The 230,686-nt window shown below is 40.1% G+C and carries 192 protein-coding genes, 5 tRNA genes and 2 pseudogenes (1 of these 199 cut by a window edge); 132 read left to right on the top strand and 67 right to left on the bottom strand.

Annotation, left to right across the window (positions count from 1 at the left end; genetic code table 11):
* Both QWZ08_RS05370 and mqnB read right to left on the bottom strand, forming a co-directional pair.
* A protein-coding gene (locus QWZ08_RS05370; protein ID WP_290336214.1) for a 1,4-dihydroxy-6-naphtoate synthase crosses the window boundary here: on the bottom strand, positions 1–684 show its 5' portion. 144 nt of this gene lie to the left of the window's left edge; 684 of the gene's 828 nt are visible here — the first part of the coding sequence; its start codon is at positions 682–684; its stop codon lies off the left edge, out of view.
* Positions 681–1,364, bottom strand: a complete 684-nt coding sequence (gene mqnB / locus QWZ08_RS05365; RefSeq protein WP_290336213.1) for a futalosine hydrolase — start codon at positions 1,362–1,364, stop codon at positions 681–683. The genes QWZ08_RS05370 and mqnB overlap by 4 nt, the downstream gene beginning before the upstream one ends.
* A gap of 45 nt (positions 1,365–1,409) precedes the next feature.
* Here mqnB and QWZ08_RS05360 point away from each other — a divergent pair, with 45 nt between their 5' ends.
* The 4 genes from QWZ08_RS05360 (at position 1,410) to fabD (ending at position 4,037) form a co-directional block, all read left to right on the top strand.
* Complete coding sequence (locus QWZ08_RS05360; RefSeq protein ID WP_290336212.1) at positions 1,410–1,820, top strand: 6-pyruvoyl trahydropterin synthase family protein; 411 nt, start codon at positions 1,410–1,412, stop codon at positions 1,818–1,820.
* Between the two features lie 131 nt (positions 1,821–1,951).
* Positions 1,952–2,368 (top strand): 6-pyruvoyl trahydropterin synthase family protein, encoded by a 417-nt coding sequence (locus QWZ08_RS05355; protein WP_290336211.1) that lies wholly within the window; start codon positions 1,952–1,954, stop codon positions 2,366–2,368.
* A 103-nt stretch (positions 2,369–2,471) separates the two neighbouring features.
* The gene (folE, locus tag QWZ08_RS05350) at positions 2,472–3,068 is read left to right on the top strand and encodes a GTP cyclohydrolase I FolE (protein ID WP_290336210.1); all 597 of its coding nucleotides are present in this window, start codon (positions 2,472–2,474) and stop codon (positions 3,066–3,068) included.
* Positions 3,069–3,146: 78 nt separating this feature from the next.
* The gene (fabD, locus tag QWZ08_RS05345) at positions 3,147–4,037 is read left to right on the top strand and encodes an ACP S-malonyltransferase (protein ID WP_290336208.1); all 891 of its coding nucleotides are present in this window, start codon (positions 3,147–3,149) and stop codon (positions 4,035–4,037) included.
* Positions 4,038–4,239: 202 nt separating this feature from the next.
* Here the strand turns inward: fabD and mdh are convergent, their stop codons facing one another.
* Positions 4,240–5,169 carry a malate dehydrogenase gene (gene mdh / locus QWZ08_RS05340; protein WP_290336207.1) on the bottom strand — a complete coding sequence of 310 codons (930 nt, stop codon included), beginning with the start codon at positions 5,167–5,169 and terminating at the stop codon, positions 4,240–4,242.
* 82 nt (positions 5,170–5,251) lie between these two features.
* Positions 5,252–5,749: a TlpA family protein disulfide reductase gene (locus QWZ08_RS05335; RefSeq protein WP_290336206.1), complete on the bottom strand. Its 498-nt coding sequence runs from the start codon at positions 5,747–5,749 to the stop codon at positions 5,252–5,254.
* Positions 5,750–5,948: 199 nt separating this feature from the next.
* Here QWZ08_RS05335 and efp point away from each other — a divergent pair, with 199 nt between their 5' ends.
* The 9 genes from efp (at position 5,949) to QWZ08_RS05290 (ending at position 19,370) form a co-directional block, all read left to right on the top strand.
* Positions 5,949–6,518, top strand: coding sequence for an elongation factor P (gene efp, locus QWZ08_RS05330; RefSeq protein ID WP_290336205.1), 570 nt, complete (start codon positions 5,949–5,951; stop codon positions 6,516–6,518).
* A gap of 222 nt (positions 6,519–6,740) precedes the next feature.
* Positions 6,741–7,229 (top strand): acetyl-CoA carboxylase biotin carboxyl carrier protein, encoded by a 489-nt coding sequence (accB, locus tag QWZ08_RS05325; protein WP_290336204.1) that lies wholly within the window; start codon positions 6,741–6,743, stop codon positions 7,227–7,229.
* 87 nt (positions 7,230–7,316) lie between these two features.
* A complete protein-coding gene (gene accC, locus QWZ08_RS05320; protein ID WP_290336203.1) occupies positions 7,317–8,657 on the top strand; it encodes an acetyl-CoA carboxylase biotin carboxylase subunit in 1,341 nt (446 codons plus the stop codon).
* A 192-nt stretch (positions 8,658–8,849) separates the two neighbouring features.
* Positions 8,850–10,868 (top strand): DUF3858 domain-containing protein, encoded by a 2,019-nt coding sequence (locus QWZ08_RS05315; protein WP_290336202.1) that lies wholly within the window; start codon positions 8,850–8,852, stop codon positions 10,866–10,868.
* Between the two features lie 2 nt (positions 10,869–10,870).
* Positions 10,871–12,778, top strand: a complete 1,908-nt coding sequence (locus QWZ08_RS05310; RefSeq protein ID WP_290336201.1) for a DUF3857 domain-containing protein — start codon at positions 10,871–10,873, stop codon at positions 12,776–12,778.
* Positions 12,779–12,938: 160 nt separating this feature from the next.
* The gene (gene glmM / locus QWZ08_RS05305) at positions 12,939–14,318 is read left to right on the top strand and encodes a phosphoglucosamine mutase (RefSeq protein WP_290336200.1); all 1,380 of its coding nucleotides are present in this window, start codon (positions 12,939–12,941) and stop codon (positions 14,316–14,318) included.
* A 111-nt stretch (positions 14,319–14,429) separates the two neighbouring features.
* Complete coding sequence (locus tag QWZ08_RS05300) at positions 14,430–15,557, top strand: cysteine desulfurase family protein (protein WP_290336199.1); 1,128 nt, start codon at positions 14,430–14,432, stop codon at positions 15,555–15,557.
* Between the two features lie 131 nt (positions 15,558–15,688).
* Positions 15,689–16,510, top strand: coding sequence for a hypothetical protein (locus tag QWZ08_RS05295; RefSeq protein ID WP_290336198.1), 822 nt, complete (start codon positions 15,689–15,691; stop codon positions 16,508–16,510).
* A gap of 85 nt (positions 16,511–16,595) precedes the next feature.
* On the top strand, positions 16,596–19,370 hold the full coding sequence (locus QWZ08_RS05290; protein ID WP_290336197.1) for a CHAT domain-containing protein: 2,775 nt from the start codon (positions 16,596–16,598) through the stop codon (positions 19,368–19,370).
* Between the two features lie 30 nt (positions 19,371–19,400).
* Here the strand turns inward: QWZ08_RS05290 and QWZ08_RS05285 are convergent, their stop codons facing one another.
* The 3 genes from QWZ08_RS05285 to QWZ08_RS05275 form a co-directional block, all read right to left on the bottom strand.
* A complete protein-coding gene (locus tag QWZ08_RS05285; RefSeq protein ID WP_290336196.1) occupies positions 19,401–20,285 on the bottom strand; it encodes a DUF4382 domain-containing protein in 885 nt (294 codons plus the stop codon).
* Positions 20,286–20,439: 154 nt separating this feature from the next.
* Positions 20,440–21,204: a hypothetical protein gene (locus tag QWZ08_RS05280; RefSeq protein WP_290336195.1), complete on the bottom strand. Its 765-nt coding sequence runs from the start codon at positions 21,202–21,204 to the stop codon at positions 20,440–20,442.
* On the bottom strand, positions 21,197–21,799 hold the full coding sequence (locus QWZ08_RS05275; RefSeq protein ID WP_290336194.1) for an RNA polymerase sigma factor: 603 nt from the start codon (positions 21,797–21,799) through the stop codon (positions 21,197–21,199). Before QWZ08_RS05275 ends, QWZ08_RS05280 begins: the two co-directional genes overlap by 8 nt.
* 312 nt (positions 21,800–22,111) lie before the next feature.
* Here QWZ08_RS05275 and QWZ08_RS05270 point away from each other — a divergent pair, with 312 nt between their 5' ends.
* Together QWZ08_RS05270 and QWZ08_RS05265 are read left to right on the top strand one after the other, a co-directional pair.
* Positions 22,112–22,771: a hypothetical protein gene (locus QWZ08_RS05270; protein WP_290336192.1), complete on the top strand. Its 660-nt coding sequence runs from the start codon at positions 22,112–22,114 to the stop codon at positions 22,769–22,771.
* Complete coding sequence (locus tag QWZ08_RS05265) at positions 22,771–23,688, top strand: HTTM domain-containing protein (RefSeq protein WP_290336190.1); 918 nt, start codon at positions 22,771–22,773, stop codon at positions 23,686–23,688. Before QWZ08_RS05270 ends, QWZ08_RS05265 begins: the two co-directional genes overlap by 1 nt.
* Before the next feature lie 35 nt (positions 23,689–23,723).
* Here QWZ08_RS05265 and QWZ08_RS05260 read toward each other — a convergent pair whose 3' ends face one another.
* The 3 genes from QWZ08_RS05260 to QWZ08_RS05250 form a co-directional block, all read right to left on the bottom strand.
* Positions 23,724–24,326: a porin family protein gene (locus QWZ08_RS05260; RefSeq protein WP_290336189.1), complete on the bottom strand. Its 603-nt coding sequence runs from the start codon at positions 24,324–24,326 to the stop codon at positions 23,724–23,726.
* Between the two features lie 203 nt (positions 24,327–24,529).
* Positions 24,530–25,570, bottom strand: a complete 1,041-nt coding sequence (locus QWZ08_RS05255) for a tryptophan 2,3-dioxygenase (RefSeq protein ID WP_290336188.1) — start codon at positions 25,568–25,570, stop codon at positions 24,530–24,532.
* Positions 25,571–25,760: 190 nt separating this feature from the next.
* The gene (locus tag QWZ08_RS05250; protein WP_290336187.1) at positions 25,761–27,761 is read right to left on the bottom strand and encodes a T9SS type B sorting domain-containing protein; all 2,001 of its coding nucleotides are present in this window, start codon (positions 27,759–27,761) and stop codon (positions 25,761–25,763) included.
* A 296-nt stretch (positions 27,762–28,057) separates the two neighbouring features.
* On the opposite strand from QWZ08_RS05250, the pseudogene QWZ08_RS28175 reads away from it, so the two are divergent.
* Positions 28,058–28,758, top strand: a pseudogene (locus QWZ08_RS28175) (lysoplasmalogenase).
* An 8-nt stretch (positions 28,759–28,766) separates the two neighbouring features.
* On the opposite strand, the gene mutS reads toward QWZ08_RS28175, so the two are convergent.
* Positions 28,767–31,379: a DNA mismatch repair protein MutS gene (mutS, locus tag QWZ08_RS05235; RefSeq protein ID WP_290336185.1), complete on the bottom strand. Its 2,613-nt coding sequence runs from the start codon at positions 31,377–31,379 to the stop codon at positions 28,767–28,769.
* 119 nt (positions 31,380–31,498) lie between these two features.
* On the opposite strand from mutS, the gene QWZ08_RS05230 reads away from it, so the two are divergent.
* From QWZ08_RS05230 to QWZ08_RS05205, 6 genes are all read left to right on the top strand, one after another.
* Positions 31,499–32,026: an RNA methyltransferase gene (locus tag QWZ08_RS05230; RefSeq protein ID WP_290336184.1), complete on the top strand. Its 528-nt coding sequence runs from the start codon at positions 31,499–31,501 to the stop codon at positions 32,024–32,026.
* Between the two features lie 73 nt (positions 32,027–32,099).
* Positions 32,100–33,059 (top strand): UbiA-like polyprenyltransferase, encoded by a 960-nt coding sequence (locus QWZ08_RS05225; protein WP_290336183.1) that lies wholly within the window; start codon positions 32,100–32,102, stop codon positions 33,057–33,059.
* 1 nt (position 33,060) lies between these two features.
* A complete protein-coding gene (gene ruvX, locus QWZ08_RS05220) occupies positions 33,061–33,474 on the top strand; it encodes a Holliday junction resolvase RuvX (RefSeq protein ID WP_290336182.1) in 414 nt (137 codons plus the stop codon).
* A 137-nt stretch (positions 33,475–33,611) separates the two neighbouring features.
* Positions 33,612–34,190: a peptide deformylase gene (gene def, locus QWZ08_RS05215; protein WP_290336181.1), complete on the top strand. Its 579-nt coding sequence runs from the start codon at positions 33,612–33,614 to the stop codon at positions 34,188–34,190.
* Between the two features lie 76 nt (positions 34,191–34,266).
* A complete protein-coding gene (locus tag QWZ08_RS05210) occupies positions 34,267–35,187 on the top strand; it encodes a hypothetical protein (protein ID WP_290336180.1) in 921 nt (306 codons plus the stop codon).
* A 147-nt stretch (positions 35,188–35,334) separates the two neighbouring features.
* Positions 35,335–36,135: a hypothetical protein gene (locus QWZ08_RS05205; protein ID WP_290336179.1), complete on the top strand. Its 801-nt coding sequence runs from the start codon at positions 35,335–35,337 to the stop codon at positions 36,133–36,135.
* 19 nt (positions 36,136–36,154) lie between these two features.
* Here the strand turns inward: QWZ08_RS05205 and glk are convergent, their stop codons facing one another.
* On the bottom strand, positions 36,155–37,195 hold the full coding sequence (gene glk, locus QWZ08_RS05200; protein WP_290336178.1) for a glucokinase: 1,041 nt from the start codon (positions 37,193–37,195) through the stop codon (positions 36,155–36,157).
* Positions 37,196–37,424: 229 nt separating this feature from the next.
* Between glk and QWZ08_RS05195 the strand changes: the two genes are divergently transcribed.
* Together QWZ08_RS05195 and QWZ08_RS05190 are read left to right on the top strand one after the other, a co-directional pair.
* Entirely contained in the window at positions 37,425–39,557 is a 2,133-nt protein-coding gene (locus QWZ08_RS05195) for a T9SS type A sorting domain-containing protein (protein WP_290336177.1), read from the top strand.
* A 145-nt stretch (positions 39,558–39,702) separates the two neighbouring features.
* On the top strand, positions 39,703–41,223 hold the full coding sequence (locus QWZ08_RS05190) for a S10 family peptidase (protein WP_290336176.1): 1,521 nt from the start codon (positions 39,703–39,705) through the stop codon (positions 41,221–41,223).
* 35 nt (positions 41,224–41,258) lie between these two features.
* Here the strand turns inward: QWZ08_RS05190 and QWZ08_RS05185 are convergent, their stop codons facing one another.
* Positions 41,259–42,314: an RluA family pseudouridine synthase gene (locus QWZ08_RS05185; protein ID WP_290336175.1), complete on the bottom strand. Its 1,056-nt coding sequence runs from the start codon at positions 42,312–42,314 to the stop codon at positions 41,259–41,261.
* A 184-nt stretch (positions 42,315–42,498) separates the two neighbouring features.
* Here QWZ08_RS05185 and lipB point away from each other — a divergent pair, with 184 nt between their 5' ends.
* Positions 42,499–43,260 (top strand): lipoyl(octanoyl) transferase LipB, encoded by a 762-nt coding sequence (lipB, locus tag QWZ08_RS05180; RefSeq protein WP_290336173.1) that lies wholly within the window; start codon positions 42,499–42,501, stop codon positions 43,258–43,260.
* A 3-nt stretch (positions 43,261–43,263) separates the two neighbouring features.
* Here the strand turns inward: lipB and QWZ08_RS05175 are convergent, their stop codons facing one another.
* Positions 43,264–44,094: a Rossmann-fold NAD(P)-binding domain-containing protein gene (locus QWZ08_RS05175; protein ID WP_290336172.1), complete on the bottom strand. Its 831-nt coding sequence runs from the start codon at positions 44,092–44,094 to the stop codon at positions 43,264–43,266.
* A gap of 67 nt (positions 44,095–44,161) precedes the next feature.
* Positions 44,162–44,977: a 1-aminocyclopropane-1-carboxylate deaminase/D-cysteine desulfhydrase gene (locus tag QWZ08_RS05170; RefSeq protein WP_290336171.1), complete on the bottom strand. Its 816-nt coding sequence runs from the start codon at positions 44,975–44,977 to the stop codon at positions 44,162–44,164.
* A 213-nt stretch (positions 44,978–45,190) separates the two neighbouring features.
* Between QWZ08_RS05170 and QWZ08_RS05165 the strand changes: the two genes are divergently transcribed.
* Complete coding sequence (locus tag QWZ08_RS05165) at positions 45,191–46,093, top strand: nucleotidyltransferase family protein (RefSeq protein ID WP_290336169.1); 903 nt, start codon at positions 45,191–45,193, stop codon at positions 46,091–46,093.
* 87 nt (positions 46,094–46,180) lie between these two features.
* Here the strand turns inward: QWZ08_RS05165 and QWZ08_RS05160 are convergent, their stop codons facing one another.
* Positions 46,181–47,275 (bottom strand): S1C family serine protease, encoded by a 1,095-nt coding sequence (locus QWZ08_RS05160; RefSeq protein WP_290336168.1) that lies wholly within the window; start codon positions 47,273–47,275, stop codon positions 46,181–46,183.
* A 5-nt stretch (positions 47,276–47,280) separates the two neighbouring features.
* Positions 47,281–47,844 carry an RNA polymerase sigma factor gene (locus QWZ08_RS05155; protein ID WP_290336167.1) on the bottom strand — a complete coding sequence of 188 codons (564 nt, stop codon included), beginning with the start codon at positions 47,842–47,844 and terminating at the stop codon, positions 47,281–47,283.
* Positions 47,845–47,978: 134 nt separating this feature from the next.
* On the opposite strand from QWZ08_RS05155, the gene QWZ08_RS05150 reads away from it, so the two are divergent.
* The 9 genes from QWZ08_RS05150 (at position 47,979) to QWZ08_RS05110 (ending at position 57,019) form a co-directional block, all read left to right on the top strand.
* Positions 47,979–48,200 (top strand): hypothetical protein, encoded by a 222-nt coding sequence (locus tag QWZ08_RS05150; protein WP_290336166.1) that lies wholly within the window; start codon positions 47,979–47,981, stop codon positions 48,198–48,200.
* A gap of 418 nt (positions 48,201–48,618) precedes the next feature.
* A complete protein-coding gene (locus tag QWZ08_RS05145; protein ID WP_290336165.1) occupies positions 48,619–49,536 on the top strand; it encodes a prephenate dehydratase in 918 nt (305 codons plus the stop codon).
* A gap of 45 nt (positions 49,537–49,581) precedes the next feature.
* The gene (locus QWZ08_RS05140) at positions 49,582–50,820 is read left to right on the top strand and encodes a pyridoxal phosphate-dependent aminotransferase (protein WP_290336164.1); all 1,239 of its coding nucleotides are present in this window, start codon (positions 49,582–49,584) and stop codon (positions 50,818–50,820) included.
* Positions 50,821–50,851: 31 nt separating this feature from the next.
* Positions 50,852–51,778, top strand: a complete 927-nt coding sequence (locus QWZ08_RS05135; RefSeq protein WP_290336163.1) for a prephenate dehydrogenase — start codon at positions 50,852–50,854, stop codon at positions 51,776–51,778.
* 9 nt (positions 51,779–51,787) lie between these two features.
* The gene (locus QWZ08_RS05130; RefSeq protein WP_290336295.1) at positions 51,788–52,138 is read left to right on the top strand and encodes a GNAT family N-acetyltransferase; all 351 of its coding nucleotides are present in this window, start codon (positions 51,788–51,790) and stop codon (positions 52,136–52,138) included.
* 225 nt (positions 52,139–52,363) lie between these two features.
* Entirely contained in the window at positions 52,364–53,452 is a 1,089-nt protein-coding gene (locus QWZ08_RS05125) for a chorismate mutase (RefSeq protein ID WP_290336162.1), read from the top strand.
* 101 nt (positions 53,453–53,553) lie between these two features.
* On the top strand, positions 53,554–54,606 hold the full coding sequence (gene aroB, locus QWZ08_RS05120; protein ID WP_290336161.1) for a 3-dehydroquinate synthase: 1,053 nt from the start codon (positions 53,554–53,556) through the stop codon (positions 54,604–54,606).
* Between the two features lie 68 nt (positions 54,607–54,674).
* Positions 54,675–55,955 (top strand): 3-phosphoshikimate 1-carboxyvinyltransferase, encoded by a 1,281-nt coding sequence (aroA, locus tag QWZ08_RS05115; RefSeq protein ID WP_290336160.1) that lies wholly within the window; start codon positions 54,675–54,677, stop codon positions 55,953–55,955.
* A 74-nt stretch (positions 55,956–56,029) separates the two neighbouring features.
* Positions 56,030–57,019: a chorismate synthase gene (locus QWZ08_RS05110; protein WP_290336159.1), complete on the top strand. Its 990-nt coding sequence runs from the start codon at positions 56,030–56,032 to the stop codon at positions 57,017–57,019.
* A 42-nt stretch (positions 57,020–57,061) separates the two neighbouring features.
* On the opposite strand, the gene QWZ08_RS05105 is transcribed toward QWZ08_RS05110, so the two are convergent.
* The gene (locus QWZ08_RS05105; RefSeq protein WP_290336158.1) at positions 57,062–58,135 is read right to left on the bottom strand and encodes a class I SAM-dependent methyltransferase; all 1,074 of its coding nucleotides are present in this window, start codon (positions 58,133–58,135) and stop codon (positions 57,062–57,064) included.
* A 635-nt stretch (positions 58,136–58,770) separates the two neighbouring features.
* On the opposite strand from QWZ08_RS05105, the gene QWZ08_RS05100 reads away from it, so the two are divergent.
* The 4 genes from QWZ08_RS05100 (at position 58,771) to dnaK (ending at position 64,314) form a co-directional block, all read left to right on the top strand.
* Positions 58,771–60,354 (top strand): L,D-transpeptidase family protein, encoded by a 1,584-nt coding sequence (locus tag QWZ08_RS05100; protein ID WP_290336157.1) that lies wholly within the window; start codon positions 58,771–58,773, stop codon positions 60,352–60,354.
* Between the two features lie 42 nt (positions 60,355–60,396).
* Positions 60,397–60,825 carry a septal ring lytic transglycosylase RlpA family protein gene (locus QWZ08_RS05095; protein WP_290336156.1) on the top strand — a complete coding sequence of 143 codons (429 nt, stop codon included), beginning with the start codon at positions 60,397–60,399 and terminating at the stop codon, positions 60,823–60,825.
* A gap of 83 nt (positions 60,826–60,908) precedes the next feature.
* Positions 60,909–62,237, top strand: coding sequence for an OmpA family protein (locus tag QWZ08_RS05090; RefSeq protein WP_290336155.1), 1,329 nt, complete (start codon positions 60,909–60,911; stop codon positions 62,235–62,237).
* Positions 62,238–62,454: 217 nt separating this feature from the next.
* Entirely contained in the window at positions 62,455–64,314 is a 1,860-nt protein-coding gene (gene dnaK, locus QWZ08_RS05085) for a molecular chaperone DnaK (protein ID WP_290336154.1), read from the top strand.
* Between the two features lie 4 nt (positions 64,315–64,318).
* Here dnaK and QWZ08_RS05080 read toward each other — a convergent pair whose 3' ends face one another.
* From QWZ08_RS05080 to QWZ08_RS05070, 3 genes are all read right to left on the bottom strand, one after another.
* A complete protein-coding gene (locus tag QWZ08_RS05080) occupies positions 64,319–65,278 on the bottom strand; it encodes an SGNH/GDSL hydrolase family protein (protein WP_290336153.1) in 960 nt (319 codons plus the stop codon).
* A gap of 3 nt (positions 65,279–65,281) precedes the next feature.
* Complete coding sequence (locus tag QWZ08_RS05075; protein ID WP_290336152.1) at positions 65,282–66,505, bottom strand: MBOAT family O-acyltransferase; 1,224 nt, start codon at positions 66,503–66,505, stop codon at positions 65,282–65,284.
* Positions 66,506–66,845: 340 nt separating this feature from the next.
* Positions 66,846–68,963 (bottom strand): hypothetical protein, encoded by a 2,118-nt coding sequence (locus QWZ08_RS05070; protein ID WP_290336151.1) that lies wholly within the window; start codon positions 68,961–68,963, stop codon positions 66,846–66,848.
* A gap of 28 nt (positions 68,964–68,991) precedes the next feature.
* Between QWZ08_RS05070 and QWZ08_RS05065 the strand changes: the two genes are divergently transcribed.
* Positions 68,992–69,690 (top strand): class I SAM-dependent methyltransferase, encoded by a 699-nt coding sequence (locus QWZ08_RS05065; protein WP_290336150.1) that lies wholly within the window; start codon positions 68,992–68,994, stop codon positions 69,688–69,690.
* Here the strand turns inward: QWZ08_RS05065 and QWZ08_RS05060 are convergent, their stop codons facing one another.
* Complete coding sequence (locus QWZ08_RS05060) at positions 69,691–70,608, bottom strand: glycosyltransferase family 2 protein (protein WP_290336149.1); 918 nt, start codon at positions 70,606–70,608, stop codon at positions 69,691–69,693.
* 87 nt (positions 70,609–70,695) lie between these two features.
* On the bottom strand, positions 70,696–71,283 hold the full coding sequence (locus QWZ08_RS05055; RefSeq protein WP_290336148.1) for a riboflavin synthase: 588 nt from the start codon (positions 71,281–71,283) through the stop codon (positions 70,696–70,698).
* A 91-nt stretch (positions 71,284–71,374) separates the two neighbouring features.
* Here QWZ08_RS05055 and rpsU point away from each other — a divergent pair, with 91 nt between their 5' ends.
* The 15 genes from rpsU to rplL all read left to right on the top strand — a co-directional run bounded on the left by rpsU (position 71,375) and on the right by rplL (position 78,688).
* Positions 71,375–71,572: a 30S ribosomal protein S21 gene (gene rpsU / locus QWZ08_RS05050; protein WP_290336147.1), complete on the top strand. Its 198-nt coding sequence runs from the start codon at positions 71,375–71,377 to the stop codon at positions 71,570–71,572.
* Positions 71,573–71,637: 65 nt separating this feature from the next.
* Complete coding sequence (locus tag QWZ08_RS05045; protein WP_290336146.1) at positions 71,638–72,540, top strand: tyrosine-type recombinase/integrase; 903 nt, start codon at positions 71,638–71,640, stop codon at positions 72,538–72,540.
* Positions 72,541–72,737: 197 nt separating this feature from the next.
* A complete protein-coding gene (locus QWZ08_RS05040; RefSeq protein WP_290336145.1) occupies positions 72,738–73,037 on the top strand; it encodes an HPF/RaiA family ribosome-associated protein in 300 nt (99 codons plus the stop codon).
* A 283-nt stretch (positions 73,038–73,320) separates the two neighbouring features.
* Positions 73,321–73,393, top strand: a tRNA-Thr gene (locus QWZ08_RS05035).
* Between the two features lie 44 nt (positions 73,394–73,437).
* Positions 73,438–73,520: transfer RNA gene (locus QWZ08_RS05030), tRNA-Tyr, on the top strand.
* A gap of 112 nt (positions 73,521–73,632) precedes the next feature.
* Positions 73,633–73,705: transfer RNA gene (locus QWZ08_RS05025), tRNA-Gly, on the top strand.
* A 27-nt stretch (positions 73,706–73,732) separates the two neighbouring features.
* Positions 73,733–73,804, top strand: a tRNA-Thr gene (locus QWZ08_RS05020).
* Between the two features lie 171 nt (positions 73,805–73,975).
* Positions 73,976–75,163, top strand: coding sequence for an elongation factor Tu (gene tuf / locus QWZ08_RS05015; protein ID WP_290336144.1), 1,188 nt, complete (start codon positions 73,976–73,978; stop codon positions 75,161–75,163).
* A gap of 70 nt (positions 75,164–75,233) precedes the next feature.
* Positions 75,234–75,305: transfer RNA gene (locus QWZ08_RS05010), tRNA-Trp, on the top strand.
* A 100-nt stretch (positions 75,306–75,405) separates the two neighbouring features.
* Positions 75,406–75,606 carry a preprotein translocase subunit SecE gene (gene secE, locus QWZ08_RS05005; protein ID WP_290336143.1) on the top strand — a complete coding sequence of 67 codons (201 nt, stop codon included), beginning with the start codon at positions 75,406–75,408 and terminating at the stop codon, positions 75,604–75,606.
* 2 nt (positions 75,607–75,608) lie between these two features.
* Positions 75,609–76,193 (top strand): transcription termination/antitermination protein NusG, encoded by a 585-nt coding sequence (gene nusG, locus QWZ08_RS05000; RefSeq protein ID WP_290336142.1) that lies wholly within the window; start codon positions 75,609–75,611, stop codon positions 76,191–76,193.
* A gap of 198 nt (positions 76,194–76,391) precedes the next feature.
* Positions 76,392–76,835: a 50S ribosomal protein L11 gene (gene rplK, locus QWZ08_RS04995; protein WP_290336141.1), complete on the top strand. Its 444-nt coding sequence runs from the start codon at positions 76,392–76,394 to the stop codon at positions 76,833–76,835.
* Between the two features lie 25 nt (positions 76,836–76,860).
* Positions 76,861–77,550 carry a 50S ribosomal protein L1 gene (gene rplA, locus QWZ08_RS04990; protein ID WP_290336140.1) on the top strand — a complete coding sequence of 230 codons (690 nt, stop codon included), beginning with the start codon at positions 76,861–76,863 and terminating at the stop codon, positions 77,548–77,550.
* 47 nt (positions 77,551–77,597) lie between these two features.
* A complete protein-coding gene (gene rplJ / locus QWZ08_RS04985; protein WP_290336139.1) occupies positions 77,598–78,185 on the top strand; it encodes a 50S ribosomal protein L10 in 588 nt (195 codons plus the stop codon).
* Positions 78,186–78,280: 95 nt separating this feature from the next.
* Entirely contained in the window at positions 78,281–78,688 is a 408-nt protein-coding gene (rplL, locus tag QWZ08_RS04980; protein ID WP_435387583.1) for a 50S ribosomal protein L7/L12, read from the top strand.
* A gap of 76 nt (positions 78,689–78,764) precedes the next feature.
* Here the strand turns inward: rplL and QWZ08_RS04975 are convergent, their stop codons facing one another.
* Complete coding sequence (locus QWZ08_RS04975; protein ID WP_290336138.1) at positions 78,765–79,625, bottom strand: T9SS type A sorting domain-containing protein; 861 nt, start codon at positions 79,623–79,625, stop codon at positions 78,765–78,767.
* Positions 79,626–80,044: 419 nt separating this feature from the next.
* Between QWZ08_RS04975 and rpoB the strand changes: the two genes are divergently transcribed.
* The 7 genes from rpoB to QWZ08_RS04940 all read left to right on the top strand — a co-directional run bounded on the left by rpoB (position 80,045) and on the right by QWZ08_RS04940 (position 94,635).
* The gene (rpoB, locus tag QWZ08_RS04970) at positions 80,045–83,854 is read left to right on the top strand and encodes a DNA-directed RNA polymerase subunit beta (protein ID WP_290336137.1); all 3,810 of its coding nucleotides are present in this window, start codon (positions 80,045–80,047) and stop codon (positions 83,852–83,854) included.
* Between the two features lie 180 nt (positions 83,855–84,034).
* Positions 84,035–88,327: a DNA-directed RNA polymerase subunit beta' gene (gene rpoC, locus QWZ08_RS04965; RefSeq protein ID WP_290336136.1), complete on the top strand. Its 4,293-nt coding sequence runs from the start codon at positions 84,035–84,037 to the stop codon at positions 88,325–88,327.
* Between the two features lie 234 nt (positions 88,328–88,561).
* Positions 88,562–90,316: an ABC transporter ATP-binding protein gene (locus QWZ08_RS04960; RefSeq protein WP_290336135.1), complete on the top strand. Its 1,755-nt coding sequence runs from the start codon at positions 88,562–88,564 to the stop codon at positions 90,314–90,316.
* Positions 90,297–92,057, top strand: a complete 1,761-nt coding sequence (locus QWZ08_RS04955) for an ABC transporter ATP-binding protein (RefSeq protein WP_290336134.1) — start codon at positions 90,297–90,299, stop codon at positions 92,055–92,057. Before QWZ08_RS04960 ends, QWZ08_RS04955 begins: the two co-directional genes overlap by 20 nt.
* A gap of 354 nt (positions 92,058–92,411) precedes the next feature.
* A complete protein-coding gene (locus QWZ08_RS04950) occupies positions 92,412–93,521 on the top strand; it encodes an alkaline phosphatase family protein (RefSeq protein ID WP_290336133.1) in 1,110 nt (369 codons plus the stop codon).
* The gene (locus QWZ08_RS04945) at positions 93,522–93,896 is read left to right on the top strand and encodes a GtrA family protein (RefSeq protein WP_290336132.1); all 375 of its coding nucleotides are present in this window, start codon (positions 93,522–93,524) and stop codon (positions 93,894–93,896) included.
* Positions 93,897–93,999: 103 nt separating this feature from the next.
* The gene (locus QWZ08_RS04940; protein WP_290336131.1) at positions 94,000–94,635 is read left to right on the top strand and encodes a LysE family translocator; all 636 of its coding nucleotides are present in this window, start codon (positions 94,000–94,002) and stop codon (positions 94,633–94,635) included.
* A gap of 101 nt (positions 94,636–94,736) precedes the next feature.
* On the opposite strand, the gene nudK is transcribed toward QWZ08_RS04940, so the two are convergent.
* The 4 genes from nudK to QWZ08_RS04920 form a co-directional block, all read right to left on the bottom strand.
* Positions 94,737–95,318, bottom strand: coding sequence for a GDP-mannose pyrophosphatase NudK (nudK, locus tag QWZ08_RS04935; protein WP_290336130.1), 582 nt, complete (start codon positions 95,316–95,318; stop codon positions 94,737–94,739).
* Positions 95,308–95,664: a hypothetical protein gene (locus QWZ08_RS04930; RefSeq protein WP_290336129.1), complete on the bottom strand. Its 357-nt coding sequence runs from the start codon at positions 95,662–95,664 to the stop codon at positions 95,308–95,310. The genes nudK and QWZ08_RS04930 overlap by 11 nt, the downstream gene beginning before the upstream one ends.
* A gap of 66 nt (positions 95,665–95,730) precedes the next feature.
* Entirely contained in the window at positions 95,731–96,312 is a 582-nt protein-coding gene (locus QWZ08_RS04925) for a Crp/Fnr family transcriptional regulator (RefSeq protein ID WP_290336128.1), read from the bottom strand.
* 174 nt (positions 96,313–96,486) lie between these two features.
* Positions 96,487–97,818, bottom strand: a complete 1,332-nt coding sequence (locus tag QWZ08_RS04920) for a Gfo/Idh/MocA family protein (protein WP_290336127.1) — start codon at positions 97,816–97,818, stop codon at positions 96,487–96,489.
* A 320-nt stretch (positions 97,819–98,138) separates the two neighbouring features.
* Here QWZ08_RS04920 and QWZ08_RS04915 point away from each other — a divergent pair, with 320 nt between their 5' ends.
* Positions 98,139–99,410 (top strand): serine hydrolase domain-containing protein, encoded by a 1,272-nt coding sequence (locus tag QWZ08_RS04915; protein WP_290336126.1) that lies wholly within the window; start codon positions 98,139–98,141, stop codon positions 99,408–99,410.
* A 187-nt stretch (positions 99,411–99,597) separates the two neighbouring features.
* Here the strand turns inward: QWZ08_RS04915 and QWZ08_RS04910 are convergent, their stop codons facing one another.
* Both QWZ08_RS04910 and QWZ08_RS04905 read right to left on the bottom strand, forming a co-directional pair.
* Complete coding sequence (locus tag QWZ08_RS04910) at positions 99,598–100,269, bottom strand: gluconate 2-dehydrogenase subunit 3 family protein (protein WP_290336125.1); 672 nt, start codon at positions 100,267–100,269, stop codon at positions 99,598–99,600.
* Positions 100,270–100,412: 143 nt separating this feature from the next.
* Entirely contained in the window at positions 100,413–102,152 is a 1,740-nt protein-coding gene (locus QWZ08_RS04905; RefSeq protein WP_290336124.1) for a GMC family oxidoreductase, read from the bottom strand.
* Between the two features lie 439 nt (positions 102,153–102,591).
* On the opposite strand from QWZ08_RS04905, the gene QWZ08_RS04900 reads away from it, so the two are divergent.
* Together QWZ08_RS04900 and QWZ08_RS04895 are read left to right on the top strand one after the other, a co-directional pair.
* Complete coding sequence (locus tag QWZ08_RS04900) at positions 102,592–103,944, top strand: alpha-amylase family glycosyl hydrolase (RefSeq protein ID WP_290336123.1); 1,353 nt, start codon at positions 102,592–102,594, stop codon at positions 103,942–103,944.
* A gap of 234 nt (positions 103,945–104,178) precedes the next feature.
* Positions 104,179–104,472 (top strand): protease inhibitor I42 family protein, encoded by a 294-nt coding sequence (locus tag QWZ08_RS04895; RefSeq protein WP_290336122.1) that lies wholly within the window; start codon positions 104,179–104,181, stop codon positions 104,470–104,472.
* A gap of 96 nt (positions 104,473–104,568) precedes the next feature.
* Here QWZ08_RS04895 and QWZ08_RS04890 read toward each other — a convergent pair whose 3' ends face one another.
* Together QWZ08_RS04890 and QWZ08_RS04885 are read right to left on the bottom strand one after the other, a co-directional pair.
* On the bottom strand, positions 104,569–106,734 hold the full coding sequence (locus QWZ08_RS04890; protein WP_290336121.1) for a M43 family zinc metalloprotease: 2,166 nt from the start codon (positions 106,732–106,734) through the stop codon (positions 104,569–104,571).
* A gap of 184 nt (positions 106,735–106,918) precedes the next feature.
* Positions 106,919–108,070, bottom strand: a complete 1,152-nt coding sequence (locus QWZ08_RS04885) for a T9SS type A sorting domain-containing protein (RefSeq protein WP_290336120.1) — start codon at positions 108,068–108,070, stop codon at positions 106,919–106,921.
* 357 nt (positions 108,071–108,427) lie between these two features.
* Here QWZ08_RS04885 and QWZ08_RS04880 point away from each other — a divergent pair, with 357 nt between their 5' ends.
* The 4 genes from QWZ08_RS04880 (at position 108,428) to QWZ08_RS04865 (ending at position 114,284) form a co-directional block, all read left to right on the top strand.
* Positions 108,428–110,290 (top strand): phosphoenolpyruvate carboxykinase (GTP), encoded by a 1,863-nt coding sequence (locus QWZ08_RS04880; RefSeq protein WP_290336119.1) that lies wholly within the window; start codon positions 108,428–108,430, stop codon positions 110,288–110,290.
* A gap of 263 nt (positions 110,291–110,553) precedes the next feature.
* Positions 110,554–112,221 carry a putative transporter gene (locus tag QWZ08_RS04875; RefSeq protein WP_290336118.1) on the top strand — a complete coding sequence of 556 codons (1,668 nt, stop codon included), beginning with the start codon at positions 110,554–110,556 and terminating at the stop codon, positions 112,219–112,221.
* An 89-nt stretch (positions 112,222–112,310) separates the two neighbouring features.
* Positions 112,311–113,075, top strand: coding sequence for a DUF2490 domain-containing protein (locus QWZ08_RS04870; RefSeq protein ID WP_290336117.1), 765 nt, complete (start codon positions 112,311–112,313; stop codon positions 113,073–113,075).
* Positions 113,076–113,171: 96 nt separating this feature from the next.
* Positions 113,172–114,284, top strand: a complete 1,113-nt coding sequence (locus tag QWZ08_RS04865) for a hypothetical protein (protein ID WP_290336116.1) — start codon at positions 113,172–113,174, stop codon at positions 114,282–114,284.
* 58 nt (positions 114,285–114,342) lie between these two features.
* On the opposite strand, the gene QWZ08_RS04860 is transcribed toward QWZ08_RS04865, so the two are convergent.
* A complete protein-coding gene (locus QWZ08_RS04860; RefSeq protein ID WP_290336115.1) occupies positions 114,343–116,541 on the bottom strand; it encodes a TonB-dependent receptor in 2,199 nt (732 codons plus the stop codon).
* 69 nt (positions 116,542–116,610) lie between these two features.
* Positions 116,611–117,069, bottom strand: coding sequence for a hypothetical protein (locus QWZ08_RS04855; protein WP_290336114.1), 459 nt, complete (start codon positions 117,067–117,069; stop codon positions 116,611–116,613).
* A 229-nt stretch (positions 117,070–117,298) separates the two neighbouring features.
* Between QWZ08_RS04855 and QWZ08_RS04850 the strand changes: the two genes are divergently transcribed.
* The 3 genes from QWZ08_RS04850 (at position 117,299) to QWZ08_RS04840 (ending at position 118,816) form a co-directional block, all read left to right on the top strand.
* Positions 117,299–118,030: a sulfite exporter TauE/SafE family protein gene (locus tag QWZ08_RS04850; protein ID WP_290336113.1), complete on the top strand. Its 732-nt coding sequence runs from the start codon at positions 117,299–117,301 to the stop codon at positions 118,028–118,030.
* A 223-nt stretch (positions 118,031–118,253) separates the two neighbouring features.
* Positions 118,254–118,481 (top strand): DUF433 domain-containing protein, encoded by a 228-nt coding sequence (locus QWZ08_RS04845; protein ID WP_290336112.1) that lies wholly within the window; start codon positions 118,254–118,256, stop codon positions 118,479–118,481.
* Complete coding sequence (locus QWZ08_RS04840; RefSeq protein WP_290336111.1) at positions 118,481–118,816, top strand: DUF5615 family PIN-like protein; 336 nt, start codon at positions 118,481–118,483, stop codon at positions 118,814–118,816. Before QWZ08_RS04845 ends, QWZ08_RS04840 begins: the two co-directional genes overlap by 1 nt.
* A gap of 138 nt (positions 118,817–118,954) precedes the next feature.
* Here QWZ08_RS04840 and QWZ08_RS04835 read toward each other — a convergent pair whose 3' ends face one another.
* Complete coding sequence (locus QWZ08_RS04835; RefSeq protein ID WP_290336110.1) at positions 118,955–119,806, bottom strand: universal stress protein; 852 nt, start codon at positions 119,804–119,806, stop codon at positions 118,955–118,957.
* A gap of 180 nt (positions 119,807–119,986) precedes the next feature.
* Between QWZ08_RS04835 and QWZ08_RS04830 the strand changes: the two genes are divergently transcribed.
* The 9 genes and pseudogenes from QWZ08_RS04830 to QWZ08_RS04790 all read left to right on the top strand — a co-directional run bounded on the left by QWZ08_RS04830 (position 119,987) and on the right by QWZ08_RS04790 (position 132,407).
* Entirely contained in the window at positions 119,987–121,192 is a 1,206-nt protein-coding gene (locus tag QWZ08_RS04830) for a phospholipase D-like domain-containing protein (RefSeq protein ID WP_290336109.1), read from the top strand.
* A gap of 203 nt (positions 121,193–121,395) precedes the next feature.
* Positions 121,396–121,794 (top strand): HYC_CC_PP family protein, encoded by a 399-nt coding sequence (locus tag QWZ08_RS04825; protein WP_290336108.1) that lies wholly within the window; start codon positions 121,396–121,398, stop codon positions 121,792–121,794.
* A gap of 104 nt (positions 121,795–121,898) precedes the next feature.
* On the top strand, positions 121,899–122,249 hold the full coding sequence (locus tag QWZ08_RS04820) for a heavy metal-binding domain-containing protein (RefSeq protein ID WP_290336107.1): 351 nt from the start codon (positions 121,899–121,901) through the stop codon (positions 122,247–122,249).
* A gap of 21 nt (positions 122,250–122,270) precedes the next feature.
* A complete protein-coding gene (locus tag QWZ08_RS04815; protein WP_290336106.1) occupies positions 122,271–122,903 on the top strand; it encodes a DUF3347 domain-containing protein in 633 nt (210 codons plus the stop codon).
* A gap of 24 nt (positions 122,904–122,927) precedes the next feature.
* Positions 122,928–126,152: pseudogene (locus tag QWZ08_RS04810) on the top strand (efflux RND transporter permease subunit).
* Between the two features lie 113 nt (positions 126,153–126,265).
* Positions 126,266–127,516, top strand: coding sequence for a TolC family protein (locus tag QWZ08_RS04805; protein ID WP_290336105.1), 1,251 nt, complete (start codon positions 126,266–126,268; stop codon positions 127,514–127,516).
* A gap of 11 nt (positions 127,517–127,527) precedes the next feature.
* Entirely contained in the window at positions 127,528–128,913 is a 1,386-nt protein-coding gene (locus QWZ08_RS04800; protein WP_290336104.1) for a heavy metal-binding domain-containing protein, read from the top strand.
* 5 nt (positions 128,914–128,918) lie between these two features.
* On the top strand, positions 128,919–130,121 hold the full coding sequence (locus QWZ08_RS04795) for an efflux RND transporter periplasmic adaptor subunit (protein ID WP_290336103.1): 1,203 nt from the start codon (positions 128,919–128,921) through the stop codon (positions 130,119–130,121).
* A gap of 171 nt (positions 130,122–130,292) precedes the next feature.
* A complete protein-coding gene (locus tag QWZ08_RS04790) occupies positions 130,293–132,407 on the top strand; it encodes a copper-translocating P-type ATPase (RefSeq protein ID WP_290336102.1) in 2,115 nt (704 codons plus the stop codon).
* Between the two features lie 155 nt (positions 132,408–132,562).
* On the opposite strand, the gene QWZ08_RS04785 is transcribed toward QWZ08_RS04790, so the two are convergent.
* On the bottom strand, positions 132,563–133,663 hold the full coding sequence (locus QWZ08_RS04785; RefSeq protein WP_290336101.1) for a pyridoxal phosphate-dependent aminotransferase: 1,101 nt from the start codon (positions 133,661–133,663) through the stop codon (positions 132,563–132,565).
* A 167-nt stretch (positions 133,664–133,830) separates the two neighbouring features.
* Here QWZ08_RS04785 and QWZ08_RS04780 point away from each other — a divergent pair, with 167 nt between their 5' ends.
* Positions 133,831–134,028: a hypothetical protein gene (locus tag QWZ08_RS04780; RefSeq protein WP_290336100.1), complete on the top strand. Its 198-nt coding sequence runs from the start codon at positions 133,831–133,833 to the stop codon at positions 134,026–134,028.
* 121 nt (positions 134,029–134,149) lie between these two features.
* On the top strand, positions 134,150–134,605 hold the full coding sequence (locus QWZ08_RS04775; RefSeq protein ID WP_290336099.1) for a CAP domain-containing protein: 456 nt from the start codon (positions 134,150–134,152) through the stop codon (positions 134,603–134,605).
* Positions 134,606–134,640: 35 nt separating this feature from the next.
* Here QWZ08_RS04775 and QWZ08_RS04770 read toward each other — a convergent pair whose 3' ends face one another.
* A complete protein-coding gene (locus tag QWZ08_RS04770) occupies positions 134,641–135,024 on the bottom strand; it encodes a DUF1801 domain-containing protein (RefSeq protein WP_290336098.1) in 384 nt (127 codons plus the stop codon).
* 103 nt (positions 135,025–135,127) lie between these two features.
* Positions 135,128–135,613, bottom strand: coding sequence for a hypothetical protein (locus QWZ08_RS04765; protein WP_290336097.1), 486 nt, complete (start codon positions 135,611–135,613; stop codon positions 135,128–135,130).
* Positions 135,614–136,434: 821 nt separating this feature from the next.
* Between QWZ08_RS04765 and QWZ08_RS04760 the strand changes: the two genes are divergently transcribed.
* Positions 136,435–137,082 carry a fibrobacter succinogenes major paralogous domain-containing protein gene (locus QWZ08_RS04760; RefSeq protein WP_290336096.1) on the top strand — a complete coding sequence of 216 codons (648 nt, stop codon included), beginning with the start codon at positions 136,435–136,437 and terminating at the stop codon, positions 137,080–137,082.
* Between the two features lie 27 nt (positions 137,083–137,109).
* Here QWZ08_RS04760 and QWZ08_RS04755 read toward each other — a convergent pair whose 3' ends face one another.
* Positions 137,110–138,315, bottom strand: a complete 1,206-nt coding sequence (locus tag QWZ08_RS04755; protein WP_290336095.1) for a cytochrome-c peroxidase — start codon at positions 138,313–138,315, stop codon at positions 137,110–137,112.
* A 421-nt stretch (positions 138,316–138,736) separates the two neighbouring features.
* On the opposite strand from QWZ08_RS04755, the gene QWZ08_RS04750 reads away from it, so the two are divergent.
* The 13 genes from QWZ08_RS04750 to holA all read left to right on the top strand — a co-directional run bounded on the left by QWZ08_RS04750 (position 138,737) and on the right by holA (position 152,134).
* The gene (locus QWZ08_RS04750; RefSeq protein ID WP_290336094.1) at positions 138,737–139,876 is read left to right on the top strand and encodes a D-alanine--D-alanine ligase family protein; all 1,140 of its coding nucleotides are present in this window, start codon (positions 138,737–138,739) and stop codon (positions 139,874–139,876) included.
* 17 nt (positions 139,877–139,893) lie between these two features.
* Positions 139,894–141,324, top strand: coding sequence for an SET domain-containing protein-lysine N-methyltransferase (locus QWZ08_RS04745; protein WP_290336093.1), 1,431 nt, complete (start codon positions 139,894–139,896; stop codon positions 141,322–141,324).
* Between the two features lie 93 nt (positions 141,325–141,417).
* Positions 141,418–142,347, top strand: coding sequence for an ABC transporter six-transmembrane domain-containing protein (locus QWZ08_RS04740; RefSeq protein WP_290336092.1), 930 nt, complete (start codon positions 141,418–141,420; stop codon positions 142,345–142,347).
* 152 nt (positions 142,348–142,499) lie between these two features.
* The gene (locus QWZ08_RS04735) at positions 142,500–143,054 is read left to right on the top strand and encodes a hypothetical protein (RefSeq protein WP_290336091.1); all 555 of its coding nucleotides are present in this window, start codon (positions 142,500–142,502) and stop codon (positions 143,052–143,054) included.
* A 149-nt stretch (positions 143,055–143,203) separates the two neighbouring features.
* Positions 143,204–143,506, top strand: coding sequence for a hypothetical protein (locus QWZ08_RS04730; protein WP_290336090.1), 303 nt, complete (start codon positions 143,204–143,206; stop codon positions 143,504–143,506).
* Between the two features lie 221 nt (positions 143,507–143,727).
* Positions 143,728–144,012, top strand: a complete 285-nt coding sequence (locus QWZ08_RS04725) for a hypothetical protein (protein WP_290336089.1) — start codon at positions 143,728–143,730, stop codon at positions 144,010–144,012.
* Between the two features lie 47 nt (positions 144,013–144,059).
* Positions 144,060–144,527 (top strand): DUF805 domain-containing protein, encoded by a 468-nt coding sequence (locus QWZ08_RS04720; protein WP_290336088.1) that lies wholly within the window; start codon positions 144,060–144,062, stop codon positions 144,525–144,527.
* 163 nt (positions 144,528–144,690) lie between these two features.
* Positions 144,691–145,509 carry a hypothetical protein gene (locus tag QWZ08_RS04715; protein ID WP_290336087.1) on the top strand — a complete coding sequence of 273 codons (819 nt, stop codon included), beginning with the start codon at positions 144,691–144,693 and terminating at the stop codon, positions 145,507–145,509.
* Positions 145,510–145,866: 357 nt separating this feature from the next.
* On the top strand, positions 145,867–149,382 hold the full coding sequence (gene smc / locus QWZ08_RS04710; protein ID WP_290336086.1) for a chromosome segregation protein SMC: 3,516 nt from the start codon (positions 145,867–145,869) through the stop codon (positions 149,380–149,382).
* Positions 149,383–149,666: 284 nt separating this feature from the next.
* Positions 149,667–149,927 (top strand): GlsB/YeaQ/YmgE family stress response membrane protein, encoded by a 261-nt coding sequence (locus QWZ08_RS04705; protein WP_290336085.1) that lies wholly within the window; start codon positions 149,667–149,669, stop codon positions 149,925–149,927.
* Positions 149,928–150,188: 261 nt separating this feature from the next.
* The gene (locus QWZ08_RS04700; protein ID WP_290336084.1) at positions 150,189–150,446 is read left to right on the top strand and encodes a hypothetical protein; all 258 of its coding nucleotides are present in this window, start codon (positions 150,189–150,191) and stop codon (positions 150,444–150,446) included.
* Positions 150,447–150,533: 87 nt separating this feature from the next.
* The gene (locus QWZ08_RS04695; RefSeq protein ID WP_290336083.1) at positions 150,534–150,782 is read left to right on the top strand and encodes a hypothetical protein; all 249 of its coding nucleotides are present in this window, start codon (positions 150,534–150,536) and stop codon (positions 150,780–150,782) included.
* 353 nt (positions 150,783–151,135) lie between these two features.
* Positions 151,136–152,134: a DNA polymerase III subunit delta gene (gene holA / locus QWZ08_RS04690; protein WP_290336082.1), complete on the top strand. Its 999-nt coding sequence runs from the start codon at positions 151,136–151,138 to the stop codon at positions 152,132–152,134.
* Between the two features lie 253 nt (positions 152,135–152,387).
* Here the strand turns inward: holA and QWZ08_RS04685 are convergent, their stop codons facing one another.
* Positions 152,388–153,326: a bifunctional riboflavin kinase/FAD synthetase gene (locus QWZ08_RS04685; protein WP_290336081.1), complete on the bottom strand. Its 939-nt coding sequence runs from the start codon at positions 153,324–153,326 to the stop codon at positions 152,388–152,390.
* A gap of 82 nt (positions 153,327–153,408) precedes the next feature.
* Here QWZ08_RS04685 and QWZ08_RS04680 point away from each other — a divergent pair, with 82 nt between their 5' ends.
* Positions 153,409–154,590: an AIR synthase-related protein gene (locus QWZ08_RS04680; protein WP_290336080.1), complete on the top strand. Its 1,182-nt coding sequence runs from the start codon at positions 153,409–153,411 to the stop codon at positions 154,588–154,590.
* A gap of 105 nt (positions 154,591–154,695) precedes the next feature.
* Here the strand turns inward: QWZ08_RS04680 and QWZ08_RS04675 are convergent, their stop codons facing one another.
* From QWZ08_RS04675 to QWZ08_RS04665, 3 genes are all read right to left on the bottom strand, one after another.
* The gene (locus QWZ08_RS04675) at positions 154,696–154,887 is read right to left on the bottom strand and encodes a hypothetical protein (RefSeq protein ID WP_290336079.1); all 192 of its coding nucleotides are present in this window, start codon (positions 154,885–154,887) and stop codon (positions 154,696–154,698) included.
* Between the two features lie 65 nt (positions 154,888–154,952).
* Complete coding sequence (locus tag QWZ08_RS04670) at positions 154,953–156,902, bottom strand: N-acetylmuramoyl-L-alanine amidase (RefSeq protein WP_290336078.1); 1,950 nt, start codon at positions 156,900–156,902, stop codon at positions 154,953–154,955.
* A 108-nt stretch (positions 156,903–157,010) separates the two neighbouring features.
* Positions 157,011–157,367, bottom strand: coding sequence for a BlaI/MecI/CopY family transcriptional regulator (locus QWZ08_RS04665; protein ID WP_290336077.1), 357 nt, complete (start codon positions 157,365–157,367; stop codon positions 157,011–157,013).
* 320 nt (positions 157,368–157,687) lie between these two features.
* Here QWZ08_RS04665 and QWZ08_RS04660 point away from each other — a divergent pair, with 320 nt between their 5' ends.
* Entirely contained in the window at positions 157,688–158,374 is a 687-nt protein-coding gene (locus tag QWZ08_RS04660) for a cell division ATP-binding protein FtsE (protein ID WP_290336075.1), read from the top strand.
* An 11-nt stretch (positions 158,375–158,385) separates the two neighbouring features.
* Here the strand turns inward: QWZ08_RS04660 and QWZ08_RS04655 are convergent, their stop codons facing one another.
* The 3 genes from QWZ08_RS04655 to QWZ08_RS04645 form a co-directional block, all read right to left on the bottom strand.
* Positions 158,386–159,519 (bottom strand): glycosyltransferase, encoded by a 1,134-nt coding sequence (locus QWZ08_RS04655; protein ID WP_290336073.1) that lies wholly within the window; start codon positions 159,517–159,519, stop codon positions 158,386–158,388.
* Positions 159,520–159,521: 2 nt separating this feature from the next.
* Entirely contained in the window at positions 159,522–160,667 is a 1,146-nt protein-coding gene (locus QWZ08_RS04650; protein WP_290336072.1) for a glycosyltransferase, read from the bottom strand.
* A 69-nt stretch (positions 160,668–160,736) separates the two neighbouring features.
* Positions 160,737–161,729, bottom strand: coding sequence for a Gfo/Idh/MocA family protein (locus QWZ08_RS04645; protein WP_290336071.1), 993 nt, complete (start codon positions 161,727–161,729; stop codon positions 160,737–160,739).
* 100 nt (positions 161,730–161,829) lie between these two features.
* Here QWZ08_RS04645 and QWZ08_RS04640 point away from each other — a divergent pair, with 100 nt between their 5' ends.
* From QWZ08_RS04640 to QWZ08_RS04610, 7 genes are all read left to right on the top strand, one after another.
* Positions 161,830–162,321, top strand: coding sequence for a hypothetical protein (locus tag QWZ08_RS04640; protein WP_290336070.1), 492 nt, complete (start codon positions 161,830–161,832; stop codon positions 162,319–162,321).
* Between the two features lie 212 nt (positions 162,322–162,533).
* Positions 162,534–162,806 carry a 30S ribosomal protein S15 gene (gene rpsO, locus QWZ08_RS04635; RefSeq protein ID WP_290336069.1) on the top strand — a complete coding sequence of 91 codons (273 nt, stop codon included), beginning with the start codon at positions 162,534–162,536 and terminating at the stop codon, positions 162,804–162,806.
* Between the two features lie 129 nt (positions 162,807–162,935).
* Positions 162,936–165,065 (top strand): polyribonucleotide nucleotidyltransferase, encoded by a 2,130-nt coding sequence (pnp, locus tag QWZ08_RS04630; protein WP_290336068.1) that lies wholly within the window; start codon positions 162,936–162,938, stop codon positions 165,063–165,065.
* Between the two features lie 183 nt (positions 165,066–165,248).
* Positions 165,249–166,064 carry a 50S ribosomal protein L11 methyltransferase gene (prmA, locus tag QWZ08_RS04625; protein ID WP_290336067.1) on the top strand — a complete coding sequence of 272 codons (816 nt, stop codon included), beginning with the start codon at positions 165,249–165,251 and terminating at the stop codon, positions 166,062–166,064.
* Positions 166,065–166,148: 84 nt separating this feature from the next.
* Positions 166,149–166,796 carry a glycerol-3-phosphate 1-O-acyltransferase PlsY gene (gene plsY, locus QWZ08_RS04620; RefSeq protein WP_290336066.1) on the top strand — a complete coding sequence of 216 codons (648 nt, stop codon included), beginning with the start codon at positions 166,149–166,151 and terminating at the stop codon, positions 166,794–166,796.
* Between the two features lie 101 nt (positions 166,797–166,897).
* Complete coding sequence (locus QWZ08_RS04615; RefSeq protein WP_290336065.1) at positions 166,898–167,701, top strand: M48 family metallopeptidase; 804 nt, start codon at positions 166,898–166,900, stop codon at positions 167,699–167,701.
* A 199-nt stretch (positions 167,702–167,900) separates the two neighbouring features.
* On the top strand, positions 167,901–168,563 hold the full coding sequence (locus QWZ08_RS04610; protein ID WP_290336064.1) for a YdeI/OmpD-associated family protein: 663 nt from the start codon (positions 167,901–167,903) through the stop codon (positions 168,561–168,563).
* Here QWZ08_RS04610 and QWZ08_RS04605 read toward each other — a convergent pair whose 3' ends face one another.
* Both QWZ08_RS04605 and QWZ08_RS04600 read right to left on the bottom strand, forming a co-directional pair.
* On the bottom strand, positions 168,564–169,088 hold the full coding sequence (locus QWZ08_RS04605; RefSeq protein WP_290336063.1) for a hypothetical protein: 525 nt from the start codon (positions 169,086–169,088) through the stop codon (positions 168,564–168,566).
* A gap of 12 nt (positions 169,089–169,100) precedes the next feature.
* Positions 169,101–169,877, bottom strand: a complete 777-nt coding sequence (locus tag QWZ08_RS04600; protein WP_290336062.1) for a (Fe-S)-binding protein — start codon at positions 169,875–169,877, stop codon at positions 169,101–169,103.
* 100 nt (positions 169,878–169,977) lie between these two features.
* On the opposite strand from QWZ08_RS04600, the gene QWZ08_RS04595 reads away from it, so the two are divergent.
* The gene (locus tag QWZ08_RS04595; RefSeq protein WP_290336061.1) at positions 169,978–171,027 is read left to right on the top strand and encodes an ATP-grasp domain-containing protein; all 1,050 of its coding nucleotides are present in this window, start codon (positions 169,978–169,980) and stop codon (positions 171,025–171,027) included.
* A gap of 100 nt (positions 171,028–171,127) precedes the next feature.
* Here the strand turns inward: QWZ08_RS04595 and QWZ08_RS04590 are convergent, their stop codons facing one another.
* The 4 genes from QWZ08_RS04590 to QWZ08_RS04575 are packed head-to-tail and all read right to left on the bottom strand — an operon-like array spanning position 171,128 to position 174,923.
* On the bottom strand, positions 171,128–172,267 hold the full coding sequence (locus QWZ08_RS04590) for an NAD(P)/FAD-dependent oxidoreductase (RefSeq protein ID WP_290336059.1): 1,140 nt from the start codon (positions 172,265–172,267) through the stop codon (positions 171,128–171,130).
* On the bottom strand, positions 172,260–172,967 hold the full coding sequence (locus QWZ08_RS04585) for a methyltransferase domain-containing protein (RefSeq protein ID WP_290336058.1): 708 nt from the start codon (positions 172,965–172,967) through the stop codon (positions 172,260–172,262). Before QWZ08_RS04585 ends, QWZ08_RS04590 begins: the two co-directional genes overlap by 8 nt.
* On the bottom strand, positions 172,960–174,060 hold the full coding sequence (locus QWZ08_RS04580; protein ID WP_290336057.1) for a type III polyketide synthase: 1,101 nt from the start codon (positions 174,058–174,060) through the stop codon (positions 172,960–172,962). The genes QWZ08_RS04585 and QWZ08_RS04580 overlap by 8 nt, the downstream gene beginning before the upstream one ends.
* Entirely contained in the window at positions 174,057–174,923 is an 867-nt protein-coding gene (locus tag QWZ08_RS04575; protein WP_290336056.1) for a UbiA family prenyltransferase, read from the bottom strand. The genes QWZ08_RS04580 and QWZ08_RS04575 overlap by 4 nt, the downstream gene beginning before the upstream one ends.
* Positions 174,924–175,025: 102 nt before the next feature.
* Here QWZ08_RS04575 and QWZ08_RS04570 point away from each other — a divergent pair, with 102 nt between their 5' ends.
* Positions 175,026–175,706, top strand: a complete 681-nt coding sequence (locus tag QWZ08_RS04570; RefSeq protein WP_290336055.1) for a LysE family translocator — start codon at positions 175,026–175,028, stop codon at positions 175,704–175,706.
* Between the two features lie 90 nt (positions 175,707–175,796).
* Here the strand turns inward: QWZ08_RS04570 and dnaG are convergent, their stop codons facing one another.
* On the bottom strand, positions 175,797–177,740 hold the full coding sequence (dnaG, locus tag QWZ08_RS04565; RefSeq protein WP_290336054.1) for a DNA primase: 1,944 nt from the start codon (positions 177,738–177,740) through the stop codon (positions 175,797–175,799).
* Between the two features lie 387 nt (positions 177,741–178,127).
* On the opposite strand from dnaG, the gene QWZ08_RS04560 reads away from it, so the two are divergent.
* The 3 genes from QWZ08_RS04560 to QWZ08_RS04550 all read left to right on the top strand — a co-directional run bounded on the left by QWZ08_RS04560 (position 178,128) and on the right by QWZ08_RS04550 (position 181,478).
* Positions 178,128–179,396, top strand: coding sequence for a hypothetical protein (locus tag QWZ08_RS04560; RefSeq protein WP_290336053.1), 1,269 nt, complete (start codon positions 178,128–178,130; stop codon positions 179,394–179,396).
* 67 nt (positions 179,397–179,463) lie between these two features.
* Positions 179,464–180,330, top strand: coding sequence for a hydroxymethylglutaryl-CoA lyase-like TIM-barrel protein (locus QWZ08_RS04555; protein WP_290336052.1), 867 nt, complete (start codon positions 179,464–179,466; stop codon positions 180,328–180,330).
* 140 nt (positions 180,331–180,470) lie between these two features.
* Positions 180,471–181,478, top strand: a complete 1,008-nt coding sequence (locus QWZ08_RS04550; RefSeq protein WP_290336051.1) for a GSCFA domain-containing protein — start codon at positions 180,471–180,473, stop codon at positions 181,476–181,478.
* A 159-nt stretch (positions 181,479–181,637) separates the two neighbouring features.
* On the opposite strand, the gene QWZ08_RS04545 is transcribed toward QWZ08_RS04550, so the two are convergent.
* On the bottom strand, positions 181,638–182,309 hold the full coding sequence (locus QWZ08_RS04545) for a MiaE family protein (RefSeq protein WP_290336050.1): 672 nt from the start codon (positions 182,307–182,309) through the stop codon (positions 181,638–181,640).
* Between the two features lie 12 nt (positions 182,310–182,321).
* Here QWZ08_RS04545 and QWZ08_RS04540 point away from each other — a divergent pair, with 12 nt between their 5' ends.
* The 4 genes from QWZ08_RS04540 (at position 182,322) to trhO (ending at position 189,100) form a co-directional block, all read left to right on the top strand.
* Positions 182,322–184,751 (top strand): penicillin acylase family protein, encoded by a 2,430-nt coding sequence (locus tag QWZ08_RS04540; protein ID WP_290336049.1) that lies wholly within the window; start codon positions 182,322–182,324, stop codon positions 184,749–184,751.
* A gap of 53 nt (positions 184,752–184,804) precedes the next feature.
* On the top strand, positions 184,805–185,146 hold the full coding sequence (locus QWZ08_RS04535; protein WP_290336048.1) for a hypothetical protein: 342 nt from the start codon (positions 184,805–184,807) through the stop codon (positions 185,144–185,146).
* Between the two features lie 233 nt (positions 185,147–185,379).
* A complete protein-coding gene (locus tag QWZ08_RS04530; RefSeq protein ID WP_290336047.1) occupies positions 185,380–187,926 on the top strand; it encodes a DUF5686 and carboxypeptidase regulatory-like domain-containing protein in 2,547 nt (848 codons plus the stop codon).
* A 124-nt stretch (positions 187,927–188,050) separates the two neighbouring features.
* Complete coding sequence (gene trhO, locus QWZ08_RS04525) at positions 188,051–189,100, top strand: oxygen-dependent tRNA uridine(34) hydroxylase TrhO (protein ID WP_290336046.1); 1,050 nt, start codon at positions 188,051–188,053, stop codon at positions 189,098–189,100.
* A 192-nt stretch (positions 189,101–189,292) separates the two neighbouring features.
* Here trhO and QWZ08_RS04520 read toward each other — a convergent pair whose 3' ends face one another.
* Positions 189,293–190,411 carry a lactonase family protein gene (locus QWZ08_RS04520; RefSeq protein ID WP_290336045.1) on the bottom strand — a complete coding sequence of 373 codons (1,119 nt, stop codon included), beginning with the start codon at positions 190,409–190,411 and terminating at the stop codon, positions 189,293–189,295.
* Between the two features lie 40 nt (positions 190,412–190,451).
* Positions 190,452–191,381, bottom strand: a complete 930-nt coding sequence (locus QWZ08_RS04515) for a phosphoribosylaminoimidazolesuccinocarboxamide synthase (RefSeq protein WP_290336043.1) — start codon at positions 191,379–191,381, stop codon at positions 190,452–190,454.
* A gap of 139 nt (positions 191,382–191,520) precedes the next feature.
* Here QWZ08_RS04515 and QWZ08_RS04510 point away from each other — a divergent pair, with 139 nt between their 5' ends.
* Entirely contained in the window at positions 191,521–194,244 is a 2,724-nt protein-coding gene (locus QWZ08_RS04510) for a TonB-dependent receptor (protein WP_290336042.1), read from the top strand.
* A 45-nt stretch (positions 194,245–194,289) separates the two neighbouring features.
* The gene (locus QWZ08_RS04505) at positions 194,290–195,546 is read left to right on the top strand and encodes a fasciclin domain-containing protein (RefSeq protein WP_290336041.1); all 1,257 of its coding nucleotides are present in this window, start codon (positions 194,290–194,292) and stop codon (positions 195,544–195,546) included.
* Positions 195,547–195,917: 371 nt separating this feature from the next.
* Here the strand turns inward: QWZ08_RS04505 and ychF are convergent, their stop codons facing one another.
* Positions 195,918–197,069 (bottom strand): redox-regulated ATPase YchF, encoded by a 1,152-nt coding sequence (gene ychF / locus QWZ08_RS04500; RefSeq protein ID WP_435387581.1) that lies wholly within the window; start codon positions 197,067–197,069, stop codon positions 195,918–195,920.
* 192 nt (positions 197,070–197,261) lie between these two features.
* On the opposite strand from ychF, the gene QWZ08_RS04495 reads away from it, so the two are divergent.
* On the top strand, positions 197,262–198,542 hold the full coding sequence (locus QWZ08_RS04495) for a nucleoside recognition domain-containing protein (RefSeq protein WP_290336040.1): 1,281 nt from the start codon (positions 197,262–197,264) through the stop codon (positions 198,540–198,542).
* Between the two features lie 79 nt (positions 198,543–198,621).
* Here the strand turns inward: QWZ08_RS04495 and QWZ08_RS04490 are convergent, their stop codons facing one another.
* Complete coding sequence (locus tag QWZ08_RS04490; protein ID WP_290336039.1) at positions 198,622–199,902, bottom strand: serine hydrolase domain-containing protein; 1,281 nt, start codon at positions 199,900–199,902, stop codon at positions 198,622–198,624.
* A gap of 131 nt (positions 199,903–200,033) precedes the next feature.
* On the opposite strand from QWZ08_RS04490, the gene serA reads away from it, so the two are divergent.
* The 3 genes from serA (at position 200,034) to QWZ08_RS04475 (ending at position 204,022) form a co-directional block, all read left to right on the top strand.
* Positions 200,034–201,272 carry a phosphoglycerate dehydrogenase gene (gene serA, locus QWZ08_RS04485; RefSeq protein ID WP_290336038.1) on the top strand — a complete coding sequence of 413 codons (1,239 nt, stop codon included), beginning with the start codon at positions 200,034–200,036 and terminating at the stop codon, positions 201,270–201,272.
* A gap of 62 nt (positions 201,273–201,334) precedes the next feature.
* Positions 201,335–202,648 (top strand): AAA family ATPase, encoded by a 1,314-nt coding sequence (locus QWZ08_RS04480; protein ID WP_290336037.1) that lies wholly within the window; start codon positions 201,335–201,337, stop codon positions 202,646–202,648.
* Between the two features lie 126 nt (positions 202,649–202,774).
* The gene (locus QWZ08_RS04475; protein ID WP_290336036.1) at positions 202,775–204,022 is read left to right on the top strand and encodes a tetratricopeptide repeat protein; all 1,248 of its coding nucleotides are present in this window, start codon (positions 202,775–202,777) and stop codon (positions 204,020–204,022) included.
* Between the two features lie 6 nt (positions 204,023–204,028).
* On the opposite strand, the gene QWZ08_RS04470 is transcribed toward QWZ08_RS04475, so the two are convergent.
* Positions 204,029–204,535 carry a HEAT-like fold family protein gene (locus tag QWZ08_RS04470; protein ID WP_290336035.1) on the bottom strand — a complete coding sequence of 169 codons (507 nt, stop codon included), beginning with the start codon at positions 204,533–204,535 and terminating at the stop codon, positions 204,029–204,031.
* Positions 204,536–204,564: 29 nt separating this feature from the next.
* A complete protein-coding gene (locus tag QWZ08_RS04465) occupies positions 204,565–204,870 on the bottom strand; it encodes a phosphoribosylpyrophosphate synthetase (protein WP_290336034.1) in 306 nt (101 codons plus the stop codon).
* Positions 204,871–205,336: 466 nt separating this feature from the next.
* Between QWZ08_RS04465 and rnr the strand changes: the two genes are divergently transcribed.
* The 3 genes from rnr to QWZ08_RS04450 all read left to right on the top strand — a co-directional run bounded on the left by rnr (position 205,337) and on the right by QWZ08_RS04450 (position 210,223).
* Positions 205,337–207,340, top strand: coding sequence for a ribonuclease R (rnr, locus tag QWZ08_RS04460; RefSeq protein WP_290336033.1), 2,004 nt, complete (start codon positions 205,337–205,339; stop codon positions 207,338–207,340).
* 53 nt (positions 207,341–207,393) lie between these two features.
* Positions 207,394–208,359, top strand: a complete 966-nt coding sequence (locus QWZ08_RS04455; RefSeq protein ID WP_290336032.1) for a polyprenyl synthetase family protein — start codon at positions 207,394–207,396, stop codon at positions 208,357–208,359.
* Between the two features lie 121 nt (positions 208,360–208,480).
* Positions 208,481–210,223 carry an amino acid permease gene (locus QWZ08_RS04450; RefSeq protein WP_290336031.1) on the top strand — a complete coding sequence of 581 codons (1,743 nt, stop codon included), beginning with the start codon at positions 208,481–208,483 and terminating at the stop codon, positions 210,221–210,223.
* Positions 210,224–210,474: 251 nt separating this feature from the next.
* Here QWZ08_RS04450 and QWZ08_RS04445 read toward each other — a convergent pair whose 3' ends face one another.
* Entirely contained in the window at positions 210,475–210,906 is a 432-nt protein-coding gene (locus QWZ08_RS04445) for a hypothetical protein (RefSeq protein ID WP_290336030.1), read from the bottom strand.
* Between the two features lie 933 nt (positions 210,907–211,839).
* Here QWZ08_RS04445 and QWZ08_RS04440 point away from each other — a divergent pair.
* The 6 genes from QWZ08_RS04440 to QWZ08_RS04415 all read left to right on the top strand — a co-directional run bounded on the left by QWZ08_RS04440 (position 211,840) and on the right by QWZ08_RS04415 (position 221,409).
* Positions 211,840–213,045 (top strand): hypothetical protein, encoded by a 1,206-nt coding sequence (locus QWZ08_RS04440; protein WP_290336029.1) that lies wholly within the window; start codon positions 211,840–211,842, stop codon positions 213,043–213,045.
* Entirely contained in the window at positions 213,035–213,691 is a 657-nt protein-coding gene (locus tag QWZ08_RS04435; RefSeq protein ID WP_290336028.1) for a hypothetical protein, read from the top strand. The genes QWZ08_RS04440 and QWZ08_RS04435 overlap by 11 nt, the downstream gene beginning before the upstream one ends.
* Positions 213,692–213,699: 8 nt before the next feature.
* Entirely contained in the window at positions 213,700–214,296 is a 597-nt protein-coding gene (locus QWZ08_RS04430) for a hypothetical protein (RefSeq protein WP_290336027.1), read from the top strand.
* A gap of 79 nt (positions 214,297–214,375) precedes the next feature.
* Positions 214,376–220,477, top strand: a complete 6,102-nt coding sequence (locus tag QWZ08_RS04425) for a hypothetical protein (RefSeq protein ID WP_290336026.1) — start codon at positions 214,376–214,378, stop codon at positions 220,475–220,477.
* 24 nt (positions 220,478–220,501) lie between these two features.
* Positions 220,502–221,023, top strand: coding sequence for a DUF5675 family protein (locus QWZ08_RS04420; RefSeq protein ID WP_290336025.1), 522 nt, complete (start codon positions 220,502–220,504; stop codon positions 221,021–221,023).
* Positions 221,020–221,409, top strand: coding sequence for a hypothetical protein (locus tag QWZ08_RS04415; RefSeq protein WP_290336024.1), 390 nt, complete (start codon positions 221,020–221,022; stop codon positions 221,407–221,409). Before QWZ08_RS04420 ends, QWZ08_RS04415 begins: the two co-directional genes overlap by 4 nt.
* 158 nt (positions 221,410–221,567) lie before the next feature.
* Here the strand turns inward: QWZ08_RS04415 and istB are convergent, their stop codons facing one another.
* The 3 genes from istB to QWZ08_RS04400 all read right to left on the bottom strand — a co-directional run bounded on the left by istB (position 221,568) and on the right by QWZ08_RS04400 (position 224,240).
* On the bottom strand, positions 221,568–222,326 hold the full coding sequence (gene istB, locus QWZ08_RS04410) for an IS21-like element helper ATPase IstB (protein WP_290336023.1): 759 nt from the start codon (positions 222,324–222,326) through the stop codon (positions 221,568–221,570).
* Between the two features lie 43 nt (positions 222,327–222,369).
* On the bottom strand, positions 222,370–223,926 hold the full coding sequence (istA, locus tag QWZ08_RS04405; protein ID WP_290336022.1) for an IS21 family transposase: 1,557 nt from the start codon (positions 223,924–223,926) through the stop codon (positions 222,370–222,372).
* A 155-nt stretch (positions 223,927–224,081) separates the two neighbouring features.
* Positions 224,082–224,240, bottom strand: a complete 159-nt coding sequence (locus QWZ08_RS04400; RefSeq protein WP_290336021.1) for an Arm DNA-binding domain-containing protein — start codon at positions 224,238–224,240, stop codon at positions 224,082–224,084.
* Positions 224,241–224,771: 531 nt separating this feature from the next.
* Here QWZ08_RS04400 and QWZ08_RS04395 point away from each other — a divergent pair.
* Together QWZ08_RS04395 and QWZ08_RS04390 are read left to right on the top strand one after the other, a co-directional pair.
* A complete protein-coding gene (locus QWZ08_RS04395) occupies positions 224,772–225,785 on the top strand; it encodes a Smr/MutS family protein (RefSeq protein ID WP_290336020.1) in 1,014 nt (337 codons plus the stop codon).
* Positions 225,786–226,006: 221 nt separating this feature from the next.
* Complete coding sequence (locus QWZ08_RS04390) at positions 226,007–226,690, top strand: type 1 glutamine amidotransferase domain-containing protein (RefSeq protein WP_290336019.1); 684 nt, start codon at positions 226,007–226,009, stop codon at positions 226,688–226,690.
* A 100-nt stretch (positions 226,691–226,790) separates the two neighbouring features.
* Here QWZ08_RS04390 and QWZ08_RS04385 read toward each other — a convergent pair whose 3' ends face one another.
* The 3 genes from QWZ08_RS04385 to QWZ08_RS04375 all read right to left on the bottom strand — a co-directional run.
* Positions 226,791–227,651: a polysaccharide deacetylase family protein gene (locus QWZ08_RS04385; RefSeq protein WP_290336018.1), complete on the bottom strand. Its 861-nt coding sequence runs from the start codon at positions 227,649–227,651 to the stop codon at positions 226,791–226,793.
* Positions 227,652–227,671: 20 nt separating this feature from the next.
* Positions 227,672–228,712: a hypothetical protein gene (locus QWZ08_RS04380; RefSeq protein WP_290336017.1), complete on the bottom strand. Its 1,041-nt coding sequence runs from the start codon at positions 228,710–228,712 to the stop codon at positions 227,672–227,674.
* Positions 228,713–229,040: 328 nt separating this feature from the next.
* On the bottom strand, positions 229,041–230,686 hold a 1,646-nt coding region (locus QWZ08_RS04375), incomplete at its 5' end, for a T9SS type A sorting domain-containing protein (RefSeq protein ID WP_290336016.1).

The following is a 230,686-nucleotide window of genomic DNA, read 5'->3' as shown; positions in this document are numbered from 1 at the left end:
CACATCTTCGCTCATTTCCTGTGCGTTGTTACGGATGTAATCGTTCAGCTGCGGATAGTTTGCGAACGCATATTCAATACTTTTTTTTATAAGGCCATCAATTTCTCTTTGTATCGAAATGTCTATATCCCGTTTAACAACTATGCCTCCGAGTGGTATGGCGTTGCCCGTTTCTTTCTCCCAAAAATCGCCCAGGTCAACTATTTTTTTAAGGCCCTTGTCAGCATAAGTAAACCGGTTTTCATGAATGATTACGCCCAGCCCCTGGCCACTGCTGACAAAATCTTCTATGGCATCGTATCTTAAAAAAATCTTCTTTCGTGCTTTGGGATAGGCAAGCGAAAAAAGTAAATGAGCTGTCGTTTGTTCACCTGGTATTGCAACGGTATAATCTTCAATATTTTCAGTTACAGCGTCTTTCCCTGCTATCAGCAAAGGGCCTACGCCGCGGCCCAGCGCACTGCCACTGTTTAGTACCGCATATGTTTTCAATACCAGTGGCAATACACCATAACTTAATTTGGTAATCGCCAGTTTGCCTTGCATGGCCCACTCATTCAGGGTTTGTACGTCTTCCAGCACCGGCTCAAAACTGATATTCCCTGTATCAATTTTATTATTTACCAATGCATCAAAAATAAAAGTATCATTGGGGCAGGGTGAAAATCCTAAAGTATATTTCATGGTAAACTGATTAATATTTTTTGAAGTTCAATATTTAAATTTATGATAGCATCTTTCATCACCCACTTCGTTTTATCTCTTTCTCCAACAGCATTGCTGATACTTCTTATTTGTAAAAACGGTACTTTCTGTTGAAGGCAAACATAATGAAATGCAGCACCTTCCATGCTTTCTGCTGCCGGGTTAAAATGTTCAATAAGTTGTTGCTTTTGCAACAAAGCATCGCTTATTTTGTTTACCGTTATTCCCTTTACAGCCACTAACGCAGATGTTTGAAAAAGACTGGTTGTATCATTTACAAGCCATCCTTCCGTGAAAGGATAATCATTTTTGCCGGCAAAACCAGCACCAAATAATGTAGTAAACTGTTGCTTTTCTTCAATACCCGAATCGCCGAAAGCATCCTGTTTTATTAATACGGTCTGGCCTAAATATAACTGGCCGGAAAAGGAGCCGGCAATACCCGCCTGTAAAACTAAATCCGGTTTATTGCTGAGCAATTTTATAGCCAAAAGATAAGCGGTATTTACCTGTCCCACACCGGTAATTAATACCTCGGTTGTGTGCTTTCCAATTGTGTTTTTCTTTTCTTTAAGTAACTGTAAAGTGGGCTCAATCTCAAAGCTGGTAGCCGAAACAAGTAAAATGTGCATTTTGCAAAAATCGTACTTACGCTTCATATTTCAGGATTTAGCAAGTACCTTTGCGTAAAATTTTAAGTGCGAATGGTGTACATAACAAGGGTAGAACATTTTAATGCTGCACACAGGTTATTTAATCCGGCATGGAGCCGTGAGCAAAACGAGGAGGTATTTGGAAAATGCGCCAATGAAAACTGGCATGGGCACAACTTTGAGTTGTATGTTACTATAAAAGGCGAACCCAATCCGGATACGGGGTTTGTGTATGATGTAAAAAGATTAAGCATTATTGTAAATGAGCATGTAATAGAAAAACTGGATCACAAGAACCTGAATGTAGACGTCAATTTTATGGCAGGTAAACTTTGTTCTATCGAAAACCTAGTCATCGGAATCTGGCAACAACTGGTTCCCCACTTGCCGGAAGGTGTACAGTTGCATTCGCTCAAATTATATGAAACTCCACGTATTTTTGTTGAATATTTTGGAAATTAGTTTGGCATATTGAAACAATTAACTGGCTTCTTTGTATTTATTTCAGCGCAATATCGGAGTTTCTATAACGGGCAAACTCTAAATGTTGAACCAGTTTAAATTCACCTTTTATTTAAAATGATGGTTATAAAATGACTAATAAAGTAGCTGTTTACCGTAAAGAACATTTTAATGCGGCGCACCGGTTAAATAATCCGAAGTGGGATGAGGCAACCAATGATAGAATTTTTGGCAAATGCAATAACCCAAGTTTTCACGGGCATAACTATGAACTGATTGTTAAATTAACTGGCGTGCCTGATGCTGAGACAGGGTATGTATATGACATGAAATTATTGAGCGAGCTAATAAGAGAAAATATTTTGGAACGCTTCGATCATAAAAATTTAAATCTCGATACAGCAGAGTTTCAGCACCTCAATCCCACGGCAGAAAATATTGCTGCTGTAATCTATACTATCCTGAGGGAAAAAATTGATGCGGATTTAGACCTCCAGGTAAGACTCTACGAAACCGAAAGAAATTTTGTTGAATATCCTGCTAATTGATAAATTGTTGCCGGGATTGTCAGGATAAATATCCTTCACAGAACAAAATATATTATTTGTTGTTAAAGCTGGCAATCAGCAAAATTTACCACAAACTTAAAGAATGGCATACAAAAAAATAGAGCAGTATGATGAAGCAGTTACTGCCGGCCTTATAACAAACTATAAAGAAGTGCTTAATCTGTTAGGCGAAGATGCCGGCAGGGAAGGACTGGAAAAAACACCCGAACGTGTTGCAAAGGCGATGCAGGTATTAACCCAGGGTTATCAGCAGGATGCCAATACCATTTTAAATTCTGCCAAGTTTCATGAAGAGGTGAGTGAGATGATCATTGTGAAGGACATTGAATTATACAGCATGTGTGAACACCACATGTTGCCTTTTTATGGTAAAGCACATGTGGCTTATATTCCTAATGGATGGATAACCGGACTCAGTAAAATAGCACGTGTTGTAGATGTTTACAGCAGGCGTTTGCAGGTTCAGGAAAGACTGACACACCAGATTTTAAATTCTATTAAAGAAACACTGAATCCGCTGGGGGTTGCGGTTGTTATCGAAGCTTCTCATTTGTGTATGATGATGCGGGGTGTGCAGAAACAGAATTCAGTTACCACTACATCGGCTTTTTGGGGTGAGTTTGAAAAAAATGAAACCCGCAGCGAATTTGTAAAATTGATCAGTGCCAAATTACATTAGTATAAACAGAAATAAAATATTAATCCCTCCGCGTGAGGGATTTTTTGTTTTATTTGCAATTTAAATAAAAGATAAAATATGGCACATGCGTATGTATTTCCCGGCCAGGGAAGTCAGTTTAGTGGAATGGGGAAAAATCTGTATGATACCAATCCGATGGCAAAAGAATTATTTGAACAGGCGAACAGTATTGCTGGCTTTCGCATTTCTGATGTAATGTTTACGGGCTCTGATGAAGACCTGAAACAAACCAATGTCACCCAACCAGCCGTTTTTTTACATGCAGTGATTGCATTTAAAACGCTGGCCGATGCCAGGCCTGATATGGTGGCAGGTCATTCCCTGGGCGAGTTTTCTGCTTTGGTAGCCAATGGTGTGCTGAGTTTTGAAGATGCATTTAAACTGGTTTCTATAAGAGCTAAAGCGATGCAGAAAGCATGCGAATTGGTGGCCAGCACCATGGCCGCAGTATTGGCTTTGGCCGATGAAAAAGTGGAAGAAGTATGTGCGGATGTACGTAGAGAAACGGGAGAAATTGTAGTGCCGGCCAATTACAATTGCCTGGGTCAGTTAGTAATAAGCGGATCAGTGCAAGGCATTGAAATAGCCTGCGAAAGAATGAAAGCTGCTGGTGCTAAAAGAGCGCTGGTATTACCGGTTGGAGGTGCCTTTCATTCTCCGTTGATGTTACCGGCGAAAGAAGAGCTGGCGGCAGCGATTGAAGCTGCTACATTCAACAATCCCACTTGCCCGGTTTATCAAAACATTGTGGCCAAAGCTGTGACTGACCCTGCTGAAATAAAAAAGAACTTAATTGAGCAACTCACTGGCGCCGTAAGATGGACGCAAAGCGTGCAGGCTATGATTGCCGATGGAGCAACACATTTTACAGAAGTTGGTCCGGGTAAAGTGTTGCAGGGATTAGTGCTGAAAATTAATAAGGAGATGATTACGGATGGTGTTAGCTAATTGTGGTTATGAAAATAGAGTTGCTTTTTCATCAGCAGTAAGTTTGGCCAGAAAGCTAAGCTCAATAGAGAAAATAGGGTACAAGAGGGCGACGCAACGATGAGCCACATTGCTTCTTAGCCCGGACAATTTTTTTACACACTTAACAGAACCAACAAAGCCTCCCATTCAGGAGGCTTTGTTATATATCAATTTGTGAAGTTTACAATGTCGCCAATACACTGTTCATACTTCTTACAGCGTCTGCACTTTTGTTAAAGGCGGCCTGCTCTTCTTCATTTAATTTATAGTCAATAATTTTTTCCCAGCCGTTTTTGCCAAGAGTAACAGGAACGCCTATGCAAATATCTTGCTGGCCATATTCGCCATCGAGTTTAACGCAGCAGGTAAATAATTTCTTTTCGTCGCGTACTATTGATTTAACCATTGCAGCACAAGCAGCACCTGGTGCATACCAGGCAGATGTGCCTAATAAACCCGTTAAAGTAGCACCGCCAACCATTGTGTCGGCAGCCACTTTTTTAAGCGCAGCTTCATCTAAATAATTACTAACAGGAGCTCCCTGGTATGTAGCCAGCCTGGTTAATGGAATCATGGTGGTATCACCGTGTCCGCCGGCAACAAAGCCCTGCAGGTCATTTGGTGAGCAACCAATTGCAGTAGACAAATAATATTTAAAACGGGCACTGTCCAGAGCACCACCCATACCAATGATCCTGTTTTTCGGTAAGCCGGTAGCTTGTAAAGCCAGGTAAGTCATGGTATCCATTGGGTTGCTTATGATGATGATGATTGCATTGGGCGAATGTTTTAAAATATTCTCTGCAACGCCTTTAACTATCCCTGCGTTGATGCCAATCAGTTCTTCCCTTGTCATGCCGGGTTTACGCGGCAGTCCCGATGTAATTACAGCGATATCGCTGTTGGCGGTTTTTGTATAGTCGTTGGTGCTTCCGGAAATCTTGGTGTCAAAACCCAGCAGCGCAGAAGTTTGCATCATATCGATGGCCTTGCCTTCAGCAATACCTTCTTTAATATCAAGCAAAACCAGTTCTTCACATAGCGCCAAACGGGCAATATTATCTGCGCAGGTTGCACCTACAGCTCCTGCACCAACAACGGTAACTTTCATAATATATATTTTTTTAAGTAGAAAAATAATTTGCGCTGCAAAGGTAGCGCATTACGTCATTGGGTAATAATTGAAAATGAAATTATTTCGCTGCATCCAGGATGGCCGGTACACCAATATTGCCAACAAAGGCTTTGGACAGTTTACCCTGCTGGTCATAAACAAAAATGGAGGGGAAGGTTCTCAGCTGAAAAATGCTTCCCAATGCGAAATTGTCGTCGTGTCCCATTTTAATATTGGGCATAGAGGACACGCCGTAGTCCTGGTAAAATTGCTTTATCATGGGGTAGCTACCGGGAGAAGCCATTAATATCCTGATGTTCTTTAATTCTTCTTTATAGGCCAGCAATTCCTTCATTTCTTTTTGGCAATGCTCGCAGTCGGGGCTGAAAAACATAATTATAAAAGGCTTGTTTTTGTGCAGATCTTTGTTGGAAAAAACAGTGCTATCGGGCAAGGTATAAATAGTGAAGGAAGGAATGGTTTCAAATTTAGGCAGTGCTTTGGCAGAGGAATCAATTTGTGCCAATGCGATAATTGAACAGCCGATAAAGCTTGCAAAGAATATTATTTTTTTCACGCTGAATTTTTTGTGAAGATAATTTGAAAATTGTAAAGCTGCTGTTAAGAGCAAGTCCTGGATATTATCACCATTTTAAAAGAGGAAAATTTGAGCAAAGGTTTAAATTTTAGTTTTACCATTACTATTGCTACTTTTGCAACCCACTGGATAATTGCTGGTGGTGAAATAAACTTAATAAGCAAATAAATAAATCAACATGGCAACAACAGCAGACATGCGCTCAGGCCTGATCATCAAAGTAGATGGTAGTTTGTACACGGTAATAGAATTCGGTCAAAATAAAACTGCCCGGGCAGCCGCGAAGGTTTGGGCTAAATTAAAAGGGGTTGATAACAGCCGTACGATTGAATTGACCTGGAATAGTGGTGAAACTATTTTTCCGGTTAGAGTAGAAAAGAAAACTTACCAGTATTTATATAAAGATGATACCGGGTACAGCTTTATGGATGTGGAAACCTTTGAACAGATTACTGTACCAGAAACAATGGTGGATGCGCCCCGATTTTTGAAAGACGGACAAGAGGTATCAGTATTGATCAATGGTGAAACTGACTTACCAATGGGCGTTGAGTTGCCGGATAAAATAGTTTTATTGGTTACTTACAGCGAACCCGGCATGCGTGGAGACACTGCTACCAAAACGCTTAAACCAGCCACAGTTGAAACAGGCGCCACTGTTAACGTACCTTTATTTGTAAATGAAGGTGAACTGATCAGAATTAATACCAAGACAGGCGAATACGTAGAAAGAGTGAAAGAGGCATAAGCCAGTTATATTTTTATTTTAAAAAGGGCAATTTTACAAAATTGTCCTTTTTTAGTTTTTAATAAAAATGGGTAAAAAAGACAATTTTAGCCCCATTTCTTTACATTTCTAGCCATTTTAGCCTATTTTTTTCTATTTTTTAAATTTTTAATTGGCGGTATTAATAAATCATTACCTACCTTAGCCGCCCGTTCTAATAAAAAACCATTTTAACCTTTCGATATGGACATAAAACAAATCCAGGAGCTGGTTAAGCTCATTAATAAAACCAACATTGGTGAAATTACAATTGAAGAAGAAGGCATCAAAATAACCGTTAAACAAAAAAAAGACCCCGTTCAGCATATTATCGCGGGAGGCCAGTCAGGACAAATCTACTCGAATCCTCCCCAGCAACCAGTCGCTCCACAAATTCCTCCTCCCGCTGCCACCGTTACAACACCACCTGCAGAAGCTCCCAAATCAGATAATTACATTACAATCAAAAGCCCGATGATAGGTACTTTCTACCGTCAGTCAGGTCCGGGTAAGCCCATCTTTGTAAATGTAGGCGATGAAGTAACACAAGGTAAAGTAGTGTGTATTATTGAGGCGATGAAGCTTTTCAACGAAATTGAAAGTGAAGTAAAAGGAAAAATAGTAAAAGTTTTGGTGGAAGATTCCAGCCCTGTTGAGTATGATCAGCCCTTATTTTTGGTAGATCCTAGCTAGGTAAAAATTGAAAATTCGAAACTAAAAACGGATTACCGGTTTTGGATAATTTTTTAATTTTTATTTTTTAATTTTTAATCGAATGTCGTGTTTAAAAAAATATTAATTGCCAACCGCGGAGAAATAGCATTGCGCATAATACGTACCTGCAAGGAAATGGGCATTAAAACCGTAGCCGTTTATTCCACCGCAGATAAAGATAGTTTGCATGTAAAATTTGCAGATGAAGCAGTATGTATAGGTAAGCCCAGCAGCATTGATTCTTACCTCAATATTCCCCATATTATGGCGGCAGCGGAAATAACCAATGCAGATGCAATTCATCCTGGTTATGGCTTTCTGGCAGAGAATGCCAAATTTGCCCAGATATGTACTGATCATGGGATAAAATTTATCGGACCAACACCCGATATGATCAACGCTATGGGCGACAAAATCACCGCCAAAGAAACAATGATAAAAGCGGGTGTGCCTGTAGTGCCCGGCAGCGGCGGCTTACTGGAAAGTGTTGAGCAGGCAAAAAGCCTTGCGAAAAACCAGGTTGGATACCCGGTAATATTAAAGGCTACAGCCGGTGGGGGAGGAAAGGGAATGCGTGTGGTTTGGGAAGAAAGTGAAATGGAGAAAGCCTTTGATAATGCCAAAACAGAAGCAGCCGCATCATTTAAAAATGATGGCATTTACATGGAAAAATTTGTGGAAGAGCCAAGGCATATTGAAATACAGATAGCAGGGGACCAGTTTGGAAATGTATGCCATTTAAGTGAACGGGATTGTTCTATCCAACGCCGCCATCAGAAGCTTGTGGAAGAATCACCCTCGCCATTTATGACCACCGAATTGCGTGAAGCAATGGGCAATGCGGCTATTAAAGCTGCCAGTGCTATTAATTATGAAAGCGTTGGTACCATTGAGTTTTTGGTAGATAAGCACCGCAATTTTTATTTCATGGAAATGAACACCCGTATCCAGGTAGAACATTGTGTTACGGAAGAAGTAGTCAATTATGATTTGATAAAAGAGCAGATAAAAATCGCCGCCGGGCATAAAGTAAGCGGTAAAAATTATTATCCTCAAATGCATGCCATCGAATGCCGGATCAATGCGGAAGATCCATACAACGATTTTCGTCCAAGTCCGGGGAAGATAACCGTATTACACACACCCGGTGGGCATGGCGTAAGGGTAGACAGTCATGTTTATGCAGGCTATGTAATTCCTCCCTACTATGATAGCATGATTGGTAAATTAATCACGGTGGCACAAACCAGGGAAGAAGCAATCGATACAATGCACCGCGCCTTGAGTGAATACATTATTGAAGGAGTAAAAACAACCATTCCCTTTCATCTGCAGCTGATGAAAAACGAAGCCTTTAGAAAAGGTGATTTTAATACAAAATTTATGGAGAGTTTTAAAATGAAATAGATTATTCTTCCTGACTTTTTTACAAACAATGGCTGCCTCTTTAAAGGGGGTAGCCATTGTCTTTTAAGGTCATAATTTTTTTTATATTATCAGGCTGGGGATGAAATTTATTTAAAAATAATACGTTACATTGCTGTCTTTACAAGATTGTCCATTATTTAATTTCGAAACCTATACCCAAACCTGCTCCAAATGAAAAGATGTCCTGTATTACTATTAGCAGTTGTATTGCTATGTTCAAAACTCTACGCCCAGGATAAGCCTGGTATCAAATTCAATCATGTTTTACCCACAGATTTTAATATTGATAATTTAAAAGTAGATACTTCCTACGGGGCGGTCATTATCGCTGACATTGGCAGCAGTTCTTTTGATGGCAATAACAAGGGATGGTTTAGCCTGATATATAAACATCAGCGGCGCATAAAAATCATCAATAAAAAGGGATTCGATTTGGCAAGCGTGGAAATACCACTGTATATTTCCACTAAAACCAATTCAGAAGAAAGATTGGAATCCCTGAAGGCCAGCACGTATAATCTTGAAAACGGAGTAGTGACAGAAACAAAGCTGGATAAGGATGCCGTGTTTAAAGACAAGCAGGATAAAAATCATATTGTCAGGAAGTTTACAATGCCTGCGTTGAAAGAGGGCTCCATCATTGAATATTCCTATACCATCAATTCCGACTTTTTGTTTAACCTGCAGGAGTGGGTTTTCCAGGGAAGCTACCCAAGAGTCTGGAGCGAGTATAATCTTGATTTACCTAATTTTTTTGAGTACGTATTTTTATCGCAAGGCTACAATCCATTTGATATTAAGAAATCTGATACGAGGACTACAACTTATAGCGTGAGGGAACAGGGAGAGGGGATGCGGACTGAAACCTATACAATTCCTGCGACCAATACATCTACCCGCTGGGTTATGAAGAACGTACCTGCCATGAAGGAAGAAAAATTCCTTACTTCTTTGGATAACCATATTTCCAAAATAGAATTTCAGATGTCAGGACAACAATTTCCTAACATGCCTTACCACGATATTATGGGCAACTGGCATACGGTATCCGATGCTTTGTTAAAAGATGAAGATTTTGGAGAAAGGCTTGATAAAGATAATGGTTGGTTAAACGATGATATGAAAGCTATAAAGGCTGGTACCACGGATAACCTGGAGGAAGCAAAAAAAATATATGCCTTTGTAAAAAATTCTTTTAAATGTAACGGTCGTCACGGAATTTATTTAACAACTGGCATGAAGGAAACATTTAAAAATAAAAATGGCTCCGTGGCAGACGTTAATCTGTTATTAACGGCGATGTTGCGGCACGAAGGCATGCAGGCGAATCCTGTTATTTTAAGCACCAGGTCCAATGGCTTTACCAATGAGATTTATCCACTTATTAACCGGTACAATTATGTTATATGCAGATTGGACATTGACGGGAAGCGCTACTTTTTAGATGCCTCCGAACCCTATCTTGGATTTAATAAGTTACCTGAAAACTGCTATAATGGTGCAGCCCGAACAATCAATAAAGAAGTGGAGCCGGTATATTTTTTTGCCGACAGTTTAAGAGAATCAAAATTTACCAATGTAATGCTTTTTAACGATGAAACGAAGGCTGGTAAATGGTCTGGTTCGCTTACAACCATACTTGGCTACTACGAATCAAGCAACATTCGAGACAAGTTTATTGACAATGGAAAAGAGGCTTTTGAGAAGAAATTAAAAGAATCTTACAGTGGTGATTTTTCTATTGATGATATAAAATATGAAGATGAAAAGGATGGAGAAAAGTCCATCCGCATGTCGCATAACATCACAATTGATGGCGATAACAGCAGCAATATCATCTATTTTAACCCGATGCTGAAAGAAGGGTATAAAGAAAATTTCTTTACAGCTGCAGAAAGAAAGTACCCGGTGGAGATGCCTTATAAAATGGATGAAACATATAATTTTCAGATTGAAATACCGAAGGGATACGCGGTAGATGAAATACCTAAATCAGCGAAAGTAAGCCTGAATGATGGTGAGGGTTTCTTTGAATATTTGGTATCAAAAACAGATGAATCGGTGATGCTGCGTTCCAGGGTAAAACTTGAAAAAGCCACTTTTTTACCGGAAGACTACGAAACACTCAGGAATTTTTTCGATTACATCGTAAAAAAGCATGCAGAACAAATTGTATTCAAAAAGAAGTAACCATGAAAAAATATTGTTTAGTATCGCTCTTCAGTACTACTTGCTTTTTATCAGCATTTGCCCAAACTAATTATGATGTAAAGTTAATTCCGGCGGAGTTACTTCCGCACGCCAATGTTGTAAAAAGAATGGAAGAACTAAGGGTGGTGATTAAAAATGCGGGCAAGGCGGTTTTATACAATAAATATGCGGTTACCATATTAAACGCAGCAGGTGAAAATGCAGCTGGATTAACGGAGAATTATGATCAGTTCATTTCGGTGGAAAATATTGCAGGCACACTATTCGATGAAAATGGGAAAAAGATAAAATCCCTCAAAAAGAGTGAAGTGCAGGATTTAAGCGGTTCATCAGAATCTTCTCTTGCAGATGACGCCAGGATTAAGCACCATAATTTTAACTGCCGCATGTATCCCTACACAGTAGAATACCAAACAGAAGTTGAATTAAAAGGTGTTTTTTATTTGCCACATTGGCTCCCAATAGAAGACGAAAACTTTGCAGTGGAAAAAAGTAAACTCATTGTTGAATGTCCGCTGGATTATAACCTCCGTTATAAAGTATTTAATTATAACAAAGAGCCACAAAAAACGCTATTGAAAGAATCACAACAGTATGAGTGGTCTGTTGAAAAATTGCCCGCCATTGAAAGTGAGCGGTATCAGCCGGAGTGGCACGAAATTACGACCGCTGTTTTCCTGGCACCTTCCAATTTTGAAATTCAGCATTACACCGGTAATATGAACGACTGGAAGGAATTTGGTAAGTTTATTTATGCACTTAATATCGGCCGGGATCAATTGCCGGCTAATATAAAACAACAGGTGCATGCACTTACAGATAATGTTAGTTCATCAAAAGAGAAAATTAAAATTTTGTATGAGTACATGCAAAAGAATACCCGTTACATCAGTATTCAATTGGGTATCGGCGGATGGCAAACTTTCGATGCCAGCTATGTTGCATCGAAAGCTTACGGCGATTGCAAAGCACTTAGCAACTATATGTATTCATTGTTGAAAGAAGCTGGTATTAAGTCGTATTATACATTGATAAAAGCAGGTCAAAACCGTACGGCTTTACTGGCTGACTTCCCATCGAACCAGTTCAATCACATTATTGTTTGCGTGCCACAGCCAAAAGATACGGTGTGGCTGGAGTGTACAAGCCAAACCTTACCTATGGGTTATCTCAGTGGTTTTACAAGCAACCGTTATGCCCTGCTGGTAGATGAAAATGGCGGAACCCTGGTTCACACGCCTGATTATAACAAGCTGGAAAATTTGCAGACAAGAAAGATTGCCGCTGATGTCAATGAAGAAGGAAAGCTAACTGCCAGTATTGAAACAAAATACAAGGCCCAGCAGCAGGATGAACTACAGGGAATGCTGGACGCAGTTAATAAAGAAAAGATTGCTGAAATTTTAAAAGAAGAACTCAATCTGCCCTCCTACGATGTTAGCAGCTTTAATTATTCTACACAGAAAGCCGCCTTGCCGGTAGTCACGGAAAAACTTGAATTAACGGCCAATAATTTTGCCAGCATCTCAGGTAAAAGATTATTTATTTCTCCCGACGTTCTAAATAAATCCACCACAAAAATTACACAGGCGGATAAAAGGAAATTTGATATCAAAATACCTTATGCCTTTACAGATGTGGATTCGGTGGAAATAACCATACCTGCAGGGTATACAGCGGAGAGTATACCGGCCAATGTGACCATTGATACAAAATTCGGAACCTATTCTTCTACAATAAAAGTAAACGAACGAAAAGTATCGTATGTAAGAATTATGCAGCGAAACAGCGGCCGTTATCCAGCGACAGACGCGGTGCTCCTTGCCGACTTTTTTTCAAAAATTTACACGTCAGACAGATCTAAACTGGTATTTGTCAAAAAGGATTAAGCAATTTAGTCTTTTACGGAAATTCAGGCAAACGATTGCTATCCTAAAATCAGCTTTTAAAACCGCTGCTGGTTTCACTATTGCCTGGCGGGTGGTTTTTGGGCTTTGGAAGCAGTGCCGTATTTCTTATCTTTGCCGCTCACCTAATATTTGGCAGCAAATGGCATTAATAAAAAGCATTTCAGGTATCCGCGGCACCATCGGGGGCAAAACAAACGACAACCTTACTCCATTGGATGTAGTTAAGTTTACTGCTGCCTATGGCACCTTATTAATGAAGGAAGGGGCAAACAGAAAGATTGTGCTGGGACGTGACGGACGCATCAGTGGCGCCATGGTTAAAAATCTTGTTATCAGTACTTTAAATGCACTTGGATTTGATGTGGTAGATCTTGACTATAGTACAACGCCAACCGTGGAAATGGCCGTGGTATTCGAAAATGCTGCTGGTGGTATCATACTAACTGCAAGCCATAATCCAAAAGAATGGAACGCTTTAAAACTACTCAACAGCAAAGGAGAATTTATCAACGCAGCTGAAGGAACAGAAGTATTGAGAATTGCAGCTGCCGAAGAATTTACTTTTGTACCTGTTGATAAACTCGGCGTAACTACAACCAATGAAGATGCCTTACAAAAGCACATTGATGCTGTTGTAAATTACGATTTGGTAGACGTTGCCGCCATAAAAAAGGCAAAATTTAAAATAGTTATTGATGCTGTAAACAGTACGGGCGCCATTGCAGTACCGGCTTTGTTACGGGCATTGGGTGTTAAAGAAATTGAAGTGCTGAATGCAGAAGTAAACGGCAAATTTGCGCATAATCCTGAACCTTTACCAGAGCATCTTACAGGTTTAAGTGCAGAAGTGGTAAAACAAAATGCCAGCCTTGGTATAGCGGTAGATCCGGATGTTGACCGCCTGTGTTTTGTTTGTGAAGACGGCAGCATGTTTGGTGAAGAATATACATTGGTGGCTGTGGCCGATTATGTACTTAGCAAAAGAAAGGGTAACTCTGTTTCCAATATGTCTTCCACCAAAGCATTGAAGGATGTTACGGTGATGCATGGCGGTGAATATTTTCCGAGCGCAGTCGGCGAGGTAAATGTGGTAAACAAAATGAAGGAAGTGAATGCTGTAATTGGTGGTGAAGGCAACGGGGGAATAATTGTACCTGATCTGCACTATGGCCGGGATGCTTTAATTGGCATCGCTTTGTTTTTAACGCATCTTGCCAACAGCAAAAAAAGTATCAAGCAGTTAAGAAATACTTACCCCGGCTATTTCATCAGCAAGAATAAAATTACATTGTCAACAGGAGTCAATGTGCAATCCATATTTGAAAAAATCAAGGACAAATATAAAAATCAGCCGATCAATGCTGAAGACGGTTTGAAGATAGAATTTGATAACGACTGGGTACATCTTCGTACCAGCAACACGGAACCAATCATCCGCATTTATGCGGAAAGCAATTTTGAAACCACTGCGGATAACATCGCCAAAAGGCTGATGAAAGATATTCATGAAGTGATATAGTGACTGGTCAATTGTGAATGGGTAATCAGTTTTTAGCTCCTTCACTACCTGTTATTTTGCTGATTTTTTCATTATTCACAACTCAAATTTGCCCTTCATCACCCATCTGCTATGACAAGAATTTATTTTGATAATGCTGCAACAACATCGCTTGACCCCGCTGTGTTGGAAACTATGATGCCTTACCTGGTTGAAAAATTTGGTAACCCATCGTCTATTTATTCTTATGGCCGCGAAACAAAGATGGCCATTGAACAAGCGAGAAAATCAGTAGCCAAAATTTTAAATGCCCATCCGGCAGAAATATTTTTTACCAGTGGAGGAACAGAAAGCAGCAATACAGCCATCACCGCAGCCGTGAAAGATTTGGGTTGTACGCATATTATTACTTCAGCCATTGAACACCATGCCACTTTACATACTGTAGAGCATTTAGCTGCCCAACAGCTCGTAAAAGTGAGCCATGTAAAATTGTTCCCTAACGGTCATGTTGACCTGGAACACCTGGGAAAATTACTGGCCACAACTGAAGAAAAAACATTGGTTACTTTGTTGCACGCCAACAATGAAATTGGCAACATGCTTGATATACATGCAGTGGGCAATTTATGTAAATTATACAACGCCGTTTTTCATTGCGATACTGTTCAAACGGTAGGGCATTTTCCTTTTGACCTGCGCAATACACCTGTACATTTTATCACCGGTGCAGCCCATAAATTTCACGGTCCAAAAGGGGCAGGGATATTATATATCAATGAAAATGTGCGGATAAAGCCTATGATACAAGGCGGAGGCCAGGAACGCAATATGCGTGCAGGTACCGAGAATATTTATGGCATAGTAGGTTTTGCCAAAGCCCTGGAACTGGCTACTGCGGCATTTGAAAAAGACAGTGCTTATATAGGGGGTATAAAAAAGTATATGCACGATGCATTAAAAAAGTACGTTGCCGGTGTTGAATTTAATGGGGATGTTTTCGGCAAAAGTTTATATACGCTGCTGAGTGTTAGTTTTCCTAAAACAGAAAAGTCGGAGATGCTGCTTTTTAATATGGATATCCATAACATTTGCGCCAGTGGTGGCAGTGCCTGTACCAGCGGGGTGGAACAGGGTAGCCATGTAATAAGGGCAATCAATAATAACCCCAACCAGGTTACGGTGCGTTTTAGTTTTTGTAAAAACAATACGGAGGCAGAAGTAGATGCAGTAGTGGCAGCGCTTCAGGAAATGCTATAGCTTTAAAATTGTCCGATTGCTTAATTTTGTTAAAATATATCCAGTCACTTTAGAAAGTGAGTTAATTTTTTATTTTTGAATTGCCGGTTACATTTATATAAGCAGCGTTGACCAACCTATAAAACTTTGATATGTCAGTTAAATCCTGGAAATATTTATTTACTGCCAGTTTACTCTTGGTTATCTTTTCATGTAAAAAAGATACGGCGATAACACCTGTTGTACCACCCGGTTTTACACTCAGTTATGGCGACTCAGTTTTTTATCTGAAAGACCAGGCTGAAGATTACATTATCAAACCTACCCAGGCGCTTGCTGGTGAATATGGCGGCTTCCCGGAAGGAATAGAAATTGATCCTGCCACGGGTGCTATCAATGTTTCAAAAAGCGAAACCGGCCTTCGTTACCGCATTACTTTTTTGCCAACTGGCGGTAAAGACACCATCAGTACAATACTGGTAATTTCAGGGATTAATTTTTTAGATGGATTTTATAAACTGACGACGGCTGATTCTGTTTTAAAGCCATTGTACAATGCGGGCAGAGGTGCAGCAATACCGGGTTCAGGCAGCGGTACTTTATTCGATGAAGGATCCAATTGCAACGGTGCAGGATGTACGGTAAACGTTTCAAATGGTACAATAAATCTTGCTCAGACTGTTCGTAATGGGGTATTTGGTTCAACACCTTCCAATAACGACCGCCACGAGTTTCTGATGAACTACCGCATTAACGATAAAAGCGGCAAAGCCCTCAATTCATTAAAAGTAAAGTTATACTACTTCGATTCTATTAATGATGTTACCCAGGAAGTGTATGACATTATTCAGTCAAGAAATGGCACTGTTTTCAGAACCAATCTCTCCAATACTTTAACGTTAAACAGACCTTTTGGTGTGGCCGGAAAGCCCTCAAAGCCTCGGCCTCCCTGTATTTTTATTCTTGCCAGGTAGCACAAAATTTACCAGGAAATCATAGTTCCGGATTGTTTTGTAATTTACCCCGATTTAAAATTACATTGCTTCAAATTTGGTCCGGATGCTTCGTTTCTATTGTCTGCTTTTTATTTTATTACTGGTACTCATTTCTCCGCAAAGCCAGGGTATAAAAGAGATTGCTCCCTACGAACAATTGTACCGCCAGGCTGAAAAATTGTATGCATCACCGGATGCTACCACGACCACAGATAGTACAGCCTTATCAATCTATCAACAGATCGCCAGGACCTTACAGCAAAAAAATGTATACACCCCGGTATTACTCGATTGTTATCTGAAGTCAGGGATTTTAAAAATGTCTGCGAATGATCAGCAACAAGCACTTTCGTTTTTCAATAAAGCCATAACTGTTTTTTTTAAAGGCAATCATCTGCCAGACTCCCTGCTTTTTAAACCCTATTTGTATGCAGGAAGCATTCACTACACACTGAATGATCTCGACAGCGCAAAATATTATTATTCCAAAGCAGAGGCAATCAATGCGACTTATCCAGCAATAGACGAGTCGGAAAGGCTGTTCAATAAATTGGGAGCGTTGTATTATGAAACCGGGGATTACAGGAAGAGTATTCGTTATTTTGAAAAGGCGCTTTCGGTAGTGGAAAATAAAAAAGCAGGCAGTGATTTTTTTATAGTGAACTATAAAAATAACATTGCTACGGCCTGGTTGAAGCTGCATGAATATGGAAAAGCACTTCAAATCTTTAACACTGTATTGCCTTATAAAATAGCGTTGAATGAATTGTACTACAACATGGCAAATGCTTACATGGGCGAACGGGATTATGAAACGGCGCTTCGTTTTTTGCGACAGATTCACCAGATGGATCTTGAAAAATACAACACCATAGCAAAGGTTTTTTTAGAACAAAAGAAATATGACTCCGCTGGCGTTTACATCAACAAAGCCGCTGCAATTTACGCTGGTGCAAAAAGTTATTCTTCAAAAATTAATTACGGAGTTAACCTGACTTATTCAGGTGATTTGAAAGTTGCAGGCGGCAAGCCTCTTGAAGCAATAAACGATTACCAGCTTGCCATACAATACCTGTACCCGTTTTTTAACGATGTCAATATTGCAAACAACCCACTCTCTTTTACCGGTTTACAAAATTTCTCGTTGTTGTTTGATGCGTTGACCGCAAAGGCCAGTGCGTTGAATATGTTGGAAAGCTTGCAACCGGGGCGCCATTATCTGCAATATGCTTTAAATGCTTATACTTCGGCAGCGGCCTTAGCAAAACACATTGAGCGTATTTATTTTTCAGATGATGCCCGGCTGTTTTTAAAGACAAAGGTTAGTCCTGCAACGCAGCAGGCGGTGGCAGTTGCAATCCGTCTCTTCAATCAAACAAGGGATAAGCAATATCTTCAGACAGCTTTTATGTTTGCGGAAAATAATAAGGCTTCAGTTTTGCAGGCCGGACTTCAGCAACAGGAATTGTCATCCATGGCAGGATTACCATCCGGGCTGCTTGCATCTGAAAAAAAATATAAGGCAGAGATTGCTAAACTGGGTATACAATTAAGCCAGGCAAAAGATAGTGTGACATTGCACGCTTTGAAGAAAGAAAACGATGAAGCTGAAATAAATCTTGCTGCAGTCCAGGAAAAGCTGGATCAGGATCCGTTATATCATCAGCTGAAATTTAACAACACTTCTGTTACTACAGAGATGCTAAGGAAAAAAATGGTGTCAAATGATGAGGCCATTCTTTCTTACTATTATACAACTGACAGCCTGCTCTGTTTCTATATAACCGATAAGGAAGCTGGATATTCATCTGCCCCGCTGAAAGAGGATTTTTTTTTAACAGTAGTATCATTGCGGCAACAGCTTCAAACGCCTGCGGCATCCAGCAGACGCTTGCTGAAGCAATACGGGGCGGCGCTTTTTAATGATTTGATTTTACCAGTTGTTGAAAAAATAAAAAACATACGCCACCTTCTTATCATCCCCTATAACGAGATAAGTTACGTGCCTTTCGAAATGCTTTTTAATTCAGCTGATGGTTCTTTGTTGCTTAATAAACATGCTATTTCATATAACTACACAGCAGGGCTTTTGCCAGAAAAAAATAGTCAGCAGTCAATAAATTATCAAGTGCTGGCCATGGCTCCGTTTTCTGAGAAGAACAATGCTTCCCTAATATTGCCGCCACTTCCTTCATCCGGCGAGGAGATAGATGGTCTTCCTGGAGAAGTCTTATCCGGTTCACATGCGACAAAAGCACAGTTTGAAACGATGTCGCAGCAGTATCCTGTAATTCATCTTGCCACACATGCAGTTGTAAATGATACAAATGCTTTGGGATCTTACATAGAATTTTATGGTAAAAAAGGCGATGCCGATACAAGCCACCGTTTATATGAAAGGGAAATTTATAACCTGGATATAAAGGCTGCAAAACTGGTGATTTTAAGTGCCTGTGAAACCGGCAATGGCTTAATGGTAAGCGGCGAAGGTGTAATCAGTTTGTCAAGGGCATTTTCTTACGCCGGTTGCAAGAGCGTGATAACTTCTTTATGGAAGGCGGATGATATAGCAACAGCATTTATTATAAAACGCCTTCACTATTACCTGCAGAAGGGATTAAAAAAAGATGAGGCTTTGCAAAAAGCAAAAATTGATTATTTAAACAGCAGCGAAATCGACACCCGTTTTAAAAGTCCGGCATACTGGGCACACCTGGTGCTGATAGGGGATCAGCAGGAATTGGTAAGCAAGAGTTACAAATGGTATTTTTTTATTGCGGCAATGGCAGTGATGATTTTAGTGGCGATATTTTTTTATAAAAAGACAGGGCAAAAATAATTGCCCTGTCTTTTGGTTTTAAGGATGTGCTTATTTGCGGAGGGTTACATTATTTACTTTGGTATCTTCTTTTTCACCAATTATAATATTGGTAATTGTTGTGTCTTTATAATTTCCTGCGGTGGCATGATACAGCAGTGTCCATGTTCCTGGCTTAAGGCCAATGAATTTAAATTCACCTTCGTCTTCTGGTTTTGCTGTGCTGGTGTCGATACCATTGGTTGCTGTTACAACCGTTTTGGCATCTTTTGGAAAAACGCGGCCTTCCAGGCTGCCTGACCTTTCCTTACTAAATACCTTAACACTTGGCTTTAATTCAAAATCGTTACCATGTTTTCTGATAGACTGGCCTGCATCAATATCAATCCAGAAATTTGTCAAACCGCCGTTGTTAAGCTGTACCTGCGATTCATCAATTTTTATCACTACGAAATTGTCATTGCCTTTAATCATTAAAGGTGAAGGTACTCCACCCAATTCAACACTGTTATTATTACCCAGCGTCAGTCGCACTTTTTTCATTTTTTTGGTTGAACTAAAACTGGTGGATGCAAACAATGTATCCAGCCCGTTTCTGAAAGCAAGAATATCATACACTCCCGCGTGAATATCAACATTCATCCAGCCGCCGGAAACTTCGCCGTTGTGGTCGTGATCATCTGATTCGCTCTCATGCTCACTTTCGTGTTCCGCTTCGGAACTGTCTTCCACCTTTATTTCAACCTTGCTGATATCAAGAAAAACGTGATCAAAAGCTAAGGACGGATCATCCGTAATAAAAATATTAACGGAAGATTTGGCTCCGGTGGCAGCATCACCACCCGGTAAAGTTTTTTGACAGGCAGCCAGGCCAAGGCATATCAAGCAAAAAGCAATAAATGTTTTTAGTTGTGGTTTAAATGAAAGCGTTTTCATGATAATGTTTTTTTAATTGTTGTGTAATGGTTTAAATTTTAAGAACTACATTAATTGGTAACTGCTGTTGTATAAAATGTAACCGGCTTTCTAAAAAAATAAAAAACCCATACAGAATATGGGTTGTACAATTAAAATAGGAGTGTTGGGTATTTTACTTAGCAGTATTTACATGCGCAGCTTTGCGAAGCAACCAGTCAGAAACATGCTGGTGATAAGGATGAGTAACGTCTGCGTTTATTTTTTTTAATAGCGGAAATGCTTTTTCAGCTTCATTTGCGGCCAGGTAGCTCATTGCCAGGAAATACTCTGTGTCTTCCTCATAATAATGCGTATTGTCTGTTTTGTTTTTTTGCTGTAGAGTTATAAATGCGTCAATTGCATTTGACGGTTGCTTGCTGTTGAGATAGGCATTACCTGCTAAAAAATAATCTTCCTTCCCCGGTTGCTGCAGCAATTTATATTGCTCAATTACTGCCGGCATGTCGCCTTTCTGATAAGCGTTTTTTAATGCAGATGTGCCGGTGCCCCTTGTTTCATTTATCTTAAAACTGGCAAAATTTTGACTGAAAAGTTTTTCCGGTGTAGCAGAAAAATACTGGTAGGTAAAAAATGAACCTGCCGCCAAAATTAAAATAGCTGCTATGCGCAAAGAATACCGGAGCATACTCCTCACAACGCCCACAGTTGCCGTAGTTTCCGTTTTAAGTTCTTCCATCATTTCCTTATGTATCAATCCAACCCTGCTTTTTATTCCATAGGATACTATTGCTGCTTTTGCCATACGCAGGTTTTCCAGTTCTTGCCGTGCAAGTTCATCCTGGTCAAGTGTTCTTTTTATATCAGCAGCCTGTGTTTCATCCAGTTCCCCGTCCAGGTATTGGATTAATAATTCGGTTGTTGTGAAATTATTATTCATATACAGATTTAAGATTTTTAGCGAGTTGAGGGTTTGATGTTATCATTTGCTCCAGTTGTTTTAAACACTTGTATTTTTTATTTCTAACTACTTGTTCATTTTCATACGCCAAAGTTTTTAAAATGTCTTTCATGGCCAGGTTGTCAAAATAAAAAGCCAGCAATATTTGTTTGCATGTTGCTCCTAAACTATCTACCAGTTGCATCAGTTGATTTTTCGTTTCCCTGTTTGCGATAAAGTGGCCTACATCCGGGCCTGTTGTATCTTTTTGTTTTTCAAATTTTTCATCCCTGATTTTTGCACGGTCTCTTTTCTTTAACTCATTTAGCCAGGTGTTACGGGTTAATGCATATAAAAATGTACTCACACTGCTTTCGCCTCTGAATTTATCTTTCTTTACTATGTCAATAAAAGTGCAAATCACTTCCTGAAAAATATCTTCTGCATCTTCTTCACTTCCGCTATTTTGCTGTATGTATACTTTTGTCAAATTATATTGTGTACGGTACAAATGCCTGATAGCGTCATCCGGATTGCTATCTGACCGCAGTGCCTGTACAAGTGTTGCATCATCAAATGTTCTGTTTAACTCCATCCTGCTGTATTGAATAGTAAATGTTAAAGTTCAAAATGTAACCTAACCTCAGTTAGGTATTTTTATGATTTTCTAAATATCAACAGAACAAATTTATACATATAAATCTGATAGCATTATTTCGACTGCTAAAAGGCAACCGTTTCAGATCGTTTTTTACTGAACGCCAATGTCTTTTTTACATCGCCCTGATTTAAACAATCACCTGTTACTTTCCATGCAGGGGATTTGCCTGCGGCGTATATTTGCTGTGTTTCGGCGGTTAATGTCTTATAACAATTTTCGCGGAACCAGGGTAAATGCCTTTCATTTATGAATACTAAAAACCGGGATGTCTACATACTGTCTTGTATTGCTATAGTTATTTTTATATTTTACTGGGTAGCAATTTTCATACTGGCAATGCCGGTTACCAGGGCCAGTGAAATAATATCGCACCGGTCTCCTTTTTTTACGAATACCTTCGGCGTTTCGTGGACATTGTTCACGCCCCCCTCTACTTTTAATGATCGTTTATATTTTATTGTAAGAAATGGCACAAACCATGGATTGGCCGACACTATTGAAGTACTCGAAAATATTGCACTTCAAAAGCAGCGGCGTGCTCCTTTCAATCAAAAAGAAAATGTTATAGACCACCTGGTGAATAATAATGTGTGGAATCTAAAGAAACATGTATGGCTTAATAAAAAAAAGCCGTCGCAAATTCTATCATCCTGCGCCGATTCTTTGTACATAGCAAGCGCTATTGCGGCGATTATTAACAAAAGAGCCTATACGGCTAATTTAAATACATTGACCAATTATGCCAGGATGGTATTACAGCAACACAAAATTGATAGAAATGGAAAAGAAATAAAAATATTGATCACAGAAAAACAAATCAGGCCATTTGGGCAAATGGATGATAATAATTTTAAGCCAACCGAAATTGTAGTTTTTGAAACCCCTTTTAATATGCTTGCCAATTGATGCATCGATATATTTCTCACTATATTGAGTTACTGCAGAAAGAGAATTATAAATCTTTTTACCTGGCTTTTTTAAGAGTGGCCCTTTGTTGCTGGCTGCTCAAGGAGCTTTTTATTAACTGGGATAGCCTGGATCTATTATACGGCACATCGGCCTTTGTTGAAGCCAATGCGGTATCACATCGCAACTTTATCTATGGAATCTTTACTCTTGCAAAAAGCCACCATGGATGGTTCATCTTCGCCTACACGTTTGTTATAGCGCTAAATCTGTTGGGGGTTGGCAAACACATCAGTGCGACTGTTCTTTTTTTGTTTGTTTGCTTGCTGCAAAGATTAAATATGTCCATAATCAATGGGGGTGATATCCTTGCAAGAATGATTTTATTTTACCTGATTTTTGCCGGATCATACCACCACTTCGTTTTATTTAAGGAAAAAGAAGATAATACTGAACTGAAAAAAATCCGTAATCTGATCAGCAACTTTGCAGCTTTATCCATAATGCTACAGCTTTGCATGGCTTATTTTTCTGCAGGTATTTACAAATTAATCGATCCTGTATGGTTTCGGGGTGAAGCTACCTATTATGTAATGTCGATGGAACGATATACAGGTACGGGATGGAATAGGTACATTGTTCATCAAAGATGGTTCGATTATATCGCCAACTATGCCACCTTGCTTTTTGAATTATTATTTCCTTTGCTTGTGTGGAAAAAGAAATTCCGGAGACCCCTGCTGGCGGCTGGGTTATTGTTTCATGCTTTTATTTATGTCTTTTTAATGATCTATGGTTTTGAAGTGGTTTTTGTGCTTACTTACGGGCTGTTTTTATCCAACCGGCAATGCCATAATATTTTTTACAAGCTAGCATCGTATTTTAGGTTTGCAAAGCAACCCTTGAGCGCTTTATGAGTTCATGGGTTGATCAATAATAAATGTGCTAAGGTTTATTTCACTCCAAAAACCGCTACATTCACGCCAAATTGAAATTGCCTGTTTTTCCATTGATACCTGCTATCAATATCGTTAATGTTGGTAATTCCATAGTAATAACTGGTAAATAAACTGACATCCGGGGATGGATGAAATTGCATTCCTGCCCTGACACCGGCATCATTATTTTTGAATGCCTTTTTGTTGTATAACAAGGCTTCATTTGAATACACCAGCAGGTTATATTGCGGGCCTGCGTTAATTGTTATTTTAGAGGAGAGGGGATAGTTCAGTAAAATTGGAATACTTAGATAAGCAAGGTTAAAAGCCATGCTTGAGGAAGGATTGTTATTATCTACATAATAAACAGGGAAACTGTTGCTGCGGCTTACTTTTAATAAATTGAACAGCAGTTCTGGTTGAAGGCTCAGTTTTTTAGTGACGGGTATCAGCGCAAATGCTCCAGCTTCAAAGCCTGACTGATATTTAGCCGCCATGCCATTTCCAGTAACATTACTTATATTCAGTGATGCAGTAAGACCATATTGTTTTTTTTGTGCAGTTGCTGTAAAATAAATCGCGGTAAAAGTAAGCACGAGACATCCTCTTAAATTCATAAAATAGGTTTTGATAAATAAAGTGTAAAAATATTCTGCACTGCAAAAGGAAAATTGTTATTATATACCAGTGCTGCGCAGTAGACTATCAGCCGGCATTTTTAAGGTGTTATTTACAGTAGTACGATTTACACGCCCATTGTTCAGCTTATTGAAAAGGAGAACTGAAGAGTTACTTTAATTGAAAGTGATTTTTGTTATTTTTAAAAGCTATAGCCCAGCTTAATTGATATTTCGGTTGGTAACGCCGGTAACTTTCGCCTGTCAACCAAAAAACTATTTAGTTGCGCAATTTCTTTAAAAATAATGTGCGTATCCATTGCAGCCTTCAAATAGCCGGCGCCGGTACTGCCACCTGTACCAATACGGGTGCCAATCATCCGTTGCACCATATTGATATGGCGGTGTCGCCAGTTACCTAACTGATGGTCAATTTCCAATAAAGTTTCCAGTAATTGAAAAGGCAATTCCAGCAACGGATATCCCCTGTATAACATAATAAAAAGAGCATTCCGGCAAGCCGTTGCCGTTAAGTGCCGGTGGTTTTTTTTGGGTTCATCGTAAAAAGTCTCTTTAAAAAAAGCAATGTTGTTTTTTTCTGCCTCTGCCAGGCTGTTTGTATAAATAGCTTCATAAGTTGCAAAAAATCCGGTGTCATTATTGCTCCCGCTTTTGTCTGACGTCCATGCAGCCAGGTCTGTTAAAAAAGGCATCCGTTCCAGCCACCTGTTCAATAACATCATCAGGGAGGGTGCATTTTCTGCTTCCTTAATAAGGGTAATTTCTGCCGTATATAATTGTGAGGTATAATAGGCTTTGCCGTGTCGGTCCTCAAAACGCATACCCAGCTTTGCTTCCAGTATTTTAAACTGCCAGCTTTGAAAGCCTGATGCAGGTCGCAACATATCCCGGAAATCAAGGAAGTCCATAGGCGTCATCGTTTCAATAATATCAACCTGCTGTACCAGTATTTTTAGAATCGTTCCTACTCTTTTAAGCCTGTGTACTACGGTTTGCATATCTGCTGCGTTGTCATCCAGCACGGGTTGATGCATAATTGCAAGTACTGAGTCAACCTCAAAAAGTATTTGTTTAAACCACAGTTCATACGTTTGGTGAATAATTATAAACAACATTTCATCATGGGCCAACGGTGCACCGTTTTTACTGCTTTCGGGGTGCTGTGCGTTTAATAATTTGGTCAGCTCCAGGTAATCTGCATAATGGACTGCGTTGGGTTGCATACAAATAATTTTAGAAATCTTTAAATACTATTATACCAATTTTTTAAAAAAGGCTACGTTTTAAGTGAATGGTTTGAACCTTACGACAGACACTGCATGATTCTATTTGCCTTACGCTTAATCATGTACGCGGAAATGAACATGTATTTGCTTAAGGCGGCAAAATCAGCAACTTCGGTCAGCTCAGGCTTTACCTGATTAATACTGAGGTGCCTTTTTGGGCGATGGCTTTTCCCGTATCAATATTGGTATAGTTCAACATCCAAACATAGGTGCCGGGATCTTGTGGATTACCTTTGAAGGTGCCGTCCCACTTATTTGCCCAATCCCTGGATTCAAATACCAATTGTCCCGACCGGTTGTATACCCGAAAAAGGAGGCTTCTGGCTTTATATGCATTGGTAGGGTAGAGGTAATCATTTAATCCATCTCCGTTAGGAGAAAATGCTTTTGGGACTGCAATGTAGCAGTTACTTGCAACGGTAATGGTATTGATAGCAGTATCCTTGCATCCGATGCTGTTGGTAACAATCAATTGGACTGGCACATCATGCATGGCATTGGACGAAGGGTAGTATTGATTGGGTGGCGATTGAAGCGTACTGACAATACCATTGCCAAAATTCCATTGCCATTGGGTGTTTAAATCTCCGGTACTTTGGTCGATAAAAGCAGCAGGGTCGCCAGGGCATACAACCGGCGTGGACTCAAACATGGCATTGATGGCATTGTTTAAATAAAGAGTAGTAGAAGCTGTGTCACTGCACGTTCCGTTGGTTACGACCAGTGTAGCTTCTTTTTGGCCAAACACGGTATAAGTAAGCGTGTTGTTTTTGGTAATACTGTTTACTGAATTATCAAATGTCCACTGCCAGCTGTTTACGCCATTGCTTCCGTCATGACTATAAAAAATAGTATCGGTAACGCAGCCATATTTTACTTTGGTATTAAAGGCTGCAGACACTGTGTCTTTGGTTGTAAATGCAAGAGCAACTCCTGGTGCAGTTTCCTTTCCACATTCATTGATGATACTGTTTCCATCAGAGCCAGTTAACAGGGTCAATTTAAAATTTCCCGCCTGTTGAACAGGAGCAGATAATTTTATTTCGATAATATCTGTAAGGCCATTGCTGTTGCAATTACCGCTGGCACTTACAATGGTTACCGTACTTGTACCTGTAATAGCAAAATCACTTCCGTCTGAGGCAATGGAACTGCATTTCATTGGGTCACGGAAAAATAACCGCAACACATCAGGTGCACAGGCCACCTTTTGCATGCTGTCCATTGGAGTGGCAATCAAAGGATAGACTGTGACTTTAAGTGTATCTGCCGGGGGGATCATTTTATCGCAATTGTCCAACAGATTATCAATTGCCTTTACAGTAATTTTATAATCGCCGGGGGGAAGAATACCGCCGAGTTTTATTACAACAGAATCCATATCAAAACTGCTGGAACAGCCTACGCCAACAGCACCAATGATGGGAGCAATGGAAGGTATTATTGTAAAATCGCTGCCATCAGCATTTAAACTGCGGCACTTCATTTTTTTATTGAGTTTTACGGAAATTGAAGATCCGTCACAAGCAGCTCTTGCCGCTGCTAAATGCGGGTCCAGCGGATCGGTGATATTGGCAGTGCCGCCGCCAAATGTCAACTTATAACCGCTTTGAGAGTCGCCCGAAAAGTGACTGATCAATAAAACATATTGATGGCCCTGGATCAAAGCTGGCATCCTGCTAAACAAAGGCACACCATATCCTCCACAAAGTTTAAGTGAGGTGCCTGCAGAACTTGCCCCGGTATTACCAGATTCACCGCTCCAGTCGCAGGCTACAAACATGGTAAGGTCTGTGTACACATCCGCCGGGTTTTTATTGGTAACATCAAACAGTTGCCAGTCATAATCATCACCCTGGTTTACAGGGGACAAAACAAAGCCCAGTGTCCCCGCTGAAAAACAGGTAAACTTATACCAGTAAGGGTTTATGTCGGTAATTTGGTCTGCGTCACATGAACCAAGCACGCGTTTTCCGCCGCAGACTGGCACTGAACCCTGAACGAAGGTATCGGTACCACAAACAGGAAATGCCGTGTTCGGATTTTGACCCAATCCGGTGCAGGTTTGAGCCCTGGTAGCCGCTGTAAAAAGGCAGCATATTAATGTCAATACCAAAAAGTGTTTCATCGTATAATCGGTCAAAGTTAATGAAGGAACTTGTAACAGGAATTACCATGCCCGAAGCAATCAATTAACTGGTGTTTTTTTTTAACAAAATGTCAAAAAATAAAAATAAAATAGGGCGTTTAGTTAGGGCTGCAAAGGATGAAGATAGGAGTTTGTAATTTTTTAATTTCAACCTTAATGGAAAAAATATTTTTCATGGAAAAAGTATTGACTTTAAAATGCATGACAATTACAACAGGCTTTCAGTTGCATAGTAATATTTTTTTTAAGGTGGTTTTTATTTTTACCTTGGGCAGATGAAGAATAAAACGATTGCTTACTTTTTTGGGCTTTGCTGTGTTACCGATATACTGTCCAATACTTTTGGTATTTCGATACTGCACTCAATCGCAAAGCCATTACTAATGCCCTCGTTGATGTTGTTACTGGTAATGGAAACTGGGCCTGTAAAAGATAAACGTTTTCTGCTGATGCTGCTGGGATTGTTTTTTGGATGGCTGGGAGATGTATTACTGATGTTTGAAACCATGCAGCCCATATTTTTTATTTTAGGGTTGGTTGGATTTTTAATTGGTCACCTGTTTTATATTTTTTATTTCAGACAAATAGCTTCGGTTATCACACTAACGAAAAAAGGAAACCTTTTTTTTATACTACCGGTGGCCATTTACGTAGTGGGTTTGTTGTATTTACTTTTTCCTTCCTGGGAGCGCTTAAAATTCCAGTAACAGTGTATGCCGTTGTGTTGTCGGCGATGCTGTGCATGGCATTGTGGCTATATTATAAAATTGATTTTCACATAGCATTGCTGTTTATTGCGGGCGCTGTCTGTTTTGTAATATCGGATAGTATCTTGGCCATCAATAAATTTTATCAATCATTTCCTGCGGCGGGGTTCATCATTATGAGTACCTATTGTCTTGCGCAATACCTGATTGTAAGGGGAGCCACTAAAGTGCATCAAAATAAATTTGTGGGCAAAGAAGCGGTCGGGTAGGAGTGTAATTATTTTACCCTTGCTTTTATTTCCTGCAATTTTAATAATGCTTCCACAGGTGTGAGGCGGTTAATATCAACAGCATTCAGCAGCGAACGTATTTCCTCAAAAGTAACGGAGTGAACATCAAAAATACTCAGCTGCATTTTTGGGGTGTTTAAATTTTTAACTGTTTGCTGCAAAGTGGAGCCTTGGTTTTCATCACTGCTGTCCCGGCTTTTTTCGAGTTGTAATAAAATTTCGTTGGCCCTGTCAATCAGTTGCGGTGGCATACCGGCCATGCGTGCCACGTGAATACCAAAGCTGTGTACACTACCGCCGGGCGCCAGTTTGCGTAAAAAAATAATTTTATTGCCGACTTCTTTATTGGTTACATGGTAGTTTTTTACACCGGGTAATTTGCTTTCCAGTTCATTCAGTTCGTGGTAATGAGTGGCAAACAATGTTTTTGGTTGATGAGCACTTTTATGCAGGTATTCGACAATACTCCAGGCAATAGAAATACCATCATAAGTAGAAGTGCCCCTGCCAATTTCATCCAGTAAAATCAAACTGCGGCTGGTAATATTATTGATAATACTTGCAGTTTCATTCATCTCTACCATGAATGTGCTTTCACCTCCACTGAGGTTATCGCTTGCACCAACACGGGTAAAAATTTTATCGGTCAACGGAATATTGGCGTCTCTTGCGGGAACAAAACTGCCCATATGTGCCATCAGGGTAATCAGGGCGGTTTGTCGCAGTATGGCACTTTTACCACTCATGTTGGGCCCGGTTAAAATGATGATCTGCTGCGTAGCCGGATCCAGTAAAATATCATTATCAATATAACTGTCACCTATCGGCAAATGCCGTTCTATAACCGGGTGCCTGCTTCCTTTGATGTCTAAAATAAAACCATCATTCAATGCAGGTTTTTTATAGTTGAACTGTAGTGCGTTGCCAGCAAAACAGGTCAGGCAATCCAGTATGGCCATTACCTGGCCATTTACCTGCATGGGCGCTATATAATCCTGCAGCTCGTTCAGCAATTTTTCGAAAAGCTGCATTTCTATCAGCAAAATTTTATCCTCTGCACCAATAATTTTTTCTTCGTATTCTTTTAGTTCCGGTGTAATATAACGTTCCGCATTGGCTAAAGTTTGTTTGCGTATCCAGGTGTCAGGCACTTTTGGTTTGTGCAGGTTGGTAACTTCCAGGTAATAACCAAACACATTATTGAAACTGATTTTTAAGGAAGATATGCCGGTAACAAGCGCTTCTTTCTGCTGTAATTCTACCAGGTATTCTTTTCCGCCACTGCTGATTTTTCTTAAGGCGTCCAGCTCATCATCGATACCCGCCGCAATAATTCCACCCTTTGATGCAAGCGCAGGCGGGTTCTCGCTAATTTGCGCCACTATTTTGTCAACGATATATTTACATGGATTTAATGAATCTCCCAGGCGTTGCAGGTAAGTGTTGCTAAGTGTACTGCAAATAGTTTTAATGGCTGACACCTGTTGCAGGCCTTTAGCGATCTGCAAGACTTCCCTGGGATTTACCTTTTTTAACGGCACTTTGCTGGCCAGTCTTTCAACGTCGCCAGCTTGTTTTATATGCTGCGTAATTTTATTGCGGGTGTCCGTTTCCTTAATAAAATATTCCACCGTGTCCAGCCGTTCCCTGATTTTAGAAAGGTCATTTAAAGGCAATACCATCCAGCGTTTCAGCATACGTGCGCCCATTGGCGAAACAGTATTATCCAGTACTTTTAACAGCGTATTGCTGCCATCGGCACCTCCAAATAATTCGAGATTTCGGATGGTAAAACGATCCATCCATAAATGCTCTTCCCTGTCAATACGTTGTATTGATGTGATGTGACCAAGGTTGGGATGTTCCGTATCTTTTAAATAATGCAGGATAGCCCCGGCGGCAATAATGCCCTGTTGCATCCCTTCAATCCCAAAACCTTTCAGGCTGTGGGTACCAAAATGTTTTAATAAACTTTCCTGTGCGTACGCATCTGCAAACACCCATTCATCCAAAGCATAGGTAAAAAACTTGGTACCAAAATATTCCTTAAAATATTTTTGCCGGTTGCGCTGAAAAATAACTTCGGCCGGTTTCAGGCTCTGCAATAATTTGTCTGCATATTCCTTATCACCTTCGGCAATAAAAAATTCACCGGTGCTGATATCCAAAAAGGCAATGCCGGTTATATTTTCTTCAAAATGAATGGATGCTAAAAAATTGTTGCTGTTATGTTCCAGCAATTTATCACTGGTGGCAACACCCGGGGTTACCAATTCTGTTACCCCGCGTTTTACAATGCCCTTGGCGGCTTTGGGGTCTTCCAGTTGATCGCAGATGGCCACCCGGTAACCGGCTTTTACCAGCTTGTGCAGATAAGTATCCAGTGCATGATGCGGAAAGCCTGCCAGTTGCGATGAATTGGCATCGCCGTTATTTCGTTTGGTTAAAGTGATGCCCAAAACAGTAGATGCCGTAACTGCATCCTGGCCAAAAGTCTCATAGAAATCACCTACCCGAAAAAGCAAAATGGCATCAGGGTAGCGGGCCTTGATGGCATTGTGTTGCTGCATGAGAGGTGTTTCCGTGGTGGCTTTGGCCATTATAGTTAATTGATTACGGTTGCTGTTGATTGTTTGAGACGGCGCAAAAATAGGGCTTTACTTAGTTTGTGGCAATCTTTGTGGCGAATGTGAATTACTTTTGCATATAATTTTTTTGAATGAGAAAACTGAGTATGGAGGAATTGAACCGGCTGACGGTGGAGGAGTTTAAGCAAACAGAAAAGATTCCGGTGATTGCGGTACTTGAAAATATACGCAGCGCTTACAATGTAGGAAGTGTGTTCAGAACGGCCGATGCCTTCTTATTGGAAGCCATTTATATTTGTGGTTATACCTGTACGCCACCGCATAAGGAAATTAAAAAGACTGCATTAGGTGCCGAGGATACGGTTAGCTGGAAACATTTTGAAAACACGAATTTGGCAATACAAGAATTGCACGAATCAGGATATACTGTTTTTGCAGTGGAGCAGGTTGAAGGGAGCACGTTGCTGAATAATATTGATTATAAAATTGGGGATAAAATAGCAGTAATTTTTGGAAATGAAGTTACCGGTGTTGAACAAAGCACCATTCAGCAATGCGCTGGTTGTATAGAAATACCCCAAGCCGGTATGAAGCATTCGCTGAACATTGCGACTGCAGCAGGTGTTGTGTTGTGGGAACTGGTGAGAAAGCAGCCCTGATCGCCTAAAGGGGAGTAAAAAAAGAGTTGCCTTTATGGTTAAAATAAAAAATCGCCGTTTTAATATTTATTGAATGAGTAGTATAAAAAAATATTTGAGTTTAGTAAAGTTTAGTCACACCATTTTTGCAATGCCGTTTGCCATTATTGGATTTTTTTTGGGCATAGTCAGCAAGCTAAGTGTTATAAATGCTTTTAAGCCTGATAACAAAGAAAGTTATGTGTTCCAACAATTTGAAAGAGATTTTCTGAATTATGAATTTGCAGGGAAATTTATTTTGGTTATTTTATGTATGATATTCGCCAGAAGCGCTGCCATGGCCTTTAACCGCTACCTCGACAGAAATTTTGACGCAAAAAACCCACGTACGGCTATCAGGGAAATCCCCGCCGGTATTATTTCAAAAGAAAGTGCTTTACGCTTTGTAATAATTAACTGCCTGTTATTTGTTACTGCCACTTTTTTTATTAACAGGGTATGTTTTTTATTAGCTCCTGTAGCCTTGTTTGTAATATTATTTTACAGCTATACCAAGCGTTTTACACCTTTGTGCCACCTGGTACTTGGTGTAGGTTTGAGTTTGGCTCCCATTGGAGCTTACCTGGCTGTAACCGGTGCTTTTGCATTGCTTCCAATTATTTTTTCAATGGCCGTAATATTTTGGGTGAGTGGTTTTGATATCATTTATGCCTTGCAGGATGTGGAGTTCGATCAATCGCAAAAACTATTTTCTATGCCGGCATGGTTGGGTAAATCCAAAGCATTAAGGGTGTCCGAAATGCTGCATGTATTGTCTGCCGCCTGCGTAATATTTGCCGGCATTTATGGTGATTTTGGATGGTGGTACTGGATTGGGATCGCTGTTTTTTGCGGCATGCTTTTTTACCAGCATTCAGTCGTAAAACCAAACGACCTTAGTAAAGTAAATCTGGCTTTTATGACGGCCAATGGTATCGCCTCGGTAGTGTTTGCGGTTTTTGTCTTGCTGGATATTTTTTTACACCATCATGCCAATCCCATTATAAAAATTTAGCATGGCGAGAATATTGGCAATAGACTATGGTGGAAAAAGGACGGGCCTTGCTGTAACTGACCCGCTTCAAATTATTGCGACAGGGCTGAGCACCATCGAATCCAAAGAATTAATTCCCTACCTGAAAAAATATTTCTTAACCGAAGTGGTGGAATTGATCATCATCGGCCTGCCCAAAAACTGGGACGACAGTGAGACACATGGTACACCATTTGCAGAAGCAGCGGTTAAAAAATTGCAAAAGGCTTTTCCTCAAATACCGGTTAAAACCGTTGATGAACGATATACTTCCAAAATGGCAAAAGATGCCATGCTGCAAATGGGAATGAAAAAAAAGGACCGGCAGGTAAAGGGAAATGTCGACATCATAGCGGCTACCATTATACTTCAGGAGTACTTACAGAGTATCCAATAAGAATAAATAATTGTAATTTTGTAGTACAGCATGGCAAATAGACAACTTTGAAACGCAAGGCATTTTATGTTTTGCGTAGATTTTCCAGTTTATTTTTCAAAAAACAATAACAAGAGCAATCGCTTAGAAAACACGATATGATTTTACCAATAGTAGCATACGGTTCGCCGGTTTTAAGAAAGGTTTGTGATGATATTAATAATGATTATCCGGGCCTGGAAAAATTGATTGCCGATATGTGGGAAACGATGTATGCCAGTAACGGTGTGGGTATTGCGGCGCCGCAAGTGAATAAAAACATCCGGTTATTTATTATTGACAGTGAACAGATTTTTAAGAATATGGATGAGGATGATGAAGATGATTATCCGGATGAGCCGGGTTTTAAAGGAGTTTTCATCAACGCACATATAGCTGAACAAAACGGGAATGAATGGCTTTATACAGAAGGCTGTCTCAGCATACCTAAAATCAGGGAAGATGTAAGCCGCAAAGAATCGGTAACGTTGAGTTATGTTGATGAGAATTTTGTACAACATACCAAAACCTTCAATGGAATTACAGCAAGGGTGATATTGCATGAGTATGATCATATTGAAGGCAAGCTTTTTATTGATCACATAAAGCCACTCAAAAGAACCCTGTTGAAAAGGAAGCTGGATGATATTTCGAGAGGAAAAGTGCAGGTAGATTACCGAATGGTTTTTCCAAAATAGCGTAAACTGATTGTGCCTTTTTTCAGTCAGTAGAATCAAATATTTTGACGCAAAGATTTTGTAATAATTTGCAGGTATGATAAAAAAAATCATACCTGTTTTGTTTTGCATCCTTTACACTGCTGTCGCAATAGGCCAGGATAGTGCATTAATTATTGGCAAAAAAACTATTACACTATCAGAAGTAGTGGTAAACAATAAATTAAATGTACCTGCATTTATTGACCGCATAAAAAACGACACTACGTTTTACAAAGCCTTCAAAAATCTGCGAATCCTTAATTATATCGCTATTAATGATGTACGCATGCTTGATAAAAGCGGTAGTAACCGGGCAACGATGCACAGTAAAATTCACCAAATAAGAGATAGTAACTGCCGAGGCATGGAGACGCTGGAACAACAAAGCAGCGGGGACTTTTATACAACTGACAGCGGATACAACTATTATACGGCCCAAATGTATGCCTCATTGTTCTTTACAACTGGATTAGTGTGCGGCGAAGATAATATTGTGGCGGGCGATGCGTTCAATACATCCGGTAAAAGCGGGCTGGAAAAACATAAGGAACAATTGAAAATATTATTTTTCAATCCAGGCAAAAAAATAACCGGTATACCTTTTGTTTCGGGTAAAACATCCATTTATGAGGATGATATGGCTGAACTGTATGATATGAGCGTAGATATGGATGAGTATAATAAGACCAGCTGTTATATTTTCAGGCAAAAAGTAAAGCCGGGCAAAGAAGGTAAGGTAGTGGTGGATGAAATGACGACATGGTTTAACGACAAGACCTTTGAGGTAGTTGCAAGAAATTATAATTTAAGGTATGATGCAGGTGTATATGATTTTGACGTGCAGATGGAAGTGCAGATGGCGCATGCAGGAAATTACCTGGTTCCGGCTTTGATAAAATATAATGGCAACTGGAAAGCTATTTTTAAAAAACGGGAACGAGGCGTGTTTACTGCTACATTGTTTGATTTTAAATAAAATATAGTTTGATACCCAGGAGCTTCGACTTATTGAACACATCTTATATTTACAATACATTGCGAAGTAGAAGAAAATCTATAAAATCAGTTTTATAGTTAAAATCTACTTATAATTTGTATTTTTACAAAACAAAATAATTGTATTATGAAATTATTGACAGTTGCTTTTATGTTTATTGCCAGCGGCTGCTTTGCACAGCAGTGGCAAATAGAGGCAGGAGGAGGAATTACCGGGTATAGCGGAGACCTGTCACGGCCCGGAATAAATTTTAAAACAGTTGGACCATCTTTTGGTGCCAATGTTAAATATTTAATGCCCAATAATTTTGTCGTGCTACGTGCAGGTTTGAATTTTGGTAAGGTTCAGGGCGACGATAAATACAGTAAAGATGCAGGGTTGGTTTCCCGTAATCTTAATTTTAAAACAAATATCCTGGAGGGAAGTGTTGCTGCGGAAATAAATTTGGCTGATCCTACGGTTTATGACGGGTTACCTTATATATTTGTCGGATTAGGTGTTTTTCATTTCAATCCTTACACTTATGACAAAAATAATACTAAAGTATTTTTACAGCCTTTAGGTACAGAGGGACAGGGATTGTCAGAATACCCTAACAGGCCAATGTACAAGACCACCAAGATGTTTATTCCGATAGGCTTGGGTTGGAAGTTTAAGGCAAGCGAAAGAATTGATCTTATATATGAGTGGGGTTTCCGTTACATCAATACAGACTACCTGGATGATGTAAGCAGTACTTATGCTGATCCACAGGTGTTGCTGGCAAAAAGAGGTCCTACTGCAGCAGAATTATCATTTCGGCAAAATAAACCTTCTGCAGGGATAGCTGGTCATATCAGGGGAAATCCGGATGCAAAAGATTGGTATTATATGACCGGTATTAAAGTTTGTATTAAGTTGGGCGACGTTTTTGATGACTATCAATAATCGATTTAACACAACTAGTTTACAAGCTCAGACAAGCAAAATAGCCAGCTCCCACCAGGGGAGCTTTTTCATTTAAGACAACATAAACAGTGACTTCCTTCAGCAATTGATTCATACGTCCACTTTTACTAAATACATCCTTCCAAACTTCAGGATGCAGTAACGGCAAAACTTTGGGAGTAATTCCTCCTGCAAGGTAAAGTCCGCCAGTTGCTTTTAATTTTAAAATGAGGTTGACAGCTTCACAAGCCAGGTATCGATTAAATAGTTCTATTGTTTCAATGCAAACAGGGCAATTGCCCTCCAGCGCAGCCTTACTTATCACGGGAGCCGGATCTGTATTTTCCATCTGTTGCAACAACCACTGCGGGGCATTCTTTTTTTCAACTCCCGTCAGGTATTGCCAAATGGTGTAAATGCCATTTCCGCTCAGCAACCTTTCCCAACTTACGTGTTCATGCCTGCTTAGTAAAAAAGTTAATAGTGCGATATCTCTTGGCGTGCGTGGCGCAAAATCGCAGTGGCCACCTTCAGTTGCAAAGGGATGGTACAACTTCCCATCAAAGTATAATCCAGCCTCGCCTAAGCCCGTACCAGCAGCTAGTATAGCAATGTTGCCTGGGGTTTCATTTGTTCCTTTATACAGAATGGTAAGTTCCTCTTGCTTTAGACCAGCCAGGCCATAGGCCGTAGCCTCCAGGTCATTCAGTATAGCAACCGGGCTGCCACCAACATGTTTGCTTACCTCTTCACTGTCTATACTCCAGCTAAGGTTGGTAAATTTTACCTTGCCTTCAATCACAGGTCCGGCAACAGAAAAACAAATTTTTTCCGGCTGCTGCTGCCCTTCTAAAAAATGGGAAAGTAAAGCTGTAAAAGAATTGAAGTCACTGGTATGATAGCGGCATTCTTTAATGCTTTCAAGTCCTTTCGCTGAGTACCGGCTTAATTGCATGTTAGCCTTTGTTCCGCCAATATCTCCGGCTAAGATAGTGATAGGTTTATCACTTACATTATTGGGGTTCCTGAAAGCGACAGGGATAAGCAATTGTAGATTCATATTAAATTGAAGTTAGAGAAAAAGCCAAGAAAAAAAATGCATCAACAAATCTATTGATTAACACCAATGCTTCCATCAGGCTTCAGCCTTAATTTAGAATAATTTATTTTTTTGATTTTCATTTCGTAATTTCCATGTAATCTTTAATACTGCTTTTTGAACTTATAGTCTTTTGATTATCCTGGCGGAAACCATATCTCTATTCTTATAATCGCTAAACATTTTAATCATGAAAAAAAGACTACTAGGCATTATCTGCATTTTTGTTTTTATTATCGGCTCCAAGGCACAGGTTACACAAATCAATTCGAACAAAAGTTTGCAACTGGTCAGTCCGCTTACTACCACGCAAACTATTTTTGCTTCTGTAACCGATAGTTCCTTGTGGGTAACAGATGGAACCCTTGCCGGAACTGTTCAAATAACTACTACAATTAAGTATGAAGCGTTAGCCGGCTTGCTTTCAGGCAAACTTATTTTTAGGGGAAGTACGGCAGCAACAGGAGCTGAATTATATATTACTGACGGCACTTCTGCAGGAACAGTACTCGTAAAAGATATCAATCCGGGTACTACAGCATCTGCACCGGCAGAATTCGCCTTACTAAATGGCTTTATTTACTTTGATGCTGCAACTGTTGCTGAAGGCCGGGAATTGTGGAGAACCAACGGCACCAATGCTGGTACAACCCTGGTGAAGGATATCGTTCCGGGAACAGACAGCAGTAACGCCATTAATGAGTACCATCTTTTTTCAAACGGAACTTTTTTACTGTTTGCCGCGAAAACTGCGGCTAATGGAATCGAGCTTTGGAAATCCGACGGCACAAATGTGGGCACTGCTCTTTTACTTGATATCAATACGGGCAACGCAGGTGCTGATTCATCTAATCCTGCCAATTTTTATATTTATAACAGCATTGTTTTATTTTCAGCCACCGATGCTACACATGGTAATGAAATATGGAAAACAGATGGAACTGCAGGGGGCACACTGTTGGTAAAAGACATTAATCCCGGTACAGGAAGCTCCACTACGCTTGATATATTTGGCTTTTCCTTTCCACTTTTATTGGGTTTTCATACATTTAATAACCACGTTTATTTTAATGCCAGTGATGGAACCAGTACAGGGGAAGTATGGAGTACGGACGGAACAACTGCAAACACTACGTTACTAAAAAACATCGTGCCCGGGCTTTCAATTTCAGTGATTTTATTGATTGACGCAGTTGATCTACCGGGCAAGTTTATTTTTCCTGTTTCTGATGGAGCCAGTCGTACCGAATTGTGGCAGTCTGATGGTACACCTGCCGGAACGGTATTATTTAAGTCGTTTGATGTAATAAGTATGAACGGAGATATACCTGCGATTTTTTTGCCTTACAATGGCAATCTGTTGAGCGGTAATTTTTCTCAAACGTTATTCCAGGGAAACAAATTTTTCTTTACTGCCAGTACAACAGCTGCGGGATATGAATTGTGGATTTCGGATGGCACGCTTGCCGGAACAACAATGGTAAAAGATATAATACCCGGCTCAGGAAACGGCATCGATGCGACAAAAAGTCTTTCTTATTTGTACACTTCAGGTGAGTTATATTTTGCTGCAACAGATGCAACCCATGGCAATGAATTATGGAAATCTGACGGTACAAGCGGTGGCACTTCGATGGTGGCCGATATATACACCAATACAGGAGATGCTTTGCCTGAGTTATTTCTGATCAACAATAGCAAAATCTTTTTTGGTGCTACCAACGGCGACAATGCAACGGCAACTGACTTATATGTTGTAAATGGAGTTTTTACCCCTTTGCCGGTTAAGCTCGTTGATTTTACAGTTACTCCACTGGCAGAGGATGCATTGATAAAGTGGACAACGTCCCAGGAAATTAACACCAACAGTTTTACAATACAACGGAGCAGTGATGGATTGAATTTTGAAAATGTAACAACGGTAGTAGCGGCTGGTAATACCGCTAATGGTCATAAATATTCTTTTACTGACAACAATATCCTCGCCAGTGGGGGAACAATTATTTACTACCGTCTCCTTACAACTGATACAAATGGTAAGCAGGAGGTTAGCAATACCATTGCTTTAAAAATAAAACCAATGAATTGGAATGCAAGGTTGCTTGCTAATCCCGTGCAGCAAAACATACAGCTTATCACATCAGGCATTACAGCCAATGCGCAGATGTCAATAAAAGATATGTCAGGGAAAATGGTTTACAGCAGACAATTGCAGCGGATAAATGGAGTTGAATCTGTTCCGGTAACCTCATTGCCTCATGGCCAGTATATAATAATAATAACCAGTGATGGTGAAAATAAGTCGATTCTTTTTATAAAATAATTTGCCTGGTAAAAGTAAAAAAGCAGTTCCCCATGAGCTGCTTTTTTATTGCATTATACCATTTAAAAAATACATGCGGTAATGGGCATGTGTGAATTTAATAATAACGTATCTTCCATTTTACCTGTAAAAATAAAATATGCTTATGAGAAAAAATAATATTGCAGCAGTTGTATTAATGCTGTTATTGAATTGCACTTTGGACGTCTCGGCACAAGCAGACAGTATTGCAGCTACCGTACCACAAAAATTTATTACAAAGCATAGTATTAAAATCGATAACAAACTAATCAGTTATACGGCTGTTGCCGGAACATTGATTTTAAAAAATGAAAAAGATGAACTGATAGCCTCTATCGGTTACACCGCTTATACCAAAGATGGTGAAACAGATAACAGCAAAAGACCGGTAACGTTTTCGTATAACGGCGGACCAGGCTCTTCTTCTATGTGGCTGCACATGGGTATTATGGGACCAAGAAGAGTGGTGGTAAATGATCCTTCGCCTAATGGCCCGGCCCCATACAAAATAGAAGATAATAATTATTCTATTTTAGATGTATCAGATGTGGTGATGATTGATCCTGTCGGTACGGGCCTGAGCCGTGCCATTGGCAAGGCTAAAAACATAGATTTTTGGGGAGTAGATGCAGATATCAAATCAATCAGCCAGTTTATTAAAGATTATGTTCACCAAAATGAACGGTGGAACTCGCCAAAATATTTACTGGGTGAAAGTTATGGTACATTCCGTTCTGCAGGAGTTGCAGATTACCTGCAGGAAAATTTCGGTATTTCAGTAAATGGGGTTGTGCTTGTGTCCAGTGTTTTAGATATACGTACACTATCATTTCAACCCACTGATGATCTTCCATTTATCGTCAATTTGCCTACCTATGCAGCGACTGCCTGGTACCATAATAAATTAGCTAATAAGCCTGCGAACCTGCAGCTGTTTTTAAAAGAAGTAAGAACTTTCGCCACAGGCGATTATGCTTCGGCATTGTTACAAGGAGATGCGCTGACCGTTGAGGAAAGAAATAAAATCATAGACAAACTAGTTGGGTATACAGGCCTCAGTAAAGATTACCTGGAAAAGGCAAACATGAGGGTAGTTCAGCCACAATTTTCGCAGGAACTGTTACGCGGAACACAGGAAGTTGCAGGTCGTTTAGATTCACGCTACAAGGGGATTGCCCAGGATGAATTGGGTGAATACGCTTTTTATGATCCGCAATCATCCGACATCAGCCCGGCCTTTATTTCAGCCTTTATGAACTATTATACCACTGAGTTAAAGGTAAGTAAGGATAAAGTGTACAATACCGGGGCATATGCATTTCCGGATTTTAAATGGGACTGGAAACATGCACGCAGCAACGGTTTTTTTGGCGACGCAGCTACTCCTAATACTGCACCCGATTTAAAGAATGCTATGTCAAGTAATCCAAAAATGAAAATACTGGTGTTAAATGGTTTGTATGATCTGGCAACCCCATTTGCCGGTACAGAATATACTTTCGATCACATGGGCTTGAACAAAAAAATCAGGAGCAACATTACCATGAAATATTATGAGGCGGGGCACATGATGTACATTTTAAATTCAGCTGCAACTGCATTTAAAAAAGATGTGGCCGAATTTATTACCGGATCTTCAAAATAACTTGTGCTTTAATGCAGTAGTAAAAAAAAATGTACCTAACTGATGTCATTTTTGTTTTCACTGTACTTTCTCCATTTTTCAATTACGGCCAGCATATCATCCGGTAAATAACTTTCAAACAGCATTGGCTGTTTGGAAGTTGGGTGTATAAAGCCCAGTTCCTTTGCATGCAAAGCCTGGCGTTGGCATAGCGCAAAACAATTGTCTACAAACTGTTTGTACTTGCTGAAAATGGTACCTTTTACAATTTTATCGCCGCCGTAAAAATCATCATTAAATAAAGGATGACCAATGGACTGCATGTGCACACGTATCTGGTGTGTGCGACCTGTTTCAAGTCTGCACTCAACCAGCGTAACGTAATTAAAACGTTCCAGCACTTTGTAATGGGTTACGGCTTCTTTTCCATGTTCCCCTTCCGGGTAGGTGGTGAATAATTTTCTAAAACGTTGATGCCGTCCAACATGGCCGCGGATGGTTCCTTCATTCTCTTCAAAGTCTCCCCAAACCAGGGCTATATAACGGCGGTGAACGGTATGATTAAAGAACTGTTTAGCCAGGTCGGTCATTGCTTTAGGCGTTTTAGCCAATACCAGCAGCCCGGTTGTATTTTTATCTATCCTGTGTACCATTCCAAAACGGGGTAACCCATTTTCTTCCAGCTCAGGATTTTGTTGTTTTAAATAAAAAGCTACGCCATTGATTAACGTACCGCTCGGGTTGCCGCTGCCGGGGTGTACCACCATACCGGCTGGCTTGTTGATGAGTAATACATCATCATCTTCAAAAACAATATTTAACGGTATATTTTCAGGGATGATATCATTGCTGTCGGGATGCCGGTTATCGAAAACAACAATTTTATCGTAGGGCCTTACTTTATAATTGGCCTTTACTGGTTTATCATTCACCAGCACCATCTCGTTGTCAATACCTTGTTGTATTTTATTGCGGGTAGCACCTTCAATACGATGCATCAAAAATTTATCAATGCGCAATGCTTCCTGGCCTTTTGGGATATCAATCACCAGTCTTTCATACAATTCTTCGCTTTCCTGCAAGTCATCTTCTACAGCTATTTCGTTGCTCATTTTTATTTTATTAAACTCATTTTATATAATGGATAGTTGAGAATCGGGTGCCATCAATATCCAACCATCTGACAAATAGTTCTTTTTCAGCAGTTATTGACAGTCTTGAATATTTAAACACTCAATACCTGGCACCAAATACTAATCCTGCATTCAATTAACTTTGCAAAATAAACTAATTACATTGACTAAGCAGATAGTATTGTTTAAAGACCTGGGTTTAACCGATTACCAGTCGGCATGGGATTGCCAGGAAAAGCTGTTTCAGGAAAATGTACATATAAAGGCGGTAATAAGGAATATGGAAATGGGAGCACCTGGTTTGGTTGCCGAAAATATTAGCCTGCTAAGGGGGTCTGTCGCAGATACTAAACCTGAAACGCAACATTATTTTCTCATCTGCGAACACCTGCCGGTACTGACCTTAGGAAAAAGTGGCCATGTTGAAAATATTTTGATCAGCGAACAGGAAATGCAGAAGCGGGGCATACAATACTATAAGACAAACAGGGGAGGGGATATTACTTTTCACGGGCCGGGCCAAATAGTAGGATATCCCATACTTGACCTTGACAAATTTTATACAGATATTGGCAAATACCTGAGGGCACTGGAAGAAGTAATTATACTTACCATGCAGGAGTACGGCTTAAAAGGCGAACGGAGTAAAGGCGAAACAGGCGTTTGGATGGATGCAGGAATTCCAGGAAGTGAAAGGAAAATATGCGCAATGGGCGTGCGCTGCAGCCGCTGGGTAACCATGCATGGATTTGCGCTGAATGTAAATACAGACCTCTCTTATTTTGACACGATAATTCCCTGCGGAATAGAAAACAAAAAGGTTACCTCCCTTCAAAAGGAACTCTATAGAACTTTAAATTACGAAGAGGTTAAGCAAAAGGTTAAAGCCAATTTTGAAATTGTTTTTGGTGTTGAATTGCAATAATAATTATTGAGGCTCGGTCATAATAGGCCTTTTTGTTTCAGGCGGCGGTGGTCCAACCCAGCCATCTTTCGCAATGTAGAACTTGTATTTCTCCAGTAAAATGCCATCATCATATAAATGATAGTAAAACCAGCCAGTGTGTAAAAAATTTACTTTTTCTACAATCAGGTAAGATTCTTTTATATTTTTTATTTCAAATACCAGCCTGTCTTTTTCATCAAAAAAATACAGTGAAAATTTTTCCTTATCTGCATCGGGTAAACTCACAATCAGATTATTTTCCCTGTTGGCATAAATAAATTTGCTCGGCACAAATCCGGTGGGGGGCTTGGGTTTAATAAATTTTCTTGTCGGAGGCAAGAGATCTTCACCCGGGTTTGATATATCTGGCGTTTCCTGAGCAGGCTGTAGAGCTGCGGGAGCTGTAAAGTCCATTAGTTTTTTTTGGTCTTCCGTATTTTGTCTTACTACACTGGCCGTGTCGATTTGTTTCGGAAGCTCAATAACAGGTTTCTGTGAACGTGAAAAAATATAAGTGCCTCCTTCAAATGCTACAAATACGCGATAGAACATAGTAGGATTGGGGGCTTTACCATCCACATATCCATTTTCTTTATTCAGTGGATTGAGCACTGTACCGATAGTTGTAAAATTTTTAATACTATCGGCTGAGCGCTGGATATTGATATTGGCGATTTTAACGCCATAATTATTTTTCCAGCTGATGATTATTTGATTGCTGATATTTTTTACGGAGATGCGGGGCAGTGTATCCTGGGCAAGACAATGTCCGGCAGCAGCAATGATAATAAAGGACAACAAAAATTTGCGCATAATTTACTTTGAACGCGGAAACAGTTTTTTTGTTTTAAGCGCAAAGATAGTAAGCCATTAAAACATATCAGAAAATTAACGTGCCAGCCGGCAAAGACGCGTTGCCCTGCAAACCACCTGTGTGAAGACAAACAATTTTACTCCCCTCCGGGAATACATTTTTCTCAACACTATCCAATACGGCAAACATCATTTTTGCAGTGTAAACAAAGTCAGTCGGTATGTTATTGTCTTCGTAAAATGTATTCATAAAGTGCAATAAGGCAGGTGTTTTTTTTGCATACCCGCCAAAATGATAATCGTTCAGCAATGTGGCCGTATTGGGTGTTCCGGTTAAGTAAGCAATTCTTTTATCAATGTCTGTCATTCCTTTTAATACAGGGACTCCAATTATTTGCTGGTTTTTTTTTGCACCTTTCATTAATCCGGCCAGCGTAGTTGCTGTACCCAGTGCCGTGCATATATGGGTTGTATCTTCTTCAATCAGCTGAGTAATCAAAGCCGCGCCGGCAGCACCTTTTGGATGATAGCCCCCTTCCGGAACCAGTGTAAAATTTTTCCACTCTTCCTGAAACTGGTTCATAGAATTATCTGCTTGTTTGTTACTGTATTCTGCTCTTGATAAAAAATGCAACTTCATTCCATATTGTATACAGGCCTGTAAGGTTGGCGATAATTTGTCTGGGTTTTCTCCACGTACCAGCCCAATGCTTTTTAATCCGGCGGCTGTACATGCAAAAGCCGTTGCTACAAGGTGATTGGAATAAGCACCTCCAAACGTGATAAGGCCTTGTTGAGGAGATGCCAACGCATCCTGCAAAAAATAATGCAGTTTAAAGAGTTTATTGCCAGATACGACAGGATGAATTTTATCTAATCTCAACACAGATACACTTATTTTTTTTCTGATTAAACAATCGTTTGCAACAATATCAACAGAAATTTTTGGAGTGTCAAACAGCATTTTATTCACCTATTAGTTTATTTTCGCATCGCAATATAATTCAATGTTTCAATGTTAATTATAAGTACTCATAACTGATATTGAGACAATTCCCAAACATCCTGTTATAAGCAGGAACAAACTAGTTACAAAATGAAACCAACTCTTGTAGTATTAGCAGCGGGGATGGCCAGCCGCTATGGTAGTATGAAACAGGTACAGGGTTTTGGCCCAAGCGGCGAAACCATCATGGAATATTCTATTTACGACGCCATCCGGGCAGGATTTGGCAAAGTAGTCTTTATTATCCGCGAAGAATTTTTGGATATGTTTAAAGAAAATTTTGCTACTAAATTGAAAGGAAAAATTGAGGTTGAATTTGCCTTCCAGGAATTATCGAAATTTACCGGCAACAGGCAAATTCCGGAAGAAAGAAAAAAGCCATGGGGTACAGCTCATGCCGTGCTCTGCTGCAAGGGAATAGTAAAAGAACCTTTCGCAGTCATCAATGCAGATGATTTTTATGGCCGGGATGGCTTCGAGAAAGCATACCAATTTTTAACTACACAGGTTGCTGATAACAATTACGCTATTATAGGGTATGAGTTAAAGAAGACATTAAGTGACAACGGTAGTGTTAGCCGCGGCGTTTGCAATGTAGATTCAAACGGCAATCTGGTAGATATTAATGAGCGAACAAAAATTTATCGCAATGAGCAAGGCATCATTACTTATGAAGATGAAAGTGGTTTACATGAAGTAAGTGAAGATTCCAGTGTAAGCATGAATTTCTTCGCATTCTCCCCCAACTTTATTACCCAAAGCGAGAATTATTTTGGTGAATTTTTAGACAGGGAGCTTCATAACCCTAAAGGCGAATTCTTTATTCCTTTGGTGGTAGATAAAGTGGTAAAAAATAAGGAAGGTGATGTGAAAGTAATACCAACCTCAGCACAATGGTTTGGAGTAACGTATAAAGAAGATGCACCTGAAGTAAAAGCCAGTGTAGATAAGTTGGTGGCGGATGGACAATATCCATCTAATTTATGGGCTTGATATCACAGCTGGTTGAAACCTGCTAAAGTAAAATAAAAGGAGCGGTCTATTACAAGACCGCTCCTTTTATTTTATGATTTTATATTTCTAATTACCAACCACCATATACACAAATTCTTCCATTTTTTTAACTTGCTGAACCCTGTCCAGCCCTTTCAAAGTTGTGTTGACGGGAGTTTTTAACTGATATTTTTCCTCTGGTTTTATTTTATCCAACAAATTAAAGATGTTTTTTGATTTAGCGGCATATACAACACCATCCGCTTTTGAATCCTTTGCGGTGATGATGCCTATAATCTCCCCGTTGCGATTGATGACGGGGCCGCCACTGTTTCCCGGATTGGCAGAAACGGTTAACTGGTACGAGGTGGTATCTCCATCACTTCCAGACTTCGCACTTACATATCCTTCGCCATACACAATCTCTTTCCGCGGAAACCCTAAAGTAAAAAACTGCTCACCTAAATCAGAATTGGACCTTTTAATGCTGTACGGTAAATTAGTCACAGCCCTGAAAGCAGTATCATTAATCTTCAAAATTGCAAGGTCAACATTATTGTCAGTATACACAGCGACCGCATTATAGTATTGTCCCTTTGTATTTTCAACATAAATATTTTTCATTTTACTTATTACATGGGCATTGGTCACGAGGTAACCTTTTCCATCTATTAAAAATCCTGAGCCCATAAAATCAACTTTCGGTTCAGGCTTTATTGGAATTGCAGGTAGCACATTTTTACTCTTCAATACAATTATTTCTTTGTTGGTCTTGGTAATTTCCTTTACCAGTTCGTAATAACTTTCGTTACCATATTTTTTGGTATAAGTAATAGTAAGCCCAAGCGTTAACAAAGAAATAAAGCCTGCAATAGACGCAGCCACAGCCATGCTTCGTTTATACTTGTTCCATAAACTGAGTACTTTGGCTTTGCCCTTAAGTGCAGGTGTTGCCATCAGCCCCTCGGCTGCCAGGTTGGATTCCACTTCCAGCAGGGTGTGTTTGAATGATTTGAGTGTACCATATTTATCCAGCCCCTGTAAAAAATAAGTATGTTCTACAACCAATTGATCAAGCTCTGCATTTTTTTTACGCAAGTCTTCAAACATACTTTTTTCCTGCAGGTTCATTTCACCTGCCAGGTATCGCTCAACAGCTTCTAAAAGTAAAATATCTTCCATCTCAGTTATGCGTTTTTATATTGTGCAAAAAATAGCTTCTTCAATCGTACCAAACATTTGTATTTCTGGGTTTTAGCATTATCGGCATTGGTATAGCCAAACTCACCGGCTATTTCCAGCATATTCTTTTTTTGCAGATAATAAGCGTCCAGCAAACTTTTGCAAGGTTCTCCAATTTTATTCATGGCATGTTCCATTAAAATAAAATCGTTGTTTACCTTTTCATGTTCTTCAATTTCCTCCTCTACAGCCACCGTTTCCTCCAGGTTTTCTACCTGTGTGCTGAATTTGCTCATTTGCTGCAAACGTTTCAACCATAAACGCCGGCAAATTGAATACAGGTATGTTTTAAGCTGGCAACTCAGTAAAAATGATGACAATTTTGCCTTTTCATATAATACTACCATCGCCTCCTGAAAAATATCCCTTGCGTCATCTGCCGAACCATTGTTGTTGAGTACAAAACTTTGAATCATTGAATAATTCTGGCGATAAATAGTTTCGATAGACTTTTTATCGTTTTCGGCTAATCCCTTTAATAATAATTGATCGTGTTCTATAGTACTCACCCGGCTGATATTAATACGTTACTGGCTGCAATAGTAACCCAAAGCAACGAAAAAAAAGATTTTAAAAAAAGTCGGGTTACCTTTTTTACCAACCTGTATTAACCCTTATAAATAAACAAATTAAAACTCAAAAAATGAAAAAAGTACTTTTTGTATTAGCAATCGCTGCATCTTTTACGGCTTGTAATAGCTCAACTGAAACACCTGCAACAACTTCTATTGATTCTGCAAAGACTGCTGATTCAATTAAAGCTGCTATGCCAGCAATGGATACTGCTGCTAAGAAAATGGATTCTGCTGCTGCAAAGATGGACACTGCCGCAAAGAAAATGGATTCAGTTAAAGTAAAGAAATAATTATCTGACCGGTTTATAGCTTGTAAAATACCGGTTTTATATAAAGATTTTCATATGGCAAGCAATCGTTAAAGTCGCCCCTATTCTTAGGGGCGTCTACTTTTATAGCCCTTATAACCAGTTTATGATAAATATAATTAAAGCAATCAACTGCTTTGGTGACATTTTTTCAACGTATCATTATATTTTTTGCAAAATTATTGGCTGATTCAAAATATTGATCTACTTTCGATTTTCAAATGACAACAGCTACAACTTACACCCGATTTTATTTTAGCTTCTATTTTAAAAATAGACCGGGAGTCTTTTGTTAAGCACTGAAAACAATTAAAACAGATTAACATAAAAAGAATCCCGGCTAAAAAGGTCGGGATTTTTGTTTATAAGCCATCTGGGTAAATTTAAAAATTAACAGTAAATGGGTGAGCGGTACAATGCAGTTAACGGAAATGAGGTAGTTGAACGTAATACACAACGAAAGGTGTCTATCCAGGGATTTGAAGGATGTTTTCACCAGGAAGCTGCAAGAATTTTTTTTGGCAACTCGGTTGAAGTGATCTGCTGCTCCACTTTCAAGGAAGTAATAGAAATTGCCGGCAATAAAAGGAAGAGTGATGGCGGTGTAATGGCCATAGAAAATTCTATTGCGGGAAGTATATTACCCAATTATAATTTGCTGCAAAAAAGTAACCTCACCATTGTTGGCGAAGTTTATTTGCAGATTAACCAGCATTTGATGGTAAACCCTGGTGTTGAGTTAGGCGATATTAAAGAAGTGCATTCTCATCCAATGGCTATTCAGCAATGTTTTGGATTTTTAGATAAATACAATTGGAAACTGGTTGAAAAAGAAGATACGGCACTAAGCGCCAAACAGGTTCATCAGCACAGAAGCAAGCATGTGGCTGCCATTGCAAGTAAACTAGCCGCAGAAATTTATGATCTTAGTATCATAGCCCCAAACATTCATACGTTAAAAAATAATTACACCCGGTTTTTAATACTGCAAAAAGCGGGCGAGGCAGAAGCAATACCTGGTGCTGACAAGGCTTCTATCAATTTTCATACAGACCATTCAAAAGGCAGTTTAGCCAGGGTATTAACCAATATTGCCGATGCTGGCATTAACCTCAGCAAATTGCAGTCTTTCCCAATACCTGGCAGCGATTTTAAATATTCCTTTCATGCGGATGTTGAGTTCGATACAGTAGAACAATTTTATAACCTGATCAAAAAAATTGAACCGATTACAGAAGAAGTAAAAATATACGGTATCTATAAAAATGGAAAAGCTGTTCCTTTGCCTTCGCAAAGCCAGAAAACAAAACAGAAGTAAAGGCATAAAGTATAAGCAATTTTTTTTAGTGTTAAAGAACAAAGGATGAGCAAAGAAACGATTTCGACCCAAACAACAACAGCAAATGCCGTTGCGCCAGTCACCAGTGAAGTAATTGAAATGACCGTTGCAAAAAGGCTGGAAGGTATTGGTGAATATTATTTTTCTCAAAAACTAAGAGAAATAGATGACTTAAATAAAGCAGGTAAACAGGTAATTAACCTGGGGATAGGCAGCCCTGATCTGCCCCCTCATCCTGATGTAATAAAAACATTGCATGAAGAAGCTGTTAAGCCGGGCCAACATGGTTACCAGAATTATAAAGGCAGCCCTGTGTTAAGAAAGGCAGTTGCGGAATGGTATAAAAGGTGGTACAACGTTGTACTGGATGCAGATACAGAAATATTGCCGCTGATAGGCAGTAAGGAGGGTATCATGCACATTTGTATGACGTATTTAAATCCGGGTGATACTGTTTTAATACCTAATCCGGGGTATCCTACTTACATGAGCGCTGCAAAGATTGCCGGGGCTAACGTGGAAGCATATACGCTTACAAAAGAAAATAACTGGTACCCTGACTTTTCGGCACTGGAAAAAACAGACTTACAAAAAGTAAAGCTGATGTTTGTAAACTATCCTCAAATGCCAACCGGTCAATTACCATCACACGATTTATTTATGCAATTGGTTGCCTTTGCAAAAAAACACCACATTTTATTGGTGCATGATAATCCATACAGCTTTATCTTAAATGATACGCCGGCGAGCTTGCTAAGTGTTGAAGGGGCTTTGGACGTTGCAATAGAACTGAACAGCTTGAGCAAATCTCATAATATGGCAGGATGGAGGATAGGCATACTTGCCGGTGCCCAGCAAAGAATAAATGAGGTATTACGGTTTAAAAGTAATATGGATAGCGGTATGTTTTTGCCCCTGCAGCTGGCAGCAGCAAAGGCATTGCAATTGCCCGCCAGTTTTCACAAAGAAGTAAATGCGGTCTACAGTGCAAGAAGAAAAAAAGTAGTTGATCTGTTGAATTTACTGCAATGCACATTCGACGAAAGCCAGGTGGGTTTATTTATGTGGGCAGCCATTCCGCAAGGGTATAAAGACGGATATGCATTAAGCGATAAAGTGTTGTACGAATCAAATGTATTTATAACTCCGGGGGGCATCTTTGGAAGTGCGGGGAATGGTTATATAAGAATCAGTTTATGCAGCAGTGAAGAAAAAATAACAGAAGCAATTGAGCGCATTAAAAAAATAGGTTTGCAAAAATAAAAGGCTGCAAGAAATTAAGATTGTTTATACAATGGAAGATAAAGAATTGATAAATACAAATATTCAGGCCACCAATAGACAGGCTTTGCAACCGTTTGTTGGCGAGGCCAAAACAGATGTTGTTACTATTGTGGGTGTGGGCTTAATAAGCGGTTCCTTTGCATTGGCCATGAAGGAAAAAGGATTTGCAAAAAAAATAATTGGTGTAAGCAGAACGGCGGCCAGTTTAGAAAAGGCAAAAGCATTGGGTATTATCGATGAAGCCCTGCCGCTGGAAGAAGCTGTAAAACAAAGTGATTTTATTTATGTAGCAATTCCGGTAGATGCAACAGTTGTAGTAATGAAACAAATAATGGATTTGATTACTGGAAATCAGATGGTCGCAGATGCAGGGTCAACCAAATTTGCATTGTGTGATTCGTTAAAAGGTCATCCTATGCGGCACCGCTTTATAGCTACGCATCCCATGTGGGGTACAGAGTATAGTGGCCCGGAAGCCGCAGTGAGAGGTGCTTTTGAAGGAAGAGCCTGTGTAATTTGTGAAAAAGAACAAACGGATGAAAGCGTTGTAAACGCTGTTGAAAATATTTACAGGGCATTGGGCATGAACATCGTTTATATGGATGCGCACAGTCATGATATACATGCGGCCTACATCAGTCATATCTCACATATCACTTCTTTTGCGTTGGCCAATACAGTATTAGAAAAAGAAAAGGAAGATGAAGCAATTTTTGCACTGGCAGGCGGTGGTTTTGAAAGTACGGTGCGCTTGGCAAAAAGTAATTCGGCCATGTGGGCACCCATCTTTATGCAGAACAGGGAAAACGTATTGGATGTGTTGAATGAACATATTACGCAGTTAAGAAAATTTAAAGCAAGCCTGGAAAAAGAAAATATCGAATACCTGACTGAGCTGATGGAAAATGCAAATAAGATAAAAAGAATTTTTCAATAGTTTTTTGTGATGATTTTTAGAGAAGCGCAAAAGGATGATATAAAGCAATTGATGGAAGTGAGGCTTGCGGTAAAGGAAAATACATTGAGCAACCCGTCATTGGTAACGGAGGCCGATTATTATAATTATTTGTTTAATCGTAGCAAAGGCTGGGTTTGTATGGTACAAGACCGGGTAGCTGGTTTTTCCATTGTGGACTTGGCAGAGAAAAATGTTTGGGCATTGTTTGTTCATCCGGATTTTGCAGCAAAAGGGATCGGAAAAAAAATACATGATTGTATGTTGCACTGGTATTTTGATCAGGAGCGGGATGACATTTGGTTGGGTACAGGTCCCAATACAAGGATTGCACGGAGCTAAAGAAATAAAATTTGAATTGAGTTTTAAAGATTGGAAGATCTGGCAGGCCGGAAATTGAGTCAGCGATAAACAGAGTTACTATTATGGAAGAATGGTATTAATGAGGGAGGACACAAAGGGAATTGGCTGCGAATTGACGGAGTTTACGATAAAAGAGAATGGTTACAATTAGAGTAACCGTACAAATAGGATGAATAAATGTTGGTAACAAAAACTAATTTTACAATGCAAACAGAAAACAAGACAATGAAACAGTTAATGCAGGAAAAATGGACCAAGCGCCCATTAATTATTAGTGGCCCGTGCAGTGCCGAAACAGAAGAGCAGGTGATTGAAACTGCTACCCGGCTTGCTAAAACAGGTAAGGTAGATATACTACGTGCAGGCATCTGGAAGCCCCGCACAAAGCCAGGTTTATTTGAAGGAATTGGCGCAAAAGGCTTATCATGGATGGCCCAGGCGAAAAAAATTACGGGCATGCCAACTACTGTGGAAGTTGCTACCGCAAAACATGTGGAAGATGCATTGCATTTTGATACTGACATGCTTTGGATTGGTGCAAGAACAACCGTAAATCCTTTCAGTGTGCAGGAAGTAGCAGATGCCCTGCGTGGTGTTGATGTACCTGTGCTGATTAAAAATCCCATTAATCCTGATCTTGAATTGTGGACTGGAGCTATTGAGCGCATACAGAAAGCAGGAATTAAACAAGTTGGTATGATACACCGGGGGTTTTCAAACTACGGAAACACGGAGTATCGTAACGCTCCTATGTGGCATTTGCCTATCGAAATGAAGCGTCGTTTTCCGGAAATGATTTTAATCTGCGATCCTTCTCATATCTGTGGTAACAGAACCAATCTGCAGTCGATTTCTCAAAAAAGTATTGACCTTGATTTTGATGGCGTGATGATTGAAAGCCATATTGATCCTGATAATGCGTGGAGTGATGCGAAACAACAAATAACCCCCGAACGCTTATCTGAAATGCTGGATGCATTGATCTGGCGTTCCGAAGCAACAGACAAGCAGGAGTTCATTACCGCCCTTGCCACACTTCGTGAGCAAATCAATCATGTAGATGATGAGTTGCTTGCATTGATTGCGCAGCGTATGAAAATTGCTGATAAAATTGGTGAATATAAAAGAGCGAATAACATAACCATTTTGCAAACCAACCGATGGAATGATATTTTGCAGAAGGCGATTAACAAAGGCGATAAACTGGGTTTAAGCCAGGACTTTATCACCAAATATTTTGATGCAGTGCATTTGGAAAGTATCAACCATCAAAACAAGGTGATGAACAGTTAAAAAGTTGGAGAAATTATTTTTGAAATTAACGAAGAATTTTTGATCTGATTGAAAGGAGTAAGACATTACTCAGGATGCTAATTTTTTATTAAGGTTGTTGTATGAAAATTATAAAGGTTTCCTCATTGTCAGGTTCTGCCGAGGCGTTACCCGCTGGCGGAAATTTTGATGGTGTATATTATTTTGACGCCACATTTGCTCATCTTGAACAGGTTGTAAGTAGACAAAAAACTTTCTTAATTACCGATAGCAATGTTTTTCAGAGCCATAAAACACTATTTGATGGCTGGCAGACCATTGTGCTGCCGGCAGGGGAAGAGCATAAACAGCAGTCAACGGTTGATTTCATCGTGAAAGAACTGATTGCAAAAAATGCAGACAGAAATACTTTTATTGTGGGCGTTGGTGGTGGTGTGGTAACAGATATTACGGGCTATGCCGCCAGTATCTACATGCGGGGTGTAAGGTTTGGTTTTGTACCAACTACTATTCTTGCAATGGTCGATGCTTCAATTGGTGGTAAAAACGGGGTGGATGTTGGCATATATAAAAACCTGGTGGGGCTGATAAAACAACCAGAGTTTTTATTATTCGATTATGCGCTTTTGCAAACCTTGCCCACAGGCCAATGGATCAATGGCTTTGCTGAAGTAATTAAACATGCCTGTATAAAAGATACCGCTTTATTTGAATTGCTGCAAAAGGAGTCAATCGAAAGTTTTAAATCCGATGCAAATAAACTGGCAGCACTTATTGAAAAAAATGTTCAGATAAAAACAGCCGTGGTGGTAAATGATGAGTTTGAACAGGGCGACCGTAAGCTCTTAAATTTTGGCCATACACTGGGGCATGCTATTGAAAATATGTACCAGCTTCCACATGGACATGCTGTAAGTATTGGCATGATGGCCGCTACAGATATTTCAGTATCTGTAAATAATTTTTCTACTTCCGAAGCCAACCAAATAAAAGAGTTGCTGGAACAATATCAGCTACCAACAAAATTTGACTTTGATAAAGAAAAGATTTGGGAAATATTAAAAATGGATAAAAAACGGTCTAGCAATACAATGAATTTCATCCTGCTGAATAAAATAGGGCAGGCTATGATTCAACCTATTGGCATGAACGAACTGGAAAATTTGATCCGTTAAACTGAACCTGTTATGGAACTAATTACACACATACGTTCCCTAACTTTTGCAAAGACTTAAGTATAATCATGACTGTAACCATTCAACCTTCTGCTGTTTCAGGAATTATTAGTGCGCCCACATCCAAGAGTTCTATGCAGCGTGCTTGTGCCGCCGCCCTGTTAAATAAGGGTAAAACAATTATTGAAAATCCGGGTAAAAGCAATGACGACCTTGCGGCGTTGGAAGTAATTCAACTACTTGGGGCCACTATCGCACCTGCTGCTGATAATTATATAACTGTTGACAGTAATGGAGTTCAGCCAGCAGGCAGTGAAATAAACTGCGGCGAAAGTGGTTTAGGTATCCGTATGTTTGCACCTATTGCCGCGTTAAGCCAAAACCCAATTCGTATCAATGGCACTGGGAGCCTGTTGACGAGGCCCATGAATTTTTTTGATGACATCTTTCCGCAACTGGATATTGCCATTCAATCAAACAACGGCAAACTGCCCATTGAAATAACCGGCCCGTTGCAGCCCAAAGACATTACCATTGATGGATCGCTGAGTTCTCAATTTTTAACGGGCTTGTTGATGGCGTATGGAAATGCTGCCAGCGAGTCGGTAACCATCAAAGTAACCGGGTTAAAAAGCAAACCATACATCGATCTTACCTTGCAGGTGATGCATCATTTCGGGTATGATGTTGTTAACAACAATTATGAATCGTTTGTGGTGAACCCCGTAAGAAATGAAACCGGTAAACTAATTAAATATACGGTTGAAGGGGATTGGAGCGGCGGAGCATTTTTACTGGTGGCAGGCGCAGTTGCAGGTAAGATAACCGTAGAAGGATTAGATACTCATTCTACGCAGGCAGATAAAGCAATTTTGAAGGCGTTAATTGATTGCGGTAGCAGCATTTCCATACAAGAAAAGCAGATAGAAATTGGTTTGCCGGCAACCGGCAGCAGCGGCTTAAAAGCTTTTCACTTTGATGCTAGCGATTGTCCCGATTTATTTCCGCCGCTTGTTGCATTAGCCGCGTATTGTAACGGTACTACTGCAATTGAAGGCGTTAGCCGTTTAGCACATAAAGAAAGTAACCGGGGGTTAACCTTACAGGAAGAGTTTGGTAAAATGGGGATTAAAATAACATTGCAGGATGATTTGATGTTAGTAGAGGGTGGTCATGGTGTTCATGGCGCTTCCGTTCATTCTCATCATGATCACAGGATTGCGATGGCCTGCGCAGTTGCGGGTTTAAAAGCAAGGGGAGTAACCACCATCAAGGATGCGGAGGCAATTGATAAATCCTATCCCGACTTTTATCAACACTTAATGCAATTAGGTGCAGCGGTTAATTAGCAGCAGTTCAATTAAGTTTAGTATAAACAATAAAGCCTGTTGAAATGAAGTGACAGGGTAACCAGATAACATTTATGAACAGTTTCGGAAGAATATTCAGGGTAAGCATTTTTGGAGAATCGCACGGCGAATGTGTGGGTATTAATATTGATGGGTGCCCTGCAGGTATGCCATTGGCTGTGGATGATTTTACCCCTGATATTGAAAGAAGAAAAGCAGGAGCTAAAGGAACCACACCCCGTAAGGAAGCCGACCTGCCGAGGATTATGAATGGCGTGTATAACGGTAAGACGACCGGCGCTCCCATCACCATCCTGTTCGACAATACCAATACCCGCAGCGGCGATTATGAAAAGCAACGGGCGGTGCCAAGACCCGGACATGCAGATTTTGTTGCTACAAAAAAGTTTGGCGGCTTTGAAGATTACAGGGGCGGAGGCCATTTCAGCGGAAGGCTTACCGTTTGCCTGGTTGCTGCGGGCGTGGTGGCGAAGAAATTATTATCTAACATCAGCATCGTATCCACCATACTTGAAATAGGTGGCGAAACAGATATGGAAGCTGGTCTGCAAAAAGCCATTGATGCGAAAGATACTATTGGAGGCATTGTGGAATGTAAAGTAAATGGCTTACCCGTTGGTTTGGGTGAACCATTTTTTGATTCAGCAGAATCGATGATTGGCCATGCTGTTTTTGCAATACCAGCAGTAAGAGGGATTGAATTTGGAACCGGGTTTGCGGCCGCCCGCATGTACGGCAGTGAGCACAATGATGCCATTGCTGACAGTAGCGGAAAAACTGTTACCAATCATGCAGGTGGCATTGTTGGTGGTATTACCAATAGCAACGAACTGGTATTCCGGATAGCTATCAAACCCACATCTTCCACTCCAAAAATTCAACACACGCTCAATATAGAAACTGGCGAAACTGAAGATTTTTCAGTAAAAGGCAGACATGATCTTTGCATCGCGTTAAGGGTGCCAGTTGTGCTGGAAGCAGTAACAGCCTTTGTTTTAGCTGATTTGATGATGCTGGAACAGAATATCCGCCGCATAGTTTAAAAAACTTACCCACCTTGCTGGCGCAATTGTTTCTTCCCCCCATTATTTAAGGGCAGGTATTGAATCATTGCGTAATTTAATTTGCCTGTTTATCGGGCAACCTACAATCACGATATATGGAGCAATTGTATTGCCTGCAATAGCGATAGCCGTATTCAGCATTTTTTTTAAATATTTTTTGATACCTCCGTCATATACATTGTAAAAGCCATTGTAGAATTGAATGCTAAAGCCGAAGGCGTTATAAATGCGGGCATACTCCTCCAGGGACAATATTCTTTCAGTCCAGCTGCCGCTGATGGGGTTACAGGTATTTGTATCTGTGGGTGGTAAAGGCATCTTTCCAGATACGCTGAATTCTTTAACTGCCCCTGCAATATCAAGTTCGTTTTTACCCCTTGTAGCTTTCGCCAGCTCCTTAACAATAACATCGTTTAAGCCACTGCTATATTTCCTGATAATTGCTTCCCGTATTTTTATAAAAGGTTGCAAGGCAGTTTCCCCAAATAAAACATCGTCATCGGGCGTTCCTCCTTCCAGTTCGTCTTTTAGCTGCAGCTTTTTTAAACTATTAACTTTTAAAAAATTAGCAGGGTTGGATGCAGTTGTAAAAACTGTGATCATCAATTGGTTCATTTGCTGAATACAGGCGAAGAATTCTTCCAGGCTATAGATATGTTCAATTACATCTGTTCCTGCAACCGCATCCGGCGCTTCATTTTTAAAATGGGCTTTTACAGCGTTGATATCGCCAGGTATATACCCATCCATTTTTATTTCCAGTTGCTCAGCAAGACGTCTGGCAGCATGTACAAACTTCTCATCAATGTCGTTGACAAAAACTTTTTTAAATCCACAGAATTTTCCAAATAGGCCCAACAGCCCATTACCCGCTCCAAAATCTACCAATACAATATTTGCCTTGTCTTGTACACCATGCCGGATCACTTTTTGCAACACATCCGCATAAATGGACAGGTAATATTTTTTATGTTTTAAAAGATGCGCCAAATATTTTCTGCAGTACAATTCGGGGGAAATATCATTAATTATAACATGATCAAGCCTGGCTTCAAAAGCGGTAATGTATTCTTTAAAATTATCGGACTCCTTCATTAAAAGCGGGGATTAGATCACAATATAAACAAATATGCCGTGGCGATCATTTCAATGGTAACAGGCTTTTGCATTTTTTATAGTACTAAAAAAACTTCGGCCTGAATACAATAACCCATGAATATTTTTGGCCCGGGTACAAATGTATTTTAAAGAATGGTGTACAGAGGTGATGCTGTGCTAGTATAAACGCTTGCAGGTACTGGTAAAATTACGGGTGTGCAAAATCATCAATTGTAGCGAATTGCAGTTTAGGCTGTAAGGTTCTATCAATTTTTTTTATACTTTTTATTTTTAAAGCAAGGATGTGTTACGTTGTAATATCACTCCTTTATCACAGTTACAATAATAAGCTGCAGGCGCATTTTATACTACTGAATCTGGTGGGACACATAAAAAGGATGCAGTAAACTACCGCTATATTAATGCTATTTGTTATCTTGTATCGCAATTATATGACTTTAGTTTTTCCTGAGAATATCCGTTTCCAAAAATTAGCAATATTTACCTTATATATGAACCATCTCAAGAATAACCTTTTATCACTTCTTTGTGTCTTCGTGTTTTTTTTCGTAAGCGGTTGTCACAATAGGAAAGCTCACAATGAGCCGATTATAGTTAGTACGCCGGAAAAAATGGATAAGCAAACCAGCCAGACTATTCAAGATGTGCTGGAGTATGCATTGCAGCACAATGGCGATATCGGCGACACTATTCATTTGCAGTTTACCGGACCCGTAAATAGTTTTTATGCCGGGAATGATTTTAATAATATATGGAGCCACAAAGAAAAGTGGGAGCCGCTGGCAGATTCATTGTATTATTTTATTGAACATGCTGCGTGGCAGGGCTTGTTTCCTAATGACTATCATTTTAAAAAACTCCAAAAAATCAAAGCTTCACTGGATAATGATTCCATGAAGCGAATGGATGCCAATCTTTGGACAAAGGCCGACCTGATGCTGACCGATGGCTTTATACATCTTGTGAAGGATTTAAAGCAGGGGCATTTAAGCAAGGACAGTATTTCGTTTAATAAGAAAGAATTGACAGACACATTTTATTCAGCCAAGCTTGCAAATTTATTATCTGCCGGGCAACTTACAAATGCACTGAATGCATTGCAACCTGCCAATGAGGGCTACCGGGCATTAAAGGACTGTATACCTCTGTTTTTGGACAGTATGGACAAGCGCACCTATACCTACGTTACCTATCCTTTTAAAACCAACGACGAAAAAGATTCTTTATCTTTTATAAAAAAATTGCAGAAACGGCTTAGCGAAAGCAAGTGTATTGAACCTGGAACTTCCCTACCGGACACTGTGCAATTAAAGGCTGCTATTAAAAAATTTCAGCATCTTAAAGGAATCAAACAGGATGGAATGATTTCTGCCGGCCTGATCAAAACGTTGAACAACAACGATGCGGAACGCTTTAAAAGAATCGCAATTACATTGGACAGGTACAGGCAGTTACCTGACTCAATGCCTGAAAAATATATCTGGGTAAACCTACCTGCCTACTACATGCAGTTAATAGATCATGATACAATTGTGATACAATCTAAAATTATTTGTGGCAAGCCTGCTACCCGTACACCCTTGCTCAATAGCTACATCACAGATATGGTTACGTACCCAACATGGACGGTACCCAATAGTATTATTGTAAAGCAGTATTTACCCAAACTCAAAACTAATCCCAACTACTTAGATGGAATTGGGCTTCACCTGGTAAACGATAAAGGTGAAACTGTAAACGGCAGCGATGTAAAATGGAGCAAATACACCAAAGGCATTCCATATAAAATTATGCAGGGAAGCGGGGATGACAATGCACTGGGTATTATGAAATTTAATTTTAGTAATGCCTATGCCGTATACTTACATGACACCAATCAGCGTTACTTATTTAAGAATGCTACCAGGGCGTTGAGTCACGGTTGTGTGAGAGTACAGGAATGGCAGAAACTGGCTTTTTATATTGCAAGAAATGATAGCATGAATGTAAAGCCAGGCGAAACTTTACGTTACACTACCGATTCGATTATGAGCTGGCTTGACAGAAAAGAGAATAGAAGAATCGGGGTGAAGAATAAGATATCATTATTCATCCGGTATTTTACCTGCGAGGCAAGGAATGGTAAAATAAAATTTTATGACGATATTTATGGTGAAGACAAAATAATCAGAGAAAAATATTTTACTGATAAATAACCGATAACTCCAATCCTTTAACCAACGATTCAATTTCCTTGCATGAAAAACTTTTACCCTACAGTAAGGTCTGTTATTATTATGTTCTTTTGTCTGCATCAATACACTGGCACCAGTGCCCAGTCAACTGCAAAAGAAAGCAATCCCGTTCATGCCTCCAGGCGGATTTTATATGGTACTGCAAGTTTTTATGCCAACAAGTTTAATGGCCGACAAACAGCAAGTGGCGAAATTTTTAGCCAGGACAAATTAACATGCGCTTGTAACGTATTACCTTTCGGTACGTGGATAAAAGTAACCAATATAAAAAATGGCAACTCCGCCATTGTAAAAGTCAATGACAGGATGCATCCGAAAATGAAACGTATTGTTGACCTTACAAGGGCAACAGCCATTTCACTTGGTTACAAATCACAGGGTATTGTAAAAGTAAAAGTAGAAGTGCTTGGAAAGACAAGGCCACAGCTGTAATAGCACAGAAACAGGTGTCGGTAATTAATTTTATGATTTAATCCTAAGCAGTTACTTTTGTCTTCAGCAAAACTGCACTTCATATGAAAAGATTTATTGTATACTTGTCAGCCGTTATTTTGACTGCTACTACATACGGCCAAACGGATTACACGAGGCAACCTTCATTTGCAATTCATTTGTTGAAAAACGATTTTCAAACAGCTTCAGAAATCAGGTCTTCAGGATTGGCTACGGCATTAAAGAATTATTCTGCCAGTGGCAGGTTAAAAGGAGGTGTTGGGCTTAGCTACATACAGGGCTTAAGTGAACACGCAGATTTTGTTGCAACGGCTGCCGGATCCTTTCTCAACTATCCAGTTCCCGGAGCGCCCGTTTCGATCAATGAAAGTTTTTTAATGGAAGTAGCTGCTACCGTAAATGTAAAACTGCTGACTGATAAATATTTTGTTTCTCCTTTTCTTACCAGTGGTGTGGGTGCATCTAAATATAGAGGTTATTACGGTGCTTTTATCCCCCTGGGAGTAGGTTTGCAGTTCAATATTGCCAAGGATGCTTTTGTTATTGTAAACTCGCAATACCGGATGCGGGTGACTGAAACAGTTAACTATCATTTCTACCATAGTATTGGAATTGGAGGTAATCTTTTTCCGAAAAAAGAAGTTGCCCCAAAACAATTGCCTGTTCCGGTAGCTGCGCCCGTAAAAGACAGGGATGGCGATGGTATTGTTGATTCCCTGGATAGATGTCCTGATGTAGCGGGCGTTGTTTCTTTGCAGGGATGCCCTGATAAAGACGGTGATGGTATTACTGATGCAGATGATAAATGTCCGGACGTAGCCGGTCTTGCACGTTATAATGGTTGCCCTGTACCCGATACTGACCATGATGGCATCAATGACGAAAACGATAAATGCCCTGCCGTTGCCGGTGTAGCCCGCTACCAGGGTTGTCCTGTACCGGATACAGACGGGGATGGAGTAAATGATGAAGATGACAAATGTCCCAATGAAGTGGGTACGGCAGATAATTTTGGTTGCCCTGTAATTGATAAAAAGGTGATTGAAAAAATCAACGTGGCAGCGAAAAATATTTTCTTTTCTACCGGCAGTTCCAAACTGTTACCAAAGTCATTCAAATCATTGAATGAGGTGGCAAAAATTTTAGCTGATAATCCATCTTATAAATTAGCTATTGATGGGCATACAGATAATACAGGTAAGGCAGATAAGAACCAACTTTTAAGCGAAAGCCGGGCTAAAGCAGTGGCTGCGTATATAGAAAGTAAAAAGATTGATGCAGCCAGGCTAACAGCCAATGGTTACGGCCAGGATAAACCGGTTGCGGATAATAAAACAGCTGCCGGACGAGCTAAAAATCGCCGGGTAGAGCTCAGTGTCAAAAATTATTAATCAATCAACGTATTAAAATAGATTGGATCCCCTCGCATTTGCGGGGGGATTTTTTTGTACGGTAAATAGTTAATCCGTCACTCTGCAAGGAGATGTGTTAGGATGTCATTTTAAATTACCGATCTCGCAAATGAACAACAGTTCCTGATGAAATGAGCCCTTCATTATTTGTTACTTTTGCAGCAAATACATTTATTCAACCAGGCAGAAAAATATTATGGCAAAAATTGGTATCAATATAGCAACGGGTAGTTTGCAGCAGGAAGAAATAATAGTGGGGATAGATCTCGGCACTACCAATAGTTTGGTGGCAATCATACATCCTGAAACTAAACAGCCGGTTGCGTTGAAGGAGCACAACAGTAGTTCACTGGTTCCGTCTGTAATACATTTTGATGAATTTGGCAATGTTACTGTTGGAGAAGAAGCAAAAAAATATTTAATTACCGAACCTCAAAATACCATTTTTTCTGCCAAGCGGTTAATGGGTAAATCATATAACGATATAAAAGATAACGCCTCTTTTTTTTCTTATAAAGTAATTGATGATGCCAGCCAGGCGATGATAAAAGTGCAGGCTGGCAGCAAGTTTTATACCCCGGCAGAGCTGTCTTCTTTTATTTTAAAAGAATTAAAAAAGCGGGCAGAGCACATTTTAAAAACACCTGTTAATAAGGCCGTAATAACTGTGCCGGCTTATTTTAACGATGCACAAAGGCAAGCCACAAGAGACGCGGGAAAATTGGCGGGCCTGGATGTTTTAAGAATTGTAAATGAACCCACGGCCGCCAGCCTGGCTTATGGACTTGGTTTACATAAAGACAGTGGAGATAAAACAATCGCAGTGTATGATTTAGGCGGCGGAACTTTCGATATCTCGATTTTAAAAATAAGCAATGGAATTTTTGAAGTATTATCTACCAACGGTGACACTTATCTTGGGGGCGATGATATTGACAACAGCATTGTGCAATACTGGTTGCAACAGGCAGGTGTAAGTGAAGATGAATTAAGAACCAACAGGGAGTTTGCCCAGGGCATTCGTTTGCAAGCCGAGGCGGCAAAAATATTTCTTTCGGCCAATGATGTTTTTGACACAACTTTTAATGGTGATTCGCTAACCATTACAAAGCAGATACTCGAAACACTTGTACAGCCATTGGTTGACAAAACAATTGTATGTTGTACAAATGCTTTAAAAGATGCTGGATTAAAAAAAGAAGCAATAGATGTCGTTGTGATGGTAGGAGGCTCTACCAGGGTTCCGCTGGTAAAGGAAAGCGTTAGCCGGTTTTTTGGCAAACCTGTAAACGACACTGTTAATCCGGATGAAGTGGTGGCACTGGGAGCCGCAATACAGGCCGATATTTTGGCGGGTAATAATAAAGATGTGTTGCTGCTAGATATCACACCATTATCATTAGGGATAGAGACAATGGGCGGATTGATGGATGTATTAATACCCCGAAATTCAAAAATACCCAATAAAGCTTCCAGGCAGTATACCACGCATAAAGACGGACAAAGCGGAATGAAAATTTCAGTTTACCAGGGTGAAAGAGATATGGTAAAAGATAATCGTAAATTATCAGAATTTAATTTAACCGGTATACCCGCTATGCCCGCTGGCCTTGCTAAAGTAGAAGTAAGCTTTTTGATAAATGCAGATGGTATTTTGGTAGTAAAGGCAAAAGAATTAAGAAGCGGCGTTGAGCAAAGCATTGAGGTAAAAGCGCAGCAGGATTTAACAGATGCAGAACTGGAAAAAATGTTGCTTGATTCAATTACCCATGCCAGTGAAGATATTGCTACAAGAGCATTGGTTGAAGCAAGAACAGAAGGAGAGCAGCTATTGACAACGACAGAAAAATTTATCCAAAAAAATATTACTCATCTTAGCAATGAAGAAATGGCTCAAACGGCTACCGCAATGCAGGCACTACAGTTAGCGCTTACTATGACGGATAAAGATTTGATTCATTCAAAAGTAGAAGAACTGAATGAGATTTCGAGGCCTTATGCTGAGCGCATTATGGATCAGGCTATTTCGACAGCAATGAGAGGAAAAACAGTATAAAATATTAAAGTGGAGATTGTCTGAGATTCGGATAAAGTCTTGCGATAGAGTCAGCAAGTTGCCTTGAATAAATTCTTGTGCCTGGTTCATTCAGATGGATATCATCCACAAAATAATCATCCGTAAAATTGAGATCGCTTTCAAAGTGTATTATTTGCAAATGATTCTTTATAGCAATATTGCTGAAAATTGACGCTGCTTTTGCAGTAATGGGCTCTTTCCTGTTTGGAGAAGGTATTCTTTCCGGCGGATAAACAAACAGTATGTCACATCCCTTTTTTTGGAGTTCCATTACGGTTTGCTGCAGATAAATTAAAGCAGGATCCCAAACCTTCATTGCTTTCTTTTCGGTATTATACAACCCATCTACAGTTGTTTTTGTAAACTGGTGAATATTTAAAAACCCCCGGTAAATATTATGGTCGAAGACGGGATACGGCTTTCCCCGTACAAATAAGGATGTGCGGTTGTATTCGTCAAAGAAGCTGTATTTAGTAAACGGGAATATTTTTATCATATCTGTCGGAAAGCCTGCCCTTTGCATGTGTTTATTGACGGTATCATTCTGCAGGTAAAAGAGATAGTGAAACCTTGTCTTTAAAATAGTGTTTTCAAATAGCATGCCCGCATCTAAAGATATAACCGCCAGTTTAGGAGCTGCGTGTTTTTGCAAATAAACATCTGAAGTTACCATAATATCTTCCGCATCTGCACCTCCGGTTCCAAAATTATAACTGTTTAGCTTTGTTACCGAATCAATATAATAAGGGTTTATACCAAAGTGAACCCTCGAATTCCCAAGGAATATAATATCATAATTAGTGTTTCCTTTTATCAGTTCATCGGTTTTGGCAAAGTACAATTGTAACCATCTTTTTTTATACATATTATCAAGGAGCATTCCTGTAAGGCTGGCTGCGAGCCAGGTGATGCAACACACAATCAATATTTTTTTTAAGTACATTAATTAAAATTGAAAGTAGATAAAACTTGATTTTTGAAATATCCCAAAAAAAATGATCAATAAAATGGTGCCTGCAAATACCCCCGTCTCCACTATTGTTTTTGAATATGGGTTCAGTAGTTTAGGCGGTGTAAATTTTTCAATTATAAACATATAAGTAATGACGCACATGGAAAATGCCATCGTAAAATTACCGAACTCTAAACCGGATCCGGGAACAGAAAGGATGTTACCAAAGGAAATGTCAGCGACTTTACTGCCGCGGGATATAATCGTTAATGCATTCGCTACTGACGAAGCCCTGAAAAATATCCATGCAAAGCCAACGCAGCAGCAGGTAATAAACCATGCGATTCGGCCGGGTATTTTAATTGTTGAAAACCGGGCATTAAAAAAGTCATATATCAACATGTAGGTGCCATGTAAAAAGCCCCATACAATAAACGTCCAACCTGCCCCGTGCCACAATGCACTAAGGATAAATGTTATTAATAAATTCAAATTTTTTCTGCGCTTTCCTTTTCGGCTGCCACCAAGCGGGATATAAACATAGTCCCGGAACCAGCTTGAAAGTGAGATATGCCAGCGCTTCCAGAATGCTCTTATATTGGTGGACTGGTAGGGCCTGTTGAAGTTGATGCAGAGATCAATGCCCATGCACCTGGCTGCCCCAATAGCAATGTCTGAGTAGCCGGAGAAATCGGCATAAATCTGTGTGCTAAAAAAGAATACTGCCAGCCATATTTGCATTGGTTGCAGATGTGCAGGGTGTTTAAATACGGCATCAGCATATAACCCGATTCTGTCAGCGATGACAACCTTTTTAAAAAATCCCCAGGCCATTAACCGCAAGCCTTCATATAATTTTTGCGAAGAAAATTTCTGGTGAATAAAAAATTGTGGAAGCAGGTGCTGAGGACGTTCTATCGGACCTGCTACTAATTGCGGATAAAACATAACATACAAAGCAAAATATCCCGCGTGCCGCACAGCCTTTTGCCTGCCGTAATAAACTTCGATTGTATAACTGAGTGACTGGAAAGTGTGAAAGGAGAGCCCTATGGGCAGCACAAGGTTCAGTAGAATAAAATGACTGCCCGTAAGTCCGTTGATGTTGGATATAAAAAAATTATAGTACTTAAATAATCCCAGCAATGTTATATTTGAAAGTATGCTCAGTGTAAGCCAGAATTTTTTATTCTTTCCTTTTTCTAACAGGATACCCATTGTATAATCTATAGCAATCAGGAAAAAAAGAATCAGTAAATAGGATGGTATAAAGGCAGCGTAAAAAATGCAACTCGCCAACAGGAGATGCGCCCACCGTAACTTGTGCGGTAAAAAAAAATACAGAAGGGTGCAGAGCGGAAAAAATATAAGAAATTCAAGCGAATTAAAAAGCATAGCTGTTAAAACACGTTAGATTTGGTAAACATAAAGAAGTTTTACAGAAAAAGGGATAGAAATAATTTAACCGCGTCAACATCCAATTGTGTAAAGCTAAATTTATTATGAATACAAAGCTGCTTCCAGCTATCAGGGTTAAGCTGCGTATCAAACCGCTCATTTAGCACGTACCAGTGTGATCAGGTATTATTTTTATTTGATTGAATGGCAGCGGTAAAACTAATAGCAAACACAATGTAATAAATAATATAGCACTTAACAGCATGGCCCGTTTTACCAATGTTGGTTCAAAATTAAATTCAATATTATTTTCACCTTGATTTAGAGGCGCTTTCATAAAATTGATGCCGGCACTATCAACCAGACCTGTATGCTCACCATTTTTAAAGTACCAATGCGGGTAGTAATTTTGTTGTAAAATAAGATTGGAAGCGTTGCTTGCCAAAACCCGTAGCGCAATTTTGTCAGGGGAAAAAGATTGAATTACTACCTGGTCACTATTTTGACTTCCTTCCACAAATATGAATGGATAGTTTAAAAAATTACGCCTGGGATTGCTTTCATTCGTTTCAAAATACGCATGCATGTTTTTTAAAATTATGGGATAGGCAACTTCTTCCTTCACACCGATTTGCTTGTTGTACATACTCCAGTCGCCGATGATTTCTTTTACATTTACCTGTAACGTATCAATTTTATTGATTGGTTGCAGGATTGGAACCGGAATTCCTTTAGGTGATTGACTTAATAAATTTTGTATGGAAGCGACTGAAGTTTTACCAACTCCTGTAAACGGAATGTTTAGCAAACTTGCAATTATCAAATCCGCCACCACCAATGATCTCAACAAATTAAAATTGTGGATTTTTAATGAATGCTTTATACCCAACCAGATTATTAACTGAATACTGCCTTGTATCCAAAGCGTATCATTAAAACTAACGGCGTCTAATAATGTTTTTAATTTGTCAGGAAGGGTATGCTGCAGCGCTATACTGTTTAGAATAAAAACAAAGGAATCTTTACCATTTACCGCGAAGTATACTCCATAAAAAATACAGACGATTAGTATAAATAATATGGTGTAATAAATCGATTGAATTAAGACGGAGAAACTCTCTTTGTATTGAATGAATTTATTTAGCTGAATGGCAGCAACTATAATAAAACATAAAAGCGTAAAAATGCCAAATTCGCCATTCAATCTTACGTAACCAATTAAGGGAATGAATTTGTACGCAAAGGTTTTAAAAATACCTCCAGCGGATAAAGCGGCAAATAAAAAGCCGGCAATCAACAAAAATTTTTGCCAACTGTTTTTTTTGCTGAAACAGGCCTGCAGAAAAAATAACAAAAGTACCAAACTAAAATAATTATTGCGCATTGAAATATCAGTTTGGTAAAGGTTGTCATTCTTTACCGTAGCCAGGGGCAGCAGGGCACTGATCCAACTTGGAAAACTGGTTGGATTACCAAGAGAAGCCGTCACGCTAATCTTTTCTCCTCTTACAAAAAAAGGTAGTATATCCAGGTACCCTGCTATCATCCCTGCACAGAGTAATACAAACAATAACAACAATCCAGCATGCATCAGGAACAGTTGTTTAATTTGTTGGGTACGATTTATATTTTCTTTTTTATTTATAATATAAAAAACAAGCACAGCCGAAAAGAAATAAATGGCACTTATAATAATTCCCGGGTGGGCAGATGAAACCAAAAAATAAAAAAGAAGGACAGTCAGTACAAAGTTATTTTTTGAAAATTGTTTAAGCAATGAAAGGTAGCTCCATAAACACCAGGGTAAAAAAGCAGCGCCACTGATCCAATTAAAATGTTGCAGGTGGCCAATGATATAACCACTGCACATAAATGCTACACCCGCAATCTCACGTACTCTTTTATCCATGTTCCAAAAGCCAGTTAGCTTATACATGCCGATGCCACCCAACAATATATAGAACAATACTTCCAACGTTAGAGTGTATGCGTTGTAACCGGCAGTTGATGCGATTATCCAGGTTATGGGGCTCCAAAATCCGCCGCTCATATCTCCGTATTGGGGAAATCCGAAATTGATGTATGGATTCCAGAGTGGGAGATGGCCAGCATGAATACTTTCGCTCATAAAAAACTTGGGAGGAAAATAACCTGCAAAAGCATCATTCTTTAAGAAAAATAAAAACGAAGAGATGGGTAAAAATGCAATCAAAAGAATAATAAAAAAAAAGAGAATCTTTTTTAAAGATGCCCAGTTTGAATTTGCGTAAACTTGCATGGATTAAAAATACACAATTCCCTAAAAAATGAGCCAAAGAACTTTTGATGACTTCGATGAGTTTGCAAATAACTACCGTGACATTCATAACCAAAATTTGAAATTGGCAGGTGCCGATAGTTTTTATTTTGCGGAAATGAAAGTAAGGATGCTTCGGCCTTTTGAAAAGAATGAAAACCTGCAAGTGCTGGATATTGGATGTGGTGATGGCACAACGGAAGTATTTATGCAGCGATATTTTTCAGCCTGGCAGCTGGCAGGTATTGATGTTTCTGAAAAAAGTATTGTTGCAGCAAAAGAGAAGAATCTGTCGGGTGTTAATTTCTCATTGTACAATGGCTCAGCAATTCCGTTGATCGATGAAAGTGTAGATGTAGTTTTTATCGCCGGTGTGTTGCATCACGTTGCATTTAGTTTGCACTATGCCCTTATAAAAGAAATTGCAAGAGTTTTAAAGAAAGGAGGGAGGCTGTATGTTTTTGAACACAATCCATTAAACCCTTTGACAAGGCATTTAGTTAATACCTGTATGTTTGATTCAAATGCAAAATTGCTTCGAAGTAGCTATGCCATGCGATTGCTTCGTCAAAATAAATTCAAAATTCAAAGTAAAAAATTCATCATTTTTTTTCCAAGGAAAAAAATATTTTCGGGTATGATTTTCTTGGAGAAGTATTTAGAATGGCTTCCCTTAGGTGGACAATATTTTATAAAGGCGCTGAAGTAATCAGGCAATATTTAATTTTTTTTCAACCAGGTAAAGGGGTCTGTGTTTGGCTTCTGTAAACAGACTGGCAATGTATTCTCCCAACAGACCGATCGCCAATAATTGGGTACCACCCAGGAACATGATTGCAATAATAATGGATGCCCACCCCGGTACAGTGTTTCCCTTAAAGTAGGAGATTAGGGCAAAAACCCCAAAGGCAAAAGCAAACAACGAAATAAAACTGCCCACAAGCAACGCCACCCGAAGTGGCTTAAAACTGAAAGAGGTAGTGCCTTTTAATGCCAGCTTAAGCATTTTTCCAAAAGAATATTTCGTCTCTCCAAACTTTCGTGCTGGTGCATCAAAATTGATGGTGGTAGTTTTATAACCAATCCAGCTAAAAATGCCGCGAAGAAAAAGATCTCTCTCTTTAAATTGTAAAATACTCGCCAATACTTTGCTATTAAAAGCTTTAAAATCGGCGACATTGGCCTCTATTTTTGTGTCGGAAATAATGTTGATAAATGAATAAAACAGGGAGGCCATTATTTTTTTTACAGGGCCTATATTCTCTGTTTTATTTCGTTTCGTTACTACTAAATCAAATCCATTATCCAACTGTCGCGCCATTAACGGGATCAACAAAGGAGGGTGCTGAAGATCGCCGTCCATGATTATGATTTTTTGTCCTGCTGCGTGTGCCATACCTGCCATCAGCGCATTTTGGTGCCCGAAGTTTCTGCTCAATGAAAGGCATTTAAAACATTTATTGTTATTGATTATTTTTTCAATTTCAGCCAGCGTATTATCTGTACTGCCATCATTTACAAAAATTACCTCATAATCGCGTCCGCAATGAAGCACCAGTTCATTACACAAAAGATGTATGTTCTCTTCTTCATTATAAACGGGAATGATGATGCTTAGTAGTGTCACTTTATTGGTGTAGAAACTTTTGGTGAAGTTTAAAAGTAGAATTTAATTTTTAAAAGAAGTGTGGAGATCTCAGTATTGCTCAGTACATTACTTCAATTGTAAAAAGCGATTAACATACTTACCTATCATATCAAATTCAATATTTACGGCGTCTCCTTTTTTGAGGTACTGCATACTGGTATGGTGATAAGTGTAGGGAATAATAGCTACTGTAAATCCATTTTTTGTTACGTTAAAAATGGTAAGGCTTGTTCCATTTAAAGCAATGGATCCTTTTTCTATTATCAGCGGGCCAAACTGCGGGTCAAACTCAAATTCGTATTCCCAGCTTCCATCTTTAGCAATTGTATTGATGCAGGTGGCGATGGTATCAACGTGGCCCTGTACTATGTGCCCATCAATTCTTCCATTCATTTGCATACATCTTTCGATATTTACAGTGGTGTTTAATTCCCAGGATGATAGATTGGTTTTCTGCAATGTTTCGTCAATGGCTGTCACACGATGTGTGTTATTTTGAATCTCTTCTACCGTAAGGCAGACTCCGTTATGCGCAACACTCTGATCAATTGAGAACTGGTTCGACACCGGCGACTCTACCCAGAATGTTTTATTGGTTCCTGAAGAAATTATTTGTCTTATCGTGCCTGTAGTTTCTATTATTCCTGTAAACATGGATCAAAAATACTTTTTTTATCATTTTGAATTTTAAATAATTCTGTTATCTTTGCACTTCTAAAAAAAACTACCAAAGGAGGTATATCAAATGTTAATAATAGATTCAAAAGATTGCGAAAACATCGACAAGGCGTTAAAGAAGTATAAAAAGAAATTCGAAAAAAGCCGCGTGTTGCTGCAGTTAAGGGAAAGGCAGGCTTTTATCAAGCCATCCATCAGGCGCCGCACACAAGTGTTAAAAGCGGTGTACAAACAGAACATAGCAAGTGGTAAAATAGACGTTTAGTCATTTAACCAATAATTGATATTTTTAAAACTGATAACCATGTAACTTTGGTTATCAGTTTTTTTATGCCCATCCATCAACAATTTTATATACAGGGTTTCTTAGATTACCTTAAGTTTCAAAAACGGTATTCACAACATACCATTATTTCTTACGAGAATGATCTTACCGGTTTTTTTGATTTTATCCAGCTACAATTCGCAGCTGAATCTATTGGCGACATCACAGCATCTTTTGTACGCAGCTGGCTGGCATCATTGAAAGAAAAAGGAGTAGAGTCAAAAACTATCAACCGTAAGATATCATCCCTGAAATCTTTTTTTAAATACCAGCTAAAAGAAGGCATCCTGCAGAAAAGTCCAATGGCTATCATTGTTTCCGCCAAAGTCAAGAAGAGATTGCCCCAGTTTGTCGCAGAAGCAGATACGGGAACTTTGTTTAATTATCTGGAATTTCCCGATGACTGGAATGGGAAAACTGATCGCCTGATATTTCACTTATTGTACAATACAGGTATCAGGCAAGCGGAACTTATCAGTCTCAGGACGGCCCATATTGATGCAGGAAATAATACCATTAAAGTATTGGGGAAAGGCAACAAAGAAAGGATATTGCCGGTAAGCAGTCAGCTCTCGCAAATAATCAAAAGCTACATCACCGACAAAAAAGCAAATTTACAGGGGACTGATACGGATGTATTGCTGGTAAATGAGAAAGGGAAAAAATTGTATCCCAAATATGTATACAATGTGGTAAAAAAATACCTGTCCGGCGTTACAACAATAGATAAGAAAAGTCCGCACGTGATGCGCCATACTTTTGCCACCCATTTAATGAATAATGGTGCTGATATAAATGCGGTTAAGGAATTGCTGGGACATAGCAGCCTGGCCGCAACCCAGGTTTATACACATAACACGATTGAAAAATTAAAAGAGGTATACAAAAAAGCGCATCCGAAGGCTTAAATTGGGATATTGAACAATAAAACAGCAGGTTATAAGTTTTACAAAACAATAGAGATTTATTTTGGAATTTACACCCGCAAGAACTAACTTGAATTTGAAAAATAACCTCACTTAAACCCCTGTAACTTTCGCCTATGAGTTAATTGTTTACCCGAATTTTTTCACATATTTGTTCACTGATTAAAAATTAGATTGCTATGAACGTAAACATTCAGACTGTGCATTTTGACGCAGATGTAAAATTGAAATCCTATATTGAAAAAAAGCTTTCCAAGCTTTTACAAGTTCATGACAGGATTACAAAAGTTGATGTGTATTTAAAACTAGACAATGTTGTACACACGATTAAGGATAAAGTAGCTGAAATAAAAGTGCATGTTCCAAAGTATGATTTTTTTGTTAAGCATTCCTCTAAATCGTTCGAAGAAAGTTTTGATGAAGCGTTGGATTCTGTGATATTACAGATAAAACGAAAAAAAGAAAAGCTCGCAGCTTAAACAGATATAAAACCCCCGAAAAACGGGGGTTTTTTTATTGTCTTTTGCGCTTATGCACATTTTTATTTTTAAAGTGTAAAAAAATCTTTTACAAAGTTTTTGTATTAATCAAATATACTTACCTTTGCCATCCCAAAAATAGTAATGCAACACAGCAGTGATATTTTTGAAAAAGTTCTTTAAATAAATAAACCAAAACAACTCCGTTGATAGAGCATCGCCGGTACCAATCGGAAAGGTCGAATGCCCCACATTCTATCAATGGTTGTAAATGGTGAAAAACGCCGAAATAGCTCAGTTGGTAGAGCAACTGATTTGTAATCAGTAGGTCGCTGGTTCGACTCCAGTTTTCGGCTCTGAACCGTTGAAATATATTGAAAATTATATTTCTTGTTTTTTTGGGTAGATGGCCGAGTGGTTAAAGGCGACAGACTGTAAATCTGTTCACGTAAGTGTACGTAGGTTCGAACCCTACTCTGCCCACTTTTAAAAATTAGCTGGTTAGCCAATGGGCTAATCAGCTAATTTTAAGTTCTTTTAATTTTTGGAGTGTTCTTTATTTCTTCATTTAATGAATTGTATGGACACATTTTAAGCGGAAGTAGCTCATTTGGTAGAGCGATAGCCTTCCAAGCTATAGGTGGCGAGTTCGAGCCTCGTCTTCCGCTCTTTGTTGCCTTGGGGCAATGGTTTAAGCCTTTGTAGCTCAGGGGTAGAGCACTTCCTTGGTAGGGAAGAGGTCGTGAGTTCGATTCTCACCAACGGCTCTAAAAGAAGATATTTGGAAAGTTAGCAACAAGTAGCTCAATAATGAGATGATTGCTGAAGGCGCTAAAAATATTGAATGGTACAGGGACGATAGAAGTAAATTAATAAGGTCGATGGTTACAGACAATAAATGAAAACCAATTTTCAAAACAATTATTAAAAATTAAACAATGGCAAAAGAATCTTTCAAGAGGGATAAACCCCACTTAAACGTTGGTACTATCGGTCACGTGGATCATGGTAAAACAACACTAACAGCCGCTATAACCGATGTTTTGTCAAAAAGAGGTTTAGCGGAGAAAAAAAATTATGATGATATTGATGGTGCTCCTGAAGAAAAAGAAAGGGGTATTACAATTAATACAGCACACGTTGAGTATGCTACCAATACACGTCACTATGCACACGTTGACTGTCCGGGTCACGCTGATTATGTAAAGAACATGATCACTGGTGCTGCGCAAATGGACGGTGCTATCCTGGTAGTTGCTGCTACTGACGGACCAATGCCTCAAACTAAAGAACATATCTTGTTGGCCCGCCAGGTAGGTGTACCTCAAATTGTTGTTTTTATGAATAAGGTTGATCTGGTAGATGATCCTGAATTATTGGAACTGGTTGAAATGGAGATCCGTGAGTTGTTAACTTCTTACGGTTTTGATGGCGATAACACACCAATTATCCAGGGTTCTGCAACTGGTGCTTTGGCCGGTGATGAAAAATGGGTTGCAAAAATTAATGAGTTGATGGATGCAGTTGACAGCTATATTCCTTTACCTCCAAGATTAGTTGACTTGCCATTCCTGATGAGTGTTGAGGACGTATTCTCTATCACTGGTCGTGGTACAGTTGCTACTGGTCGTATCGAAAGAGGTCGTATCAAGGTTGGTGAACCAGTTGAAATTGTTGGTTTAATGGAAAAAGCACTGACTTCTACCTGTACTGGTGTTGAAATGTTTAAGAAATTACTGGACGAAGGTGAGGCCGGGGACAATGCAGGTCTTCTATTACGTGGTATTGAAAAAACTCAAATCCGTCGTGGTATGGTGCTTTGCAAACCAGGTTCTATTACTCCGCACACTGAATTCAAAGGCGAAGTTTATGTATTGAGCAAAGAAGAAGGTGGACGTCATACTCCATTCTTCAACAAATATCGTCCTCAGTTCTATTTCCGTACTACGGATGTAACTGGTGAAGTTACTTTGAATGCCGGTACTGAAATGGTTATGCCTGGCGATAACACTTCATTGAATGTTGTGTTGATTCAGCCAATCGCGATGGAAAAAGGTTTAAAATTTGCGATTCGTGAAGGTGGCCGTACCGTAGGTGCCGGTCAGGTTACTGAAATTGTAAAATAAGATAATCATTAGTATCTTTGAGATAGAATTAGCTAATCGGCCAAATTTGCTGATTAGCTAATTCCTTTATACGGGCATGGTGCAACGGCTAGCATACGGGTCTCCAACACCCTTGATCTGGGTTCGAATCCTAGTGCCCGTGCTAATTAATTTAATGCGAAAATTGCTCAATGTAAGAAGGGCTCAGTTTGAGGGGCAATTAATTTTACATTGAGTAATTTTCAAATTTTCAAATTGGAATTATGAACAAGCTGACAGCATATTTAAGAGACTCTTACAAGGAATTGGTTGAAAAAGTAACCTGGCCTAACTGGGAACAGTTACAGCAATCCACAATGGTTGTGCTTGGAGCTACCTTATTAATTACTGCTGTAGTGGCTTTAATGGATTTTGTTGCCAATGGAAGTTTAAAATTTATTTACTCTTTATTTAAGTCAAACTAACAATGGAAGAAACTATCGTACAGGACAAGGAAAGTAAGTGGTATGTACTTCGTGTTGTAAGTGGCAAGGAGCGTAAAATTAAAGAATACCTTGATAAGGATATCGTACGCAATGGATGGGTTGATATTATTAAGCAGGTTTTTTTACCCGTTGAAAAAGTGTATAAGGTTCAGGCAGGTAAAAAGGTAATGAGGGAAAGAAACTTTTATCCTGGTTATGTAATGATAGAGGTGGCTGATAATAAGCTGAACGATGATATGGTTCAGCACATCAGCAATATTAGTAACGTAATGCATTTTTTAACCGATGGTAAAGGCAGTAAGGGAAATATTATTTCCTTGCGTAAAGCGGAAGTTAATAAGATGCTGGGTAAAGTAGATGAATTAGGCGAAGGTGGAGGAATGACAATGAGCGAGCCTTTCATTATTGGTGAAACAATTAAAATTATCGATGGACCATTTAATGATTTCAATGGAATGGTAGAAGAAGTAAATGATGAGAAGAAGAAATTAAAGGTACAGGTGAAGATATTTGGACGGGCAACACCGGTAGAATTAAATTACATGCAGGTTGAAAAAATAGTTTAGTTATAAGGTGACGTAACAATATTTAAAAGCTACCATATAAGGTAGCTTTTTTTATTTAAATGGACAATAATTTTGCTTTTGACAGCCAATAATTGAAAATTATTATTTACCTTCGCCGCCCCAAATAGTTCTTTACAGAATTTATTGAATTGGGAGTTGTGCTCATTGGCCCAACGTTATCACCAAAAAAAATTAAACATGGCAAAAGAAATTACCGCCTACGTCAAACTCCAGTGTAAAGGAGGACAGGCAAATCCGGCACCGCCAATCGGACCTGCATTAGGTTCCAAAGGTGTAAACATCATGGAGTTCTGCAAGCAGTTCAACGCAAGAACCCAGGATAAACCAGGGAAAATACTTCCCGTTCTTATCACTGTATACGCTGATAAGTCTTTCGAATTTATTATTAAAACTCCTCCGGCCGCAGTTCAGTTAATGGAAGCTGCGAAAATTACCAGTGGTAGTAAAGAACCTAACCGGGTAAAAGTGGGTAAAGTAACCTGGGCACAGGTAGAAGATATAGCCAAAGATAAAATGGCAGATCTGAACGCTTTCACACTAAACAGTGCAATGAGCATGGTTGCGGGTACAGCACGCAGCATGGGTTTAACTGTTGACGGAAAAGCCCCATGGGAAAATTAATTATCAACCACAAAAATTTTAGAAAATGATTACTAAAAAAAGAAAATTAGCGAACGCTAAGGTTGATGTTAATAAAACATACTCCTTAAAAGAAGCTTCAAGTTTAGTTAAAGAAATAAATACAACCAAATTCGACAGTTCTGTTGATTTGCATATCAAATTGGGCGTAGATCCAAAAAAAGCTGACCAGGCTATCCGTGGTACAGTTTCTTTGCCTCACGGTACAGGTAAAACCAAAAAAGTATTGGTGCTTTGTACACCTGATAAAGAAGAAGCTGCAAAAGGCGCTGGCGCTGATTATGTAGGTTTGGATGAATTCATTGCAAAAATTGAAGGTGGGTGGACAGATATTGATGTAATTATCGCAACTCCGGCAGTAATGCCTAAGATAGGTCGTTTAGGTAAAGTGTTAGGACCCCGTAACTTAATGCCAAATCCTAAAACTGGTACCGTTACCAATGACGTTGCAGGTGCAGTAAATGAAGTAAAAGGCGGTAAAATTGCTTTTAAAGTTGATAAGGTAGGAATTATTCATGCTTCTATCGGTCGTGTAAGTTTTAGTGTTGAAAAAATTGCTGAAAACAGCCAGGAATTGATCAATGCAATTATAAGACTGAAGCCACCAACTTCTAAAGGAACTTATCTCAAAGGAGTTAGCATGGCCAGCACGATGAGCCCCGGTATTATTGTTGATACCAAATCTGTTCAAAATTAATCAATGTAAAAGGGCAGGTCACTGCGGTTTTACTTAAAATATTTGTTATGACAAAACAGGAAAAAAACGACGTAATAGAAGTACTGAAAGGCAAGTTTAGCCAGTACAATAATTTTTACGTTACCAATACAGAAAGCTTAACGGTAGCACAGATAAGCAAGTTGCGCAGCCATTGCTTTGATAAGCAGGTTGAAATGCGTGTTGCAAAAAATACGCTTATTAAAAAAGCGCTTGAAAGTTTAGGAACAGAAAAATATGCGGGTGTATTCGATTCTTTAAACAACGTAACTGCATTACTTTTCAGCGAAAATCCAAAAGAACCAGCGTTGATTTTAACAGGGTTTAGAAAAGAAAGTAAAGGAGAAAAACCTGAACTGAAAGCTGCATTCATCAATGGTGATGTATTTGTTGGCGACAACCAACTAAAAGCTTTAACCCAGATTAAAACTAAGAACGAACTGATAGGCGAAGTAATTGGATTATTACAATCTCCTATTCAGCGTGTGTTGGGTGCTTTGCAAAATAAAGATGCCGCAAAAGCGGCAGAAGCAGAGGCTGCTGTTGAAACAGCTCCTGTTGCTGAAGCGGCAACTCCGGAAGCTGATAGTACAGCACCAGAAGCGCCAACAGCTTAACTAGTTAGTTATCCTTTTATGGATTTTAATAATTTACCTGGCCGGACGGTATATTTAGATAAAGGCACAAACAATTTTTTTTAAACTCCGCCGGAGTGAAACACAATGAAGGCGGGAAAAAAGTAACTATTATGGCAGACGTAAAAGCACTAGCTGAAAACCTTGTAGGTTTAACAGTAAAGGAAGTTCAGGAATTAGCTGAATTTTTAAAATCAGAGTACGGTATTGAACCAGCTGCAGCTGCAGTTGTGGTAAGTGCAGGCGGTGGCGAAGCTGCTGTTGTTGAAGAGAAAACATCATTTAATGTTATTCTTAAAGCAGCTGGCCCTAACAAATTAGCAATCGTTAAGATTGTTAAAGAATTAACAGGATTGGGATTGAAAGAAGCTAAGGATTTAGTAGACGGAGCTCCAAAACCAGTTAAAGAAGGTGTTGATAAAGCAACAGCAGAAGAATTAAAAAATAAATTAACTGAAGCAGGTGCTGAAGTTGAGGTAGCTTAATTTTATGTACAAATAGCTTAAAGGCCGGAGAGAAATCTTCGGCTTTTTCTTTTAAAGTGACCAAAAATGCCAGGATTTATTTTATCAGCAAAGTCTGCGTGATTGAAGCATTGTTACTACCGGTAATTCTTACGGCATAAATTCCTTTCGTAAACCGCCGTATTACTGATATAGAAGATTGAAAGGTAAAAGCATCATGTACCGCCTTTCCCTCAGCGTTGTAAATCATAATCTTCGCTGGTAAAAATTGGGAAGGAATTGTTATTTTAAAATCGCCATCGGTCGGATTAGGGTAAATACTTGCACCGAAAGTGCCCTGATTTTTTATCAATGCAATCTCTGAGTAACTGATTTTTCCGCTGGGTTCGGTAATTTTAATTCTGAAATATTGCGGTCCCGCCTCGATGTTGTTATCAGTGTAAGTATATTTGTTGCTTGCTTTACCATAACCGGCTACCAAAGCTATATCCTTAAAGTCGTAGGAATTAGAACTCCGCTGAATGGTAAAAATAGTGCCGGGGTTCTCGCTGTAGGTAGTCCATTTTACCTGGCAGCTGTTGCTGCCATTTGTAGCTAAAGACAAGTCTGTAAGCTTTACCGGCGTAGTAAAACCTCCTATAATTACACATCCGTTGCCAGCGTTAGGGGTAATAGAGGCGAAAATTAAGGGAATACTACAATTCACACACAAATAGGCACTTCCCCTACCTGGCCCGCCATAAGCACCAGGAATTTTTACTGAGTCAATTACTTTTACAGGCGTAGCCCTGAATATGTATACAGTCACCCCCTCCGGCCAGTTATATAATAACACACCACAACCTTTTGGACAGTTGGGATCAGCATTTAAAAAAGCACCTGCTCCTGATGGACATTGGGATTTCACGGACTGTAAAAGGCCCGCTATTACCAAAACCAGTAGAAAATATTTTTTCATGTCAGAAGATATTGAGACTGTACTGCCTTAACGCTAAAGGGGCAGCTATTAGTATAAAAACTTGCAGTTAATCGTATATTAAATACTACCCCGCAGCAAATTTTGAAAAATGCATGTAAAATCAACATTCAGCGTCTTAAATGTGAGAGGATTAGCCCGGCAAACAGGCATAAATTGGGGAAACCAAAATAAGACAGGCCATCGCTAAAAAGACATAAACAATATTTTCCCAATAAAATTGTTAAAACCCCCTCTTTTATCAAAAATCAATCCAGAAAGTATAAAAAATGGTGAGAATGTGCTTGTAATTGAATAGTATGTCGTACATTTGCCATCCTTTAATTTCGGGTTAGTGGCATTAGTTCTATTTAGCCTGAAAATAGAGAACCTTCTCAGCTTTAAAACGTTTTAATTACAATATGTCTGCAACAAAATCACCCGCTGCCCAGCGTATCAATTTCGGAAAAGTTGAACTTCTGGCAGAACAGCCCGATTTGCTCGGAATTCAGATTCAGTCGTTTAAAGATTACTTTCAGTTGGAAACTACGCCCGATAAGCGTAACAATGAAGGACTGTTTCGTGTATTTAAGGAAAATTTTCCTATTACTGATACACGAAATATCTTTGTACTGGAGTTTTTAGACTATTTCGTAGATCCGCCACGCTACACCATTGATGAGTGTATTGAAAGAGGTTTAACTTACGCTGTTCCATTAAAAGCAAAATTAAGATTGAGCTGCAATGATGAAGAACACGTAGACTTTCAAACCATCGTTCAGGATGTGTTTTTGGGCAACATTCCCTATATGACTCCTCGTGGTACTTTTGTTATCAATGGTGCTGAAAGGGTAGTAGTATCCCAGTTACACCGATCCCCTGGTGTATTCTTCGGTCAATCTGTTCATCCAAACGGAACAAAAATTTACTCTGCCAGGGTAATTCCTTTCAAGGGAGCCTGGATGGAGTTTGCAACAGACATCAACAATGTAATGTATGCATATATCGATCGTAAGAAGAAATTCCCGGTAACAACTTTGTTACGTTCTATCGGTTTTGAAACTGACAAAGATATTCTGGAATTGTTCGGTATGGCCGATGAAGTAAAAGTTGATAAAAAGTCTTTACAGAAATATGTTGGTAAAAGACTCGCTGCCCGTGTATTGCGCACATGGGTAGAAGATTTCGTGGATGAGGATACCGGTGAAGTAGTAAGTATTGAACGTAATGAAATTGTTTTAGAACGTGATACAGTACTGGATGAAAGCAATATTGACATGATTGCTGAGATGGATGTAAAGAGTGTATTTGTTCAGAAAGAAGAAGTGAGTGGTGACTACGCCATTATTTATAATACTTTAAACAAGGATACTTCAAACAGTGAGCTGGAAGCCGTACAGCATATTTACCGTCAGTTACGCGGTGCGGATGCTCCGGATAATGAAACAGCACGCGGTATCATTGATAAATTATTCTTCAGTGATAAACGTTACGATTTAGGTGAAGTTGGTCGTTATAAGATCAACCGTCGCTTAGGGCTGAATTTCCCGATTGAGAAGAAAGTATTGACTAAAGACGATATCATCGCAATCATTAAAACACTGGTGCAATTAACCAATGGTAAAAGTGAAGTAGATGATATTGACCATTTAAGCAACCGTCGTGTACGTACAGTGGGAGAGCAGTTATATGCTCAGTTCGGTGTTGGTCTGGCCCGTATGGCCCGTACCATCCGTGAAAGAATGAACGTTCGTGACAATGAAGTATTTACTCCGGTTGATCTGATCAATGCAAGAACATTGTCTTCTGTTATCAATTCATTTTTTGGTACATCGCAGTTATCTCAGTTCTTAGATCAAACCAATCCTTTAAGTGAGATCACGCATAAGCGTCGTATCTCCGCACTTGGACCGGGCGGTTTAAGTCGTGAAAGAGCTGGTTTTGAGGTGCGTGACGTTCACTATTCTCACTATGGCCGTCTTTGTACAATTGAAACTCCTGAAGGACCCAACATTGGTTTGATATCTACACTTTGTGTACATGCCAAGATCAATGACATGGGCTTTATTGAAACACCTTACCGTAAAGTAACAGACGGTAAAGTGGATATGAAAAAAACTATTTTCCTGAGTGCGGAAGAAGAAGATACTGCGAAGATTGCACAGGCAAATATTGATATGGATGAAAAAGGAAACTTTATTGAAGATAAGATCAAGAGCCGCCAGACGGGTGATTTCCCGATCTTAGATAAACATGAAGTAGAATACATGGATGTGGCGCCAAACCAGATCGTTGGTTTAAGTGCTTCTATGATTCCATTCCTTGAGCATGATGATGCTAACCGTGCGTTGATGGGATCAAACATGCAACGTCAAGCTGTACCGTTGATTCGTTTGGAATCTCCGATTGTAGGTACTGGTTTGGAAGGAAAAGCAGCCCGTGATGCAAGGATTCAGTTACATGCTGAAGGAACCGGCGTAGTGGAATATGTGGATGGTAATGAAATTCATGTTCGTTACAACCGCAGTGAAATGCAGCAGCTGGTTAGCTTTGAAGATGATCTGAAGATATATAAAGTAACCAAGTTTATCCGCACCAACCAGGAAACATGTATCAACTTACGTCCGGCTGTTGTTAAAGGACAGAAGGTGGTTGAAGGCGATTTCTTAACCGAAGGATATGCAACCAAAGGTGGTGAAATGGCATTGGGCCGTAACCTGAAAGTGGCATTCATGCCATGGAAAGGGTACAACTTTGAAGATGCGATCGTGATTTCTGAGAAGGTAGTTAAAGAAGATTTATTTACGTCTATCCATATCAGTGAGTTTGAAACGGAAGTTCGTGATACTAAATTGGGTGAAGAAGAACTAACTCCGGATATTCCGAACGTTAGTGAAGAAGCTACCAAAGATCTGGATCAGAATGGTATTATCCGTATCGGAGCTCATATTAAAGAAGGTGACATCATCATTGGAAAAATTACTCCAAAAGGTGAAAGTGATCCAACTCCTGAAGAGAAGTTGTTGCGTGCTATCTTCGGAGATAAAGCAGGTGACGCTAAAGATGCTTCTTTGAAAGCGCCAAGTGGAACAGAAGGTGTTGTAATTAATAAGAAATTATTCCAGCGTGCCAAGAAGGATAAGAATGCGAAAGTAAGAGAGAAAGCAAGTTTGGATAAGATTGAGAAAACGCATGAGAAGAATGAAAATGACATCCTGGAAATGCTCGTTAATAAACTGCAGACTTTATTGAAAGAAAAGAGTTCTGCAGGTGTTAGCAACAATTTTGGTGAAACATTGATTGGCAAAGGAGCTAAGTTCAATCAAAAGAATTTATCCAACATTGATTACCTGAACGTGAATCCTTTGGGATGGACAGGTGATGCAAAAACTGATGATCTGATCAACGTGTTACTGCACAATTATAGTATCAAATTCAACGAAGAGTTAGGCCGTTATAAGAGAGAAAAATTCAACATTAGTATTGGTGATGAATTACCGGCAGGCGTATTGAAATTAGCGAAGGTTTACTTAGCTGTAAAACGCAAGCTGAAAGTGGGAGATAAGATGGCGGGACGTCACGGTAATAAAGGTATTGTTGCCAAGATTGTTCGTCAGGAAGATATGCCTTTCTTAGAGGATGGAACTCCGGTTGATATCGTATTGAATCCATTGGGCGTACCTAGTCGTATGAATCTTGGACAGATTTATGAAACAGTACTGGGATGGGCCGGTGAAAAGCTGGGTGTAAAGTTTGCAACGCCAATTTTTGATGGTGCAAGTGTAGACCAGATTGCCGGGTACATTAAAGATGCTAACCTGCCAACTTTCGGACATACTTATTTATATGATGGAGAAACTGGTGATCGTTTTGATCAGAAAGCAACGGTGGGTATTATCTACATCATTAAACTTCACCATATGGTGGATGATAAAATGCATGCCCGTTCAATCGGACCATACAGTTTGATCACTCAGCAGCCTTTGGGTGGTAAAGCTCAGTTCGGTGGACAAAGATTTGGTGAGATGGAGGTTTGGGCACTGGAAGCATACGGAGCCTCTAACATATTGCAGGAATTGTTGACGCTTAAATCGGATGATATCATCGGAAGGGCTAAAACTTACGAAGCAATTGTGAAAGGTGAAAATATTCCAAGGCCAGGCGTTCCGGAATCATTCAATGTATTGGTTCATGAATTAAGAGGTTTAGGATTAGACTTAACTTTCGAATAATATACTCAATGGTCAATGGTGAATAGTCAATATTTCACCATTGACCATTCACCATTCGCTTGCTGGTTGCTCATAGCTGAAAATGTACAAGTGAGTGACACAACGATGTTGAGTAAAGGTTAAATGATCGTTCCAAAGGAATTATCAATTATCAATTAAAAAATTATCAATTAGCAAAATATGGCATTCAAAAAAGAAAATCGTCCCAGATCAACTTTTTCTCAAATCACTATTGGTTTGGCTTCTCCCGACAGCATTTTGGAAAAAAGCTTCGGTGAAGTGTTGAAACCTGAGACCATTAACTATCGTACCTACAAGCCTGAAAGAGATGGTTTGTTTTGCGAGAGAATTTTTGGCCCGGTAAAAGATTACGAATGTGCCTGCGGAAAGTACAAGCGTATCCGTTATAAAGGTATTGTTTGCGACAGGTGTGGTGTAGAAGTAACAGAGAAGAAAGTACGTCGTGAAAGAATGGGGCACATCAAACTGGTGGTGCCTGTTGTGCATATCTGGTATTTTAAATCTTTGCCAAATAAAATTGGGTATTTACTGGGTATGAGTTCCAAGAAATTGGAAACCATTGTTTACTACGAGCGTTTTGTAGTAATTCAGTCTGGTATCCGTGCTGATAAAGGACAGAATTTTGGAGACTTGTTAACTGAAGAAGAATATCTGGATATCCTGGATACTTTGCCAAAAGATAACCAGTTCCTTTCTGATGAAGATCCCAATAAATTCATCGCCAAGATGGGTGCTGAAGCGGTGCATGATTTATTGCAGCGCATCGACCTGGATCAGCTAAGTTTTGATCTGCGCCACTCAGCAGCCAACGAGACTTCTCAGCAACGTAAAGCAGATGCCTTGAAGCGTTTGAGCGTTGTGGAAAGTTTCCGCGATGCCAATACAAGAATCAACAACCGTCCTGAGTGGATGGTAATGCAATACATTCCTGTTATTCCACCGGAACTGCGTCCATTGGTTCCATTGGATGGTGGCCGTTTTGCTTCTTCTGATTTGAATGACCTGTATCGTCGTGTTATTATCCGTAATAACCGTTTGAAAAGATTGTTAGAAATTAAAGCGCCGGAAGTAATCTTACGTAATGAAAAACGTATGTTACAGGAAGCCATTGATTCATTGTTTGATAATAGCCGTAAATCAAATGCTGTAAAAGCAGAAGGTGGACGTGCATTGAAATCTTTGAGTGATGTATTGAAAGGTAAGCAGGGACGTTTCCGTCAGAACCTGTTAGGTAAACGTGTGGATTATTCAGGTCGTTCTGTAATTGTGGTAGGACCTGAGTTGAAAATGCATGAGTGCGGTTTACCAAAGGACATGGCTGCTGAATTGTTCAAGCCATTTATTATTAGAAAATTAATTGAAAGGGGTATCGTAAAAACAGTGAAGTCTGCCCGTAAACTGGTAGATAAAAAAGAAGCTGTTATCTGGGATATCTTAGAAAATATTTTGAAGGGTCACCCGATCATGTTGAACAGGGCCCCAACACTTCACCGTTTGTCAATTCAGGCTTTTCAACCAAAATTGATTGAAGGTAAAGCGATCCAGTTGCATCCGTTGGTAACAACAGCTTTCAACGCGGATTTCGATGGTGATCAGATGGCTGTGCACGTGCCATTGAGTAATGCTGCGGTACTGGAAGCGCAGATGCTGATGTTATCTTCTCACAACATTTTGAACCCGCAGAATGGCACACCAATCACCCTTCCTTCACAGGACATGGTATTAGGTCTGTATTACATTACTAAGGGTAAAAAATCAACTGAAACAGAAAAAGTAAAAGGCGAAGGCAAGGCATTTTATTCTGCAGAAGAAGTGATTATAGCTTACAACGAACAGAAGCTGGATTTGCATGCACACATTAAGGTAAAGGCCAACTATAGAAATGATGACGGCACATTGACCTACAAATTAATTGATACTACCGTTGGTAGAGTTTTATTTAACCAGCATGTCCCAAAACAGGTAGGTTTTATCAATGCACTGTTGACAAAGAAATCGTTGAGAGAAATTATCGGTGACATTATCAAATGGACAAACGTTCCGATCACTGCTAAATTTTTGGATGATATCAAAACACTGGGATACCGTATGGCGTTCCGTGGAGGATTGTCATTCAATATCAATGATCTTATCATTCCCGATATTAAGCAAGAATTGATTAACAATGCTACAGTTGAAGTGGATGAAGTTTGGGAAAACTACAATATGGGTTTAATTACCAATAATGAACGTTACAACCAAACAGTAGATATCTGGAGTCGTGTGGATACAAGAATTACAGAAACACTGATCCGTGAACTAGCCGCAGATAAACAGGGTTTTAACTCTGTGTACATGATGCTTGATTCAGGAGCCCGTGGTAGTAAGCAGCAGATTAAGCAGCTGGCTGGTATCAGGGGATTGATGGCCAAGCCTCGTAAATCAGGTTCATCAGGAAGTGAGATTATTGAGAACCCGATTCTTTCCAACTTTAAAGATGGTTTGAATGTATTGGAATACTTTATCTCTACCCATGGTGCCCGTAAAGGTTTGGCGGATACGGCTTTGAAAACAGCGGATGCCGGTTATTTAACACGTCGTTTAGTGGATGTGGCGCAGGATGTAGTGATTAAAGATGAAGATTGCGGAACATTGCGTGGTATTGCAACAAGTGCTTTGAAAGATAATGAAGATATCATTGAACCACTGAGTGACAGAATCGAAGGCCGTACATCCTTACATGATGTTATTGACCCGATCACTGAAAAATTACTGGTGAGTGCCAATGAAGAAATAACACATGAAATTGCACAGCGCATTGAAGAAAGCAGCATTGAAACCGTGGAAATACGTTCAGTGTTAACCTGCGAAAGCAAGCGTGGTGTTTGTGTAAAATGTTACGGTAAAAACCTGGCAACAGGTTATACAACACAAAGAGGTGATGCTGTCGGTATCATCGCGGCACAAAGTATTGGTGAGCCAGGTACACAGTTAACCTTACGTACCTTCCACGTGGGTGGTGTGGCAGGTTCTGCTTCTGTAGAATCTACAATGCCAGCAAGGTTTGACGGTACAATTCAATTTGACGGTTTACGTACAGTTGCAACTGAAGATGCTGAAGGTAAAAAAGTAAATGTGGTTATTGGTCGTACCGGTGAGGTTCGTATCATGGATGTAAAAAATGATCGTTTACTAATTACCAATAACGTGCCTTACGGTGCTACACTGAATGTAAAAGACGGACAGAAAGTTACCAAAGGAGAAGTTATCTGCACATGGGATCCGTTCAACAATGTAATTGTTTCAGAAATTGTTGGAACCATTAAATTTGAAGCTGTAATTGAAGGTGTAACAGTTCGTGAAGAAGCGGATGAGCAAACAGGCCACAGGGAGAAAGTAGTAATTGAAACAAAAGATAAAACCAAATTACCTTCTATCATCATTGAAGGTAAGGAGCATAAATCGTACAACTTGCCGGTAGGTAGCCATATTGTATTGGAAGAAGGTGACACCGTAAGGGCAGGGCAGGTACTGGTTAAAATTCCAAGGGTATTAAGTAAACTGAAGGATATCACGGGAGGTTTGCCTCGTGTAACAGAATTGTTTGAAGCACGTAACCCGGGCAATCCTGCGGTGGTGTGTGAAATTGATGGTGTGGTTACTTTCGGCAATATCAAACGTGGTAACAGGGAAATTATCGTGGAAGCAAAAGATGGTGTTGTAAGAAAATACCTGGTTCCATTGACACGCCAGATTCTGGTGCAAGATGGTGACTTTGTAAAAGCAGGCGCTGCATTAAGTGATGGTCAGACAGCACCGGCAGATATCCTGGCAATTAAGGGACCTTTTGCAGTACAGGAATACGTGGTAAATGAAATCCAGGAAGTATATCGTTTGCAGGGTGTGAAGATCAACGACAAACACGTTGAAGTAATCGTTCGCCAGATGATGCGTAAAGTAACCATCGAAGATGCAGGTGATACTATATTCTTGGAAGGTGATACAGAAGATAAACTGGACTTTAATACAGAGAATGATAACATCTTCGACAAAAAAGTTGTTACTGAACATGGAGAAAGTACCAAATTAAAAACTGGCCAGATTGTTACACTGCGTGATGTACGGGAAGAAAACTCTATCCTGAGAAGAGCAGATAAAAAACTGGTTGAATTCCGTGATGCAAAACCAGCGACATCTTCACCGTTGTTACTGGGTATTACAAAGGCATCTCTCGGAACACAGAGCTGGATATCTGCCGCTTCGTTCCAGGAAACTACCAAGGTGTTGAGCAGCGCAGCCATCAATGGTAAACTGGACCTGATGCAGGGATTAAAAGAAAACGTTATCACCGGCCATCCGATACCGGCAGGTACAGGTTTGCGTGAATTCGAAAACATGATTGTTGGAAGCAAGGAAGAATACGAATTGCTGATGACAACCAAGGAAGCGATGAGCTTTGATGAAGAAGAATAATTTATTCAGGTAATAAAAATGCTTAAAGGAGTAAGATGAAAGTCTTGCTCCTTTTTTTTGACAATACGGTAAAAAGCATTCTCCTTTTTTGTAACTACATTGGCAGTCCCCCAATAAAATACTTCACATAGCTGTTCGTCATCCGTTATAAAAGCCGTTGATAAATAAAAAAATATAGCAAAGCGGTGCTAATTTTTTTTTGATTATTTTTCCAGATTATTAACTCCCATCAATATGGAAAGCAAAGCAGGTTCGCCCGGTAAAAGTAAGCAGAAAGGTGCCAGCGTATTTAGCTTGCTCGGGCCTTATAAGGGTATGATTTTTTTACTCTTACTGTTCGCCCTGCTAAGCAATGGCATCAATCTTTTTTTACCTAAAATAGTTGCCGGTGCCATTGATGCTTATCCCAAAAATTATGTGCTGCGGCAGGTGTTGGTAAAGTTTTTATCAGCCGCAGTGGTTATTTTTATTTTTACCTGGTTACAGGGACTTGTTCAGATTTATGCGTCAGAAAAAGTTGCCAGGGATTTGCGTACCAGGCTGGCCCATAAAATATCTGTACAAAGCCACTCCTATATTGAAGAAAATAATCCGTCTAAACTGCTTACCAATTTAACGGCCGATGTAGACTCTATAAAAATGTTTGTATCACAGGCCATTGTGTCTATAGCATCATCTATCATTATTATTATCGGGGCATGTGTGTTATTGTTTTCTATCAACTGGAAACTGGCGCTCGCAGTTGTTGCCATTGTGCCTATTATTGGTGGCGCATTCTTTTTTGTATTGAAGAAGGTAAGGGTAATATTTTTACAGAGCCGCCAGGTAATTGACCGGCTCAATAAAGTCATCAACGAAAGTATTTTAGGCGCCGCCATTATAAGGGTCATCAATTCCCAACAACTGGAATATGAAAAATTCCTGGATGCCAATACCAAGGCGAAAAAGTTGGGAATGAGTATACTTAAATTATTTGCCGGCCTGATACCCGTTATTATTTTCACTGCTAACATGGCTGGGCTTGCGATACTGACCATGGGAGGTCATTTTGTTATCACCGGTTCTATGTCGCTGGGAGACTTTGCGGCATTTAACAGTTACCTGGCCCTGCTGATTTTCCCCATCCTGGTGATAGGGTTTATGAGTAATGTAATAGCCCAGGCTACGGCCAGCTATCAACGCATCAGCAGTGTGCTTAATACGCCGGAATTACCAGATACTACTTCTGTAAAAAGTGTTTTGCTGGGCAGAATTGACGTGGAAAAGGTATCTGTTTTGTACGGGCAAAAACCTGTATTAAAAGAGATCAGTTTTTCGGTGCCTGCGGGTTCATCGCTTGCGGTGATAGGACCCACCGCTGCAGGCAAAACACAACTGCTATACCTGCTCACGGGTTTAATACAATCTGCAACAGGCGTAATCAAATTTGACGGAACAGCTATTGAAAAATACAAGAAGGAAAATTTTTATAGCCAGGTTGGTTTTGTTTTTCAGGACAGCATTCTTTTTAACATGAGCATCAGGGAAAACATTGCTTTTAGTAATTTAGTTACAGATGAATCCCTTTCCAAAGCGATTGCCACAGCAGAGTTAAAAGATTTCATTGATACATTGCCCAACAAATTAGATACGGTTGTATCGGAAAGGGGTACCAGTCTTTCTGGCGGACAGAAGCAACGTATCATGTTGGCGAGAGCGTTGGCTATAAATCCAAAAATAGTATTGCTGGATGATTTTACTGCAAGAGTGGATACCAATACAGAAACAAAAATTCTGAATAATCTGCGCAACAATTATCCCGGTATCACACTCATTTCTGTCACTCAAAAGATATCTGCTGCGGAGCAGTACGATCAGATAATTGTATTGATGGAAGGTGAAATTGTTGCCACAGGCATTCACAACGATTTAATGAAACAGAGCCCGGAATACATCCAGATTTTCAATTCACAGCAGAGCACCAGTAATTATGAACTACAACCTCAATGATATTTCTGAACAGCAGCCGAAGACATCCACAATGGGTGCGCTTAAAAAGCTGCTGAACCTGATTACGGAAGAACGCCGGAATATGTTGGGTGCACTGCTGGCTATTTTTATTAACTCCGGCCTTAACCTGCTGGCACCATTTATTGTTGGTCATGTAATTGATACTTATGTTGTGCATAAGGATTTTAATGGAGTGATGGTTTGGGCCGGCATACTGTTGGGGATGTATCTGGTGGCCTTTGTGGCCAGTTACCTGCAAACGAGAATGATGGGCGGTGTAGGCCAGCGGATGCTGTTTAAACTGCGCAATACGGTTTTTAATAAGCTGCAGGAATTGCCGGTTGGTTTCTTTAACCAGAACAAAGCCGGTGATTTAATTTCAAGGGTCAATAATGACACGGATAAAATCAACCAGTTTTTTTCGCAGTCGCTGATGCAGTTTATCGGCACTATTACTACCATGGTTGGCGCTGGTATATTTTTGCTGATCATCAATTTTAAACTCGGCGTGGCTACTTTGTTACCGGGTTTGCTGATATTTATTTTTACCAAATTCAGTTCGCCGTGGATAAAGAAAAGAAATGCACTCAGCATGCAGCGTACAGGTGGCCTTAGCGCAGAGATACAGGAAAGCCTGCAGAATTTTAAGGTAATCATTGCTTTTAACCGGAGAGATTATTTCAAAAACCGTTTTGAAGAAGCGAATAATAAAAATTATACCAGCGCCATTGCTGCCGGCATTGCCAATAATGTTTTTATACCTGTGTATGGTTTTTTTGCCGCTGTAGCTCAACTGGTTGTACTTACATTTGGTATTTACCTGATCAGTACAGGGCAGTTTTCAATCGGGCTGTTGGTAAGTTACCTTGCCTATGCTGTTAACTTTTATAACCCTTTACGTCAACTAGCAGCGTTGTGGGCTAACTTCCAGGTGGCGATGGCAGGTTGGGACCGGATTTCTTACATACTAAATTTAGAAAGCGACCTGCCGGTGTTATCTTCCGAAACAATTGAAAAACCCAGCGATGCTATAATGGAATTCCGGAACGTTTCATTTGGCTATGACGAAGGAAAAGAGATTTTGCACAATATTAATTTCAAACTGGAGCAAGGAAAGACGTATGCTTTGGTAGGCCCTACGGGTGGCGGCAAGACGACCACGGCTTCACTTATAGCCCGCTTGTATGATCCGGTAAAGGGAGAGGTGTTGCTGGAGAACAGGGATATCCGTACGTATGAGGCATCCGAACGGTCAAAAAAAATTGGTTTTATTTTGCAGGAACCCTTTTTGTTTTCCGGCACGGTTAGAGAAAATATTTTGTACAGCAATGAAGCCTATGCTGGCTTTTCAAATGAGCAACTGGAGGCGACTATTAAAGCTGCCGGTCTGCAAAGTCTGTTGAATATATTTGAAAAAGGCTTGGATACAGAAGTGAATTCAGGTGACAGCATCAGCATCGGGCAAAAGCAGTTGATTGCTTTTATGCGGGCTGTATTGCGTAGCCCGGCACTGTTGATTTTGGATGAGGCCACCGCCAATATTGACACCATCACCGAACAAATATTGCAGGACATTTTAAATAAACTACCTGCTACCACCACACGTGTTATTATTGCACACCGCTTAAACACCATTCAAAATGCGGATGAAATATTTTTTGTAAATGCGGGCGAGGTAATCCGTGCCGGCTCTTTCGATCATGCAGTGAATATGCTGTTGCATGGTGAGCGGCAAAGTTGAAATTTTCCGAAAAAGTGATAACCGGGCGCATCAGTCGATTTCCTCTTTTTTGTAACGAAGTTGAAAAGATGAAATAATTTTTGCCAGCATACAGATAGCATTATTTTTTCATTTCTACACAATGAGGAATATTCACCTCTCGAAATTTATAAATCGGATTGCATGCACTTATAAATGCAGCAAAGAAGGAATAGTTCTAAAAACCAATTTATCTTTTTTTCAAGTGGTATACTTGTTGAAGGATGAATTGAAGACCTTTCCGGTAGCAGGTATGCATCGAAACAGATAACTTTTAATTAATCTTCTCTTTATACCCTGTTTACATTAGAAAGGTTTCTTTGTAAAACCTTTGTTATGAAACTACTTTACTGTGTTTGTTTTATTGCTGCATTTACCTCAGCTTCATTTGCGCAAGCGCCCGCACAAAATATTTTTCTCATCACACTGGATGGCACGAGGTGGCAGGAAATATTTAAAGGAGCCGACGAAGCCTTATTACGCAATAGCGACTATGTGAAGGATTCTACCCTGATGCTGCAGCAATATGGGCAGGGCAATGCAGAAGAGAGACGACGCAGGCTGATGCCGTTCTTTTGGTCCGTACTGGCGCAACAAGGCCAACTGATGGGAAACAGGGAACTGGATAATAATGTGAATGTAGCCAACCTGTATAAAATATCTTATCCTGGTTATAGTGAAATGTTTACAGGCTATGCCGATAAACTTTTAATACCAAACCTGCAAGTGAATAACCGTCACAGTAATGTGCTGCAATGGCTAAACGATCAGTCGCAGTATGAAGGACAGATAGCTGCCTTTTGTTCATGGCAGGTACTGCCGTTTATATTAAATGAAAAAAATGGATCGCTGCCGGTAAATGGTGGCTACGAAGTACTTGAAGAAAGTGACAGCATCAGTGCAATAATTAATGGTGTGCAACAAGGCATATATTCCAAAGGCAACACAAGGCACGACCTGCTGACTTTCGAATGCGCTAAGAATTACATGCAGGAACATCATCCTAAAATAATGTACCTGGGGTTTGGAGAAACTGATGAATTTGCGCATGAAGGTGAATATGATGCCTATCTTCAAAAAATACACCAGGCCGATGCCATGATTGGTGAATTATGGTACGCTGTTCAAACAGATCCGGTGTATAGGAATAACACTACTTTCATTATTACTACAGACCATGGGCGGGGAAATAAAAATACAACCTGGTCAACACATGGATTTTGGGTAAAGGGATCCGGACAAACCTGGCTTGCGATGCTCGGTGCAGGTATTGGCCCGTTGGGAGAGTGCAGCGAAAAACAGCAGGTATATCAAAAGCAGTTGCCAGCCACCATTGCAGCCCTGCTTGGTGTTAGTTTTAAAGCAAATCATAGGGTGGCTGCTGCTATACCCGTTCATATAAAAGATCAGCCAACTGTGGCCGGACTAACAGCAAAAGGCAGGTAGATGCATCACTTCCTGAAAACCCAGGTTGCACTGATAGCCGGCTCAATGGCTGATTTCGCAATGACTTTTTTACTGGTAGAAGCTTTTCATTGCTGGTATATTGCGGCAAACGCAGCCGGCAATGTAACAGGCGCCCTGGCCCAATTTTTACTTTCCAGAAACTGGGTATTTACCCAAAGCAAACAACAAAACACTTCATTACAGGTTATTAAATTTATTTTGATGTGGATCGGTAATATCGCGTTAGCTACCCTGGGTGTTTTTCTGCTGACCAATTTTCTGCATTTGCATTACTTAATTTCCAAACTAATAATATCGATTTTACTGGGACTTAGTTATACTTATTTTGTTTCCAAAAAATTTGTGTTTGTTTGATTTTTCAGGCTATCATAAAATAAAATTCTTTTCTTTGTTGAATTGTAAAAGATGCATGTTTTGCGATAGTATTAAAGAATAGCTACTTATCAACAAAAACATTATGACCGGCATTGTACATTTTACTACTTTTTTAATGACGGGTATTTTATTAAACTTAACTCCCGGCAACGACACTATTTTTATTTTAACCAAAAGTATCGGGCAGGGAAAAAAGGCAGGTATTATGTCAGCGCTGGGCATCGGTACAGGAAGTATCATTCACACTTTACTGGCGGCTTTGGGGCTTTCTGTTATCATCGCTAAATCCATCCTGCTTTTCAATATTATAAAATACGCAGGTGCAGCATACTTATTATACATTGGTTATAAAATGCTTACAGACAGAAGCCAGCTGAATACCAACATGGCCGTAAAAAATGACCGGGCAAACTACCTGAAAATATACAGGGATGCAATTATTACCAATGTGCTCAATCCAAAAGTAGCGCTGTTTTTTATTGCTTTTCTGCCACAGTTTATCGATCCTGCAGTCAAAAATACGGTGCTCCCTTTTTTGTTGCTCGGCCTTACATTTATAACAACCGGAATGATCAGGTGCCTGGTGCTGGCAATTTTTGCAGCAGCCATTTTTTCCAGGCTAAAAAATAATACGGCGGTATCAAACTACATCAATAAAATTTGCGGCCTTGCGTTGGTAGCGCTCGGTATAAAAGTGGCGTTCGCAACTCAAAAATAGGTTGCCGTTTCTTTCTTAAATCGTCTTTCCATAACTGGCCAATTGTCAGTGAATTATTTAAAAAAATTATTTGCATTACAGCCGGGCAAGGTATGGCCCAATTATAAAATATGCTTCAGTCGTAAATATTGCAACAGCATTATTGTTTTGGCATCTTTAATTTCCCCGGTATCAATCATTTGAAGGGCGTTTTCGATGTGCATTTCCAGCACGTCAATTTCTTCCTGTTCCTGTGCAACGCCACCACCTTCGGCAAGCTTCATTGCATGCGAATATTCGGCGATAAAAAAATACAGCATTTCAGTAACCGAGCCGGGGGACATATAAACTTCCATTATTTTTTTAACCGAATTAATTTTGTAGCCCGTCTCTTCTTCCGTTTCTCTTTTGATGCAATCTTCCGGATTGTCTTTGTCCAGCAAACCGGCACAGACTTCAATCAGCAAGCCGTCTGCGTTGCCATTGATAAATGTAGGCATGCGAAACTGTCGGGTTAGGATGACCGTTTTTAACGAACTGTTGTATAGCATAATGGCAGCGCCGTTACCCCTGTCATAAGCTTCGCGGCTTTGGGTCTGCCAGGTACCATCTTTTTTCAAATAATCGTAAGTTATTTTTCTAAGCGTGTACCAGTTGCTGGATAATACTTCCTTGTTAATAATTTTTACCTTATTATTCTGCATGTGGAACATCTTCTAAACGGTAATAAATTTTAAGACCTCTTTCTTTCGCAATCCTTACATCTTCATCAGCACCGTTGGAGGCGCCTTCAATGCGAAATACAGCATCGCATTTTAATAGTAAACGGTGAGCCACAGGATATAAAATTTCTTCATAGGCAGCATCTCCCACCTTTGCCGAACCTGCAAGGTTTAGCAAAGGCAGGGCAACCCATTCACCAATCATCGGGGTATGACCCAAACGAAACAAAGGCAATGAGACTGCTTCCAGGTTAGCCAGGTTTTGGCGCATCAATTCCCGATCATCGTTGGTGCCACTGCGGTAGGGGCCTGCAATTAATATCAGCATAACGTGTCTTTTTTTTTGCAAAGAAAGCAAGTGAAATTTGCAAAGGAGTTAAGGTATATTAAGAATTTAATTTTTTGTCTTGTTTACTTTCAGGCTGCTTAAAAATTCCGGTGTAATTCCCAGGTAAGAGGCTATTTGTTTTTGTGTAACCTGTTTTACCACCTGCGGGTATTTGGTGAGAAAGCTATGGTATCTTTCTTCTGCTGAAAGTGACAGGTTTTGTATAACCCTCAACTGTTCCCGGATATAGGCATTCTGCATTATGATCCTGAAAAATCTTTCAAATTTCGGCACTTCAATAAGTAGCTGATCCAGGTCTTTTTTCTGCAAGCCCACAATGGAACTGTTTTCTACCGCTTCAATAAATAACATGGCCGGTTGGCAATTGATAAAGCAAAACATGTCCGTAATCCACCAGTCTGATAAAGCAAACATGATGGTAGCTTCTTTGGCATCTTTGTCAAGATGATAGGCTCTTAATATACCGCTGTTGACGTAATAAATATTGTTGCACAATTGTCCTTCTCTTAAAATAAGCGCCTTCTTTTTAACTTCCTCCGGCTTTAAAAGTGAGATAAAATGATCCTGCTCTCCCGGAGTTAAATTAATGTGCCTGGCTATATTTTGTAAGATAAGATCGTAAGCCATATACTATTTTGGATGAAAGTTAAAATCGAAAAACGTTTTTTAATTAAAATGAAAATGCAATGATTGAGTTAGTTACATTATTTAAAGTTAGCGGTATAAGGTTGCTCTTAAAATATAATTGCCGGCGATTTATAAATGCCGGCAATTATATTAAACACTAAAACCTTTTGCTGCTTACACTTTAGGAAGCGTATAACCATTATGGTATTCCTTCATCAAATATTCTTTGTTAATGGCTTCATCTGTGAAAGCGCCCTTGGTTCTGTCCCACAATAATTTTTTACCACTGCGGTAAGAAATATTGCCCATTTGCGCCACGGTGGCAACATGTGCACCAGCCTGTATCGGGCAATGCAAATCAGCAGCATTGCGGCTTTTGATAGCGCCCACCCAATTCACCATATGCATGTCAAGGCCGTTGTCTGATGGTTTTTGAAATGGCATGATAACTTTGCTCTTGCTTTGCTTTTCTTCTATTACTTCCCAGCCGCCCCGGTTTAGAATCAGCGTTCCGTTGTTGCCAATAAAAGCAATACCATGGTCACGGTCGTAAGAGCCGTTATCAATGCCCATTGCAGAATCCCATACCAAATTGAATTTATCAAATTCATATAAGGTAGTCAAAGTATCCGGTGTTTCTTCATACAAATCCGGGTAAGCAAAACGTCCACCAAGACCAACTACACTGATGGGCAAATCAGCCTTCATTCCGAGTAATCCGTAGTCCAGCAGATGCACGCCCCAGTCGGTCATCAACCCACCGGCATAGTCCCAAAACCAACGGAAATTAAAATGAAAACGGCTGCTGTTAAATGGCCTGATGGCAGCTGGTCCCAACCATTGTTTGTAATCCACACCTGCGGGTGGCGCACTGTCTGGCACAACTGGTCCGGGTTTCATCCAGCCTTGGTAGCACCAGACTTTTACGGTGCGTATGTTACCTAATTGCCCGCTCTGTACAAAGTCAACCGCATCTTTAAAATGTTTCTGACTGCGCTGCCACTGACCCGCCTGTACAATCTTTTTATAGCGTTGCTGTGCGGCTACCATCGTATTGCATTCAACAATGGAATTGCCCACCGGCTTTTCAACGTACACATCTTTACCGGCTTCACAAGCATGAATCATTATCAAAGCATGCCAATGATCAGGCGTACCAATAATTACGGCATCAATATCTTTTTGTTCCAGCAGTTTGCGGTAGTCATCATATCTTTTTATTTTGGAAGCATCTATCTTCAGTTCACCCAGTTCGCCTAGGCGTTTATCAATGACGTTTTTGTCTACGTCGCAAACAGCCACCAGGTTTACGCCCGGAACTTTCAGCGCCGCTTTAACGTCAGCCCAACCCATACCGTTGATGCCTATGGCACCGATGTTTAACTGATCACTGGGCGCAATGCGGTTCTTAAAAAAAGCATAGGCTTTGTTATCAAATACAGAGGCTAATGCACCTGCAGCAACCAGCGCAGATGACTGGTTTAAAAATTTTCTTCGTGATGACATATTCGTTTTTTTAGAAAGAGAAAAAGAATTGTTTTAATTGAATTGAAAGAAGAAGAGTGTTGGATATTTACAAATGTCCGTTTGACTTTTCTGCAATCGTTTTTTGAAACATAAACTTACTAAAATTCTGTTGTAGTAACTAAATGTTTGTTTGGGTGAGCGCATTTTTTTGATTCATTCATGTCAAATTGATCTGCAAAGAAAAAATTCCTTAGTTTTATTTCAGACCCTTGCGCGGGATATATTGTTTATCGGCGATACAGGTGTAAGATTGCTTAATACTTTTCTTTATCTTAAAGCACAACTGTAAAATTAAATTTATGACATTAAGAACACGATTCCTGGTGATGGTATTGTTGATTGCCTGTACGGCAACCGCACAAAAAATTGAACCTGCCACCAATGTTACAGCTATTGGATTTTCAACAGACAGGTTAAAAAGAATTGATGACCAGATGAACGACTGGGCTAAAAAAGGCTGGGTAAGTGGTACAGTAGGCCTGGTTATACGCAATGGCAAACTAGTATATTATAAAGCTGCAGGTTATAATGATATTGCGGGTAAACAAGCGATGAAAAAAGACGATATCTTTCGCATTGCCTCCCAAACGAAAGCCATTACCAGTGTGGCGGTAATGATGTTATACGAAGAGGGGAAATTTTTACTGGATGATCCGATTTCACAATATATCCCGGCGTATGCCAACGAAACAGTGCTGGATAAATTTAATGAAGCGGACAGTTCTTATACCACTGTGCCAGCCAAAAGACAGGCGACTATTCGTGACCTGTTGACGCATACTTCTGGAATCGGTTATGCCCAAATTGGTAGTAAAGAAGCCAATGCCATTTATGCAAAAAATAATATAACGGCCGGGATTGACGTGAGTGGCGATAAATTAGCGGATGCCATGAACCGGTTAGGAAAATTGCCTTTAATGCACCAGCCGGGCGAAAAATTTACGTATGGGCTAAATGTAGATGTGCTGGGCGATTTGGTTGAAATCTGGTCGGGCATGAGCCTGGAAGATTTTTTCAGGACAAGAATTTTTGAGCCGCTTGGCATGAACGATACCTGGTTTAATTTGCCAGCATCCAAAGCAGGCAGGCTCGTGAATATGTACAGTGAAGATTCCACCGGCACTTTGCAAAAGCTAACAGGCGAAGCATTAGGCGGGCATATTGACTATCCCCTGCGTAAGAAAACTTATTTTTCAGGTGGCGCCGGTCTGTCTTCTACCGCCTATGATTATGCAGTGTTTTTGCAAATGATGCTAAATGGGGGTATTTATAATGGTAAGAGAATATTAGGCCGTAATACGGTGAGAATAATGACAATGAACCAGATTGGCGACGTACCATTTGGCAATGATAAATTTGGTCTTGGTTTCTCGGTGGTTACAGAGAAGGGGAGTGGGACTAACCCTTCGCAGGTCGGTACATTTAGCTGGGGCGGTGCTTTTAAAACTTCTTATTGGGTAGACCCCAAAGAAAAAATGGTGATTGTATTTTACCGGCAACTGCTTAACACCAGCCATGGTGAACTAGCGGACAAATTTAAAGTGATGGCTTATTCAGCGTTGAATGATTGAGTATGTATAGAAACGCTGTTGACGAGGATTTGGGCTGATTTTAATGGATATAAAAATGGGGAAAGAACCATCAAAGGTCATTCCCCATTTTTTATATTTTACCGACAGCATTGATGGACTGATTAAGTCTTACAATAAAATCAGCGTTACTCAGTTTTATCCGTTTTCATCAGCGTTCGATCTTTCGCTACGCCTTGTCAAAGCTTACACATTCCTTCAGTTCTTTCTCCGTGTAAGCCACATTGAACTGTTTTAATACATCATCAGGTACACCATTCCACTGGTTGGGTTTATTGCCCTGGTAGCCGATGTCTGTAACTCCAATTTCTGAAGTATAAAACCCGGTACAAGTAAGGTCTCTCATCAAATTAAAAAACGAAACACCTGGTTGCATGCCCGGCTTTACTTTGTTCGGATAGGCAATATCATCCACAATGGCTAAGCGTTGTTTTTCGTCAATATCGTTGAACGATTTTTCAAAACGCTTCAGCGATTCAATCTGCAACCAACGCAATCCACCCCGCATGGGCACCTGGTGTTCGGGCATATCTTTTACAATAAACTCAATAAACTCCGGCACTTTGGCATCCGTAGCGCTGCCACTTATGGCATCTTTTGGTATAATAATATCCGAAAGAATGGTGATGGTAGCCATTTCTTCTTTAGTAAAAAAGATTTGCTCATTCAGTTTTTTAATTACTTCCAGCTCTTCTTTTGTGCGGCTTAAATCTGTTGCGGCTGCGGGTTCTGTAGTTGTTGCCGTAGCCGCTTTTTTATCGGTTGGGTTACAACTCTCTATTAACACACCGGTAGCTGCCGTGCCGACTAATAAAGCTTTGATCGATTTGCGTCTGTCCATAAAAATATTTTTATAAATTATTTATGCAGTATTAAAAAAAATTGTCCGGGCTAATCAACAATCATCATCATCGTTGCGTCGCCCCCTTGTACTAAATTATTTCAATTGAACTTCAGCCCTCAAATTGAAGCACTTGCCCCAATTTAAATATTCTGTTTTTTCAACTGATCAACAATATATTCACTTGCTCTCATAGATAAAGCCAGTATCGTCCAGGTGATATTTTTATCTCCCTGCGATACAAACTGACCGCCATCCACATTGAATAAATTTTTACAATCATGTGCCTGGCTCCATTTATTTAAGGCGGAAGTTTTTTTATCATCTCCCATGCGTATGGTGCCGGCTTCGTGAATGATATTTCCAGGGTTGGCAAGGCCATATTGATTATCGGCATTGTCATCGCCCCAGGTAATTACTGCACCCATTTTATGCATAATTTCCCTGAAAGATTCTTTCATGTGTTTGGCCTGGTTTACTTCCTGGCTGCTGTACTTGGTGTTGAAGCGCAAGACAGGAATACCAAATTTATCCACCACATTCGGATCAATCTCGCAATAATTGCTTGCCAGCGCCAGCGCTTCACCACGGCCAGCCATGCCAACAGAAGCGCCATACAAGTAACGCTGGTCTTCTTTTAAGGAAGCGCCATAGCCACCGGCTTCTTTTGTTTTGCCGTTTATGGGCACTTTACCATTCTGGCCCTGTACCCCCATACCAAAACCATAAGCAGGTTGTTCCATACCTCCCCAATATTCTATGTGATAACCACGGGCAAAATCCAGTTTTTTATTATCGCCCCACCACGGAGTATATACATGCATTCCACCAACACCATCTTCGTTGTACCTTTTGCGGCCAAACAATTTCGGTAAATAACCACCCATTGCTGCACCGGTTGAATCATGCAAATATTTGCCTACCACATTGCTTGAATTACCGAGGCCATTGGGGTGTGCAGCCGATTTTGAATTCAGCATCAGCCTTGCACTTTCGCAGGCGCTGGCTGCAAGAATAACTACTTTACCCTGTACCTGGTATTCCTGCATATCATCTTTCAATACGTATGAAACACCTGTGGCAAGACCCGCTGCATTGGTCATCACTTCTCTGGCCATCGCATTGGTAATAAGATCTACGTTACCAGTAGCTACGGCAGGTTTGATTAATACAGACGAAGAAGAAAAATCACCATATACTTTGCAGCTACGGCCACATTGGGCGCAAAAAAAACATGCGCCACGATCCTTATTAATAGGTTTGGTGAGAATTGACAAGCGGGAAGGAATAACCGGAATGCCAGCACTGGTAGCCGCATTTTTTATAAAAATTTCATGCAGCCTGGGTTTGGGAGGTGGCAGAAAAAAACCATCCGGATCGTTGGGCAATCCTTCATTGGTGCCAAACACACCAATCATTTTATCAATCTTATCGTAATAGGGTTTTACATCTTCATAGCTGATTGGCCAGTCATCACCCAACCCATCGATACTTTTATGTTTAAAATCATTTGGTCCAAAACGCAAAGAAATTCTTCCCCAGTGATTGGTACGGCCACCTACCATGCGGGCACGCCACCATTCCCATTTATCGCCGGGAGCATGGGTAAAGGGTTCGCCCTCGATATCCCAGCCATGGTAACAACCATCAAAATCTCCAAATGGTCTGAATTTGGTACTGGCGCCACGACGGGCAGATTCCCAGGGATTTTTTAATTGTGAGGAGTGAATAGCAGGATCAAAATTAGCGCCCGCCTCTAAAAGGCAAACCTTTAAACCTGCATTGGCAAGCACATAAGCCGCCATGCCGCCACCGGCACCTGAACCAACAATAACTGCATCGTATTGTTTGGGTTGTTTTTTAATTTGCAAACTATCGCCCATGTAAAGAGTTAAATTTTTTTAACAAGCTTAAAAAGTAAAATACTAAAAGGAAAAATACAAAAGTTTTGTGTGATAGCATCGGACAGGTTGATCTTTTTATGTTTTTATTGGATAATTGGAATTTTTAACCATTCATGTTGGAGTAAGTATAAAAAAATACCCGAATCTTTTACACAAGTCTTAGGATAAAATAAGGCCTTTAGAAAAAATATCTGCTTCTCATTTTTCAAAAGGCAGTAAATTTTACTTCGTCATTGCAATTGTTGTAAAAAAAATCTATGTTAGTATTCAGATTGACTTCTGCGAAACTTAACACTTTTGCTGCCGCCATTTTAGGGTAGTTTCTTATTGATCATTGTCACATCATGGTCTGCCCATGCAGTAGCCATTCAGGATGATTGATAAATAATATCTCTTGTAATAAAATAAAAATAAAGTTATGGGTGTACTGATGCAGGCCTTCTATTGGGATTGTCCCCGGTTAGAAACAAAAGAATTTAATTGGTGGAATTTTGTAGCAGGGCAAGTGGAAGAACTGCATAAGGTTGGTTTTTCTGCTTTGTGGTTGCCTCCTGCATGTAAAGCGGCTAATTTGAATGGACCATCAATGGGCTATGATCCGTATGATTACTATGACCTGGGAGATATCAATCAAAAAGGATCGGTACCGACATGGTTTGGTTCAAGAACGGATTTGGAAAAGCTTATTCAAACTGTTCACCAGCTGGGCATGCATGTGTATGCAGATATGGTGCTTAACCATACCAGTGGCGCAGATGAAGAAGAGATAAATTTATTCGATGGGCAAAAGCGCTGGACGAAATACAATCCTGGCAGCAGAAAATTTTCGAGGGACTGGACCTGTTATCATCCATCTTATTTTGAAAGATGGGATGGAGAGATATTTGAAGGCATGCCAGATTTGTGTCATCACAACCCTTATGTGTACAGCGAACTAATGGAGTACGCCCGCTGGTTGATAGAAGACATCGGTTTTGATGGCTTGCGATATGATTTTGTAAAAGGGTATGGAGGCTGGATGATCAGCGCCATACTTGACAGGTTGTATAAAAAAGATGGCATAACCAATTTTTCGCCGTTCGGGGTAGGAGAGTACTGGGATTCCGAGGGCAACATTACCGAGTGGCTGAGAGAGACCAATGTTTTTACAGATAATCCTGTTGCAGCTTTTGATTTTCCGCTTCGCGGCAGATTGAAAAATCTTTGTGATAGTTATGGCTTCAGTTTGCAAACCCTTACTCAGGCGGGAACATTACTTACAGATGGCATTGCTTCCGGTGCAGTAACTTTTGTAGAAAATCATGATATCGTCCGGCAAGATCCGATCATACAGGATAAGATGCTGGCCTACGCATTTATACTTACGCATGAAGGGTATCCCTGTGTGTTTTGGCAGGATTATTTTAATTATGGGCTGGCAAAATCCGGAAGTAAAAATGGAATTGCCGCACTTGTAACTATACATGAGCTATTTGCCGGCGGAAAAACAGCAATACTCTATTGTGATGATGACCTGTATATTATGCAGCGCCACGGCAATGCCAGGCAGAAGGGATTGGTATTTGTATTGAATAATTCCGGACGATGGAACGGAAGGCAGGTTAATACACAGTGGGCGCAAACCAAATTTATTCCGGAAGCTTTTTGTGGAAACGATGATGATGCCGGATCGCCCATTGTGAAATGGAGCGATGGATATGGCAACGCTGATTTTTGGGCGCCGCCAAGAGGATATGTTGTGTATGTGCCTGCTGCCGACGAACAGCAATAAATATGGGGAAATTCATTTTTCCGTCAAATGATATTCAGCGCCACATTTGCATATCATTTTGAAAAACTCTGATTTTTCATTTGCAAAATAAATAAGCCTTTCCATTTTTTTTCGGAATAACCCAATTACCAGGTGACACACAATTTAGGCATCGTAAACAGTAGCAGTTTTTGGATGCAGATTTTTTTTCTGCACCATTTTTGTGCCTGTACATTTACACTTAAAATGATATGTATGCCTGCGATAAAATTGTCAGTTAACGAAAAAAAAGAATTGCGCTTTGCTGGGTTGGGTACAGCAGGTTATTTGTGGAAATGTAACCTTGACGATGACTCAAAAGTGAAAGTTGAAAAAAGAATGGATACTGAGCCGATGCGAAGCAATGCAGTTGGTGCCAGCCATGATGAAATATTTACTGTTACCGGTTTAAAGAAAGGTATTGTACATGCCAGTTTTATTCAGTATCGTAATTGGGAAGCTGAAACTTTGGCCATTAAAAAAATGGAGTATATAATTGAAATTAACTGACAGATTGCCTGCGCAGCAACACGCGTGAGATAGTGCACAAAAAAAGCATCCTGCTCTGGAGGATGCTTTTTTCTATTTTATGTGAATGCTTTGCATTTATTGTTTAATGATCTTTTTAACCAAAACCCTGTCTCCCAAAATAACCCGAACTATATAAGTTCCTGCAGGATAACGGGCTACGTCAACGTTGTACAACGAAGCCCCTGCACCCGAAATATTTGCCTGATAAAGTTTTTGTCCGAAAAGATTAAATAGCTGAATGCTTTTCAGGTCGGCTGGGTTAGGATAAAACTGCACGGCAATGTTGCTTTTTGCAGGATTGGGAGTTACCAGGAAGCCGGCTGCTTTAAGATTGGGATTGATCGTAATGGTCCGCACATTGATATCATCCAGGTAAATGTTATTTTCAAATCCATTGGTGTTCCTAAACGCCAGCAAAACTTTTCCATCATTTACATAAGGAGTAAGGTTAATAGAATCTCTTCTCCATTCGTTGGCAACAGGCCTGAACGATTCGGTTGTTTCACTGGCTGTTGTTACCAGGGTTGCCCCCCACTTTTTATACAAACTGGTATAGGTTAGGCCACAATCCTTACTGATCAGTACTTCCAGCGTATCCCAGTTATTACCCGCCGTGCTTACCGGTGTATAGGTAGATGCAGCTACCTGAAAAGTGAGAAAAGCAGAGTCCACCGTTGCAAAATTAAGTTCAGGCAATCTCAGGTAATCCTGCTCATCTGTATTGGTATAATCAAAATTATTGATGCCCACACTCGCATTGCCGGTTTTGGCAACACCGGTTACTTTTTCCCAGGTAATTGACTGATCGGGGTTAACAACATCCCAGCCTGCCGGAGGAAATACCGATCCTTCAAAACTTTCGGAAACAGACGCAACGGCATCTGCATATTGTACAATGTTAGTAAGTGTATCGTTGCCAGTAAACTGATCGGTTCCCGCATTGGGGGCTGTTACAAATATTTTTATTTGATGTGTACCGGATGCGATCGTGACTGGTTTCAGCGTGACAGCACTGGTGGCCAGCGATACCAGGGATCCTGTCCAGTTATTAATAACAGGGGCGCTATTATCAATAACAGTTTCAATTGTCAATGAGGTGAGCGTTTGTGTTCCCTTGTTCCTGATGGTTACCTGTGGTGTAAATGAGCTGGTACAAATGCGCTGAACCGGAGCGTCAATTGTTTTTAGCTGTGCGTCCAGTGTTTTAAGAACAACGGGCGTGCAACCATCTGAAGTAGTTAATGAAGAGCGGTAGGTAAGCAGGGCAGTTTGCATTCTTACGGCCTGCAATTTTGTAAACAACAGCAGGCATTGATCAAAACTGTAATCCATAAAATTTTGGTACATAATGCCGTTACCGGTTTTTGTACAGCTATCGAGTTTTATACCTGTAAAACAAGCCGTGGACGCATCTCCCTGGTTGGGCGTATCGTCTACAAAATCGCTGCCGGTACAGGCACCGTTATCATCGCCCCATATATGGAACAAATTAAAATAATGACCTGTTTCGTGGGTAAGTGTTTTACCACTATTGTAGTTAGCATATGATCCTCCGGGTAAGGAATGGTAGTCTATTACAACGCCCTGTTCCAGGGGAGCGCCGTCATTTGGGAAAGTACCATAGCCCAGTAGATTATTGGACAGTACACAAACCCAAACATTATAATATTTATCACCATTCCAAATATCTACGCCACCGGAGCTGGTATGTTTTACCCCATCGTCTGAATTTGAAAAAGAGGTTTTCCTGGTAGCAACTCTATCAATTCCGTTCGTAATGTCGCCGGAGGGGGTACGTTGTGCCAGGCAAAACTGAACAGATGCCTGACCGATGAGGGGTTTAAAATAATCAGGAACGTTACTAATGTCTGCGTTGGTTGCACTGTAGGTTTTGTTCAAAACGTCCAATTGCGACAATATTTGCGCATCTGTTACCTGCGCAGGGTTAGACATCACAATATGAAATACAATAGGAATGGTGTATACAGCCGTGGGTTTTTCAACTCCAGTAACATTGTGCTCTTTTTGTCTGGCAACCCTGTCAGCTACCGACCGGTTAAAAACATCCAGTTGATGGAAAAACTGCGATTTAAGATTGGGATTACGTTTAAATTTTTCTTCTAGACGCACCATGGTAGCGCATTGCTCCTGTTTTATTGCCTGTTTGTTTTTTTGAGCAAACACTTCAGAAAAAAATCCGTTGATCAGCAGCATACAAAGTACGGCCAGTGTATTTTTCATTGCTAACATTTATATTTTAAAATTACTACAGCTTATATTCACTAAAAAAAGCAAAAGGTAAAAGGTTCATTTGTGTCGGTTATTCAAACGGCCGGATGACGATTTAAGTATTGATCTTAAGACAGTAAATATACGCCAATGAAATTGTTTTACTCCTGCGGTTAACAATGCATTAAAGAAAAGGTTAGTTGGGTACAACCAGTTTTCTGAAAACAGTTGTCTTTCCATTGGTGAATCGCACGAAATATATCCCGGAAGGTAAAGTTGAAATATTAATTTTCGCTGTTGGCGTAACAAGAATCGCGCTTTCAACTATTTTACCATCGGCATCAATAACATCAAGGGTTCCAGCCGATTTAGCCCCGCTGATAGTAAAGTAATTTTTTGCAGGGTTAGGCGATAGCACAATTAATGGCGAAACCGTACTGGCAATATGAACAATTGGGCTGTAGGTGACGGCTCTATGGCCATCCGTTATTTTCAAACGGTAATATAAGGTACCCATATTGCCTGTCTGGTTATTATCAACATAGTTATAAGACTGCCTCCCTCCCGCTAAGGCAGCTATACGACTAAAGTCAGTTCCATTATAGCTTTGCTCTATTTCGTATTTCTGAATGTTCACCTCATTATTTACTTTCCAGTTTAAGTAGATGCTGCCTCCATTTTCATTTGCAGTGAAGGAAGTCAGTTTTACCGGTAATGCTACAGGCTTTACAAGTGTAATGTCATCAAAATAAACATTGATGGCCGGAGGATTGAACAATATTTGTGTTTGCATTCTTATTCTTATGGTGCGGGTGCCGGCTGGCGCCACTCTTGTATCGGTATAACCCACCCAACCGCTGCCTGAGCCGCCAAAATAAGATTGCCAGCTGCTGGTGTAACTGGACCCTAATACGGAATTGGTTGCATCAAGGAATTCAACAATAAAACGGCCCTGGTCAGTTTGGTTGCTGACGGGTGTTTGAATATAGCCGCTAAACACATAGGGCATAGTACCGGCATCAATATTAATTGCGTCTGCTGACACATTAATATCTTGTCTCAACTCAAATGGCCCCTGCAAAAACGGACTGCACCCGGAGTAAAATACCGTACCTCCGGCTGTACCTGTAGTATGATCATAGGGATAGTTAACGGAGCCATCCGGGATCATAGTCCAGTTAAGAAAATTACTTGTTGGAACCAACAGGCAGGTGGAAGCACCCTGGCTTATGATCGTCCATCCGGTGCCGCGGGGAAGATCCTCTGCATAAGAATTTACGACCAGGTTTTGAGCATGCGCTAGATTAAAATAGCATATGCTAAAAAGTAAAAGTATAAATCTCTTCATGCAGCAAGTTTTTACTAATGTACAGTAGTTTTTTGGATTATGCCTATCTGCCCCAAACCGTTTAATAAACAAGGTAAATACCTGACTAATATATTTCGTATTATTTTCATAATAATCGGGCTCCGGTTTCATGGTGTGTAAGTGGTCGTTGTAATATATTATAAATCTTACTAAATTTTAAAAAATGCAGGGCATTCCGGACATTTTAGATGTTAAGCTTTGAAAGAAAACCTTTTTGTAAAAAAACATGAGTATTAATCATGTAAGGAATAGATAATAATCATATTCCGGTAAATAATTTTGGTGAAAATTTGTGGCATCATTTCAAAGTAATTATTCAAAGATTAAATAAAATTTATGATCAACGTAGAAAGTAAACCAAGATTAAATGGGGCATCTGACATAAAACCAGAATTAAAGTCATGGGTAACGAATATAGCCAGGCAATGCAATGCAAAAAATATTCATTGGTGTGATGGTTCTAAAGAGGAGTACGACGCTATTTGTGCTTCATTGGTAAAAAAGGGAACATTTATAAAATTAAACCAGGAAAAAAGACCAAATAGTTTTGCCTGCTTTTCTGACCCAAGTGATGTGGCAAGGGTAGAAGACAAAACATTTATATGCAGCAGAAGAAAAGAAGATGCCGGCCCAACCAATAACTGGATGGAACCAACTGCCATGAAGCAAATTCTGAATGGCCTGATGGACGAATCTATGAGCGGCAGAACCCTGTATGTTATTCCATTTTGTATGGGGCCCGTTGGCTCATCATACTCACGTTACGGCGTTCAGTTAACTGACTCTGAATATGTGGTTGTAAATATGTACATCATGACAAGAATGGGCGAAGCAATTTATCCTTACCTGAAAAAACATGATTATGTAAAATGCATTCATACTGTAGGCGCTCCGCTAAATGCTAACGAAACGGACAGCAAATGGCCCAACAACCCAACAACAAAATACATTTCTCATTTCCCTGAAGAAAGACTGATTATTTCTTATGGCAGTGGTTACGGGGGTAACGCCCTGATGGGCAAAAAATGTTTTGCCCTGCGTATTGCATCTGTAATGGGAAGGGAAGAAGGATGGCTGGCAGAACACATGCTGATACTGGGAGTAGAATCTCCGGCAAAAGAAAAGACCTATATCGCTGCAGCATTTCCAAGCGCATGCGGTAAAACAAATTTCTCTATGATGATACCTGCACAGGGAGTGGATGACTGGAAGGTGACAACCGTGGGTGATGATATTGCCTGGATTCATAAAGGCAACGACGGTAGCTTATATGCCATCAATCCTGAAGCTGGTTATTTCGGTGTAGCTCCGGGTACCAACTATCATACCAACCCCAACGCAATGGAAAGCATTAAAGCCAATACAATTTTTACCAACGTAGCGGTTACAAAGGATGGTGATGTATGGTGGGAAGGTATGACCAAAGAGATACCGGAAGGCTTAACCGACTGGCATGGTAAACCATACGATCCCAAAAGCGGCACACCTGCAGCCCACCCAAATAGCCGGTTTACAGCACCTGCATATCAAAATCCCGCCATTGACAGTGATTGGGACAATCCCAAAGGTGTGCATATCGCAGCCTTTGTTTTTGGTGGAAGAAGAACTACCGCTGTACCGCTGGTTTGCCAGGCTTTCAACTGGAGCTTTGGTGTATATGCGGCTGCTACTATGGGTAGTGAAACTACCGCCGCCGCGTTTGGTGAAGTCGGTAAGGTTAGACGTGATCCATTTGCTATGTTGCCGTTTATGGGTTACAACATGGGCGACTATGTAAACCATTGGTTACAATTTGGCCGCGACCTGCCAAATGCGCCCCGTATATTCAGCGTGAATTGGTTTAGAAAAGATGAAAATGGAAAATTTTTATGGCCGGGATTTGGCGAAAATATGCGTGTGTTAAAATGGATTGTACAAAGAGTACATGGCGGTGCAAGTGCAGTAGAATCCCCCATTGGATGGATGCCACGTTGGGAAGACATGGACTGGACCGGAATAGAAAATTTTACCAAAGATGATTTTGCAAAAATAATGACCTTAGACAGGGAACCATGGAAACAGGAACTATTATCTCACGAAGAACTGTTCTCTAAATTGTATGATAAACTTCCGAAGGAATTTTATTTCATCAGGGAGTTGTTATTAAGTGCTTTATGGCGTTCTCCTGAACATTGGGGACTTGAACCTGAACATGTGTAAGAATAAAAAATAACGGGTAATTGTTACCCGTTATTTTGATTTTCAAATAATCTGTTTTTCTTGTCTTTACTGATTTTATCAGTGTAACCGGTTGCACACATGAGGTGCAATTTCGAACGATTGATTGTTTTTTAGCGATTGCCTGCTATATGTAAAATCCGGATCAATAAGTTTAATCACTGTATAGTGTTTCAGGCAATATCCTCCTATCACATTCATTTTAATCTGCGATAGGTTTATTAAGATGAGTTTAAATTAATTTTATGAATTGGTTTGTACAGTTGTTCACAGAGCCTTCTGTAGCACAGGCAGTCATAGTTTATTCACTGGTCATCGCTTCCGGCATAGCGTTAGGCAAAATAAAAATTCTCGGCATTTCTTTTGGTATTACCTGGGTACTTTTTATCGGGCTAATCTGTTCATATGCTGGCATCTCAATTCCAAAAGAAATGGAACATTTTGTGAAAGAATTTGGGCTGATACTTTTTGTTTATGCCATCGGGTTGCAGGTTGGGCCAGGCTTTTTTTCATCACTTAAAAAAAGTGCGTTGGGCAATAATGCCCTGGCCGCTTCAGTAGTAGTACTGGGCGTGCTGATAACGATTATTTTCTTTTATACAACCGGCAATCACATGGCCATCATGGCAGGAGTAATGAGTGGTGCGGTTACCAATACACCTGGCCTCGCAGCGGCGCAATCAGCCGTTAAAGATTTGCAGGTTCAGGGGGTTGATAATTCTACCATCACACTGGCTTATGCCGTGGCTTATCCGTTTGCAGTGATGGGGATTATTTTTTCGCTGATACTGCTGAAAAAGATTTTGCGGGTTAACATTGAAGATGAGCAGGAGTTGCACCGCAAATTAAATTTTATACAATCAAGCAGGCCATTATCTATCCACATTAAACTGGAGAACAAACAACTTATCGGGCAATCGGTAAGAAAGATTTTTAAAATGGTAAATGAACCGGTGATAATATCCAGGATGTTTCACAACGGTACCACCATAACGCCAACACCGGATACGGTTTTATCTGATGGAGATGTGATGCAGTTTGTAGCCACTAAAAAAATAATGGAAAAGGTCAAGCTATTGGTAGGTACAGAGAGTGACATGAACTTAAGAACAGAACCATCCAGCAATTTAATATCCCGTGCCATTGTTGTAACAAGAAAAGAAATTACACACAAAAGGTTGGGCGATATTCCTGAGATACAGCATGAAGTGTTAACACTTACCCGCATTAAAAGATCCGGTATAGAAATGGTTGCGCATGGCAATATCTTTTTACAATTGGGTGATACCGTAACCGTAGTTGGTACGGAAGAAAGTGTAAAGGCTTTTGCCGAAGTAGTTGGTAACTCTTTAAAAAGACTGGAAGCGCCGGACCTTGGACCCATTTTTATGGGCATTGTGTTGGGCGTAATTTTAGGGAGTATTCCGTTTTATATTCCATCAATACCTGTACCGGTAAAAATTGGGATGGCTGGCGGGCCGCTGATTATAGCGCTTTTTCTCAGCCGTTTTGGTAATCATTTGTACCTTAATAATTACACCACAAACAGCGCTAATCTTATTGTGAGAGAACTGGGCATTGCTCTTTTTCTTGCCAGTGTAGGCTTAAGCAGTGGTCATAATTTAGCAGCTGCGTTTACCGACGGAAGTGGTTACCGCTGGATTGTAATGGGGATTACTATTACCATGATGCCTCTGCTGATCATGGGAATTATTGCAAGCAAATTTTTCAGAAAAACTTATTTTGAAATATGCGGACTGCTGGCCGGTGCCTGCACAGATCCACCAGCTTTGGCATACGCAATTAAAACTGCCGGCAATGATATTCCATCTGCTACCTATGCAACAGTTTATCCGCTCACAATGATTTTGAGAATACTGGCGGCTCAGTTACTGATTTTATTTTTTACCTGATGTTGATTTGTCCTTCTGTAACCTGCATAGCAAAAGCAATTAACCTGTAAGCATAGGCAGTTGGCTTTTTTCCACCTCAACTAATAAAAATGAACACAAAATATAAACTCCTTATAACAATTGGCTGCTTTATTGTTCTAAGTTTTTTAATACAGTTTCAGTTAAATGCCCAAACAAAAACTAAAGAAGTCAATATACAATCGCAAAGCTGGGTAAGTGAAAACGGAACATTCAGGTTTAGTAAAAGATTTGGTATGATCGCTGATTTGCACATGCGCAGAAATAATTTTTTAGCAGACCCCGGTTTTTATTTTGTTAGAACGGGGTTGGACTATTGGATTAATGAAAATATAACCGCCATACTTGGATACGGACAAATGTGGGTAGCGCCATCCAACCCGGCCTGGCATCATTTTGTCCAGGAGCACCGCATATACCAGCAGTTGCAGCAATTTTCAAAAATCGGTAAAATAATTGTGCTCAACCGTATAAGGAACGAGCAACGATGGCAGGAAAAAATTGTGAACGATAAGTTTACGCATGATTATAAATTTACTGACAGGGTAAGATATTTATTGAGTTTCACCATTCCTGTTGCTGATAATAAAAAACTGCCATCACTGGTTTTATCCGATGAACTGGCTATACAATTTGGTAAAGAAGTGGTATACAATACGTTTGATCAAAACAGGTTTTTTATTGGTATTAAACAACCCGTTTGTAAAACGCTGAGTTTTGATTTGGGCTATATGCTTTTCACACAGGAAAAGTCGACCGGCTACCAGTATGATAAGAACAATACGTTGCGGTGTTTTTTTTATTACACACCTGATTTTAGAAAAAAGACAAAATAAAAATGCATTTATTCATTTATCAAAGCAGTAAGAGTTTGTATTAATTTTACTTCGCCAAAACGATTGCTTAATTACCATAAATTCAGCCGCATCTCAATGGAAAAAACTTCTTTTAAATCCGGCATACAGTTGTCTTCCCGGTCAATAATGATCTGGCGAATTGTGCAAACTGCCGTCTGGCTCATCGGTGCCATCATTGTTTTTTGCCTGCTATTTTATCCGGACACCGGCATTAATTTATTCTGGAACATGTTAATTCCTTCAGCGCCTTTACTGCTGGTAGTTTTTACCGGCGTATGGCGAAACGTTTGTCCCATGGCCACCAATGCCTTGCTGCCAAGGCATTTCGGACTGTCTAAAAGAAAAAGATTATCTACCAGGCAAACTGCAATCCTTAATTTGGTGGCAACTGTTTCATTGCTTGTGATTGTACCCTTGCGCCATACTTTTTTTAATACCAACGGGCCTGCTACGGCTATTTTAATTCTCACGATGGCTGCATTGTCATTTGCGTGCGGTTTTATTTTTGAATGGAAAAGTGCCTGGTGTTCGGGCCTTTGCCCTGTTCACCCGGTTGAGAAATTATATGGTTTAAAAACAATGGTGTCTATACCAAACGCACATTGTACGCAATGCAGAAATTGTGTAATTCCATGCCCGGATAGTACACCTGATGTAAACCCTTTAACGACCTCTAAAACAGTTTACCAAAACATTGCCGGTCATTTGATGATTGGTGGTTTCCCCGGGTTTGTATGGGATTGGTTTCATGTACCGGATCATAGCACACTAACAGGTTTGCAGTTAATTGCAGCCATGTATAACTTTCCCTTATTGGCTGCAGCTGCAACGCTTGTATTGTTTATACTGTTGAAGAAAATAGTTGGCAAAATAAATCAAACAATACTCATCAGCATTTTTGCAGCCGCTGCAGTTGCATGTTATTACTGGTTTAGAATTCCCTCGCTTATTGGCTTTGGGATATACCATACAGATGGCATGCTTATCAATTTAAGGGGTGTGTTACCGCAGTGGATGGTCGATGGCATGGTGGCAGCGAGTACGCTGTTCTTTTTTTGGTGGATTGTGTTCCGGAAAACAAATCAGCAAAGCTGGGTAATAAGGCCACAGTATGCCCTTCATAAGGAAGATGTTAAAAGAAATTCTGCGGTAACTGCCACAAAATTAAACCATACACCAGGTAAATAATTTAATGGTAAAAAAGATGCCGGCACTTAAATACCGGCATCTTTCCTACTAAATCTTTCTATTTAAAATTGATCGGGAAACTCAGTTTAATACTAAAATTCCTGCCCATGTTATATACCCCTGTTCTGCCGGTAGCATTGTTGATGTCTGCATATTTCAGCCTGCTCATATTGCTCAGGTAAGCAACATCTGCTAAATTATTCGCCAGGAAGTATATTGAAACAAACTGTTTTTTCTTTGTATAAAAAGAAGCACCCGCGCCTATATTCAGTAAAGTGTACGCAGGTGTTATGGTTTCATTATTGAATTTATAAAACACTTTATTTTGCTCAAAATAGTGATCTATTCCCACGCTTACAAAAACATCTCTGATACATTTTTCATTATTGGTGAAGGAAAAAACGAATTTAGTTTGCAACTTGCCCGGAGGAGTATAGGGAAGATATTTTGATGAGTCACCCTGGTTTTTTTGAATGGCGCTGATAAAGGAAAAAGCATTTTCCCATCGCAGCCATTTTAACTGTTGCGGATGAAAATGGGCGATTATTTCACCGCCTTTTAATATGGCATCGCCTGCCACGAATTTAAACGTGGGTGCGCCTTCCCGCAGTGAATCACCACCCAGCGTGCTGGCTAATTTCAAAGGAAAAATATAGTTGTTGATGCTATTGATAAACAGCGTGGCTTCTGCAGTAAAATCAGCGGAGTGCAATCCAATTGTTCCGTCCAGTTGCAGACTGTTTTCAGGTTTTAATTTAGAGTCCCCAATTTCATAAAACGGCGTGCCGTCATGAATACCATTTGAGCCGCTTTCAGCAACGTTGGGTGCCCTGTATCCCCCGGCAATATTTAATTTACCATACATCAGTTTTGAAAAATCGTACGCAGCGCCAATGCTTCCTGATACTCCCGAGAAGTTAGATCTGTACGCAGTGAACTGTTGTGTTGCATCAGCGGCAGGCCCTGTAAGCCTTTCGCCATCCGGGCCAACATATAAATCATCGCCTTTAAAATGTCTTGTATCAAAACGGAGTCCACCACTCAGCGTAAGTTTATCGATTGTTTTTTGCGCCAGTGAATAGAGGCCAAAATCAAAAGCATGATATTCAGGAAAAAGAAAAGCAGTCCCTTTGTTTTTAAAAGATTGAGCCATACCATTTGCACCAAAAGATACCTTCCAGTTGTTGATTTCAGCCACCTCATAACTTACATCATAATTGAGCGTTTGTTGCAGGAAATCAAAATTATATACGTCACCCAAAACAATGTCATTGGCTTCCTGCCGGTGGTTTTGCTGATACCCAATTTTCAGGCCCAGCTTGCCATTGCCGAGGGCAATACTATTATCCCAAACCGCTTTGTAATGGCGCACGTGCTGGTGAATAATGTTGTATTGGTTGTATTTAAGCATTTCATCTTTTGTAGCTACTGCAGCACTGTCTGATGTGCCATCAAAGTTCAATATGCTTTTAGTGAAGGCTCCGGTCACCTCATCTCTTGCGCCTTCTATAATGCCTGTTTTTAAATTGAAGCTGCTGAGTGTGACGGTTGAAAATCCCCATTTTTTTTGTACACCAAACATGCCTTTCAAATTGCTTTCGCCATAGTTGGAATTCCACACGTAGCCATCATATTTGTTCTTGTAATCGTGTGCTGTTTTGTAAGTATAATTTACATTCCATACAAACCCTTTTTGATTACCTCCTAAAAAAAGATTCCCTGCAATGAGGCCATTGTTGGATTGGTAGTTGGTTAAAAAGCGACCCGCTGTTTCGCCTTCGGATGCAAATGATTGCGGCAATAAATTGAGTACGCCCGCCATCGCATCTGATCCATAACGCAGGCTACCGGGGCCTTTCAATACTTCGGCACGTTGTACGGTATATTCATCAATTTCTATCCCGAACTCGTCGCCCCATTGCTGCCCTTCCTGGCGAATACCATCATTCATTACTACAACACGGTTGTATCCCAGGCCGCGGACCACAGGCTTTGCAATCGCAGGTCCAATGTTGATCAGCGACACACCTGGTATGACTGACATCGCATCAATGATATTGGTAGCTGAATTCTGAAGCCAATCTTTTTGATTTAAAATGCCAACCGGCATCGGGAATTTTTGTTTGTCTGTAGCTGTTTGAACGCCCGTTACAATTACTTCAGGTAAATAGGTTGCTTTGTTCACAGTGTCTTGCTGAGCCATCAATTGTGTGTTGCACAAAATGGCGGTCACAGCAACGAATATTTTTTTAGTCATAATCATTTAATAAGTAAAGAATACAGTTAATAAAAGTCAGGCGGTCGTTGTACCTCCCTTTGAAAAAAATTAACTGTACTTTGGAGGAGGTCCGGCAGGAGGTAAAAAGTGAGATGTAAAACAACTAATGGTAAACAGGTGATATTTTTCCTGTTCACAATTTTCCTGTAATTGTGAACAGGCAGTTTTGTATTCAGTAAACAAAAAAAGGGAAAGGCTTTTGGATACCAACAAATGGATTGGTGTGTTATAAGGAGATTCCTGCTGAGATTTTTTAATGGTTTTCAGCAGGGCTTCTTCTTTTTCATCAAACAGGCCTTTAACGATACAACTATCTCCAATTGTTGACATGTTCTCAACATCAAAGAGGCTGCCATTTATTTCCATCTCTTTGCCTGCTCTTATCCAATGAATGGCACTTTTGTTAAGAACAACGGTTGTAAAGCTGGCAGATTCCAGTTCTTCCATCATTTGCCACTGTATTAATTGCTGCCATGCTAACAACCACAACGACGCTATCATGGGCATAAAAATAACCAGTATAAGTAATACTGATAAGTAATTTTTGCTATTCCTTATGCACCGGGTCATTCAGCAACTTTAATTCAGGCAAATGTACTAAAATTTGGCGCAGGTGAAACGGCTGAAAGTGTACATTTACCTTCGGCAAAAAAATCGTAAGGCTTTTGGAAAAGTGGAGTGTAAAATATTTTTACTATCCTGATTATTTGAATGCTTGCAATACCTTTAACGCATTATGGATTTACTTCAGTGGACACTTATTTTGTTGGGCACATTTATCCTCGGACTTTCCAAAGCCGGGCTTAAAGGTATTGAGATGATGAACATCACGATCATGGCGCTGGTGTTTGGAGGAAAATCCTCTACCGGTGTGGTGCTGCCATTGCTTTGCGCTGCAGATATTATGGCGGTTACCTATTACAGGCGGCATATGCAGTGGCCGCAGTTCTGGAAAATTATTCCCTGGATGATGGCGGGCGTTTTAATTGGTGTGTATGTGGGTAAAGATCTGGATGAAAAGCTGTTCAGAAAAATGATGGCGGTGATCATTGTTTTAACAGTCATCATTATTGTGGTGATGGAATTCAGAAAGACAACTGTCATGCCGCAGAATAAATTGTTTGCTGCTGGTACCGGACTGGCCGCGGGTTTTACTACCATGCTCGGTAACTTAGCTGGCGCTTTTGCCAATATTTATTTTTTGGCATTGCGTATGACCAAGAACGATTTTATCGGCACCGCTGCCTGGGTTTTCCTGGTGATTAATTTTTTCAAACTGCCTTTTCAGATTATCTACTGGAAAAATATTTCGCTATCTACTTTACAAACAGATCTGCTTTTACTACCTGCACTGATAGCAGGTTTTTTTGCAGGGTTAAAAGTTGTTGCACTTATCAGGGATGATAGCTACAGAAAGTTCGTTATTGCACTCACATTCTTAGGTGCCATCGTTATTTTCTTTAAATAATTCATAGAAAAATCAGATAAAAATTTCTGATCTCATATTTTTATCTGCACTTATAAACCCAACAGAAAGTACTGGCTTGTTTCACAAAAGCTTATGGTACGAATTTTGACCTCATTTACACTCATTTTCGGCTTTCTGTGCACACAATTTCATTGCATTTTAGTGCCATTAATTTTGCGCTGAATTCAGCTATTTAAAAATAAAAAAATAGTAACTTTAAAAGATGAAAGAATTTTCTTTATACATCGCTGTCAACCCGGAGATCCGTTTTGGCAAACCTTGCATCAAAGGCACACGGATTACGGTGTGTGACATTCTTAAGTGGCTTGCTTCGGGCATGAGCTACTCCCAGGTGCTGGAAGATTATCCCCTGTTAAAGAAAGAACATATCATGGCCGCCCTGGGCTTTGCAGCCAACAGGGAATCTGTCATTAAGATCATTACCGCATAATGAAACTACTCCTGGACGCCAATATATCAGGAAGGGTAGTCGACAGATTAAAAATCCATTTCAGGGATTGTCTGCATGTGGATGAAATTGGTTTGCCTGTCCCACTGAAAGACATTGATATTTGGAAATATGCTCTTCTCAATAATTGCACTATTGTTACCAACGACAAAGATTTTTTGAACCTCCTGATAGAAACAGCCATACCCCCCAAAGTCGTCTTAATACGTACCAGCAATCAGAGTACCATGTACCTGGTTGGGTTGATGATTAAACGTGCAGACGATTTCAGCGCCCTGGGGAATTCGAACGAATATAGTTTTTTGGATATTATCTGAGTGCAGGCTTGCAACCTTCCTTTATCAGCAACATTTTTGTGCTGGTATGTTTTCGCCAGGCTAAAAAAATGCTTAAAAATACATTTTGTCTAAGCTGTTGTTAACTGGCAGGTAAGCAGGATGATACCAGTAAACAGATTATCCTTCTTTTGCAGGGACAGCGAGCAGGGGAACTTTTAAATGATAGCTCATTCGTTTTGTAATGCTCGGGTGAAATATTTTATCTGCAAAACTTCTTTTGTAGGGTATCATTGCCAGCATATCCACCTGGTTATGGTTGATATAATTTTGCAGTACCAGTTCGAAATCTGTTCCAAAAAGGTGATCCACACCAATCATCGTATGCTTGTATCTATCTTTCAGCATTTGTTCGTAAGCAGGTATTTTGCGGTCCTGCTCTAAAAATACCAATGCAGTATCGTGTGCTTCATTGGTAAACACTACTACCTGCACCTGTGCCCCATAGCAATTAGCCAGGTCAAATATCGCGTCAAGTATGGAGGGCTCTGTTTCAAAGTGGTTAGTTGACAATAAAATTTTCGCCGGCTTTTTCCATTGATAATTCACAGGTATAGCCAACACAGGCACCTTGCTTTTTCCAATAATGGCAGAAGTTGTGCTGCCCCATAATTTTTGTAATAAGCCGTTAACGCCTGCGGTTCCCATAACTACCAGGTCACTATTTTTTTCGCTGGAAGTTTGAAGAATACTTTCTTTTACACTGCCGGTAAACACCATGCTTTCAATGGAAAGTGTATCTTTTTTCTCTATGCTTAATTTTAACTGTGTTAATTTATCGGTTGCTTCATGTAACTGCGATTGGTTATATTCCTTATTAACGCCCAGGTAATCCGTATATACATCTCCGTTCAGTTCAAATGCATGCAATAACGTAATTGTCGCAGGAAAAATCCTGGCGGATTCAACAGCAAAGTTGACGGCGTTTTCGGCACAGGCTGAAAAATCGGTTGGCACTAATATCTTTTTCATGATGATTTTTTGTTCAGATCAGGAAGGATTTAAAAGAAATGATCAATAAAACTACCACCGGGCACTACCGCCTGCAATGATTTATATCAGCCTTTATTATGATCTTAAATTTTACAAGAACAATTTAATTTCCGGGTTGTATTTTTATCTACTTTCAGTTTATATTATTTTAAAAAATCAATGCCAGCCCAGCAAAGAGCAAAATATCTTACCGGCACAAAAGCATCAGCAGCCTTTTCTGATAACAATAAAGTGAAATTAATTCGCGGTGGCAGGGTTTATTTTGAAATGTTGTTATCAATGATTGAGCAGGCAAGCGAAAACATCCACCTGCAGACCTATATTTTTGCAGAAGATAAAACCGGTACGCTGGTGGCCGATGCTTTAATGGCCGCCGCTAAAAGAGACGTGCAGGTATATTTACTGGCAGATGGATATGCATCACAAACACTGTCTAAAAAATTTATTGATAAGTTGCAACGGGCTGGTGTTCATTTTCGTTTTTTTGAACCATTGCTAAAAAGCCGGCATTATTATTTTGGCAGAAGGCTGCATCAGAAAGTTTTTGTTGCCGACGGAAGATGCGGCATGGTAGGGGGATTAAACATAGCAGACCGGTACAATGATATGCCCGGAATACCTTCCTGGCTTGACTTTGCCGTTTTTATTGAAGGTGAAGTTGCACGTCAGCTGTGTGTTTTATGCTGGAAAACATGGAATGGATTTCCGGTTAAAATGGAAGCTACTTCCTGTGATGATGCCAGCCGAAAATTTGATATTGTAAAAGACGAGGCCAGCAGCGTGCGGATGCGGCGCAATGATTGGGTGCGGCGGAAAAATGAAATTTCAGCAACCTATATTGAAATGCTGCGCCGCTCCAAATCGCATATTACCATAATATCCAGTTACTTTTTGCCCGGTAAAATCATCAGGCGCTTATTACGAAATGCAACCAAAAGGGGCGTTAAAATAAAAGTGATAACTGCGGGACCATCTGATGTGATGGTCGCAAAGCACGCTGAGCGCTGGATGTATGACTGGTTGTTGCGCAATAATATTGAGCTGTACGAATACCAGCCGGCGGTACTGCACGCTAAGGTTGCGGTATGTGACAGCGAATGGTTCACAATAGGTTCTTATAACATCAACAACATTAGTGCTTATGCCAGTATTGAACTAAATGTAGATGTACGGAATAAAGCCATGGCAACAGAAATGGAAAATATTATGGAAGACATTATCCAAAATAAATGTTTAGCAATCACCGCAGACGGGCATGTGTACACAAAAAATATGCTCATCCGGTTTATCCGCTGGTGCTCATACCAGTTTATCCGCATGGCATTCTATATGCTTACTTTTTATTTTAAACAGAGAAGAAGATAGGTGCCCGAAACCTGCAGATGTTTTAAAGGAATAATCATTCATCATCCGTGCCGGTCTCAATTCCCATGGCGAAGAATATCATATGGTGATGTATATCCAACCCGATTTTATCTGCCACTTAATCTGGTATTTTGCTGATTCCTGGCAGCCGTTAAAAATAAAACAACAATATTTTACAAAATAATCTGTTTACTTTTACAGTAGTGAAAAAAATAGTAGTAGTCATATTAGCGCTTTTGTACATCAGCACATCTGTTGGTGCAACTGTGCATGTGCATTACTGTATGGGCAAACTTGCAGGGTGGGAGCTTGGGTTTGCTGAGACCAAAACCTGCGACAAATGTGGCATGCAAAAATCTTCACAAAAGCAAAATGGCTGCTGCAACGATGAGAGTCGCCTGATACAAAATAATACTGATCAACGGATCACAGAGCCTGCTTTCAATTTTACCCAGTCCGTAACAGTTGCTATACCGGTTTCATTTTTTGAGCTGCCGGCTCCTGTTATTTTTTCTGTAACAACAGCAAACCCCGGTGTACATTCTCCGCCACCAGTCAGCACCGTAGCGGTGTACGTCCGCAACTGCGTTTTCCTTATTTAGAATTTATTTACGGTATTAATGCCCGGCGGTTATCGCCAGGCTATTGGCATTAGTATATGCCCAGCTTAGTCAATTTCATCCATTCACATAAAAATCTACAAACAATGCAATCATTTAAAATGCTGCTGATGGCGGCTTTCACCATCCTGTCTGTCAATCTTTTTGCCCAGGAAGTAAAACTGGATTCTTCAAAAAAGCATCTGCATAAAGACGTGCAAAAAGCAATGTACACCTGCTCCATGCATCCGGAAGTAATGAGTGATAAACCCGGTAAGTGCCCGAAGTGCGGGATGGATTTAGTGAAAGTAAAAAAAGAAAAAAGCAAACCGATGGCTATGAAAATGTACAGCTGTCCTATGCATCCGGAAGTAACCAGTGACAAGCCTGGCAAATGTTCCAAATGCGGGATGGCATTGGTTGAAAAGAAAGAAGACCATTCAAAACACCAGCATTAATCAATACAATATTTTACAATAATGAAAAGAGTAATGTTTAGCCTGCTTGCATTTGGTACCGTGCTGTTTACGGCCTGCAACAGCAATAATAAAAGGGAAGCGGAACCAGCGGCTGCGGATAGTTTAAAGAAGGATACAATGCAACATGGAGTTGCAACAGAAGATAAAGCGCCAACGCTTGTACCCATTACGTTTACTGATGTGGATGTAAAAGCGGCTACGGCTATAAAGGAAATTGTTGACTATTACCTGCAGATAAAAAATGCATTGGCAAATGACAATGCAAGCGAAGCCGCCGCAGGTGGAAAAGCAATGAATGAAGCAATCAGTAAGCTGGATAAATCCTTGTTGACGGCAGTGCAAAAAAAGGTATTTGATAACACAGAGGAAAGCCTGAAAGAAGATGCGGAACATATCGGAAAGAACGGCGATAAAGTGGAACACCAACGGGAGCATTTTGCAACCATGAGTGAAGCAATGTATTTGCTGGTAAAAGCTTTTGGCGGTGGTAAAATCATTTATCATGATCATTGCCCGATGTACAACCAAAGCCAGGGAGGTGCCATGTGGTTAAGCGAGACTAAGGAAATCCGCAATCCTTATTACGGTAACAAAATGATTACCTGCGGTAGTGCAGAAGAAGTGTTTAAATAATTCATGGTTTTAAAATAAACCTACATGATTCCATCAATAATTTCCTGGTCGTTAAAGAACAGGTACATCGTTTTGCTTATTGCAGCCGGGTTATTTGCGCTGGGCATCATCAATATACAAAAGAACCCCATTGATGCCATACCCGACCTGAGCGAAAACCAGGTAATCGTTTTTACAGAGTGGATGGGTCGTGGTCCGCAGATTATGGAAGACCAGGTAACATATCCGTTGGTGAGCAATTTACAGGGTATTCCCAAAGTAAAAAACATACGGGGGTCATCTATGTTCGGGATGAGTTTTGTGTACGTGATTTTTGAAGATAATGTGGATGTGTATTGGGCCAGAACAAGAGTGCTGGAACGGTTGAATTATGCACAACGTTTGTTACCAACAGGTGTTACGCCAACCCTAGGTCCTGACGGAACGGGTGTTGGACATGTTTACTGGTACACACTTGATACAAAAAATATGGACCTTGGCGAACAAAGGGCTTTGCAGGATTGGTATGTGAAGCTTGCGTTGCAAACAGTTCCCGGTGTAGCTGAAGTTGCATCTTTCGGAGGCTTCGAAAAGCAATACCAGTTGATCATTGATCCGGTTAAACTCCAGTTTTACAATGTCTCCCTGATGGATGTGATGAATAAAGTGAAGGCTAATAATAATGATGTAGGCGGAAGGAAATTTGAAATGAGTGACATGGCGTATATCATTCGTGGCCTTGGGTATATAAAAAATAAAGGAGACCTGGAGAGCATTGCTGTCGGTAATTTCAAAGGGATACCGGTACGGGTAAAAGACATTGGAACCGTGCAGATGGGTGGCGATCTTCGCCTCGGTATTTTTGATGAAAACGGCGAAGGCGAAGTGGTTGGCGGTATTGTGGTAATGCGCTATGGAGAAAATGCCAACAATGTAATTACCGCTGTTAAGGCGAAAATGAAGGAAGTAGAAAAAGGTTTACCTGAAGGCGTGACGTTTAAAACAGCTTACGACCGCAGCGAATTGATAGAAGCAGCTATCAGTAACATTAAAAGCAAGCTGGTGGAAGAAATGATGGTGGTTGCTTTTATTGTACTGCTCTTTTTGTTTCACTGGCGTAGCGCCCTCAGCATCATCATACAAATTCCCATCACCATTGCAATAAGTTTTATACTGCTGAATTTGTTGGGCATTTCTTCCAACATCATGTCGCTGACGGGGATTGCGCTGGCAATCGGTGTGATTGTAGACAACGGCATTATCATGAGTGAAAATGCTTACCGGCATTTATCCGACTGGCAAAATAGTCACAACCCTAAACCGTAAATCATGAGAAAGTTATTCAATAAAATTAAAAGGCAAAATGAATATTACCGCATACCCGAACCAGAACGGATGAGTCTGATTGAAAAGGCCTGTAACCAGGTGTCAAGAGGCGTGTTTTTTTCTACCATCATCATCATCGCTTCTTTTTTACCGGTGTTTTTATTAACAGGGCAGGAAGGAAAATTGTTTCATCCGCTGGCGTACACTAAAACATTTATCATGGTGGTAGATGCACTGCTGGTGATTACATTGGCACCGGTGCTGATTTCATTTTTTATGAAAGGCAAGTTCAGGCCGGAATCAAAAAATCCCATTAACCGGTTGCTGGAAAAAATATATGAACCGCTTATCCGCACCTGCATCAAATGGAGAAAGACAACGCTGGCCATTAATATCATTGCCCTTGCAATCAGTATTCCGATGCTGTTTAGTTTAGGCCGGGAATTTATGCCGCCGCTGGATGAAGGTTCCATTCTTTTTATGCCGGTTACATTGCCGGATGTATCCAACAGTGAGGCTAAAAGAATTTTGCAGGTGCAGGATAAACTCATCAAGTCGATACCTGAAGTGAAAAATGTGCTGGGTAAAGCAGGCAGGGCCAACACAGCGACAGACAATTCTCCCATCAGTATGATTGAAACGATTGTACTGTTGAAACCACAAAGTGAATGGAGAAAAAATCTTACAAAAAATGGCATCATCAATGAGCTGAATGCCAAGCTGCAGATACCCGGTGTCACCAACGGATGGACACAGCCCATCATCAACCGCATTAATATGCTTTCAACAGGTATTCGTACAGATGTAGGTTTAAAAGTGTATGGGCAAAACCTGGATACCATCTATTCTTTCTCGCAAAAAATAAAAAATCAGCTTGAAGGAATTAGTGGTGTAAAAGATTTATATGTGGAACCCATTACAGGAGGGAAATATATTGACATCTCCGTTAAGAGAGATGAAATAAGCCGCTATGGTTTAAGCGTGGATGATGTAAACAGCGTGGTAGAAATTGCATTGGGAGGGATGAAGCTAACCACCACCGTAGAGGGGCGCCAAAGGTTTTCTGTTAACGCCAGGTTTGGCCAGGATTTTCGAAACAATATCAGTGCGCTAAAACAACTGCAGGTACAAACCATGCAATATGGCCCCATACCTTTGGATGCAGTAGCTGGCGTACAAATTACAGAAGGTCCGCCGATGATCAATTCAGAAAACGCCTTACTGAGAGGTACTGTTTTGTTCAATGTAAGAGAAAGAGATTTGGGTAGTACGGTAAATGAGACAAAAGAAAAATTAAACAGCCTGCTCACCAAATTACCCAAGGGGTATTTTATGGAATGGAGCGGACAGTATGAAAATCTCATCAGGAGCGAAAGAACACTCAAGATGATTTTGCCTGTGGTGTTGCTCATTATTTTTCTATCCATGTATTTCGCTTTTCATTCTGCGAGAGAAGCCATCCTTAGTTTGGTATCTATTCCATTTGCCTTAATCGGCGGTGCTTTTATGATTTATTTCTGGGGCGTGAATTTATCTGTTGCCGTGGCAGTTGGCTTTATCGCCTTGTTTGGCCTGGCGGTAGAAACAGGTGTGGTGATGGTTATTTACCTCAACGATGCCATGCAGCAGTTGGTGAAGAAAAAAGGAAATTCAAAAGAAACGATTACAAAAGAAGACCTGCGTGAATATGTAATTGCAGGTGCGGCAAAACGGTTGAGGCCGAAACTGATGACAGTATGCGTTTCATTATTTGCATTGATACCAATACTCTGGAGCCATGGCGTAGGAAGCGATGTAATGAAACCGATTGTGCTGCCAATGGTAGGTGGTGTGCTGACTTCTGCAACGCATATTCTATTGGTAACGCCACTGATCTTTTTAATGTCGAAAGAATATGAATTACGTAAGCATGGAAAAATTGATGTGCTTGAAACAAAACATTGATGTTAGGGTGCTGAATGGTGAGTAGTCAATCGTCAATGGTGCAATGGGGAAGAGTTCAATGGGGAAGTTATTGCTAACAAAATCAGCAGGTAAAGAAAATTAAATTATCAAGTATGAAACGAATTATCATCATGGCGGGGCTGACGTGTTTTCTGCATGCAGTGAATGCACAACAGGTACTTCGGATGGATGAAATAAAAGTCGCGATTGAAAGAAATCATCCTTCTTTAAAAATGCTGGATGCCGAAGCCCGTTCCATGAACGAGGCTGCCAAAGGCGCTTACAGCTGGATGCCACCCGAGCTGGGAGCAGGTTTTTATATGACACCTTATAATCCGGAAAAATGGAAAGTGATGGATGGCCAGCCAGGTATGGGCGCTGTGATGTTATCCGGGCTACAGATGTTTCCCAGTAAAAAAAAGCAGGATGCGGAGTATGCTTTTATGAATGCACAGTCATCTGTCGAGTTGCAAAAAAAAGCAATGCTGGAGAATGAGTTGCTGTATACGGCAAGGAAAAATTATTACGACTGGATTGTGCTGGAGAAGAAGCTGAAAGTGTTGGATGAGAATGAAAGGCTGTTGAATTTTATGATGCAGAGTGCAGAGATCCGGTATAAGAATGGCTTGGGTAAAATAAACGCCTACTACAAAGCCAAAGCGGCAATAGCAACTGTTGGTAATATGAAACTGATGCTGAGTAATGAGATCAGTCAAAAAAGAATTATGATCAATACGGTGATGAACCGGGACGTTGCAACTTCTTTTTCTATTGATTCCAATTATGAGTGGGTCGGTTTTAACAGCGACATGTTTACCAACACCGCTTTGATGGATCAGCGCAGCGATATAAAAGTAATCAACAAAAACATTGAAGTAAATAAGCTGGAACGGGTAGCTGAACTGGCAAAATTAAAACCTGAGTTTGGAATTAAATATGACCACATGATGGGCTGGGCTAAGCAACCCTGGCTGTTTTCCGCCATGGTAATGATGAAATTACCGCTTGCAAAATGGTCATCTAAAATGAACAAAGCAAAAGCAGAAAGCCTGGTGTGGCAAAACGAAGCATTGGTTAACCAGCAGCAAATGATCGTGAACGAAGCGGGTGGCATGGCTGTTTCAGCCTTAAGCGAACTGGAGTTGAAAAAGAAACAAATGAATTTGTATGAACAACAAATTATCCCGGCGCTCCGGAAAAATTTTCAAACCATGCAATTGGGCTACGAACAAAACACAGAGGAACTATTTGAATTGTTTGATGCATGGGAGGCGCTGAACATGACGCAGATGGATTACTTTGACCAGTTGCAAAAGGCATTGCAGATGCAGGCCGAATTGATGAAAATACTGGAAATAAAATAAATAGCTTCAGCATGAAAAAAATCAAAATCAACAGGTGGTTATTTGTTTTACTAATGCCGGTTTTCTTTTTTGCCTGCAATAATAAAAAGATACAGCCACAGGTTAAAGCAGCGCTTTATACCTGCCCCATGCCGGCCGATTCTTTCTTCAGTGATAAGCCGGGCAAATGCCCTAAATGCGGTATGGAACTGATTAAAGTAAATGATACGGTGGCGCAGGCAAATCATGAAAACGCAGCACTTTCAAAAGAAGAAGTTACCGGTTATACCTGCCCGATGCATCCGCAGATTCATAGCGATACAGCAGGCACCTGTTCTATTTGCGGCATGCAACTGGAGAAAATTAAATCGGCCACTGAACCCAACGCCGTTTCAATGGAAGCCTTGCTGAAGCCCGCTAATGAGCAGGTAGTAGCATCCGTACCAATGGTGCACATGGTTGACAGGGAAGAGAATATTGAAATGGAGGCGTATGGTTTTATAACTTATGATACAAGACAGGCCGGCGTTATCGCAGCAAACGTTGCCGGCCGGATTGAAAAGCTATATGTTTCCTATCGTTTTCAACATATCGATAAGGGGCAAAAGATAATGGATATTTATAGCCCTGAATTAGGAACGGCTCAGCAGAACCTGTTGTTCCTGCTAAAAAATGATCCGGCAAATACGGTGCTGATCAATGCTGCCAAACAAAAATTATTACTGCTCGGTATGGGGAACCAACAACTAAACCAGGTAATGCGGTTGGCTAAACCGGCATTTACCATTACGGTGTATAGTAACTACAGTGGTCACATTCATGAAAGCAGCAGTGATGCGAAAATGATTACTGCCAGTACTTCCGCCATGAAGGATGCGGCTTTGGTTACAGAAGAACTGCCACTGAAAGAAGGAATGTATGTACAAAAGGGCCAATCTCTTTTTTCTGTATTTAATCCAACCAAAGCATGGGCCGTGATTAATATTTTCGCCGGCCAGGCCGCTATGGTGAAATTGGGCGATAAAGTACGCATTACCCCGGAAACGGCTCCGCAAAAGGATTTCAGGGCAGCCATCAGTTATATCGAACCTTTTTACCGGGCGGGCAGTAAAACACTGTCTGCCAGGGTTTATTTTGATAACGCCGCTTTAAAAATACCAATAGGCAGCCAGGTGAAAGCAGCCATATTTGCAGGTAACAGAACCGCCAGCTGGTTACCGGAAGAAGCAGTGCTGTCATTGGGTTTAGATAAAGTTGTTTTTGTAAGAAGCGGAGAATCCTTTGCCGCAAGAAAAATTGCGACCGGCATTATCAATAAACATTTAATACAGGTATTAAGTGGTCTTCAGGAAAATGAAGCCGTCGCTGCAAATGCGCAATACCTGGTAGACAGTGAAAGTTTTATTAAAACAAATTAAATAGCATGAAAAAAATATTCGTTATCATCTCTTTACTTTTAGTGGTGTTTGTTTCCTGTAAAAATAAGCAGCAGGCTAAAATTAGCAAAGATGAATACTATACATGCAGCATGCATCCGCAGATAATGGAAGATAGGCCTGGCAACTGCCCCATTTGCCACATGGAGCTGATTGTTGTAAAAAAAACAAACACAGCGGCGGATGAAATTATGCTGAATGATGAGCAGGAGCGATTGGGAAATATACAGGTTGATACTATCCGTAGCGGAACTATAGGCGATAAGGTAGTATTAACCGCCACACTCAATACAGATGAAACAAAAGTAAGTAGCATCAGTGCCCGCATTGCCGGCCGCATCGACAGGTTGTACTTTAAAAATACTGGCGACTATGTAACAAAGGGAACTCATCTATATGACCTGTATAGCGAAGAATTAAACAACGCCAAGCAGGAATATATTGCCACTTTGGAGAGAAAGCAATCGCTTGACAATTCTATAATTGATTTCGACCGGTTGATAGAAAGTGCCAAAACAAAATTGCTGTTATGGGGCATGAGTGAATCACAAGTGAGCGACCTGGCAAAGTCTGGTAAAACTTCAACACTGACTTCTTTTTACAGCACCGCGTCGGGTTATATTATGGAGTTACCAGTGACGGAAGGACAGTTTGTGATGGAAGGCAGCACGATCATAAAGCTGGCTGGTCTTTCTTCTTTGCTGGCCGAGGCACAGGTATACGCTTCGCAACTGTATGCGATTGATAAAGGCGGCGATGCTACCATACAAATACCAGATTTGCCCGGCAGGGAGTTTACAGGAAAGATTGAATTTGCCAATCCCGAAATAGCCCCTGATACAAGGGTGAATCTGATTAGGGTTAGCATACCAAATAATAACGGCCTGCTTAAGCCGGGAATGCCTGCCTATGTAATCATCAAAAATAAAATGATCAATGCATTAACACTCCCCATTGATGCCGTATTACGCGATGGAAAAATGAATGTTGTTTGGGTGAAGTCATCAAAGAATGCATATACGATAAAAATGGTTACAACCGGTTTGGAAAGCGGTGATCGCATTGAAATAAAATCTGGGTTGAAAACAGGAGATGTGGTAGTAACTGGTGGCGCTTACCTGATCAACAGTGAATATATTTTTAAGAAAGGCGCTAATCCTATAGCGGGCCACGATATGAATAAAATGTAAGAATGACATGCATTTTCTTTACCGTAGCCATCATTCAATTTCTCCCTTTCAAAACCTGTGAATACTGTAACTTATTTATAGCGTTATGTAACAATAATCTGGGCGAATATTGTTATTATGAGCTTCTCCATATTTCATTTAAAATAATGGCAGTCCTTCAATAATTCAACAATGGAACATCAGCACGAACAAAAAAAATATACCTGCCCAATGCATCCACAGATAGTGGAAGAAAGGCCCGGAACATGTCCGATTTGCGGAATGACTTTAGTGTTGAAGAAAGCGATCGTTAATGATGCTGATACACATCACCACCACGGAAGTAATCCACCAATGGGCCACGAAGGACATGATCATAATAGTATGATCGCTGATTTTAGAAAGCGCTTTTATGCAGTGCTGGCACTGACTATTCCCATTATGCTGTTATCGGAAATGATACAACATTTCATGGGCGCTGACTGGCAATTTACCGGGTCAAAATATATCTTGTTCACTTTATCAACCATTGTGTTTTTATATGGTGGCTGGCCTTTCTTAAAAGGATTGGCAGATGAAGTGAAAGCAAAAAATCCCGGCATGATGTTTTTAATAGGCTTCGCTATAACAGTTGCTTACAGTTATAGTGTTGCCATTGTATTTGGTTTGCAGGGCATGGATTTTTTCTGGGAACTGGACACACTTATTCTGATTATGCTATTGGGTCATTGGATTGAAATGAAATCTGTAGCAGGTGCGTCAAAAGAACTGGAGTTGCTGGTGCAGCTAATGCCCGCCGATGCCCACATGGTAATGCCGGATATGGTACATGATGTAAAAACGGATATCTTAAAAGCCAGCGATATTATTCTTGTAAAACCCGGAGAAAAAGTTGCAGCAGATGGAATAATACTGGAGGGAGAAAGTTACCTGAATGAATCTATGCTTACAGGCGAATCAAAACCGGTGCAAAAAGTAAAAGGTGATAAAGTAATTGCCGGTGCTATCAACGGTAATGGCGCTATTAAAGTAACGGTATCGCACGCAGCAAAAGATTCTTACTTATCGCAGGTAGTAAAGCTGGTAGATGATGCACAAAAATCGAAATCAAAAACACAATTGCTGGCGGATACGGCTGCAAAATGGTTAACCATTATAGCGATTGTTTCAGGCATCGCCACTTTTTTGTATTGGTATTTAACCGGTCAATCGCTGGCCTTTGCCATGGAAAGAATGGTAACCGTAATTGTAATTTGTTGCCCGCATGCATTGGGATTGGCAGTGCCATTGGTAGTGGCAAAATCAACAGCGCTGTCAGCAAAAAATGGGTTGCTGATTAAGAACCGTACTGCATTTGAAAATGCCAGGAAAATTACCACGATTGTATTTGATAAAACAGGGACACTAACTGTTGGTAAGTTTGAAGTATCAAAAATCGTGTCACTGCAAAAAGAACTGAATGAAAATGAAATCATTCGTCTGGCAGCTGCATTGGAACAACAATCAGAGCATCCTGTTGCAACAGGTATTTTACAAAAAGCAAAAGATTTATCAATCACAGTCCCTGCTGTCGAAAACTTTAAAGCCATCACTGGGAAAGGTGTTGAAGCAATGGCAGAAGGTAAAAAATTGGGGGTGGTTAGCCCGGGTTATTTAAAAGAGAATAACCTGCCGGTGCCGGACAATTTTACTACCGGTGATACAGAAACAGTCGTGTTTGTTATAGTTAATAATGTACTTGCAGGATATATTGCTTTGTCAGATGAAATACGCCCTGAATCAGCAGCGGCTATTAAAACCCTGAAAGAAAATAATATCAAATCCATATTGCTTACAGGCGACAACAATAAAGTAGCAAAAAGTGTAAGTGACAGTTTGGGTATGGATAGTTTTATTGCCGAAGTATTACCGCATCAAAAATTACAAAAAATAAAAGAACTGCAAAGCCATGGAGAATTTGTTGCCATGACGGGCGATGGTGTAAATGATGCACCTGCGCTGGCCCAGGCGGATGTGGGCATTGCAGTTGGCAGCGGCAGCGATATTGCTGCGGAAACAGCTGGAATTGTTTTGGTAAACAGCAATCCAAAAGATATTGTGAGTTTAATTTTATTTGGAAAAGCCACTTACCGTAAAATGATACAAAATTTAATTTGGGCAACGGGCTACAACGTAGTGGCATTGCCACTTGCCGCCGGCGTTTTGTACCAGCAGGGAATTTTATTAAGTCCTGCCGCGGGTGCAGTGCTAATGACAGTGAGTACTGTAGTGGTGGCTATTAATGCGGGTATGTTGAAAGTAAAATAATATGTGTGGCTTATATACACGTAGATCGTGTTGAGAATTTTTCTGCCTTAGCTTTGCTGGCAGATAAATTATGTCCCTTGCTCGTTCACGTAAACAATCCTTAAAAACCCATCAAGAAATTTTTAAAGGATTATTCGGCAGTTACTTTTTTAAATTTATACAATTGCTCTCAGCGCTTCACAAAATATTTTCATTTCTGCAATTGTACCCATACTTACCCTGCACCACCGGCCATTAAAATGATTGCGGCTTTGTACCTGGATATTTTTTGTTTCCAACTCTTTTATGAAGTCTTTTTTAATGGGGTCAATATTGAACAAAATAAAATTGGTATGGCTGGGGATGTACTCTAACGATAGCTGCAGAAGTGTATCTGTACACATCATTCTAGCCCTTGCTGTTTTTGAAAGAATATCGTTCACATAAGCTTTGTCATCCAACGAAGCCATGGCTGCTGCGCCGGACACAATACTTATAGCGCCATCCGCCCATGGCTGACGTGCAGCAAGTTTCGCGATTGTGTCGGGGTGTGCAATTGCGTAACCAATTCTTGCGCCTGCAAGTCCGTACACTTTGGAAAATGTTTTAGCCACTACAATATTCGGGTTATTTGCGGCAAGCCCCGAAAGTGATTCAATGCCAGCATATTCCGTATAAGCTTCATCAATAAAAACCATTGTTTTTTTTGCTGCCTCTTCGGCAAAATCTTTCAGGCTATTTACAGCAACAAATGTGCCTGTGGGGTTATTGGGATTACAGATATAAACCATCGCCGTTTCATCATTTATCTTCCGCTGCATAGTTTCCAGGTCGGTTTTTTTATCATTTGTCAAAGCAACCCTGTCAAACTCCAGGCCAAAGGATGCAGCCTGTCCGTTCCACACTTTATATCCTGGTTCGGCAGTAATAACCTGTTTCTTTTTTTGTGAAACAAGTAAGCAGGTAAGACCAATTATTTCAGAAGATCCGGCGCCCAGTAAAATGTTTTCCGCATTAACATGCCAGTGCGTTGCTATCTTTTTTTTGAGCGACAAAATATAGTCATCAGGATAGCGGTTACTTGACAGGTAATGTTGCAACATAGCTTTCTGTGCCATGGGCGAAGGGCCGTATGGGTTTTCATTGCTGTTCAATAAAATGGCATGCGCAGCAGGAAGCAAAGAAGAATTTACTCCTGCAATTGTATCTGTTGAAATTGCGGTTGCAGCCAGCGCTGTAACCGCTTGTTGCAACCACAAACGACGATTGTATAACATAAAAATGATTTTAAGAAAGATACTCCTTTTTTAACTTTTCGTCAAAATAGATAGTGGCTGTCATGTTGTAAAGTGAATAGCATTTTTACATGTTTGGGCTTGCCTGGTAAAGTACCGTCGAATAATTGGGCGGATTTTTGTTTGCATTTTACACATTAACTTCAATTATGAAAATTTTTTACGGAATAAGTGGCTTCGCCGCAGGTGTAATGGCCGGGATTTTACTGGCGGTGCTGGAAACCAAACTACTCATTCAGCTTCACCGGGAAACACTAACTCCTTTGATAATTGGAGCAACCGTACTGATCTGCATTATAACCGGCATTGTAACCGGAGTGAAACTTGCTGCCAAAAGGATGCGCTAAAATATTTTATAGAAAGCATAGTTTATTTACCATGCAATTAATCGGTGTTGATTGATCAAAATTGTTTGGTAAGTTTTGTTGGTACAAAAATTGCGTTTTTGCAGCCAAACTAAAGTATCAAATGAAACCAACCTTCTTAATTATTAGCCTCACTTGCTTGATTAGTGTAGTAAGCCTTAGTTCATTTGTTGGCTGGGGGGAAACCGGAATTGTTGAGGATGTTTTCAGCCTGACCAATCAATTCAGAAAGTCAAAAGGGTTAAACGGATTAATCATGCAGCAGCAATTAAATGCCATTGCCCAACAACATAGCCAGGCTATGGCCAGTGGTAAAGTAGCATTCGGGCATGGTGGTTTTGCAAAAAGAAATGCAATGGCAAGCCGGCAAATTCCACAGCTGCACAGCTTTGCAGAAAACGTGGCTTATGGCGCAACGTCCGGAAGCCAGGTGGTTAGTTTATGGAAAAATTCTGCCGGCCACAGGCGCAATATGCTAGGGCACTTTAAATACATCGGTATCGGTATTGCGCGTGACAAGCAGGGGCGTATCTTTTATACTGAAGTTTTTGGTGGATAAGTATTCAATAAAGGTTTTTTAATCGGTTCAAAAAATTATTTTGAAAATGATTGGTCTAGCTGGATAGCTTCCAACAACAATTTTTTGATGAGCTGTTCGTCGATTTCTTCAGGAATTAAAAATATTTTGTAAAATACCTTTTTATTGGTTCCATGTGCTAAATAATTACCGGCATCTTTTAATTTGTTGCCATGCCAAAACCCCAGCAACACACCCTCTTTAATTCCTCCCTTTGGAATAGTGGCTGGCCATACAATACAAATACCTTTATGCCCATAGAAAAATGGAACATTATATGAAATTTTCTCCCTGCAATATGCAGGCAAAGTTTCAGCAATGATTTGCCTTAATACATCCACAATGATCCGCTCATTTTCGGGAAGCAAAGAAAATAATTCAATTACGTTTTTGATTTTCATCCTAATTTTTAAACTGAACAAAGCGCAATCATGGGATAACACACTTGCATAATCCCGTTGCTGCTAAAGTATACAATTATTTATCACTGGTTGTAATACAAGTTTAGTTGTGCAGATTGGTAAAAGTAAGCTCAAAGGAGAGGTGCTGGATGATTAAAGGGAGGAGTATCTTTTTAAAAACAATGACTTTCCAACGGTCTCTTTTATTATATTTTTGAAGATCACTTTTTATATTCCAGGTATTTAAAACAATACCGGTAGTTAGAAATCCTTTGTCAATAGTGTTGGTCAGATGAAAGGCATCAGTTGTCCAGACCAGGAAAGTTGTACTTCCGAAATAAGCTTCGCTGAAATCTCCATCATCGAAGTTTTTATACTTTCGTTTGTAACTTCTGCTGATATCGGTAAAGTCGTTTCCAAGGCCATAACTGTGGTGCTCAATAGCCTGGTTAAAACCGTACGATACACCTGATAGTGCAAAAGCTCCATAACCAAAAAATTCTTTTTTAGTCGGTTTCCACCATTGCTGTGCCTGCGTGGTAAACAACACAAGCAAAGCGAATGAACTAAGTACTATCTTTTTTTTCAAATGTTGTTGTTATCAGTTGGTAACGATGGCATGACAGGAAAAAGGTTACTATCAAATATCATTGTATACGGACGCTGTGCTAGTAACGGATAAATCGGTATTTTATTTCTGCCGGGCGTATTGGGATACATGCTGTAGCCTGAATTTTTATATTAGATATGCGTTACAAATATGCTCAGCGATATTTAACATATTTAAAAATAAATAGCATTAACTTTAGGCAAATAGCTGCCGTAAAATCCATAAAATTATTTCCACCGTTTGTTTATTTGTAAGTATACACCGTTAAGGATAATTACGAAGCTACAATCCGGAAGAAATTGAGGAGAGGTATTATGGTTACGGTAAAATTATGCAACGGTAGTTGGTTTTAGCCATTTGAATAGGGCTGTTTCATATAACGGATAACGTTTTAATATTGCTGAAATATTGTTTAGACTTTAATCAATACTTGCACACTTTTGGCTAATAAAATAAAGACTGACATGGTTTTTGCTAACAATGATACTTAATAATAAAAAAACTTAAAATAAACTATACGGAGATTTGCTTTAAAAGTTATCTGACTGCTCTCAGGGGATTCAAAAAAATGGGTATAAATTGGTTTGTTATTATAGAAATAAAAAGATGAACTTTGTACAAAGGGCTACCTTTTAAAAGGGCGTTAAAATTTATTCAACAAAAACTCGTTATATATTAACTCGCTAAGGTTACCAATGATTAGCCATTTATCAGTTATCGATTTCGGTAGTATCCTGAAATAATAAGAGTTTCAATAAACCTATATATAACTTAATACTTCAAGAATAATTAAACCGTAAATGAAAAATCGTAAACTCTTTTTTGCAATATTAGTTTTATTTTCGTTGGCTGTAAGTTGTAAAAAAGAATTCAGTTTTACATCGGGCATACCGGGAACAAGAATATTTGAACAAACCTGGATGCAAAAAAATCTTGATGTGTTTACGTACCGCAATGGAGACATCATACCTCAAGTTACCGATAATGATACATGGAATAATCTTACAACAGGGGCCTGGTGTTATTATAATAACGATACTGCCAATGCCAAATATGGCAAATTATACAATTGGTATGCGGTAAATGATCCAAGGGGATTGGCACCTGACGGATGGCATATTCCATCAAAAGAAGAGTTCATCGAATTAGTAGATTCTTTAGGGGGGGATGTGGTAGCTGGAGGTAAAATGAAGGCGACCGTATTATGGAATAGCCCAAATACGGGTGCTACAAATGAAAGCGGCTTTACGGGGCTGCCGGGTGGTTTAAGGTCCGCAGGCGGGGTATGTAGTTCGATAGGCAATGCAGGTTACTGGTGGACGACTAAAGAACATGATGCTACCACAGCGGTAGAAAGAAGTTTAAACTATGATATCACTGATTGCTACATGTACTTCTTAGAAAAATCGTGGGGTATGTCTGTTCGGTGCGTTAAGAATAAAAATTAGATAGTTATTCGGCAAAGCCCAGGTAATTTATTTTTTCAATTTAATATTTCCTCCCACAGCCAGTTTGCTGGGCACAGATTCAGGAATGGAATGATCATATCCTGCATCATTCAGTGTATTTAAAAATTCAACAATTCTCGGTATGTCTTTAAACTCAATCCTCACTTGTTTTGCAAGGGAGTCAAGTTGTTCTTCCTGCACATACTTTGTTTTTAAAGGTTTGCCTCTCAGGTCTTCATAAAAAGTCAGCACATCCTCCAGGTTAGTAATTTTACCACTATGCATGTACGGCCAGGTAAAGCGTAGGTTTCTCAGGGAAGGTGTACGAAATGCAAAACTGTTATGATAGCCTGAATCAATATCTTTTCTTTTATCAGCATCCGGGGTGCCCATAATATGTACTTTAAAATCCGAAAACATAGGGCCGCTATGGCACCTTGCACAGCCTGCATTCATAAAAAGGGTAAAGCCTTCTTTTTCGGATGATGAAAGTGCCGCTGACTGTCCACGCATATAAAGGTCAAACCTGGATTGATTGGCAATGAGTGTTCGTTCAAAGCAGGCTATTGCTTTTGCAAGATTAGTGGATGTTATGGATGTGTCACTGCCAAAAACGCTTTTAAATAGTGTACGGTAAACAGGTATGGCACCCAAGCGGCTTATTATCGTATTTAATACTTCTTTTTCTTCAACTGCTGTTCCTCTCATTTCTTCAAACTGCCGGATAGGATGCAGTGACTGGTCTTCAAGACTGGTGGCACGCAGATCCCAGAACATGGGTGCTTTTTCAGGATCATAATCCCCGTTTATATCAATGCCGTTGAAGGCGGTATTCAAGATTGACTGAGAATTTCTTTTGGTAGGTGGCACAATATCCGCATGGCGAAAATACCTGCTGGAACTGAGCCCTACGCCGCCTACACCAATAGACAAGTCAATATTTTCCGCGTAACCAAATTCAGGATGGTGACAACTGGCACAACTCACATCCTTGTCGCCGGACAAAATTGGATCATAAAACAGCAAACGCCCCAAAGCTGCTTTTTCATTAGTAAAAGGATTTTGCCTGGGGTGAATAACAGTCAACGGCAACGCACTTACCGAGCCGGGATCGGAGAAAGCCTTCTTGGGGTGCGATGCTTCAGTTTTGTCTCCCGCTTGTAAACAGGCAGAGCAAAACAGGATTACTAATCCGGTCAATAATATTATCACAAATAATAGACGACGTGGCATAATAAGGTTTGCAGCAAAAGTTATAGGCTAAGTTAATTGATATGTTGAAATGCCAGCCGGTCAATTGAAGAAAGATTGAGGAAGAAATGCTGCGGTGAAGCACTATACAGATTTTTTAGGTAACAGCATGTGACTAAAAATCAGATTTTATTTTTACCGGGAGTTTTCATGCAATCATGAAATTTAATAGCTAAATTGGTTGCTTAAATACCATTGTTTACCTCTTGTAAATTGTATTGCACCCGATTTATTTCAACTAAATTGATTCAATGGTTGCCGCATAAGGCGGACGTCAATAACATCTTATTCACAATTATTAAGCAGAGTTTCGTGATGTGTACTTTGAATGCTTGCAACAATTAATTTAGCTATCTGAGAATGGTCCAAAAATACTTAGCTTCCAACAGCATATATTATATCCATGAGCGCACTTAATACATTATTATCCGCCTATTCTATACATCAAATTAAAGTGTGGATATTGGCACCGCTTGTTGAAAGCAACGATACCAATATTGATTACTACTATGACTTTAGCCAGAGCATTGCTGAATATGATACAATTTTTACAGCCATCGGTATCGAATGGAAATGGCAGCCCGTTACAATGAAAAACTACATCAGCATTGTCAACCTGATTGAAAAGGAAAAGGATTTTGGAGATAAAATTCCGATAGTTTTTAACCTTTGTGATGGCGATGAAATAAATGGAATCCCGGGTTTATCTGTAGTAAAATTATTGGAAGAAAAAGGATTGATTTATACAGGTGCAGATGAATATTTTTATCGCATTACCACTTCCAAAATTCCAATGAAACTGGCGTTCGATAATGCAGGCGTACCTACTGCAAATTGGGTGGCCATCCAGGATAACAAACAGGATTGCGGTGGAATCTGTGAAGCACTTGGCTTACCGGTAATTATAAAACCATCTGTTTCGGCAGGTAGTATGGGCGTGGGCATTCAGAATGTGGTGCATAATTCAGGAGAGTTGAAAGAACAGGTTGATAAAATGTTTTTCGGCTATCGCGGATGGAATCTGGCTGCAGATGGCCTGATCGCCGAATCATTTATTACCGGCCCGGAATTTACTGTGCTCATTTCCGGCTCATATAACTATCCCGAGACTGCTAAAATTTATACACCAGTAGAAAGAGTATTTCATTCATCATTGCCCGAACAGGAAAAATTTTTATCGTTCGACAGGCTGTGGGAAATTTATGAAGATGAAACACCTATGCCTGGCGAAGAAAATTTTTATGAATATGAATTACCGGATCCGTGCTTGATTGACGAAATAAAAAGAATAGCCTGGGATGCATATGTTGCTACAAAAGGATGTGGTTATACCCGTGTGGATTTAAGAATGGATAAGGCAACCGGTAAAATATATGTACTGGAAGTAAATGCGCAATGTGGCCTTAGCGAGGATGAAGATTTTACTTCTATCGGCGCTATTCTTCGCCTGAGCGGTAACACGTTTACTGAACTTGTTGCGGAAATCATTAATGATGCTTTTTTACGCCATTCAGCCAAACAAATTAATATACGGCTGGCTTAGCTTTAACCATATCAACGATGAAAATTTGCGTTCTTCAGCCGGATTATACTACTTCTGACGTAGATTATCAGTATTATGACCCTGCAAGGGATTTAAGTCATTTGCTGCCAGATGCGCTATTTCATCATGTGCTACTAAATAAACTTTCAGTTTACAAGCAATTGAAAGAACTGAAAAAAAGCAACTATGATATTTTTGTAAATCTTTGCGAAGGTTACCTGGAATGGAATGTGCCATCTATAGACGTTATTTATTTTATGGAGATGCTGAATCTGCCTTTTACAGGTCCATCTTCAATGTTATATGATCCGCCAAAAAACCTGATGAAATATGTCGCCTATACAGAAGGCATACTAACACCTGCATTTGCGTTGATTGAATCTATTGCTGATATAGAAAGAGAATGCAACCACTTAAAATATCCATTGTTTGTTAAGCCTGGGAAAGCTGGCGATAGTTTAGGAGTTGATCAACAATCTCTGGTGTATGATAAAGCTGCGTTGCTGCAAAAAAGTGAAGATATTATTGAAGAGTACGGGCCACTGCTGGTAGAAGAATATATTGAAGGTCGGGAGTTTACAGTTATGCTTGTGGCTGATGCGGATAACAAAAAAAAGTGCACGGTTTTTAAACCGGTTGAATATATTTTTCCAACAGGTTTTCAATTTAAAACCTACGCTTTAAAAACTTCTGAACTGCATCCCGAAGCAAATATTCCCTGCGATGACCAGGAACTGGAGGCGAAATTGAAAGATGCCGCAGTAAAAATTTTTCAGGGTTTTGACGGTGTTGGTTATGCAAGGCTTGACTTTCGGGTGAATGATAAGCAAGATATTTTTTTCCTGGAGATCAATTTTACCTGCTCTGTTTTTTATAAAGACGGGTACGAAGGCTCAGCGGATTATATTCTAAAAGCCGATGGAGTCGGGCAGACCGGTTTTCTGCAAAAAATAATATCCGAAGGAATAGCACGCCATAAAAGGAAGCAGAAAAAATATATCATGAAAGGCAATTCCATCGCCGGTTATGGCATTTATTCTACCCAAAATATAGCAGCTAACGAGCTGATTTTCAAAGGGGAGGAGCTGGTCCAGCGCATCGTTACCCGTAACTATGTAAACGGTTGCTGGGAAGAAAAAGAAAAGGATATTTTTAAAAAGTATGCATATCCACTGAGTAAAGAGGTATTTTTGCTGTGGGATAATAACCCGGCAAACTGGGCTCCTCAAAATCACAGTTGTAATCCGAACACCACTTATGAAGGTTTAAACGTAATTGCATTACAAAATATTCCGGAAGGCGAAGAACTAACCCTCGACTATTCAACCTTTCTTGATGAAAGTATGGAGCCTTTTGACTGTCGTTGCGGTTCGCAAAATTGCCGTGGAAGGATTACAGGAATGATTAATAATTCTGTAACCACCAGGGAAATTTCACGCAACGGATAAAGCAACGCCGGGTGCCCACTTACTAACCCCAACAAATTCTATTTCGCTAGGCGATTTTCATTTAGTTGATTTAAGCATCTAAAGAACCAGGCAATGGCTAATTTTAAAATACTGCGTAATCTCATTATGAAGCACAGGTATCAGCTGATACTTACGTATTCATTGTTCTCCCTCGAAATGCTGGGGAGCCTGTTGCGCTTTTATTTTTTTGGCGAGGCTATCAACGAGTTGATAAAAGGCAGTTATCGTGGTTTGATTATATTAACATTAGTGCATCTTGCTTATTTAATCATTGGTACGGTGCGGCACATGTTTGATACCCGGACGTATTCAGCCATCTATACATCTATGGTTACTGGCATTGTGAGCAGAAAATACCGTACGCCGGATGTGTCAAAATTAACAGCGCACTCAACACTCGCCAGGGAATTTGTTGATTTCCTGGAGCATGACCTGGTATATGTTATTGAAGCAGCTTATAACATTTTTGGTTCTTTAATTATTTTGTTTTTCTATGATAAAGTCATTGTTAGTATCTGTCTGGTTATGATGGTCCCGGTAGTGCTGATCAGCAGAGTGTATGGTAAAAAAATGATGCGGTTGAATAAAAGCAAAAATGATGAACTGGAAAAGCAGGTAGATATTATTTCAGCCGGAAACCCTGTTCATATTCATCGTCATTATACTAATTTGCGTAAATGGCAGATTGGTATTTCTGATAAAGAAGCATGGAATTTTGGTTTTATGGAGCTGATGGTATTACTGGTTATTACGATTTCGCTGATAGCATCAAAAAGTTTACATAGTGCCACTATTATGGCCGGAAGCCTGTTTGCTGTTTATAGTTATATTTTAAAATTTGCCGCTGGTCTCGATACGATTCCATATACCATGGAACGTCTTTCGTCCCTGAGCGATATTACCCGTCGGCTGGAATCTGAATCTGTAAATGTGCTGGTAGAAAAAGACATCGATGTTGAAATCGCCGCCATTTTTTTGGCAAAGGAGGAAGATGTTATGTAGACTATCTCTGCTGGAAATTTGCCCTTTAACTTGCTATATCTGATAATGGTTATTTCTCTGCTCTTTCCGGGTCCCTTAATTTCAATATTGTTGGCACGATTTTACAACCTGACTGGGATGAATCATTTCACAACATTTTAAAATCAGGAATTATGTCAATCAATCTTTTAGAAACAGTACAACAAAACTTAGGATATCCTGCATTACAAAAAATAGATCCAAATACACAGGAAGTAGTGCTGGATGCGGATACGCCCAATGAAGACAGATTCAGCCAGGCTGCAATACCTGCGGTACTAACTGCTTTTTATAAATATGTTCAGTCTGACGATGGTGCTGCCGAATTTTTGCAAGGTAATCTGAATACAAACTGGTTGGATAAAATTTTCCCCGATAGTAGAAAAGAGGCGGTTCAAATTATTTCGTCCTACGCCCACCAGTCAGCTCTGGACCCGGTTAAAAAAATAAATGAAATTGCAAGTGAAACTGTACAGGTAGTAAAGGCAAATCTTCCAGAAGATGGGGGGATCAAAGAAGTAAAATCTTTTTTCAAAAACCAGCGCAATACCATTTTACTGTATCTGCCAGCAGCTTTGAACATGGGTGAATTGCTGCACGATACCACTTTGGATGATAATACCAATAAAATGGAAGGGCCCGTATCGAGTTTAATGCACAGCATTGGAACTGCGTTTAATAATAATTGAGATAATAGCATGCAGCCTGGAAACATGGAATTTCTGGCTTATAGCAGTTTGTAGTTTTATATACCCGCATACGGCTAAAACAAAAAGTGTTTAAATGATAGGATTTTGCCGGGCAAATTATTAAATTTGATTACACTAAATATACAATTATGAAAAAGTATCTGTTGCTTGTAGTATCATGTTTTTGCCTTGCTGTTACCTATGCATTTGATAAAGGAAAATGGACGGGTTATATCAGTGATTCTGATTGCGGCGTAAAAGGAAATAAAAAAGATCATGCCGCCTGTGCTAAAAAATGCATCGCCGCAGGAGCCAAACCAGTTTTTGTTGTTGGAGAAAAAGTATACACCATCAACAATCCTGAAAAAGTCGCAAATTTTATTGGTCAGAAAGTAACGATCAGCGGCACCATTACAGATGATGCGCTGGAGATTGAGAAGGTTGGAAAATAAAACAGGAAAGAAAATTAAGTTGTAACAGGCTAAGACAAAAAAATGTCTTAGCCTGTTTTTGTATAGTGTATGCATTTAACCAACTTGTTCAACATTTATTCGGCTTTATCTTCAGTTCGTTTTGACCTCCCTCTATAGAAAAATTATTAATCACAATTTTTCTATATCTTTCATGTCAATATTTTGTCCAAATAAACTGCCTTACACAGAATTATGCTGCCATGAAAACACTTTTTTGCTTCATCGCCCTCACATTTTTTTGTTTACAATCATTCACTCAGGATTTTGACGTCCCTTTAGGTCTTCAGTTGTTTACAAGCGAGAATTATACCCGCTACGAACAAGATATAACCAATGCAGAAAAATGGCTGGTAGCGACACCACTAAATAAGAGAAAAGCTGCTGCTGCATGTGTACTTCAAGGGGGAAGTGGAAACGTCACGGTGAATTGTAATATCACTGATAGTCTTCTGCAAATTTTTGCATTACCTGGTCCGCATCTATAATTCTTTAAATACGTTCATTATCATTTTTAAACACAAAAGACATCGACATGGAAAAAGAAGAATCAAATTACAACATGATTGACTGGTGGAAAAAAGTAGTTTTTAACAACTATGCAAATTTTCAGGGCAGAGCCAGGCGGGCCGAGTATTGGAATTTTGCTTTGGTTAATTTTCTTTTGATCATCCCTTTTTATGCTATTGCCCTTACCGGGCTTTTAAAGGGAATGACGGTTTTATCCGTATTGGGTTCTACGGTCTATATGGTCGTAGCTATTGGTACTTTAGTTCCTGGCTTGGCTGTTGCTGTCAGGCGTTTGCACGATCTGAACAAAAGCGGATGGTATTATTTCATTGCCCTTATTCCTCTGATCGGCGCCATCATTTTGCTGGTATGGTTTTTTACCGAGGGCAACCGGTCTGCAAACAACTATGGAGAGGATCCTAAAAACCCGGCAGGCCCTGAATTTGATTTTGAACAAAAATCAGTGTCGGCGGATGGTAGGTTAAAGAATTGATATTTTCCATAATCAAATCCCTCTTGCTTTGTTAGTAAGAGGGATTTCTTTTTTGTTGACTTAAGTTGACCAAAATAAGAAAGTGAAAAGATTGAAATAAAACAATTAAAGAAAAATCACTTACCTATTAACATCAACCACCATTCTATTTAAATTAATTACAATGAAAAACCTGTTGCTTCTTTTATTGGCCTGCTTAATTTTCCGGAAAGATTTAGCTCAGGTAAAGAACTGTAAAGATGTAAATGAAGGAGTGTTTTATTCTTATCCTAAAAATACATCCAAACAATATCAGTTAAATCGTAAAGGTGATATTCAAAAAGAAACAGACTTGGCTACAGGAGACAGTAGCTTATGGAAAGTGAGTTGGCTAAATGATTGTACTTATAGCCTCACTTATATTTCGGGAAGTGCAAAATTAACCGAAGAAATGAAAAGCTTTTCTGGGGCACATCATTTGGTTACCAAAATAGAGACCGTAACGAATGACTTTTACAGTTACCAAATATTTATTGATAAAGTGGCGGGTAAATATCTTTTGGCGGATACAATATGGAGTCAAAAGAAATCAGGCCCAACAAATAACGCCTTATTTGAGGTTATACCAGCAAATATATCTGGCAAAAAATTAAATTTTACCGCTAAGTCTTCTTTTGCTTTACTGTATGTATACAGGCCCGCTAGATTTGCGGGATTCAAGGGAGAGTATAATTTATATTTTGATGATAATATTATTTGTTCATCAAAAAATGGCGTGGCATATGTTTTTAAAGTTTTTAAAGAGGGGAACTTTAAATTATCAGCCAAACTATTTAATCAAAAGGAAACAACTCAAAATATAAATATAAAATTTGGGCGACAAATTTACCTAAAGGCTGGCGTTAAATTTATTTTTGCTAATGCGTCTGGTTGGCGACCGGATCTTTTAACTATGGATACTGAAAAAGGTAGTGACGAATTTTCTGCAATTGAAGTTGAGTAATATTTTCCGGTACGTTTTTGGGCTGTTGTACAGAAGTGTAACAGCAGCATTTCTGATTGGATGAGTTTTAATTTAAAATGTAAAAAAGGCAAAAATTACTTTTGATAATCTTCAAAAGATAAAGACCTTCAGGTGATTCTATAAAGTTCTCAAAGCATTAAAAGTAAAAGAGGAAGATGGAACAATTTTCCCTAAAGTTGTCGCCGGCCGGACCAAAATACCATTTTAATAAATAGGCATTATTTATAATCTGTATGGTAGAAACCTGTGAATAACCGTGAATAACTCGTGCATACATTCAAATTCACTTTCTAAACCATTGGGCTATATTTGCCCTCTTACTTAAATTATAGAACCGTGCGTTTAAAGAGTCTTGAAATAAAAGGATTTAAAAGTTTTGCTGATAAAACCGTACTCAATTTTGATGAGGGTATTACCGGTGTTATCGGGCCCAATGGCTGTGGTAAAAGCAATATCATTGATAGTATCCGCTGGGTAATCGGCGAGCATAAAATAAGCAACCTGCGAAGCGAAAATCTGGAGAGCCTGGTGTTTAACGGTAGCAAAAGCCGCTCTGCAAGCGGGCTGGCAGAAGTGAGCCTCACTTTTGAAAATACCAAAAACCTGTTGCCAACTGAATTTAATATGGTAACAGTTACCCGTAAATATTATAAAAACGGGGAAAGCGAATACCGCCTGAATGATGTGGCTTGTCGCCTGAAGGATATTCATAATTTGTTTATGGATACCGGCGTTAGCACGGACAGTTATGCCATCATTGAACTGGGCATGGTGGATGATATTATCAAGGATAAAGAGAATAGCCGTCGTAAAATGCTGGAACAGGCAGCGGGGATAACTATTTACAAAACCCGTAAAAAAGAAGCCAAGTTAAAACTGGATGCTACAGAGCAGGATTTGGCCCGTATTGAAGATTTACTGTTTGAGATCAATAACCAGCTGAAGAGCCTGGAAAGCCAGGCAAAAAAAGCAGAGAAGTATTTTGAGATAAAGAAGGAATATAAGGAAGTGAGTATTGAGCTAGCCAAGGCAGCGCTGGAGGGGTTTAACATTACCTACCGCGACCTGAATCACCAGCAGCAAACCGAGGTGGACAAGCGCATCGAGTTGGAAGCAGCCATAGCCCTGGAAGAAGCAGCGCTGGAGGCGGAAAAACTGGGCTTTATTACACAGGAAAAAAATCTGCAGGATATGCAGCATGCCTTTAACGATATGCTGGGTGCCGTGCGTAGCAAGGAAAGTGAAAAAAGCTTAGCGGCACAACGCCTGCAATATTTAAGAGAACGGGAAACCAGCCTGAATGATTTTTTACAAAAAGCAGGCGGACAATTAAAGGGGTTGGATGAAAGTATCCAGTTTACCAGTGTGCAAATTGGTGAAGACGAACAGAAGCTGGAAGAACTGGAAGGCCGGTTGGAAGAATTGAAAAATGCGGTGGAAGACAAGCGCCAAACGTTTGATGAAAAACGCAGCAGCATTGATGCCCTGCGCCGGGAAAACCAGGCCATACAACGAAACCAGTTTGACGCAGAAAAGAAAGTAGCGGTGGCCGATACCAGCATTCAAAATGTACAACGTACCATTGTTCAGATACAGGATGAAAAGAGTCAGCGCCAAAGCCAGTTGCAACAACTGGAAGCCGACCGGAAAGTGAAGGCGGATGAGCTGGAGCAAAAGAAGGTTGACTTGCAGCAATTGCAGGATCACCACGAGTTTACGAAAGAACAGATTTTTCAAACGCAAAGTATGCTGGAAAAACTGCGTGGAGAACTCGCAGAAGAAAATAGAAAATTCGATAGCAAGAAAAATGAATACGCCTTGCTGAAGAGCCTGGTGGATAGCATGGAAGGCTATCCTGAGAGCGTAAAGTTTTTGCATAAAAATCCTAACTGGAATCATGAAGCGCCGTTGCTGAGTGATATCATTTATGTACAACCGGAGTATCGTGCGGCGGTAGAAAATGTATTGGAACCTTACCTGAATTATTACGTGGTAAATAATTTAGAAGAAGGATTGAAGGCGATCCATTTGCTGGATGATAATAAAAAGGGCAAAGCCAATTTCTTTTTACAGGATAAATTTACCGGTTTTGAAGAAAGTCACCAGCCGGAAAGAACAATACCTGCGCTAAGTGTAATCGAAGTGGAAGGAAAATATGCTCATCTTGCCAAACACTTGCTGGGCAATGTTTTTATAGCAGAAGATGAAGAAGCACTTACCAACAGCAATGGAGCGGTGGTACTGGAAAAAACGGGTAAATATGTAAAAGGCAAATATTCCCTTACCGGCGGCAGCGTTGGTTTGTTTGAAGGTAAGAAGATTGGCCGTGCGAAGAATTTAGAAAAGCTGGTAGAAGAAATCAGTGCGCAGGAAATTGTGGTGAATGAACTGAAAGCAACCATACAGGCCCGCCACAATGAAGTGATTGCTTTTAATGAGCAGCTGAAAGAAAATGCTATTAAGCAAACACAGCAGGACATAAATAATCTTACGAATCATGTGTTTAGCCTGCAGAATAAAATTGAGAACCTGCACCATTTGGAAGAAACGAGCAGCAAAAGAATTGATGATTTGCAGGAACAATTGGAAACAAGTCACGATGCGATTGCCAACACCAGGGAGGAACTGGAAAAGCTGAATACCCAATTGGAAGAACTGGGCGATACAATGCAGGGAGTAGAACAGGATTATGCTTCGGCCGAGCAGGAATACAATTTTGCTACAGCTACTTACAATGATGGCAACCTGCAGTTTACCCGCCAGCAAAGCAAAGTGGTGTCTTTAAAACAGGAGTTTGAATTTAAGAGCCGCCAGTTAAATGATTTGAAAATTCAGATAGAAAGCAGTACAGTTCAGTTAACTGAAGCTGCCGCCAGCATTGGTGAAACCGCCGCCACATTGAGTGAACTGGAAACATTGGTGAAGGACTTGCTGATGAATAAAGATGTGGAAGAAAAGAAATTAAATGAAGCCGACCAGGCTTATTATAATTTACGCAATGCACTGGCAGCAAAGGAAAGCGAGCTGCGCCACAAACAAAAATCAAAGGAAACGATTGACCATTTATTAAGTGAAATAAAAGATAAACTCACCGAATTAAAACTGCAACTGGCAGGTATGAAAGAAAGGCTGCAGGTAGAGTTTAAAATTGATCTGGATACCATCATTGATGAGCCAAGAACTGGTGACGTTCCATTGGAAGATTTACAGGAGAAGAATGACCGCATGCGCAAACGCCTGGAAAATATTGGTGAGATAAACCCGACTGCAATTGAAGCGTACACCGAAATGAAGAAGCGCTATGAGTTTATCATGGAACAGAAGAATGATCTGGTAACCGCTAAAGACAGCCTGATGCAAACCATACAGGAAGTAGAAGCCACGGCCAACCAGCAGTTCCTGGATACGTTTAATAAAGTGAGAGATAATTTTCAGAAAGTATTTAAAGCGCTGTTTACAGAAGATGATACGGCAGATATGGTATTGGTTGATCCGACCAACCTGGCCGAAACAGGAATTGATATCGTGGCCAAACCAAAAGGTAAACGGCCGTCGTCGATAGGGCAGTTAAGTGGTGGAGAAAAAACATTAACGGCAACTGCTTTATTGTTTGCCATCTATTTAATTAAACCTGCACCTTTTTGTATATTGGATGAAGTAGATGCGCCACTGGATGATGCGAACGTAGGCAAGTTTACAAAGATGATCAAGCAGTTTAGCGAGAATAGCCAGTTTATCATTGTTACACACAACAAACAAACGATGAGTGCCGTAGATGTGATTTATGGTGTAACCATGCAGGAGCCAGGCGTAAGTAAGCTGGTTCCGGTGGATTTCAGATCATTAAATTAACAGCACGAATTTTTAATCACGAATTACATGAATTTGAAATATACCCCGGCATACCGCGGGGTTTTTTCGTAGGTTCAGGTCGCGGCCTGATCTGAAGAGAAAATCAATGAAATTTGATCCTGTATTAAAACCCGCTTCCAAAAAATAGCATAAACTGTAGAAATAATGACCCAGCATTTAGATTGAAAACAAATAAAACGTGTTAAGCATAAGGTAATTATTACTGGCAGGCAGATTGCATTTGAATGGAGGAATTGTATTTAAAAACCTTTAAACAAAAAATCATGGAAGCACAGGCAATTATCATCACACTTATTTTAGGCGCAATCGCCGGCTGGCTGGGGTCACAATTATTCCAGGGAAGCGGACTTGGGTTGATCGGAAATATCATAGTAGGAATTTTGGGAGGCTTTGTCGGATACTGGTTATTCGGCTTGCTGCATATTAGCCTTGGAGGCGGATGGATAGGTTACATTTTAACCGCCGGTATTGGGGCCTGTATCTTGCTCGCAGTACTGAATTTAATTATTCCGCGACGAATTTGATAAGGGGAAAAAATGATCACAAGGCGCTTTATTAAAGGCGTCTTTTTTTGTGCCTGTCCGTCAACGTCTAGTTGGTCCAAAGGATACTGCATTAAAATAAAATGACCATTTGTTCGTTACATATCAATACCTGTAGAATCCGATACCCGATTTCCCCTATTTTCCCTTGTTTTCATTCGTATTGTGAATAGATAAAATTGGCAGGCGGATTGCAACTCATACAATATTCGTTTTATTATTTAATCCTTTAAGGAAAACAGTATGGAAGCATTAGCAATTATAATTGTATTAACGTATGGCGCACTTGCCGGCTGGGTAGGAAAATTATTTAAAGGCAATAACCTGGAATTAAATGCAAGCGTACTGGCAGGTATTTTCGGTGGCTTGATAGGATACGTGGTTTGTGCTGCAACTGGCATTAATTCCGGACAGGATTGGCAGGGATATGTTTTAACGGCAGCCTTTGGTGCATTCTTTTTATTGACCTTGTTGAATATGATTATTCCAAAAAGAATTTAATTTTATTGCAAAATTATTTGATAAGATACCTTGTAAAGAGGTATCTTTTTTTATGCCTAATGTTTTAATTTTATACAAATCTTTTTTATGACAAGCATTGAAATAGTAAAACAGAAAATCATAAACATAGTGATGGGTATGGACAATGAGGCTGCATTGCAGGTATTGCATGATGTGGTAATCAAATTTAACAACCCTTCTTCGGTAGTGGAAGATGAATTGACAGATGAAGAATGGAACGAAATAGAAGATGATATGAAAGAAATTGAAGCCGAAGAATTAAAACGCCAGGAAGAAGTGGTGGAACATTTGAAGCAGTGGAAGAGTGGTAAATAAATTTTATGTCTGATGTCTGATTCCTCGATTCGTTTGATCGTTAACTTACACGTCAGATTCAAAAATTTACAGTGTTAATTAGAATTTCTGTTTGTTGTTTGTGCTATTAATAAACATTCTGCAAAACCCAAATCATATAACTTGCACCCTCAACACGTAATTAAATTAATGGGGAACGAAAAAAAAAATAAATTTTTTGCGACAGAGAAAGCCGCGAAACACCTTCCGAAATTTTTAATTTTTGTTGTTTCCACATCAGGCAAGTAATTCACAAAAGAAAAAAATCAGACATCACAAAATCAGCCATAAGCCATCCGTATTGGTGTAACTGAAATAAAAACTTTATAACTCACATGTCTGCAGAAAAAATTTTAGGCGATTGGAAAAAAAGATCATTTAAGCCGGTGTACTGGCTGGAAGGAGAGGAAGATTATTACATAGATAAAATTATGAACTATGCCGAGCATCACCTGTTGCCGGAAAGTGAGGCAGGTTTTAACCTGTCTGTATTTTATGGCAAAGATGCCAACTGGAGCGACATTGTAAATGCCTGTATGCGCTATCCCATGTTTGCTGAAAAGCAGGTGGTGCTGCTGAAGGAAGCCCAGCAAATGAAGGACATTGATAAACTGGAAAATTATATCGAACATCCACTTGCATCCACCATTTTTGTAGTAAGCTATAAAGAAAAAACGCTCGACAAACGTACCAAGTTATACAAGACGATTAAGAAAGATGGTGAAGTATTTACCTCAGAAAAGATCAAAGAATACAAGCTGGTAGAATGGGTTACGGAGTATATCAAAGCGCAGGATTTCAGCATGTCGCAGAAGGGTGTTTTGTTACTGGTAGATCACCTTGGCAACGACCTGAACCGTATTGTAAATGAGTTGGAAAAGATTACGGTCAACCTCGGCCAACGCAAAACCATCACTGAAGATGATATTGAAAAATATGTTGGCGTAAGTAAAGAGTATAATGCTTTTGAGCTGCAGGCCGCCATGAGTAAAAAAGACCTGGCAAAAGCCATCCGCATCATCCAGTATTTTGATGGCAATCCCAAAGCCGCACCCATACAATTGGTGTTGCCCGCGCTGTATGGTTATTTCAGCAAACTCTACATTATTTTTGGTATGACGGACAAAAGCGAAAATGCAGTCAAGCCATTTTTTTACAACAATCCCTTCGCCGCAAAAGAAGCCATCGCCACTGCAAAAATATATGGTTATGAAGGAGTAGAAAGAGCCTTACTTTTATTGCACGAATACAATTTAAAAAGTGTTGGCGTAAACGACAGCGGCACATCAGATGGCAGTTTGCTGAAGGAAATGGTGGTAAAGATGATGGGATGATAACCTGTCTCCGCCGCGCCGGAGAATATCGGCTGATGAGTTTTAGTAAATCGCTCGGATATAATTTTGTCCGCTTTTTATTTTCTTTGAAGCCCGGCAGATGTACTGCAATTAAGCTTCACAGGCGTCGCACTCTTTTACAAAATAACATTATTGGACCATAACCCGAACGCCCAAACGCAGTGAAGAAATATCTAAGCAGGAAATAGCAGAAGCTGAGAAGTTAATGCACCCATAACTTATAATTCATAACTCATAACTCAGGAAGCGCTTCCATTGCCGCAATCTTATCCAGTGCCAGCTGCGCTTTCAGCGCATCCAGCCCGTTAAATTTTACTTCGCTCCGCAGATGTTTGATCAGTGTGATGGTCAATGTTTCTCCATAAATAGCTTCATCAAAATTAAAAATATTTACTTCAATCACCCGGTTGGTTCCATCCACGGTAGGGCGAACACCAATATTCATCATCCCCCCTTTTTGAATGTTGAATGTTGAATTTTGAATTATAACAGCATATACTCCGTTACCAGGTACCAGTTTATTTTCATTGTTTATCTGCAGGTTGGCAGTGGGGTAGCCAATGGTGCGGCCGAGCTGATTGCCTTTAATTACAATGCCGCTGAAAAAATAATCGTAACCTAAACAATTGCGTGCTGTATCCACATCACCCTGTAAAATGGCTTCTCTAATTTTGGTTGAGCTGATGGTCACATCTTCCAGCATGTACACCGGTATTTCTTTTACTTCGTAATGATATTCGGCGGCCTTTTCTTCCAGCAATTTGTAATCGCCGCTGCGGCCTTTACCAAAACGGTGATCATAGCCAATGATAATCGTATGCGGATGAAAAGTATTTACTAAAAAATCGCTGATATAGGCTTCTGCAGTTTGATTGGCGAAGGCTTCCGTAAAAGGAATCACTACCAGGTGATCAATATTTAACTTTTCGAGCAGGCTGATTTTTTCTTCCGGTGTATTGATTAAAAAAAGAGGCGCCCTTTCTTTAGCCACAATTTGTCTTGGGTGTGGATCAAACGTAATAATCACCGTTTCGCCATTTACTTTGGCTGCTTCGCTTTGCATCAGTTCAATGATCTTGCGGTGGCCATTGTGCAGGCCATCAAATGTGCCGATGGTAATGACGGCATTGCGGAACGGTGGTAAGTGCTGTATATCGTAGTGAACTTTCATTTTTTAGTGGTGCAAAACTACCTGAAAATTTATTAATGGATAATTGCAAATTGAAATTTAGTTTTGCGGTTCAAATATTTTTATGAGTCTTTACAGTAAACGGGGAGTTTCAGCACAGAAAGAAGAAGTACATGCAGCTACAAAGCACCTCGACCAGGGATTGTTTGTCAATGCGTTTTGTAAAATTTACCCTGACTATTTGGGTGGTGACGATGATTATGTGAGCGTAATGCATGCGGACGGAGCCGGCACTAAAAGCATCCTGGCATATTTATACTGGAAAGAAACTGGTGATATTGCAGTGTGGAAGGGAATAGCACAGGATGCTATTGTGATGAACCTGGATGACTTGTTATGCGTGGGCGTATACGATAATATTGTTTTCAATTCAACTATCGATCGTAACAAAACTATCATTCCCGGTGAAGTGTTGAGCCAGGTGATCAATGGCTCACAGCAGCTGTTTGATGAATTAAAAAGCTTTGGCGTGCATATACATTACCTCGGCGGTGAAACGGCAGATGTAGGCGATGTGGTGCGTACGATTGCGGTAAATGGCACCATGGCTTGCCGCTTCCTGAAAAGCAAAGTGATCAGCAATGATAAAATTAAACCAGGTGATGTAATTGTAGGCCTGGCAAGTTACGGACAGGCTACCTATGAAACCGAATATAACAGCGGCATCGGCAGTAATGGCCTTACCAGTGCAAGGCATGATGTGCTGAGTAAATATTATGCGGATAATTTTAAAGAAAGTTACAACACCAGCCTGGATGAAGCCGTAGTTTACATCGGTGAACACAGATTATCCGATAGTATCACACTCACCACTAACAACTCACCACTCACAACAACCATCGGCAAATTGATTTTATCGCCCACCAGAACTTACGCACCGGTATTAAAAGTGTTGCTGGAAAATGAGTTTGATAAAATACATGGCCTGATCCATTGCAGTGGTGGAGGCCAGACCAAATGCATGAAATATCTGCCAGGTAACTTCAAAATAGTAAAAGATAATTTGTTTGAAGCACCGGAAATTTTTAAGCTTATTCAAAAAAGCAGCGGTAGCAACAACCGGGAGATGTACGAAGTGTTTAACATGGGCTGCCGTCTGGAAATTTATTGTGCGGCTGAAGATGCGGAGTTAATGATATCAACTGCTAAAACTTTCAACATCGATGCACAGGTAATCGGCAGGGTAGAAGCGAATGATAAAAAAGAACTCGTGATAAAATTGAAAGACGAAGAGATTGTTTATTGATGCTTACAACAAGGTTGACGACTGTTTAAAAGTTGTCAACCTTGTTGTAAGTAAATAGTTATCAAATAACTGTCACTTCTTAATAATACAGTCCCGCTCTTCTTGTTATTGCGGCTGAACAATTTGCTTTTTTGTGGTAACAAGCACCACACTATTCTTTGCCCTTTCACCATAAATAGGCACAGCTTTTTCTTTATATAGTACTTCTATCTTTTCGATATTGTCATTTGCAATAGCATTCTTCATAGCTTCCTCGTTTTTTTCTTCACCATTGATGATGTACATTGGAGTAATCAAATTGCCGTTTTTGTCGTCTACTGATGATATTATTTTTAAGGGAACTGTTGTATCAAATTGGGTATCTACTTTTTTAATTTCTGTTTTTTTCCGTGCCGGATGGCTAAAGATGCATTAGCATGCTTCTGAGATTGAACTGGGGAAACTAGTTTGACTTTGTCATCAATAATAAGCGCTTCATCAACAATTAGATTTATTTTATTATCGGCAAGTGCATTTTTTTCTATTACCGTATTTTCAAAAATGACCACACCATTGCCTGCATCCCGCCCAAATTTCGAGATAGCTTCTTTATTTTGTCCCGTGTACATTATAACGTTGGTTGCTGTTATAGTCATATTTTTTAATGATCCAATCTCCTTTTTTTTGCCATTAATAAACAATAATATTTTAGGAACCGAATTTATGACAATATCTCCTTCGGCAGTTTCAGCGATGATGCCTTCAACTTTTCGCGACACCTTTTTAGCTTTTAAATTTATGGCAACAGTCGTTGTATCAGTATTTGCATTTAAACCATTAGGATTATTACTTTGCAAAAGCGCATATTTTTCAATTGCAGCCAACACATTTTTTGCCATGGTTTCTTTTGCCGCTTCTGTTTGCATGTAGGCCAAATCTCTTTTGTTAGTGATATACCCGGCTTCAATTAAAACAGCCGGACAAATACTTTGTTTTAAAACCCATATTCCCATTTCTTGCTGCGCTGGTAATTTATTTACCGGTATTTTATAATCATTCGTAAACTCATTGATGATGGCCGAAGCGAATAATTTGCTGGGGTATGTATTTCCATCGCTTTCCCTGGCAACAAAAACGCTCATACCGCTTTTTATGTTGACTGAATCTTTTGATGCAGCATCAATATGGATGCTGATAAAGAGGTCCGGGTTTTGCGCTTTACTGAAATCAGCCTTCTCTTTAGGACTTTGATAAATGTCAGTTTCCCTGCTTAGGACAAGGTTGATATCCTGGTTGGAGTTCAGCGCTTTTATTTTCTTTGCGATAGAAAGGTTGAGGTTTTTTTCTAAAATTTTTCCGTCTGTGCTGGCTGCGCCAAAATCTTGACCACCATGGCCTGCATCCAGCACCACTGTAATTTTTTTACCATGGTAAACAGGGGCGGTAATGATGTTTTTTGTTTTTAAGGTAAATGCTGCGAACAATAAGGCAGCAACGGGCAATACAAGCACACGGCCGATGTAGCCTGCTCTGGGATTTTTGTTTTTTGTCAACATAAGTAATCGTCGTTTTATGGGTGAATAGAAAAAGGGATTGGTTAAAGGAAATCGGTGTTGCGGATAGGTAGCCTGCAAAATCATGGCGGCAAAAGCTTCTGTGTCGCTGTCTTCCACGGCTATTTTGTCGGCCATAAATTCGTGGATCATGTTTAGTTCTTTACGTAGCATCCAGAATAAAGGATTGCACCAGAAAAAGATCAGCACTGCATTGATAAATAATTTATCGTAACTGTGTTTTTGCTGTACATGCGCCAGCTCATGTTTAAAAATCTGGTTGCCGGTGGAGGTATTAATATCAATATGGTCGTTCCAGAAAATGTATTGCAAAAAAGAAAAGGGCGTTCCTTTTGCTGTTGTATTTACAAAGTGGATATTGTCCACAATTGTTTGCCGGTGATGTTTTAAGAGGGTACGGATTTTTAGCAACACCTGTATAAATAGTATAAAGAAGACGCAGCATACCAGGCTATATAACAGGGATGCAAACTGTTCAGCAGAGAAATTATCACGGCGGGCGGTTAATACAATTTCATCCAAATATTCGTTGCTGCTGCTGACTACCTGCAATATTTTAATGCTTGCAGCAGGTGCGTCTGCATGATGCTGGATATTGATTTGAACAAGCGGCGCCAGCAAAGACAACACAATAGTCACAAGCAAATAAAACCGGTTGTACTGGTGAAATATTTTATTGCGTAACAACAGCCAGTAATACCCAAACAAAACGCCTGAGCAAATAATAACTTTCAACACGTAAAATGCGAATACAAGCATGGGAAATAGTTATAAGTTATAAGTAGTGGGTTCTAAGTTGTAAGTAAGTGTTACCTGGTTGAAAGAATTATTAATTATTAATTATTAATTTTTAATTAATTAAAGCGCTTATTTCTTTTTTAGTTGCTTCAGTAACAGCTCCAGCTCATCAATACTTAAATTGTTTTCTTTTACCATAAAGGAAACGGCATTGCTGAAATTGCCTTCAAAGTAGCCTTTTACCAAACTCTTCATACTGCTTTTACTGTAGGAATCTTTGCTTACAAGCGGATAGTACTGGTGCATGCGGCCAAACACTTTCAGGCCTACAAAATCTTTTTCTGTCAAAATTTTTATGATGGTGGCAACTGTATTGCTGTGCGGTTTGGGGTTGGGCAGTTCTTCGATGATCTCTTTTAAAAATGCTTTCTCCAGTTTCCAGATCACCTGCATGATTTGCTCTTCTGCTTTGGTTAATGTCTTCATTTAAAATCATTATTAATTTTGTGAAACAAACCTATAACTAATAATTTAGTTTTACAACTATTTATTTAGTTATTAAACAGATTTAACATTTACCTTTGGAAAAATTAATTTTTATTGCAGGGATTCATTGGGTTAAATTTGCATCCGCGGCGGTCGGCACCGAAAGTCGGACCGCCTGAGTAGTAAGCTGATTGCAGAAAGCTTTTACGAATTGAAGGGGATGCTAAAAGCTATAAATGTACAAGTGAGTGACACAACGATGTCGCCATAAAATACAACTGCCGGTAAAATAAATAACAACTACAAAACACAAACAAACCATGTCTCAGGCCTTAATTGAATTAAAGAACGCAAATATTTACCAGGGTGCTAACCTTATTTTAAGTGACGTAAATATTACCGTGGATAAAGGAGAGTTTGTATACCTGGTAGGCAAGACCGGAACCGGTAAAAGCAGCCTGCTAAAAACATTGTATGGCGATCTTGATTTTAAAGAAGGTGAGGGAACGGTGGTGGGCTATAACCTGAAGGAACTCGACTGGAAAAAAGTACCTTTCCTGCGCCGTAACCTGGGCGTTGTGTTCCAGGATTTTCAGTTGCTTACTGACAGGAATGTAAACAATAACCTGAAGTTTGTTTTGAAAGCTACGGGTTGGAAAGATGAGAAGCTGATGGATGAAAAGATAAATGACGTGCTGGAAAAAGTGGGATTGAAAACAAAGGGTTTTAAAATGCCTTTTGAGTTGAGTGGTGGCGAACAACAGCGAATTGATGTAGCGAGAGCTTTGCTGAATTCGCCTAAATTAATATTGGCCGATGAGCCTACCGGGAACCTGGATCCTGAAACAAGTGACGAGATTATGCAGTTGCTGTTCAGTATTTGCAAAGACTATAATACTGCCATTGTAATGGCCACGCATGATTATATGGTGATCAATAAATTTCCTGCAAGAACGATTAAAACCGAAAGAGGTAAAGTGCTGGACAATGCCAGTATTACTATGTAAAAAGTATATTCTTACTGCTGACTCCAGAAAATTTCGATTAGCTTGTCTGCATTTTTTTGATTGTTATACAATCGCTTCAACACCTGTTGCCTGTTCTCATTTTCCTCCAATGCATAAGGCTTTATGTACAATTTTTTGATAGTGTTTTTAAATTCCTCTGCCGTTTCTGCAATGGTGCAAAGGTTGTCCAAACCAGATCCTGTTACCCCGGCTTGATTCACCAGGCAATGCCTGCCGTTGTAAAGTGCGTTTAGTAATTTTAGTTTTACACCGGTGTTATTAAAAGAAGGTAAAATATTTATCTGCGCTTTTGCAATCATGTCATGCAGCTCCTTGTCGGATGGATTTGATACAAGACAGGTATGCGCATGCTGGTGGGCCATAAACTCCAGTTTTTGAGATGGGTTTTTACCGGCAATTACAAATGGAATTTCGAGATCCTGAAAAACTTCCTGCAGTAACCAAATCGCCGCAGCTTCGTTTTCATTGATGGCGAGGTTGGCATGGTACAGACAAAAGCAGCCGTTACCTTCCCTTCCCGCCGCCTTTTCATACGGCAGAAAAACGGGCAGGTGATCGATGTGTTTGGCTTTAAAATTTTGCTGGTACAAGGCTACATCCTGCGCACTAACCGCATTGATATTTACTTTACCGGCCAGTTTGTTTTCATATTTTTTTAGCAGCGAACTTTCATGCTGGTAATACATTCTTTTCAACGGGCTGCTTTCATGCAGGGCCAGCTGATGATAATATTCAAACTCGGCATTGTGCAGGCGTAACAATACGATACGGTTGCTTAGATGACCTGTATATAAATGCCAGGAACAATGTACGCCTTCAATTAAAACGGGATAGTTGTCTTGTTGCAGATTCTTCAGCAGTTCCGCTGATTTTCTTGTACTAACGATAAAGGGTACACGAAAAGAAAAACGGGTCCAGCTTTTTTTGCGTTGATAATAATAAACCTTGGCGCAGTATTTATTTAACTCTTCCTGTCTTGGCCTTTCATTCACAAAACAGTGCAGGTAAATTTTAACGTCGTTCTGGTGCAGGGTTTTTATTTTATAGAACAGGTCCATAACGCCGCCAAAGTCTGCCGGCCAGGGCACATCGTGTGTAATGATATGTAAATGTCTTTCCGCCATTGTTAATTTGCCAGCAACCTGTTATAAAATTCAACCAGCTTTTTTGATTCCTGCTGCCAGTTGTATATTTCCCTTGCTTTAAGGCAATTGGCTCGCAGCTCACTATGTAAAACTTCGTTGTGGAGTAAATTGTTCAGTTGCCGGGCAAGGTTTGTGGTACTGGTATCGTCGACAAGCACTGCGATTGGTAGCTGCTCATTGATTTCTCTGTAAACCGGATAGTTAACGCACAATTGCGGAATACCTGCATGCAGGTAGTCGAAAAAGCGGTTGGCAAGGGAATAATAGTTGCTTAATCCGGCATCATCAAAAAGTGTTACGCCGATATAAGCCTGCTGTGTAATGGTTCTTAGTTCGGCTGGTGTTATCTTTCCTTTAAAAATTACTTTTTGCTGCAGGTTATTTTTTGCAACCAGTTGCCTTGCCTGCTCCATAAAATTGCCATCACCGCAAATGATTAATTTGCTGTCTACCAATTTCATTGCAGGTATCAACGTTTCAAAACAACGGCCTTCGTTTACCGCTCCCTGGTACAAAATAAATTTTTCAGTTTTTGTTTGTAATGGCAGGGTTCTTACCAATGCAATATTTCTTATCACTTCGTATTGTACGCCATACATTTTGTTGAATTCCCCGGCAATGGGCTGGTTCACAGTATAGCCATGCGGAAATTTCGGTACGGCAAATTTTTCTATTCTTTTCCACGTTGCATAGATGGGCGGGCGGGTGGCAATTTCTTTCATCTCACAAAACAACTCATGTGCATCATATACCCTTTTTATATTTTTTATCCGGGAGATAAAATAGCAGGGCAGAATGGTATCCAGGTCGATAGATACAATGCAATCCATTTTTTTGAATAACAGAAAAAAGAACAACCTGAAGTTATAAGCTGCATAAAACATTTTACCTTTTTCAACAAAGCAGCTTATTCTTTTTTGCTCAAAAGGCTGTGGTGCTAGTGGTATGGAATTTTTCATTTGGCGACCCACCAGGGTAACATCGTATCCGGCTTCGGCAAGGGAAGTGCAAATGCGGATCATACGCTGATCGTACGTAAGGTCTGTAGTTACGGTACAAAATATTCTTTTTGCTTTTTGGGGAAGCATGGTTTTGCCTGCATGGATATTTGACTTGTTATTGTTCATGAAAATAGCTTTGGCATTGACGCTGCACCAGCTGACAACAAATTCTGTAATGCCTGCGCAAATTACTGTTTATGAAGCATTATAGATACGTTCTATGATTTCAACCGTTTTAAGTCCTTCGGCCGCACTGGCAAAAACGTGGCTGTCATCATCCAAAGCCATCAGCAGGTTTTGGTATACTTTATCGTGGTTGCTCATACTGCCCTGGTAGTACCCATAGCCATTGGCCGGGCTGCCTTTTTCAAGAATTGGTGTTTCCATACCTGCGACATTAAAATACTCCAGTTTGTTGAGGTATTGCCCGCCAATTTTTACGGTTCCCTTTTCGCCAAAAACAGTAAAAGAGCCTTCCATATTTTTTTCGAAACTATTTACGGTATAATTTAACGAACCAATAGCACCATTGGTCATATTGAACAAAACCGCGCCACAGTCTTCAAACTCAATTGCGGGGTGTGCTTTATTGGCTGTAATTTTTTTTAGAGTTGCCACATCTCCAAGCAACCAGTATAATAGATCTATAAAATGACTGAACTGCGTAAACAAGGTACCGCCATCCAATTTTTTAGAACCTTTCCAATCTGTATAATATTCAACCGGCCGGTTCCAGAAGCAATTAATTTGGAAACTATAAATTTCACCCAGTTTTCTTTCGTCAAGCAGCTTTTTCAACACAATTACAGGAGGATTGTACCGGTTTTGTTTAACTACAAATAATTTTCTTTTAGCGATTTTGGCTGCCTGTAACATTGCGTTACCTTCGGTTACCGAAATACATAAAGGTTTTTCGCATAATACATGAAGGCCTGCATGCAGAGCCTGTATTGCGTGGGGAGCGTGCAGTCCGTTAGGCGTACAAATACTGACAAGTTCAAGGTTTTGTTCTGCTGCCAGCAATTCTTCAAATTGATGATATGGAGTAGCTTTGTAATGGGTTGCCAGGTCATTTGCCTTTGCCGGGACAATATCGCATACTGCTTTTACGTTTGCCAACTGGCTAATTTGTTCTGCGTGACGCCAGCCAATTCTTCCACACCCTATAATAGCAAAATTTTTGTGCATATAATTATGGCAAATATGGCAGATTATTGAATAATTTTAAAGAAAAATATAAATACAATATCAATAAAAACAACAACCTTAACAACTAAACAATCAACTTATGCCCCAAGAAGTTACCAATGCAGCGCAAGTACATCCGCCAAGGCCCTTATTTTTAACCGTTCTATGTGTACTTGGCTTTATCGGGAGTATCACCAGTATCGTTGTAAATGCCATCGGATTTTTTAATGCTGAAACCGAAGTAGTGCAGATAAAATCCGGTACCCAAAAAACTCAGTTGAGAAATCTATTTGGTAAAGCCGACGCCTCCCAGTTGTCGCTCAGTAATCTTACCCCCGAAAATTTTCAAAAATTTTCCGTAGGTGGTATTGTATCGGCTTTATTGTGCCTGATTGGTGTTGCCCTGATGTGGAATTTTAAAAAATCAGGCTACTACTCTTATGTATTAGGTACTTTTTTTACATTAATCACCCATTTTTTATTATTTGGTGAAGAAGTCGGGGCTATGAGCCTGTCGCTTATTTGGGCCTTGATACAATTATTGATTGTGATTTTATTAAGCAGATTTTTAAGTGCCATGGACAGGGATTAAAGTTTGGCGAAAATCAGCTTTTTGCATTTTATATAAATATTTCTAACCTCCTGAAAAGTGCTGCAACCGGTAAAAGCCATTGCGGCACTTTCATTAACACCCTTTATTATTCAAATAACTTTGCTATCGTAATAAAATCAAATATTTTTCCTACTTTTGCATCCGAATAAAAAAAGAGATAATTTAACAAAGACGTTATTAAAAAAAAAGAAATGCCTTATTTAACAATCGAAAAAAAAGCGAAAATTTTTACAGACTTTGGTGGTAAAGCCGCCAACACAGGATCAATTGAGGGTCAGGTTGCACTGTTAACAGAGCGTATCAACCATATTTCTGATCATCTTAAAACCAACAAAAAAGACTTCTCTTCTCAGCGTGGACTGATGATGATGGTGGGTCAGCGCAAGCGCTTACTTACTTATCTCAGCAAACACGATTTGACAGGCTACAGAGGTTTAATTGAAAAGTTAGGTCTACGTAAATAAAACAACTACAATGTTTAAATAAATTAATTCCCAACTATAGTTTTACAGTTGGGAATTATTGTTATTTACACCCGTTTTTCAAACGGGAATTTGCATGCCTTTTCTAAATAATTTTATAAAATAACAATAATGAGTTTAACAACCAAATCAGTAACCTTTGATATAGGTGGCGGCCGTATGGTAACCATTGAAACAGGTAAAATGGCCCGCCAGGCAGATGGTGCGGTTACAGTGCAGCAGGGAAATTGTATTCTATTGGCTACCGTGGTGGCAAATAAAGAACCAAAAGAGGGTCAGAATTTTTTCCCTTTATCGGTAGATTACCAGGAAAAATTTTCATCAGCGGGCCGCGTACCTGGCTCTTTTTTCAAAAGAGAAGCCCGCTTAAACGATTACGAAATATTAACCAGCCGTTTAATTGACAGGGCGCTTCGTCCTTTATTTCCGGAAGATTATTTATGTGATGTACAGGTATTGATCAGTCTTGTATCAAGTGATGCTGAAGTTTTACCGGATGCATTGGCTTGCCTCGCAGCTTCTGCAGCATTAGCCGTTTCTGATATTCCTATCCAGGAAATTATTTCTGAAGTGCGTATCGCAAAAAAGAACGGCGCATTCATTATCAATCCAAGCCGTAGCGAACTGGCAGAATGTGATCTTGAATTCATCATCGCCGCTACTGAAAAGAACATCATGATGGTGGAAGGTGAAGCCAAAGAGTGCCAGGAAGAAGACCTGGTAAAGGCTTTGGAACTGGCGCATGACGCCATCCGCATCCAGATCAAGGCACAGGCAGACTTAAGGGCAGCATTGGGGATTACGGCAAAAAGAGAATACACCAAGCCTTACCGCAACGAAGAATTGAATGAAAAAATCATCGCTTTTGCGAAAGATAAAATGTATGCCATTTCATCAGCTGCCTCTGCAAAACATGAAAGAAGCGATGCTTTTGATGCTTTGAAAAAAGAAGTAAAAGAATTACTGGGAGAAGAATTGCCTGCAGAAGATAAAGGCCTGATAGGTCATTATTTTGGTGAATTGCAATACAATGTTGTAAGGGACATGATCCTGAACGACAGAAAGCGTTTAGATGGAAGGGGTACTGAAGATATTCGTCAGCTGGATATGGAAACCAGTATTTTACCAACACCACACGGATCTGCATTATTTACCAGGGGAGAAACCCAGTCACTGACTACAGTAACTTTTGGAACACCTTTGGACGAGTTGCTCGTAGAAAGCGCTTTCAAATCTGACTATACTAAGTTCATCCTGCATTATAACTTCCCTCCGTTTTCTACCGGTGAAGTAAAGATGATGAGAGGCGTAGGCCGCAGGGAAGTTGGTCATGGTAACCTGGCTATGCGTTCATTAAAACAAATGATGCCCGGTAAAGATTATCCATATACTGTAAGGGTCGTTAGTGATATTTTGGAATCAAATGGTTCTTCTTCAATGGCTACAGTTTGTGCAGGTTCACTGGCATTGATGGATGCAGGTGTTCCCATTAAAAAGCATGTGAGCGGGGTTGCAATGGGCTTAATTACCAAGGAAGGAAAATTTGCCGTATTGACAGATATCTTAGGCGATGAAGATCACCTGGGCGATATGGATTTTAAAGTTACCGGAACACGTGATGGTATTTGTGGTGTACAGATGGATATAAAAGTAGATGGTTTAAGCATGGATATCATGCGCCAGGCATTGGAGCAGGCACGTAAGGGACGTTTGCACATACTGGATGCAATGTATGCTTGTATGCCTGCGCACAGGGAAGATGTGAAACCACATGCTCCGAGAATGGTTAAACTTACAATTGATAAGGAATATATTGGCGCAGTGATAGGGCCGGGTGGTAAAGTGATACAGGAAATGCAGCGTGAAACTGGCGCTACCATTAATATCGAAGAAGTAAACAATGTTGGTGAAGTAAGCGTATTCTCTGCCTCCAAAGAAAGCCTGGATAAGGCTGTAAACTGGATTAAGGGATTGGTTGCTGTACCGGTAGTAGGCGATACTTATGAAGGGACTGTGAAAAGTATTAAAGAGTTTGGTGCTTTTGTAGAGTTTCTTCCTAAAAAAGAAGGGTTATTGCACATCAGTGAAATAAGCTGGAAGCGCCTGGAAACAATGGACGGCATTTTTAAAGAAGGTGACAGGGTAAAAGTTAAATTGCTTGAAATTGATCAGCGTACCGGCAAATTTAAATTGAGCCGTAAAGCGCTGATGCCAAAACCTGAAGCACAGCCCAAAGGGTAGGCATTAACCGGCATTAATTCACATTGAAATATATTTAGTACTCCGGAAATCAAACTCCGGAGTTTTTTTATTTAATCAACGCAAGCCGGGCAGTTTTAATCGGCTTACCTGTATTCATTTTGCTTACATTGCAGGCTCATCAAATTATCTTTCGCACCAGCGATATAAGCCCCCAATTTTTACATGCAGTATTTATCATTTGATTTTGAAATAAAGAACTCCGGCGAATCCGAACAATTGGTTGCCTTATTGAGTGACCTGGGATTTGAAGGTTTTGAAGAGACCGACACTTATTTACATGCTTTTATTCAGCAGGAGAAATTCAGCGACACGGATTTCGCAGGTGTTATCCAATTGTTTGAGACGGTTGCGTACACCGCTGCAACCATCGAAAACACTAACTGGAACCAGCAATGGGAAGAAAGCTTTGAACCTGTTGTGGTAAATGATTTCGTTGCCATACGGGCGCATTTTCATCAATCCATTAAACAGGTAAAGTATGAAATTATTATCACGCCTAAAATGAGTTTTGGCACAGGCCACCATGCCACTACCCATTTGGTTATTGAACGAATGTCATCAATTGATTTTGAAGGCAAACAGGTATTAGACTTTGGTACCGGAACAGGAATTTTAGCTATCCTGGCGGAGAAGCTTGGGGCTGCTGCCGTGCTCGCAGTTGACAATGATGAATGGAGTATCAACAATGCCACGGAAAATATCATACAAAATAGTTGTACCAACGTTGTGATTGAGCAACATAATAGCATTCCGGTCGTTAGAAAATACGACGTTATTTTAGCCAATATTAATCTCAATGTAATTACAGCTAATCTTGACGCCATTAAATTGGTTGCATCGCCTGGGTGTCAGATTATTTTTAGTGGTTTTTTAAAATCAGATGAGCGTACAATGAAGGAAAATGTTGCCGCTCGTGGGCTTCAGTATGTTTCCACCCATCAAAATGGCAACTGGATTACCATGGAAGTTATAAAATAACGTTATGGTTTAATGTGATGATTAAAAATGACTGCTGAAAAGGATTATTCAATATATTTGTAAACTCAACTCACTAAAGAAACGATGAAAGAATTATTATTATTAATCATTGCTTACTTTATTGGTTCTATACCAACCGCTTTAATTGTTAGCAAAAGCTTTTTTGGCGTGGATATACGCGATTATGGAAGCGGAAACATGGGCGCTACCAATACTTTCAGGGTATTGGGTTCGCAGTATGGAACGATTGTAATGATCATAGATATAATCAAGGGTGTAACGGCTGTTTGCCTTTTCTACTTTTTACCTTCTTATTTACATGACGAATGGGCGAGAACCAATTTGATGGTTGGACTGGGACTATCTTCAGTATTGGGACATGTATTTCCCATTTTTGCTCAATTCAGAGGCGGTAAAGGTGTAGCAACCTTATTCGGAATGATGCTGGCAATACAACCTGTTATTGCAGCCAGCTGTGTAGGTGTGTTTTTGCTGGTGTTATTTTTTACCAGATACGTCTCCCTTAGTTCTATATTAGCGGGTCTTTTTTTACCCATATGCGTTTTGTGGATTTGGAATGATGATGTGACTATATACAGAATATTCGCCGTACTGGTAGCCGCTATGATCATTCTTACCCACCAGAAAAACATAGTGAAAATCCTTCGTGGTAACGAAAGCCGTATTCCCATCTTAAAGTACCGGGACAGACGTCGTGCCCGGCGAAAATGAAGCCTTTCCAAATCTTCGCCATATTGATAAATAATGTTTGCAAACTGCTGCAGGCTAAATTGGTACACCAATTGTTTTGTGTAGGATAAAAATATATCACAATGAAAAAATTAATTTTTCTATTGGTTGCTACTTCTGTTTTTGCAGCATGCAGCCGGAATGCAGTGACAGGGCGCAGGCAACTAAGTTTATTGCCGGAAAGCCAGTTGCAGGAAATGGCCTTAACAGAATATAAAACCTTCCTTTCCCAAAACAAGGTGGTAAGTACAGGTGCTAGTAAAGATGCAGAGATGGTCCGCAGAGTAGGGTCAAGAATTGCCTCAGCAATTACAGAATATTACACCAAACAAGGTAAGGGAGACGTATTATCGGGCTACAACTGGGAATTTAACCTGGTAGACAACAAAGAAGTAAATGCCTGGTGTATGCCGGGGGGGAAAGTGGTAGTATATACCGGCCTGTTGCCGGTTACCCAAAATGAAGCAGCATTGGCTATTGTGTTAGGGCATGAAATTACCCATGCTGTGGCCAGGCATGGAAACGAGCGGATGAGCCAGGAAATGCTTACGCAGGGACTTGGTTCGCTTGTAAACGTTGCTACCGCTAATAATCCCAAAGTAAATAGCATCTTTAATACAGTATATGGACCGGGAAGTCAACTAGGTTATGCGCTTCCCAATTCCCGGAGCCAGGAGTATGAGGCCGATCATTTTGGATTAATATTCGCTGCTATGGCAGGTTATAATCCCAGGGAAGCGGTTACTTTTTGGGAAAGAATGGCTGCAGCCAGCGGAGGGCAGAAGCCACCTGAATTACTAAGTACGCATCCGGCAGATGCCAACAGAATTGAGAAAATAAAGGGATTCATGAATGAGGCATTGAGTTACTACAAGCCTGTAAAATAAAATTGAATTTAGTTGTGAATAAAAGACCTTCCTTCAGGAGGGTCTTTTTATTTGCCGTTCCAAAAAAAGCGGTAACTTTGCGCATTCCAATTACATTTTTGTCGCAGTATTATCCATTTCTTTTTAAAAACTCCTTACTATACCTATTAGTGTATGTACAGGTAATCTATTTTTACCACCTATTTAAATCATTTTAATTATGGAAGTATTAGTACCGTCACAAACAATTTTAGAAAAACTTCAGTTAAAGGATGAAAGAAATCTGTTGATACAAGGTCTGCCGTCCACCATTGAAAAACAGTTTATCAAATTATCATTTGCCAAGAATATTACCCCGCTTTTAAAAATTAAAAAGATTGATTTCGCATTAATTTTCGCCATCAGTAAGCAGCAGCTAAGAGATATTTTAAAAGACGTGTTGCCAGCATTAAATGAAGACGCGAAACTTTGGATTGCTTATCCCAAGCAGACATCGAAAATTGTAAGCGATTTATCCAGAGACTGCAACTGGGAATGCGTAGCCCAGTTAGGATATGAAGGTGTCAGGATGATTTCGCTGGATCATGTATGGTGCGCCATGCGTTTTAAGAAGGCTGAAAAGGTGAAACATATTTTTGAAGATTCAGTTCAACTGGACTATGTTGATACCCACGCAAGAGTAATAACTACACCGCCGGAGCTGGAAGAATTATTTACTGAAAATGCCACGGCCAGGCAATTTTTTGACAGCCTTTCTTTTACCAATAAAAAGGAATATGTTGTTTGGATAACCGGATCCAAAAAAGAGGATACGAGAACAGCCAGGTTAAAATCTACCATAGAAAAATTAAACAACGGCAGAAAAAATCCCTCTGAAAAATAGCTATTCAGTGCCTGTTACCAAAAGGTGATTGATGCGTTTTGCAAGCCAGCTGTCTTTAACGGGAACCATCCAGTTTTGGAGTAATTCCTGTTTTGAGGTAACTGTATTATTGAAATAAATAGTAGACCCATCAATAAAATTGTTTTCAACAGCATAATTCAACTGCGATAACGGCAGCAGTTGTACTTTATCTTTTATTATAAAAGCAAGCGATTGCCGGTCGAATAAATCTACTTTAAACAACTTTTCAATTTCTTTTATTACATGCACCGAACTGTCGGTACTGCAGCCACTAACACCGGCTGCAGATTCGTCCGCCATCAGCACAATAAACTGTCCAAAAAATAAGTTGCCATATCCTTTTACGGTTGCCCCGTGACTTTTCCAACTGCTTACAAATTGTTCCAGAATCTCTTCTATCTGCAATGCCTCGCTTAAAAAAAACAAGCGGCTGCACTGGTAAATCCACACCCTGGAGGAGGGTAAAAAATCGGCTGGTATCTGTTCTTTAAAATTGATATTCATACTACAAAATTATTATAAACTTGCGGCAATAAGCTCAGCAATATCCAGCACCTGGATATCTTCTTCCTTATTACTGTTTTTTACGCCATCTGTCATCATGGTATTGCAAAAAGGGCATGCCGCGGCAATAATGGTTGCACCTGTTTCCAGTGCATCTTTTGTTCTTTCCTGGTTAATGCGGATGTCTCCCTTTTCCTCTTCCTTAAACATCTGGGCGCCACCAGCACCACAGCACAAACCATTGCTGCGACAGCGTTTCATCTCTACCAGTTCTGCATCGAGCGCCTCCAGTACCTTCCGCGGCGCCTCATAAATATTATTCGCCCGTCCAAGATAACAGCTGTCGTGATAGGTGATTTTTTTTCCTTTAAAGCTGCCGTTTTCCCGCAGTTTTATTTTCCCCTCGTCAATTAATTGTTGTAAAAAACTGGTGTGATGTACCACTTCGTAATTGCCGCCTAATTCGGGGTATTCATTTTTTAAAGTATTAAAACAATGCGGGCAGGCAGTCACGATTTTTTTAACATTGTAGCCGTTCAAAACCTGTATGTTCTGGTAAGCCATCATTTGAAACATAAATTCATTACCGGCCCTTCTTGCCGGATCTCCCGTACACATTTCTTCTTTGCCCAATATGGCGTAGCTGATTTTCAACCGGTCCAGAATGGTAACAAAGGCTTTGGTAATTTTTTGCGCCCGCTGGTCAAAGCTGCCTGCACAGCCAACCCAAAATAATACTTCCGGACTTTCGCCTTTTGCCGTCATGGCCGCCATTGTTGGTACCTGCATACATTTTGAGTTGAGTATAGCAAATGTATTAAATGTTCATTGTTTTATAAGGGTGTTTATTTTGCAGGGAAGTGGTTAATTTTGACTGACAACTTATCTAGTGAAAAACATTTTACACCGCATTACAAACTGGGAAGCATGGCCATTTGGAATATTATACGCACCATTGTCTGTATTCTGGCTGTGGTATATCATCAGGTCACGTGCAGTATGGTTTTTTACTTCCAGTAATCCTAAAATTACTTTTGGTGGATTGGAAGGAGAGCCCAAAAAAGAGATGTATGATTTGTTGCCTAAAGAACTTTACCCACCTACATTTTTTGTTTCAGCAAACGAAGCCATTTCATCTGTTGAACAGCAATTAACAACCCACAATATCAACTTTCCTTTTATAGTAAAGCCGGAAGTGGGCGAACAGGGCGTTCTTTTAAGGAAAATCAATAACCAAAATGAATTAATACATTATCACACTTTAATGCCATGGGACTATATTGTACAGCAACTGGTGCAATATCCCATGGAAGTGAGTGTATTTTACATCCGCCATCCCAAAGAGAGCAGGGGAGTAGTTACTGGTTTTTTACATAAAATTCCGCTGCAGGTAACGGGCAACGGAACTGATACATTGCAGCGCCTTGTGATGCAGCATCCCAAGGGTAATAAACAGCTTGCTTTGCTGGAGGCGAAGCACCAGAAAAACTGGCTGCAGGTTATACCAGAAGGGGAAAGATACCTGCTCAGTTATGCTGCTAACCATAACCGTGGCGCCCGTTTTGTGGATTTAAAGCATGCTATAGATGACCAGCTCACCGCTTTGTTTGATGGTATCAGCAGTACAGGGAATGAGTTTTATTATGGCAGGTACGATATTATGTGCAGCAATGTGGAAGACCTGAAGGCAGGTAAAAATTTTACTATTTTGGAATACAATGGCTGCGGTGCAGAACCCAATCATTTTTATGATACTGGGTATACTTTATTAGGTGCTTATAAAGAAATATTAAAGCATTGGAAAGCACTGTACCAGATCAGTAAATATAACAGGCAACAAGGCGCTTTACCCTGGTCGTTTAGCAGGGGCAGAAAGTTTTTAGCGGCATCAAGAAAAGTGGGTGCAGAAAGAAAAGCCCTGGATTTAAAAATAGGATAGAGAGCATAGCAGATGTCTGATTTTTTGATGACTGAATTTTTTCGATTGTTGCCTATCCCAACATGGTTGTACGCTTTTTAGAAGGGATTTTTTGAAGACATTAAAATGGCTGACCATGAGTTTGCTTAATCAGCCAGCCTGTTAAAAACGGCAGCCTTTTCATTATGCTGATAAAAAGATTGGTGATCCATGTTTTGCCAAAAACCTCCTGTATCAGCCTTCCGGCAAACACCCTTTTACCAAATAAATGTTGCCAGTTACGGGCATAAACGTCTTCCATTTGTGGTCTGGTGGTAGTATGTTCCAAAAAATCAGTAATGGCTTCCGCTGCAATTTTACTGCTGTGCAAAGCCATGCTCATGCCGTTTCCGCACAGGGGTGTGATTATTCCGGCGGCATCACCACATAACAATACATGGTTTTGTACCTGCGATTTTTTTGCAAAAGATATTTGGGAAATGGTGACGGGTGTAGAAAACAGCATGGTGGCTGTTTCAAAAATGTTTTTTAAATGTTTATTTTTATACAACACATTTTTTTCCAGCTCCCTGATGGAATTATCATTGTTTCTTAAATTGGCAGCATTGGTTAAATAACAAAGACAGTAAGTATCATCCTCTACCTTCGAGATGCCGCAGTAGCCGTCCTTAAAATTGTGCAGCGCAATCGTGTCAGCCGGAAACTCTGTTTTGATATGGTATTTTACGCCGACATAATTACTGAGCTTATTATTTTTTTTCAGGATAAAACTTCGTTTCCATTTTACATCCAGGTTGCTCCTTTTACCAAAGCTTCCTGCACAAATGGTGCTGGTAAAGTTTCCCTTTGCAGTATGCAGTTCAAATTGCCCGTTTGTAAAAATTACATCTTCTACTTTGCAGTGCTCATGCACGCATACTCCGGCAGCTTCAGCAATTTTCTTTAATTCAAAGTCAATGGTGTAACGGCTGATGCCAAAACCGCCCAATGGCAATTGATATTGCAATGCATTTCCGTTAGGAGAACTTACAATTAACTTTTTTATAATAGGCAATTGCATTGCTGATAACGGTACTCCTAATCGTTCAATAAAATCCCAGCTTTCAAGACTGATGTACTCGCCACAAACTTTGTGAAAAGGATATTCTTCTTTTTCAAAAAGCGCCACTGAATATTTTTTGGCCGCCAGTTGAATGGAAAGTGCCAGCCCTGCAAGCCCGCCCCCGATAATAGTTACATCGTATTGTGTCGTTTCAGTCATTGATGCAAACAATTAAATGCCGGAAAGCCCACTTCCAGCTGATAGAATAATTTTTTATGGCCGCACCTGTAAATATACTATTCCATTCACATAATTTAAAACCCCGGGCAACAGAAAGGGGCGCATCATTTTTTACAAGGTAAGAGGAAGAAAAAATTCGCGTAATCAGCCGGATAGAATAATACGCCAGCCAATGCCTGTGAAGATCGTTGATAAAAAAGCCGGTACGACTTTGCCTGCGCATCCACTGCATCATTTTAAGCAATTGCTCGTTTGTAAAGTGGTGACAAAAGAGTGAAGAAAATATAATATCCGGCTTCATGTCGTCAAACCAAACATCCCGGTAATCTTTTACCATCCACTGACAAGGCAAATCGGGATATTGTTGTTTTGCAAAGTCAATACATTCCTGCTTGATATCAATCCCGATAAAATTTACAGCAATACCTTTTTTTGTGCACCATTTGTTTATAGCCTGTAAATTATCGCCACCGCCACAACCCATTTCGCAGATGGTGATAAGTTGATTTGTTTTGCAATGCTGCAGTAATTGTTGCATACCTTTTATGGTAATACCATGACCGCCCAGCCAGGTGTTGATTAGGTTCAGCTCCCGCATATTTTGTTCTATGTCGGCAAAAGCAATATTGTCTTTGTCCAGAATTTCTTTGTCAGCGGATCTGTTGGCAAGGTTAATCATAGGTCGCAATAAATGTTTCCATTGTTAAGCCCGGGCCAAAGGCCGCTCCAAAAACAGCGGCATCTTTAATATCCGTGCCTTCTTTTAATTCACGTAAAATTTTCTCTAAAACAAACAAAACTGTCGGACTACTCATGTTGCCATATTCCCTTAACACGTCGTAGCTAAACTGCAGCTGCGCTGCTTTTAACCCCGTGCTCTGTTGAATGGCCTCCAGTATTTTTTTTCCGCCGGGATGTATACACCAATGACTTATACTTCCCTTGTCCATCCCTGCATTCAGGAGGGCCTTGTTTAATAAACTGTCAAAATCTTCCTTTACAAGATCAGGCACATATCCTGTTAAAGTCATCAAAAAGCCGCGGGATGATAATTGCCAGCTCATATCTTTTTTGCCTTTAAAGGCAACATCAGAGAAAAAGTTTTTCAACGTCATGCCTCTGGCGCTTGCAGTGTTATTCTGCATTAAAACTGCGGCGCAACCATCGGCAAACAGCAGGGTTGAGGTAATATTATCAATTGAATTTTCTTTTTGAAAATGCAGTGTACAAAGCTCAGTACATACAATAATTATATTTGCCTTTTCGTCGCCATTGCAAAGTGCATCAGCAATTTTCAATGCATGTATGGCGGCATAGCAGCCCATAAAATTTACCGATGTGCGGAAAATATTGGGAGATAAACCTAGTGTTTCCATAATGTCAAGATCCATTCCCGGCGCACTCATACCTGTACAACTAACCGTTATCAGGTGCGTAATTTCGGCTGGCTCAATTTTGTCTGCAATACAATCCAGGATGGTTTCTACAGAAAGTTTAGCAGCGTTACAGGCAAACCACTGCATTCTTTTTTCAAGGTCAGGAAAAGGTTCCAGGCTCTTTGATTTGGAATAGAATTGGCGGTCTTCCGCATTGCTGCTATAATCGGGCAGTACACTAAACCTGGTGTCTATCCCGCTATGACGATATAAAAATTTTAATTTCCTGCTGTCGGTTTCACTTTCACTATAAATAGTATCAGCAAACTCAAAAATAGCATCCTGCTGGTGTTTGTATTGTGGTACACCTGTGGCTATCGAAATAATTTTGCTCAAAGTTTTTCAATTAAAAATAAAGTAATAAAGGCCGCATTGGTGCAAACAGATGCCAGCAGCGTCATGCGCATGGTGTTAACAAAATTTGCAGCTGTATGTTTAAGGGTTACCTGCCTGAACCACCAGAAAAAATATACGAGCACAGGGATAAAAAAGATTTGAATGATAAAAAAACTGTTTTTCTGAAGTGTGGATAACAATTGATATGCCAGTGTTGAAACAGCAACGAAGTACACAATGGCGGTAAAAATAAAAGTGCCTTTGTACCCGAGTAGTAAACTCAGTGTATTTACTCCATCGGCTTTATCCTGCTGGTGCTGGTAAATTTGCGTAAGGGGATAAAAGCCGCCAATCAGCAGGGAAGCCGCAATCATGCCAAACAATGGTACAGCAAGTGTTTTATCGTTGCTGCCGCCATGCATCACCAAAAAAAAAGTGACCGCCCCCTGGAAAAAAATAACGGTTACATAGCCTGCGATTGGATATTTTTTTAAACGAATGCCGCGGTAACTGTAAGCCCTTGAAGCGAGAATGTAAGCCAGTATACCAATCACAAAATAAATGCTGATGAAACAACTCAATGCGATTGCAATAGCATCCAGCAAAACTGTCACGTAAAATAACTGCGGTGTAGGTTGCATGGGGTTTTTTATCCCCCCAACGCTTTCAGTATCCCTGTCCATATAACTATTATAGCCATTACTGGCGGGATATACCAGCAAATGCAAAATGACAAAAATCAATATAGCCCGGCCAGTATTGATTTGCGGTGTTTGGCTCAAAGCAAACCAATACACCGGCATCAGGAAAAACGAAAAATGAAACCGCAGTAGTTGTATAGTGGATGATTTTATCAAGAGCATAATTTATGCTGTAATTTAATGCACTTAAGCCAGCAGGTCAAAAAACCTCCTGAGGCAGACAGCATTAGCACAGCAAAATATTCAACCACTTATCTTTGCGTTATGCCAAATATTATAAAGGTTTTTCTTTGGGGACTTGTCATCAGTTTTTTAGGATCGCTTCCATTGGGCACGCTGAATGTAGCCGCTATGCAAATTGGTATACAGGAAAGTATCCGGGAAGCCATCTGGTTTTCTTTTGGTTCATTGCTGGTAGAAATGATTTATGTGCGTATTTCGCTGGTTGGTATTGATTGGGTGCGCAAGCAGGCCACACTAATGAAATGGATGGAATGGGTTACCCTTGCAATAATTGTGGCGCTGGCAATCGGTAGTTTTGTTGCTGCTGCCAAAGGTGGTGGTAATACAAAAAATATCATGCTCAATAATCATCTGCACCGTTTTTTGTTGGGTATGCTGATGTGTGCTATTAATCCTGTCCAGATACCATTCTGGTTTGGCTGGAGTACGGTGTTATTTACAAAAAATATCCTGCAGCCTGTACAAAGTCAGTACAATGTCTACATCATTGGCATCGGCATTGGAACGTTGATGGGTAACTGCGTTTTTATTTTTGGTGGTAAATGGATGGTGCAAAGAATTGCCAATAGTCAGCAATATTTAAACTGGGTAATCGGTGGCATATTCGCTTTAACAGCGGTGATACAACTGGTAAAAATGTTGCTGCATAAAGATGGGGTGTCTAAATTTCATGGGGAGAAGCAGGGACATGGAATTGGATAATTGATTAATGGATAATTAAATGCAGTCCGACCAACCACCGCACACAACTCACAACTCGCTATTCACCATTGACAACTCACCACTCACGCCTCATCTGAAAATAACCGTTCCCAACTGTTTGGTCAATTCAATTTCCATGTGTTTCAGGTGCTGGTGAATCTGTAGAAATACCAGCTGTTCTTCCATTGTTTGCTCTTTCTCCATGTCCCGCTGGTTTTCGTCCATCATGCGTTTTATCTTCCGCAATTTTAAATAATTCAGTGTGCTGAATACTTCTTCCTTATATAAATCTTCTCTTGTAGCTATCTTCCCTTCAAACACATTTTTCCAGTTATGGCTTATCTCAAAATTATAGTCCATTACACTTACCACCAGGGCGCTCAGCGCAAAATCTTCATGGTATAAAAATGTTTTCGCATTCGGCTCCAGCCCGTTATCGTACCAGGTTTTATAGGTCTTTATCAGGTCAATCAGGCTTTTATTGTCAATCATTTCTTCCAGCTGGTTGTGCTCAATTTCTGCAAACATATGGTCTGCAACACGCTGTTCACCATCCCATTCTTTTAAACCGAATTCAAGCAAACTCCTTACCATGGCCCGTTCCTGCTGTTCATCCCTGTTTAATAATCCAACAGCGTCATCTTCAATTTCAAAAGGAGCGGCAGGCGCAGCAAAATTGTCATTGGCTTCTTTGCGGTTCGTTTTATTTTCTTCACTGGTAATTTTTTCCCGTATAAATTTATTCACCAGCGCATGCAAACCACCTTCTTCGATCTTTAATAATTCAGCGCTTTGTTTAATATAATCCTGCTGACGGGTAAAGTCTTCCGCCTTGTTTATTTTAGAAATCGTTTCTGCTACCTGGTTTACCACCGCCGATTTTTTTGCTGAATCATTGCCGGCATCTTTTAAAGAAACTTCCAGCTGGAACAGGATAAAATCTTTTTTATTGGCAGCAATAAATTCCTTAAATGCGGCAGCGCCCACTTTATTTACATAACTGTCCGGATCTTCTTTATCCGGTATCAATACCAGTTTTACGTTCAGGCTTTCTTCCAGCGCAAGATCCATCCCCCGCAGCGCCGCTTTAATACCGGCACTATCACCATCATAAATAATCGTGAGGTTGTTGGTGTATTTTTTTACCAGCCGCAACTGGTCGGGTGTAAGCGACGTACCGCCGCTGGCCACTACGTTTTCAATACCAGCCTGGTGCAGACTCACCACATCGGTATAGCCTTCCACCAGCAAACATTCATCTGCTTTATCAATAGCCATGCGGGCAAAATAACTGCCGTATAAAATTTTACTTTTTACATAAATTTCATTTTCCGGTGTATTGATGTATTTCGGCGCCTTATCATTTGTTTTTAAAATTCTTGCCCCAAAACCAACCACCTTACCGCTTTGGTTATGTATTGGAAAAATAATTCTACCGCGGTAATTATCCACCGGCCGCTCATCCCTGATGGCCACCAACCCGCTTTTTTGCAGCAGCTCCACATTGTATTGCGCCTGAATGGCTGCTTTTGCAAAACTATCCCTGGCCTCCGGGTTAAAGCCCAGCTGAAATTTTTTAATGATCTCTTCGCGGAAACCACGTTGTTTTAAATAGCTCAGGCCTATATCCTGGCCTTCCTCGGTATTTAATAAATGATTGGTAAAAAATTGCTGCGCAAAATTGTTGATGATAAATAAACTCTCCGCACTCTGTTGTTGTAATTTTTGTTCCGGCGAAACCTCTGTCTCTTCAATTTCCACATTGTACCGTTGTGCCAGCCAGCGAAGCGCTTCTACATAGGTGTACTTTTCATGCTCCATTAAAAAGCCAATGCTGTTGCCACTGCGGCCGCAACCAAAACACTTGTAAATTTCCTTTGCCGGCGATACCGTAAAAGATGGTGATTTTTCGTTGTGAAAAGGGCACAGGCCCAGATAGTTGGTGCCCCTTTTTTTTAGTTTTACAAAAGTGCCCACTATCTCAATAATATCAATCCTGCTGAGAATTTGCTGTATGGTATTAGGAGAAATCAAAAGTTAGGTGTTGTTTTATTTAGGCAAATGTAATAACAATGTCTTTATGATGAATAGAGCATTACTCCAGGCGCTGATTCTTTTGAGCGCCCGGGCGGGCTGTCCGCTCTACTCCGCAGCGCCATAGTGACCAAGTGCCAATAACCGGCGTGTTTACGGCGCTTTGCGGGGTGCCGCTGCCATCCCTGGCGCAGCTGAATCGAAGTGTAAGCTGTTTCAGCCTGTGTCTTTATAGGACCGATAAACGCGATGTTTTCCGTGCAGCGGCAGTTTTGGCAATAATTTGTAAAAGAGCCCCAATTATGGCATGGTTTATGAAATTTCCATGATCTTTTTATCCTAATTAACAACAAACTAATACCTTTAACGCCTAAAATAAAATTTGAAATGAAGAAACTTTCCTTTTTCGCAGCCGCAGTACTGTTGGTTAACATTGCATTTGCACAAAGCATTGATGATGTTAAAAAATATGTTTTGCTGCGTCAGACAAAACAAGCAAAAGAAGCTGTAGATAAATATCTTGCGGTAGAAAAAAATGCTCAAAAGCCGGATGGCTGGTATTATAAAGGCTTTGCGTATGATTTAACATCGAAAGATTCAGCAATGAGCATTACGGATGCAGGTGCCATGAAAACCGAAGCATTTAATGCAATCCAAAAATATTTTCAGCTCGATCCAAAAGCACCCCTTTCCAAAGACGAAAACAATTCAGTTCTGTTCGATTTGTATGCCGGTTTTTCGTCTGACCTGGGCGTAAAAGCTTACACGCAGAAAAATTATGATGTAGCTTTTGAAAATTTTAAAAAGGCCATCGAAGTACATGATTTTATTTATTCAAAAGGGCTGGAAGGTGCCAATAAATATAAATTCAATGGTATCGATACCATGTTAACTTTGTATACAGCAATAGCTGCAAACGATGCTAAGAAAAAAGATGATGCGGCTATTTTTTATAAAAAACTGGTAGATGCCAATATTGCTGATACCCAATACGTAGATGCTTACCAATACCTGGCAGATTATTACAAAAATAAAAAGGACCAGGCAGCCTTTACAGATATAATAGAGAAAGGTAAAAAGTCATATCCTAAAAACGCGGATTACTGGACGGCACTTGAAATTGAACAGGCTACCGATGGTGTAGAAAAGCCACAGATTTTCGATAAATATGATGCCTTAATGGCAAAGTATCCTGATAATTACGTGCTTCCTTTCAACTATAGTGTCGAATTGTACAGGTATATTTATTCAGACGAAATGAAAACAGCCAATACAACTCCTTTTAAAGAGAAATTACCAGAAGTTTTGAAGAAAGCCATTGCTGTCAAATCAACACAGGAGGCTAATTTTTTAATGGCTAATTTCTTATACAATAATTCTATTGATCTGTCAGAAGATGCAAGAAAAATAAAAGGACCAAAGCCGGCCGATCTTAAAACAAAAAAAGATATGGAAGCCAATGCTACAAAGCAAATGAATGATGCCATACCTTATGCCGAAAAAGTGGTGAGCCTGTATGCGGAAAATCCTAAACCAAAGGCCGGCGAAAAAGTAAATTACAAACAGGCACTTTCAATTCTGAAGAACATCTATGATGTAAAAAAAGATGCTGTTAAATCTGCAGCATACGATAAAAAAATAAAAGAAGCGCAATAATAGTTTGTTGAATTAATTTGTAAGAGCAGCATACTAAAATATGCTGCTCTTTTTTTAACTTGTAGCAATGAACATTGCATCACCTGTTATACAGCTAATTGAATGCCCCAGGGACGCCATGCAGGGCTGGCCCCACTTTATACCTACTCACAAAAAAATACAGTACCTCAACGCCTTACTAAGAGTAGGTTTTAATACCATTGATTTTGGCAGCTTTGTTTCTCATAAGGCCATTCCGCAAATGGCCGATACAGAACAGGTAATCCGCGGGCTTAACTCAGATGGATCAAAAACAAAACTGCTCGCCATTGTGGCAAATACCCGCGGCGCCCAGGATGCAATGGTACACAATGCAATCACTTACCTGGGATTTCCTTTTTCCATATCACCTACTTTTCAATTGCGCAATACCAACAGCAGTATGGAGCAATCACTGCAGACTGTGGAAGAGATTCAAAATCTCTGTATAAAAAATCAAAAAAAACTGGTCATTTATATTTCCATGGGTTTTGGTAATTTATATGGCGATCCCTATAATGAAAGCATAGTTATGCAGTGGTTGGAAACCATGACAGCAATGGATATAAGCATTATATCAATTGCCGACACTATTGGCATTGCCACGCCACAACAAGTAGGGTCCATTTTAAAAACAGTGATACCTGCGTATCCGGACACAACCATCGGCGTTCACCTGCATTCTACAACACACAATTGGAAAGCTAAACTGGATGCGGCCTTGCAGGCTGGCTGCCGTCGTTTTGACGGTGCATTAAAAGGCATCGGCGGGTGCCCGATGGCTGGAGATGAACTCGTTGGTAATATGGACACTGCGTTAATGATCCCCTGTTTCAATCAATTGAATTTGCTCAATAATTTAAATGAACAGGCTTTATCAGAATGCATTGATATTGCCAATGAAATATTTGTGTAATACCGTACCAACTTAATACACTTCCAATATCCGTATTTTATCAGTTTTAAATTATCCGTTCAAATGCTGCCCAATCAGTGTCATCAGCGTTCCATCCAATAGTGTTCTATCCATAAAAAACAATCCAGTAATTTTGCTTAATGAATTTTCACCTGGCCTTTTCACCCAAACCATTCGCAACCACTATTAGTCACCAGCAAAAATTGTTGCTGATTGGATCCTGCTTTACAGAAAATATGGGCGCTAAATTAAAGCAGCACAAATTTGATGTGCTTGAAAATCCCAATGGAATTTTATTCAATCCCATCAGTATTACCAAATCCATCAACTCTTACATTCATAACAAACAATACGCAGCAGCAGATTTATTTTACCAGAACGAATGCTGGAACAGCTGGGAGCACCACAGCCGTTTTTCGCATCCTGACTTGGAACAATGTTTACAAGGTATAAATCAGTCGCAACAAAAAGCACATACATTTTTAAAAAATGCAGACTGGTTATTGTTAACCCTGGGCTCTGCATTTGCCTATACGCTGGCAACGGGCAGTAGTGCAGGGTTGCAGGGAGAAGTGGTAGCCAACTGCCACAAAGTGCCGACAGATAAATTCAATAAAAAATTACTGAGCGTAGAAGAAATCACAACGGCGTTGCAGCAAATGATTACAGATATTAAAATCATTAATCCAACAATAAAAATAATTTTTACCATCAGCCCGGTGCGGCATTTAAGGGATGGGTTTGTAGAAAACAACCGCAGCAAAGCCACGCTGATACAGGCAGTACATACATTGATTGAAAACGACCAGAACCGGTTTTATTTTCCTGCCTATGAGCTGGTGATTGACGATTTAAGAGATTACCGTTTTTATGCAGAAGACATGGTGCATCCAAATTATGCGGCGACAAATTATGTATGGGAAAAGTTTGTGGATGTATGTATTGATGAAACAACAAAAAAACTGATGGCCGAAATCAATAGTATCAATGCCGCCAAAAGTCACAAACCATTTAACCCAACATCGCAGCAGCACAAAAAATTCTTACAAACAAACCTGGAAAAAGTAAACCAGCTAAACAGTCAATATCCCTACATCAATTTTGAAGCGGAGCGAAGCTATTTTGCAAATATAGAAACGCAGATGTAGCGGATGAAAACGGATAATGGGAATAGTAGATCTAAAATCACAAAACAAGAAATTAAATTGACCATCGGAGCCTTTCCTGCTAGCTGCGGCATTAAGCAAATAAACTCCGAAGTGTGCACTCCAAAAAAGTCCCCCCTTGGGGATTTAGGGGGCCACTCACTAATGTATCCGATCCCCCCTTACTTCCATCTCATCCATCACGGCCTTCTCATGCACCAGCCATTCTTTCCAGCGCTTGCGAACTTTATCTTTTTTGCAATAGGTTTCAGCGAGTTCAATAAACAAAGTATAATGCCCGGCTTCGCTTTCCATAAAGCGGCGGTAAAATCTTCTCATGTAGGCATCATTCAACCCTTCACTTAATCTTTTAAAACGTTCGCAACTGCGGGCTTCTATCAATGCCATGGTTAGTAAATGGTCCAGCATCCGGTCATCGGGGCTACCACCTTTCTGCTGAAACTCAATTAATTTATTTACATACACATCTTTTCTTTGCTTGCCCAGTTGTAATTTTCTTTTATGCAGTTCAGCAAGCACCAGGCGAAAATGGCCCCATTCTTCTGTAACAATCGGGCTTAAACTGGTAACTAATTTTTCCTTATCACTATAACGTTGAATGAGTGTAATGCAAGTGGTAGCCGCCTTTTGCTCGCAATAAGCATGGTCAGTCAGTATTTCTTCCAGTTGCATTTCAGCGAGGTTGATCCAGCGGGGGTCGGTAGGTAATTGTAAGCCGAGAATATTTTTAACATCAATACTGTCTGTCTGCATCATACAAAAATAAATAATTGAAATTAGTTTGTTAAAGATGGATTTACTTATTTTACGCATACAAATTTTTTTATGAAACTCTTGCCATGCATTCTTTCCGCAGCTGTAACAACCGGTTTGATAATTACCCTTAATTCAAAACTGTTATTACCTGCACCACTTGGCAAATTGCTGAGTCCGCAACACGGTGTTTGGCAGAATGCCGAAAATGCTGATGCGACCTTTAATGAAACGTTTAATTTTCCTCAGTTGAAAGCTAAAGTCAATGTGTACCTCGATGACAGACTGGTGCCGCATGTTTTTGCCGAACAGGAAAACGACGCCTATTTTGTACAGGGTTACCTGCATGCTAAATTCAGGCTATGGCAAATGGAATTGCAAACCCATGCCGCTGCCGGACGGGCAAGTGAAATTATTGGTGAAAAAGCGCTTACGCATGACCGTGAGTTCAGGCGGTTAGGTATGGTGTATGCCGCGGAAATTTCATTGAAAGAAATGGAAGCAGACCCAACAACCAAGGCTTCCTGCGACGCTTACACGGCGGGTGTAAACGCCTATATCAGCAATCTTACAGAAGCAAAATTGCCCATCGAATATAAATTAATAGGCTATCAGCCAGAGCCCTGGACCAATTTAAAAACGGCTTTATTTTTAAAATACATGTCGTACGATTTGGCGGCGCATGATGATGATATTGAAATGACGAATGCGAAAACTTATTTCAGCCCCGCAGATTTTGATTTGTTATATCCCTCCAAACAAGATTCCCTGGATCCCATTATTCCCAAAGGAACAATATATGCAGCACCCAAAGTATTGGTGAAAGCGCCTGCCACAGCAGATTCTGTTTACTTCGCCAATAAAGATTTGCTGGTAATGCAGGAAGAAAAGCCCGATCCGGAAAATGGCAGCAACAACTGGGTGGCTGCAGGCGGCAAAACAAAAAGCGGTGCGCCCATTTTATGCAACGATCCGCACCTGGGTTTAAACCTGCCATCGCTTTGGTTCGAGATGCAGCTAAGCACTCCCAACTTTAACGTGTATGGCGCTACCTTTCCCGGCGCACCCAGTGTAATCATCGGCTTTAATGATAACGTAGCCTGGGGCGTTACCAATGGTGGCCGCGATGTAAGGGACTACTATGAAATAAAATTTAAAGACGAAAGCCGCAATGAATACTGGTTTGACAGTGCCTGGAAGAAAACGGAGTTCCGTATAGAAACTATTAAAATAAAAGACCAGCCGGATTATATTGATAAAGTTGCCTACACGGTTTTTGGCCCGGTGATGTACGATAAAACTTTCAGCGGCAGCAGAATTACGGGCAATAAATATTATGCCGTTAGATGGAAAGCGCACGATCCCAGTAAAGAACTGCTGGCCTTCAATATGCTAAACCATGCAAAAAATTATGCAGATTATTTAGCGGCTGTCACCAACATGCATACACCCGGGCAAAACTTCGCCTTTGCAGCCAAAAATGGAGATATTGCCATGCGCACGCAAGGCGAGTGGCCTGCGAAATGGAAAGGGCAGGGCGATTTTATTATGCCCGGTACCGACAGCAGCTACATGTGGCAGGGCATGATACCCCAGGATGAAAACCCGTTTCAGTACAACCCCGAAAGAGGCTTTGTTAGCAGTGCCAATCAAAAGCCGGCCGACTCCACGTATCCATATTACCTTGGCCGTGATTATCCGCCTTACCGTGGTTTGATCATCAACAGGAAATTGACTGCCATGAGCGCCATCACGCCGCAGGATATGATGGCCATGCAAACCAGCAACTACGATGTATTCGCCGAAATGGCACGGCCCTTATTTTTAAAAAATATTGATGAAGGTAAGCTGGATGAAAATGGCAAAAAATACCTGGGCATGTTAAAAAAATGGGACCTCAACAACGACATTAATGCAACGGGCCCAACCATTTTTTCAGTTCTCTGGACTTGTTTTGATAGTGTTGTGTTGAAGGATGAATTTAAAAAAGCTCCCCAGGTAATCTCACATCCTTTTGAGAGCAGTTTGCTGGACGGCATATTAAGAGACAGCAGCTATAAATTTTTAGATAATATAGAAACACCCGTAAAGGAAACACTTGCAGATGATGTGACTGCCGCCTTTAAAGCCGCAACACAGCAGTTAAAAATTGAAGAAGGCAAATTCCGTTTAACATGGGCGGCATTTAAGGCAACAAGGATAAACCATTTGGCAAAACTGGAACCTTTCAGCAGGTTGAACTTGCCGGTTGGTGGCGGTTCACATTGTATCAACGCCACCAAGTCAGATCATGGTCCCAGCTGGAGGATGATTGTAAGCCTTACAGAAAAAACAGAAGCCTGGGGCGTTTATCCCGGCGGACAAAGTGGCAACCCCGGTAGTAAATTCTACGATAATTTTGTTGACCAGTGGGTAACGGGAAAATACTACCCGCTGTGGATGATGAAAGCTGGTGAAGAAAAAGACGGCAGGATAAAATGGAAAATGAGTTTCAGCAATTAGTAACGTTGCAATATTTTTTTGCAACAACCATCCTTAATTTTCAAACAGATTATATGAAATTTATCGTCTCTTTAGTATTGATTGCCTTGTTAAGTGTGGCGGCCTGCCTGTACCTGCCCTGGTGGAGCATTGCATTTGTTGCATTCGTTGTATCAGCCTTAATACCACAGCACCCGGGTAAATCTTTTTTAACAGGGTTCATTTCCATCCTGTTGTTATGGGGTTCTTTATCCTGGTATATCAGCAGTAACAACAATCATTTGCTGGCCCATAAAGTAAGCATGCTGATGTTTAAAACAGATAGTCCCTTTATGCTCATTGGCATCACCGCCCTTATAGGCGCACTGGTAGCAGGTTTTGCCGCTTTATCCGGCAGTTATTTAAGACGCAGTTGATTTGTTTTTGTCCGGGCTAAGCAGCCATGTGGTAAATTCTTGCATCGCCCTCTTGTACTTTTGCAGCTGAGTGGAACGCTTTCGGATTGAAAACTTTTTAGAATTAATTGTTAATGGTAACTTCTTAAGCCAGCATAAAAACTGGATAGTTACCGGCATCTCCCAAATTTTTGCTCCCATTTACAGCTTCATAACATAATCACTGTTAAATTCGCAGCTATTTATATTTAACCATGAGGAAATTTTTTTTGCTTCTTGCCATATTGATTGCCATTAAAACATCAGCACAAAAAATATACGGCACTGTCTTCAACGCAAAGGGCGACCTGCTGCCTTATTCTTCCATCACTATCAAGGGTACTACCACCGGTGCCAGCGCCAATAACAGGGCCCGTTTTGCGTTTAATGTAACCCCCGGAAATTATATCATCGTTTGCCAGCACATCGGTTATACCACGCAGGAAAAAGCAATCACTATCAATACACACGATGAAGAAGTGGTTTTTATTTTGGCTGAGCAAAAACTGGTGATGAAAGAAGTAGTGGTAAAAAGCAACGGGGAAGATCCGGCCTACCAGATCATCCGCGAAGCCATTAAAAAAAGACCCGGTTATTTTAAACAGGTAAATGCATTTACCTGCGATCTGTATGCCAAGGATATGATTAAACTGCGGCACCTGCCAACAAAAATTTTCGGCAGAAAAATTCCGGATGCAGACCGCCAGGAAATGATGCTGGATACATTGGGCGTAGGCATTATTTATTTATCGGAGTCGGTGGCCAAAGTGGCTATTCAGCAACCCGATAAATTTAAAATGCAGGTTGTCAGCAGCCGCGTAAGTGGCAGCAGTGGCTTTGGTTTCAGCTTTCCAACGTTCATCAGTTTATATCAAAATACCGTAACCATTTTCGCTGAACAACTTAACCCAAGGGGCTTTATTTCGCCCCTTGCCGATAAGGCCATCAGTTTTTATAAATTTAAATTTTTGGGTAGCTTTTGGGAAAACGGCAAAGAAATCAACAGCATCCGCGTAATACCCCGCAGGGATTATGAGCCGCTTTTTTCTGGTATCATTAATATCACCGAAAACGATTGGCGCATTCATAGTTTTGATTTAAAGCTTACCAAAAAATCGCAACTCGAAATTATTGACACATTGCAGATAACACAATTTCATGTGCCCGTAAATGACGAAGTGTGGCGGGTAAAAAACCAGTTGCTGCATTTTAATTTTAACAAACTTGGGATTGATGCAATTGGGAATTTTGTAAATGTCTACACAGATTATAACGTAGCTGCAAAATTCGCTAAAAATTATTTTGACCGGGTAATTATTAAATATGATACCAATGTAAATAAAAAGCCCGCCGCCTACTGGGACAGCATCCGCCCTGTGCCGCTTGAAAAGGAAGAAGTAAAAGATTACCTGGTAAAAGACAGTTTATTTGAGCGGCAAAAAGATTCTGCTATCAGCAAAACAGCGATTGATTCTTTAAAGAAAAAGCAGGGGAAGGTTAAAGTACTGGACGTTTTCTGGAGCGGCATCAGTCGTACGCATTACAGCAAATTGCACACTTACAACTGGGGCGTAAATTCTTTGCTGAAAAACCTTGAATACAATACAGCAGAAGGTTTGGTGTTGAATGTTGGCGGCTATTATGAGAAGAATCTGCCGGCTGCCAGGCGGCTGACTGTAATGCCCAATATCCGCTATGGTTTTAGCAATGCCCATTTAAATGCATGGACAGATATTACACTTCGTTCAAGAGACCTTGAATTGGATAAAAAAATAAAGCGGGAAGAATGGGCTTTTTCAGCGGGTAAAAGAGTAAGCCAGTTTAATAAAGAAAGTCCGATTACGCCATTGGTAAACAGCATCAGTACATTGCTGTATGGCGATAACTTTATGAAGACTTACGAAAATTATTTCGTAGCCACCGGCTTTACCAAACGATACGAAAGTGGTTTACGTTTTAGCATAAAGGCTTTGTACGAAGACCGGATACCTTTAAACAACACTACTAAATTCACGGTGTTTAAAAGTGACAGCGTTGATATAACTCCCAATTATCCGTATGAAAAAATAGCCACCCAGTTTAACCGTTACCAGGCGGTAATAGTAAGTACCGACATTAGTTATAAGCCCGGTCAGCAGTACGTACAATTTCCTTATCGCAAAGTAGCAATCGGATCAAAGTATCCTACTTTCACCCTGAACTATACCAGGGGTTTGAATGGTATTTTTGGGAGTGATGTAAATTTCGATAAATGGAAATTCAATGTTGCCAACGATAATAATTTTAAGCTTTGGGGGCTGCTGAAATACAATGTCGGTGTCGGCGGTTTTTTGAATAACAAAACAGTTTACATACAGGATTACCAGCATTTTAACGGTAACAGAAGTACGCTGGCCGCGGAGTACTTAAATAGCTTTCAGTTGTCTTCTTATTATGCCAACAGCACAACTGCTAAGTTTTATGGAATGGCACATATCGAACATCATTTCAATGGATTGCTCACCAATAAAATTCCTGGGTTTAACCAGTTAAACTGGAACCTGGTAGCAGGTACCAACACGTTTTACATAAACCAGCTCAGCAATCACGTTGAGTTATTTATCGGGCTTGAGAATATCCTGAAAATATTCCGGGTAGATTTTATTACGGCCTTTGAAAATGGTGGTAGAAGACGCACAAGCGCTATCAGCATCGGTTTTGGCGGTTTGCTGGGTGGTACTATCAATAAAGTTGTGAATACAGACAAGACGAACGGGTTTTAAAATCTTTGTACCGGAGATTACAAATAGCCTTATTTAATTTATCTTTGCGCCGCAATTTGGTTTGCCCTGCAAGCATCCAATCTTTCAAAGATTTCCCGAAACAACCGGGATCAAATTAAATCATATGGCCGTATTACACAACCGGGTTTCCCAGGAGGAGCTCAAAAAACTACTGTACCAGGAAACTACTCCCCGTACAACCATTTCCTTCTATCAATATTTCACAGTCGATGATCCGCAACAATTCAGGGACGAATTGTACATCCACCTCAATGCATTAAAAGTATTTGGCCGCATTTATATCGCCAAAGAAGGCATCAATGCGCAAGTAAGTGTGCCATCCGATAATGTGGAAGCGTTCAGAAACTATCTTTATTCCATTGCACCACTGAATGGCCTGCGTTTGAATATCGCGGTGGATGATGACGGGAAATCTTTTTGGGTTTTGAAGATTAAAGTGCGCCAAAAAATTGTAGCAGATGGTATTACCGATCCGGCGTTTAGTATGGAAAATAAAGGCCGCTATGTGAATGCCATACAGATGAATGAATTGCTGCAGGATGAAGATACGGTGGTGATAGATATGCGCAACCATTATGAATATGAAGTGGGACATTTTGAAAAAGCCATCGAAATACCCAGCGATACCTTTCGTGAACAGTTACCGATGGCAGTAAACATGATGCAGGATAAAAAAGAAAAAAACATCATCATGTATTGCACCGGCGGCATCCGTTGCGAAAAGGCCAGTGCTTATATGTTGCACAACGGTTTCAACAATGTATTTCACCTTGAAGGCGGCATTATCAATTATGCAAAACAGGCAAAGGAAAATAATTTAGACAGCAAATTCATAGGTAAAAACTTTGTGTTTGACGACAGGCTTGGGGAGCGGATTACCAACGATATTATTGCCCGCTGTCACCAATGCGGCGAACCTGCAGATACCCATACCAATTGTAAAAATGAAGCCTGCCATTTGCTCTTTATACAATGTGCGGCCTGCGCAGAAAAATATGATGGTTGCTGCAGCGAAGCTTGCCAGACGGTGTATAACCTGCCAATAGAAGTACAAAAAGAAATGCGCAAAGGCATCAAAAAGGGAACAATGATATTCAATAAAAGTAAGCAGCGCTTAAGGCCGAGGCTGAATGAAAGAAATGCTAAGGGATAAAAGAACATAACTCAGTGCTTAATACAATCTTCAATGTATCGCATCCAATGATGATTAAATGGATGAACTTCAGGCAGAAAATAAAATACTCCCTGGACTTTAGCAAAAGTTTTAAAATCAGTACAGAACAAATCTGCTTGCGGGTAAAAAAATGCATGGGGCCTTCGGCTTTAAGTTTTCAGCTTTCCGACTTTAAAAAATCCACTTAATACATACTGGGTTAGCCACGTCAATGCGTTTACCTGTGTCCGTCAGTAAACCCGTTTTTCTGTCAATTTTAAAGATAACAATGTTGTCGCTTGCCTGGTTGGCTGCCAGTAAAAAATTGCCTGAGGGATCAAAATTAAAATTGCGGGGCGTTTTACCTAAGGTAGACTGGTAGCCTGCTAATGACAGTTTGCCTGTTTTTTGATTAATGGAAAAAATAGTAATGGTGTTGCCATCGCCACGGTTGCTGCAATACAAAAATTTGCCATCAGGCGACACATGAATATCTGCTGCGCCGATGGTTCCTTTAAAGTCTTTGGGAATGCTGCTGACGATTTGAAATTGTTTCAATGCGCCATTGCTATAGGCGTAAGCCACCACGTTCCCCGACATCTCTTCCATCAGGTAAGCAAAGTGATTATTGGGAGCAAAATCAAAATGTCTTGGACCGCTTCCTGGTTCGGTTGCGGCAAAGGGAACCGTTGCAGGTCTGAGATATCCCGTGTTGTTATTTAAGCGGTAAATCATCACCTTATCTATACCAAGGTTTGGCACAAATAAATAATTATTATCAGGGGATAAAACAGTTGAATGCACATGTGGTCCTTCCTGCCTGTCTTTGTTGGGGCCGGTTCCGGTATGCAGAATTGTTTGGCTTGCGGGCTTCAGATCACCACCCGCGGTAACAGGAAATACGGATAGAGTCCCGCTGGAATAATTGCCGGCAAAAACCCACTTGCCCGATTTGGTAACTGACACATAACAGGGATTTGTACCACCAGATAACTGCGTGCTCATAGCTGTAAGTTTTCCACCTGCAAATGAAAAAGCGGTAACGCCACCGCCAACAACCGAACCCGTTGTATCAGCAGTTTCATTAACTGCATACACTGTTTTTTTATTTGGGGCAACGGCAAGGTAGGAGGGGTTTTTTGTTTTAGCTACGCTAACTAAATCAGCAGTTGCATTTTTTTCATCAAAAGAATACACATAAATGCCTTCCGATTTTCCGGAAGTATAAGTACCTACCAGCAGGTAGGGATTTTTTTGAGCCACTAAAATTTGGGTAATAAAAAGACTAAGCAATGCTATTACAAAACGCATGGTATCTTATTTAAAATAGGAGATGATTGTTGATGATTCTTTAAGCCGTTATTTCTTGCAAAGCATCAGTGATGCGGTTAAAAGTTTCGGTATCGGTCAAAAGTTCCGGCACAAATTTTTCGCCGATTACTTTTTCATATAACTCAATGTAGCGGTTGCTGATGGTAGTGATCCATTCGTCTGTCATTTCCGGAACGGTCTGCCCCTGTTTGCCCATAAAATTATTTTCAATCAGCCATTCTCTTACAAATTCTTTACTCAGCTGTTTCTGCCTTTCGCCTGCTGATTGTCTTTCCTCATATCCTTCTGCATAAAAATAACGGCTGCTGTCGGGCGTATGTATTTCATCCATCAGGTAAACTTCATTACCGATTTTACCGAACTCATATTTGGTATCAACTAAAATCAATCCTTGTTTAGCCGCCAGTTCTTTGCCCCTTGCAAATAGTGCCCGTGTGTATTTTTCCATTACAGCATAATCGGCTTCAGAAGCTATGCCTTTTTTAATGATGTCTTCCCGGCTGATGTCTTCATCATGCCCAACTTCGGCTTTGGTAGAAGGAGTAATAATCGGCTCAGGAAAAAAATCATTTTCTTTCATTCCTTCCGGCATCGTTACACCGCATAAAATTCTTGTACCACTGCTATAAGTACGCCAGGCGTGGCCTGTCAGGTTTCCCCTTATCACCATTTCTACTTTAAAGGGAACACATTTTTTACCAATAGCACAGTTGGGAGCCGGTGTATTCACCAGCCAGTTGGGGCAAATATCAGCTGTTGCTTTTAGCATGTAAGCAGCTATTTGGTTTAATACCTGTCCTTTAAATGGGATGGGTTTTGGTAGTATTACATCAAATGCAGATATCCGGTTACTGGCTATCATTACCAGCCATTTATCATCAATTGTGTAAACATCTCTCACCTTTCCGCTGTAGAATTTTGTTTGCCCGGTAAAATTAAATGTTGCCATTCGGCTAAATTACAGGCAACTCGTCTAATCACCCAATTTACCCTTAAATAAAATTTCAACACAACGTGCCAAATAAAATTTCAACACCATAGTAACAATGCTTATTTTGCCCGATATTTACTAAACTAAACAATGCTATATGAAAAAATGTGTAACCTATATTTGCGCTATGGTGCTAATTACGCTTGTTACCATGCCTGCCCTTGCCCAAACCAACACTATCACCGGCACTATTTTTAACAGGGTAAATAATGAAAGGCTATCCGCCGTATCTGTTCTGGTAAAAGGGTCAGATGCAGGGACCTTTTCTGATGATAAAGGAAATTTTAAAATCTCCGTAACACAGAAATTACCGGTAACGCTCATCATATCTTCCGTAGGATATGGCCTGAAAGAAGTGGAAGTTTCGGGCACAGAACAATCAATCAACATAAAACTGGAACCAGCCAACTCATTGGGGCAGGAGGTAGTGGTATCTGCCTCAAGGGTTCCGCAAAAAATACTGGAATCACCTGTTTCCATTGAAAGATTAAGCGCTTCCAACATACGCAACGCTCCGTCGGCTAACTTTTACGATGTAGTAAGTACTTTAAAAGGAGTGGATGTAACTACTTCTTCCCTTACCTTTAAAACGCCCACCACCCGAGGCTTTGGCGGAAGTGGTAATGTAAGGTTTAACCAATTGGTTGACGGAATGGATAACCAGGCACCGGGATTGAATTTTTCCGTAGGTGCGATTATTGGTTTAAATGAACTGGATGTAGATAATATTGAATTGCTTCCCGGTGCATCATCTGCTTTATACGGCTCAGGTGGTATGAATGGGACCATGCTGATGACAAGTAAAAACCCATTTAAATACCAAGGTTTATCTTTTATAGTGAAAGAAGGAATTATGCACACAGATGGCAGCGAAAGATCACCCGCTCCCTATCACAACTGGGCTTTAAGATGGGGCGTAAAAGTGTCTGATAAATTTGCCTTTAAAATAACCACGGAATTAATACAGGCTAAAGACTGGATAGGCACCGACTATAGGGATTACGACCGGTCAAACGGAAAGTTACGGGCTGGCACAAGAGCCACCGATCCTAACTATGATGGCGTGAACGTTTATGGAGATGAAACAACTGCAGATATTCGCCAGGTATTAAATGGCGTGGCAGGACAAGCGCCGTTTTTAGCGCCGTTCATTGGTACTCTTACTTCGCAACCAATCAACGTATCCCGTACCGGTTATACCGAACAACAGATACTTGACCCCAACACAGTGAATTTTAAGCTTGGCGCTTCGCTTCATTATAAATTAACGCCTGGTACAGAAACAACGCTGGCCGGCTATTGGGGCACAGGAAACACGGTATATACCGGCGCTTCAAGATATTCCATTAAAGATTTTAAAATGGGCCAGTACAAACTGGAACTGAACAACAAAAACTGGATGCTGAGGGCTTATACCACGCAGGAGAACGCGGGTGAATCTTATAACCTTGGAGCAACCACTCAGAATTTTAATGAAGCATGGAAACCAAGTGGCGGTTCCACGGGCTGGTATGCGCAATACGGGCAGGCTTTTTTGGCAGCTAAATTAGGAGGTGCTACCGATGCGGATGCGCATACAGTGGCTAGGGCAACTGCGGATGTGGGAAGACCAGTGGTAGGAACTTCCGAATTCAATGATATTTACAACCGGGTGCGCAAAATACCCGTGCCGAAGGGAGGCGCATTATTAGACAGAACAGATTTATATGGTGCAGAAGGCAGCTACAATTTAACTTCTTCCGCAAAGTCTTTTGCAGACATCATTGTAGGTGCCAATTACAAAAGATATGTATTGAACTCACAGGGAACATTGTTTGCAGATACAGCGGGAACGATCGGCATCAACGAAATGGGCGCATTCTTACAGGCGTCCAAAGCCATTACCCCCGGTATTAAATTAACAGCTTCCGGCAGGTATGATAAAAACCAAAATTTTAAAGGCCGGTTTACACCAAGAGTTACTGCTGTAATTAAAGCGGGGGAAAACAGCAATTTCCGGTTGAGTTACCAAACAGCTTACCGTTTTCCTTCTACCCAAATGCAATGGATTAACCTGGACCTTGTTTCCTACAAACTGATCGGTGGCAATGAAGCCTTTAAAAATATTTATCATTTTGATTCCAATCCTGCTTATGACAGGGATTCGTTAAAAGCGGGTAAAACGGTGCAGCAAAACTTTGCCACGTTAAAACCAGAAGCCATCTCTTCTTTTGAAGCCGGATACAAGGGGCTGATTGCTGATTCGAAATTATTACTTGACATTTATGGTTACTATGGTCAGTATACCAATTTCCTTGCGAGAAAAGTAGTAGTTCAATCACGCACAGGCGCTCCGATTACGCCGGCTGATGCAGATGCAGGGCAGATTTATTCTGTACCAATTAATTCCACATCGAAAGTTAAAACCTACGGTTTTGGTATTGGCATGGATTATAAAATTAGCCGCAATTATTCGCTGAGTGTAAATGCCGCTTCTGATAATTTAACCGATGTGCCAACCAATTTTATTGCGTCTTTCAACTCACCCAAATATAAACTGAACGCCACTTTTGCCAACAATGGTTTTGGAAAAAACAACAGACTCGGCTTTGCTGTTGCTTATCGCTGGCAGGATGCGTTTTATTTCCAGGGAGATTTAGCCAACGGCAATTTACCATCTGTTCAAACAGTGGATGCGCAGGTGAGTTATAAAATTCCTTCATCAAAATCTATTATTAAGTTAGGGGCCAATAACCTGCTCAATCAATATTACTACAATGCTGTTGGTAACAGCCGCATCGGTGGATTGTATTACCTGAGTTTCGGCTTTAATGTTTATTGATAACAACCCCGCATTTACAACGTAATAAAAAATAAAACTTTTTGTATGAAATACATTACCCAAATATTGAAAAATAATTTGTTGCACTTAGTAGCAGTCATGCTGATATTAGCTTCCTGCAACAAAGATGTGGAGCAGTTTACAGAAACACCGGTAACGCCACCAGGCGGTAAAACACTGGGCGAGACGATCGCTGCAACACCTACTGATAGTTTGTATTATCGTTTGATAATAAAATCGGGGCTTTTGTCAACCATTAATAATAAGGCTGCTAATTACACCATGTTGGTGCCCGATAATAACGGCATGAAAGCTTTTATCAATTTTATTTCTAAAGGTCAAGTACCGATTCAGGCACCCGATGCGGTTTTCTCTGGATTTATTGCAGCTAACATTCCCGTAGCTTCCGCGGCTGGCATTGTAAGTTATAATATTATCGGCCAAACAATTTTATCTGCGAAAGTGCCGGCTACTTTTCCAAATTTTCAATTGCCTACACAGATAATTCTGCCGCAAGCACCTCCAGTAAATTCTCTCATAAGGGCTACTACTTTTTTTGCTCCCAAACTTGCTTATGTAAATAATATTCCAGTTACTGCCGTTGACGCCGTTGCTTCAAACGGCATAATACACCATGTGGCAACTGTTGTAGCGCCGCCTACCACGGTGCTTGCCGGATTAATTTATACTGATCCTGACTTATCTTATTTTACTGCGGCAATCGCACGCGGCGATAGCGGACAAGTTGGATTGAACAAGTTCGACTCTTTGCTTAAATATGGTGTTACAAATATGACGGTACTGGCGCCTAATAATGCCGCTTTTCAAAATTTGATTTATGGCAGTGTATATGGTAACGCATTAGCACATGGAGCGCCGCCGCAGAAGGCGGATTCACTGGCAAAAGCAGCGTTGGCAGCCGGGCCTGCAATATTCATGGACACCACCTTTGGGGCCGTACTACCTGCGTCTTCAGTGAGAGGTATTTTAGCTTATCATCTGCTCGCTTCAAACTCAACCGGTTCTTATAAGCCTGATATCCGGGCATTCTCAACCGACTTCAGCGCAACACCCACATTGGTAAAGACGTTGGTAAATAGTTCATTTGGCGTGCATCCCGGCGTGCTTGCGCAGGCTACTTATACTGGTCCATTTGTTACAAAACTAACCTTCACAGGCCTTGGAACCTTCCCGCCGGGAGGGACACCTTTCAGCGGCGGAGCAGCCAATGTTGTAGGAATGGATAAACACGCAGTAAACGGTGTGCTACATGTTATAGATAAGGTGTTATTACCACAATAATTTTTACTTAAAATATTTCAACGGCTTCACCTTGGTGAAGCCATTTGTTTTTTAAATAATTTTTGTGCAGGCTAAGAGTCTATGGAGAGCTGGAGTTGCTCGGCAAATTTGTATATTAAAGCGTTATTGATCTTGTATGGAAACGCAAATTATTGAACCTGCAATAGAGTTTTAATAAATTGCTGTTTAAGTTATGCAAAGAATATATTCTGCATCGTAAGGCTCCGAAAAAATCAACGTGTGCACGAGGGCGATGCAACGATGTTCCGCATAGCATCTTAGCCCCGGACAAATTATTGATATTCCATGCCCGCCGTGAAACTTTACAACAGCTGAGATATTTTCAAATTAACTCTCTTAGGGGATGGGGGCTACACATTAAACCTGAAATGCATCACGTCGCCATCATGCACTATGTATTCTTTTCCCTCAATTCTTAGTTTGCCGTTTTCCCTGCAGGCAGCCTCTGATTTATAGGTAATAAAATCATCGTAGGCGATTACTTCAGCTTTGATGAAACCCTTCTCAAAGTCAGTATGGATAACGCTTGCAGCCTGCGGTGCTTTCCAGCCCTGGTGGATGGTCCAGGCCCTTACTTCCTGTACGCCGGCGGTAAAATAAGTAGAGAGGTTGAGTAGTTTATAAGTGGAATGAATCAGCCTGTCCAATGCAGGTTCTGTCATTTTATACTCTTCCATAAACATGGCTTTATCTTCCGGATCTTCCAGTTCTGCAATTTGCGATTCAATGGCATTGGTCATCACAATTACTTCGGAGCCTTCTGCTTTTGCGGCAGCTACAAGTGCATCAGAAAATTTATTTCCGGTATGCATGCTGGCTTCGTCTACATTGGCTACATACAGCACGGGCTTATCACTTAAAAAGAAATTTTCAGCAATAGCCTCTTTTTCGTCTTTGGTTAAACCCATGGAGATAATGCCTTTGCCTTTGTTTAAATGCTCTTTGCAGCGCAGCAGCACATCGTATTCCAGCTTTAATTTTGCATCACCGGTTTTCAGCATTTTTTCTGTGCGGGCAATTTTTCTTTCTACACCGTCCAGGTCTTTCAACTGAAGTTCTGTTTCAATAATTTCTTTATCGCTTAACGGGTTGATGGCGCCTTCATCCCTTAAAATATTTTCATCTTCAAAACAACGGATCACATGGATGATGGCATCTACTTCGCGGATGTTGGCTAAAAATTTATTGCCCAGGCCTTCGCCCTTGCTGGCGCCACGCACAAGGCCGGCGATATCAACAATTTCAATTTGTGTAGGAACCGTGCGTTGGGGTTGCACCAGTTCTGCAAGCTTATCCATTCTTGGATCGGGTACATTTACAAGACCTGTATTGGGCTCAATGGTACAAAAGCGGTAATTGCTGGCCTGCGCTTTGGCACTATTACTTACAGCATTGAATAAAGTTGATTTTCCTACATTGGGTAACCCCACGATACCTGCCTTTAAAGCCATGTTGTTAATTATTTTTGGTTGGTTGATTGCTGTTACTCTCCGCTGTATCATTTGTTTAAATAATGATGATCAGGCTGTTTAGTACAACAGAACAAATTTTCAGGCTGCAAAGGTAAGGTTTGCAATCAAATTTTGGGTTTCGGGATAAAACGCTAATTTGTGATCATGGTAAAATGGTAGTTCATCAAAACGGAAAACCTTTATCAATACTCAAAAGCAAATTATTAATTATCCATTATCATTATGGCATTAAGCAGAATCTGGTCGGCTTTTATCATTATTGCTATCACGGTAGCGGGCATTAAATGTTTTTTCTTTGGCGACGCCCAGCTGTTTGCCTGGATGGTAAGCGGTAAAGCCAGTGATCCGCTGAATCCGCTTAAACTGGACGGGATTATTGAAACCTGTTGGGTTGCAGTAGATATTTGTCTTAAGCTGGTGGGTATATTGGCACTGTTTATCGGCTTTATGAATATTGCCGAAAAGGCTGGCGGAATAAGGCTTTTATCCCGTATTGCCGGTCCCTTCTTTTCTAAACTTTTTCCTGAAGTACCCAGGGGGCATCCTTCCATGGGGCATATGATTATGAATTTTTCTGCGAATTTGTTGGGCCTTGATAATGCTGCAACGCCATTTGGTTTAAAGGCCATGGAAAGCCTGCAGGAGCTGAACCCCGATAAAGAAGTAGCCTCCAACTCGCAGATCATGTTTTTGTGCCTGCATGCCGCCGGGTTAAATTTAATTCCGGTGAGTGTAATTGCTGTACGGGCGGCACAACATGCCTCGGACCCCACCGATGTTTTTTTGCCCTGTATGATTGTAACTTTTGTGGGTACCATGGCCGCCATGATCATCGTATCCTTCAGGCAAAAAATTAATCTATTTCAGCCTGTAATATTGACCTGGGTGCTGGGCATTTCCGCGGTGATTGCCTTGCTTGTATATTATGTTACCAGGCTGGATGCAGCGGGTATTCAGCTGTTTTCCAGCAAGCTGAGTAACGGCATTATTTTGCTGGTATTTTTGCTGATAGTGCTTGGGGGCTTGTACAAGAAAATTGATTTGTTTGCTGCGTTTATAGACGGGGCTAAAAACGGGTTTGATACCGCTATCAGAATTATACCTTATATATTGGGGATATTGGTTGCAGTAAGTATGTTACGTACCAGTGGCACATTTGATGCGGTTATCAGTGGAATGAAACATTTTTTTGCCCTACTTGGTGCCGATACCCGTTTTGTAGATGGCCTGCCAACAGCATTGATAAGACCTTTAAGCGGTGGTGCAGCAAGAGGAATGATGGTGAGTACAATGACCACTTTTGGTCCTGATTCGTTTGCAAGTAAGTTGTCAGGTATTTTCCAGGGCGCATCTGATACCACTTTTTATGTGGTGGCGGTTTACTTTGGCTCTGTGAGTATAAAGAATACCCGGTATGCTATAGGATCTATGTTGATAGCCGATTTAGTGGGTGTGATCACGGCGATCATTTTGTGTTATTTGTTTTTTGGCAATAGCATGTAGACGACGTTTTAAGACGCTTCCTTTTTATAACAGTTTAAAGCCTGTCAGCATTGTTAATTGCTGCCAGGCTTACTTTTTTTTAACGGCGTTTATGTCTTTTATTTTTGTGTTTCGATTTTGGCTGGACCTGTGCACTTTTATTTAAAAGAGCTGGTTGTTGAATGGTTGCAGGTACGCCATTTATCGGCAGCAAAATCTCTTTTACTTTTGAATTCTCAGTTTCATCTTCTTCGCTACCTCTGCCATTGTAGTCGCCGAATAAATTGGCCAATTCCTTTGCATGGTAAATATTACTGTTGTATTTATTACCAATAACAATAATGGCGACCGAATCGGGCAGCAAGCGAAGGAAGGCTGCATTACTGCCATGCCACCATCCATTGTGGTAAATGGTTTTTTTGCCGTTGGGGAAAATGTTCATCCTCCAGCCAAGGCCATAATTTTTTACGCCTGCTTTTTCATTGCTGTAAGGTGTATAAGCCTGCTCCAGTGTTTGTTTTGTAAATAGCTTACCGCCGGTCAGTGCCCTGTCCCACTTTAATAAATCTCTTGGTGTGGTATAAATATTTTTATCACCATATACGCCGTCTAAAAATCCAAGGGGAATCTGCCGTCCACGCCAGTCGTAGCTGGGGTTTACTTTAGAAGTATCCAGGCTGTTAAATAAAAAGGTATGTTTCATTTGCAGCGGTAAAAAAAAAGTTTGCTGCAGGTAATTCGGAAAATTGGTGCCACTTATTTTTTCCACAAGTAAAGCAAGTAAAGCATAGTTGGTATTGCAATAAGTAAAATGGGTATTTGGAGTTGCAATATTGGTGAGCTCTGCCTTGCGGGTAATTAAATAATTTAAGACATCTTCGTTTTTTATCAGTGTTTTTTTGTCCCATCCAAGTGTTTCCATAAAATACAAATAATTTGGCAAACCACTCCGGTGATTTAACAAGCTGCGCACAGTTACTCCAGGGTAATTAAATGCTGGAAAGTATTTGCTGAATTCATCATCAATATTGAGTTTGCCATCCTGCCATAATTTTAAAACAGCCATAGCAGTAAATGTTTTTGATACGGATGCTATGTGAAAAGAACTTAATGAATCGATGGGCTCCTTGCGGTTTATATGTGCATTGCCATTGTATGCTTCAAAAACAATATTGCCATTTTTGGCAACTACAATGCCCCCGTTAAAACCTCTTAATTTCAGTGCACTGTCGTACCATTGGGCGCAACCATCGTAAAGCCGCTGTGCTTCTGCTTTTGAGAGGGGTATGGGAGCGGCGCTGAGTAACAGGCCAGTCGAATCTTTTTCAATTACCGCCGTTTTAGGAGCCGCGGAATTGCATGCCGTAAAAAGTAATGGCATCAGCAAAATTGAATAACGTATATGGTTGCCAGCAACCGTCGACAGATTGTGGCAGGAGTATCTTTTTAATGCGATCATAAAATATTAAGAAATAGATAGAATATATTTGTGCAAAATAACAAGTAAAATTCATGGCAGAGAAAAAATTAACAAGTTATCCAAAAGAGAAAATTAATATTCTTTTTTTGGAGAATATAAGTGACGTCGCAGTAAAATATTTTAACGATAAAGGTTATGCCAACGTTCGTAAATTAAACGGAGCATTGAGCGAAGAACAACTGATTAAAGAAATAAAAAATGTGCACCTGGTGGGCATAAGAAGCAAAACTAAATTAACAGCCAAAGTAATTGAAGCTGCTGAAAAATTACAAGCTATCGGATGTTTTTGTATTGGTATTAACCAGGTAGATCTTGCTTCGGCAACAGGGCATGGTATTGCGGTTTTTAATGCACCTTACAGTAACACAAGAAGTGTTGCCGAACTGGTGATAGGTTCGTCTATTATGCTGATCAGGAAGATCATAGATAAAAATAAAGCTGCCCATGAAGGTACGTGGAACAAAGATGCAGCAGGTAGTTACGAATTGCGGGGCAAAACACTGGGAATCATTGGCTATGGCAATATTGGCAGTCAGCTGAGTGTATTAGCCGAAGGGCTGGGAATGAAAGTAATTTTTTATGATGCCGAAACCAAGCTGCCATTGGGTAACGCAGAACCTAAAAAAACACTGAAGGAATTAGTGTCCGCAGCAGATATAGTATCGCTGCATGTACCGGAAACAGCGAGCACAAAAAATCTGATCAATAAAAATATCCTGAAGTCGTTTAAAAAGGGTAGTATATTGATTAATTATGCCAGGGGCGAAGTGGTTGACCTGGATGCATTGGCGAAAGCCTTAACAGACGGGCAATTGAGTGGTGCCGCCATTGATGTGTTTCCCTGGGAACCCGAAAAAAACGGCGACAAATTTACGAGTCCGCTGCAGGGTTTAAGCAACGTGCTACTTACCCCGCATATCGGTGGCAGTACGCAGGAAGCGCAGCATAATATAGGCGATGACGTGAGCAGCAAGTTATTTAACTACCTGGAAAAGGGAGTTAGTTTTGGATCGCATACGATACCTGCGTTGAGTTTACCGCCACAGGAGGGAACACATCGCATATTGCATATCCATAGAAACGTTCCGGGAGTATTGTCTGAAATAAATACCCAACTCTCCAAACATAAAATCAACATCCTTGGGCAATATTTAAAAACCAATGATGCCATTGGTTATGTGGTACTGGACGTAGACAAGAGTTTAAGCAATAACGCACTTGCCTTGCTGAAAAACGTGAAGGATACCATTAAAGTGAGGATGTTATATTAGTTGGCAGCAGATAAAGGCAAATTCAGCAGTTTTCGGTTTTTTTTAGAACATAATAATTACGCATGTCGGATGAAATAATAAAAAATTTACTGGAGGCGCTTGAAGTATCGCCTGAAAATGTACCATTGCGTTTGCAGGTTGCGGGCATGTTGATGGCTGAAAAAAAATACGACGAAGCAACAAGGCAATACCAGGATGTTTTGCAGCGGAGCTATGGAAATGCAAAAGCCCAGGCAGGGCTTGCTGCGGGTTATTATTATCAGCAAAAATATTCAGCGGCCATTATCGTGTATGAGCAAATGCAAAATGATATGGGTATAGCCGACCAGGTATTATACATTAAGTCCCTGATAAAAGAGGGATCAATGGAACAGGCGCTCAATAATTATCAGCAAGTGCTGGCGTTAAATCCCGGGTTTACAGATGAAGAAATTGACAGTCATTTGCGCATGCCTTCGGCAGGCAATTCAATGGATGACGATCTTGATTTTCTGGATGATGAGGAATACCTGATGGAAAAGCCTTCGCTCAGATTTAAAGATGTGGGTGGAATGGAAAAAGTAAAAGAAGAAATCTCTATCAAAATCATTCAGCCATTAAAAAATCCGGAACTCTACAAAGCATTTGGAAAAAAGAGCGGAGGCGGAATTTTATTATACGGCCCCCCGGGTTGTGGCAAAACATTTATTGCCAAAGCCACCGCCGGCGAAATAGATGCCAAATTTATCAGCATCGGTTTACATGATATTTTAGACATGTGGATAGGTAACAGCGAGAAAAACCTGCATGAGATTTTTGAAATGGCACGGCGTAACAAACCCTGTGTATTATTTTTTGATGAAGTAGATGCCATGGGGGCGAGCAGGAGCGATTTAAAACAGTCTGCCATGCGCCATGTTATTAACCAGTTTTTAGCGGAGCTGGATGGTGTAAGCAGCGACAATGAAGGTGTGCTGGTATTAGCGGCCACCAATGCGCCCTGGGGTGTTGATGCGGCTTTCAGGCGGCCGGGACGTTTTGACCGGATAATCTTTGTAGCGCCCCCGGATGAGGCAGCAAGGATAAATATGCTGCAAACAATGCTGCAAGCAAAACCTGTTGGTGAAATAGATGTTAAAAAGATAGCTGCTGCAACAACCGATTATTCAGGTGCTGATTTAAATGCCGTGATTGATATTGCGGTAGAAGAAAAGCTGAGGGAATCGATGAGTAAGGGAAGCATACAGGTGTTAACAACCAAAGATTTATTATCGGCTGTTAAGCAGCACAAACCAACTACTTCAGAATGGTTTGCATCCGCACGCAACTACGCCCTGTATTCAAATGAGTCGGGTTTATATGATGATATATTGAAGTACCTTAAGATTAAAAAATAAGGAAAGCTTAAAGCTGAAGGCGAAAAGTCTGAAGCAAAAAGCTTAAAGGCAAAAGCACATGAAAAGGCTTTCAATAAAATTAGCTCCGGCTTTAAGCTTTCAGCCTCCAACCCGCAAAATGAAGTTATGGATCCATACATCGAAAGAGCTTCGCTGCTTTTAAGACAAGGTCGTGTAAATGATGCTATTACCCAGTTAAAAAATGCCCTTCAGCAAAACCCCGATAATGATGAAGCCCTGGCCTTATATGCCCGCTGCTATTTTGATAAAAAGGAATTTGATGAAGGAATTAAGACCACCCTTCGTGCAATCGCCATTGATCCTGCCAATCATTATTATTATTATTTACTTGCATTCGGTTACTACCGCAAAAATGATAATCCCCGAGCCATTGAATACCTGCAAAAATCTATCGAACTTAACCCCTGGTTTTGCGAAAGCTATGGTTTGCTGGCACTTGTGCTGATTGAAGATAAGGCATTTGAGAAGGCATTGCTGAAAGCCAATGAAGGGCTGGAAATTGACCCTGAAAACATTACCTGCTTAAATGCAAGAAGCGTTGCGCTGAACAAATTAAAACGGACTGATGATGCCATTGCTACCATGCAATATGCATTATCGCAGGATCCGGATAATGAATTTACGCATTCCACCGCCGGATGGAATTACCTGGAAAAGGGAAAAAATAAAGTGGCTGCCACACATTTCAGGGAAGCCCTGCGCATCAACCCCAATAACATCAATGCAAGGCGTGGATTAAAAGAAGCGCTGAAATCATTAATACCACCATACCGCTGGTTGTTGCAATATAGTTTTTGGTTAAACAACAAAGGCAAAAAAGTGCGGTGGGTTATTCCTGTCGGCTTGTATGTTTTGGTGCGGCTATCTGCTTCACTTTTACAATCGAATGCCGCTACACAAACTGTGGGTGCGGTGCTGATCGCCCTTTATCTTGTGTTTGTATTAACTACCTGGCTGATACATCCGCTGGCCAATTTTTTTCTTTTATTTCATAAGGATGGAAAACATGCAGTAGATGCAACCGAGAAATGGACGGCTCTCACGGTAGTAGGATCACTGGCAATTGGAGTGACTGTATTTTTAATCGCCTGCATAATTATTCCCGGAGAGATATATCCGCCGATGCTGGTTGCAGCGATTGCATTTTGGGCCATGGCATTGCCGCTTGGCAATATTCAATACCCGCTTTCTTTTAAAGCCTATACTGGTAAAAATAAAATAGCGATGGTATTAGTTGTGCTGGGCATACTTACAGTAATCGCTGCATTTATCAACCTGGATGCAGCCATGATTATAGGCACCGTATTTATCGTACTGTTTGTGATCAACAGTTGGGTAACTGTTTTTCGGTAGCTATTTTTATTGTTGTAAAAATGGTTTTGCCCTGCTTTTGAAAGCCGCTGTTTGATAGGGCAGTTGCTCCCGAACCAGTAATTTTATTTCGGGTAATATTTCGGGATATTGTTTTGCAAGGTTGCCCAACACCGTTAACGAAAAGGCCTTGATAGCGACGGCTTCTGTCGGCGAGGCTACAGATTTAAAACAAGTATCCATCACCCTACCCCTGAATTTTTCCGGAATATCAGCATACTGCAACAAACGGATGGTATTTCGTTTAACCGCATCATGTACCCCCGGCCTTTGTAAATTGTTCAGGAGGTTTTCAAAATGATTTTTAATAAACTCCGGGTGTGCTTCTACGCAATAACTCAGGGGCCAGGATGATCTTTGTGTTATCCTGTATTCGCCTCGTAAAAACAGCGCAAATAATTCATCAAACCGTTGTTGGGATTTGCCGACCCATTGCACGATCGTATTACATTGTTCTCTTGAATGCTCTTTCAATATTTCGTCTTCCAGGTGCATCGGGCAGCAAATTTTGTTATAGAAATTATTTACCTGTGCATGGATAACTTTTGAATCATTTCATTGCTGATGCTATCAGCGTACATTCCGTAAGCGCCTGTAAATACGCCTTTCATTTTGCCATCTTTCGATTCTACGGCGTACACCACTTCTTCATCTCCCGGGTCAGTGTCGCCTTCAAAACGGTACACTTCTGTTATTTCAAACTCGTTTGGATTTAAACAATAATTATTTTGTTTGCAAATTATTTTATCGAATTCAATATTAAAATCCATTGTATATCCTTTGGCCTTTAGCCCGTTTACTGCTTCAGTTACTGTGTCGTAATTTTCCATGTTAAAAAGTTTAAAATAAAGTTAGTGAAATAATGGTTGCATTTTTTTACAGTGGACGTTTAGAATTTTTTGAATGCTGACTTGATTTGAGAATGCCTTGTTTTACCGGTTACACTATTTGGGTATTTTATTTTTGTGCCAACGTCATGGCTATCCAATCGTACTTACCAATAGCTGCATCCTGCATCAGAGCTACATGCTTTGTGCAAGGTTTTCCCCGTAGCAATAGTTTGATTACCTTTGCAAGATTATAGCTTTGGGCATTGTGTACTTTTGAATGAAGACATTAAAATTAAAGCAGCCTGGCAAATAATGCAAGATACGCTTAGATGAAAGTTTAATAATGATAACTGGTACAAGAGGGCGACGCAACGATGTCGACCAATGCTGAATATGCCCGGACAAAAAAATAAAAGAAAACCATTTTTTCCAGCTTGGTTCAGGCAACGGAAATAGCAACATATTTATGAGTAAAGATAAAACAACAAAAAAGAAATCATCCCAAACCAGCACTGTTAAAGGCAAGTTGGATATTTCGAGAAGTGGAATGGCCTATGTAATTGTGGAAGGAATGGACAAGGATATTGTTGTAAGGCCAAATGATATTGGGCGTGGGTTTCACGGTGATATGGTGAAAGTACAAATTAGCCCGGACAGCGGACGTGGCCGGCGCACAGAAGGCAAGGTAACGGAGGTGGTTACACGCAATCAGACAACCTTTATCGGGAATATTTCTTTGAATAAAAATGTGGCCTTTTTTAAAGCAGCAACAGAAAAGCCAATGCCTGATTTTTATATTCCTATTGAAAAATTAAATGGTGCCGCAGATGGAGAAAGGGTAGTGGCTAAAATAGTGAAATGGGATAAATCGGATAAAAAACCGGAAGGTGAAGTTGTAAGCATCCTGAAGTCGGAAGATGTAAACGATATGGCGATGAAAGAAATCTTAATTGAAGCCGGGTTTCCGCTGGCATTTGAAAAAGCGGTGCTGGATGATGCCATGAAATTATCAGAAACTATTACAAGAGAGGAATTAAAAAAGCGAAAGGATTACAGGGATATTTTAACTTTCACGATCGACCCGGTTGACGCGAAGGATTTTGATGATGCTATCTCTATCCGGAATTTAGACAACGGAAATTATGAAATAGGCGTACATATTGCAGACGTAAGCCACTTTGTAAAGCCTGATAGCATCCTGGATAAGAGTGCGTACGAACGAGCCACCAGCGTGTATTTGCCAGACAGGGTAAACCCGATGCTGCCGGAAAAAATAAGCAATGAATTGTGTTCGTTGCGGCCCAATGAAGATAAATATACCTTCTCTGTAATCTTCCAAATTACCAACCGTGGCGAAATTAAACACAAATGGATTGGCAGAACAATCATCCACAGCAATCACCGGTACACTTACGAGGATGTGCAGACCATTATTGAAACAAAAGACGGGCTGAACCACAAAGCGATTTTATTGCTGGATAAACTGGCAAAAGGGTTTAGAGCGGAAAGGTTTGAGGCCGGGGCCATTAATTTTTCCTCGCAGGAAGTGCGGTTTCAACTGGATGAAAAGGGTAAGCCAATTGGCATTGTAATTAAAGAAAGTAAAGACGCACACAAACTGGTGGAAGAGTTTATGTTGCTGGCCAACAGAACCATCGCGGAATATGTGAGCCGGATAAAAATTAACCAGGAGCCGGTACCATTTCCCTACAGGATACATGACACACCGGATGATGAAAAATTAAAACCGTTTGCAGCCTTTGCAAAAAAATTCGGGTACACCTTCAACATACATGATGATGCAGCCGTGGCGGCATCATTTAATAATTTACTGAAAGATGTAAGTGGCAAACCTGAGCAACATGTGCTGGAGCAATTGGGCATTCGTACAATGGCAAAGGCGGTGTACACTTCTAAAAATATTGGGCATTACGGTTTAGGCTTTGAGCATTACTGTCATTTTACTTCGCCCATCCGCCGCTACCCGGATGTAATGGTGCACCGGATATTACAGGAGTGTCTTGATAAAAATGTGAAGCCGGATAAAAAGATGGAGGAGAAATGCAAGCACTGCAGTGACCGCGAGCGTAAGGCGATGGAAGCAGAAAGAGCGAGCAATAAATACAAGCAGGTTGAATTTATGATGGACTACCTGGGAGATGAATTTGACGGAATAATCAGCGGGGTAGCCAGTTTTGGCTTTTTTGTAGAAACGGTTTTGCATAAATGCGAGGGTATGGTTACCGTAAGAGACCTGAACGAATTTGATGAATTTAAGCTGGATGATGCTGATTATGCATTGGTTGGTATGCGTACGGGAAAGAAGTTCAGGATGGGCGACGCGGTGAGAATAAAAGTGGTAGCGGCCAACCTGGAAAAACGCCAGCTGGACTATCATTGGGTGCAGGACGAAGGAAAAACCGAACTGAATATTGCAAAAGCAAAAAAGCAGACCAAACACAAGAAATAATTTTACACGTAAATTGCTGAACAGATGTTTCAGCAATTTTTATTACAGCACCTATGCACTCCTTTATAGAACTGGCAAAAATTTTTGAAGACAAATTTAATACACGGCATTTTCCATTGCATACCACCACGCTGTACGATCCGGCGCAGTACATTTTGCAACTGGGCGGGAAAAGAGTACGGCCGGTTTGTGTACTGATGGGCAACGAATTGTTTGCAGAGATTATTCCAGATGCATTCCACGCCGCCACCGCAATTGAACTGTTTCATAATTTTAGTTTGATACACGATGATATTATGGACAAGGCGCCCATGCGCCGGGGAATGGAAACAGTGCACCAGAAATACGGCGAATCAACCGCGTTGCTGGCGGGAGATGTAATGTTTGTGCGGGCTTATGAATACCTCAATAAAATTGAAGTCAATAACCTGCAAAAAGTGCTGCACCTGTTTAATGAAACAGCCGCGGCTGTTTGCGAAGGGCAGCAGCTGGATATGGACTTTGAAAAAAGAGCAACGGTAAGCCTTGACGAATATGTAGGCATGATTACGTTGAAGACTTCTGTATTGCTGGCCGCTAGCCTGCAGTTGGGTGCTATATTAGGTGGCGCCGGCGAAGGCAACCAGCAACACCTGTATGAGTTTGGTAAAAACCTGGGTATTGCTTTCCAGGTACAAGATGATTACCTGGATGTTTTTGGGGATCCCGAAAAATTTGGCAAACAGGTTGGAGGCGACATTCTAAGCAACAAGAAAACCTTTCTGCAAATATATGTGATGGAAAACGCATCGGCTGAACAGCTAACAGTATTGCAAAGTTTGATGCAGGAAAACGCACCGGATAAAGTGGAACGGGTAACAACAATATTCAGGGATTGTAAAGTAGATGATTGGGCAAAAAAATTAAAAGACAGATACCTGCAAACCGCGTTGCAACACCTGGAAGATACAGCCGTAACAAGCGGCCGTAAAAAACCTTTGATGGATTTGGCGGGTTATTTAATACAACGGGAATCATAATCCTGTATGCCTTGCAAAATATCCCTGCGATTATTTCCTCCTTTTTAAAAGCATCAAAAAGCGCATACTTCAGTTTTATTAATTATTTTGGAGACTAATACGTCGTTAAACCAAAATATACATGTCTAACTCCTTATTCAGAACAAAAAAGATTGAAAGCATTTTAGCCGAAGGCGGAGATGATCCCCATGGCGGGCATGGCTTAAAGCGCGTACTATCCATGAAGGACCTTACCTTTTTCGGCATAGCCGCCATTCTCGGTGCAGGAAGTTTCAGTAGTCTCGGTGGGGCCGTTTTTCATGGGGGGCCGGGGGTGGTAATCTTATTTATAATTACGGCGATTGCCTGTGCCTTTACCGCATTCTGTTATTCAGAATTCGCAAGTCGTATACCTGTTGCAGGCAGCGCCTATACCTATGCATATGCTTCTTTCGGTGAATTGTTTGCCTGGATTATTGGCTGGGCGCTCATCATGGAATATTCCATCGGCAATATTTATGTGGCCTACAGCTGGAGCGATTACTTTACTTCTTTAATGGAAAAAATGGGCGTGCACATTCCGCAATACCTCTGCACGAGTTACATGGAAGTAAAACATGCCATGGCAGCAGGCAGTACTAATCCCGACGTGTTGGAGGCATATAAAACGGCGCCTGTGATTGGCGGCTTAAAAATTATTTTTGATTTGCCTGCATTTATTATTAATATTCTCATCACCTTACTGGTATTCCGCGGAGTAAAAGAAAGCCGCAATTTTAGCAATGTGATGGTGATACTAAAAATGATTGTGGTAGCACTGGTGATTATTGTTGGCGGCTACCTGGTTTTTTCCCATGGGTTAACACCCAACTGGACACCGCCCAATGACGAAGGTGTGCATTCATTTATGCCCAGGGGATTTAGCGGTGTGATGGCTGCTGTAAGTGGTGTGTTCTTCGCTTATATTGGTTTTGACGCGGTGAGCGTACTGGCGGAAGAAGCTAAAAATCCCCAACGCGATTTGCCAAGGGGCATGATATTATCGCTGGTTATTTGCACCGTTGTTTATATTTTACTAACACTGGTTTTAACAGGTGCTGTAAACTATAAAAATTTCGATGGAGTAGGAGATCCGCTGGCATTTATTTTTGAAAAGCAAAACCTCAACGTTGGGTGGATGCAGTTTTTTGTAGCCATCGCCGCGGTGGTTGCCATGACGAGCGTGCTACTGGTTTTTCAAATGGGCCAACCCCGCATCTGGATGAGCATGAGCCGCGATGGTCTTATGCCGCCAGTGTTTCAGCGGATTCATCCAAAATATAAAACCCCATCATTTGCTACCATTGTTACCGGGTTGGTAGTTGGCTTACCCATCTTGTTTACAGATAAAACATTTGTGCTGGACTTTACCAGTATCGCTACTTTGTTTGCCTTTGTATTGGTTTGTGGCGGTGTATTGCTGATACCTAGAAAAGTAAAAGAAGCAGGCAAATTTCACATTCCATATATTAACGGACAATATATTTTTCCATTGATTGTAGTTGCTTCCCTTTTCCTTGCGCACCAGTTGTCGGCCAGTTATTTTACCGACATGTTTAATTTTGACTTTGGCAGCAATGAAGATTATACGCAGGGAAAACAAAGTTTTATGGACATGGCAACACCTAATATTACCCTCATTATTTTTTGGTTAAGCGCCTTAACGCTGGCAGTGGTAACCTTTTTAAAAAAATATTCTTTAATTCCCTTAATGGGCCTTATTACCTGTTTGTACTTACTAACTGGTATGACAAAAAATAACTGGGCATGGTTTCTTGGCTGGTTGTTAATCGGGCTGGTGATTTACCTGTTGTACGGATATAAAAAAAGTAAACTGGCGAATTAAAAAAAATAGTTGCCCGGGCTAAGAAGCAATGTGGAGCTGCAGGGAATCGAACCCTACCTATATCACTTACAAAATCAATATTTTAGATCGGTTTTAAACTTCTGCTCACCGAATCACTCACCAAAAATTATTGTTGCTTTTAGCTGCAAAGCTAGACCACAAGATAAGCAACATTGAAAATTTAATTAAGGAAATTCTTGAAACGTGTAATCTCCTAGGATGAGCTTAAGTAGCAATAACTTTGATTTATTCTAATAGCGTTTATTCTTATAAATAATCCAAGGGTAAATATCAAGAGTATACACTAGGTATTTAGTCTTGTCATCATGAATTATTGAGGGATCTTCATTGGTTTTCAAAGCTCTAAAAGTCTCAACCACACACTTCATTTTGTCAGTAATATTTACCACGACAAGATATGTTGTCATTTTCTTTACCGTACTTCTCTCTTTTTCTAAATTATCTGAAACTTGTTTATTAATCAATTCCTGACAGTTATTATTAGCCCATTGCAAAATTTCATTCTGGATGGTTATTAATAATCCCCCATAGTTAGGTACATTTGTCGTAGCTCCAGGAGCCGCAGGCCGCATTGAAGGGACTAGAGGAGTATATTTCTGCGCTGTGACAAAATGAACACTTATTGACAGAATTGCGAAAAAAATAAGTAATGGCTTAATCATAACAAACGGTTAAAAATTAAATATAAATAAATTACAATACAAGTTACCAGAATAATTGATAACTGCTTTAAGTTTTAAAATCATTCTAATAAAAATTATAGTTAACAACAAACTTATACAGTCATTTCTGCTTCATAACTTCAGTACTGTTAATTAACAATCTAAATATTTGCTATTTAGTAATAACATTACAGTCCGGGTTTTAACCAAATTAACGCGAACAGGGCGGGTTCAGTTTTCTAACCGTAAGTTCTTCCCTTATGATCTTTTTCAAAAGTGAGAATGTAAAATGTCCGAATAAATACCCTTCAAGTATCCACATCCCTCATCCAAGTTAAAACTAAGCAAATCAATTCTGAGATTCCATATTTAAGCAACTATGAAAACAAAATCAATTGCAAAGCCTCTCATAATTTAACCATTGACAAAGCCATTTCTTCTTGCTTTTCCATCGTCTTTTAGAAATCAACTGACCTCCCACTGTTTTCCCAATTTTTTTCGGTTCAGGATGAAAAACTTCAAGAAACCAATCAAAAAACACAAAAATATCGAGCAAGTTCTTTAAGGCAAATGTTCTGTAGTACTTGATACTATTTGTTAGTAAGCATACTCTTTTTCTTGGTACTCACGAACAGAAAGTAGCAATTTTGAAAAAACAATCATAAATATCACACTTGCAGATATCAAAATGATCAGTTATCATTAGGAAAAACCGAAAGTTAAATCCTAGTTTGGTGCTCTGATGGATTCAAGCAGCATCCCCTGCAATTACGATTCGCAAAAAAATTAGTGAAAAAATTATTCTTTTTTATTCCACCGATTTATTTTATCTTTTGAATTCTTATAGTTCGCCAGCTAATTTGTTCCCCCCGAAAATTACCATACAGTTGGCTTGATAATTTAAGTTTTCGTACACATCCCTAAATCTATTAAATGAAACTTCCTGTTTTTATAAAAATCGTTATGGCCGGTTTTTTATTGGGTGTACTTGTTCACTTTACCCTGATCTCTTTGTCTTACTTTAATCTTAAGAGCAAGATCAGACAATCAAAATTTACCGAAATAATTTTTAATCGCGATCCTTCTTTCGGCTCTAAGCGTTTTGTTGCAAAAGATCATAATACTGCCAATAGGAAAATCGACGATAAACTACCCTGGCGGATGTTTGTAAACATGGGAATATTGAGTTGGGAAACTACAACAGACAATGTTTCCGCTCAAATGCAACAGGCAATAATTGCCGAAAAGGAAACTTTTCAGACCACCACCACCATTCAGCATCTTATCAGGGTATCGGAAATGGTCGGAAGTAAAAATCAGGCTCAAGAATTTAAAGATAACCTAGAGAATCTTATTGCTGCTTGCCTAGCTGGAGGGCCGAATGCCTTTAAAGTTTATGGCGATGCTGTAGGGTCTTCAATTGATAAACTTCCCGATTACCATGAAAATTTTCTTTCCTTTCTTTTCCCAAAACAATTAGGAGGGCTTTGGGGAAAAGCCTCAGATCAATCGGAGATTGTAAATCTTCTTTTTCTGAATTCACGCATAGCAGAAAAATATGATAATCTCCCTCTTGGCGACCCAGACGGCAAAGGAATAACACCCGTTGAATCATACAGACAAGTAAGTGAGTACTTCCAACGAATGCTTGTCTCCATTCATGACGATCCAAAAGTAAGTTCTGCGAAAAATTGGTTTACAGTTCTTGAAGGGCCAGAGCAATTCTTTATGTATATAGTATTCTGTATAGGCTTATTGTTACTGATTCAAAATATGAAGATTATTCGCAGCAACCCAGCAGCGGCTCAATACAAAGCATCATTGACAAACATTAATAAGTCAGAACCTTCTTTAACCAATGTCGAAAAATATTCACTGATCCTCTACAGATGGGTATTAATCGCACTTCCATCATTAGGCTTCATTGGAACAAAAAGAGGCTTAAGTGAAGCGCTTGGTAAAGCTGATACTATTGTCCGGGCAAATACGCAGATCAATCAGGCACTGGCTGTGTCTTCTGTATCTGAAACAATGGGTGTTGCATTTACGTCAACACTTGTTGGTTTGATACTGCTAATGCTTTTGCTTACCACGGAATTGATCTTAAAATATAAAAATGTAACCTGGAATGAAAGTTAAGGACGAGGCCATTGAAAAGCTCGATGTAGAATCGCTGATTGTGGATCTTCTTGCTTGCGGATTGGGCGGTTGCATCATCTTGTTTTTTATTTTTTCGATAAAAATTATAGGAAACTCTGTTGGTCAAATGCAGCAGGCTGATAATGCCAATAGCGATGGTCAGTTTGCAAATATGTCGTCAATGATGGGTGATGATGGAAAGTCAAAATCAATGGGCGCTATCAGGATTGTGAAAATCTCCAATCTTAGTCCAGATAATCTTGGTATTATTCGCGCAAAAAGTGACAACGTAAAAAGTTTCTGGACTATATCAATACCTGATAATCGAGAAGATCTTTCTGAATCATTAAGGTTCCAAATTAAAGAAGAACCGAATGGAATTTCTTTTATTATCACTGCCAATGGCATGCTACCCATCGACTTTGAAATACCGGGGGATATGGGAGGTTCACTGGAAAGCCAAGATCCCGGAGATAAACCGATAGTAGAGGTTATGATTATTGAAGGAAGCTCACAACGAGATAATTTTCCTGGTCTTTTTAATGTTCCGCCGACCAGGGTGCAAAATATCAATAAACTTAAAATACACATAGACATCGGAAAGTTGGCGGATCTCGATAAACTAGTAAAAATCGATACACAATAGATATAATTATGCGTGGAAGCAATCTTCGAATATTGATATTTATCGATCTACTCGCAACGGCGCTGGGTAGCTCAATTATATTAATGATGGTGCTTTCGGTTAACAAAGGAAAAGCGATAGCAAAACAAGCCGGTATTCCCCGCGAATTCATACACTATAGAGTTTCAAGTCCGGATACGGGCGCACACTTCAACATAATAGTCAAATCCGGTGAAACAAGCCAATGGGTGGAAAGCCAAAGTAGCATAGGCGCCATTACAGACACAAACTTCTTTTTAAAAAATGCAGACAAGTCTGGTGAAAAAAAAGTTGGTAAACTTCTTATCTGGGGACCAGTTACCGAATACAGCGATCAAGGTAAAACGCCGAATCAATTTAATGTATTCTCCACCATACAGAAGGGGGGGCCATGGATAATTGGTGTGTTATATTACGATAATTCAGGGATCAAAAATGATGATTCATTTAATATCAACGATTCTATTGAAGTTATTCATAGTTGGAGACTGCCCCATATGCTTTCTGATACTGTTGTTCATAAGTGGGTCACTTTAGGCAATTACTCAACAATAAATTTTAAAATTGATGTTCCTGAGTCACAATAGAAAAATGGCATGGAGCCGGATTCTCCTTGCAATTCTCGTTATTGCTCATCTTACCAGGTGCAACGACAATACCACAGTCGTGACGGATGAAAACTTAAATCCCCATGCATGGTCGCATGACGAGATAGCCCAAGTATCGGAGCTGAATGATAAATTGCTTTACTATTTTGATACTGCTTTTACTCACGAACGTTTTGACTGGAACAGTGAAGGTGCAGATATCTTCGATATCAATATAGTTGCCGCACCTAATTCAAGCAGGGTTTTCAAGGAAATTCTATACTCTTTACAAATCGCGGCAGAAAAAAAAGACGTAGCACTTGAGGCTATTCAAAAAGGCAAATTGGAAGAATTGCTTTCTCCTGCATTAAAAGATCAGTTTGTAAAAGCAAAAGAGCAAATAGCAGAATTTACAAACCAGTTCGACAATCAAAAAAATGAAAGCTTTCAACTGGAACGAAATCTTTTCTTAAGAGTTTTGTATGCCTTTGAAGTGATGGCTCCGAAGTTGAGCGATATTCTTTCAGAAGACGCCATTACCGCTGAGACGATTGTAGAAAAATACATTGAACTGAGAAAAGATGAAATTCTTATTCAGTGTTTTCAACCAATACTCGCCTCCGGGAAAACTGAACTTCTTGACAGAATAGGAAACAGTTCTTCGAAGGTTAAAGAAATCATCGCAAGCTTTAAAGATTATCAAAGCTTGTTTGCGGTTTCTTTTTATCCCTCTGCAAATCCTGACGAAGCAAAGAACTTCAATATTAAAGCAACCGATCCGGAATTTACTAAAACCTATGCTGAGCGATTTGCGAAAAGAACGGCTTTATTAAAACAATGCGAAGGGTTGCGGACGACAATAGAGGATCTTAATAACAAATACAAAGAATTAAATCCAGCTGTGCAAAATGTCGCCAATGCACTGGAGGATTTTCGCGCAAAAAATGATTATCTCGCTTCCAAAATAATTCCGGGGGAAGGAGACTATGTTGATGTAATGCGATCAGCCGCGTCTAAATATTTTGTGCGTTTGCGTTTTAAGAAAGGAACTTTTGGGCGTTTGTCGATTGATAAAAAAATTGAGTTTACCGAAGCGAGTGCCAGTATTGTTTACTGGATAGCTGGCGAAGAGGAGCCTGAATTTGAAAAGATGACTCAAGACCAGAAGATCACCGATTTAAATGGAAAAGCTGGTAAACTCATAACAGAGATCCCCTTGGGATTGACCATAAGAGATATTAATCTATCGAAGGAAATGCCAGCAAATCAATCATATATTTTAAAAGCTTCAGACCCTAGTATCAGTATCGGAATCCAATTACCCAAAAAGGGAATCTGGAATCAGTTTACTTACGATGCTTCTACCTTACAGGGAGCAAATCAACTGCTATCTTTGCCTGTTGTATTGGGTGTAAACTTGAAAAGGCTGATAATTGATCCTGACACCTGGCAAATCAGTTTTGGTATTAGCTGGACTCCTCAGTCTTTCTTTGAGCAAATATTCAATAATGATCCAACGCTCACATCGTTTTCTGTAACACTCGATGATTTATTAAGTCGAAATCCGGAAGAATTTCGTGCAGCTCTTCGTGAAGCCGCCATTACAAAAATCTGGGAACAAATAAAAACAGCAGCGAACGACAGCAAACTAAATCAACTGAAAACTTTTTTTAATTCAGAACGGGTTTACAATTTCACACTCGACCCGTTTTCGAAGAACAACGAATACATCAGCGGAAAATTACAATTAGAAAATGTCCGTTTCCCAATTCTTAACGTCAATGTGCCCCATGTGACAATCCGATTTGGTTATAGTCTATTGCAGAACGAAGCACAGTTAACCATGTCAAGGATTTCGCTCGTTGATGCATTGCCGTCATTGAGAGATAAAATAAAAACAGAACTTCAAAGCGAAATAACAAAAATAACGGATGTCCTTTCCGAAAGTGTGCCTGGTGTTGTAACACACGCCGCAGCTGTATTGAATATTTCTTCTTTTGAATTCAATCTTGAGGATAAAAGTTTCAAACTTATGTGCGAAGGAAAGTCTTATTTGTTTAAGACTTTACCGGAAATGTTGGCTGTGATAAAAGAAGTTGCAACAAATTACGTGCGTAACTATAAGGATATATTGATTGATTATTCGAGGACAGCGGCTGAGAAAGCGGTAATCAAAGCCGGTCAGGAAGCGCTCAGACGGACGTGTGAATCATTAAACAATTCTGTGTTGCCTTCTTTTGGTTTACCATTCAAGGTTGTACAAATTAATTGCGTATCTGGAAAAGTTGAAGGCGTAGCCAGATATGAAGACATCGCACTCAAGTTTATCAGGGAAAATGATCAATTTAAAGTAGTCAGTGCAGATAAAAAGCAAATTGCTGATTTATTGATAAAGCAATTAAATGAAACAGTCGGGTTAAAAGACAAAGTGATATTCGAAGCCGATGTTACAGATGAAATTATCATTCGCGCCCGTTTAAAAATCACCGAAATTAATTTTGATGGCATCATTCATACAATAACGATAAACACCCAGACCAGTGCTATTGACTCAAGAACTGAGTTGAAAGATTTACAGACCGCTGCTTTAAATGTAATAACAAAATATTTCGCAGATTTTAAAGGCAAAGTAAAGATTGCTGATTATGCGGATATGGAACTATCTGTTGCAGGAATTGATCTATTAACGCATAAACTGACACTTAATGGGAAAATGGTCTTTCATGGTGACATTAATGTAGACGTACCGATTGAAATTGATTATGCAACGGGCAAGATCGATATCAATCAACCCAAAAATCTTGAAGGCCAGATTGCTGGTATATTATTGCAGAACCTATTTGCGGCACTAATGGATGATGAAAACGCTATTAAAATAAATCCTATAGATTTTAAAGCGCATACTATTAGCGGAACTGCCGATATTAAAATTTGGGATCAGATAAAGTTGCCTACTGTAAAGTTCACTCTGAGAGAAAACAAAATAGATTTCGATTTCAAACCTTCTTTAACTGTTCCAATTATTGTACCAATTGCCCCTCCTTATTGTTCACTTATAGATCCAACAATCATACTTGATCTTGACAACAAAGAACTGTCTTTTAAAGGCGACTTTAGCATGGGTATTGACCAAAGTGTTAGAGGCATCGCCAAGCTTGTAAAAATAAAAGGTGATTTCAATATCCCCTACAGCAAAAAAGATATTGGCAAAGTAGATTACAACGGTGATTTGATATTGGTGAGTTTTTTCCCACTTAACAAAAGTAGAGGTGTTATCACCATAATACCCGAAGCAGAAGTGACTTTGTCTGAAGGAACTACCGGCATGGCGCAAAAGATTTTGAAATTAGATAAGACCACACGATTCGGAAAAACGCCGAATGGTGATTATAGCTTTAGCACTATTGGAACCGTAGACTTGCTGCATGTGGCAACTGGAGCCCTAGATGTAACCGGAGCCATTGATACGCTTTCAGAGGCTATTAAACTTTCAGGTACTGGAAGGTTCGGTTTGCCGGTAGGGACATTGACAGGCTCTGTTGGAACTTCCTTTGTTTATTCGCCCCTACAAGGTTTTATCAAAGATCCATTCATGAAAGTAGGTGGAGATGTTACACTGTGCGGATTCGATTTGAGTAAATTCTCCATAGAAGCAAATGAACACTTTGCAGAAGTTCATTTCTATGTGATGGGATTAGGTCTTACGTTACACTTCCCCGGAGTGGATGCAATATCGGTTACCTATATAAGGGATGAGATTATTAAGCTTTTGAAACGAATGTTAAGTCCCGAAGAACTTGCCAAAGCGCTTTTGAATCTTCCTAAGATGGATTTGTCATTGGGTGGTGGTCCGGAGGGTAATGACTCTCGGGAATTTAATGACAAGGAAGGTGGTCTTGATGGCAATGCAGATGGAAATCCTGGAGGCAACCTAGGTGGAAATCTCGGTGGCAACAATGGTGACAACGATAAACCCGGTGGTGGAAGGCCAGGAGGAAATAATTCAAATAAACCAAGTAATGAAAAAGACCGTAACAAAACGGGAGTATCCGGAAAATTATCATCGGAAATAGAAATAGCAAACATGGATGGTAATAGCGATATTGGATACACTTTCGTGAGGTATAACGATCTTTCGAGAAAAGAAGAATCAGTTTATATTGCCATCAGTAATAAGCTCTGCGTTCCCTTGAAAGATTATCGCACTTATGTAAGTGCATGCAATCCGGGATTGGATTTTTCTTCCTATTACTGTTTTATCTATTTAAATAATAGCAATGAACCGCAAAGGTTGCCTTTTGATTTCAAAGTTGTGAAAAATGAAAAGTCGGTCAGCTTTGTTTTGAAGTATCCTAGTAGAAATGAACAGAGCGGGTATTATCAATTGGCAAAAGGGGAATGCGTTATTCTAGGATTCTCGGCTGCAAATATGTTATTAGACAATAAAACTAACTATTCACTATCAGCTCTGCTGCCAGCAAAAGAAGGCATTGATGATTTTAAAATGTCTGATAAATTTTGCTTGAACCTCACACGATCAACTGTCGATCCTAAAACTTACAGTATTGGCGGAAACAGCATTATTACAAACGAATTGGCATTTCCTGCATATAATTTTATTCTTGCTTACAACGACAATGAAGCCAAGGCATTTTTGGTAACTGCATCGTCATTTTACAATTTCCTTCTCACTGCAGATTGCAATAAGACGTCCAAATCACTATCTTGGCTGTATCAAACAAAACACGTAGTAGATTATGACGATCTTTATCATTTAAATTTTCAAATGGCAACTGCACAGACCGAGAAATCAGTTGCAGCAACTTCTATTACCAGCACTGCAGGCAACGGTCATAATCACCCGCCTTGTTTTATAACTAACGCATATCGCAGGGTATTCAATCAGGGTAAAGTTGAATATGTAGAAGAAAAGAAGAAAACAAATTTATCTACCGACTACCCTTATGCTTACGGACAAATAGCGTTCAGAGACTTTTCAAGTGAACTCTTCATTTACATAATTCAAATTGGGAATGAAGAATATTGGATTGCAGAAGAATCCGACACTCCCATAGCGGTTGCTGAGATAGGATCAGATTATTTTAAAGATTATATTGAATTCACCAACAAGATAGTGGTGGATCTGGATGCCGCTTCGCTCTTTCAGATTATTTCTTCATGCGAAACAGAAGTGCCTGCATCAAACATATTGCAAGCATTGAGATCACACATAAAAGATGGAAATGTTGAAAGATCGGCAGTTTATAAATTCGTTGATTATGCAAACCTGAAAATTGCAAACAAACCAATATCTGATGATTATTTCTGTAACGTGATTAAATTGGATACAAGTGTGCGTGTCACTCCTATTACTTCTCCCGAAGGAGATAAATGGAAGACCTTCTTTGTTGTAGGAAATGAAAAAAGTATCAAAACCATCAATTTCACCGAGAATGATCTGAGTCGGGCTTTAGGCATAGTAGAAAAACCAGTAACGAAGTCAACGTTTATAGAAAACCCACTGCTTGGAAGTTTGCTAAGCTTTCTCTATAGTTCCGGCACGTTGCAAAATAAAATACTTTTTGCCGCAGATAAAAACAGGGCTGGATGGATCAGCTTGGCTTCGCCATCGCATCTATATTTATTGGATAACCAAAACTCCATGAAACCTTTTGTGCAAAAAGAACTTCTTTATCCAGCCGGATTCTTTTCATTAGAAGGAAACAGAGGGGATTTTTTCAACTTCCCGACAGTTATTGCTAATCACCAGGTATTTTTTGACCGTCTATTCAACCTTCTGATTACAGACAGCAGCGCAAATGTTGCAATAGATTTCATGGAAACAGAAAATCATGTACGACAATTACTGGCATTTGTTAAGACATCTAAAGACGTTTTACTCCTGATCGACGACAAAGACGGCAAAAAGATTAAAACAGAAAAGACGATTGAACGAAGTTTATTTGAAGAGAATTTAAAAAATGCTATGAGCCAGGCAGTGATCGACGAAAACCTGAGTAATATTCCACGTATTCGTGAAAGCAATCTATTGGAAGAACAGTTTAAAACATTGGCGACATTTATTCTTTCTGCATTTAAGTCTGACGGAAAGAAAGTGAATAGCGTCATTAATCCTTTGGCATTATTTAATAAATCGGGCATCAAAACAATATATAAGTAAACACCTTTAAACAAAACTAATAATATGAAAAGGAAAATAAGTTTGGTCTTTGTACTACTTTCTTTTATTATGGTTTCAGCTTCAAAGAAATCAGAATGGTTGCCAGCAACGGATTTCAATATTTTAATTGTCAGAGGTAAAGTAGAAAACAATCTCGTAATGGGCCAAATATTTTTAGATAATAAACTACTTGGCAACTGCTATGAAAACAATGATCTAAAAATTCCAACCGGGAAATACTCTGGAAACATGAGATACCATTCCGGAAAAAACTTTGTTCAGTCGGAATTAGGTTCGTTGTCAAAATCAGGAGACTTTCTTCTTGAAATGAAAGATGTACCTGGCAGAAGTGATATTCTTTTGCATGCAGGAAATAAACCTCAACATTCTAAAGGATGCATACTACTTGGTCCGGCAAATAAATCGGCTGATCAATCTGTTTTCATTGATAAAGAACATCCACTCTTTAAACTAAGGATTGCTTTTTACGGAACTGAGTTCCCTAATTCATGTCCCGATAAAAACCTAATAATTGAAATAAAATGAAAATTCGTCTCCTTTTTTTTGGTGGTATAGCAATGTTTTCCATTACCTGTTTTATCACTCTTTCTAGTTGCAAAAAGAATCGTAAACTTATTGGTTCAACCACTACGCGAAATCTTCGTGTAGATACGTATAATTATTCTGATTGCAATTTGGACTGCAATTCATCATTAACTTTTGTGGCAATAAACGATAGCGATTTCGATGTCAAAGCAAATTTTAAGTTAGTTTATGAGTTTCCCGAAAAAGATAGTATTCAATTGAAACAAATACTGTTGAAGCCTCATGATTCCACTAACGTGGCATGTGGCTGTGCAGATAAACCGGTTAATAAAAATGATTGGATGCTTGTACTTACAATATTATCAGCAGAACAATGTAACCTGTAAATCCCAGCAAAACTGACCCCCTTCCGCCATTTTAAATTGACCCCCTAAAAAGCGATTACAAAAGGGCCTAAAAAAATCCTGGTGAAGAGGACTAAAAAGAAGATAAAGAACTGTTGTTTTGGAGGCTAAAAATAGTGATTAATTTTTGCCGGCGTTTTTTATAAATATGATTCCATTGGTTCTGCTTTTCCTTTTTGTTTTTTTCTTAAAGATTCACCGTATAATTCTATCCGGATAGATTGATGGACAATCCTGTCGAGTATAGCATCAGCAAGTGTTTTTTCTCCTATGACTTCATGCCATTTTTTTACAGGTACTTGTGCGGTGATGATGGTAGATCTTTTGCCATGACGGTCTTCGATAATGTCCAATAGTAAAGCCCTGCTTCCTGCATCGAAGGGGTGTACACCAAAATCATCTAAGATAAGGGCATCCTGTTTTTCTATTTTAGAAAGCTCTTTTAAATGGGCGCCATCCGCTTTGGCCATTTTTAAATGAGACATTAATTTAGCAGTGTTAGTGTACAAAATTTTATATCCCATTAAGCAAGCTTGCTGGCCCAGGGCAGATGCCAAAAAACTTTTTCCCGTTCCGGTACTGCCGGTGATAAAAAGATCTTCGCCTTTTTTTATAAAATCGCAGGTAGATAAACGTTGTACAATGTTTTTATCTAACCCGCGGTCGCCGGAATAATCCAATTGTTCGATACTGGCACTGTAGCGGAAGTTAGCGTTCTTAAGCCCTCTTTGTACGCTTCGATGCTTCCTGTCGTCCCATTCGCTTTGCACCAGGTACTGTACCAGTTCATCATTGGTAAACTGTTGCTGGCGCTGATCTGCTTCCAGACTGGCCTTGTAGGCCTGGTGCATACCCAGCAGCCGCATGTGACTCATCTTTTCTAAACTGTCTTTGTTCATTGCTGTGTTTTTTTAACTGGTTAATAAATGAAGTGGTTTGATTTTATTGATAGTAATCTTCTCCCCGGATATTGTCGTGCACGGGCATGCAGGTGTCATCGCCCGAAGGTTTTTGTTCATCTTCCAATGGAATAAAATCTGCTTTTGATTTTAGTATGCGTTCTATCATTCCAAAGTTGTACACGTTAAAGCTATCGGCTCTTTTGCAGGCGTTGATAAGCCTTGTTTCGCCTACCCGTTTTTTATAATTGATGATGCCCTGGCAGGCTCTGTAATTTTTTTCGGGATACTCGTTTCGGGACAATACTTTTTTAATGTAGGCTACTACTACTTCACCAATCAATGCGGCATCGGCAATAAATTTTTCAGGGTTCCATTCCGTAGGATAGCGGTGCCAGGAGGCAAGGTGGTCTTCGTTTTGTATGTATTTGTCTTTGCCAAAATAACGAACATGAACAGCAATTAATTCATGCTCGCTAAATGCTTCCACCTTTGTACAGTTGTACATCAGTTTGATTTTTATACCAATAAATTTATAGGGTATACTGTAATAACGGTAATCGACGGTAACGTAACCTGTTTTACCGACCGTGGCAGTTTTGCTGGTCATGGGGTCATAGGGATATTTGTTCAGCGGTTTTAAAACATTTTTTTCCAGTGCGTCAAACTGCTGCAACCTGCTATAATCACAGCCCGTAAGCAATGTACTGTTGTGGGCCAGCAGGTAAATTAAAATATCCTCATTGAGCGTTTCTAAGCTGCTGTATACCTTTTCATCTATTTTAGTAAAGATGCTGGTGTAGATTATTTTTACAGCCCCTTCTACCAGCGCTTTATCTTTAGGCTTATAAACCCTTGCAGGAAAAACATACGTGTTGTAATGGGCTGCAAATGCGGCAAAACTATCATTGAGTTCCGACTCATACCGCCCGGCTTTTTTTACCGCGGATTTTAAATTATCAGGAACAATGGCTTCGGGTACACCGCCATAAAAATGCAGCGCCCGCTCGCAGGCCAATATAAAATCATCCTTCTTTTGAGAGGCTACTGCTGTTACATAAGTGAGCTGGCTGCAGCCCAGGATGGCTACAAAAACTTCTACATCCTGTACCTCGCCGGTGCTTATATCTACTACCTGTAAACGCTTTCCGGTAAAATCAATAAAGAGTTTATCGCCGGCCTTGTGAGGCACACGCATAGATGGCTTACTCATGCCCATGAATGTATTGAGGCGCACCAGGAAAGCGGAGTGCTTGTACCCATCAGGGCACTGCCGGATGTAGTCGGCATAAACCATTTGCTTGGTCACACCACGTTTCTTTAACCTGGCTGTCAGCTCTGGTAACAACGCTTCCAGATCAACTACACGGCTGCTTTCTTTTTTTGGCTTTACAATCAAAAAGGCTTTGGCTAACTCCCCGTCAGTCATGATTTCTACCCGCTCAATGGTAAGCCGCAACTCTACAAACTGCAGAAGGTATTTCTTTACCGTGTTGCGTGCCGTACCTGTTGTTTTGCTGATGAACTTACTGCCTCTTCCTTCTGAATAAAGTCGCAATATTTGCCTGATTTTAAACATATCAATTGTTTTGTTGGACATAAAATAATCTCCCGTTGTTTTGGTTAAAACAACCGATTATTATCCTACAAAAACAACTGCTCTTTATTCAACGATTTAGGGGGTCAATTTCAGCCGGTATCAGGGGGTCAATTTAAAATGGCCGGAGGGGGTCAGTTTGTTTTGGCGGAAGGGGGTCAATTTGCGTGGGTTTTCCACTCAGGCTCACATTCCCTGTTGGCAGTTAATTCTGCACGTTGCCCATCTACTGTAATTCTTAAATAAATTGGTGCTGTACCTGATGTGTAGTTTTTCTGCTTTTTCAGGTAAAAAAGCATGCTAAAATTTGTCTTCATGATTTTACTCATTTTAGGTTAACAAAATTAGCATTGCAGCAGAAGCAAGACAAGATGTTCAAATTTTGAACATGTTGATTGTCAGTGAGTTTGGGCAAGTCTGGTGAGTAATGTTGCAACATTGATCCTACTCACCGAATCACTCACCAGAAATTTGCTTTTTCCTGTACGTTTTGGTGATTCCCTAAAATGAAAAAAGCCCGCAAACATTGAGTTTGCAGGCTTTTAGCATAATTTGGTATTGATTTTAGTGGAGCTGCACGGGCGTCGCACCCTTGTACTATATTTTTATGGCGACTTTATTGACGTGTAGATATGGCTGCTGATATTGAATAATTGGATTCAATTGTAAAGTAGCTACTGCAGAAAAGTAAAAAATATACTGATTCGAATGAAGTGTCATGGTAAAGCACACCTTCTCACCAGGGTAAGTTGTTTTAAAATGCTTTTACCCATTTTCGCTTTCCATTAATTTTTTGCCTCACAAACTAACCTAACTTTGCCGCTATACTTATTAAATAGCCAGGGGCAATGAAATACGAAATAGGAGATAAAATAATTGTGCTGCTTACCAATGAAGAGGGTAAGGTGGTAGAAATTATGAATGAAAAAATGGTAATGATTGAAGTAAAAGGTGTTCGCTTTCCGGCCTATATGGACCAAATTGATTTTCCTTACTTTAATATGTTTTCTCAAAAAAAAATAGTCGAAAAAAAGAAAATATATGTGGATAACCTGCCTAAAGAAAAAGGTGTAGCAAGAGATAAAAAGGATGAAGGCATGTTTATTTGTTTTGTGCCTGTTTTTGATAAGGACGTTTTTGATGATGATGTCGTAGAGAAATTAAAAATTTATCTTGTTAATCAAACCACTTCTTCGTTTGGATTTAAATACAATTTGCTGTTTAATGGCGAAAGCAGCTTTGACCTGGCCAATACCATCGAACCACTGCATGAATTTTATTTACACGATATTAACTTTGACGATCTGAGTGACAATCCGCGTTTTGATGTGGAGTTCACGCTCTCCAATCCCGATAAAAAGAAAGCACCTTATTATGAGACTTCTTTAAAACTAAAAGCAAAACAGATTTTTAAAAAAATTGAGGAAATAAAATTAAAAAACGAAGCCAGCTTTTTATACCCGCTTTTTGACCGTTTTCCCGATAAGGTAGAAGAAGAAAAAGTAGATATCAACAAGCTCGGCAACGCCGGGTATAGAGTATACGATTTATCAAGAGTGAAGGAGTTACTGCCCCCTGCAAGAACGGTGGTTGATCTGCACATAGAAAAATTAACAGATAGCTGGAAACACCTGAGCAACTTTGAGATACTAACCCTGCAGTTAAAAACTTTTGAGCATTTTTACGAATTGGCCGTGTCGCATTTTCAACCTACGTTAACCATTATTCATGGTGTGGGGGTGGGCAAATTAAGAGACGAAATTCATGCTATCTTAAAAACAAAAAAGGAAGTAAAATCCTTCGTAAATCAGTACAACCATCTCTACGGTTACGGAGCTACGGAAATTTATTTTGCTTACTGAGGCTGGTATTCCTTCTTAAATTAACTCTTTCACAATGTACGCTAACAGATTTGGCCTGGTAATCGCATACCGTTTATGGGCCCACAAAACATTTTGCCCGGTTGCTTGTTAAAAACATATCGTATTCAAGCCGTATTTATAGCTTCCGGAAGAAAACGAAATGTTATTTTGGCTATATCCCCGAATTGTAAAATGAATTATCAATCACAAAAAATTATTAAATGAAGAAAGTATTATTTGTTTTAACCAGCCATGATGAGTTGGGAAATACAGGAGAGAAAACTGGTTTTTGGATAGAAGAATTTGCAGCACCGTATTACAAACTTTTAGACAACGGTGTTCAGATTACACTGGCATCGCCTAAAGGAGGACAGCCGCCAATTGATCCCAAAAGTGAAGGGCCGGGCAACGATACGCCCGCAACGTTGCGATTTAAATCAGATACGGAAGCGCAGCAAAAGCTGGCGCACACAAGCATGCTTTCGCTGATGAAGGAGGAAGCGTTTGATGCGATATTTTATCCCGGGGGTCATGGACCGCTATGGGATCTTGCCAATGATAAAAATTCAATTCACCTGATAGAGTCTTTTTATAGAAACAACAAGCCGGTAGCAACGGTTTGTCATGCACCGGGGGTGTTGCAGCACGCAAAAAATACGCTTGGTGAACCACTGGTAAAAGGGAAAAAGGTAACTGGCTTTACCAATGAAGAAGAGGAAGCTGTACAACTGACCAAGGTAGTACCTTTTTTAGTAGAGGATATGCTGAAAGAAAAAGGCGGCGAATATAGTAAAGTAGCCAACTGGCAGCCGTATGCCATACAGGACGGACTTTTAATTACCGGCCAAAACCCGGCCTCGTCTGAATTGGTAGCGGAAAAGTTATTACAGTTGCTGGATAAGTAATTATCTTCTTTTTAAATGCAAGGTAAAATAAATGCAAGGGCCTGTTTAATCGAATTAAACAGGCCCTTGCATTATACAGATAAGTTGCTTGTGAATACTACTATCCTTTTTTACCAAAAGTAGACTTCATAGCACTCATCATACCTTTGGTTGACCATTGGCCTGGTACAATCATTCTGCGAATGGTGTACAAGGGTTCTGTTGTATCTCTTTTAGTAGACAAAATGAAGGCCATTTTGTAGCCATGGCTTTTTAATTCCGGAATTGCCGCCTGGTTCCACAAGCCAAACGGATATGCAAAATAGGTTGGTTTCTTCCCGGTTATATCATTCAGGGTTTTTTCCGGCTTACTTAACTGCATATCCCAGTCAGCGGGCGTGTATTTGGTTACCATGTGATGATCCCAGGTATGAGATTCAATGGCATGGCCGCTGTCAGACAAAGTCTTGATTTGTTCCTTACTCATATAACGGGGGCGGTTGATAGAGATCGTCATGATAAAGTAAACCCCTTTAAATCCGTATTTATTCATTTCAGGTACCGCAATACTGTATTGTTCTTCGTCCGTATCATCGTAAGTCAGCATCACAGGTTTTGCAGGCATTGGGCCATTGTGCACCAGGTATTCGTACAACTGGTCTGGCAACACCGTCTGGTAGCCACTGTCGTGTAAAGCCTTCATTTGTTCTGCAAACTGGGCAGGCGAAACAGAATAACTCTTCATAGATTCGCTCTGTCCGGCCTTTGCTTCCCGGATATGATGATAGCATAAAACCGGCACTTCTTTTTTAGCAAGCATTTCCTGCAAACTGGCTGCTGTGGCCTGTGGAGCGGCAACAACTTTTACTGAAGAATCAACTGAACTGGCAGTTGTTGTCGCAGTCTTTTCCTTTTGAGGTGCAGCCTGGCAGCTGGCTATCAGGCAAATAATTAAACAATGTTTAAAAGAAATATATTTCATTTTTCGGGGAATTGGAACGATTACTGGAATTGGATGTAAATTGGTTTTGGTACAAACTTCATCAACTCTTCGGGCGTATACATGCCGGTGGTGCCGGGTTTGGTATCATTTTTATAAAATAATTTAAACCCTGTAAATTGTACAGGCTCCCTATAAATATAACGCAGGTAAGTAGAGCGCTTTAAAATTTTATCACCGAACCCGTCCATATCCATTACCACCTGTACTTCTGGTGTGGTTTTAATTCTTTCGTATCCTGTCACCATGCCCTGTGTAAAGCGATGTACAATTAATATCTTGGGGGTCAGGTGATTTTTACGAACTACATCAGTCAGAAAATCCACGGCGTCGTTGATGTCTTCCGCCGTAAAAGTGCCTATTTTTCTGCCCGGAACTTCTCCGTGTTTCATAGAAAATTCAGGGTCAATTCCAAGATGCACATTCGGCAACTTTAAATAAGGCTCCAGCCAAGGTACTTCATTTTTTACAGTGCTATGTCCTACCTGGATATCAACAAATACCAGCGCATTGATAGGCTTGGCCCAGCTAATCATGGTGTCTATCTGGTTTCCCGGCATGCGGTAACGGTGCATGCCATCTTTGCCGGCAGCAGCCTGGGCCGTAGTGGTAATATAATGCAAAGCGGGAATTACAGGAACGGTAGTATCTGCAGCCTGAAACCTGGCTACTTCATGCAGTAACTGGGCAATCATGGAATCATGTGGAATCTGGCCAAGGATACCCATTTTTTTAGAATACAGGTTGCCGTAGAAAGACACAATCCTGTTATAGGGTAATACAGCGCCGGGCAGGGGATAGGCTGCTTTTGCCGGCCACTTACCAGTAGTATCATGATTACTCAATGCCAGCATTTTTTTGTCGTAATCTGCTGTATCCAATACGGTTGGGACCGGTTTTACGGTGCTCACCGTGGCAGTTGCTGTTGTTGCTGAGTCCTTTGTTGCGGCAGCCTTTGCGTCGGGTTGATTGCAGGCGCTGTTGCTCAATGCAAGAAATAAGGAAAAAATGCCCAACGGCAATACCAAAGCCTCTTTTTTCATAGATATGTATATTATAAATATTTTAAGTGCAAATGTATAGCTTTTGTTAAACACCCGTACCAATAACAAAACGAATAAATGGAATGGGAGGTCGACAAAAAATGCATTTTCATCGTTTAATACTGCACGGGGCTTAAACAATATAAATAAATGAAATATTGTTTTGGTTGATAAATAAATTAGTTAATTTTTTCAACTGCGAAATTGTGTCGACCGAGATATATTGACCTTTTGCTAAAGTTGCAAGCTTGTTCAATGTACAGCGAATAAGTTGATAATAAAAAAGGTGGCCCGTAAAAGGCCACCTTATCAACTGATTTTTTTAAATTTAATTAGCTTCTTTAATCAGTTTGATTAGTATTTTTTCGGATCCTTGTATGAACTCAGCGTAGTAAACTCCAGGCCTGTATTGCTGGCCAATCTGCAATGATTGTGTTGGAGAAATGTTCTTGCTTTGTTCGATCAATCGGCCATTGTAATCAAGCACATTCATTTTTATCACTTCTTTAGATGGAGAACTAAATAAGAAGGTAAACTGATTGTGGGATGGGTTTGGTAACACTTTGGCTGTGAATTTGGTTGCCAAAGATTCTATCAAAGCCGGTGCAGCCACTTCCATGGTTCTTGCGCTTTTTGAAGTGCTATGTATCACAATTGATCCGCCGCCTATCACAGTGGTTGGATCAAGATTATCACCACCACCACCTACCAGGTTATCATAGACAGTAACTCCCGCAAGATCAGTAATTTTCATTCTTATTTTATCCTGGCCTCCTCCATTAGTTACATCACCATCAATTGCAGTCAGCATAAACTTGTAACTGCCAGTACCATTAATTGTTCCCGATCCCTTGTAACTAGCCTTTGCTCCACCAATTACCAAAGACATGTCTGTATAAGAGGAACTATTGAATTTAAGGTTACCTGCCTGGAACTGGAATTCAGTTTCTCCATCTACAATTGTAGTAGAACCTTTTCTATACTTTGCAACAAATCCAAAATTAGCTTTACCAGTTAATGTAGGGTTAGCTATGTAAGCACCTGCAGGAGAATTGATCCATCCGCCACCTGTTACAAAACCACCGTTTGGATCGTAAATAACAATGTATTGGAACATATTTGTAATACTATTACCACAGGCATCGGTGCCGGTAATTTTAGGAGCATAAACCCCAGGAGTACTATAATTATGTGAACCAAGTGAAATTAAGTTTGTGTAAGGACCAACCATTACAGCAGAACTTGTATTATCATCCCAGTTGACAGTTACGTTTGTCAATGTCACTCCGGTAAATGTCACTGTCGGTGTAATTGTAACACCTCCGCTTGCGGGAAGTTGTTGAGGCGTTCCATTAACATTAGTGCCTGACCATACATATGTCGGTGCAGCAGTTACAGATAATGTAGCAGTATTAGAACCTGAACCCAGGTAATTTGATTCTTCAGTAAAGCTTGCCTGAATTGTAGCTCCATTAGTGACGCAAACATTAAATGTTAAGCTTGCAACACCATTAATGTCTGTTGTTCCGGTACCAACCGTGCTACCATTAACTTTAAATGTTACGGTTTTGCCACTTAAGAAAAGATTATTTGAAACATCTTTTAATGTAGCCTTAAGGGTAGTAGTTCCACCTGTTGTACCACTTGCATTAGCAGCTATAATACTGGTGTTTGCTTTAGCGATCGCATCATTAACATTACCACTTGTGTTGTTATAGTTTGCAGCACCGGTAAATGACCACGGATCATTATTGTACGTTCCTGCATTGGTATGCGTAGTGCCAGATACATTGATTGTTCCGACAGTTGCACCTGATTCACTATTCACACCAGTGATGGTGTAAGTAGCTGTATGAGCATTGCCATCGTAGGTCACACTGTAAGGAGTAACAGTAACGGTAGGATCAGCTTTAGCGATCACATCATTAACAGTACCACTTGCGTTGTTATAGTTTGCAGCACCGGTAAATGACC

It is taken from the genome of Ferruginibacter paludis (assembly GCF_030409685.1).
Lineage (GTDB): Bacteria > Bacteroidota > Bacteroidia > Chitinophagales > Chitinophagaceae > Ferruginibacter > Ferruginibacter paludis.
The sequence above is the reverse complement of the archived record's forward strand: the minus strand, read 5'-3'. Positions and strand labels throughout refer to the sequence as shown.

What these genes read in the sequence shown, in the direction of transcription:
- mqnB (WP_290336213.1), bottom strand. Translation starts at nt 1,364, where the DNA reads ATGAAGCGTAAGTACGATTTTTGCAAAATGCACATTTTACTTGTTTCG.
- QWZ08_RS05360 (WP_290336212.1), top strand. Translation starts at nt 1,410, where the DNA reads ATGGTGTACATAACAAGGGTAGAACATTTTAATGCTGCACACAGGTTA.
- QWZ08_RS05355 (WP_290336211.1), top strand. Translation starts at nt 1,952, where the DNA reads ATGACTAATAAAGTAGCTGTTTACCGTAAAGAACATTTTAATGCGGCG.
- folE (WP_290336210.1), top strand. Translation starts at nt 2,472, where the DNA reads ATGGCATACAAAAAAATAGAGCAGTATGATGAAGCAGTTACTGCCGGC.
- fabD (WP_290336208.1), top strand. Translation starts at nt 3,147, where the DNA reads ATGGCACATGCGTATGTATTTCCCGGCCAGGGAAGTCAGTTTAGTGGA.
- mdh (WP_290336207.1), bottom strand. Translation starts at nt 5,169, where the DNA reads ATGAAAGTTACCGTTGTTGGTGCAGGAGCTGTAGGTGCAACCTGCGCA.
- efp (WP_290336205.1), top strand. Translation starts at nt 5,949, where the DNA reads ATGGCAACAACAGCAGACATGCGCTCAGGCCTGATCATCAAAGTAGAT.
- accB (WP_290336204.1), top strand. Translation starts at nt 6,741, where the DNA reads ATGGACATAAAACAAATCCAGGAGCTGGTTAAGCTCATTAATAAAACC.
- QWZ08_RS05315 (WP_290336202.1), top strand. Translation starts at nt 8,850, where the DNA reads ATGAAAAGATGTCCTGTATTACTATTAGCAGTTGTATTGCTATGTTCA.
- QWZ08_RS05310 (WP_290336201.1), top strand. Translation starts at nt 10,871, where the DNA reads ATGAAAAAATATTGTTTAGTATCGCTCTTCAGTACTACTTGCTTTTTA.
- glmM (WP_290336200.1), top strand. Translation starts at nt 12,939, where the DNA reads ATGGCATTAATAAAAAGCATTTCAGGTATCCGCGGCACCATCGGGGGC.
- QWZ08_RS05300 (WP_290336199.1), top strand. Translation starts at nt 14,430, where the DNA reads ATGACAAGAATTTATTTTGATAATGCTGCAACAACATCGCTTGACCCC.
- QWZ08_RS05295 (WP_290336198.1), top strand. Translation starts at nt 15,689, where the DNA reads ATGTCAGTTAAATCCTGGAAATATTTATTTACTGCCAGTTTACTCTTG.
- QWZ08_RS05290 (WP_290336197.1), top strand. Translation starts at nt 16,596, where the DNA reads ATGCTTCGTTTCTATTGTCTGCTTTTTATTTTATTACTGGTACTCATT.
- QWZ08_RS05285 (WP_290336196.1), bottom strand. Translation starts at nt 20,285, where the DNA reads ATGAAAACGCTTTCATTTAAACCACAACTAAAAACATTTATTGCTTTT.
- QWZ08_RS05280 (WP_290336195.1), bottom strand. Translation starts at nt 21,204, where the DNA reads ATGAATAATAATTTCACAACAACCGAATTATTAATCCAATACCTGGAC.
- QWZ08_RS05275 (WP_290336194.1), bottom strand. Translation starts at nt 21,799, where the DNA reads ATGGAGTTAAACAGAACATTTGATGATGCAACACTTGTACAGGCACTG.
- QWZ08_RS05270 (WP_290336192.1), top strand. Translation starts at nt 22,112, where the DNA reads ATGAATACTAAAAACCGGGATGTCTACATACTGTCTTGTATTGCTATA.
- QWZ08_RS05265 (WP_290336190.1), top strand. Translation starts at nt 22,771, where the DNA reads ATGCATCGATATATTTCTCACTATATTGAGTTACTGCAGAAAGAGAAT.
- QWZ08_RS05260 (WP_290336189.1), bottom strand. Translation starts at nt 24,326, where the DNA reads ATGAATTTAAGAGGATGTCTCGTGCTTACTTTTACCGCGATTTATTTT.
- QWZ08_RS05255 (WP_290336188.1), bottom strand. Translation starts at nt 25,570, where the DNA reads ATGCAACCCAACGCAGTCCATTATGCAGATTACCTGGAGCTGACCAAA.
- QWZ08_RS05250 (WP_290336187.1), bottom strand. Translation starts at nt 27,761, where the DNA reads ATGAAACACTTTTTGGTATTGACATTAATATGCTGCCTTTTTACAGCG.
- mutS (WP_290336185.1), bottom strand. Translation starts at nt 31,379, where the DNA reads ATGGCCAAAGCCACCACGGAAACACCTCTCATGCAGCAACACAATGCC.
- QWZ08_RS05230 (WP_290336184.1), top strand. Translation starts at nt 31,499, where the DNA reads ATGAGAAAACTGAGTATGGAGGAATTGAACCGGCTGACGGTGGAGGAG.
- QWZ08_RS05225 (WP_290336183.1), top strand. Translation starts at nt 32,100, where the DNA reads ATGAGTAGTATAAAAAAATATTTGAGTTTAGTAAAGTTTAGTCACACC.
- ruvX (WP_290336182.1), top strand. Translation starts at nt 33,061, where the DNA reads ATGGCGAGAATATTGGCAATAGACTATGGTGGAAAAAGGACGGGCCTT.
- def (WP_290336181.1), top strand. Translation starts at nt 33,612, where the DNA reads ATGATTTTACCAATAGTAGCATACGGTTCGCCGGTTTTAAGAAAGGTT.
- QWZ08_RS05210 (WP_290336180.1), top strand. Translation starts at nt 34,267, where the DNA reads ATGATAAAAAAAATCATACCTGTTTTGTTTTGCATCCTTTACACTGCT.
- QWZ08_RS05205 (WP_290336179.1), top strand. Translation starts at nt 35,335, where the DNA reads ATGAAATTATTGACAGTTGCTTTTATGTTTATTGCCAGCGGCTGCTTT.
- glk (WP_290336178.1), bottom strand. Translation starts at nt 37,195, where the DNA reads ATGAATCTACAATTGCTTATCCCTGTCGCTTTCAGGAACCCCAATAAT.
- QWZ08_RS05195 (WP_290336177.1), top strand. Translation starts at nt 37,425, where the DNA reads ATGAAAAAAAGACTACTAGGCATTATCTGCATTTTTGTTTTTATTATC.
- QWZ08_RS05190 (WP_290336176.1), top strand. Translation starts at nt 39,703, where the DNA reads ATGAGAAAAAATAATATTGCAGCAGTTGTATTAATGCTGTTATTGAAT.
- QWZ08_RS05185 (WP_290336175.1), bottom strand. Translation starts at nt 42,314, where the DNA reads ATGAGCAACGAAATAGCTGTAGAAGATGACTTGCAGGAAAGCGAAGAA.
- QWZ08_RS05175 (WP_290336172.1), bottom strand. Translation starts at nt 44,094, where the DNA reads ATGCGCAAATTTTTGTTGTCCTTTATTATCATTGCTGCTGCCGGACAT.
- QWZ08_RS05165 (WP_290336169.1), top strand. Translation starts at nt 45,191, where the DNA reads ATGAAACCAACTCTTGTAGTATTAGCAGCGGGGATGGCCAGCCGCTAT.
- QWZ08_RS05160 (WP_290336168.1), bottom strand. Translation starts at nt 47,275, where the DNA reads ATGGAAGATATTTTACTTTTAGAAGCTGTTGAGCGATACCTGGCAGGT.
- QWZ08_RS05150 (WP_290336166.1), top strand. Translation starts at nt 47,979, where the DNA reads ATGAAAAAAGTACTTTTTGTATTAGCAATCGCTGCATCTTTTACGGCT.
- QWZ08_RS05145 (WP_290336165.1), top strand. Translation starts at nt 48,619, where the DNA reads ATGGGTGAGCGGTACAATGCAGTTAACGGAAATGAGGTAGTTGAACGT.
- QWZ08_RS05140 (WP_290336164.1), top strand. Translation starts at nt 49,582, where the DNA reads ATGAGCAAAGAAACGATTTCGACCCAAACAACAACAGCAAATGCCGTT.
- QWZ08_RS05135 (WP_290336163.1), top strand. Translation starts at nt 50,852, where the DNA reads ATGGAAGATAAAGAATTGATAAATACAAATATTCAGGCCACCAATAGA.
- QWZ08_RS05130 (WP_290336295.1), top strand. Translation starts at nt 51,788, where the DNA reads ATGATTTTTAGAGAAGCGCAAAAGGATGATATAAAGCAATTGATGGAA.
- QWZ08_RS05125 (WP_290336162.1), top strand. Translation starts at nt 52,364, where the DNA reads ATGCAAACAGAAAACAAGACAATGAAACAGTTAATGCAGGAAAAATGG.
- aroB (WP_290336161.1), top strand. Translation starts at nt 53,554, where the DNA reads ATGAAAATTATAAAGGTTTCCTCATTGTCAGGTTCTGCCGAGGCGTTA.
- aroA (WP_290336160.1), top strand. Translation starts at nt 54,675, where the DNA reads ATGACTGTAACCATTCAACCTTCTGCTGTTTCAGGAATTATTAGTGCG.
- QWZ08_RS05110 (WP_290336159.1), top strand. Translation starts at nt 56,030, where the DNA reads ATGAACAGTTTCGGAAGAATATTCAGGGTAAGCATTTTTGGAGAATCG.
- QWZ08_RS05105 (WP_290336158.1), bottom strand. Translation starts at nt 58,135, where the DNA reads ATGAAGGAGTCCGATAATTTTAAAGAATACATTACCGCTTTTGAAGCC.
- QWZ08_RS05100 (WP_290336157.1), top strand. Translation starts at nt 58,771, where the DNA reads ATGGATAAGCAAACCAGCCAGACTATTCAAGATGTGCTGGAGTATGCA.
- QWZ08_RS05095 (WP_290336156.1), top strand. Translation starts at nt 60,397, where the DNA reads ATGAAAAACTTTTACCCTACAGTAAGGTCTGTTATTATTATGTTCTTT.
- QWZ08_RS05090 (WP_290336155.1), top strand. Translation starts at nt 60,909, where the DNA reads ATGAAAAGATTTATTGTATACTTGTCAGCCGTTATTTTGACTGCTACT.
- dnaK (WP_290336154.1), top strand. Translation starts at nt 62,455, where the DNA reads ATGGCAAAAATTGGTATCAATATAGCAACGGGTAGTTTGCAGCAGGAA.
- QWZ08_RS05080 (WP_290336153.1), bottom strand. Translation starts at nt 65,278, where the DNA reads ATGTACTTAAAAAAAATATTGATTGTGTGTTGCATCACCTGGCTCGCA.
- QWZ08_RS05075 (WP_290336152.1), bottom strand. Translation starts at nt 66,505, where the DNA reads ATGGGTATCCTGTTAGAAAAAGGAAAGAATAAAAAATTCTGGCTTACA.
- QWZ08_RS05070 (WP_290336151.1), bottom strand. Translation starts at nt 68,963, where the DNA reads ATGCAAGTTTACGCAAATTCAAACTGGGCATCTTTAAAAAAGATTCTC.
- QWZ08_RS05065 (WP_290336150.1), top strand. Translation starts at nt 68,992, where the DNA reads ATGAGCCAAAGAACTTTTGATGACTTCGATGAGTTTGCAAATAACTAC.
- QWZ08_RS05055 (WP_290336148.1), bottom strand. Translation starts at nt 71,283, where the DNA reads ATGTTTACAGGAATAATAGAAACTACAGGCACGATAAGACAAATAATT.
- rpsU (WP_290336147.1), top strand. Translation starts at nt 71,375, where the DNA reads ATGTTAATAATAGATTCAAAAGATTGCGAAAACATCGACAAGGCGTTA.
- QWZ08_RS05045 (WP_290336146.1), top strand. Translation starts at nt 71,638, where the DNA reads ATGCCCATCCATCAACAATTTTATATACAGGGTTTCTTAGATTACCTT.
- QWZ08_RS05040 (WP_290336145.1), top strand. Translation starts at nt 72,738, where the DNA reads ATGAACGTAAACATTCAGACTGTGCATTTTGACGCAGATGTAAAATTG.
- tuf (WP_290336144.1), top strand. Translation starts at nt 73,976, where the DNA reads ATGGCAAAAGAATCTTTCAAGAGGGATAAACCCCACTTAAACGTTGGT.
- secE (WP_290336143.1), top strand. Translation starts at nt 75,406, where the DNA reads ATGAACAAGCTGACAGCATATTTAAGAGACTCTTACAAGGAATTGGTT.
- nusG (WP_290336142.1), top strand. Translation starts at nt 75,609, where the DNA reads ATGGAAGAAACTATCGTACAGGACAAGGAAAGTAAGTGGTATGTACTT.
- rplK (WP_290336141.1), top strand. Translation starts at nt 76,392, where the DNA reads ATGGCAAAAGAAATTACCGCCTACGTCAAACTCCAGTGTAAAGGAGGA.
- rplA (WP_290336140.1), top strand. Translation starts at nt 76,861, where the DNA reads ATGATTACTAAAAAAAGAAAATTAGCGAACGCTAAGGTTGATGTTAAT.
- rplJ (WP_290336139.1), top strand. Translation starts at nt 77,598, where the DNA reads ATGACAAAACAGGAAAAAAACGACGTAATAGAAGTACTGAAAGGCAAG.
- QWZ08_RS04975 (WP_290336138.1), bottom strand. Translation starts at nt 79,625, where the DNA reads ATGAAAAAATATTTTCTACTGGTTTTGGTAATAGCGGGCCTTTTACAG.
- rpoB (WP_290336137.1), top strand. Translation starts at nt 80,045, where the DNA reads ATGTCTGCAACAAAATCACCCGCTGCCCAGCGTATCAATTTCGGAAAA.
- rpoC (WP_290336136.1), top strand. Translation starts at nt 84,035, where the DNA reads ATGGCATTCAAAAAAGAAAATCGTCCCAGATCAACTTTTTCTCAAATC.
- QWZ08_RS04960 (WP_290336135.1), top strand. Translation starts at nt 88,562, where the DNA reads ATGGAAAGCAAAGCAGGTTCGCCCGGTAAAAGTAAGCAGAAAGGTGCC.
- QWZ08_RS04955 (WP_290336134.1), top strand. Translation starts at nt 90,297, where the DNA reads ATGAACTACAACCTCAATGATATTTCTGAACAGCAGCCGAAGACATCC.
- QWZ08_RS04950 (WP_290336133.1), top strand. Translation starts at nt 92,412, where the DNA reads ATGAAACTACTTTACTGTGTTTGTTTTATTGCTGCATTTACCTCAGCT.
- QWZ08_RS04945 (WP_290336132.1), top strand. Translation starts at nt 93,522, where the DNA reads ATGCATCACTTCCTGAAAACCCAGGTTGCACTGATAGCCGGCTCAATG.
- QWZ08_RS04940 (WP_290336131.1), top strand. Translation starts at nt 94,000, where the DNA reads ATGACCGGCATTGTACATTTTACTACTTTTTTAATGACGGGTATTTTA.
- nudK (WP_290336130.1), bottom strand. Translation starts at nt 95,318, where the DNA reads ATGCAGAATAATAAGGTAAAAATTATTAACAAGGAAGTATTATCCAGC.
- QWZ08_RS04930 (WP_290336129.1), bottom strand. Translation starts at nt 95,664, where the DNA reads ATGCTGATATTAATTGCAGGCCCCTACCGCAGTGGCACCAACGATGAT.
- QWZ08_RS04925 (WP_290336128.1), bottom strand. Translation starts at nt 96,312, where the DNA reads ATGGCTTACGATCTTATCTTACAAAATATAGCCAGGCACATTAATTTA.
- QWZ08_RS04920 (WP_290336127.1), bottom strand. Translation starts at nt 97,818, where the DNA reads ATGTCATCACGAAGAAAATTTTTAAACCAGTCATCTGCGCTGGTTGCT.
- QWZ08_RS04915 (WP_290336126.1), top strand. Translation starts at nt 98,139, where the DNA reads ATGACATTAAGAACACGATTCCTGGTGATGGTATTGTTGATTGCCTGT.
- QWZ08_RS04910 (WP_290336125.1), bottom strand. Translation starts at nt 100,269, where the DNA reads ATGGACAGACGCAAATCGATCAAAGCTTTATTAGTCGGCACGGCAGCT.
- QWZ08_RS04905 (WP_290336124.1), bottom strand. Translation starts at nt 102,152, where the DNA reads ATGGGCGATAGTTTGCAAATTAAAAAACAACCCAAACAATACGATGCA.
- QWZ08_RS04900 (WP_290336123.1), top strand. Translation starts at nt 102,592, where the DNA reads ATGGGTGTACTGATGCAGGCCTTCTATTGGGATTGTCCCCGGTTAGAA.
- QWZ08_RS04895 (WP_290336122.1), top strand. Translation starts at nt 104,179, where the DNA reads ATGCCTGCGATAAAATTGTCAGTTAACGAAAAAAAAGAATTGCGCTTT.
- QWZ08_RS04890 (WP_290336121.1), bottom strand. Translation starts at nt 106,734, where the DNA reads ATGAAAAATACACTGGCCGTACTTTGTATGCTGCTGATCAACGGATTT.
- QWZ08_RS04885 (WP_290336120.1), bottom strand. Translation starts at nt 108,070, where the DNA reads ATGAAGAGATTTATACTTTTACTTTTTAGCATATGCTATTTTAATCTA.
- QWZ08_RS04880 (WP_290336119.1), top strand. Translation starts at nt 108,428, where the DNA reads ATGATCAACGTAGAAAGTAAACCAAGATTAAATGGGGCATCTGACATA.
- QWZ08_RS04875 (WP_290336118.1), top strand. Translation starts at nt 110,554, where the DNA reads ATGAATTGGTTTGTACAGTTGTTCACAGAGCCTTCTGTAGCACAGGCA.
- QWZ08_RS04870 (WP_290336117.1), top strand. Translation starts at nt 112,311, where the DNA reads ATGAACACAAAATATAAACTCCTTATAACAATTGGCTGCTTTATTGTT.
- QWZ08_RS04865 (WP_290336116.1), top strand. Translation starts at nt 113,172, where the DNA reads ATGGAAAAAACTTCTTTTAAATCCGGCATACAGTTGTCTTCCCGGTCA.
- QWZ08_RS04860 (WP_290336115.1), bottom strand. Translation starts at nt 116,541, where the DNA reads ATGACTAAAAAAATATTCGTTGCTGTGACCGCCATTTTGTGCAACACA.
- QWZ08_RS04855 (WP_290336114.1), bottom strand. Translation starts at nt 117,069, where the DNA reads ATGCCCATGATAGCGTCGTTGTGGTTGTTAGCATGGCAGCAATTAATA.
- QWZ08_RS04850 (WP_290336113.1), top strand. Translation starts at nt 117,299, where the DNA reads ATGGATTTACTTCAGTGGACACTTATTTTGTTGGGCACATTTATCCTC.
- QWZ08_RS04845 (WP_290336112.1), top strand. Translation starts at nt 118,254, where the DNA reads ATGAAAGAATTTTCTTTATACATCGCTGTCAACCCGGAGATCCGTTTT.
- QWZ08_RS04840 (WP_290336111.1), top strand. Translation starts at nt 118,481, where the DNA reads ATGAAACTACTCCTGGACGCCAATATATCAGGAAGGGTAGTCGACAGA.
- QWZ08_RS04835 (WP_290336110.1), bottom strand. Translation starts at nt 119,806, where the DNA reads ATGAAAAAGATATTAGTGCCAACCGATTTTTCAGCCTGTGCCGAAAAC.
- QWZ08_RS04830 (WP_290336109.1), top strand. Translation starts at nt 119,987, where the DNA reads ATGCCAGCCCAGCAAAGAGCAAAATATCTTACCGGCACAAAAGCATCA.
- QWZ08_RS04820 (WP_290336107.1), top strand. Translation starts at nt 121,899, where the DNA reads ATGCAATCATTTAAAATGCTGCTGATGGCGGCTTTCACCATCCTGTCT.
- QWZ08_RS04815 (WP_290336106.1), top strand. Translation starts at nt 122,271, where the DNA reads ATGAAAAGAGTAATGTTTAGCCTGCTTGCATTTGGTACCGTGCTGTTT.
- QWZ08_RS04805 (WP_290336105.1), top strand. Translation starts at nt 126,266, where the DNA reads ATGAAACGAATTATCATCATGGCGGGGCTGACGTGTTTTCTGCATGCA.
- QWZ08_RS04800 (WP_290336104.1), top strand. Translation starts at nt 127,528, where the DNA reads ATGAAAAAAATCAAAATCAACAGGTGGTTATTTGTTTTACTAATGCCG.
- QWZ08_RS04795 (WP_290336103.1), top strand. Translation starts at nt 128,919, where the DNA reads ATGAAAAAAATATTCGTTATCATCTCTTTACTTTTAGTGGTGTTTGTT.
- QWZ08_RS04790 (WP_290336102.1), top strand. Translation starts at nt 130,293, where the DNA reads ATGGAACATCAGCACGAACAAAAAAAATATACCTGCCCAATGCATCCA.
- QWZ08_RS04785 (WP_290336101.1), bottom strand. Translation starts at nt 133,663, where the DNA reads ATGTTATACAATCGTCGTTTGTGGTTGCAACAAGCGGTTACAGCGCTG.
- QWZ08_RS04780 (WP_290336100.1), top strand. Translation starts at nt 133,831, where the DNA reads ATGAAAATTTTTTACGGAATAAGTGGCTTCGCCGCAGGTGTAATGGCC.
- QWZ08_RS04775 (WP_290336099.1), top strand. Translation starts at nt 134,150, where the DNA reads ATGAAACCAACCTTCTTAATTATTAGCCTCACTTGCTTGATTAGTGTA.
- QWZ08_RS04770 (WP_290336098.1), bottom strand. Translation starts at nt 135,024, where the DNA reads ATGAAAATCAAAAACGTAATTGAATTATTTTCTTTGCTTCCCGAAAAT.
- QWZ08_RS04760 (WP_290336096.1), top strand. Translation starts at nt 136,435, where the DNA reads ATGAAAAATCGTAAACTCTTTTTTGCAATATTAGTTTTATTTTCGTTG.
- QWZ08_RS04755 (WP_290336095.1), bottom strand. Translation starts at nt 138,315, where the DNA reads ATGCCACGTCGTCTATTATTTGTGATAATATTATTGACCGGATTAGTA.
- QWZ08_RS04750 (WP_290336094.1), top strand. Translation starts at nt 138,737, where the DNA reads ATGAGCGCACTTAATACATTATTATCCGCCTATTCTATACATCAAATT.
- QWZ08_RS04745 (WP_290336093.1), top strand. Translation starts at nt 139,894, where the DNA reads ATGAAAATTTGCGTTCTTCAGCCGGATTATACTACTTCTGACGTAGAT.
- QWZ08_RS04740 (WP_290336092.1), top strand. Translation starts at nt 141,418, where the DNA reads ATGGCTAATTTTAAAATACTGCGTAATCTCATTATGAAGCACAGGTAT.
- QWZ08_RS04735 (WP_290336091.1), top strand. Translation starts at nt 142,500, where the DNA reads ATGTCAATCAATCTTTTAGAAACAGTACAACAAAACTTAGGATATCCT.
- QWZ08_RS04730 (WP_290336090.1), top strand. Translation starts at nt 143,204, where the DNA reads ATGAAAAAGTATCTGTTGCTTGTAGTATCATGTTTTTGCCTTGCTGTT.
- QWZ08_RS04725 (WP_290336089.1), top strand. Translation starts at nt 143,728, where the DNA reads ATGAAAACACTTTTTTGCTTCATCGCCCTCACATTTTTTTGTTTACAA.
- QWZ08_RS04720 (WP_290336088.1), top strand. Translation starts at nt 144,060, where the DNA reads ATGGAAAAAGAAGAATCAAATTACAACATGATTGACTGGTGGAAAAAA.
- QWZ08_RS04715 (WP_290336087.1), top strand. Translation starts at nt 144,691, where the DNA reads ATGAAAAACCTGTTGCTTCTTTTATTGGCCTGCTTAATTTTCCGGAAA.
- QWZ08_RS04705 (WP_290336085.1), top strand. Translation starts at nt 149,667, where the DNA reads ATGGAAGCACAGGCAATTATCATCACACTTATTTTAGGCGCAATCGCC.
- QWZ08_RS04700 (WP_290336084.1), top strand. Translation starts at nt 150,189, where the DNA reads ATGGAAGCATTAGCAATTATAATTGTATTAACGTATGGCGCACTTGCC.
- QWZ08_RS04695 (WP_290336083.1), top strand. Translation starts at nt 150,534, where the DNA reads ATGACAAGCATTGAAATAGTAAAACAGAAAATCATAAACATAGTGATG.
- holA (WP_290336082.1), top strand. Translation starts at nt 151,136, where the DNA reads ATGTCTGCAGAAAAAATTTTAGGCGATTGGAAAAAAAGATCATTTAAG.
- QWZ08_RS04685 (WP_290336081.1), bottom strand. Translation starts at nt 153,326, where the DNA reads ATGAAAGTTCACTACGATATACAGCACTTACCACCGTTCCGCAATGCC.
- QWZ08_RS04680 (WP_290336080.1), top strand. Translation starts at nt 153,409, where the DNA reads ATGAGTCTTTACAGTAAACGGGGAGTTTCAGCACAGAAAGAAGAAGTA.
- QWZ08_RS04670 (WP_290336078.1), bottom strand. Translation starts at nt 156,902, where the DNA reads ATGCTTGTATTCGCATTTTACGTGTTGAAAGTTATTATTTGCTCAGGC.
- QWZ08_RS04665 (WP_290336077.1), bottom strand. Translation starts at nt 157,367, where the DNA reads ATGAAGACATTAACCAAAGCAGAAGAGCAAATCATGCAGGTGATCTGG.
- QWZ08_RS04660 (WP_290336075.1), top strand. Translation starts at nt 157,688, where the DNA reads ATGTCTCAGGCCTTAATTGAATTAAAGAACGCAAATATTTACCAGGGT.
- QWZ08_RS04655 (WP_290336073.1), bottom strand. Translation starts at nt 159,519, where the DNA reads ATGGCGGAAAGACATTTACATATCATTACACACGATGTGCCCTGGCCG.
- QWZ08_RS04650 (WP_290336072.1), bottom strand. Translation starts at nt 160,667, where the DNA reads ATGAACAATAACAAGTCAAATATCCATGCAGGCAAAACCATGCTTCCC.
- QWZ08_RS04645 (WP_290336071.1), bottom strand. Translation starts at nt 161,729, where the DNA reads ATGCACAAAAATTTTGCTATTATAGGGTGTGGAAGAATTGGCTGGCGT.
- QWZ08_RS04640 (WP_290336070.1), top strand. Translation starts at nt 161,830, where the DNA reads ATGCCCCAAGAAGTTACCAATGCAGCGCAAGTACATCCGCCAAGGCCC.
- rpsO (WP_290336069.1), top strand. Translation starts at nt 162,534, where the DNA reads ATGCCTTATTTAACAATCGAAAAAAAAGCGAAAATTTTTACAGACTTT.
- pnp (WP_290336068.1), top strand. Translation starts at nt 162,936, where the DNA reads ATGAGTTTAACAACCAAATCAGTAACCTTTGATATAGGTGGCGGCCGT.
- prmA (WP_290336067.1), top strand. Translation starts at nt 165,249, where the DNA reads ATGCAGTATTTATCATTTGATTTTGAAATAAAGAACTCCGGCGAATCC.
- plsY (WP_290336066.1), top strand. Translation starts at nt 166,149, where the DNA reads ATGAAAGAATTATTATTATTAATCATTGCTTACTTTATTGGTTCTATA.
- QWZ08_RS04615 (WP_290336065.1), top strand. Translation starts at nt 166,898, where the DNA reads ATGAAAAAATTAATTTTTCTATTGGTTGCTACTTCTGTTTTTGCAGCA.
- QWZ08_RS04610 (WP_290336064.1), top strand. Translation starts at nt 167,901, where the DNA reads ATGGAAGTATTAGTACCGTCACAAACAATTTTAGAAAAACTTCAGTTA.
- QWZ08_RS04605 (WP_290336063.1), bottom strand. Translation starts at nt 169,088, where the DNA reads ATGAATATCAATTTTAAAGAACAGATACCAGCCGATTTTTTACCCTCC.
- QWZ08_RS04600 (WP_290336062.1), bottom strand. Translation starts at nt 169,877, where the DNA reads ATGCAGGTACCAACAATGGCGGCCATGACGGCAAAAGGCGAAAGTCCG.
- QWZ08_RS04590 (WP_290336059.1), bottom strand. Translation starts at nt 172,267, where the DNA reads ATGACTGAAACGACACAATACGATGTAACTATTATCGGGGGCGGGCTT.
- QWZ08_RS04585 (WP_290336058.1), bottom strand. Translation starts at nt 172,967, where the DNA reads ATGATTAACCTTGCCAACAGATCCGCTGACAAAGAAATTCTGGACAAA.
- QWZ08_RS04575 (WP_290336056.1), bottom strand. Translation starts at nt 174,923, where the DNA reads ATGCTCTTGATAAAATCATCCACTATACAACTACTGCGGTTTCATTTT.
- QWZ08_RS04570 (WP_290336055.1), top strand. Translation starts at nt 175,026, where the DNA reads ATGCCAAATATTATAAAGGTTTTTCTTTGGGGACTTGTCATCAGTTTT.
- QWZ08_RS04560 (WP_290336053.1), top strand. Translation starts at nt 178,128, where the DNA reads ATGAAGAAACTTTCCTTTTTCGCAGCCGCAGTACTGTTGGTTAACATT.
- QWZ08_RS04555 (WP_290336052.1), top strand. Translation starts at nt 179,464, where the DNA reads ATGAACATTGCATCACCTGTTATACAGCTAATTGAATGCCCCAGGGAC.
- QWZ08_RS04550 (WP_290336051.1), top strand. Translation starts at nt 180,471, where the DNA reads ATGAATTTTCACCTGGCCTTTTCACCCAAACCATTCGCAACCACTATT.
- QWZ08_RS04545 (WP_290336050.1), bottom strand. Translation starts at nt 182,309, where the DNA reads ATGCGTAAAATAAGTAAATCCATCTTTAACAAACTAATTTCAATTATT.
- QWZ08_RS04540 (WP_290336049.1), top strand. Translation starts at nt 182,322, where the DNA reads ATGAAACTCTTGCCATGCATTCTTTCCGCAGCTGTAACAACCGGTTTG.
- QWZ08_RS04535 (WP_290336048.1), top strand. Translation starts at nt 184,805, where the DNA reads ATGAAATTTATCGTCTCTTTAGTATTGATTGCCTTGTTAAGTGTGGCG.
- QWZ08_RS04530 (WP_290336047.1), top strand. Translation starts at nt 185,380, where the DNA reads ATGAGGAAATTTTTTTTGCTTCTTGCCATATTGATTGCCATTAAAACA.
- trhO (WP_290336046.1), top strand. Translation starts at nt 188,051, where the DNA reads ATGGCCGTATTACACAACCGGGTTTCCCAGGAGGAGCTCAAAAAACTA.
- QWZ08_RS04520 (WP_290336045.1), bottom strand. Translation starts at nt 190,411, where the DNA reads ATGCGTTTTGTAATAGCATTGCTTAGTCTTTTTATTACCCAAATTTTA.
- QWZ08_RS04515 (WP_290336043.1), bottom strand. Translation starts at nt 191,381, where the DNA reads ATGGCAACATTTAATTTTACCGGGCAAACAAAATTCTACAGCGGAAAG.
- QWZ08_RS04510 (WP_290336042.1), top strand. Translation starts at nt 191,521, where the DNA reads ATGAAAAAATGTGTAACCTATATTTGCGCTATGGTGCTAATTACGCTT.
- QWZ08_RS04505 (WP_290336041.1), top strand. Translation starts at nt 194,290, where the DNA reads ATGAAATACATTACCCAAATATTGAAAAATAATTTGTTGCACTTAGTA.
- ychF (WP_435387581.1), bottom strand. Translation starts at nt 197,069, where the DNA reads ATGATACAGCGGAGAGTAACAGCAATCAACCAACCAAAAATAATTAAC.
- QWZ08_RS04495 (WP_290336040.1), top strand. Translation starts at nt 197,262, where the DNA reads ATGGCATTAAGCAGAATCTGGTCGGCTTTTATCATTATTGCTATCACG.
- QWZ08_RS04490 (WP_290336039.1), bottom strand. Translation starts at nt 199,902, where the DNA reads ATGCCATTACTTTTTACGGCATGCAATTCCGCGGCTCCTAAAACGGCG.
- serA (WP_290336038.1), top strand. Translation starts at nt 200,034, where the DNA reads ATGGCAGAGAAAAAATTAACAAGTTATCCAAAAGAGAAAATTAATATT.
- QWZ08_RS04480 (WP_290336037.1), top strand. Translation starts at nt 201,335, where the DNA reads ATGTCGGATGAAATAATAAAAAATTTACTGGAGGCGCTTGAAGTATCG.
- QWZ08_RS04475 (WP_290336036.1), top strand. Translation starts at nt 202,775, where the DNA reads ATGGATCCATACATCGAAAGAGCTTCGCTGCTTTTAAGACAAGGTCGT.
- QWZ08_RS04470 (WP_290336035.1), bottom strand. Translation starts at nt 204,535, where the DNA reads ATGCACCTGGAAGACGAAATATTGAAAGAGCATTCAAGAGAACAATGT.
- QWZ08_RS04465 (WP_290336034.1), bottom strand. Translation starts at nt 204,870, where the DNA reads ATGGAAAATTACGACACAGTAACTGAAGCAGTAAACGGGCTAAAGGCC.
- rnr (WP_290336033.1), top strand. Translation starts at nt 205,337, where the DNA reads ATGAGTAAAGATAAAACAACAAAAAAGAAATCATCCCAAACCAGCACT.
- QWZ08_RS04455 (WP_290336032.1), top strand. Translation starts at nt 207,394, where the DNA reads ATGCACTCCTTTATAGAACTGGCAAAAATTTTTGAAGACAAATTTAAT.
- QWZ08_RS04450 (WP_290336031.1), top strand. Translation starts at nt 208,481, where the DNA reads ATGTCTAACTCCTTATTCAGAACAAAAAAGATTGAAAGCATTTTAGCC.
- QWZ08_RS04445 (WP_290336030.1), bottom strand. Translation starts at nt 210,906, where the DNA reads ATGATTAAGCCATTACTTATTTTTTTCGCAATTCTGTCAATAAGTGTT.
- QWZ08_RS04440 (WP_290336029.1), top strand. Translation starts at nt 211,840, where the DNA reads ATGAAACTTCCTGTTTTTATAAAAATCGTTATGGCCGGTTTTTTATTG.
- QWZ08_RS04435 (WP_290336028.1), top strand. Translation starts at nt 213,035, where the DNA reads ATGAAAGTTAAGGACGAGGCCATTGAAAAGCTCGATGTAGAATCGCTG.
- QWZ08_RS04430 (WP_290336027.1), top strand. Translation starts at nt 213,700, where the DNA reads ATGCGTGGAAGCAATCTTCGAATATTGATATTTATCGATCTACTCGCA.
- QWZ08_RS04420 (WP_290336025.1), top strand. Translation starts at nt 220,502, where the DNA reads ATGAAAAGGAAAATAAGTTTGGTCTTTGTACTACTTTCTTTTATTATG.
- QWZ08_RS04415 (WP_290336024.1), top strand. Translation starts at nt 221,020, where the DNA reads ATGAAAATTCGTCTCCTTTTTTTTGGTGGTATAGCAATGTTTTCCATT.
- istB (WP_290336023.1), bottom strand. Translation starts at nt 222,326, where the DNA reads ATGAACAAAGACAGTTTAGAAAAGATGAGTCACATGCGGCTGCTGGGT.
- istA (WP_290336022.1), bottom strand. Translation starts at nt 223,926, where the DNA reads ATGTCCAACAAAACAATTGATATGTTTAAAATCAGGCAAATATTGCGA.
- QWZ08_RS04400 (WP_290336021.1), bottom strand. Translation starts at nt 224,240, where the DNA reads ATGAAGACAAATTTTAGCATGCTTTTTTACCTGAAAAAGCAGAAAAAC.
- QWZ08_RS04395 (WP_290336020.1), top strand. Translation starts at nt 224,772, where the DNA reads ATGAAATACGAAATAGGAGATAAAATAATTGTGCTGCTTACCAATGAA.
- QWZ08_RS04390 (WP_290336019.1), top strand. Translation starts at nt 226,007, where the DNA reads ATGAAGAAAGTATTATTTGTTTTAACCAGCCATGATGAGTTGGGAAAT.
- QWZ08_RS04385 (WP_290336018.1), bottom strand. Translation starts at nt 227,651, where the DNA reads ATGAAATATATTTCTTTTAAACATTGTTTAATTATTTGCCTGATAGCC.
- QWZ08_RS04380 (WP_290336017.1), bottom strand. Translation starts at nt 228,712, where the DNA reads ATGAAAAAAGAGGCTTTGGTATTGCCGTTGGGCATTTTTTCCTTATTT.